The sequence below is a fragment of the Enhygromyxa salina genome, assembly GCF_002994635.1.
Taxonomy (GTDB): domain Bacteria; phylum Myxococcota_A; class Polyangia; order Nannocystales; family Nannocystaceae; genus Plesiocystis; species Plesiocystis salina_B.
Genome location: NZ_PVNL01000004.1, coordinates 1 through 179380, shown reverse-complemented (window position 1 = coordinate 179380; position 179380 = coordinate 1). Strand labels below are relative to the sequence as shown.

Here is a 179380-nt window from a genome sequence, read left to right as displayed (position 1 = left end):
TCGCTGCGCTCAGCGGCCTCGTCGGATGCCCCAGCGATGACTCCATCGTGGCGGAGACGGGCACCTCTGCCACGGAGACCGCCGGCGATGGTGACGGTGACCCGACCGGCGACGGCGACGGTGACCCGACCGGCGACGGCGACGGTGACCCGACCGGCGACGGCGACGGTGACCCAACCGGCGACGGCGACGGCGACGGCGATCCAACCGGCGATGGTGACGGCGACCCGGGCGGCGGCTGTGGCGACGGCGTGGTCGACCCCGGCGAAGAGTGCGACGACGGCAACCCCGTCGACACCGATGCGTGCTCCAACGCCTGCACGCTCCCGGTCTGCGGCGACGGGATCATGCAAGACAACGAAGAGTGCGACGACGGCAACGCCGAGAACGACGACGCCTGCGTCGAGGGCTGCCTCGCGGCCACCTGCGGCGACGGCTACGTCGGCCCCGGCGAGGGCTGCGACGACGCCAACGCCGTCGACGACGACGAGTGCTCCAACGCGTGCATGCCCGCGGGCTGCGGCGACGGTGTGGTGCAGATGGGCGAGGGCTGCGACGACGCCAACATGGACGACACCGACGACTGCCCGTCGACGTGTCAGCCCGCTGCCTGCGGCGACGGCTTCGTGTGGCTCGACAACGAGGCCTGCGACGACGGCAACGGCGAGAACACCGACGACTGCCTCGACACCTGCGAGCTGGCCACGTGCGGCGACAGCTTCGTGTGGGAGAACAACGAGGAGTGCGACGACGGCAACATGGACGACACCGACGACTGCGTCGGCATGTGCGTGGGCCCGGTCTGCGGCGACGGCTTCGTGTGGGCCGGGAACGAAGAGTGCGACGACGGCAACCTCGACAACAACGACGGCTGCGCGTCCGACTGCACCTCCGAGCTCACCGCCAGCTGCAAGGACATCCTCGCCCAGGACCAAAACGCCAGCGATGGCCTGTACATGATCGACCCCGACGGCAACGGCGGCGCGAACCCCTTCCAGGTCTTCTGTGACATGACGACCGACGGCGGCGGCTGGACGTTGATCCTCAACCGCGTGGTCGACTCCGACAACACCGGTCAGCCCGATCTGGACGCGACCCTCGGCGTGCCCGATCTCCCGCGCGCGACCAACTGGCAGTTCGACATCGATCTGTTCTGGGCCAACGCAAGCGACTTCGTGTTCGCCGACAAGGAGAACGCCAACTGCGCGAACTGTGTGATCGGCGACTACGACTCGGCGATCAAGGTCGCCAAGCCCAACGCCATGGCGTGGAGCAAGGTGTGTAACCAGGACTCCGTGTCGGTGACCTACGCCAAGCTGGTCGGACCTGCGCCCGACGGCGATCTGGCCTACCAGTGCGCCGCGACGCTCGGGTGGGGCAACTGCAACGGCGGCGTCTGCCACTACGGCACGCACTACACGAGCACCTCCAGCAACGGCAGCTGGTCACAGAACCAACAGACGGAGATGCACTTCCCGTCGACCTACTCGAGCTACGCATCCTACGGCAACGTGAACGCCCCACCTTCGGCGTGGTGCCGTAGCTGCGGCGGTGGGTTGGCGGCCACGCTCAACCAGTCCACGACCTGCTGCAACAACTCGCAGAACAACGCCCGGTCTCGCTGGACCATCTGGGTCCGCTAGCCGGCCCATGTACGTCGCCCCCCGCGGACAGCCGAGGCGTCCGTGGGGGTCGTTTCGCTATGGGTACGACGGCGGCGCGCTCAGTTCGAGCACAGGTACTCCGCCCCAAACCCCGAGCTGCTCGAGAAGTCCGACCCCCACGAGAGCCCGTCCTGGGTGATCGCGTGGCTCTCGGGGCAGCAGAGTGCTGTCCGTGTAGTTGCGTAGATCGACGCCGCTGCTGGCCTGCCCCCATGCGTTCATGTTGGATACCCCAATCCGGGCGACGCCGCGCAATCGGCGCAATCGGCACATCCAACGCTCCGAACATCGTTCATATGGGGAACTGTGACAGACCCAGGACGCCGCTCCGGCGCGCGGCAGTGCGCGCAATCGAAGCGGCCACCACCCCCGACTCGCGGCGGGTACGATCCACACCAGATGTCCAGCTCGATCGACGCCGACCTGCTGCTGCAGCGCTTCTATCACCACGTCGAGGCGCGCGGCGGCGACATCTACCTGACCCAGCCCGTCGCGGGCGGCGAGGTCGTCGACTACAGCTTCGCTGAGGTGTTCGACGAGGCCGCCCGAATGGCCGCGTATCTCGACTCGCTGGGCTTCGAGCCCCAGTCGAAGATCGCCATCGTCTCGAAGAATTGCGCCCACTTCATCATCGCCGAGCTGGCGATCTGGATGGCCGGGCACGTCACGGTCGCGCTGTATCCAACGCTCAGCTCGGGCACCGCCAACTACATCCTCGAGCACAGCGACGCGAAGCTGCTGTTCGTCGGCAAGCTCGACACCTGGGACGAGCTCGAGCGAGGCGTGCCCGCTGGCCTGCCCTGCGTCGCGTTGCCGCTCGCGCCAGACACAGCCTATCGAAGCTGGGACGACATCGTTGCGAGCGCCGAGCCGGTCGCGGACAAGCGAACCCGCGCGGCCGACGACGAGTCGTTGATCATCTACACCTCGGGCAGCACCGGGACGCCGAAGGGCGTCGTGCACAGCTTCCGCACCATCTCGATCCCGACCAAGGGCATCGTCGCCCAGCTCGGGATCAACGAGCGCGAGCGCCAGATCTCGTACCTGCCCCTCGCCCACGCCATGGACCGCTGGCTGTCGGGCTGCGTCTCCTTGTACGCCGGCTCCCACCTGTTCTTCGCGGACTCGCTCGACACCTTCATGACCGATCTCAACCGCGCCCGGCCGACCGTGTTTCTCTCGGTCCCGCGCCTGTGGCTCAAGTTTCAGCTCGGCGTGTATGCCCAGCTGCCCAAGCCGAAGCTGGATCGATTGCTCAAGATCCCGATCATTCGCGGGATCATCAAAAAGAAGATCCTCGCCGGCCTCGGGCTCGGGCACGTGCGCTTCGCGGGCAGCGGCTCAGCCCCGATCCCCGCCGAGCTGCTCCAGTGGTACCGCGATCTGGGGTTGGAGCTGCTCGAGGGCTATGGCATGAGCGAGAACTTCAGCTACTCGCACCTCACCCGGCCCGGCCTCGGGCGGCCCGGGTACATTGGAAACGCGTACCCGGACGTCGAGTGCAAGCTGTCGGAGGCGGGCGAGATCCTGGTCAAGAGCCCGGGAACCATGCTTGGCTATTACAAGCAAGAGGCCCTGACTCGCGAGGCGTTCACCCCGGACGGATTCCTGAAGACCGGTGATCTCGGGGTCATCGATGCGCAGCAGCGACTCCGGATCACCGGGCGGCTCAAGGAGCTGTTCAAGACCAGCAAGGGCAAGTATGTCGCGCCTGCGCCGATCGAGAACATCTTGAACAACGACCCAAACGTCGAGCTCTCGCTCGTCGCCGGATCGGGGATGCCGAAGACCCACGCTGTATTGCAGCTCAGCGAGGAATTGCTACCCAAGCTCGAGCGGCCGGGCGTGAAGCAGCGGATCACGGCCGAGCTCGAGGGCCTCCTGGATGCGACGAACGCGAAGATCGAGGAGTTCGAGCGACTGGGGTTCTTGGTCGTCGCCAAAGATCGCTGGACGATCGAGGGCGAGCAGCTGACCCCGACAATGAAGATCAAGCGGGGGGTGCTCGAGGAGATGTATGGGAGCAAGCGTGACGGATGGTACGCGGCTGGGGCCAAGGTGATCTGGGAGGCCTAGGCTCGCAGCCCCCAAGGGTCCCGCGAGATTCAAGTTGTGTGACATTCCTCGTTTCGTAGCAGAGTTGAGGGTTGACGTTTCAGCAGCCTGCCGGGGCACCGCGCGACCGACAGGCTGGTGTTTGACAACCGCAGCTACCGCCGCGTCTTGCGCCACGGCCTCAGCGACCGAACTTGCTCGAGACGATAATCAATCGATTCACAAACCAAGCTGATCAAGTCGTCTAAGACCATACTCTCGGCTCCATCGACGAATTCCGGTTTCAGCCCTGCGAGGCGACCAGTCAACGCCTTGCGCAGTATTTCGGGCTCCGTCGGTCTCTCGAGTTCCCGCACCTCGACCTCGAGCCTCTGTTGCAGCCCAAGTAATTTGCCGATCATACCAGGCTGTTTCTCGGACGGTTTCGTCACCAGGGCCACTGGCTTCCCGTCTGCATCCCAACCGTGAACGCCGTATTCTCCCGAGAGGACGTCTGCCGCCTCGGCGTAGCTCATCGCCTCCTCCGCGCTCTGGAAGACGTGTAGGTCGGCCGGACCGTACGGCCCAAGAAATATTAGTGGAGCCCTCATCAGAAAAATCGGTCCCAGAACGACACATCGTCAGGGAACATGAGGGCCTATGTGCATGCCTCAGCGCCAGAATCCGGGAACGGCCGGCGGCAGAGCGTCAGGACAAAATCCATATCTATCACGATCTTGGTGATATATGATTCGGCCGCCTCAGGGCACCTGCGGATTCGCTCCTCCAACATATCGATTTCTGCTCGACTTAGCGGAAGTGTGCCGTCGCATTCCATCGGAATGAGCATCGTGCTACCCCTCGTTTCTTCGCCGAGGCTGGAAAATGCCGCGTGAACCGCTTGGACTACCGCAAAGTCTACCAGGCGATGGAAGCGCCCTCGGAGGGCTTGTTCTGTGCGAAATCGACGAGTGCGGCTTCCGTATACCCAAGCTCCGAAGCGTGTCCGGGGCGTCCAACTCTCGAGAATTGCTGGTTGCATCATCGCGAGTATTTCCGTGTCACCTGGCGGCAATCGGATATTGGTCCACGGGGCTGTAGGCTCATCGCACCAACTCAACCAAAAGAACCAGGGCTGTGCTTGCTCGGTCACCACATTGACCCCCAGATTGCACGAGCGTGAAAGTACCAAGTACGTGCTCGCCCCAGCCGCCGCCAACGACGACAATCCTCCGGCTCTGACCCGCCTACGCGAGGCCGTCGACCGGTGGATGAGGAGGTGATAGGCTCCGGGACACCGGCCGCGTGGCTGGCTGACAAAAACTCGACTCGAAGTTCCACGAGAAGAGCCCTCGCGGGCTCTAGCGTTAGCGGCCCGCTCAGAACATCCCGCGGACCCGCTCGACAAACCGTCCAAGCCCGGATCGCCCCGGATCCCCATGCCGAACCGGCGCCGAGTCAAAATGCATCTCGACCGGCTCGTTGCGCGCCCCGTACAGCACCAACCCAACCCCGGTCGCAAACTTCGGATCCTGGATCACGCTCGCAAATCCACCCTCAGTCAGCCCGATCTCACGGCCGTTGCCGTCCGCGTAGACCGGCGTCCCGCGCCGCACGGGCATCTGAAAGATGTCCTCGGCGATCTCGGTCATCCCGACCATCTGCGCGGCGCCGCCAGTCAACACCACGCCAGAGGCGGCCAGCTCCATGAACCCCGAGGTCAGCAATTCCTGGCGCGCGAGCTCGAGGATCTCCTCGACGCGCGGCTCGATGATCTCGGACAAGAACCGACGATGGAACTCCCGCGGCGGCCGCGGCCCGACGCCGGGCACCTGAATGATCTCGTCTTGCGCGAGCAGAGACACGAGCGCGCAGCCGTGCTGCCGCTTGATGTGCTCGGACTCGTTGACCGAGGTCCGCAGTCCGTGGGCGATGTCCTGGGTCACGCGGTGGCCGCCCATCACGATCACCGAGGTGTAGACGTTCGAGCCCTCGGAGTAGATCGCCAGGTCGGTGGTGCCGCCGCCCATGTCGACCAGCACCACGCCGAGGTCGCGCTCGTCGTCATGCAGCACCGCGTTGGCCGAGGCGACCGGCTCGAGCACGACCTCGACGACGTCGAGGCCCGCGCGGTTGCAGCACTTCACGATGTTCTGAACCGAGGTCACCGCGGCGGTGATGATGTGCGCGCGGACCTCCATGCGGACCCCGCTCATGCCGATCGGATCGCGGATCTGGCCCTGACCGTCGATCATGTACTCGAGCGGGAGCGTGTGAATGATCTGGCGATCGAGCGGGATGTTGACGGCCTTGGCCTGATCGATCACGCGCGCGACGTCGGCCTCGGTGACCTCGCGGTTGCGCATGCTGACCTGGCCGAGGCTGGTGAACCCGCGGATGTGACCGCCCGCGATCCCGACATAGACCGACTGCACATCGACGGCGGCCATCTGCTCGGCCTCCTGGATCGCGGCGGCGATGCTGTTGGTGGTGGCCTCGATGTTGACCACGACGCCTTGGCGCAGCCCCTCGGAAGGGCTGGTCCCGACGCCGATGACGTCGATCCCAGACGAGGTCACCTCACCGATCACGGCGGCGACCTTGGTGGTCCCGATGTCGAGTCCGACGATCACTTCTCCGACTTGCGCCATTACTTCAGTCCTCTTCCGCTTCTCGTTACTCGTAGCTGGGGATGCGGTTGCGTCGCTGGGCGCGACGCTCGGCCGGGGTCAGATCCGCGGCCGGTTTCGCAGTGGGTTCTCGAGCCTCGTCGTCCGACTCCAGCGCGCTCGCGGCCTGGGCCAGCAGCACGGCCTCGTCGTGCTCGGTGGCAAACCGCGCGACCACGCGATCACGCCGATCCGGCTTGCTCTCATTGTCGAGGTGGACGACCGCCAGATGATCCGCGCGGTCGCCAAGCGCGGCCCGCAGCGCGTCCCAGCGACCGAGCCGGGTCTCGAAATCGGTCCGACCCAGACGCAGCTGGGTGCCGGCCTCGGCGGTGTAGAGCGTCAGCGATCCGTCGTCGTCGAGGTGCAGCTCACCGAGCCGCGGACGCTGCTTGCTCTGATACACACGAATGACGTCGAGCGCGGTGACCAGCTGGGGGATCGCCTGACCATCGGCCTCGGCCAGCGCGCTGCGCTCGACCCCCGTGATGATCGGCAGCTCGGAGCGCTCGCCTCGCTCGACGACCTTGAACGGCTGGCCCTCGCCGTTGACCAGGTAGAACCGACCCGCGAGCACGATCGCGGCGGGCTCGTGCTCGACGACCTCGATGCCCAGGGTGTCGGGCAGGTTGCGGGTCACGGTCGCCATCGCCACCCACGGGTGCGCCGCGACGCGCTCGCTCAGCTCGGCGAGGTCACACGCGAGGATGTTGGTGCCCGGCTCGATCGCCAGCAATTCGCGCAGCTGGTCGTCGTCGACGTGCGGCGAGCGGTCATAGATGATGTGCTGGACCTCGAACCGGGTCGACGTGGTCGCGTACTCGTAGACCTCGCGGCCCGCGATCAGCAAGCCCCAGGCCACGGCTACGGTCGCGCCGAGCTTGAGCGCGACCTTGCCCAGCCGCCGCGGCCACTCTCGTGGCTCGCGATGCTTGGGCTCGGCACGCGGTGAACTCGTGGTCGCGCGGGTGCCCTCGCGGCGCGCGAACAGCTTGGCGAGCGCGGGTCGAACCGCCCGCAGCCGACTCGAGAGCCTCCCGCTGGCGACGCGCTTCTCGGGCGCAATTGCCTCGCTAGCCCCGTTTCGCGCCGGTTTACGCTTGCTGTTGCGCCCGCGCTGCTGGGTGCGGCCCTGGGCTCCGGCTCGTGCTCGCGGCACCGGCCGACGTGCGGCGGCGGGCTGCTTGGTGCGCTGGCGGGATCGGATCGGGGTCGTCACGGGATCTCTCTGCGCGGCCAGGGATCCTCTTTGGGGAGGTCGGATCGGCCGCTCGTCTGCGATAGCCGTGTCTCCGGGATTTCCCAAAAAACCGGCGCGTGGGTGCTCTGGTGGCTCAGATCGCCTGTTTGCGTGCGCAGTGACAGCGACCGACGCGGGCCTCACCACCGGTTCGCCAGTGCCCGAGATCTGCCGAATTTCGGGAATTGCCTCCCGTCGCGTGCTCAAAAACCGTCAAATTTGTCCGAATTTGGGCAATTTTCGTGTTGTCAGCGGATCCATCTCCCATACAATGTCCGCGTTCTCGCTCACAAACCCGCGAGATCGGGCACCTACAGCCCACTTTCCGAATCCCGTTCCCAACGATACCTCCAGGAGACAAGAACATGGCAGCCAAGAAGAAGACCGCAAAAACCAAGAAGGCCCGCGAGATCGTCGTCGTCGGTAGCAAGGTCAAGGACGTCGTCCGTGCCGCTGGCTATCGCAGCGACGGTGAGCTCGTCCAGGCCGTGTCCGAGAAGGTGCACGAGATGCTCGAGGCCGCGATCAAGCGCGCCGAGAGCAACAAGCGCGGCACCGTCCGCCCCTACGATCTGTAGGCGCCCGCACGCGCAAGCGTGAACCAAACGACCCTCCCTGGAGGGTCGTTTTTCAATTCTAGCGCGACGTTGAATTGGCGTGGATGAGAGCGACGAAAAGCGGGAGCGGACCATCATTGGTCCGCTCCCTTCCGACCGTTCCCTGAGAGCTCGCAGTGCCCTGCGAGGTAAATTCTTCTAGAGCTTCGCGTCCCTAGCGGACTCGCTAGCGGACGTAGCCGCCGCCATCGGTCTCGCTGCGTCGGCGCAGGAACGCCGGGACTTCGCGTGGATCGGCGGCCGCTGCCTCGCCGCGACTCCAGCCACCGCTGACCGCGGGGTTGCGCGGGTAGCCGCCCGACTCTTGGGCCTGCACCGGTGGCGCGGGCGGAGCGGGGATCCGTGCCTGCGACTGGCTGGCGCTGGCGTACATCGGGTTGACGCTCGGCGCCGGGGCCGGCTCGCGCCGCTTGGGCGAGGACGGCTTGGCCTTGCGCTGCAAGGTCCCGCTGAACACCTGCGGGGGCTGCTGCGGCATGCCGCCCATGCCGACAACCGGGCCCATGCCGGGCATCGGGATCTGCTGCGACTGCCGACGCACGCGATGCACGTGGGCCGCGATCGCGTTGCCGAGCACCTCTTCCTCGGGCTCGTGCTGATCGAAGCCGGTCGCGATCACGGTGATCCGCAAGGTCTCGCCCATGTTCGGATCGACGACCGCACCAAAGATGATGTTGCAGTCCTCGTGGGCCGCTTCCATGATCAGCGACGCGGCCTCTTCGACCTCGTGCAGGCGCAGGTTGGGCCCGGAGGTGATGTTCATCAGGATGCCCTTGGCGCCCTGGATCGTGACGTCCTCGAGCAGCGGGCTGTTGATCGCCTGCTGCGCCGCGGCCACGGCCCGGCCTTCGTCACCCGCGACACCCATGCCCATCAACGCGCGACCCTGGCTGGCCATGATCGTGCGCACGTCGGCGAAGTCGACGTTGATGATGCCGGGCACCGTGATCAGATCGGACACGCCCTGGGTCGCGTGCTGCAAGACCTCGTCGGCCAGCGCGAACGCGTCCATCAAGCTGGTGTTGGCCGAGGTGACGTGCAGCAAGCGATCGTTGGGGATCGTGATCAGGGTGTCGACGGCCTGCTCGAGCCGCTCGATCCCCATCTGGGCGAATTTCATGCGCCGCTTGCCCTCGAACGAGAACGGCTTGGTGACGACACCCACCGTCAGGGCCCCGCACTCCCGGGCGACTTGGGCGATGATCGGCGCGGCGCCGGTCCCGGTCCCGCCGCCCATGCCCGCGGTCACGAACACCATGTCCGCGCCCTCGAGCATCTCGCCGATCTCGTTGACGCTCTCGAGCGCCGCCTCGCGGCCGCGCTCTGGGCTCGCGCCCGCACCGAGGCCGCGGGTGACGCGGCGGCCGAGCTGCATGGTCAGCGGCGCCAGGTTGCGCTCGAGCGCCTGCACGTCGGTGTTCGCAGCGATAAATTCGACGCCTGGGACCTTGGCGGCGATCATGGTGTTGACGGCGTTTCCACCGGCCCCACCCACGCCGATCACCTTGATCTTGGCCTGGTCGTTGAAGGCGTCCTCGAGTTCGAAGTGAGCCATTTTGATAATTCCTCTGGTGGGATCGCAGTCCCGGGTTGGCCCGCGGCTCGCGGGGGAGTGGTCGGTGACACCGCTCTACCCAGGGCTTGATCCGCTGGCAAAAAAACCGAGATTTTTGATCAGTGTGATCGGGTGTATCGCACCCTATCCTACATGTAGGATACGCCGTGGCCGCGGGTCAGGCTGGCCTGTCAGACCGGCCAGCTACCGTCGCGCAGCGCCTGCGCCCGCTCGGGCGTGAGCTCGACGTAGGTCTGGGCGGCGCTGTCACGCAGGAGCAGCAGGTCGCGGACGCGGTCGAGGTCCCAGCCCTCGTCGCGCAGCTCGACCTTGGTGTGCTTGAAGGTGCCGGTCGTGCTCAGGCACTCGACCACCCGCAACAACCGCGGCGCCGCGTAGGCAGGGAGCTCGGCGCTGACGTGGGCGAACAGTCGCTCGGGCGAGAACTCGGGCGTGACCACGATCGCGGCCATGCCCGCGCGGCCGTCACTGTTGGGGATCTGCACGCCATAGACATTGGCCTCGAGCACGCCCTCGCAGGTGTCGAGGACCTGCGCGACCTCCTGGGTCGACACGTTCTCGCCCTTCCAACGAAACGTGTCGCCGAGCCGATCGACGAAGTGCAGGTGCCACATGCGGTCGCGCGAGAGCAGATCACCGGTGTCGAACCACGCGTCGCCGGGCGCGAACAGATCGGTGAGGACCTTGCGCTGGCTGGCGGTCTGATCGGTGTAGCCAGCGTAGGGGTTGCGGGCGTCGATCTTGCCGAGCAACACCCCGGGCTCGCCCGCGCCAACCTTGACGGCGAAGCCATCGGCGCCCCGCCAGATCTGGCCGCGCTCGCCATCCCAGCGGGCCAGCGCCATCTTCCACGGCAGCATCGGGCCGACGGTGCCGCTGCGGTTGAGGAAGTTGGCGGTCTCGGCGTTGCCCTCCGTCGCGGCATAAAACTCGCCGACGCGCTCGATCCCGAAGCGCTCGCAAAACCCGTCCCAGATGTCCGGGCGCAGGCCGTTGCCGACGAAGCAGCGGACCGAGTGGGCGCGGTCGTCGGGACCGGGCGGCGTGTTGCACAGGTACCGGCACAGCTCACCTATATAGATGCACACGGTCGCGTTGGCGGCCCGGCACTCGGTCCAGAACCGACTCGCGGAGAATTTGCGCGCGAGCGTGAGCCGGGCCCGGGCGGAGATCGCCATGGGTACGGCGATCGCGGTCCCGCTGGCGTGGCACAGCGGCAGGCAGCAGTACACGCAGTCACTGGTGGTCAGGCGCGCGAGGCCGCCGAACACGTCGCCACCGCGGCGCAGCCGGTGATGCTTGACGACCGCGGGCTTGGGCAGGCCCGTGGTGCCGCTCGTATAAATGTAGGCGACCACCCCGTGCAGCTGCTGGAGCTCGGCCTCGCCGAGCGCGAGCGGCACGACCCCCGACACCCGCGGGTTCCAGGCCGAGAACGGGGCGCAGTCGAGCTCGGGGCGGTCACCCTCGACGTCGACCAGCACCCGGGCATCGACGACCGGCAGCGCCGCGTCGCCTGGCTGGTCCACGAGCTCGCGCACGGCCGGCAGCTGCGCGTCGCCCAGCAAGATCGCCGCGGGCTCGCAGACCGTCAGCGCGTGATGCAGGGCGGGCCCCGAGAGCGCGGGGTTGATCAGCGAGGCGACGACTCCGAGCTTGGCCAGCGCGTAGAAGTGAAACAGGAACGCCGGCCGATTATCGAGCAGCAACGCGACGACCTGCCCGCGCGCCAGGCCGAGCTCGCGCCACGCTCGGGCGTGACGGTTGACCTCGGCGTCGAACGACCCAATCGTCCACTCGCGACCCTCGAAGCTCAAGAAGCGATCGTGGGGGCGCTCGGCTGCCCAGCGCTGCAGCTCGAGCGGGATGTTCTGGTGCGAGTCGGGATCCCAGAAGAAGTTGGTGCGCGCGCCCTTGAGGATCGCCCGCGTGCGGGTGAGGGCCTGGCCAACCAGCGCGGCCAAAGCTTTGTTTGTGTCACTCATCGCGTCACTAATTCCGTGGTATGCGGAACAACAAGATCACCACGCCGAGCGCCGCGGTTGCGAGCCCGAGCGTCATCAACCAACCCCCGCTCCCGAACCCGAACATCGTCAGCACGGTACCGATACCCAGGATCAACATCGGCAGGTAGATCCCTTCGTGACTGCGCTCGGCCGGCTGGTCGCTGGCCACGCCGGTCGCGTCACCAAATTTCGCGGGGGCGATCTTGTCGTGGACCGCCCAGATCGCATCGAGCACGCGGGTGAACTCGGGCCCGCGCAGCAGCTTGGCCTGACCGAGATCCTTGGGGAGATCGACGTCGACGATCGCCCCGAAGTCGGGCGCCGCCCGGCGCGACGCGCTGCCAAGCTCGAACCGCTCGGCGAGCACGCCGTTGGTCAGGATCGAGACCACCGCGGGCTGGTTGCCGGAGTAGCGCAGGCCCGCGAGGCCGATCGGCGCACCATCGAGGGTGATCCTGGTCCGCTTGCGAACCTGGGGTGAGAAGCGCAGCTCGTCGGGCACGAGCTGCACGTGCAGGGCGAAGCGCAGTCCCTGGCTGATCCGCTCGTCGCCGATGAAGATCGCCGCCGGCGAGTAGGCGCAGTGCGAGCGGATCAACGCCTCCTCGGGCGACTGAACCTGAGCGAGGCTGGCGATCGCGCCGTGATGCACACGCACCCGCGCGCCCGCGACCAGCTTGCGCGACTCGAGCTCGCCGAGCTTCTGCTCGGGTGACAGGCGCACGTGCAGGCCCTCGCTGCCCTGGCCACCCGACTCGATCTCGATCTGCTTGGGCTCCAGGCTGAGCGCGGCGTTGCAGGCGAACGCGAGCTTCTGCAGGGCCCGTCGGCGGCGACGCTCGACCGGATCGGCGTCGGACAGATCGATGAACACCGCCGCGAACAGCTGCTCGAGCTCCTCGCGGCTGAACTCGATCGGCCCGAGCTCGATGCTGACGACGCCGGCCCCCAGCTCGATCTCGATCGGGTCCGCGCCACCGAGCACCGCGGCCTCGATCAGCAGCAACACGTACGCATGCGGGTCGGCCAGCGCGAACCCACGCAGCTTGTCGAGCGCCTTGCCAGCGTCGATCGAGAACCCGCCTTCGTCGACGAGATCACCGCCAGCGGCGAGCTCGGCGAGCAGCGAGCCGGCGACGTCCGGCGGTGCGTCAGAGGGCTCGGACGGCTCGATCACGCGCGCGGAGTCTATCAGACCAGACGCCACGGCCGGGTCGATACCCATCTGTTTTTGGCGCAAAGCGTTGGCTAGCCCACGGTCGTCGAGCGGTAGGCATGCGAGCCTGCGCCCCATGTTGCGCTCGCTTCGTCTGTGTCTCGCCCTGCCCCTGTCCCTGCTTGGCCCGCTCGCCTGCGCCGACGACGGTGGCGGTGACGGTGCGCTCGACGATGCTGGCGAGACGGGCGACGGCGATGGCGATGGCGATGGCGACCCAACCGGTGATGGCGATGGCGACCCAACCGGTGATGGCGATGGCGACCCGACCGGCGATGGCGACGGCGACCCGACCGGTGATGGCGATGGCGACCCAACCGGCGACGGCGACGGCGATCCGGGCGTTGGCATGCGCGTCGACCTGCTCCTCAACAGCAACGTCATCCGCGAGGCCAACAACGACGGTGAGCTGACGGCCGCGTGCATGCTGTTCGAGAACGGGCTCCCGGCGGCGGTCCAGCCCGCGTTCGAGTACACCGTGTCCCCCGTCGACGGCGTGGTCGACAGCGGCAACAGCTGGGCGTTCGAGAGCTTCGGGACCTGGACGATCGAGTGCAGCACGCAGGTCGACAGCCAGGAGCTGTCGAGCGAGCACGAGCTCGCGGTCCTCAATGACGCGATCGACTCGCGCCTCGCTGACGTCGGGGCGGCGCTGGGCACCAGCGGCTCGAGCCTCGCGGCGGTGCTCGCCGCCGACGGTGGCGACGACCAGCTCCTCATCGACGCGATCACGACCCTGGCCACGGCAGGAGCCGCGCTCGCCGATCCCAACCTCGATCTCGCTGGGCTCGACGACGTCTTGGTCCCGCTGCCAGGCGGCTATCCCAGCGACGCCGCCCTCGACGACGCCGGGATCTTGGCCAACGCCGACGACGCGGCGCTCACGGGCGCGCTCGCGCAGGTCAACGCTGCGCTCGACGAGCTCACCATGACCTACGCCGGCTTCGATCCCCAGGTCGAGCCGTCCGAGGCCGATCTCGCCGCGCTCGAGGCCGCAGGCGTCACGCTGGACGCCGCCCTCACGGCCGCGATGGCGCTCGAGCCCACGACCCACGGCTTGCTCGCCAACCGGCAGACCCTGGCCGCGTCGATCCGCGACCACATGTCCCCCGCCCTGCTGGCGATCAACGAGTATGTGATCGCCCGGGCCCAGGCCGAGGCCGACGGCCTGTTTGGCATCGCGCCGCCGGATCCCTTCATCACGTCGAGGTTTGGCCTGATCGGGCTCACGCTCGGCATGTTCAACCAGAGCTACATTCGGGTCCGGCTGATCAACGACTGGTACGGCGACGCGATCAAGCAGCTCGACAAGAGCATCAACAACCTGATCTTGTCGGACCTGATCGACTACCTGCTGCCGCCCAACCCCAACGGGCCGGTCATCGAGCTGTTCAGCGCCAGCGCCAGCGTCGGGTTTGCGGTTCCTGGCTACGACACCTGGGCCTACGGGTCGAACTTCAACAGCGATCCAGCCTTCAACCTGTTCATCATCCTGGGCGATCAATGGCAGGGCGTGGTCGACCAGATCCTTGGCGCCTGCGGGGTGTCCGAAGACAACTCGATCCCCGAGAACATCGACGCCCTCAACGGCTGCGTCGACCAGATCGAGATGGCCGTGGACTCGGCGATCAACTACTCGATCGAGGTGGTCGAGCCGGGCCTGCTCGGCGACCAGGACGTCCACATTGGGCCGTTTCCCGCGGTCTGCGAGGGCTTCTTGCCCGTGGCGACCTTGGTGATCCCGATCAACCTCGCGGTCGGCCGCGGGGAGACCTGGCAGACCAACTGCCTGCCGTGAGCGGCCGCGGCAAACTCCGGCCCGCGTCCGGGCCGAGCGCGGGCCAGACCGTGATAGCCTGCGGCGAATGGAAGCCCCTAGCTTCGACCTCGTGATCCGTGGTGGCACCGTCGTCGACGGCACCGGTGCCGCTCGGCGCCGCGCTGACGTTGGCATTCGTGACGCCAAGATCGTTGCGATCGATCCCGATCTCCCGCCCGGACGCGAAGAGATCGACGCGACCGGCAAGCTGGTCACGCCGGGCTTCGTCGACGTCCACACCCACTACGATGCCCAGGTGACCTGGGATCCCCAGGTCACGCCGTCGAGCTGGCACGGGGTCACGACGGTGGTCATGGGCAACTGCGGGGTCGGGTTCGCCCCGGCCGCGCCGGATCAGCGCAAGTGGTTGATCAGCCTGATGGAGGGCGTGGAGGACATCCCCGGCGCCGCCATGACCGAGGGCATGATCTGGGCGTGGGAGAGCTTCCCCGAGTACCTCGACGCGATCGACAGCAAGCCGCGGGCAATCGACATCTGCGCGCAGGTCCCCCACGGCGCGCTGCGGGCCTACGTGATGGGCCGCCGCGGGGCCAAGCACGAGGCCGCGACCGACGAAGACCTGGCGGCGATGGCCAAGATCGTCCGCGAGGGCACCGAGGCCGGCGCGCTGGGGTTCTCGACCTCGCGCACGCCGATCCACAAGGGCATGGACGGTGAGTACGTGCCCGGCACCTTCGCCGACGAGCGCGAGCTATTCGCCATGGGCCGCGCGGTCGCCGATGGCGGCGGCGTGATGTTCCAGATGACCGGCAACCACGTCGACATGGTCGAGGAGTACCCGTGGATGCGTCGGCTCGCGCAAGAGGCCGGCTGCTCGGTCAGCTTCAACCTGCTGCAGACCGATCAAAAGCCCGATCTCTGGAAGCAGATGCTCGGCCTGCTCGACGAGGCCGAGAGGGACGACCTGCCGATCTGGGCCCAGGTCGCCGGTCGCCCCAACGGGATCTTGATGACCTGGGCGGGCACCGCCGTGCCGTTCATGCCCTACCCCACGTACATGCCGCTGCATGGGCTACCGTTCGCCGAGCGGCTGCCGCGGCTGCGCGACCAGGCGACGCGCGACCGGGTCGTCAACGAGAAGCCGTTCTCGTTCGGTGAATTCGAGGACTACATCATCTCGAGCTTTCACAAGATGTACCGGCTGGGCGAGGTGCCCAACTACGAGCCCGATCCCGAGCAGTCGGCGACCGCCGTGGCCGCGCGCAAGGGCGACGTCGCGCCGGGCGTGGTCTGGGACTGGATGATGGAGAACGACGGGCGCGGCATCGTCTATTTTCCGATCTTCAACTACGCGCACAACAACCTCGACGCCCTGCGCACGCTGCTGCAACACCCGCGCACGCGGCTTGGCCTGGGCGACGGTGGGGCCCACTGTGGCGCGATCTGTGACGCGAGCATCCAGACCTTCATGCTCACCCACTGGGTCCGCGACCGGACCCGCGGTGACAAGCTGCCGCTCGAGTTCATCGTCAAGACCCTGTCGTCGGACACGGCCAGCTTCTATGGTCTCGACGATCGCGGGCGCATCGCGATTGGCTACAAGGCCGATCTCAACGTGATCGACTTCGACGCGATGAAGCTGCACGCGCCCGAGATGATCTACGATCTCCCAGCCGACGGTCGCCGCTTCGTGCAGCGGGCTGAGGGCATCACCCACACGATCGTGTCGGGTCAGATCATTCGCCAGGCCAACGAGCCCACGGGTAAGCTCCCCGGTCGGCTGGTTCGCGGGCCCCAGAGCGCGCCAGCCTGAGCCCGTCTGCGCTACTGAATCTGGGGCTTGGGACGCGGCGGCTTGGGGATCGGCCGCGCGCTCGGTGGGGTCGGCTTCGGCGTTGGCTTGGGGCTGCTGCTGGGCCGGGGGCCGCCGCGGTCGCCGGTCGGGCCCGAGGTGTTGGGCCGCGTGCTCGACGGCCGGCTCGAACAGCAACAGCCGCCGGAGCTAGAGCTCAGGCGGCTGCTGGATTGGACGGAGCGGGTCGGGTGGCCCGCCGCGGAGGTTGTCATCGTGACCGAGCATCCAAGGCTCAGTCCACAGGTGAGGACCAGCGACGACAACAACAGATGGCGGGGCATACAAAATAGACTCGTCTCGCGCTGATGATGTTCTTGCGCCGCGCCAAAACGGTTGATCCTGCCCCCCGGTCAGCGCGGTTTAGGGGTATCCCCCCGCGCGACCGCGAGGCATGATGGGGCATGTCACTGTGGTCACCCGATGCCTGGCTCACCGCGTGGCGGTTCGCCGCCGAGGCTCACCGGGGACAGCACGAGCTGGGCACCGGGCTGCCGTATCTCGTGCATGTCGGCGCCGTCGCGATGGAGGTCGCCAACGCGATCAGCGTGCGCGCCCAGCTCGGCGTTGGGGTCGCGCGGCCGGACCTGGCGATCCAGTGCGCGCTCTTGCACGACGTGGTCGAAGACACCTCGGTCAGCGCCGCCGAGCTCGCCAAGGTCTTCGGTAGCGACGTCGCCGACGGCGTGCGGGCGCTGAGCAAGGACTCTGCGGTCGGCGACAAGCCGGCCCAGATGCGCGACAGCTTGGCCCGGATCCGCCAGCTAGGGCCCGAGATCTGGATGGTCAAGCTCGGCGATCGGATCACCAACCTGCAGGCGCCGCCGAGCGACTGGAAGCCCGCCAAGATCCGCAGCTACCGCGACGGGGCGATCGAGATTCACGCCCAGCTCGGCGAGGCCTGCCCGGTGCTCGGCCCCCGGCTGTTGGCGAAGATCGCCAGCTACGCCGCGTTCATGTAGCCAGCAGCTGCGCGCGCATCCACTGGATCAGCCCGCCTGCGAGCACCACCTGGACCTGGCGCGGCGACAGCAGGTGACGGGCTCGAACGGTTCGGATCGTGCGTACGATCCCCCGCTCGGTCACCTCGCGGACCTCGACGACCTCCGAATTGACGATCTGCTCGCGGACATTGTCGATGACCAGCCTCGCCCCATTCGACAGGTGCCCGAAGTCCGCCACGTGCATGAACTCGAGCGGCAGCACGCCCATGTTGATCAAGTTCTGACGGTGAATGCGAGCGAAGCTGACGCACAGCACTGCCCGCAGACCGAGGGTTCGCGGCGCCAACGCTGCGTGCTCGCGGCTCGAGCCCTGGCCGTAATTCCGCCCCGCAATGATCGCGTGGTCGCCAGTATCGCGGGCTCGCTGGGGGTAGGTCTTGTCGATCGCCGCAAACGTGAATTCGCTGATCGCGGGGATGTTGCTCCGCAGCGGGAGCACGTTGACCCCGGCCGGGAGGATCTCGTCTGTCGAGATGTCATCGCCGACCTCCAGCAAGATCGGTAGCACCAGCTGATCGGGGAGCGGCCCCAACGCGGGCAGCGATTTGATGTTGGGCCCCTTGCGCAGCTCGACCCCGCGCGCCTGCTCGAGGGGGACCGGCGCGACGAAGTCGACCTGAGCGACACGAACCGACGCCCGAGCTGGTTGCTCGATGCTGGGATACGGCATGTCCATCGTGCGTGGATCCGTGATCACGCCAGCGAGCGCCGACGCGACCGCCGTCTCGGGGCTGACCAGGCACACCCGGTCGTCTTCGGTGCCCGAGCGCCCCGGGAAATTGCGTGGCACCGTGCGCAGGCTGAGCTTGCCGGTCGCGGGTGCCTGACCCATGCCGATGCAGCCATTGCACCCGACTTGATGCAGACGCGCGCCCGCCCCGACCAATGCCGCGAGGTGCTCGTCGCGGATCAGGTCCATCAACACCTGGCGCGACGCTGGGTTGACATCAAATGACACCTGATCGTGCACGTGCTTGCCGGCGACCATCGACGCGGCCACCGCGAAGTCACGATAGCCAGGGTTGGCCGATGACCCAATATAGGCCTGATAGATCTCTTCTCCGGCGACATCTTGGACGGCTCGCACGTTGCCGGGGCTCGACGGCATGGCGATCAGCGGCTCGAGCTCGCTCAGCTCGATGTGGTCGTGATGGTCGTAGTGTGCGTCCGGCTCGGGGACCAGTCGTTGCCAGTCCGCCTCACGCCCCTGGGCGGTCAGGAACCGCCGAGTCTCCGCGTCAGAGGGAAACACCGTCGTGGTCGCGCCAAGCTCGGCGCCCATGTTGGCGAGCACGTGGCGGTCCATCGCGGACAGCGACGCCAGCGCCGAGCCCCGATACTCGATGATCCGCCCGAGCCCGCCGGCCACGCCGTGGCGCCGCAGCAGCTCCAAGATGATGTCCTTGGCGCTGACCCAGTCGGGCAATCGACCGGTGAGCTCGACCCCCCAGATCTCGGGCATGTTGACGTGATAGGGCTCGCCAGCCATCGCCATCGCAACCTCGAGACCGCCGGTCCCGATCGCCAACATCCCGATCGCCCCAGCCGCGCAGGTGTGGCTGTCGGCGCCCAACAAGGTCTTGCCGGGCTTGCCAAACCGCTCCTGGTGGACCGGGTGGCTCACGCCATTTCCGGGCGGGCTGAACCAGATCCCAAACCGCTGACACGCGCTGCGCAAGAACAGATGATCGTCCGGGTTCTTGTAGTCGGCCTGAATGATGTTGTGATCGACGTATTGGACCGACAGCTCGGTGCGCACCCGCTCGAGGCCCATGGCCTCGAGCTCCAGCATGACCAAGGTCCCAGTGGCATCCTGCGTCAGGGTCTGGTCGATGCGAAGCCCGATCTCGGTGCCCGGCTCGAGCGTACCTTCGAGCAGGTGAGCCTCGATCAGTTGCACGGCGACGCTCTTGCCCATTTGTAGGAGCTTAGGTCTGCGATTGCTCCTGGGCAGGGCGGTAGGCTCGAAAAGCTTGCGTGGGTAGAGGCGGCACAGACGCTCGTGAGAACGAGGGCCTCGCAGGCGTGTGTGGCGTCGTGGAACCAGTTCCCAGCTGTTATACTCGCCAACATTGAAGGGGTCCCCGCCCAGCACCGAGACCGCCATGCAGCGGCTTCGGGACGAGCGAGATCGGCTGTTGCGCGAGAACGCCGAACTCCGCGCGCGGGCAACTCTCGACGAACAGTTGAATTCCGACGCCACTCGCTATGAGCTGATTGTGTCGAAGCTCGCCGAGGGCGTCGTGCTGCACGGCGCCGACGGTCAGATCCTCACTTGCAACCCAGCGGCCACCCGTATCCTGGGTCTGAGCTTTGATCAGATCGCCGGTCGCAGCTCGCTCGATCCCCGCTGGCAGGCGATCCGTGAGGACGGCACGCCATTCTCAGGCGACACCCACCCGGCGATGATCAGCCTCCGGACCGGCGAGGCCCTGAGTGACGTCATCATGGGCGTCCGCAAGCCAGACGGCAGCTTGACGTGGATCTCGATTCACTCGCAGCCGCTGTTCCACGACGGGCACGAGATGCCCCACGCGGTCGTGGCCTCGTTCGCCGACATCACCGCGTTCAAGCAGTCCGAGGCGCGCGCGCGAGTCAGCGAGCAAAAGCTGCGCTTCGCCCTGGAGGTCGCGCGCATGGGTATCTGGCAGTGGAACGCCGAGACCGGACGGGTGCGCTGGTCCGACGCGGTCGCGGGGATCTTTGGTCTCGAGCCAGGTGCGTTCGCCAAGACCTACGAAGCTTATGTCTCACTGGTACACCCCGCGGACCGAACCAGCTTCGAGGCCACGGTCCAGCGGACCCTCACGAGCGGCCCGGCCAACGACGACTTCATCATCGAGCACCGGGTGCTGCATCCCGACGGGACGACCCACTGGGTTGCGAACTTTGGCCGCGTGCTCCGCAACGAGCAGGGCACGCCCGTCGGCATGGCGGGGACCGTCACCGACATCTCGGCCCGCAAGTCGCTGGAGGATCAGCTGGTGCTGTCGCAGCGGATGCAGACCGTGGGGCGGCTGGCTGGGGGCGTGGCCCATGACTTCAACAACCTGCTCACGGCGATTTTGGGTTGCAGCGAGCTGGGCCTGCTGCATCGAGACCTCGACCCCGAGGTCCGCGACTCGCTCGAGACGATCCGCGAGGCGTCCGAGCGAGCGGCCCGCCTGACCAAGCAGCTGCTCAGCTTTGCGCGCAAGCAAGTCCTCGAGCTCGAGGTGTTCGACCTCGAGGAGCTGGTCCGGGACACCCAGCGGCTGCTCTCGCGCATCATCGGCGAGGACGTGGAGATCCAGATGCAGATCGGTTCAGGCCCCGCCTGGATCCGCGCCGACCGGGCCCAGATCGAGCAGGTCGTGGTCAACCTCGCGGTCAACGCTCGCGACGCGATGCCGAGCGGCGGCGTGCTCGGCATCGAGGTCGCCGTGCGAACGAGGGACGGAAGTACGAGCGAGTCGCTCCCGGCCGGGAGCTACGCGCTGCTCGAGGTCCGCGACACCGGCCACGGCATCGACGCGACCACGCTCGCGCACATCTTCGACCCCTTCTTCACGACCAAGACCGAGGGGACGGGGCTCGGCCTGTCGACCTGCTACGGCATCGTCAAGCAGCTGGGCGGGGAGATCCTGGTTGCCAGTGAGGTCGGCCGGGGCAGTCGGTTCTCGATCTATCTGCCGCTCGCGCTGGCTCCGACCGATCGGGTCGACGCCAAGCTCGCCCCGGTCGCCCCGAGGTCGGGCAGCGGACGGATCTTGCTGGCGGAGGACGACGCGGTCGTGCGCGCTACCGTCGAGCGAGGGCTGCGAGCGATCGGCTACGAGGTGCTCTCGGCGGCGAGCGGTCCCGCGGCGCTCGAGCTGCTGGCGAGCGCCTCGGGGGCGATCGACCTGCTGATCAGCGACATCGTCATGCCCAACATGACCGGCTACGAGCTCGCGGTGCGCGTCCGCCAGCAGCTGCCCAAGCTCGAGGTCCTGTTCGTGTCGGGCTACGCAGACAGGTCACTGGACCGCGAGCGAGCGCATCCGACGATCGCAGACGCGATTCATCTGCCCAAGCCCTACACCGTGTCGCGGCTGGCGGAGGTGATCGCCGAGCTGCTCTCGGCCAGCCGCATGCCGTTCTTCAGCCCCCGGTGATCATCGCGGCGAGCAGCTAAAACCGGCCAGAGACGCTGAGCCCGGCGCCACTCGGTGACCACATTGGCGCCACGCTGACCTGGCCCTGCTGCCACGCCTTGGTCTTCTTGTTGCCCTTCACGAACAGCACGGCCCCGACCGCGACGCCGATCAGCCCGATCGCCCCTAGCGAGGCACCAAGCCCGATCGCCAGGTTGTTCGAGGCTTGGCCCCGCGATCGGAAGTCGCTGATTCGCGCGAAGATGGCCTCACAGTCTGGACGCGGGTCGTTCTCGACGCAGCCCATCTCGTTGCGGGCGTCGTACTCGGCGTTGAGATCGTCCTCGAGCCCCTGGCCACGCAGCCCGAACAACACCCCGCTGACGACCCCGCCGACGATCAGCGCGCCGCCGAGGCCCATCGAGATCCCGCCGCCGAGCCGCAGCTTCTTGCCCGGATCGGGACCCTCCACGACGGGAGCTGGCTGCGGATCCTGCTGGGGTGGCTCGGCGGCGCCTCCGTCCGCGGCGATCTTTTCGTCGATCTGGGCGATCAGCGACTCGGCCTCGTCGAGGTCGCCGAGATCCGGGTTCTTCTGGATCTCGATGACGTAGTTCTGGAACACGACCTTGGCCCGGCGCAGGTGCTTGATGTCGACGTCCACGTCGTACCAACGCAGGTGCGCCAGGCCAATGTTGTAGAGGATGTCCGACAGCCCCGACAGCTCGTAGGCCCGCTCGAACGAGACCGCGGCGTCCTCGAACCGGCCGAGGCGGTAGGCGGTCTCGCCACTCTCATAGGCGGCCCGGGCCTCGGCGTTGGTGTCGACCGGGGGCGCGAGCAGGCCCGGAGGTGTCGGGGTCGCCAACGCGGGCAACGGAGCGAGCGCGAGCGCCAGGCCAACGAAACAGCTGCTGAGGACGTGGTGGGCGGTCATACGCGTCGTCGCCCGCGGAAGGTATCACATGTCGCCGCGACGCCGGGACGCCAACCCTCACGCCGGCTCGGCCCAGCGAACGAACGAGCGCCGCCGACTCAGCCGCTCGTAGTAGCCTGCGCAGGTGGGACAGGACGAGCCCCTGCGCCGCGAGCTATCGGGCTACGACGCGACCGCGGTCGTGATCGGGGCGATCGTGGGGGTCGGTATCTTCTTCACGCCGAGCCGCGTGGCGCTGCTGGCCGGGGACGGCCGGCTCGCGCTGCTGACCTGGGGGATCGGTGGGCTGATCGCGATGCTCGGGGCGCTGACCTTCGCCGAGCTCGGGGCGCTCGTGCCCCGCGCTGGCGGCCAGTACGAGCTGCTGCGGGACGCCTACGGGTCGGCGACCGGGTTCGTCTACGTGATCTGCAATGCGACCGCGACGCAGGCAGGCGCGATCGGGGTGATCGCGTTGGTCTGCGTCGACAACCTGGCCGTGGCGGTGACCGGCGCGGTGCTGGGGCCCTGGCCCACGCTCGGCTGCGCGGTTGCGATGACGATCGGGATCGCGCTCGCCAACGCGGCCGGCGTGCGCTGGGGGGCGCGGATCCAGAACCTGACGGTCATCGCCAAGCTCGCGACCTTGCTCGCCGTCGCGGCGGTCGCCCTGCTCGCCGCGCCACCCAGCGTCGACGCGGTCGGTTCGGGCGCGGCGGTTCAGACCAGCCAGAACCTGAACCCGATCGCCGCGATCGCAGCGGCCCTGGTCCCCACGCTGTTCACCTTTGGTGGCTGGCAGCAGGTCCTGTGGATGGGTGGCGAGGTCGAGCGGCCCGAGCGGAATTTGCCCGTGTCGATCCTGGTCGGGGTCTCGGTCGTGGTCGCCGTCTACCTGCTGGTCAACTGGGCCTACCTCGCGCTGCTCGGGCACGCTGGCGTGGCGACCAGCGAGACCCTGGCGGCCGACGCCGTGGCGGTCGTGTTTGGAGATCCCGGCCGTCGGGCGATCGCCATCGCGGTGGCGATCTCGGCGCTCGGGGTGCTCAACGCCCAGCTGCTCACCGGCCCCCGCTTGCTGTTCGCGCTGGCTCGAGACGGGCGACTGTGGCCGTTGCTCGGCCGGGTTCACGCGACACGCGGCACGCCGATCCCGGCGATCTTGCTGCTCGCGAGCATGGCGATCGTGCTGCTGCTGATCGCCGGCGAGGACGGCGTCGACCGGCTGTTGACCGGGGTCGTGCTGGTCGATGGCGTGTTCTTTGCGTTGACCGGGCTCGCGTCGCTGGTCCTGGCGCGGCGCCTGCCTCACGCCCAGCGACCGGTCCGGATGCCGGGCTTTCCCCTGGTCCCGCTGCTGTTTGGGCTGAGCGAGGTCGCGGTGGTCGTGGGCGCCTGGCTCGACCCCGAGGTCCGCGGCGCGGCGGCGATCGGGGCGGCCTGGATCGCCGGGGCGCTGATTGTGTACTTCGTGGGCTTCAACAAGCCCCGCGCGACCCGGCCGACGGGTGACCCGACCGATGAATCCAGTAGCGCGCGACCTGCATCTGCGTCACCCGCGGATGGCTGAACGTGCCCACGTAGGTCATCCCGAGCTTGCGCATGACGGCGATCGAGGCGGTGTTGACTGGCAGCGCGCAGGCGTCGACGACGGTCTGGTCGAGGGTCCCAAACGCGTGATCGAGCAGCGTCCGCGAACCCTCGGTTGCGAGCCCTCGCCCCCACGCCTCGCGCCGCAGCCGATAGCCGAGCTCGAGCATGTGCTCGTCGAACACGCTGGGCCGCAGGTGAAACCAGCCCAGGTACTCGCCCTCGCTGGGGTTTGTGAACGCGCTGAAGAAGCCGTACGGCTGGTCCACGTGGGCCCGCATCCGCGCGAGCAAGCCTCGCTCGTAGTCCTCGCGCGAGTTGGGTACGCCACCGCTGATGTAGCGCATCACCTCGGGGTCGGCGTCGAGCGAGACGAGCGCGTCGAGGTCGGCCTCGGCCACGGGACGCAGCCACATACGCGCGGTCTCGAATGTCTGATTCACGGCGACGCGGAATCTAGCAGGTTCCAGATCGGCCGCGCAGGTGGGAGATGATCGGCTGGTGCTTGCCAGCTGGGCTGCGGGCGATCTCGGCGACCAACCGGACCTCCACGCGCAGCGGCTCCCCCACGAGCTCGACGAACCGGGCTTGCACGGCGGCCGCCATGTCCGGGCGCCATCCGTGGCCGGGGACCAGCACGATCTCGACGTGCCCGGCGCTGCGCTGGATCAGCCGAAACGCCGCGATCTCGGCCCCGACATCGAGCAGAAAGCTGTAGGTGGCGTCCAACAGCCACCCGCTGGTGAGCACCCGCCCGCTGGGCAGCACGAACGCGTCCAACCGCCGACCGCGTAGCTCACTGAGCTGGTTGAAGGTCCGGCCACACCCGCAGCGCGAGGGCTCGAGCCGCGCGGTGTCGCCCTGGCGGTAGCGGATGAAGGGCATCGCAAAATTGTGCAGGTAGGTACCCACGACTTCGCCCGGCTCGCCAAGCCCGACCACCCGCTCGCTGTCGGGCGCGAGCAGCTCGAGGTAGACCACGTCCTCGAACACGTGGTGGGTGCCCTGCTCGCACTGGGCGGCGATCCGGGTCAGCTCTTCGCTGGAGTACTCGTCGTAGACCCCGCAGCCGAACCGCTGGCTGAGTTGATCGCGCTCGCGCTGACTCGAGGGCTCCGACGAGACCGAGATCGCGTGCAGGCCCAGCCGCTTGCAGCCGGCCGGTCCCATCGCGTCGGCGAGCTCGCGCAGGTGGCTGGGGTAGCAGGCCAAGAACTGCGGACGCAGGGTGTGCAGCCGATCGATGAGCCGACTGATCGGCGTCAGCGTGGGCACCAAGATCATGGGATAGGTGCCAAACAGCGAGCGGGCCGGATACTCGGAGGTGTACACATAGACAAAGCGATGCCACGGGCGGTAGGGCGCGTACTGGGCCAACAACCGGTGCATCGCCAGGCCCTGAATCGACACGCGATCGGCCTGGTGCACGACCTCGAGCACCTGCCCGCTCGAGCCCGAGCTCTTCGAGACCAGGCAGCGACGCAGATCCAGGCCCCGAGTCAGCGCGCCGTCTGGGTAGGCCGCGAGCACGTCGTCCTTGCTGACCGTGGGAAAGTGACGCAGGTCCTCGAGCGTCTGCAGGTCGCGCGGACTGACGTGGGCGCCGCGGTACAGCTCGGCGTAGAGCGGGACGTTGGCGTAGGCGTGGGCGACCAGGGCCTGCAGCCGCCGCAGCTGATAGCGACGGATCTGGGCCCGCGGGGCGAACGGCCGGCGCCAGAAGCCAGGGAACGCGGCGGCGATCTGAGCTGTGTTGACCGCCAGCTCGCGGCGGGTGAACGACCGCACTCAGCCAGGCGCTGCGCTGGCGAGCGCGAACAGGGCAAACACGAGGAGACCGGCGAAGGTGAGTAAATGGCGTGTCGTGGCAGTCATGGGTGCTCGCGGGTGAGCCTGGATGTGTATCGCAACGCGGTGAAAAACGCCACGACGGACGCGAGCAGATCCTGAACCGAGAAGGTCCCCGGCCACAGCTGCGCGGCCTGACCGAGCTCCCAACCGATCGAGATCGCAAGCGCGACGAACAGCCACGCGCGTCGGCCCGGATCGGCGCGTGGGGTCCCCGTCCAGAGGGTGGCGACGAAGGCCGTGAGCGCGTAGGTCCACAGCGCGCTGGGCAGCCAGCCCATGATCGTGGCCAGCTCGCCAGCGGCGAGCTGGCTGGCCGGCAGCTCGACGCCGAGCGTGGCCAACCACTGATCCAGCAGCAGCGCGCGCGGACGCAGCAGCGCGTAGACCAGCACGCCCAGGCCGAGCGGCGCCAGCACGTGGGTGAGCGCGCGCAACACCAGTGGCGCGGGCGTGCGTGCGCGCGACGGCATGGGCGGCGCGTGGACCCGCTCGGCGACCTGCCCCGAGCGCAGCGCGGCGCTGGTCGTGAACGCGCGAGCGAGCGCGGGCAGGGTCACGATCGGCGGTCCCGGCAGCGCGGCCCGCAGCTCGCCAAGCCGATAGAACGGCACGCTCGGGTGCCGGTGGTGCTCCCAGTGCAGGCCGATGTCGTGGGGCATGATTAGCTGCTCGAGCCACTCGGGCACGTGCACGCGATGGGTGCCGCGCGTGCCCAGGTGCTCGGTCCAGATCCGCAGCCTCACCCCCGACCAGAACACGGTGGCGATGCTCACGACCCACACGATCGGAACCCACACGACGCCCAGCACCCAGCAGGCGCCAACGATCACGCCCCAGAACACCGCCATGCCCAGCGCCTCGACCACGCTGACCGGACGCGTGAGCTTGCCGGCCGCGAGCAGGTGCGGGAGCCCGCCGCCCACGAGATCGCCGAGGAAGCCCAGCAGCACCCGCGGCGCGCGAGCGGGTAGCCGCCACTGACGGATCAGGCCCTTGTGGTGGTTCTCGGGATCCTCGGCGCTGCCCAGCTGCTTGTGATGCGCGAAGTGGTAGCGCCGGTAGCCGCCCAAGGTCAGCCCCAGGGGCCAGGCCGCGAGCGCGCTGCCCAGCGCATCGTTGAGCCAGCTGGGTCGACACACCAGCTTGTGCGCGGCGTCATGAAACAGCGCACCGAGGGCCTGCTGGCGGGACCCGAGCGGGACGACGGCGAGCGCGTAGGCGAGCGGGTGATCGATCGCGTCGACGACGATGAAGGTCAGCGCGATCACGGCCCAGTCGGCGATCGCAGCCCCGAGCCAGCGCGAAGGCTCGAGCCGGGACAGCTCGCGGATCAGCTGCGGATCTGCGCTCGGTTGAGCATCGCTACGACTGACGCTCACGGTGGACAGACCTGGGCGTGGCTCGCGAACCGCCTCGGTTGCCCGTCGCCGCAGGCCCCTGTCCGCACGAACCGCACGCTCGACTCTAGCAAACGGGGTCGGTCGGCCGAAGATTATCTCGGTCGCCCGAGCCTGCGCGACCACCTGCTGGACACTGTCGCGCGGGGGTGCTCCCATCGCGTGGTGTTCATCCACGACACCCGGCTCCCGCACGTGCTCGAGCCGGGCTGTTACCACGACCCGGGCTGGTACGAGCGCGAGCTGGCGGCGGTGTTTCGTCCCGGCTGGCACTGCGTCGCGACCCTCGACGAGCTCCCGCGCGAGGGCGACTTCGTGACCCGCGAGCTGTTCGGCGCGCCGTTGCTGCTGCGCCGCGCGGGCGGCCAGGTCCGAGCGTTTCGCAACGTGTGCGCGCATCGCTTCAGCGCGCTGTGCCTGGCGCCGAGCGGCCGCGCGGCCAGCCTGCGCTGCCCCTATCACGGCTGGACCTACGCCGACGACGGCGCGCTGACCTGCGTCCCCGACCCGGCGTCGTTCGCCTCGCCGCCGGGTAAGTCGGCGCTGATCGGCCGGGTCAAGCTGACCGCCCATCCGGTCGCGTGCGCCGGGCAGCTGGTGTTCGTGTCGCTCGCTGAACAGCCCGCGCCGCTCGACCAGTGGCTGGGCGCGCGGACCCATGAGCTCGTCACCCGGCTGTTCTCGATCGACTACCAGCGGGTGTTGGCGAGGACGATCGAGCACCCCTGCAACTGGAAGATCCCGGTCGAGAACGTGCTCGAGACCTACCACGTGGACGAGCTGCATCGCGGCTGGCTGGCCCGCCACCCGCGGCTGGTGCCCGTGTTCGACGAGCAGATCGAGCACGAGCTCGGCGACGGCTTCAGCGAGTACCGCGATCGCATGGGCGCCGACTTCCCGCCCTACCGCGCGCTGGTCCGGGCGCTCGTCGGCCCGGTGCCGTGTCGCTACCGACACCACCACGCGTTCCCCAATCTGATCATCGGCGAGACCCCGGTGCTGAGCTTTTTGCAGGTGGTCACGCCAACCGGGCCGGCGAGCTCGCGCAGCCTGGTGCGGCTGTACCTGCATCGCGGCGCGCCTGCGCGAGCGTGGACGGCCCCGCTGCGGCGGCTGGTCGGCGCGGCCGCGAGTTGGTTCCTCAATGGCGTGCTGCGCGAGGACGCGGCGATCTACGAGGCCGTGCAGACGGGCGTTCGTGGCAGCGATCGCGGCGGCGTGCTCGGGGCTCGTGAGGAGCGGGTCTGGGCGTTTCAGCGGTGGCTGGCGGACAGCGTCACAGCCCCGTGAGCGTGAGCGGGTCGCCGTCGGCTTCGCCTGGATCCGCCGGCCCAAGCACGAAGCCACGCGCGAACTGATAGGTTGCGAAGATCGTCAGGGCCAGCAAGCCGTAGCCCAGGAACCCAAGCGCTGGCATCTCGAACACGTAGGCGAAGTCGAGCCACGCGACGTCGTAGGTCCACTTGGGGTCCGCCGGGTAGTTCCACATCTCCCCGACCACGCCCATCAGCATCGTGCCCAGCGCGAACGCGATCGGCACCCGGGCCTCGCCGCGGGCGATGCAGGCCAGCAAGCTCGGGCGGTTCAGCGCGTCGTTGAGCGGATCGAGCAGCAACAACACACCGACCAAGCTGGCCCCCAGGGCCACGTCTGGCAGCTGCGAGGCCAGGACCAGGGCCGCGAGCCCAGCGAGCATGCACACCCCACGCAAGCTGGCGCTGACGCGACGCTGCGAGCCACGTGGCTGCGCAGCGCGGCGACGTGGCCACAGCGCCAGCGCCAGCATCCCGCATACCCACGTCGCCGGGATCAACGTGGCAAAGAACACCGTCGAGCGCAGCTGCTGACGCCACACTGGGATGTCCGGGCTCTCGCTGTAGGACCACGCCTGCATCCAGTGGTTGGCCAGCTCGAGCCCCCACCACGTCGCCGCCGAGATCACGGCCATCAACGCGAGGTCGCGCGGCCGCTCGCGGATCAGGCTGCGACCGCTGCGGCGCAGCACCCACGCGTCACCGGCCAGCGTGAAGCCGGTCCAGCAGATCGCGTACCACCAGTCCGAGACCGGCCGCAGGTGGACGAGTGTCAGCAGCTGGCCGAGCAGCACCAGCGCGAGCCCGAGCCAGCCAAACCATGCGAACGGACTCGCGGCGAACGGACTCGCGCGACCGCCCCTGTTCACGCGGCCAGGCGCGTGGCGAGGGAGCCGTCGGCGAGCGCCGCTTCGAGCTCTTGAAACCCGCCGATCAGGCTGCCGCGCACGAACACCTGCGGATAGGTCGGCCACCCGCTCCACAGCTTGATCGCCAGGCGCTGCTTCCACTGCTTGGTGTAGCTGCCGTACTCGAGGTAGGTGAACTCGATGTTCGCGGCCGCCAGCGCCTTGCGGGCCTTCTTCACGAACGGGTTGGTCGCCATGCCGACGACCACGACCGCGTCGCGCTCGACCGCGGTGCTGACCTCGGTGACGATGGTTCCGTGAAAGTTCGCGATCTGAGCGCGGACGTGATCGGAGGTGTGCTCGTCACCCAACAGGGGGCGGGGATTGCTGGGCGTGGCCATTGCTCGCCTGCGTAGCGCATGTGAGCCAGCAACGCCAGCGACCGGCGTCAGGGATTGCCCCCCAAACTGGTAGGCTCTCGCCCCAAGGTCACACCATGGCGATCAAGCTCTACTCGTTTCCACGCTCGGGCCACGCCCATCGGGTCCGACTGTTTCTCTCGCTGCTCGGGCTGGACTACGAGCTCATCGATGTCGACCTTCCAGGTGGCGAGCACAAGCAACCCGAGTTCCTGCAGCTCAACCCGTTCGGCCAGATCCCCGTGCTCGTGCATGCGGACCACGTGATCCCCGACGCCAACGCGATCCTCGTGTACCTGGCCAAGGCCTTCGACCGCGCCGACTGGCTGCCGGGGGATCCTGCTGGGGCCGCCGCGGTCCAGCGCTGGCTCAGCGTCGCCGCCGGCCCGATCGCGTATGGCCCCGCGCGCGCCCGACTGATCACCGAGTTCGGCGCCACGTTCGACGCCGCCGAGGCCATCGCGGCTGCCCACGCGATCCTGGGCTTGCTCGACGCCGAGCTTCAGCGCCACCCGTTCTTGGTCGGCGACTCCCCGACCCTGGCCGACATCGCCTGCTACAGCTATGTCGCGCACGCGCCAGAGGGCAACGTGTCGCTCGACGAGTACGACCACGTGCGGGCGTGGCTCGAGCGGATCGAGGCGCTGCCTGAATTCGTCCCGATGCCGCCGGCTCCGGGTGCGTGAGTGGGCTTGGCGTTGTTAGCGCCACACTGTGAGCATCGCGAAGAGCAGCTGCGCGACCATGATCATGGGCAGATCGCGGTCATAGGCGTGGGCAACGGGTGGGTCGGCGCTGCGCCGCCAGACCCACCACTGCACCGCCCCACCGATCGGGTAGATGAGCGCGATCAACATGGCCGTGAACCACCGCCCGTCCTGTACCAGGACATACCCGGTGTGGCCGGCCAGGAACAGGATCAGCGCGAGGGTCAGCCAGGTGTGCCACTTGACTGGGGTTTGCTGTGCGCGTGCCATGGTCACCAGCGCTCACCAAAGATCCGGGCACTTGGCCTTCTTGAAGATCAGCGGCGTGCAGTTGCACACCGTCGCAATCCCCGCGAGCGTGGCACCAGGTGCGTTGCCGATCGCGGTTGAGCCCACCGCGGCGAGGATCGAGACGCCGCAGCTGAGGACGCCCTTTTGTGGGTTTGGGGTGAATCCACCAATGAGCAGGCTGTCGGCCATCACGCCAATCCGCTGATCGACCACGCGGGCCTCGAGATCCGTGGAGACCACGAACGAGTGCCCCTCCAGGTCGAGGGTGTACTCGGCGAAGCCGTCGGCGAAGTCGGCGAAGTACACGAGCTGGCCGTCGTCGGACTCCCACGCCTCGATCGTGGCGACGACCTCGCCGCTGGCATCGTATGCAACGATGCTCGCGGCCGACTCGCTGACGTGAACGTCCATACTATCGATCTGTGGCACCGGGACGACTGGTGTGTAGGGTGGCTGGGCCCCGAACAGGGCAGTGAGTGCGATTGTTGCGATTGTCATAATTTGACTCTACTGAGCCGCGCCGCGATCTGCAAGATGATTAATCGTACGACCCCACCCTGCCACATATACTTCTGTGATTGCCAGGACACTCCGCGCCGCGCCCGACGACTGGCATATGTGCATGGGTCTCTCCCGCAGATCTTCCGCCCCAGCGGCTCCCCTGACACATCAGCGCGTCATCATGACGTCACCCTCACGAAGCAGCTGGGGCGGGCGCAGCCCTTGCCGGCACCACGCTGTAAACACGGTGCTAGTAATCCGGGCATGCTGCTCGAGACATGGACGAAATCCGAATTTGCACAATCAGCCGGGCACCCGCGGAGAGCTAGAGATTGCGGCCTCGTGGTCTCGGCGCTCCTGGGAACGGTCTCGCCTGGTTGTAACCAGGAGTCGCCTGAAGCATGGCGCAACGCTCCCCTCATTGTGCCTGATAGTACGCTGCCCGACGACGACGACTCCTGGAAGCAACCGCCCAAGTTGAAGCCGGGCACTGGCAAGGCATTTCGAGACGGCGTGGTGACCACGTCGGAGCCGGAGGCCGCCTCGGCTGGGGCCGGGGTGCTGGCGGGCGGCGGAAATGCCTTCGATGCCGCGGCCGCGGTGATGTTCATGCTCAACGTGGTCGAGCCACAGTCTTCGGGGATCGGCGGCGGCGGCTTTGTGATCTTCCATCTCGCCGAGTCGAACGAAACGCTGACCCTCAATTGTCGCGAGCGAGCGCCAGCCGATACCACCGCCGACATGTTCGTGAGTCAGCCGGACTTCGCCCAGCGCTCCGCGAGTGGCTACGCCGTTGGAGTGCCGGGTACGGTGCTGTGCGCCGCCACGCTCCTCGACAACTGGGGCACGATCACCCTGGACGAGGCGCTGCAGCCCGCGATCGCGGCAGCGACGGACGGTATCGTCGTCAGCACCCGGCTCGCCGCTGACGTGCTGTTGCCCAAGCTCAGCAACGAGCTCGCCCCCCCGAACAACCCCGTCAAACCAGCCTACGACGTCGCCCGCGCGGTGTTTCGACCCAATGGATCGCCGCTGCAAGCTGGCGACCTGCTCGTCCAGCCCGAGCTCGCCCACACCCTCCAGCTCATCGCGGACGGCGGCACCGAGGCGTTCTATCGCTGCGATCACGACGCAGGGATCGCCGAGGCGATCCTCGCAACCCAGCTCGTCACCCGCACCGACACCCCGCAGGGCGTGGGCAGGATGACCTGCGCCGACCTCGAGTCGTATCACGTGACAATCGGCGCTCCGGTCTCGCGGCCGTATCGCGGTTACGAGGTCGCCTCGATGGGCCCGCCGTCCTCGGGTGGCGTCGCCTTGCTGCAGATCCTGGCGATGCTCGAGGGCTTCCCGATCGGTGACAGCGGGGCCGGATTCGGTCTCGGGCAGGTCTCCAGCTTGAACGTCATGCTCGAGGCGATGCGGCTCGCGTTCGCTGATCGGGCCCGATGGCTCGGCGATCAGGACTGCCTGGGGTGCCCCGACCTGCCGATCGCCGGGCTGCTGGCGGACGCATACCTGGCGGAGCGCGCGGCGTTGATCCAGGTGGGTCAGCGGCGCACGGGCATCACGGCCGGTGACCCGCGCCCCTTCGACCCCGACTTCATCGCCGAAGGCGCGTCACTTGGCCCCGTCTCGTTCGCGCATTCCGATCCGGGCGGCGACACCTCGCACGTCACGATCATCGACGCAGACGGCAACATCGTCGCGTTCACGAACTCCATCGAGGCCACGTGGGGCACCGGGCTCATGGTCCCTGGCTACGGATTCTTGCTCAACAATCAGCTGACCGACTTCAACCAGACCCCGGCCTTCAACCCCAACCCCATGTCCTTCAACCCCGGCGCGAACGATGCCGCCCCCGGCAAGCGTCCCCGCAGCAGCATGGCGCCAACCCTCGTGACGCTGGAGGGTGATCCCGTGGCGGCCTATGGATCACCCGGCGGGGCGACGATCATCAACTCCGTGCTGAACGTGACGCTCAACCTGATCGACCACCGCTTGACCTTGCAGCAATCGGTGGTGGCGCCGCGTGTGTCACTCACGACCGCGAGCGACGCTGGGGTGGCCGAGCGCGAGGCTGGCTTTGACCCACAGGTGCTTGGCGCCCTTGGGGCGCTCGGCTACGCGTTCGTCCAGGTCGCAACGATCGGGGCGGTTCAGGCGATCGTCACGATCCCGACCTCCAAGAAGCAGTATGGCGCTGCCGACTCGAGACGGATCGGCGGCGTCGCGACGCCGGGCAAGGTCAAGTAGCGCGCCGATCTAGCCCGCCACCCAGTCGCCGTGGAACGTGTCTGGCAGCGACTGATCGAACCACAGCTTCGCCACCGGCCCGTCCGCGAGCGCGCCACCGTCGAGCACCGCGACGAAGCTCAGATCGCTGGCCTCATCGTGACACAAGCTCAGGATCCACGGCTCGACCGAGGGATCCTCGCTGTGTCGCACGGGCACGGGCTCGCTCGGCTTGATCTCGGGCCCGAGCGCCCACACGTCTGCGTCGCCGGACTCGGCGTCGACCCGCGCGAGCGAGAACCCGTCCGCCTCGTCGCGCGCGTAGAACCACGCGTGGGGGTGCGCCTGCCCCTCCACGCGCGGGTCGACCCGCGGAAATTCGCAGCTGCTGTGCCAGCGCTGCTCGCTGCGCCACGCCCCCGTTCGCAGATTCAGGCAGCCACGGTGCAGCTTGGGGGGGTCGATCTTCGAGCCGTCCCCGAGCGAGGTCAGCGAGCTGAGATCGGGATAGCGACAATAGTCGATCACCAATTCGTCGCCGCGCTCGAATGCGTTGACAAAGTGCCAGACCCAGAATGCATCGACGTTGAAGCGCTTGGGCGCGCCGGGATTCGCGAGCGGGACCACGATGATCTCGCAGCCGAGCGCGGGCGCCCACTCGAACCAACTCGAGAGCGACCCCAGCTGAAACAGCGCCCGCGCGAGCTTGAGCTTGGCCGGACAGCTGACGAAGATGGCGTGCCGCTCGGTCACCACGAAGTCGTGAACCAACCCAGCCCAGCTGCACTCGTAGCTGCCCAACAGCTGGGTCGGGCCTTCGTCGGGCAGGGCGTAGAGATCCAGCATGGTCTGCTTGCCGTAGCGCAGCCCAAAATTGAAGCTCGTGGCCAGCCGCGCGACCCGATGCGGATGCGCGGAGAAGCTGCGGACCACGGCGCCGTCGAGGTCGCGCTCGCCGAGCACCTCGAGGGTCTCGGGGTCGAGCTCGATCGGCTTGCAGGCCTCCATGACCGCGAACACCCGGCCCCGCCAGCTCCACGCCCGGGTGTTGCCCGTGTTCTTGACCCGCCCCCGCAAGCTGTTGATCACCCGCCGAGGCCACGGCGCGCCCGTGCCGTACAGGTAGCGCCCCGCCGCCTGCTCCTCGAGGTAGCCCGCGCCCTCGATCACGCGCGCGGCCCCCATCGCGCCACCACGACCGTCGAGCCGCACCGCCATCACGACGCCGTCGGCCTCGAACGGGTGCGAGAGGCGATGGCCAAACCGCTCGATCTGCCCGGGGCCGCAGCGGTACATCGTTCCGGCCAGACCTTCGGGCAGCTGGCCGTCCACGCGCAGCGGCTCGAACCCGTGCGTACGGCCGATGTTCTCGTACAAGCTGGCATGGGGACGGCGCTCGGACAGCACAGACCAGATATACCAAGAACCCGAGGTCTGGTCCGCCGCCGTGCGGGACGGGGTTGACCCAGATGGGCGAGCTGAGGTCAGCCCTCAGTCGTCAAAGCCCAGCGGCAGCAAGCGCAGCGCCAGCATGGTCGTCAGCGCCAGCTCGCGGCCCGCGTCGTCCAGCCCCGCGTCGAGCCACGCGCGCTCGGGCGCGTCGAGGATCAGCGCGGCCTCGCTGCCACCCTCACCGCGGATCACCGCGAGCGCGGCCGGCAGCGGCCGACGGGTGAAGCTCCACAGCTGGTACCACATCACGACCTCGACGACCTTGCTCTGTGTCGGAGAGCTCGGCGAGCTCGGGTCGACAGCGACCGGCGCCAGGCTGCCGAGCAAGTTGTTGGTCAGCGGCCCCTCGATCCGCAGCTCCCAGTGAGTCGGGTGACCCATGGTCGAGGAGCCCGAAGAGCTCGCCACCTCCGACGAAATCTGACAGCGGACCGCGACCTCGTCGCGCTGCTCGTCGGCGACCGCGGCCAGATCGTGATCCGTCGGCTGCCGTCGCTGCCCGATGCACGCGGCCGTCCACGGCTGCGCGCCGCCGACGAGCGTGAACGACATCCGCAGCTGCGTGGTTGGGCGAGTTCGCCCGCTCGCGTCGGGCGCCAGTGGCCCGGTGCCGTCGAACGGCTGATCTTCGATCTGCAGGCCCTCGACGCGGTAGCGCCCCATCTCGAGATCTCGCACGCCGCGCTGCCGCTCGACGAGCACGCCCTCGCTGTGAAGCTGCGGATCAATCAGCTTCTCGGCCGCCCGCTGCTGGACGCCGCAGCCCGAGCACAGCCCCAGCGCCAGCAGGAACAGCTGAAAACGGCCCTTTAGCGCCTGCATGGGTCCGCGACGAGCACACGCCCGTGTACCCCGGGCGTCACCCGCTGGCAACGTTGCGCTGGCCAAAAACGCGTTGATCGACACCTACGCGCCGTCCATGATGCCGCAAGCTCGCCCGAAGGTTCGACATGCCGCGCATCAAACCCCGCTCCCCTCGCGTTGCTCGCCGCGTCGCCGTGCTCGTCGGCGCGCTCACGCTCACCGTCGCGGCCGCGACCTCGCTGAGCTCGCCCAGCCCGAGCGTCGCCGCCGAGTCGCAGACCAAGGTGATCCTCAATGGCACGGCCGTGCCCGTGCACTTCAACGACGGCGACTCGTTCCGCGTGCTCGGGGGTGACTTCAACGGCTCGAAGGCCCGACTGTTCGGCTACAACACGCTCGAGTCCTACGGCGCCGTGCACCAGTGGGGCAGCTGGGATCTGCACGAGCTCTACGTGCTCGCCAAGATGGGCACCTACGCCGGCCGCGATGGGGTCTGGGAGTGCGAGACCGACGGCGCCACCGACACCTATGGGCGCATGCTCGTGTGGTGCCCCAAGCTCGCCGAGCAACAGATTCGCATGGGGTACGCCCACGCCATGAGCGTGGACGACCTGCCGGCCAAGCCCGAGCTGATCGAGGCCCAGCGCGAGGCGATCACCAACCGCCGCGGGATCTGGGCCCACGGCGCGCCGGAGTTCGTGCTGACCTCGCTGCACTCCAAAGAAGAGGACGTCGACGGTCACGGCACCTACAACCGCCTGGTCTCGAGCGTCGACGGACACTCGGTCAAGTGGCGGCACAGCACCCGCTACGCCGAGTGCGACCGGGTGTGCCACTACGAGTACACCGTCGACGGCGCGGTGGTCGACGAGCTCCTGATCGCGGCCAAGGCCGACGCCAAGATCGGCCCGTTCCTGACCGGGCTGTCCGACGCCGACGCGCGCACCGTCATCTACGACTTCGCCAAGTTTCGCCATATCAACCGCAAGATCGTCGAGGACAAGCGAGACGCGCTCGACGAGCTGCTGACCGAGTGGGCGAGCGCAGGCAAGTTCGGGGCCCAGCAGCGCAGCGAGGGCGCGTGCATGCTGCATGTGCCCTTCGATCGTCGGTTCGGCGGCGGCAAGGCGGAGTGCCTCAAGTGAGGGCCCGCGTCCTGCTTGGTGCTGGCACCCTCGCGACCATCTTCGCCAGCGGGTTGCTCGGCGCGGCCTGCTACGAGATGCCGCTTCACCCCACCTACGGCTACGAGCAAGACGACATCAGCTGTCGCGACTATGTCGACAACGACAACGACGGGCTGATCGACTGCTATGATCCGGACTGCCTGATCCTCTCGCACCTGTGCGGCGAGGACGTGCCCGACATCCCTGTCGACGAGCCCGAAGACACGCTGCTCAAGTGCACGGACAAGATCGACAACGACAACAACGGGCAATTCGACTGCGGTGATCCAGCGTGCCGGGACATCCCCGAGACCTGCTGCCTGCGCGAGAACACCAACGCGACCTGCTCCGACGGGCTCGACAACGACGGCAACGGCTTCTCCGACTGCGCCGACTTTGGCTGTCGCAGCGGCAAGTTCGTGACCGTGTGCAGCGAGAACACCAACCAGAGCTGCGACGACGAGCTCGACAACGACGGCGACGGCGCGGTCGACTGCGACGACGACGACTGCGACGGCACCAACGCGTGCGTGCTCCCGACCGAGCCCGAGGACACCCTCGCCAAGTGCATGGACGGGATCGACAACGACGACAACGGCTTCACCGACTGCGAAGACTTCGCGTGCTCGATGTTCGGGTCGCAAGAAGCGATCGACTACTGCGCGAACCTGCCGCCGCCGCCGGCCGAGGACACGCCCGAGACCTGCGCCGACGGGCTCGACAACGACAACAACGGGTTCACCGACTGCGACGACTTTTCGTGCAGCGAGTCGGACGATCCCGAGATCGTGTGCCTGTCCGAAGAGACCCCGGAGGACTGCTCGGACGGCGTCGACAACGACGGCAACGGTCACATCGACTGCCAGGACTTCTCGTGCAGCCAGTCCGAGGATCCAGCGGTGATCGAGGTCTGCGCCGATCAGCTCGAGAACAGCCCCGAGAAGTGCAGCAACAACATCGACGACGACGGCAACGGTCACATCGACTGCGCCGACTTCTCGTGCGCCCAATCCGACGACCTCGCGACCCGCCAGGTCTGCCAAGAGAGCCTCTCGGGCATCACCGAGACCCCCGACGAGCGCTGCAGCGACGGCGAAGACAACGACCGCGACGGCTTCATCGACTGCGACGACTGGGACTGCAGCTACGACCCGCTCGTGACGATCTGCGACGGCCCTGGGCTGTGCGAGCTCTGAGCCCCCCTTCTCACCCGCGACTCCCCGCGACCCAAGACGACCTTCCCATGAACGGCCTCAAAATTCTGCGCGCTGCCGCGCTCGCGTTGCTCGCGTTCTCGCTCCCCGGCCTGGCCCTCGCCGCGCCGCCCACCACCGAGACCGACTGCTCGAACGGCATCGACGATGACGGCGACACGGTGTTCGACTGTGGCGATCACGACTGCCACGACGCCAAGGTCTGCCAGCCAGACGGCCGCGCCGAGAGCAGCGACGCGCGCTGCAGCGACTGGGTCGACAACGACCAGGACGGGTACCTCGACTGCGAGGACATCGACTGCAACGGCACCGAGGTGTGCATGGGCTCGTGGGACCGCGAGCTGTCTGGCCAGTCGTCGATCGAAGACACCGGATCCGGGGTCAAGATGGCCGACGGCAAGCGACCGGGCGCCGTGGCCCCCGAGCTGGCCGCGGGCGAGGTCGAAGAGGATCTGCAGGGCCGCGGCGGTGATCGTGACGGCGAGCGGACCAACTACTTTTGCTCGGACGGGTTCGACAACGACGGCGACGGGTTCACCGACTGCGACGACATCGGCTGCAAGCTGGGCACCGAGGTCACCGTCTGCCAGGCCGCGGGCGACATCCGGTTCTCGGTCGTGGCCCGGATCGGCCAAGACTTCAACTTTGCGGGCCCCGAGTTCGGGACCAAGGCGCTGATCCAGCAGCCCGGCAACAGCGACGGCTCGGCCGACGTCGACCCCCGCTCCGAAGAGAACCGCAGCCCGTTCAGCACCGAATTCGAGAGCTTGCAGATGCGGGTGCTGGGCCAGATGCCCTTCATCCAAAACAGCTTCTTCCTGCTCTCGATCCGGGCCGAGAAGACCCCGCGGCTGACCTTCGCCACCTTCCAGATCCCGATCAAGAACGGCCACTACGTCAACGTCAACAGCGGCGGCGGCGGGCTCAGCCTCGAGCTGGTCCGCTCGGTCCACAAGCGGATGATGGTCGACCCGGCCTACTATGTTTACAACGCGTTCGAGCAGGGCAACGGCGCCGCGCTCGAGTTTGGCGGGCCGCTCGACAAGCGCGGCAAGTTCCTCTACCGGACCTTCGTCGCGGGCGGCAGCGGGCGGTTCGCCGGCAACGTCGGCGGCACCTTCTTCCCCGACGGCAACCGCAACTACACCTGGTCGGCCGGCGCGCAGATCCACATGAACCTGGTCGGCTACTACAACCGGTTCGACTCGCCGTTCCTGTACACGCCGGCCTCGACGGCGTTCGCGTTCGTGGTCGGCGCCAAGTACGACCAGCGCGCCCAGGAGCGCTACCCGGCCGCCAACGTCCAGGCCACGTTTCGCTACAAGCGCCTGATCATGCTCGGCGAGGTCTACGGCAAGCGCGAGCTCAACTTCAAGAACTGGCAGGTCGCCTTCAATGTCCAGGTCGGCGTGCTCGCGATCAAGCGGCGGCTGCTGCTCACGAGCGACTTTGGTCAGTACATCTCGACCCCGTTCGAGAGCCCGCCCGAAGATCTCGGCTCGGATCTGCGCCGCCAGCTGCAAGAGCTGCAGTACCGGTTCGCCGCGCACATCTACCTGTGGCGTAACGTGTTCATGGCCCAGATCGTATGGGCCGACCGCTTCGTCGAGCGGCCGCCCAGCAACGCGATCCCCGATGGCACCGATCGCCGCTCCAGCCTCCGCGTGCTGCTGCTGTACCGGTTCTGAGTCGGTTCTGACCACGCGCTGGCAACCTCGCCCGAGGGGACTATCCTGACCGGCGATGTTTCGCTTCTCCGACACCCGCAAGCTCGAGATCGTCGGGCCCGACCAGGCGCTGCCCGGCCGCGACACCCCGATCGAGGTGCCCACGGTTCACTTCGTCAACGGCAACCGGATCGTCCCGCCGGTTCCCGACCACCTGCAGATCGTCGACGTGGGGATGGGCTGTTTTTGGGGGGCCGAGCGCAAGTTCTGGGTCGTGCCCGGGGTCTACTCGACCGCCGTCGGCTATGCGGGCGGGCACACCAAGAACCCGACCTACCGCGAGGTCTGCAGCGGTCGGACCGGCCACACCGAGGTCGTGCGGGTCGTCTACGATCCAGCCCAGGTCGAGCTCGCGCGGCTGCTGCAGGTGTTCTGGGAGAGCCACGATCCAACCCAGGGCATGCGCCAGGGCAACGACACTGGCACCCAGTATCGCTCGGCCCTCTACACGCACTCGCCCGAGCAGGCCGAGATCGCAGCAGCCTCGCGCGCCGCGTTTCAGGCCGCGCTCCACGAGGCCGGCCATGGTGAGATCACCACCGAGCAACGCGACGCCGGGCCGTTCTACTACGCCGAGGACTACCACCAGCAGTACCTGGCCAAGAACCCCAACGGCTACTGCGGGCTCGGGGGCACGGGCGTCTCGTGCCCGACCAGCCTGCCAGGATTGTGACCAGGTTCGGCAAAGTGGGTGAGTCGGCGCCGCCGCCCGTCGCCCGCTCGCCCGGCTGAGCCGAGCTCGCGCAGCGGCGGGTGAGCGCCCAATATGGGCCAGCCTGCTCGACGTGTCGCGCACGGCCGCCAGTACGTGCTTCAATGGTGCTCGCAAGGCGACCATGCAGCGACAACTGACTCTGGTAACTGACTCCAGCTCGGGCGAGGCTTCTCGCCCGCTTGCGCGCGCCCTTCGTGGACTGTCTCACCGCTGGCAGCCAGCGCTGGTGACCGCGGCGCTCGGGCTCACCGCCTGCAACCTGCTCGAGGATCCCTTCAAGGTCGAGCCACCGGCCGAGTGCGACGTGGCCAGCCAAAACCAGTTCGTGCTCGACGTCATGGGCGAGTTCTACCTGTGGAACGAGGATCTGCCCGACGACATCGACATCAGCGTCTACGAGTCGCCCGAGGCCATGGTCAGCGATCTGCGGCAGGGCGTCGATCGCTGGACGCGAGTCAGCGACAAGTCGACCTCGGACGCGCTGTTCATGCAGGGCAAGTTCGTGGGGCTCGGCTACAAGACCCAGCGCGGGGCCGACGACGAGGTCCGGGTCTCGTTCGTCAGCGACAACTCGCCGGCCTCGGCGGTCAACATCTTGCGCGGCGACGTGATCCGCGGGGTCAACGGCTACACCGCCGAGGAGCTCGACGCCGACAACAGCTGGTCCGCCGCCTACGGCCCCAACGATCCGGGCGTCGACGTGACCTTGGACGTCGAGCACCTCGCAACCGGCGAGGTCGAGACCGTGACGATCACCAAGGCCTGGATCGACATCGTCAGCATCCCGGTCGCGTCGGTCGTCACCAGCCCTGCTGGCTCGAAGATCGGCTACTACATCATGGACAAGTTCGTCGAGACCACCAAAGACGAGCTCGAGAGCGCCTACTCGATGTTCAAGGACAACGGGGTCAGCACGATCGTCATCGACATGCGCTATAACGGCGGCGGCCTGATCAGCGTGGCCGAGCGGCAGATCAACCTCACGCTCGGCGCCGACCACAACGGCGACGTCGCCTACACCTTCAAGTACAACAATAATTATAGCGACGAGAACCGCTCGACCAAGATCGACAAGCGCAGCAACTCGATCGGCTCGGACATCATCGTCGTATTGACAAGCTCGCGCACGCTGTCTGCCTCGGAGCTGGTCATCAACGCGATGTTCCCCTACGCCAAGGTCACGCTGATCGGCGGGCCAACCGGGGGCAAGCCGGTCGGCTCGAAGAGCTTCGAATTCTGCGAGAAGCTCTTGTTTCCGATCACGTTCCGGCTGACCAACGCGGTCGGCGACACCGACTACTTCGACGGGCTCCCGGCCGACTGTCACGCCGACGACGATCTCTTCCACCAGCTCGGCGACCCGCAAGAGGGCATGCTCGCGGCCGCGCTGAACTATCTCGACGACAACGCGAACTGTGCGGCGCAGCCCCAGCCGGCCCCGGGACTCCCCCCGAAGCTGATGCAGCTCGACTCCGTCGGCGAGACCCTGCTCCCCAACCCAATCGAGCGCTTCGACGTCGACTCCTGGTAGCTAGACTCCTGCCAATTTTTGCCCGCTGCCATCGAGCGCCCAATAAATTTGGGCGTCCGCAAGCGGGCCAGAAGCCTGGCCCGAGCTGATAACAGCCGAGCTGATAGCAGCCTCAGTCGGACTCGTCGCTGACGGCTTCGATCAGCTCGTCACCCTCGAGCGGCTTCTCCAAGAAGCGATCCACCAGCCCCGGATCCAAGAACCGAGACAGCTCCGAGTACGAGCTGCCCGACAGCAGGACCCGCTCCATGTGCGGGTACTTGTCCCGCACCTGTCGCAGCAGCCAGCTGCCGTTTGGGCCCTTCATGTTGAAGTCGCACACGACCGTGTCGAAGTGCTTCGACTCCAGCACCTTGAGGGCCGTCTCGGCCCCGAGCGCGACCTTGACGTCGGCGTGATCCTCGAGCAGCCGCATGAACGAGCGGAGCACGTCCGGATCATCATCCACTACCAACACCTCCTTGCGTCCGTCCTTCATGCGAGTGCGCGAGTATACGTGAATCAGAGCCGAGCAACCCGGGCAACCGCCCGCGCGCTGAGCTCGCGCGATGGCCGTGGCCGCTGTGGGCTCAGGACTGGCCGTAGACGGGGACGACAGCACCTCGTGCACAGTGGTTGTCGGGGCTGGCGAGCGAGAGGATCGTGGCGGTGATCGCCTCGGGGCTGGGCCATCGGTCGTGGGCGGCGGTCGGCATCGCGGCCCGATTCGCGGGCGTGTCGATGATCGAGGGAGCCACCGCGTTCACCCAAATTTTTTCGTCTGCGAGCTCCTCGGCGAGGGCCTGGGTCATCACCGCGATCGCGCCCTTGGCCGCTGCGTAGGCGATCATGCCCGCGGTCGGGACCAGAGCCGGGCGGGCGCTGACGTTGACGATGCGCCCACCCTCGTCGGCCTCGCGCATGCGTCGGACCGACTCGCGGCAGGCCAGGAAGCACGAGACCACGTTGATCCGCCACATGTGCTCGAATTCGCTGAACGAGGTGTCGACCAGCGGCGCCATCGTGAACCCGCCCGCGACGTTGAGCGTCGCCCACGGGCGCGGGATCTCGGCGAAGTAGGCACACGCGGCCCGCTCGTCGGCGAGATCGACCTCGTAGCGCAGCTCGACGCGCTCGTGCTCGGCGAGCTCGAACGCGACCTCGCCCTTGGCCTGCAACACCGGGATGTGGACAACCGCCCCCGCGTCGACCAACGCCGCGGCGACTGCAGCTCCCAGCGCCCCTGTTCCACCGGTCACGACGACCACCCGACCTTTTAGAGCGTTGCTCATGCGTGCACCTTACTCGCTGAGTGACCGATCTGGATCGCGGTGGTGGGCCGGCTGGGTTCATACACCACACATGAAGTGATGCTGCTTTCCATTTTGAGCGTGGCTATTTGCTCCGGGCCTCACCCGACGCTGTAGGTCGCTGTCTGTGATCGGGTCAGGATGGGTCGCTTTGCTGGCGATCCAGCGCCATTCAGTGCTTGAGTCTCGCAGCCAACCGTGGAAATGTGGGAGTTGTGATGCGTGATACTTACCCCCCGAACAACGCTTCGCTTGGTCTGACAACCTTCGCGCTGGCGATATACACGGCACTGAGTGTCGGCTGCGCCACGGAGACGTCCGAGGACGTCGGCGATGAGACGGCGACCAGCGACACCGGTGATGGCGACGGCGACACTGGCGAGAACATGGCGGGCGCGCCCGCACGTGGGATCCACATCACAGAGGTCGAGGCCAACCAGGGCACGGCGATCCTGATCGGCAAGGACGGCGAGTGGGTCGGTCCCGGCGATCGCAACGCGTTCATGATCCGCGACCGCGACACGCTCGTGCGTCTGCAGCACACCGTCGACGAGAACTGGATCCCCCGCGAGATCATCGGTGTCCTGCACATCCGCGACGAAGTCAGCGGCGAAGAGCTGGCGACCCGCACCCGCCCGCTCGTGGTCGAGGGTCCCTCGGATCCCAAGAAGCTCGACTCGGAGTTCTTCTTCAGCATCCTCGCCGACGAGGCCCAGCCCGGCCTGTCGTACTGGGTCGAGCTGCTCGAGGCCGGCGGCGCCGTGGACCCGGGGGTCGAGGCGCTGAGCGAGGGCGTCAACGTCACGCCCGATGACTTCGAGCTAGTTGGCTACGAGCAGACCCCGCTCGAGATGAAGGTCATGGTCGTGCCGATCCACTACACCTGGGTCGACCCGCCGACCCTGGTCGAGCCGACCGAGGCTGACCTGCAGCTGGTCCACGACGATCTGCTGCAGACCAACCCGCTGCAGACGGTCACCCTGACCCTCCACGAGCCCTACGAGTACACCAACCACCTCACCAACCTCGGCTCGCTGCTTGGGCCGATGTCGGCGCTGCGCAACAACGAGACCGAAGATCCCAACGTCTACTATCACGCGCTCGTCGACGTGCGCGGGCCGGCGGTCAACATGGTCGCCGGGATCGCGCAGCTGACCGGGGACTCCAAGGACGGGGCGTCCTCGCGGGTGGCCGCGACCGTGTGGTTCAAGCAAAACCCGGACCTGCCGCCGGCTGGCAGCTCGGGCACGATCGTCCACGAGATCGGGCACAACCAAGGTCTGCAGCACGTGTTTTGCCCGGGCGCCGCGACCACGGCCGCCGGCCCGGATCCAAACTACCCGCACGACGGTGGCACGATCGGCGTGTTCGGGTTTGGGATCCGCAGCTTCAGGCTGTACACGCCGACGGCCGCCCACGACTACATGACCTACTGCGGCAACGCGTGGGTCTCGGACTGGACCTGGAACAAGACCTACAAGCGGATCCAGACCCTGACCTCGTGGGACTATGCGGGCGCGCCCGCTGGCGGGGCAGCCGGGGCAGCCGCGCCCAGTAGCGGGATGGCGCCCAAGGTCCCGCTGCTGGTTGGCACCTTGTTCGCCGACGGCAGCGAGGACTGGCTGGTCATGATGGGGCCAGCTCCGAGCGAGGAGCAGCTCGGCAGCGAGCAACGGATCGCGCTCACGCGTGATGGGGAGGTCGTGGTGGATCTCTACTCCGCGGTCTCGCGGCTGAGCGACCACGAGACCGTCATGCTCACCGCCCCCCTGACGATCCCCGCGGCCGAGCTGGCGGAGATCGAGGGAATCGTCCGCGTCGACTGGCGCGGCGACAATCACCCCGTCGCGCTCGAGTCACTGCATGTCGATCGTGGCGTGAAGCTCGATCGCTAGCTCATTTAGATCGTGCAATGCCGGGGTCACCCTGGTAATTGTGCGTCCATTCTTCCTACTCGAAAGTTGCCATGAACCGTCCACTTCGCGTCCTCACCCTCGGCTCTGCCTCCTGCCTCGCCTACTTCGCCTGCATCGGTCTCGTCCACGCGGGCACGCTGACCGCACAAGGGGCGGTCTCGGTCATCGACCACACCAACGAGATGCAGGGGGTCGTCGGCACCGGCGACTTCAACGAAGGCAACGGGGGTGGCGTGCCGGCCGCCGTCTATGCCGGCCAGGGCATGACGTGGCGCAGTGGTCTGCTGACGGCGATCCTGCCCGGCTGCGACACGCCTGGATCCGCGACGATCCCCAGCTATCAGGTCAACGGCGCGTACTTTCCCGACCCGGTCGCGGGCGGCGGGGTGGCCAGCGGCACGTTTGCGTTTCATGCCGGGGTCGTGACCTTCGACCAGGCGATCACGCAGGTCGGGCTGGTCGCCAGCCGCAATGGGACCCAGTACCTGACGGCGTGGGACACCAACGGCAACATGCTCGGCCAGGTCAAGTGGGTGCCGGCCAACGACGCCGCGTTCATTGGCATCGACACCAACGGCGTCCCGGTGGGCATGGTCGCGTACGGCAACGATGACCTGTGGAACGGTGGCTCCTACAGCATCGGCGGCTCCACGATCATCTCGGACTCGTGGCAGTGGGCCGTGGGTACCCCGTGCGTGAACGCCAACGACTGCATGGACGACAACAACCCGTGCACGGCCCCGCCGACGTGTGTCCAGGGCGCTTGCGTTCACGCCCCGGACGACAATGGCGTGTGCCCCGACGACGGGGAGAGCTGCACCTTTGACGAGTGCCAGGACGGGTTTTGCGTCCATCCCAACAATCCGGACGGCGAGTGCCCGGATGACGGGAACGAGTGCACCAATGACATGTGCCAGAACGGCGCGTGTGCGCACCCCAATAACAATGACCCGTGTGACGACATGGACGCCTGCACCGAGAATGATGCGTGCGGCGGTGGTTCGTGTAACGGCGATGACCTCGTCTGTAGTGACAATAACCTGTGCACGGTCGCGTCTTGCGATCCGATGATTGGGTGTGAATTCACCTGGCAGATGGGGTGTTGCATCACCGATGAGGATTGCGCTGACGGTGAGGTGTGTCTGCTCGGGTCGAACTCATGCATTCCGGATCCGAACCCGGGGGATGGCGACGGCGACGGTGACACTGGGGACGGCGACGGCGACACCGGGGATGGTGACGGCGACGGCGACGGCGACACTGGGGACGGCGATGGCGATCCCGGCGACGGCGATGGCGACCCCGGCGACGGCGATGGCGATCCCGGCGACGGCGATGGGGACACGAACAGCGGCGAAGATGAAGGTGGGGACAGCGAGACTGGCATCAACACCTTCGGCGGCGGCGATGAGGTCGGCGACGACGGGTGCAACTGCTCGACCGACAACCGCGGGGCTGGTGCCCTGTTCGGGCTGCTCGGGCTCGCGCTGCTCGGGACTGTCCGCCGTCGGCGTGACGACGATCTGGTCGAGTAGTCGGACCGGGAGTCTTTCCGAGGGCCGGTCAAGTCGCATGTCTTGACCGGCTCGCGGGGGAATCCTGACGGGGCGTCTGTTCCAGGACGGAGAATGAGCATGGCAAACTGGATGAGCAACAGAAGAATCTGGACGACGCCGCGGGGAAACGCTGCCCTGGCTGCCGCGGCCTGCATTGTGTTCCGAGGAACAATATGGTGACTACAAGCAATCTACGAGATGGTGTCAGATGGCGATCGCTCGCCTACGCGCTCCTGCACGGGCTCCTCGTCTCAGGCTGTCTAGCGTGCGTCGAGCAGCCCGAAGCGGGTGAGCAGTGCGTCAACTCGATCATCGAGGGCTCGAGACCGTGCATCAGATGTGCACCAAACCACTCGGCGACGAGGCCGACCTGGAGGCGGCGTTGCTCGACACGCTCGGGTTGTCGATCGACGCGGTCCAGGCCGAGCTCGACGCCTACCCACCGTGGAGCATGGCTCAACTTCGGCAGGATCAGGCCTGCGAAGAGGCGGACTCTGTGATCAGCCGAGACTCCTGGACGATCGAGCTGGGTTGTTCGGCCGAGGGCGTCGAGGGCAAGCTCGGTGGCGAGGTGGCAAATCACGTGCTCGTGCGGCTGACTGAGGAAGCCCACTACATCTTCGATTTCGACACGTCCGAGCCGCTGGAAGTGTGGGTCGAGCTGCGCAGCTGCGAGCTGGACGGCCTCGCGTCGATCTACCACGCCAACTGGAGTGGGAGCACCGCCCCCGAAAACCACGCCGCGCAGGTCTTCGATGACATGCCACCGGGCGTCTACGTGCTGCGCGTGAGGGTCAAGGACGCCTCGTCCCTGGCGCCGAACGTCAACGTCGCGCTCAGCGTCGCCCAGTGGCCCTGACCGCGAGACCAGTGTCGCCTGAGGGGGCGTACCGACCGCTCCGCCCAACTCGAAGCGCACCCGGAGCCTTCACGCTCATCGCCCCCCCGGGTGCGGTACCATGCGTGTGCGACGCGCCAACCCGCGCCAGGCGCACACACAGGACAAACATGAGCGACGACCAAGTTCGGTCCACCCAGGACGACACCGAGATCGATCTAGACGCGATCGAAGCCCACGCGGCGAAGCTAGCGCAGGCCCCCAAGCAGGATCCCAAGCCCGCCCCCGCCGCTCCCCCGCCGGACGCCAAAGAAGAAGACACGCGGCCCTCGAAGCTGCTCGGCGTGATCGGCTTCGTCGCTGTTGCGCTGCTGTCGATCGGCGCGGTGTTTGCCTACCAGGGCTACACCAAGCGCGCCCAGCTCGAGCCAGCCGCGAGCATCGGCGCCAAGCTCGAGCTCGCCGCGGGCGAGGTCGTGCTGCTCGCAGCCGACGGCGCCGAGTCCGAAGATCGACTGCTGTCCGGCACGCCGCTGCCACTCGGCGCCAAGCTGCGCACGGGCACAGGCGCGCGCGCGCTGATCCGACTGGCCGACGGCAGCCGGATCTTTCTCAACGAGGCGACCGCGATCGAGCTCGGCAAGGACACCGGGGTCAGCGTGCTGACCGGCGAGCTGTGGCTCGAGACGCCGCCCCTCGATCAAAAGCGCGAGCCGCTGGTCCACCAGGTCGGGTCGGCCACGCTGGCGCTGACCGACGGCGGCGCCAGCCTGACAATCTCCGACGAGGGCGCGATCATCTACATCGCCGAGGGCGTCGCCACGGTCACCAGCCCAGGCGGGCCCAAGGAGGTCCGGTCCGGCGAGCAAGCCGTGATCAAGGGCAACGACGCGCCGCTGGTCACGTCGGTCCCGTACTGGGACGACTGGACCGGGGGCATGGCGGACCGCCGCGCGGGCGGGGCGATCGGTGGCGGCTCGGGCTCGCTCTACGCGGTCGATCGCTACGCCGCCCCGGGCACCCCGTCGCTGCCGCTGCAGATCTCCAGCCAGAGCGTCGACATTGCGATCGACCAGGGCCTGGCCGAGACCCGCGTGGATCAGCGCTTCTTCAACCCCTCGGACCGCGACGTCGAGGGCTGGTACTGGTTCACGATCCCCAACGGCGCGACCCTGGTCGGGTTCGCGCTCGAGACCAACGGCGAGCTGGTCGACGGCGAGATCGTCGAAAAAAAGCAGGCCGCCGCCACCTACGAGCGCGCCGTTGCGAGCAACGACAACCCGGCGCTGCTCGAGTGGATCGACGAGCGGACCGTCCGCGCGCGCGTGTACCCGGTGCCCGCGATGGGCGAGCGCCGCGTGGTCGTGCGCTACCAGCAGCTGCTCAGCGAGAACCGCGGCAAGCTGCGCTACAGCTACCCGCTCGCCGGGGGTGGGCGCGACGCGACGACGATCGAAGAGTTCGCGCTCGCGGTCGAGCTGCGCGGCGAGCTCGCCAACCAGTACACGATCTCGACCCTCGACGAGGCCACGGTCTCCAACGACGACGGGCTGATCACCATGCGGCGCAGCGGCTTCACGCCCCGCGCCGACTTCGAGCTCGAGCTGACCCGCAAGCCCGATCAAGAGCCGGCCCCCGCCCTGCGCCTGAGCCAGTACGAGGCCGGCCGCGACCAGGCCCGGTTCGTGATGCTGCGCTGGCTGCCGGACCTCGACTTCGCCAAGGTCAACCCGCGCGCGGACGTGGTCGTGGTCGTGGACACCTCGGCGTTCGGCGACGACTCCGAGCACCAGAGCCGGGTGGCCGTGGCCGAGGCGCTGCTGCGCAGCCTGTCGAGCGAGGATCACTTCGCGCTGATGGCCGCGGATCTGACCGCCGAGGTGCTGTTCCCGGCCGACGGACTCAGCCCCGCCACCCCGGAGGCGATCAGTGAGGCGCTCGAGGTCTTGACCAGCCATCGGCCCGGCGGCGCGACCGATCTCGGGGCGATCTTCGAGCGCGCGCTGTCCCGCGTGCACGAGGCCGAGCAACCCGCGATCGTGTACGTGGGCGACGGGCTCGCAACCAGCGGCGAGCGGGGGGCCGACGAGCTGACCGAGCGTCTGCGTCGGGCCCTGGCCGGCTCGCGGGCGCGGCTGTTCACGGTGGGGGTGGGGCCGGCGGTCGAGGATCGACTGCTCGCGCGCCTGGCCCGGGTCGGCGGCGGCGAGAGCCTGCGCGTGGAGACCTCGGATCAAGCTGTGGTTCGCGCGCTCGAGCTCTCGGGCGCGCTCAAGACCCCGACGATCACCGACCTCGAGCTCGAGCTCGGCGCGGGCCTGGACGATCGCTTCGACAACGCGACTGGCAAGCTCGCCCGCGGTCAGGAGCTGGTCGTGCTCGCGCGGACCCACAACGAGCTGCCCGAGTCGGTCACGATCCGCGGCCGGCTCGGCGGTGAGAGCTTCGAGCGCGACTACCCGCTGGTCCACCGCAAGGACGCGCTCGAGTTCGTGGTCCCCAAGCTGTGGGCGGCCGCCCGGATCGAGCGCCTGCTCGGCGACGGCCGCGGGCCCGAGGCGGTCCGCGGCAAGGTGCTGTCGCTCGGGCTCGAGTACGGGCTGATGACCCCGTTCACCTCGTTCTTGGCGCTCGAGAGCGAGCGGGCTTACGCGCGCCAGGGCGTCGAGCGCCGCGATCGCCCGTGGGACTTTCAGCTGCTCGGTGCGGTGTTGCCCAACCAGTGGGAGATCGAGCCGAATCGGCCAGACCTGAGCGACTCGCCCGACCCGGGTGAGCTGCTGCTCGGGGCCCTGATGGCGCCCATGGGCTGTGACAAAGCCGAACCAGGCGCGCGAGACGATCGCGCGGCCGTGGCCGCGGCCCCGATGCCCAAGAGCGAAGAGGGGCGGATGGGCAACGCCAGCCCGCGCCCGGAGGCGGACAGCAAGGAAGAGTACGCCGAGCCCGAGCCCGAGATGGCGGCCGAGATGCCGCAGGAGGAGAGCGAGGCGATGTACGACGAGGCCCCGGCTGCCCCGCCAGCCTCGGCGCCGGTCGCCACGGGGATGCCGTCCGAGGGTGGAAAAGGCGGACCGGGTGCCAGGGGTGGGGGCGGAGCCATGGGCCCTGCCGACCTCCCGAGCCCGCCGGCCGAGCCGATGCCCGAGCGACAGGCCTCCAGCGACGGCTACGCCAAAGCGAAGAAGTCCGCCAGCTCGTTCGAGGACGATCTCGTCGGCGGCGACGATGGCTCGGAGCTCGACGCGCCCGACAGTGAGCTGGCCGGACTCGTCGAGCACGAGCGCCTCAATGGTCAGCTCGGCGAGGACGTCGCCCAGGGCCTGAGCGCGACCCAAAAGTCCCGGCCCAAGTCCGCGACCAAGAACCGGCAGCGACCCCAGCGCTCGCAGGTGGTCTCGCCGGTCGCCCGCAACGAGAAGCTCCCGTGCAGCGACGCCTCGGCCCGCTCGCTGGCCCAGCGCAAGGTCCTGTGGGAGCAACGGCTCGAGCGCACGCCCGACATGATCGCCCGGCTGCGCGCCTACGAGAACGCGGCCGCCAGCTGCGAGCTCGAGAACTGGAAGCAGCAGCGGGTATTTTTGCAGCTGCTGCAGACTCGCGCGTCGACCGAGGCCGAGATCGAGCTGTTGCTCGCCCACTTCAACGGCGAGCAGGAGTCGCAGGCATTCGTGGCCCGCGCGCTGCTGCGCCGCCTGGTCGAGCCCGGCTTGATCGGCGCGGTCGAGCGCAGCATGTACGGCGGCTCGCTCGACTGGCGGGCCGTCGCCGACGAGGCCGAGCGGGCGACCAGCGCTGAGGCGGCGCTCGAGGTCGTCACGCTGGCGCTGACCAAGCACGCCGACGCCAGCGAGGACGAGCGGCTGCCCCTGGATCTGATCCGCATCGACCTGTTGTTCGAGCTCGATCGCATCAACGACGCGATCACGGCGGCCCGCAAGCTGCGTGAGCGCGGGCTGATCACCCCGTTGCTGGCCCAGCGCCTCGGCGAGCTGCTGGTCGAGGCCGGCCAGGACGAGGAGGCCAAGCGGGTGTTCTCGGAGATCGTCGAGTACGACCCCAGCGGCGAGTACACCCGGCGCTTGCTCGGCGACATCTTCCTTCGCCATGGCTGGTACCAGGAGGCGTACCGCCAGTATCAAGACCTGGTCTCGCTCAGCGCCGCGCCAACGGATGTGATCCGCATGGCCCGGGCCGCGGCCGGGGCGGGGCGCGTCGACGAGGGCTTGCGGCTGCTCCGCAAGGTGATCGGCGGCGAGGGCCGGCCCGGCGTCGATGACCCGCGCCGCTTCGCTCGGCTCCACGCCGCGGTGTTGATCGGCGAGCTGCTCGCAACGGACGATCAGCTGCCCAGGGCCAAGCTCGAGCGCGAGCTCGACCGCCTGCAGCTGTTCGACACGCCCACGACCTGGACCTTGATCAGCTGGCGAGACCTCGAGCACGATCTGACCCTCGGGGTCGAGCCGCTCGCCGCCGACGCGGACAGGGCCGCGATCGAGGCGGCGAAGAAGGCCGCGCTGCAGACCAGCGACGGGCGCCTGGCCGGCGACACGGGGCTGTGGGCGATCCAGACCGGTGGGCTCGGGGACCTGGTGGTCCGTCACCGCGGCGAAGTACCCGCGCGCGCCGTCAGCTTCGAGCGCCTCACGATCACCTGGGACGGCGAGCACTTCGAGGTCGAGCGCGAGCTCGGCACGATCGCCGCTCGGGCCGCCCGGCAAGGTGACGAGAGTGACGCTGAAGACGAGGACGACGTCGACGACAGTATTTAGCCAGTCTCACCCTCGCGGGTCTCCCCTTTGCCGAACGAATGGCGAACTCGAGCGCCGCAAGCGCGCTTGTAGCACTCGCGTGAACACCCAACTGTAGGCCCTGCGGCGGCGCTTCCACTTCCACCGGCTCGCGCCCGGTCCCGAGGGCCTCGCTCGCTGGTTGCTGCTGGCGTCGGCGCCCCCTCGGTGATGAGACACGGAGCACCGAGGAGAGGTCCACCAATGCACCTCACCGAGGCTTACCTGGGAGTTGGCACTAGCCCATAATCAGATCAGCAAGCAGGAAGTTTGATTCACTATCTAGGAACGAGAATGACACATGGCCGGTCGCCGCCGCATTTCCCCAGATCCGTGACCCGAACATCATCCGAGGCATCTACTGTCTCGAGCATGTGCGAGACCGAAAGCAGACTCTGACTCACAAGCGCCACCACCTTATCTTCGACTAACTGATTGTCGAGGCCTGCGATCGAGAAGTGAGACACGATTGACCCAACCGTCGGTGACTTATCCCTGATGTTGCATTGAGAGCCGGAGGTGCAGCACGGCTTCGAGTTCGTTCGCGGGGGCCCGTGTATGCCGACGGTGCAACGCGCACGGGCTGGATGAGGTCCCAGCCCGAAGATTGGCTCAAGATCGTCGGCCTATTCCTTGGGGATCAGCGATGACTTCGTGACGGCTTGTGCTCCGCTGTGGCTTTCCGCCGCGCCAGAACGTTCGGGCTGGGACCTCATCCGGCCTTTTGTGCGCTCCACGTTTGGCCAAAGCCGTCTCCGCTGCGGGCATAGGGTCGGTAGCGCACGAGTCGAGCACTCGAAGACTGCGCGGCTTCAATCATGCGAATAGTCGGTGTTCGCTCAGGCCGCGAGCGCTTCGTAGATAGCCTTGAATTCTCGTTGAGCCACACCGCTGGCGGCCGTCGAAAGACGCAGCACCCCCTGCGGTCGCGTGAGCCGGCCCGCTTGACGAAGCAGCAGGTGCCGGAGCGTGCCGAGCGTCTTCAACACGTAAAGGGGTGCGCGCGTCGGGGTCGTTCGGCGAGTGGGCTCGCTCGTCTGCATCTGCAGCTCGCGGCCAAGGTTGTGGGCGAGCATCGTCGAGCACGTGAAGATCTCGTTGGCGACGCGCCGACGGCATGGGATGTAGTCGAGCGCCGCGAACTGCTTCGCCTCGGCGTAAACCGCCTCGTTGAGGCCGCGGCCGTTGAAGAAGTGCAGGACGTTGTCAGCGCTAGTGGTCTTGTTGGTCACGATGACCTTGAACTCGAACTCATCGTCGATGGGCTCGAACAGGTCGAGCTGCAGAGGCCCTTTGCGCCGGGCCGCCCGGCGACGGCGGATGCAGATCACTCGTCGTCGCCCTGCCCACGTCTTCGGTCGCCAGTCGAGTTCGAAGTAGGACCAGTCGTCGTCGATCGGGCGCCAGCGTTCCCGACGGTGAACCCGGTGCTTGAGCCCAGGGTAGGCGGCGAAGGGGATCGCCATCGCGTATTCGACACCAAGGTCCTCGAGCAGGTCGAGCACGTTTTCGTTGAAGAAGGCAGAGTCGAGGCGCGACTCGATGACCGCGCGTGGCATACGAGTTCGCAGCGCCGTGATGCACGAGCGGATGAAACCGACCGACCCGTTGGAGTCGTGGACGTTGCCGGAGCGATGCAGCATGTCGAGAAACATGCCCAGCTGAGAGAGCACGCAAAACAACGGGTAATAGCTGCGAGCGCCCTTGCGCTTGGGGTTGAAGCCAACGGCGGTGCCTTCGACGTGGCCCTTGGTGCTGAGCACCGAGCCATCGAAGTCAGCGGTGATCCGAGCGAGCTTCTCGGTCTCGACACGGTCAAGCGTCAGCTCGCCAACATACTTTCGGAACCGGGTAACTTGTACCTCGGTCGCGGCCGCCAAGGTCCTCGTGATCGTCGAAACATCTGGGATCTTGCGGACACCGAGTGCACGCTGAATCAGGGGATCGTCGGCGTAGTAATCGCGGTCACGCAGACGACGGAAGCCGAGTGCCACGTGAATGACCAGTTGCTGCACCACTCGCGCGAGCCCGAAGACGCGGTCGCGGTCGACGGAGCGGAAACAGCGACGCAGCCCCGCCATGAGCTGCAGACGCTTGAACAGGGCGATGAACAGCACCAAGCCGGAGAACGAGGTCAGGCGGTGGTCCTCGAAAGAAACCTCCGGCAAGGTGTGGACACGGCTGACGATTTCTGCTTTGCTGGACTTCACCGGAAGTGGCCTTCTTTCGGGTTTCAGTGGAGAGGTCGGATCCTTCACTTACACCAGACTGGGGGCCGTTCTTCCGGGTTCTTGCGCGCAAAACCTGCCCTCTCTCATGCAACTTGAGGGTTATCTGCCGCCGACCGCGCGAACGTGTGCCGCAGCATACGCAGCCCCAGGGAGTAGGGAATCAACTGCGACCGAGGGACGTCAAATATGTTCGGAATAAGACATTCAGGCGACGCAGAACTATAGCGACCATCAGTGCGCATCAACGCGCGCAGCACCTTGTGAAAAGACAGACGAACACTCCCATAGCGAGCCTGACGACTCACCAACTGATCCATATACTTTGGCTCGAGGCGAAAAATGCTCTCAATTGCACGCAGCGACCTGCGCACATTCCGATTCCCCACCAACTCAACCAGTTTAGCACACTCATCCTGCTCGTAAAAATGATCGCGCAGTGCATCGATCAGAGTAGAAAGCCTATCCCATGTCACACGCTCCGCAAGAGAAAGAGACACCTTACTGGGAAGGCCAACCTCAATCGCCTTTAGCCTCGCGGCCAGTATCTCACCCAACCCCGCGCGCTGCACCTCAAAGACCTCCTCCGTTTCCGCAAGAGCATTCTGCCTAATCCTAGTGACATCGCCTGAGATGTACCTGAAGCGGCAATGAACTTCAACCGTTTCCTGAGGGTCCTCAAGCAGCAAGGGAGTGCTTGTATCCGGTAACAGTCCAACGATGATTCAAACCACCCGGCACCTGGGTGGCGCAAAAAAGCGCCGCCCTGTTTCGGAATTGTCTAAGAGCCCTCGACGCGTGCGTGTCCTTCGAGGTCGCCGCGCTCGACTCGGCTAGAGATTTCGATCCGGGCGACGAGTGGCTCGAGATCTCCCGGCTTGCTCGGGAGCTCGTACTTGCCGGTCGCGCCGCTGCACGACCTGTCCGCAGACGCCAGTAGGCGTCGAGCGGCTGGATGCCGTGCTGGTCGGGTGCCAGCGTCTCGTCGACACGAACGATCTCGCAGTGGTGTCAATGGCTGGTGTCGTCGAGCGGGTCGATCTGACCCCGAATCAGCTGACGTGAGCTGGGCGGGTCGAGGCCGATGGGCTCGAGACCGCACGCAAAGAACTTCGTGTGCGTGGGTGTGCGCACCAGTCCGCGCCAGACCGGATCACAACCTTCGACGCGACTGGTGTGCGCGTGACAGATCCCCTGGCCAGCAACAACAACTCGTCGCTGGCCGGTGCTGCCCGACGATCGGCGCCACCGGTCGGGCGGCGGCGACTCGGACGGAGCAGCCTGCTCGACCACGGGCGACTGCGGCGGCTCGGGGCGATCGGAAGTGGTTGCTCGGCCGGAGCTGGTTGCTCGTCAGGAGTCGTACAGCCGAAGCACAGCGCCAGCACGCGGACAGCCGGAGCGCACGCCGCCGTCATCCCGGCCCCGACGATCAGGCAGAGCGCCCCCAGCGGCACCAGCAAGATCGCCCCCGACCCACCCCCCGGCCAGAGCTCTGGTTAGTCGCCACGGCCCACCGCTGGGGTTCGAGCTGGCAGATGTGCAGGTCCAGGCCTAGCTGCGAGAGTGACCGGGTGACTCGGCTCAGATGGCGGTTGTTCTGCGTACCCAAGCCAGCGCCCGAATACGCGGTCGTCCACGACCTGCGGCATCGGAATCACTCACAATCATCCTGACGGATGGTGAGCAGTGCATCGCCCGAGCACGAATATATGCGGATCTGGTTGGAGCGAGAACGGAGGTGGTGCCAGCGAACACGCTGCGCGTTGCCGCGGTCCAGACCACCACTAGCTTTTCCCCATGTTCACACACGCCGTGTTTTCACTCGCGCTCTTCGCGTCTCCTTCGCCGACCTACCGGCCGCCGCCGCTGACGGTGGTCGACGAGTACACCACCCAAGATGGTCAGCGCACGCGCTGGGCGTCGGTGACGTATGGGCTGCCAGATGGCCAAACCGCGGAGTTCATCCTGGTTGCGGACGACTCAAACAGCGGCGACGGCTACCTCTACGTCAACGGTGAAGCGCTCGTTCACGCGACCTGGGACGACGCCAACGGCGTCAGCAGCTGGACGTCGTCGGTCCCCGGGGCCGGCGCGCTCGCGGGGGCGGCCCTGACTGCGCTCGAAGGAGAGGCCGGCACCGCACTGCTCGACGCCTTCACTGGTGACTCCCAAGTGTTCAAGTGCAGTGCTTGGGGGAAGAAGGTGCTGCGGGCCGGCAAGTACATCTGGGGGGCCGCGGTCATGGGCAGCGCCGCCGCGTGTTGTGTCGAGACTGGCATGGTGGGCTGCGGACTGTGTGGCGCCGCAGGGTGGGCGCTCGCCGAGGCGGGAAGTGAGGCGCTGGAGAACTACTGTGATTGACCACCCCGCACCGACATCCCGCCCAACCTACCCGGATGTGCCCGTCGGATACCGAGTCGCGGTGGCGACGATCGCCGTGCTGATCATGCTGGCCGTCTCGTACCTCGACCCCCCGATCTGGGCCGGCGCGCTGCTGACGGGCGGGCTCATGATGGCGGTGATCAGCATCCTTCAGGCGTTGCTACGCTGGCGAGCCCGCACCACCCCGCCCACCACTTGATCGAACTCAGGCGCACGCCGCTTTGCCCGCAAGCCCGGCCGATAGTTCCAGACCGCCGACCGCCAGCTGGAGCCCGCGTGACTCGGGCGGCTCAAAAGCGGACTCTCGGCCCCGGTGTGGGGGACACTCGCCATTGGCCTCGCGCTCGCGCTCGCGCCGCCACGCAACCCAGCTCCCGAGCCTCCGCCGCCCGAGCCCTACCGAACCGAGGTCGTGGTCGGCCGCGAGCAGGGCGACGGCCTCGCGGCCCAGCGGGCGCTCAGCCGGCGCAACGTCGGCTTCGTGACCGCGATCGACCTCGAGGCCGAGCCTGGGCAGCGGCCGGCTGACGATCTGGCCGGGGTCGTCAGCCGGGCGCCGGGCGTGACGGTGCGATCGCTCGGCGGCCTCGGCCAGTTCAGCGCGATCACGATCCGCGGCAGCACCAGCCAACAGGTCCCCGTGTTCCTCGACGGCGCGCCGTTGACCGGCAGCCTCTCGGGGCTGGTCGATCTCTCGACCCAGCCGCTCGACGCCCTCGCGCGGGTCGAGCTGTATCGCGGCTACGTCCCGATCCGCTACGGCGCGGCGGCGATCGGCGGCGCGATGGATCTGGTCGGCGCGGTCCACCAGGGCTCGCCCAAGCTGTGGGTCGCGAGCGGGTTCGGCAGCTACCTGGCCCGCGAGGCCCGGCTTGGCTACACGGGCGCGCTGTCGCGGCGGCTCTCGCTGGCCACGCGGGTCGGTTACGCCGGCAGCCGCGGCGACTTTCGCTACTTCGACGACGGCGGCACACCGCTGCTATCCACTGACGACGCGATCCGGCGGCGGGTCAACAACGGCTACGATCGGCTGTTCGGGCAGGTCCGCCTCGACGCCCGGCGCGGGCCGCTGCGCGTGTCCTCGCAGCTGCTCGGCTGGTGGAAGCTACAGGGCGTCCCGGGCACCGCGTCGGCCCCCAGCGCCGACGCCTCGCAGCGGGTCATCGCGGTCCGCAGCATCACCCGCGCGCGCATGCAGCTGGGCTCGCGCGCGGGCGTGCCGGGCCACGTCGAGTGGATCGCCAGCGCGGCGCTCGAAGATCGCGTGTTTCGTGATCTGGGCGGGCAAGTCGGGCTGGCGGCCGACGACGAGCACGCGCGCAGCTTCGACGGCTGGCTGTCGCCGCGGCTGCGCGTGCCGCTGTGGCCGATGGCCTGGCTCGAGCTGGTCGCCGAGCTGCGCGGCGAGTGGATCGAGATCGACGAGCGCTTCGGCGATGACGGCGACAACCCCGGCGACCCGCTCGCGTCGGGCGACGCGACCCGCTCGCGGTTCTCCGCCGCGGCCGGGGCCGAGATCGAGCAGTGGTTGTTCGAGCGGCGCTGGTCGATCGCCGCGGGGATCCGGGTCGACCTCGCCGACAGCCACTTCGCGGTCCCGCCCGGCGCGGGCGAGCTCGACGATCAGGGCGCAGACGAGGTCGCGCTTGGCGTCTCCCCCCGCGTGGGCACCAAGCTGGTGCTCACCGAGGGGCTGGATCTGCGCGGCAGCGTGGGCCGCTATCTGCGGTTCCCGAACCTCGGCGAGCTGTTTGGCGACCGCGGGTACGTGGTCGGCAACGAGGGCCTGCTGCCCGAGCGTGGGACCAAGCTCGACGGCGGCGTGGTCCTCGATCTCGAGCAGATCGGCGGCCGCGAGCTGGGGCTGTTCGCCCAGGTCGTCGGCTTTGCGACGTGGAGCGAGGATCTGATCCAGTGGGTCCGCAGCGGCCCGGTCGTGCGGCCGATCAACGTGGTCGGCGCGCGCGTGCGGGGGCTCGAGGCTGGCTTTGGGATCCGCGGGTTCGGCCGCGACCTCTCGCTGGATCTGACCTACACGCTGCTCGACACCCGCAACGACACGCCCGAGGCCGAGCAGCAGTTCAAGCCGCTGCCCGGTCGGCCGCGGCACAGCGCGCTGGCCCGCCCGGCCCTCGGTCACCGGTTCACCGCCGGACCCAGCGGGGTCGAGCTCGAGCCGCGGCTCTTCTACGAGCTCGAGTGGATCGCCGGCAACTTCTTGGATCTCTCGGGCCGCGTCGAGCTCCCCGCGCGAGCGCTGCATGCGGCCGGGATCTCGCTGCGGATCGCCGATCGCGTCGAGCTTGCGATCGAGGGCCGCAACCTCAGCAACCGGCTGCGCGCCGTGATCGATCCGGCGTTTGGACCGCCGACTCCCTACCCCGCCGCGATCAGCGACTTCATCGGGTTTCCGCTGCCAGGGCTGAGCGTGTGGGGTACCGTCCGCGTCGACGTGATGCCTGGACCTCGCCATGAAACGTCTCGCTAGCGCCGGGTGGCTGCTGGCGGCCGCGTGCACCCCAGAGCCCGAGCCAGAGCCGAAGCCGCCGCCGCTGATCGACGCGGTGATCGAGTCGGGCTACCCGAGCCTCGATGGACCCTGCCGCGGGCCGATCAGCGAGCCCACCCACCTCGTGGTGACCAGCACCGACTTCAACACGGGCGCGGTCGGGCTGGTCGATCTCCAGACCCGCGAGGTGGTCCCCGATCTCGCGCTGGCGTCCTCGGACGCGGTGCCGATCGTCGACGCGGGCCGGGTGTTCGTGATCAACCGGTTCGGGTTCGACTACATCGACGAGCTCGACCCCCACGATCGGCTCGCGCTGATCCACGAGTGGCCGATCCAGGCCGCGACCCCGGCGAACCAAGACGCGCCCGCCAACCCCCACGCGCTGGCGCTCGATCCTGCCGGGCGCGCGTGGGTGTCGCTGCACGGCGCCCCCGAGCTGCAGCGCTTCGCGTTTCCCACGCTGCAGGCCGCCCAGGTCCACGCCGAGCTCGCCGTGGATCTGTCGAGCTTCGCCGACGCCGACGGGATCCCCGAGCTCAGCCGCATCATCGGCTGCGGGACCCACTTGTTTGTCTCGGCCGAGCGCATCGATCGTGAGCTGTGGATCCCCGCCGCGCAGACGGTGCTGATCCCGATCCGACCGGGCGCCGAGCCAGCGCTGTTCGAGTTCGACGCGGACCAGCCGGGACCCGACGCGATCCGCCTGCTGGGGGTCGGCATTGGACCGTGGCGGCTGGATCCGGGCGACTCGCAGGGCCACGTGATCCTGCTGCTCAATTCGGGGCTCGAGCGGATTGATCTGGCGAGCGGGACCAGCGAGTGGGTCGTGCCGCAGCAGCTGTTCGAGGCGGCCGACTACGAGCGCCTGCAGCTGTCGGGCTTTGATCTCGACAGCTCCGGGCGCGCGTGGATCAGCGCCGCGAGCCCGGACTTCGCCAGCTTTCGGCTGCTGCGTGTGGATCTGAGCGGACCGGAGCCCGCCCTGGTCACCGAGGTCGAGGGGCTCGAGAGCGTCACGGGTGCGCTCGAGATCGTCGGGGATCAGGCGTGGTTCGCCGACACGACGATCGGCGCGTCGGGCCTGCGGGTGTTCGATCTGAGCCAGAGCCCGGTCGTCGAGCTGCCCGAGTCGCCGCTCGCGGTCGGCCTGCCCCCCATGAGCCTCGCCCCGCTGTCGCTGTGAGCCACAGTCTCAGCGATCAGCCAGCGCCCGCGCGATCACCTGCTCGACCGGCGACGGATCCGCGCGGCGGTGATCGAGCGGCGTCTGCATGTAGACCATGGGGTTGCCCAAGAACCGGATCCGCGGCGACGGGTTGGGCGACGCCGAGTGCAGCATCAAGGGGTGGACCAACAACAGGTCACCCGCCTCCCCGGTCACCTCGAACAGGCGCTCGCACTCGCGGGTGATCCGGCGGCCGGCGTGGACATCACAAAAGTCGACGCCCTCGGGCGCGGCCGCGAGCGCGCGCGCGACCCTGGCCGGGGAGTCCAGCGCCAGCCAGCTGTTGCCGCTGGCCGGGAGCAGATCCGAGAACACGATGAACACCAGCAACCCGGTGCGCAGCTGATCCAGGCGGGTGTGCACGCTGGGCGAGTCGAGGTGCCAGCTCTCTTGATTGGCCGTCGGCACCCACGCGCGCGCAGACGGGTCCCACTCCCCTCGGCGCGGATACTGAATGATCAAATTGCTGGTCCACGAGCGCGTGCGGATCCGGCCGGCGTCGCCGAGCAGCTGAAACACCGCACGCTCCGCGAACGGCGAGAACTCGTTGATCGTGAGCGGGTGCTCGCCGACCACGTCGACGCGGCCCTGTGGCCACGTGCGTGGTTCGTTGCGATCGTAGCCGGCGAGCTCGGCCGCCTGGCGCTGGACGTGGGGGCCGCTGAGCCAGCGGGCTGGATCCTGGGCGAGTCGGCGATGCGCGCTGTCGACGATCGACTCGGCCAGCGCGCGAGGAAACGCGCCGCGCAAGTGCACGTAGCCGTCGGCCATGAACTGCTCGATCTGCTCGGCATCCAGCGAGCGCGCCGCCGTGGCCGTGTGGGCCGATCGACGGCGGTTGGTCTGGGACGAGCGCAGCAACAGCCGGGCCACGCGATCGAGATCCCGCTCGTCGTCGGCGTGCGCCACACGGGCGATCGCAGCGGCAGGTACGTGACGCAGCTGGGTGGTCCCGGCTCCGCTCGCGCTGCGGTAGCTGATCGGCGCTGAAGATCGATCGGCGCTCAGCAGCGATCGGGCCCGCGTGCACACGCGGAGCAGCACCGCGGGATCGTCGACGATCCCGCCGTCGATCCAGATCGCCACGCCGAGTTCGCGGGCCGCGTCCGACAGCAACCCCGGCGCCAGCGCGTGGAGCCGCGCCGCGTCCGGCGAGCGAGCACCGTCGCCCGCGTCGATCAGCGTCGAGATCAGCGCCGTGATCGCGTGATCGGGCTCGTCCGCGCGCGCCAGCGCCTCCCTCGCTCGATCGAATTGACCGAGCTCGAGCGACGCCTCGGCCCGCAACCGCCACGCTCGCGAGCTGCGCGAGTGATCGAGCGACGCCGCAGCGACGAGGTCGTACTGACCTCGCGCCAGCGCCAGCGCCAGGTGCTCGTCCGCGACGCCTGGGTCGCTGGCGTCGACTCCAGCGAGCGCGGCCGCGGCCTCGTCGAGCCGACCCTGCAGCAGGCTCAGCCGCCCGCGAACACCCGCGAGCGCGGCTGCGCTCGCGGGTGTTCGCGCGGCCAGCTGCTCGAGCTGGGCCTCGACCCCGCCTGGTCCCGACTCGTACAAGCTCGCCCACGCCTGCTCGGGCGTCGTCACCACCACCGCGAGCCCGCTCTGCGCCCGCGCCTGTTGAAGATCCGCGATGTGCCCTCGCAGATCGCGGACCCCCAGCGCCGCGAGCTCGCGCTGCCGCTCGCGCTGCTCTTGCGTCCAGCCCAGCCGCGCCAGGCGAGCAGCCAGCTCGTGCAAGCTCGGCGCCGCCAGATAGCGATGCGCGTGCGCGACCTGATCGAGCAGCACCACCGCGCGGTCATAGTCGCGGGTCACATATAGGATCAGCGCCCCCGTCAGCTCGACCAGCTCGTGCGTCGGTCGCTTGGCCAGCGCGGCGTCGACATCCGCGCGCGCGCGCGCCAGCGCTCCGCGTCGGCACCACGCGATCGCTCGCAACACATACGCCCGGGTGCCCAGCTCGTCTTGGATCTCTTGCGATAGCCACGAGTCGAGCTCCGCGGTGCTCGACCGGATCAGCGCCGCCAAGTCCTGCGATGCCCGTGCGCGAGTCGGAGCCACGGGCGCTAGTGTACCGACGCGATCGCGTCGAGGTCGAAGCCGCCCGCGCCCTGGTTGCCAGGATCGCAGTAGGACAGGCCCCCGAGCGGCTCCCAGTGCTCACGGCTACGATCCCGAATGCGCACGAACTCGACCCGCGCGGGTGCATCGGCGAGCGCGCTCAGATCAAACCCATCACCGCCCGCCTGGGCTGGATCCGTGGGGTCGATCCCCGACCCTGGCAGCGCCAGCGTCGGCGTCACGCCTGCGCACCCGACGAGCGCGACGGGATCGCAGGGGAACACCCACCAGTTGATCCCGTCGTCGCTGACCGAGACCTCGCCGGGCTCGGGGAACTGCTCGGTGAACGGGTTCTCGAACACGATCAGATCGACCCCGGGCCCGTCGACGATCCCCGGTGCGTCGAACTCGAGCACGATCGAGCCTTCGCACCCGAGGCTCGCCACGTCATACAGGCCACCGGGCGCGCCGAGCACGACGGCCGGCAGCCGGTCATGGTTGAAGTTGCTCTCGTCGGCCGGCGCGAACTCGACGATCGCATCGGCGAAAGGATCGCTCGACGGGTCCTCACCCTCGCAGGCGACTTGGAATAACAGCAGGATCATCGCGACAGCGACGGCGTGCTTGGTTTCGAGTCGGCGTGACAGAGTGAGGCTCGATAGCTTCGCGCGTCGCACTCGTCAACATTCGATGTTGAACGTCGACAGTCCCCTAATCGCGGCGGCGTCGTGGCATTGTGTGAGCGCATGCCTGCGAAATGGGGATCGTGGACTGGACGGGTCGCGTTGCCGTCTGCGCTGCTGCTCGCGCTGGGTGTTCTCGGGGCGCCTGTGCGCGCCAACGCGGGAGAGCCCGAGTCCGAGTCCGAGTCAAAAGCCGAGCTAGACGTCACCGCCAACACGACAGCCGAGGGAGATCAGAGCCGCACGCACCTGCCGTGGCTGCAGCGCTGGGCGCCCGAGCCTCGCATGCTCGAGCTCGGCGTCTACGGCGGCTTCATGTTGCTCGCGCAGACCCACGAGCTGTTCGGCGCGGATCTCAATCTGCCGCAACAGGGCTACAAGCCGCTCAACCGGGTGATCCCCGATCTCGGCGTGCGCGTCGGCTATTACCCGCTGCGCTACTTTGGGGTCGAGGCCGAGGGCGGCGTGCTGCCAGCGAGCCTGCGCGACGAGTCGGGCTCGCCGCTGCTGTACACGGTCCGCGGTCACCTCGTTGGCCAGCTCGGGATGTGGAGCGTCACGCCCTTCGTGCTCCTGGGTGCCGGCGCGCTCGGGGTCAGCAGTCCACGCGAAGCGCTCGGCAAGGACGTCGACCCGGCCCTGCACTTCGGCGGCGGCGTCAAGGTCTACGTGCACCGCTACGTGATGCTGCGTCTGGATCTCCGCGACGTCGTCACCCACAAACAATCTCTGGAGGCGGGCTTCGTCTCGCACAACCTCGAGGCGTTGCTGGGGGTCTCGGTCACGCTTGGGCGCCGCAAGATTCAGCCCAGGCCGGAGCCCGCGCCCGAGCCAGAGGACGACGACCGCGACGGCGACGGGATCCCCAACGACCTCGACGGCTGCCCCGACGAGGCCGAGACCGTCAACGGCTTCAAGGACACCGACGGCTGCCCCGAGATCGACACCGACGGCGACGGGATCTTCGATGACCTCGACGCCTGCGTCAGCCAGCCCGAGACCGTCAACGGCTTCAAGGACGACGACGGCTGCCCCGAGGCCGACACCGACGGCGACGGGTTCTTCGACGAGCAGGATGGCTGCCCCGATCAACCCGAGTCCGACAACGGCTACCAGGACGCCGACGGCTGCCCGGACGAGGTCCCGCAGCAGGTCGCCCGCTTCACTGGCGCGATCCAGGGCATCACCTTCGACAACGACAAGGACACGATCCGCAAGTCCTCGACCAAGACCCTCGACGAGGCGGTCGAGGCCCTGACCGCGTACCCGGACGTCCGCATCGAGATCAGCGGCCACACCGACGCCAAGGGCGACCACGACCACAACCTGGATCTCTCGCGTCGGCGGGCCGAGTCGGTCAAGGCCTACCTCGTCGAACATGGCATCGACGCCGCCCGGATCATCACGATCGGTCACGGCCCCGACAAGCCGGTCGACACCAACGACACCAAGGCAGGCCGGGCCAACAACCGGCGCATCGAGTTCAAGCCGATCACCCGCGAGGGCCGGGGCGGCTGAGCCGTCCGCTTCGCACCCACCGCCGCAGGAGACTGTCATGCCAAACCGAGCCAAGCACACCGCATCATCGATCCGTCTGCGGTCGTTCTCGACGATCATGTCCGTCATGGCCGTCATGAGCATGGAGGGCTGCGGCGATCCCTGTCTCGACGACGGCCCGTCGATCGGCACCTGCAAGAACGCCGCCGCGAGCGGCTCGGAGACCCAGGCCACCAGCGGCGCCGAGTCCAACGACGGCACCGCCGACGGGACCGCCGACGCCGAGGCCGGGACCAACAGCGGCAGCGCCGAAGGTGACGGCGATCCTGGCGACGGCGACGACGGCGACGGCGACGGCGATCCCGGCGACGGCGACACAGGTGACGATGATCCCGGCGACGGCGACGGCGATGACCCCTGCCACAACGGCATGCACGATCCAGGCGAGACCGGCGTCGACTGTGGTGGCGTCTGCGTGTGGGTCAACCCCCTCAACGAGGACGACGTCGAGGGCCAGTGCAACGAGGGCGATCCGTGTGATGAGATCGAAGACTGCGTCGCGGGCGAGTGCAGCGACGCGGGCATCTGCAATGTCTGCCCCGACGAGCGGCCGCCCGAGTTCGACCCCATGGACCTCGGCTACAACGACTGCCAGAGCTGCCTGCTCACCAACTGCTGCGACGCCGTCATCTCGTGCTTCCAGAACATCGAGAAGTGCGTGTGCTGGTTCAACTGCGTCGAGCACACTGGCGCGACACAGACGTGCATGGACCAGTGCGGCAACGGCAACATCGGCGGCATCAACTCGTGCATGAACAGCTCCTGCAAGGCGTCGGGCAACCAGCAAAACTGCTCCGCCCCCTGAGAGATCGGCGCTTCAGCGCGGTTCTACGCCTGCGGTCAGGGATCACTTTTCGCCTGCGCCCGGTGACGATAGAGTGCTCAGGTGAGCTCCGAGCCAGCACAAGCAGAACCGCAGCTCTCACAAGAGGAGCTCGAGAACATCGAGCTCGCGTCGGGCTCCCTGATCACCCAGTCGAAGACCTACAAGATCGTCGACCGACTGGGCGAGGGCGGGTTCGGCAAGGTCTACAAGGTGTTCGACCCGATCATGAACCGCTACTCGGCGCTCAAGATGATGAAGATGAGCGTGCCCGAGGACGAGCGTCGGCGGTTCCGCCAGGAGGCGCGGTTGTGCGGCACCTTCATGCACCCCAACCTGATCCGGACCCTCGAGGTCGGGACCACCAAAGAGCACGGTCTGTTTTGGTTCGCGATGGACTACCTCGAGGGCTCCGACCTGCTCGGCTACCTCAATCGCGGCCAGCAGCTGAGCTTCGCCCACCTGCGCGAGATCTTCAGCCAGACCCTCGACGCGCTGACCCACGTGCACGCCCGCAACTTCGTGCACTGCGACATCAAGCCCGCCAACATCTTCGTGGCGATCGATCTCTATGATCCCAACCTTCGGCTCGTGAAGCTGATCGACTTCGGCGTCGCCATGGATCTGTCCGACCAGGACGCGCCCCCCAAGGGCACGCCCAGGATCATGGGCGATCCCTTCTACATGCCGCCCGAGCAGACCTACGCCAACCCCAAGCTCGACGCCCGCTCCGATCTCTACGCGCTCGGCATCACCTTCTACGAGATGGTCACCAACGGCCGACACCCGTTCGAAGACCTGTTCGAGGCCCACCCCCGCGAGGTCCTGATCGCCCAGCGCGAGCGGATCCCGGCGCCGCCGAGCACCTACCTGGCACCCGACATCGATCCCGAGCACGCCAGCGACGTCGACGGCTTCTTCGCCACGGCCACCGCCAAGAACCCCGACGAGCGGTTCCCCTCGGCCGAGATCATGAAGCGAGCCCTGCAGCACGTCGTCGACCCGCGCGGCGAGTGACCGGGCGAGTCGAGCTCAGAGCCGGGTGATGTTCCCCGTCGCGGGGGCGACCTCCCACTTGCTCCCTGAGCCATCCACGATCTGCACCGGCTTCTTGGTCACCGTCGCAATCGCAACCGCGCGCGCGACCGTGCTCGGGCCGACCCCGGGCCCAGGCGTGGACAGCGGGAGCTTGCTGGTCCCGTCGCCGGCCAGCTGCAGACGCTCGCGCGAGACCGTCAGCGCTTGCTTGCGCTTGACCGGATCCAGGACCGTGTACTCGATGTCCGGCGACTGATCATCGGCGCCGATCATGTAGACCCGCGTCTGCCGTTGGCCCGTCGCTGCGCCGTCGGCCATGACCTGCTCGCGAAACGCATACGCGACCCACCGCCCCCCGGCGTGCTTGGCCGCTGCGCTGGCTTGAACCACCTGCACCGCCGCGATGGTTCGGCGCTGCTCCGCGTCGGGCTTGCCGCCGAGCTCCTGCGGCTCGAGCGACTCGTCGGGATCGATCGTCAGCGGCACCACCACCCAGTTGCGGGCCTCGTCGGCGCTCGCGTCCCCGTCGGCGAGATCGTCGTCATCCCAGCGGTAGTAGGCGACCTGGCCCGAGCTACCGCCAGGATCGATCATCGGGATCGCCAGGAACTTGGCCGCGGTCACGCCAACGAAGCCCGCGAACGCCCGATCGCCGAGGCGCATGGCTCGCTGCATGCGCCAGATCGTCATGCCCCGCGCATGGATCCCGGCGAGGTCACTGTCCTCGAGCGCGGGTGGGATCGCGGCCATGTCGGGCGATGAGGCGTCGTCGTAACCGATCGTCCCGCCCTCGTCGTCGGGCGCGGTGCCCGGTCCCCCCGCGCCACCCGTGGCACAGGCAGAGCCGGCGAACAGCACGATCGCAGTGGCGAGCAGGAGCTTCGGTCGGTGCACGACCAACAGCGTAACAGCCGATCCGAGTCGATGTGTCGCGCGAAGCCCCGTCAGCCGCGCGGCCCACAAATCATGCCTGTGGGCGGCGCCAGTCCATGAAATAATGCGGCGTGGTCCGGCTCAGGGTCGTTGACGAAGACGGGCGCTCGTCCGCGCAGCGCGGCCAAGATCTGCACCGCGCCCGCGATCGAGACGAAGCGCGCGAGAACCTCGCGGCGGTCCTCGCCCCGTTGCGCGAGGCCCAGCGCTGCGTCGAGGCGGCGGTCGCCAAGCCCGGCCGGGCGACGCCGTCGGACCAGGTCTTCGACCTGCTCGATCGCGCCTACGCGGCCCTCGATCTCTACCTCGCCGACCTGCTCAACGAGGCCGCGATCGACCCGGCCTGCGGTCCGCGGTGCTCGGCGTGCTGCACCGACCTGCCGCCGATCCTCCCGATCGAGGCGCTGCGCATGGTCCGAAGCCTGCGCGCCCAGGAGGGGGGTCCTGCTCGACTGCAGCGCGCCGTCGAACAAGCCCGCGCCTTTCAGCGAGTCCTGCTCGCGCACACCGGACCGCAGCCCAAGCTCGACGGCACCGAGCCCGGCTACCGCGAAGCCCAGCTGGCCTGGCGCCGGCTCGGCCACCCCTGCCCCGTGCTCGGCGACGACGGCAACTGCTCAGCCTACGAGGCCCGCCCGCTCAGCTGCCGCGCCCACGTCCACGTCGAAGATCCCGCTCACTGCGAGCCCAACAGCCCCCGGTTCCTGATCGCCGAGCGCCCCCCTGTATGGGGCCACCCCCGCGAGTGCGAGGTCGAGCTGGCCCTCGCCACGATCAGCAAGCTGCTCGAGCTCCCGGCCGCGCCCAACCTCCAGTGGGGCCTGGCTCTGTTTTTGACCCCCACATAGACTTTAGACCTCGCCGACTGCAGCCGCTGACGCGTCTGGTCGCTTCGCTCCTCGGAGCTGTTTGTTCGCAGCCGCATGTGTGGCCCCCTGGAAGGGGGCTCATTCGTGCTGTGAGCATGGGCTGGCTCGACCGCAGATGCCTGCAGTTGGCTTCGTGGAGCGCGAGCAGCTGCAACTCGAACGACTGTCTACAGTCGCTTCCCCCGTGCCCGAACGAATGAGCTGGCCCCGTCAACGACTCTCCCGCCCCCCATCAAACCTCGACACGTCGATGGAGCGCCATCCGGTGGCGGGCAAACGCCCAGACGAGAGCCCCCTTCCAGGGGGCCAATCATACGCCCGCACACAGCCAGCCCGCCGGGAGCGAGCGAAGCGAGTGACCTGCGAAGTGCGAAGACCTATGTGGGGGTAAAGGTCAATGCGGTCCGTGGCGGGCAGCCGTGGCGTCGGCCTCGAGCTGCTTCTTGCGATCGCGCTCTTCGAGGTAGTCGCGGGCCTGGACCCAGTCCGTGGGGCTGGCCGGCTCTTCGCCCGACATGAACCGCCGCAGCGCCTTGTTCGGGTGATCGTCGCTCAGCGGCGTCAGGGCCCAGCGCAGGACGTCGTCGACGCTCTTGGCGAACCGGATGTCGAGCGACTTGAGCACGTTCTTGGGGATGTCGTGCAGGTCCTTCTCGTTGTCAGCCGGACACAGGACCAGCTTCATGTCGCTGCGGTAGGCGGCGAGGATCTTCTCTTTGAGCCCGCCGATCGGCAGCACCGCGCCGCGCAGGTTGATCTCGCCGGTCATGGCGACGTCCTTGCGAACCGGCACGCCGAGCAGCGCCGAGACCACCGAGGTCACCATGGTGACGCCCGCGCTCGGGCCGTCCTTGGGCACCGCGCCCTCGGGGAAGTGGATGTGGAAGTCCACGTGCTCGTAGAAGTCCGGGTCCAGACCAAAGGTCAGGCAGCGCGAGCGGACGTAGGTGATCGCCGCGCGGGCCGACTCCTGCATGACCTCGCCGAGCTTGCCGGTGAGCGTGACCTTGCCCTTGCCGGGCGTGATCGTGACCTCGGCGGGCAGCAGATCGCCGCCGAAGATCGTGACCGCGAGGCCGTTGGTCATGCCGATCTGGTCGTTCTCTTCGCCGCGCTGGTAGCGGAACTTTCGCGGCCCCAGCAGCTTTTGAACCGCCTTGGAGTCGACCTTGAACGACTTCTTCTTCTTGTTCTCCTTGACGTAGTCGCGGGCGACCTTGCGCAACACCGAGGCGATCTCGCGCTCGAGCGAGCGGACACCGGCCTCCTTGGTGTAGTGGTGGACCAGCTCCTTGAGCGCGGCGTCGGAGAAGCTGACCTCGACCTCGTCGAGACCGTTGAGCTCGCGCTGCTTGGGCAGCAAATATTGCCGGGCGATCTTGAGCTTGTCTTCGTCGGTGTAGCCCGACAGCTCGATGATCTCCATGCGGTCCTGCAGCGGCAGCGGGATCGTGTGCAGGCTGTTGGCCGTGCACAAGAACAGCACGTCGCTGAGGTCGTAGTCGAGGTCGAGGAAGTGGTCGACGAACGCCGAGTTCTGCTCGGGGTCGAGGACCTCGAGCATGGCGGCGGAAGGATCACCGCGGAAGTCCATCGACATCTTGTCGATCTCGTCGAGCAAGAACACCGGGTTGGACGACGCGGCCTTGCGCAGCCCCTGGATGATCTTGCCCGGCATCGCGCCGATATAGGTGCGCCGATGCCCGCGGATCTCGGCCTCGTCACGCACGCCGCCAAGCGACACGCGCACGAACTTGCGACCGGTCGATCGCGCGACGCTCTTGGCCAGCGAGGTCTTGCCGACGCCCGGCGGGCCCACGAGGCACAGGATCGGCCCCTTGACCTTCTTCACCAGCGCCTGCACGGCCAGGTACTCGACGATGCGCTCCTTGGGCTTCTCGAGCCCGTAGTGATCTTCGTCGAGGATGTGCTCCGCGTCGGCGATGTCGAGCTTGTCGCCGGTCTTGTCGTTCCACGGCAGCGAGAGCACCGAGTCGATGTAGTTGCGGACGACCGTGGCCTCCGCTGACATCGGGCTCATCATCTTGAGCTTGCGCAGCTCCTTCTTGAGGCGATCGGTCGCCTCCTTGCTCATCTTCTTGCGGCGGATCTTGTCTTCGAGCTCTTGCAGCTCGTTCTTGAATTCGTCTTGCGAACCCAGCTCCTTCTGGATCGCCTGCATCTGCTCGTTGAGGTAGTACTCCTTCTGGTTCTTCTCCATTTGCTTCTTGACGCGGGTACGGATCTTCTTCTCCACTTGGAGAATCTCGATCTCGTTCTGCATCAGCTCATAGAGGGTCTCCAGCCGAGTCCAGACGTTCTCGGTCTCGAGCAGATCTTGCTTGGCGGCGAGCTTGAAATTGACGTGGGCGGCGATCGTGTCGGCGAGTCGCGAAGGGTTGTCGATGCTCTGCACGCTGACCGCGAGCTCTGGCGGTACGCGCTTGTTGAGCTTGACGTAATTTTCGAAGGTGGCCTGGACCGAGCGCATCAGCGCCTGGAACTCCGACTCTTGCTCGGGATCGACCTCGGGGGTGTCGACGAGCTCGGCCTCGACTTCGAAGTACTTGGCGGTGTCCAGATACTCTTTGATCCGCGCGCGGGCCTTGCCCTCGACCAGGACCTTCACGGTGCCGTCGGGCAACCGGAGCAATTGAACGATGGTGCCGATCGTCCCGAACTCGTGGATGCCCTCTGGCTTGGGGTCGTTGACCTTCGCCTTCTTCTGGGCACACAGAAGGATCTGGCGGTCGGCCGCCATGGCCTCTTCGAGGGCATTGATCGACTTCTCGCGCCCGACGAACAGCGGCACGACCTCGTGGGGGAAGACGATCAGCTCACGCAGCGGGAGGAGGGGTATTTTGACGGTTGCCATGGCTCAGCAGTGGCCGCGCGTGATCTTGCATCCCGGGGGCCTAGGCCGAGCAAACGCTAGCACCGGCGCCAGGGGTGGTCAAACAACGCCCGGGCCCGAGAACGGCCGATTTTTGGACACTATCGGCGGTTTCTTGGCAACCCCGAGGGATGGCGCGACCCGCGAGCTTTAGGGCACCGGGCTCGTGAACCACCGCCAGAGACGAGCGACTGCCGACCCAGCGAGCACCGTCCACGGCACGCCCGGCTCGCCTGTCAGAGCGCCGACCGCCGTCGCCATCTCGAGCAAGGGAGCGCCCTGCAGCCACGAGGGCATCGTCACACCGAGACGCTTGATGAGCGCCGCCGATCGGGGGAGCTCGAGGATCCTCGCGTCGTCTCCGCGCAGCCGCGCGCGCGCGTGGGCGAGGGACAACAGCGCCGAGACCCCACCGACCGCGAGCAGCACCAGCGCCGCGACATTCGAGCGATCGGTCTCGGCGACCAGGACATAGGTCAGACACACCGACAAGGTCGCGTGCGCCAGCGGTCGGGTCGCGCCAGCCAGCGTGTCACCGGGCACCCAGATCTCCGGGCGGCCAAATTCGTCGCGCGGATTCATGGCTTCGTCTCGCAAGAAGCGAAGCGGCGCGAGCAGTCGCGAGACGTGGACACCGAGTAGCAACAGCAATCCAGCCAGCACCAAGCTCGCCCAGCTGTTGACCAGCGCGACCGGCCCCGAGGCCAGCGCGACACCCAGTGCAAGTAGCTCGAGCTGGGCGACGGCCAGGTTCGAGCGGGCCAGCCAGCGCAGGGTCCACACGCTGATCTCTCGGTGCCAGCGCGACTCCCCCGCGAGGCTGCGGTGCACGTGCTCGGTCTCGGTTCCGCGCCAGCCGCTGGTTCGAGACCGGCGCGCCTCGGTCCGCAGCACCAGCCACTCGGCGCGCTCGACGTCCTCCGGGTAGACGACGCGAGCGATGTCGTCGGGCCCCAGGCTCTCGGGCCAGTCGAGCTCCTCGGACACGGGCATGATCGCCGGCATCGCGCCGAGTTCGCCGGCGAAGAAGCCGGCCGGCCGGGCGACGCCGTCGTAGAGGCTGAACCGCTCGTCGGGCTCGAGCGGGTGCTCGACCATCAGCCGCAGCAGCTTGGGATCGACGAAGGTCCCCTCGAACACGACCAGCGCAGGCCCCGAGAGCTCCTCGCCGATCGCGACCTCACGCGCGCCCGCTGGCGCGATCGCCAGGCCCGGCGCCGCGACGACCTCGGAGAACCCTGCCTCGCGGGCGGCGGATGTCGTGCGCTGCGCGAGCGGGATCCCCAGCAGCGGCGCGGCCAGGCGGGCGCGCGCCTCGGGATCGGGGAGCAGCACCAGCTTGGGCCTGAGCTCCGATCCGTTGGACTCGCCGTGCGCGGCTCCAGTGGTCCCGGCTGTGGGCTCGCCGGTCATGAACGCAGCATGACCGCCCGCAAGAAGTCTGCGTCGATGCCGGTCAGATCCTGGACGATCCGGTGGGCGCCGCGTTGATCTTGGTGACCCGGGTCGCCGACCGGGCGGTTGGCCGCCGCGGTTGCGACCACGCGCATGCCGGCCGCCAGCCCCGACCCGATCCCGGCGCTGCTGTCTTCGAACACCAGGCAGCGCGCGGGCGCGACCTCGAGCTGCTTGGCGGCCGCGAGGTAGCCATCGGGCGCCGGCTTGCCGCGGGTGTAGTCCTCGGCGCCCAGGTACATGCGCAGGCTCGGCCCAATGCCCAGCAGCTCGATCGCTTCGCCGAGCTCGGCCCGACACGAGCCCGAGACCACCGCGGTCGGGATCTCGAGCTCGGCGAGGATCGCGACCAGCTCGCGCGCGCCGTCGAGCACGGTGAGCTCGATGCCCTCGGCCCGCATCTGATCACGCATGTTGATCGACCCGGTCTGCATGGCCACGAGGTCAACGCCGACGCGCTCGGCCACCCGCAGCTCGACATAGATGTCTTGCCAGGCGTGGCCGATCACGAAGCTGCGCTCACGCTCGTCGAGCTCGACCCCACGCGAGGCCATGTAGCGGGCGATCGCCTCGGCGTAGACCGACTCGCTGTCGATCAGGGTCCCGTCCATGTCGAGCAATACGGCTGCGGGCAGCATCGGCCCCAGCATAGGTTGGAAACGCGGACGAGAAAACGACCCGCTCACGCGTCGCAGGCGTCGCAGGCTCGACCGGCCGTGTGACAGTCGTCGACGGCGCGCTCGCAGGCGTCGGCGTAGACCGGGTCGTCGGCGTGCGAGTCCGACAGCGAGCAGATCCGGACCTCGAGCATGCAGATCGACTCGCTGAGGTCACACAGATCACCGCAGCGCGAGCCGGTCTCCTCGACGGCGGACGGTTGGTCGTCGGCCTCGGCGGGCGCGGGTGCCTGTTCCCCGGCGCCGATCGTCGCGTCAGCTGACGCGTCGCCACCCGCGGACCCACCCGCGCCGCTGGGGCTGGCTGTCGCCTGGTTGCCGAGCGCGGGCGCCAGGCCGAGCGCGCGCATGCGGCCCTCGAGGGCGTCGAGCTCGGCGAGGGGATCACCATCCGCGCGAGCCCGGTCGCCGGCTTCGGGCAGAGCGTCGGGGGCGGTCGCGTCCCGGCTGCCAGCTTTCTTGCTGCACCCGGGCGCGAGCATGCCCAGCGCGCCGAGCAGCGCGATACCTGCGAGCCCTGTTCCAAGGGATCCGAGCGGCCCACGTGGATCAACCAACACACGCATTGCATGCCTCCTGAGCGACTTCGCAGTCTTCGGCCGCGCGATCGCACGCGGATCGGTAGTCTTCATCGCCGCCGTGGCGATCCGCGAGCTCGCAGATCTGAGCGTTGAGCTCGCAGGTGATCTGGCTGAGGTCGCAGATCATCGCGCAGCGACCGGCCGCGTCCTGCTGTGGCGATCCGCCGGTCGGGGACAGCGGCGCGGCCTTGGCCTCTTCCATTTTGGGCGCCGCGTGGGGCTGGATCGTCTTGGCTTGCTTCTCGCGCTCGGACCCCTTGCGCTTGTCGGTCTTGTCTTTGCTGCGCTCATTCCCGTCGCGCGGCGCGGGGCCAGGCGACGGTGTTCCGCCGGGCGGTGGCGGCGCGAAGTCGCCGCTGGTGGACGGCTTGTGGTCGGGCTTGGTCCCGCTGGGGCGCTCGGGCGCGGCCTCGTCCTCGAGGTCGGCGTCGTCTGCCGCCGACCCGTCACCTGGCGAAGGAAGGGCGACCCCGAGCGCGCGCAGCTTGGCCTCGTTGGCCGCGAGCTCGCGCTGCATCTGATCGAGACCCCGCTCGCCGTCGGCGGCGGGCTCGGTCGCTGGGCTCGCGGACGCGGCGTCGGGCATGGCCTCGGCCTCGGCCAGGGCATCGGCCTCGCTGGGCATGCTCTCCTCGTGCTGCGCCGCGCAGCCGAGCGTGGTCGCAGCCGCGCATGCGAGCGTGACCCAGTGCAGGACCCAGTGCAGGACCCAGTGCAGGCGTCCCCTCACCGGCTGCCCTCCATGACCTCGTCGAGCAGATCGCGGTTCATGTCGAGCGCCTGCTGGTAGATCAACAGCGCGTCATCGTCGCGACCGAGCTGCTCGAGGACCTCGCCGCGCAGCGACAACAGGTGCGCGGTGAAGGGGTTGGGGTCGAGCAACTCCCACTCGCGGCCCAGGCCCTGCTCGGCCAGGTCCAGCAGCTGCTGCGGGGTCTTGGCGTCGACCTGGGGGTTGTCGAGGCGCAGCCGCAGCAGCCTGCCGAACGCGTCGTGGCGCAGCTGGACGCAGGCATCACCGCCGCGATCGCGACCGGGCCACTTGATCGCGCGCAGCTGCTCGAGCGCACTGATCGCGCCAGCGATGTCGCCCCGCGCCAGCATGACGTCGACCTGTTTGTCGGTCGTGTCGACGGTCTGGGCGAGCGCGACGAGGGCGTCGGGCTCACCGGGCGGCTTGAGCTTGCCGGCGAGCGCGAACCCACCAACTGTCAACAGTGCGCCCAGGATCGCGCCAGTGAGCAGCTGCCCGAGCGCGTGCGAAGGGGTCGAAGGTGCCCTTGCTGTCGTCATCATCCACCTCCCCTGGACTTGGCCAGAAGTCGTGACCGCAGCTCGTCGCGGCTCTGATCGACGCTCACGCCGATCGTCGCGCGACCGTGCGGAGCGAGCCGAGCGAAGCTAGTTTCGAACGCGCCCGGCTGGCCGTCGCGGGATGCGATCTCGCCGGCGCCCCGGCCCCCGCCGGTCACGGCGTCGGCCTTGGCAGCGCGGGACTTCGCGGGCGCGGCCGACTCGGCGAGCTCGGCCTCGGACTGATCAGCGAAGCCCTCGGCCGGCGCCGCGGCGGCCGGCTGCTCGGCTTTGCGCTCGGCGTCGTCGGGAGCGGCGGCATCCTGCAGCGCGACGCTGTCTGGCGCTGACGCGGGGTCGACGACGACGACAAACAACACCGCCGCGGCGGCGAGCGCGGGCGCTGTCCACCAGACCCAAGCCTTGCGCCACCAAGGTTCAGTGGCGGGCGCGACCTCGGCCTGGATGTCGGACCAGATCGCGTCGAGTTGTTCAGCGGAGATCGCCTCGGGCTCGCGGGTGTGGCGGAGCAGGTGGACGAAGGCGAGCTCGGCATCGACGCTGCCGGCTTCCCCCTCGGCCTCTTGCCCACGTCGCAGGGCCTGTTCCCACTCGGGATCGAGGACATTGCTGGGGTCTGGTTTGGTCATCATGAACACCCTCGCGTGGGGTGGCGCGTGTAAGGCGAAGCGGGCTGGCCCGTAGGGAGCCTTCGGCTTCCGCGGCGGGTAACGCCTGCTTGGAAATTGGGCTTACGTCGAGCTGACAATACGAGTGGTTGGGGGTTGGCGCCCGCCGATCGGCGACGTCGCGGCACTCGAACCGAGGTCAAAGCTGGCCGCGGGCTGCTCACACGCTCACCTCGGCCAGGTCGAACTCGACGCCCTCCTGCTCGCACGCCTTTCGAAACGCGCGAACGGCCCGGAACAGGAGCACGTCGAGGGTCCCGATCTTGACCTCGAGCAGCTCGGCGCAGTCTTCGCGGCTGCGATCCTCCAGCAGCCGCAGGCGCAGGACCCGGGCGTAGCGGGGGTTGATCAGCTCGAGGATCGTGTCGATCCGCTTGCGCAGGGCCTGGTGCTGGACGGCCTCTTCGATCGGGGTCTCGGGTTCGCGATCGCCGAACACGTCGAGGTGGTGCGAGAACGATCCGCGCAGGCGCTGACGCCGGCCCGACGCGCGCAGCAGATCCCGGGCCTTGTTCTTGGCCAGGACCTTGAGCCACGGCCAGATGCTGGTGCCCCGCCACTCGTAGCGCGGCAGCGCCCGGTTGGCCGAGATGAAGGTCTCGCGCACACAGTCGTGGGCGTCGTCCTTGTCGCCGAGCATCGGGACCAGGATGTAGCTGAACAAGATCGGCGCGTAGTGCCGATAGATCCGCTCGAACGCATGCTGGTCGCCCTGCATCGCGCGTTCGACAATCGCGCGCTCTTCGGCCAGGGGCTCCGGGCGACCCACGCCGCGCACCATACCCTACTATTGGCCGGGCGTGCCCCGGCTCGATCAACTCCTCGCCCGCAACCTCGGTCAGTCTCGCCGCGAGGTCACCCGACTGCTGCGCTCCGGGGCCGTGGCCGACCCGACCGGCGCGCGGCTGCGAGACGGCCGGGTGGCGATTGCGACCGCTTCGCTGCCGTTTGAGGTCAGCGTGTCCGGGGTCGCGCTGCGCCTGCGGGAGCACGTCCACCTGATGCAGCACAAGCCGATCGGGGTCGTGACTTCACGCAACGACGATCGCCACCCGACCGCCTGGGGCCTGCTCGACGGCGCGCCGATGCACGCGGAGCTGCGCGCGGTCGGTCGGCTGGACCTCGACGCGGCCGGCCTGCTGCTGTGGACGACCGAGACCCCGCTGGTCCACGCGCTGACCCACCCCAACCGGAGGGTGCCGCGTACGTACCAGGTCGCGCTCGCCCGGGGCTGGACCCCGCCGCCGCTCGGGCCGGACGGTACCCCCACGCTGGCCTTGCTCGATGGCTCGCGCCCGCGCATCACCGAGCTCGCCCCGCTGCCCGAGCTCGACCTTCACCCAGCCCTGCAGCCGCCGCCCGGCACGGAGTCGCTCGCTCGGATCACGCTCCTCGACGGGGCCTACCACGAGGTCAAGCGAATCTTCGCCGCGCTCGACAGCCACGTGCTGCGCCTGGTTCGGGTCGCTCACGCGGGCCTGCAGCTGCCCGAGGAGCTCGAGCCAGGCGCGTGGATCGAGCTGCCCTCGCTGCCCTCCCAGCGACCGTGATATGACAACCGCGCAGTGGGACCCAAAGTCGAGACGCCACTGAGCGCGGCCAAGCCGACGCTCGAGTTTGCCCTGCGCCCCCATGCGGTCAGCCGGGCCGAGCTGGTCGAGCGCTACCGACCGGTCATGATGATGGTCCGGCAGATCCTCGGGGTGGTGCCCCACGCGATGAGCTACTTCGAGATCTGGCCGCCCGCGTTCACCACCTACAGCGTGTTGGTACCGAGCTTGCTGGACATTCCGCGCTGCGATCTGGGCCGCGGGATCCCACCGGAGCTGCGCAGCCTGGTGCTCTACATCGCCAGCCGATCGTACGGCTGCTCGTACTGCTCGGCCCACGCAGCGGGGGTTGGTACGGTGTTTCGCGGGCCGGGCGGCTCACTCGAGCGCAACAAGCGGGCGCTGGACGCCGAGTCGTGCGACCTGTTCGGCGCCGCCGACATCGCGGCGATCAACTATGCGACGGCGGTCGCCCGGATCCCCAGCGAGGTCACCCTCGAGCACCGACTCGACCTCGCCCGCCACTACAGCGAGACCCACGAAGAGGCGATCGTGCTCGCGGCCACGCTGATGGGCTTCCTCAATTGCGCGATGGACTCGCTGGGCATGGTGCTCGAGTGGCGGATCCTCGAGCTGGCCAACCAGTACCTCACACCCAGCGACTGGCAGCCGGGGCAGAATTACGACGAGGCGTTCGACCGCGACATCCACGAGGCCGACAAGGACACCGACGACGGCGAGACGCTCGGCCCGCTCGCGCTCGCGCGGACGATGGCGGGGATCATCGCGTACGACCGCGGCGCGCTGGCGGGCATCGCTGGGCGGCCGGTGCGGATCTACGAGCAGCTGCGTAGCTCGCTCGGGTTCGTGCCCGGCTACGTCGAGCGCATCGAGCGGGTGTCGACCCAGCGGGTGTTCACCCACTGCCTGGTCGAGCGGCTGCAGTCGGACGCCGGCTCGGTGTCGGTGTGGCTCAAGCACGCGGTGTGCTTCGTGGCCGCGAACAAGAGCCGCAACCCGCTGCTCGCCGCTCACTTCGCGTACCTGGCCGTGCGCGCGGGCGCGACGGCGAAGCGGCTGGCCAGCGCGCTCACTCCCAGCGACGACGAGGGCCGCGACGCGGCGGCGTTCGCCTTCGCCCACGCGGCCGCGATCTCGCCCGCGGGCGTGGGCCGCCGGGAGATCGCCGGACTCACCAGCTTCTTCAGCCCGTCCGAGATCATCGAGCTCGTGGTCGCGCTGAGCATTCAGGGCATGCTCAACCGCTACACCTCGACGTATCCGGTCGACAGCTACGAGCCGGAGATCGCCGCGTTCGTCGCCCAGCATGGCGAGGCCCTCGGGCTCGAGCCGCAGCCGTATACCCACGGCAGCAGCTGGGACGAGCAGTGCGCCAAGGTCCGCCTGACGGCGGCCTGATCCGCCCCGGTAGGTTGGCTCAGGGCTGGCTCGCGTGCGCCTGCGCCACCTGTCGCTGGGCAGCCAACAGCTCTCGCTTGCGTTGTTCGGGCATGAAGCTGTGCCGGACGCCAGCCTGGGCGATCGCCAGCACCTGCGCGGGGCCCCACTCGAACGCGGCGGCGCAGCGCTGGTACTCCTCGATCAGCGTGGTCCCGAACAGCGGCGGATCGTCGCTCGCCAGGCTCAGCTCGACGCCGGCCGCGAGCAGGCGCGGCAGCGGGTGCGCGGCGAAGCTCGGCACGACCCCCAGCGCGACGTTGCTGCTCGGGCAGACCTCCAGCGGGATCTGGCGGTCGGCGAGCTCGGCGGTCAGCTCTGGATCCTCGAGACACCGAACCCCGTGGCCAATGCGATCGGGTGCCAGCAGATCCAGCGTCTCGCGCAAGCTGGGGGGCCCGTGCTGCTCGCCCGCATGCGGCACGCTCTTGAGCCCCTCGGACCGACCGCGCTCGAACACTTCTGCGAGCGGCGCGACCGACCACTGCGGGCCTTCGGGGCCCCCGACGCCCAGCCCGATCACCCCCTGATCCCGCGCGCGCAGGGCCAGCTCGAGCGTCTGCGGGCCCTGCTCTGGGAGGCTGCGGACCACGTCGAACACCCACGCGAACTCGACCCCGAGCTGGTCGAGCGCGCGGCGTCGGCCGTCGGCGAGGCCGGCCAACATCGCGTCGGGATCGACACCCTGGGTCACGTGGGTCATGGGGGTGAAGGTCATCTCGACCCAGCAGATCCGCTGCGCGGCCAGACCCTCCGCGATCCCAAACACCGCGTCGGAGAAGTCCTCGGCCTGCTGCAGGGTGTTGGACAGCGCGATGTACACCTTCAAAAAGTCGCGAAAGCTCGCGAAGCGATAGGCCTCGCGCAGTCCCTCGACCCCGCGCTCGGCTCCAGGTAGCGCGACGCCGCGCCGGGCCGCCAGCCGCAGCGCCAGCTCGGGCACGATCGAGCCCTCGAGGTGCACGTGCAGCTCGGCCTTCGGCAGCGCCGCGATCAGCTCATCTACGCCCTCAACCTGTGGTGTCGCGGTCCCCATCGCGCCCATAGGTTGTCCGTCGCGCGGCAACAGGGCAAGGTGCATTCGTGGCCCCTGAGGACGACCCACCCACGATCCCCTTCGTGTGGGCCCTGGTCCCCGTGGTCGCGCTGATCTCCCTGCTGGCTGGCACGATCATCGTGCTCGAGGGCTCGGGTCACATCCCGCTCGTGCTCGGCGCGTGCGTGGCTGGCCTGGTCGCGTGGGCGCACGGATATCGCTGGGAGCAGCTCCAAGACGGGGTGCTCAGCGCGATCGGCCTGGCGATGGGCGCGGTCCTGATCTTGCTCACGATCGGCGTGCTCATGGGCACCTGGTTGGCGGCCGGGATCGTCCCGGCGTTGATCGCCTGGGGCCTGGAGCTGATGTCACCCAGCTGGTTCTTGCCGGCGACCTGTGCGGTGTGCTCGATCGTCAGCTTGGTCTCGGGCTCGTCGTGGTCGACCGCGGGCACGGTCGGCCTGGCGTTGATCGGCGTCGGCAACGCGATGGGGATCAACCCCGCCATGACCGCGGGGGCGGTGATCAGCGGGGCCTACTTTGGCGACAAGCTCTCGCCAATGTCCGACACCACCAACCTCGCGCCCGCGATGGCGGGGACAGATCTGTTCACCCACATCCGTCACATGCTGTGGACGACGGGGCCCGCGTGGACGCTGGCGATGATCGCCTACGCGGTGGTCGGAGCGGGGCTGGAGAGCACGGCCGAGCCGGGCTCGATCGCGGCGATCACCGACGTGATCCGCACCAACTTTCAGCCCGGGTTGGTGCACCTGGTGGTCCCCGGGATCGTCGCGGTCATGGTCGGCTTTCGGCTGCCCGCGCTGCCGACCCTGCTGACCGGCGCGCTGCTCGGCGGCCTACTCGCGGGAATTCAGGGCATGCCGATCCAGGACGTGCTCGCCTCGGCGATGACCGGGTTCGCGCCCGACACCGGCTCGGCCCAGGTCAACGAGCTGCTCGCCCGCGGCGGCATGACGAGCATGTCCAGCACCGTGTTGTTGGTGCTGTGTGCGATGTCGTTTGGCGGGATCATGGAGCGCACCGGGCAGCTCAAGACCCTCGCGTCGAAGACCCTCGCGGTCGCGACATCCACGGGCTCGCTGATCGCCGCGACGGTGCTGACCTCGATCGGCGTCAACGTGCTCGCCGCGGATCAGTATCTGGCGGTGGTCGTGCCTGGGCGCATGTACGCGGCCGAGTACGCCGAGCGTGGCCTCGATCCCAAGAACCTGTCGCGCGCGCTGGAGGACGGCGGCACGATCACTTCGCCGCTGATCCCGTGGAACACCTGCGGGGCGTTCATGAGCACCACGCTGGGGGTGGCGACGCTGGCGTATCTGCCGTGGTGTTTCTTGAACCTGCTCAACCCGATCATTGGGATCGTGCTGGGGTTCACGGGCTTGTCGATCGCCCGGCTCGACCAGGGGGACCCGCAGCCGGAGCCGCAGGACCAGCCATGAACCGGACCTCGAAGCTCTGCTCGCTCACCCTGGCTGCCCTGCTGCTCGGCTGTGCGACGCCCGGCCGATCCAGTGACCGCGCCGACGGGCCCACCCAGACCGCGCAGACCCAGTGGGCGGCGTGGTCACCCGCGAGCTTCGAGCGAGCCGCTCAACAGGACAAGCTGATCCTCATCAACGTCGTCGCCACGTGGTGCCACTGGTGTCACGTGATGGACGAGGTCACCTACGGCGACCCCGAGGTCGCCGCGCTGCTGGCCGAGCACTTCGTGGTCATCCGGGTCGACTCGGACGCGCGGCCCGACATCTCCGAGCGCTACCGGGCGTGGGGTTGGCCGGCGACCGCGCTGCTGTCGCCCCGCGCGGAGCCGGTCCTCAACTTGCGGGGCTACCGTGATCCGCAGGTGTTCGCCGCGTTGCTGCGCGAGCTCATCGCCGAGCACGAGCGCGGCGAGCTGCATCGCCGCGACGATCCACGCGAGACCCGGGTCAGCACCCCCGTCGATCAAGACCTCGACCGGATCCGCGCCAAGGCGACCGCCCAGCTCGATCGCTACTTTGACGTGAACGGCCTGGGCTGGGGCGACAAGCAGAAGTATCCGTGGTCCGAGCCGATCGAGTACGCGTTCTTGCGCGCGCGGCTGCACCGAGGCGACCCCGAGCACGCGCAGTGGCGCGATCGAGCGCTGGCCACCCTCGACGCCGAAGCGGCCCTGATCGATCCGGTCTGGGGCGGCATGTACCAGTACTCGCTGCGCGGGGTGTGGGACCGGCCGCACTACGAGAAGATCGCCATGATCCAGGCCGGCGCGCTCGAGAACTACGCCCACGCCACCATGATCACCGGTGACGCGCGCTGGCTCGATCCGGCCCGCGCGATCACCAGCTACCTGCTGGGGACCATGCAGGATCCCCGCGGCGGCTTCTACACCAGCCAAGACGCGGATCTGCGCCGTGATGATCACAGCAGCGTCGAGGGCGAGGTCTACTTCGCGCTCGACGACGCGGGTCGGCGGGCGCTCGGGATCCCCCGGGTGGATCAGGCCGTCTACGCCGACCTCAATGGGCTGACGATCCACGCGCTGGCGGAGCTCTACCGCGCGAGCGGAGACCGGGCGCTGCTCGACGCTGCGCTGCTCGCTGGCGCGCGGATCCTCGAGACCCACGCGCGGCAACCGGGCGGTGGCGACACCCTCGCGCTCGCCGTCAGCCATGGCCCCGACCGCGACGCCGATCCGCTCCGCTACCTCGCCGATCAAGCCGCGATGGGCTGGGCGCTGCTGAGCCTGCATCGGGTCACCGCGGATCCTCGCTGGCTGAACGCGGCGACACAGCTGGCCAACTTCATGCTCGCGTCGCTCGCGGCCGAGGACGGTGGTTTCTACGCGCACACCGAAGATCCCCACGCGGTCGGTGTGTTCGCCGAGCGTCGCAAGCCGCTACCCGAGAACGCCCTGGCCGCGCAGTTCTTGCTCGAGCTGCACGCCGTCGAAGATGGCGACGGCAGCACGCCCACGCCCTACCTCGAGCACGCCCGCGCAGCCCTGCTCGCGGTCGGGGGCGACGCGCAGATCGAGTCGCGGGGCAAGCGAGTCGCTGGCTACCTCAGCGCGATCGAGCTGCTGGGCGCGAGCAAGATCGACATCACTGTCGTCGCCAAGCCGGGCGATCCGGTCGGCGACGCGCTGTGGCAGGCGGCGCTGCGGGTGTGGGAGCCCCGGGCCAGCTTCGAGCGAAGTGAGCCAGGCCAGCGCTACCCCGACACGGGGGCGGCCGCGATCTACCTGTGCAGCGAGCGCTCGTGCTCGCGGCCGATCACGGAGCCGGCCAAGTTCGCCGCCGAAGCCGAGGCGTTCTTGCTGCGCGAGTAGTCACGCATCGAGCTCGCGCTCGGCCTCCATGATCAGCGCAGCTTCTTCTTCGGGCGCCGACGCGACCAGGTGGTGCCGGCTGTAGAGCCCAAAGTACAGCAGCCCGACCGCGAACACGGCCAAGGTCGCGAGCACCGAGCCGAGCGCGGCCTCGCCGTAGAACAGGCTCGAGCTCAGCGCCAGCAGCGACAGGACCAGCGCGATCGCGGGCGTCAGCGGGTAGCCGGGCGTGCGGTAGGGCCGAGCGAGCCCCGGATGCCGACGGCGCAGCACGAAGTGGCTGACCATCATCATCACATACGAGATCAGCGCGGCGAACACCGCGATCCGCATGAGCAGATCACCCGTCGCGACCGCGCCCGCGTTGCACAGATCGACGAGCTGAATGCACGCGTAGCCGACCACCGCGGGCACGATCAACGCCCAGTGCGGCGCGCCCCGACGGTTGGTCTTGGACAGCCAGCGCGGCAGGTAGCCGGCCCGCGACAGCGCGAAGATCTGGCGAGAGTACGCGAAGATGATCGAGAAGAAGCTGGCGATCAGCCCGGTGAGCCCGACGACGGTGGTCAGCCAGTACACCCCACCGCGCCCCATCACCGCCTCGACCGCGGCGGGCAGCGGGTTGGCGGAGCTCGCCAGCGCCTCGCTCCCGGCCGCCGCGGGCGCGAGCAGCAGCGCCAGGCTCGACAGCGCCACGAGCGAGAGCATCGCCGCGATCATCCCCTTGGGCAGCGCCTTCGAGGGATCGCGGGTCTCTTCGGCGGCCAGCGGCACGCCTTCGATCGCCAGGTAGAACCACCCCGCAGCCGGCAGCGCCGCGATCACGCCGCCGAACCCGTGCGGCAGCCAGCGCGAGCGACCGGGATCCGGGGCAATGTCCAGCCACCGCGAGGTGTCCACGTGCGGGACCATGCTCAGCGCCCACACGATCACGACCACGACCGAGACCGCCGTGATCACCAGCAGCAGCGACAGCGACGTCTTGCTGCCCATCGCGTTGATCGCGACGAACACCACGTACGCGAGGATCGGGACGCCAGCCTCGATCCACGCGGGCGGCTCGGCGAACATGCCCGCCACGTAGCCGCCGATCCCCGTGGCGATCACCGCGGGCGCGACCACGTACTCGATCGTCACCGCGAGCCCCGTCACGTACCCGCCCCACGGCCCCATGGCCCGGCGCGCGAACGCATACGGCCCGCCCGCGACCGGCATCATCGTGGCCATCTCCGCGATCGAGAAGATCATCGTGACGTAGAGCGTGGCCATCGTGATCGTGGCGATGACCATGCCGCCGAAGCCACCCGCGTTGAGCCCGTAGTTCCAGCCGAAGAAGTCGCCCGAGATCACATAGCCGACGCCGAGGCCCCACAACAAAAGCGCGCCCGCGCTCTTTTGCAGGGTCCGCGATGCGAGGTAGTCCCGCTCGACGCCCTCGTCGTCGATGCCACCCCCCTGCCCCTCGCCGCTCGGCTCCTCGCCCACCCTTCGAGTGTCGCGAAAATTGTCGGCGGCCGCGATCGTGGGGGACATCGACCGGGGGACCCGCTATGCTCGCGGCCGGCCCCGCGTCATGCTTCAGCTACTCGTTCCACTCTCGCTGCTGCTCGCCCCCTCGCAGGCGACGCCCATCCAGGTCGACGCCGAGCTCCAGATGGCGATCGACAACGCCATGGGTGAAGATCGACAAGCCGCGATCGCGGCGCTGGAGAGCGCGATTGAGCTGCACGCGCAGTCCCCCGACGCAGCCAGCCTGAAGCCGTCGGAGTCCGTGCTCGAGGCGCGGGTGATCTTGATCAGACTGCACCTGGTCCAGGGCGAGACCCAGGCCGCGCAAGCGGCGATGGACGACCTGATCCGGACCGCGCGAGATCAAGCCCCGCCCGTGCGCTCCTACGGGCCCGAGGTCACCGAGCTGTACGAGGCCCGCAAGGCCGCGCTGCAGGCCGCGGGCACGGCGACGCTCGAGTTCGACTGCGAGGTCGCGTGCGAGCGCATCATCAACGAGCGCAAGTCGACGAGCGACCGCGAGCCGCTCCTCCTTGGCAGCTACCGGGTCTGGGTCAAGGCCGCGCAGCCCGGCGCAGACTGGGTCTATCACGACGTCGAGCTCGCCGTGCCGGGCGCGGTGAAGACGATCGGCTATGCGGACCCCAACCCCGCCGATGTCGCGCTGCCCCCTCCACCGCCGCCCGAGGAGGCCCCGAAGCGCCGCATGCTCCCGCGCGGGGCCGAGATCGCTGGCCTGACCGCCGGGGTGGGCCTGCTCGTCGCGGGCGCGGTATTGCTGTCTTTTGATCAAAAGTGCAGCGCGAGCAAGCAACCGCTGACGCCCGACACCACCATGGAAGCGTGCGGCGACTCCGTCTACGAGACCACGGCCGCGGGCGCCTCGCTGCTCGGGGTCGGCGGGGGCCTGCTGGTGGTCTCGGGCGTGCTGCTGGGCGTCGACGAGGTCCGGGTCGGGCGGGCGAAGGGCCGGCAGGTCACGCTCGGGATCGCCCTTCGCTTCTGATGGTTGACAGCGCCGCGTAGTCAACGTGAGCTGAGCTTGGTGCGCGAACTAGGGGGATACACGCTGACCCACCGTCTGGGCGTCGGCGGCATGGGCGAAGTCTGGAAGGGCACCCGCGCGGCCCTCGGCGGCGCCTCGGTCGACGTCGCGATCAAGGTGTTGTCGCGCTCGAGCGTCGACGATCCCGAAGCGCGGCGGATGTTCCTCGACGAGGCCCGGCTGACCATGCTGCTGGCCAACTCGAACATCGTGAAGGTGTTCGACGCGGGCGAGTCCCCCGACAAGACCTGCTTCATGGTCATGGAGTGGGTCCACGGGCTCAACCTCGCCGAGCTCACCGCGAACCTGCGCAAGACGGGCGAGACGCTCCCCGACGTGATCATCGCGTACGTCATCGGCGAGGTGCTCAAGGGCCTCGCGCACGCCCATGATCTGCGCGACGGCGACCAGCGCCTCACGATCGTCCACCGCGACATCTCACCGCACAACGTGATGCTGTCGGTCTCGGGCGAGGTCAAGGTCATGGACTTCGGCGTCGCGCGGATGGCCTCCGAGGACACCAGCGGCACCCACGTGAAGGGCAAGCTGCGCTACATGCCGCCCGAGCAGCTGCGCGGCATGTCGCGCGAGCCGACGCTCGACCTGTTCGCGGTCGGGGCCATGCTCCACGAGCTGCTCGACGGGGTGAAGTTTCGCAGCGACGTGATCGACGAGGGGCGGCTGTACGGGATGATCCTCGACGGGGAAATTCCCCCGATGACGCGCCCCGCTCACACGCTGCCGAACGAGCTCGATGACATCCGCGGGCTGCTGCTCGCGGCGAAGCCTGAAGATCGGATTCAGAGCGCGCGTGAGGCGTTTCGCCAGCTGACGCGCTGGCCGGGCTATCGCGACGCGCGCTTCGAGCTCGACGAGATTGTCCGGCGCTTCGCGGGCGAGCGTGAGCTGAAACCAGCGCCGCTGCCGACCGCCCCGGTCAACGCACGGTCTGCCACGGTGGCGTCCGGTGTGCCCTTCGTCCAGCCCGTGCACACAGACGCCGGCTCGTTCACGGCTCACGATGTCGACGGCCCCGACGAGCGCGGCGGAACCTCGCTGTCTCGCGTCGACACCGAAGCCACCGACCAGACGGACATCATCCACTCGGATCAGGACGGCACCAAGGCGACCGTCGCCCGCGGCCCGGCGCCCGCGAAGTGGGACGACCGGCGGATCTTCAAGCTCGCGCTCACGCTGTGCGGGGTCGGGTTCACGGCGCTGTTGGGGCTCGCGCTCGTCGCCCTGTACCGGGCTGATCAATACAAACGCCCGATCACCGATCCACCCAAGCGCGCGCTCGTGGCCGACAAGGGCGAGGATGCGGGAGAGGCCGACGCTACGCCGCCCGAGGATGAGGTCGAGCTTGCCGAACCGCGACTAGACCTCGGGCTGCCACCCGACGTCGCTGCGGCCGTCGAGGCTACTGCTGACGAAGCGGCGCAGGAGTCTGATGCGGGTGACGAGGAAGTGGTCGAGGAGGTCGAGCCTCCCGTGACGGATCAGGCGCGGAAGCCCGCAGTGGCCACGGTTGCGGTCTCCGTTTCGTTGGGTGCCAACATGCCCTGGGCAGAGGTCAAGATCGGCCGCCGCAAGCTCGTGTTGGACGCGTTCTCGAACAAGCGCTCGACCACTCGACTCGCGCCGGGGAGCTACAACGCGACGTTTCGGACCAAGGTGGACGGGCAGTGGCAGGCGGATCGGCGGATCCAGATCCCCTCGGGGGGGGCCTCGGTCACGCTCGAGAAGAGCGGGCAGTTTGTCGTGAAGTGACGCGCGCTGGTTCGATCACGGGTGCGGTGGCGCGAGGTACGGGAACTGGCTCGAGAATGGGACGTCGTTTGACGTGGGGTTGAGGAGGCCGATCAAGGTGTTGATATCCTGGCCTGGCTCATCTTGGTCGAGTAGGAGCAGCGACAACATCATGTCCATCGCTGGGTCCGCGAGGGTGCGTCCGTTCGGGAAGCCTGGATCGATCTCGAGATCGATCCGGAGGGTGTCGGGTACAACCACTTGGATCGCCTGAATGAAACAGTCGATCGGGGAGCCCGGCGCCAACATGAGCTCGAGCAAATCGTCCTCGTGGGCCATGTACAGCGATTGGCAACTCATGTTGATCATCTTCGATGAAGTCTAGCTCGTCATCGTTGGTCGGATTGGCGGCGTTGTAGTCGTCCTTCGACATGATCAAGATGGTGTTGGGGCTGGGCGCGCCTATTCGATCGACGCGTTGGTACTCGTCGGACGGGTTGTCGAGGTACACGATCGGGTCCGGCGGTTCGCCGTCGCCGTCTCCGTCGCCGTCGCCGTCGCCGTCGCCGTCGCCATCGCCGTCACCATCGCCTATGGTGTCACTGCCGCCGGTCACCTCTTCGCCCGTATCTGTCCCGCCCTCCGCAATGCACATGTCCGGGAGCGCGTCGCAGAACGGCACGAGCGTGCACCCCCCTGACCCCACGAGAGCGACCATCAGACTTAGCGACGCGCCGAAGCCCGTCGCAGTTCTCACCAGACCCAGGCTCACCAGGCGCCCCTAGCGAAACGTCGAGCGCTGGTCTAGGGCGCAGCTCCTCTGAACGGCGCCGCTAGCCAACGCACTAGTTTGGAGGAGCCAGGTACGGGAACTCGTCCAAGAACGCGACGTCGTTCTGCGTGGGGTTGAGGACGCCGACCAAGGTCGTCGCGTCCTGGCCTGGATCTCCCAGCAGGTCGAGCAAGATCACCGCCAAGATCACATCCATCACTGGATCCGCGAGCGCCCGTCCATTCGGAAAGGTATTCTCAGATTCGAGATCGATCTTGAGGGTGTCGGGGATAATCAGCGGCGCGGCTTGCGCAACGCAATCTGACACGGCGCACGGAGTGCGCATCGACTCATAGAGATCCTCGTCGAGCGCCCCGTGCAGCGCCAGGAGGTTGGTGGTGATCTCGTTGACGACCATGAAAGCGCCGTCGTCAGCCGGGTCGGCGGCGTTGTACTCGTCCTTCAACGTAATCAGAACCGTGTTGATCGCCGGCATCCCCATGCGATCGACCCGGGTGTAGTCCTCCGCCGCGTTGTCGGCATAGACGATCGGATCGGGCGAATCGCCGTCACCGTCACCGGTCGGATCACCGTCACCGTCACCGGTCGGATCGCCGTCACCATCGCCAGCTACCGTGGTGTCACTGCCGCTGGTCGCCTCTTCCCCCGTGTCCGTTCCGCCCTCCCCGACGCACATGTCCGGGAGCGCGTCGCAGAACGGCACGAGCGTGCACCCCGCTGTCCCCGTGAGAGCAACGAGCAAACTCAGCGACCCGACGACGCGCGCGGCAACTCTCAATCGACCCAGCGTCACCGCGCCAGCCTAGCGAACCGGCGAGCGCTGGTCTACCGCGCCGCTCAGTAGTCGGCCGCGATCGTCGGGTGCAGCGCCACAGCCTGCTCGCGCAACTGCTTCGCACGAGCTTCGTCACCCACCTGCGTGTAGACCAACGAAGCAACCCAAAATAGATCGGCTGAGACCCAGGTGGTCGCCAGCGCCTCGTCGATGATCTGCTGCGCCCCCGCGACATCGCCGACACCGAGCCGCGCCTCGGCCAGCGAGACCTTGGCTGGGACCCCCGGTCGCAACCCGTGGTTGGCCTCGGCCAGCTCGAGCGCACGCGCAGCAGGGCCGAAGTCCAGGTAGTGACCGAGCGCGTGCCCGTAGCTCGCCTCGGGAAACTGCTCGAGCTGCGCCTCGTAGACCGCGACCGCCAGCTCGATTTGCTTCGTCGCGCCAGCTTGATCGCCAGCGGCCAACAATATCGACGCCTTGGCGTCCATGAACTCGCCCTTGCCCGTGCGCGCGATGATCTCCGTGTAGAGCTCGAGCGCGAACGCGTCCAGCTTCTTCAGGGTCGCGATCTCGGCGATGTGCTCTTCGAGCAGCCACCAGCCCCCGAGGATGTCGGCGCCGTCCCGGAAGTGCTCGAACGCGTCGTCGTAGCGGCCACGCTCGAGGTCCATGATGCCGAGCTGCAGCTGCACCCACGCGCGGCCCTCGAGCGCGGCCGGTAGCATCAATTGCTCGGCCTGCCGGTACAGCTCGTCAGCCTTGTCGAACTCCCCGGCGCGCCAGTGCCACTGCGCGAGCTTGGCGATCAGCGTGGAGTTCTTGGGCGAGAGCTCGAGCGCAGCGTCATAGAAGGTGCGTGCTTCGGCATATTGACCGCGCTCGAACGCGACGTCGCCTCGCACGCTGGCGATGTGGGCCCGGGTTGGATCGTCGACGACCGGGCGCGCCTCGACGGCGGCGAGGTCGGCCTCGATCAGCTCGAGCGGCGCGAGCCGATGCAGCGTGAAGTTGAGCGCCACGCGGGTCAACATCGGACCCGAGCCCTCAGGCGCGATCTCGAAGGCCTCGTCGAGCGTGGCCTGGGCGTTGGCGTAGTCGGCATAGCTACCGCTCAGTCGCGCGCGACGCATGTAGAGTGACGCCAGCTTGTCGCGCACCAGCCATGAGTTGGGCTGCTTGGCGACTCGTTCGGCGGTCGCAGCGATCTCGTGATCGATGGCCGTGAGCGCGGCTTCGAACGCGGTCGCGTCGCGGTTGAAATTCAGCGCCTTCGCACCCTCGGCCGCTGGGCCTCCCGAGTCATGAGTGCTCTTTGCCGCGGGGTCGCTGTTTGACGGTGAACGCGAGCAGCCGAGTGAGAGCAACGCGACGAACAACGTGGGTGTCAGAGTGCGCGAGAGCATTGAGAGTCATCGAGGTAGTAGATGGAACGAACGGGGCTGAGCCATGTACATGGCCCAGCCCCAGGGAAACAGCGACACTAGCCCTGCGGACTAGTTCGCAGGCGCCAGGTACGGGAACTCGTCCAAGAACGGGACGTCGTTCTCCGTGGGGTTGAGGGCGCCGATCAAGCTCGTCGCGTCCTGGCCTGGCTCTTCCAGGTCGAGCATGATCACCGCCAAGGTCACATCCATCACGGGATCCGCGAGCGCCCGTCCGTTCGGAAAGGTACCGTCGTTCTCAAGATCGATCTTGAGAGTGTCGGGCGTGACCAGCGGTAGGGCTTGAGCCGAGCAGGTCAGCACCCCGCAAGGCACCAGCCCCAGCATGTCCAGGTCATCATCCAGAGCCGCGTGCAAGCCTGTCAGGCTAGCGCTAATCTCACCCTGAAACGCAGCGTCGCCCACGGGATCGCCTGCGTTGTAGAGGTCCTTCGACATGATCAGCGCCGTGTTCAGCGCGGGCATCCCCATGCGATCGACCCGGGTGTACTCCTCCGCCGCGGCGTCGGAATAGACGATCGGATCGGGCGGATCACCGTCACCGTCACCGGTCGGATCGCCATCGCCATCGCCATCACCGTCACCGTCACCGGTGGTCGCCGGATCACCGTCGCCGTCGCCGGTCGGATCACCGTCGCCGTCGCCGGTCGGATCACCGTCGCCGTCGCCGGTCGTGTCGGTGGTCTCGTCTTCAGCCACGTCGTCGTTCTTGCAGCCGCCGCCGAAGATCAGCGGGGTCACGAGCAGGCTGAGCATCAAGGTCTTCGTTGCGTATGTCATGACTTAGATCCTCCCCGTGGTGGCCCAGATCTGCAGGGTCGTGCCTTCGCCCGCGGCCACCAGCGCGTCCATCTCGATCACGATCGCGGTCACGTTCGTGCCCGCGAAGCTGTCGCGGGCAGGATCGAACATGAGGTCGCCGGTCATCGTGGTGTTGACGAAGCCCTCGAAGTCAAAGAAGAAGGGATCTTCGCGGGGACCGGCAAAGATCATCGTGCCGTTGCCACCGTCGATCGGCGCGCCGACCTCACCGTTGGTGTCCGCATCGGCGGCACCCGGCACGTTGAGGCACTGAACTCCCCACACGTCCTGCGCCATGTTGGTGCCGAACCGACACCAGATGTCGATGTCAGCGACGTTGTCGTCGTTGTTGTCGATGTGGATGCCGTAGAGCACGTCCGGGTCGTAGGTCGGGTCCGCGCCCGCCTCGGTCAACCCCGCGAACGTCACTGCGGCGACCAGCTTGTCGTCGGCCGTCTCCCACGCGTAGAAGTCCGCGATGTCCGCGGCGGGATCCATCTGGGTCCCGGGTGCCTCGTTGTGGTCGGCCGCCTGAACGCCGTCGTTCAGGAGCAGCATCGCCGCGGCGAAGCCAAGCGCTGCGACCAGCTTCAACCTCGGCTTCAGTTGCTTTTCATGTTGAATTTTTTTCATGTTGTCTCCGAAGATACGTCATCGAGTGTAACGGGAATTTTCCCGACGCCACACTACTTCTGTTCACGGATTGTGCTGCAGACCGCACGGCGTGGGTGTCGAGATCGCCACCCTGCGAGCGGTCTGCTAGGCGGCCACCGACGGGTTTGTTCTTTTGACCATGAACCTCGGAGGCGGCCAGATCCGTGTTAGGAGCGAGACCGCGCCCACACTGCAAACAAGCCGGCAAAAACTCGTATTTGGCAGATAGATCGGGGATCCGCCGTCCGGGTGACTGGTACCGTGGCAGGGGACGATGCGAAGGCTACTCGACGCGTTTGGCCTGGGCCGCACCGAGAAAGACTCGGCGGCTCGTGTCGTGGCCCACCGCTACCGCGTGATGGGGTCACTGGGTGAGTGCGGAGTCGGTGAGCGGCTCGTGGCCGAGGACCAAGTCAACGAGGAGCAGGTCCTGTTGCTGCTGCTCGAGCCCAGCTTCGCGGGCCCCCGCATCAAGGAGCGGCTCGCCCAGCTCGACGTCCCCTACGGTGACCTCCGCATCCTTCGCCCGCACGACAGCGGCATCGACGAGCTCGGCCGCCCGTACACGGTCACCCGCTGGGTCGACGGCGAGCTGCTCTCGGCCGCGATCGAGCGCGAGCGCATGCCGTGGTCCGAGATCTGCGAGCTCGTCGAAGATCTCGCGGACATGCTCGCCGCCTCGCACCGTCGCCGCCTGGTCCACGGCAGCCTCGAGCCGGGGCGGATCCTGGTCGGCAAGGGTGGTCCGTGGTTGCTGGATTTTGGGCTCGCGCGGGCGCTGGGTCGGCCCACCAACGATCCCGCGTACATGGCCCCCGAGCTGCACAACGGCTGCGCCCCCAGCCCGCTGGCCGATCTCTACAGCCTCGCAATGATCATGTACGAGCTGGTCGCGGGCGCGCCCGCGTTCACGGGCACGCTCGACCAGATCAAAGCGGGCCACCGCAGCCGCCCGGTCCCCGAGATCGGCCGCCGCGGCACCGCGCCCGCGGAGATCGACGCGCTCCTCGGGATCGCGCTGGCCAAGAAGCCCGACGAGCGCTTCTCCGACACGCTCGAGTTCGTCGAGACGATCCGCGGGATCCAGGCGTCCTCGAGCGGGGTGTGGTCGCTGTCGTCGCTCGCGCCCGACTCGTCGTCGTCGCTGGCCCCGACCACGGATCTCGGCGCGATGCTCCGAACGTTCTCGGTCGTGGAGCTCAAGGCCGCGCGGGCGCTGATCGATCGGTTGATCGAAGCGCGCGGCGGGTGACGTGGCCCGACCCGGCTCGAGTCAGCGCAGCGGTGAGATCCCGCGAGCGGGGACCCGCGCCCGGGGCTTGCCAGCCTGCGGGTCAGCCTCGGGGGCGTTGGCCAGCACCACCCAGACCATGTCGAGCCGATCAAACCGGACGGTGGGCACGACGTCGACCAGCTGCGCGTTGACCCGCCGATCCACCGCGATCACCCGGCCGACCGGATGCCCCTTCGGAAACAGGTCGTCGACGCCCGAGGTCTGGATCACGTCGCCTTCGATCACGGGCTCGTCACACGAGATGATCCGAACCTTGCACTGATCTTCGCCGGCCCCCTCGAGGATCCCCGGGCAGCGCGTGCGCGCGACCTCGACGGCGATCTTGCTCTCGGGGTCGGTGATCAGCATGACGTCGGAGTGCTGCGCGTGGGTTCGGCTGATCCGCCCGACCACGCCGTCGGGGGCGAGCACGGCCATGTCGGGGCGGACGTAGGCGTCGCCGCGGTCGACGGAGATCTTGACGACCCGAAAGAACGGCGACTGCTCGACGCCAGTGACGGCGGCCGAGAGCAGATCTTCGGGGACCTGGTCGCGCATCTGCAGGGCGCGGCGCAGCTGTCGGTTCTCTTCGCGCAGCTGGGCGAGCTCGACGAGCTGGCGCTTGAAGTCGCGGGTCTGCTCCTCGAGCGCCTCCTTCTCATCGAGCATGCGCGCCTGAAACACCCAGCGCTCGAAGAAGCTGCCGACCCAGCGCGCGGAGTAGGTGACGCCGGCCTCGAGCGGCGCGCCGATCCGATGCACCGCGCGATCGAAGCCGTTCATGTGGTGCGGATCGGCGATCGTCGAGCGCAGCAGCAAGATCGGGATGCCCAGTAACAAGACGATGATCGCCCCGCTGCGCACGTCACGGAGTGAAACAGCCACGGCGCTACTCGATCGCGACTTCGCGCAAGATGTCGATCTCATCGAGCGCGGCGCCGGACCCGAGCACCACGGCGAACTCGGGCTCATCACACAAGAACACGGGCAGGCCGGTCTCGTCCGACAGCAGCACGTCGAGGTTGCGCAGCTGCGCGGCGCCGCCGGTCAACACGATGCCCTTGTCGACGATGTCGGCGCACAGCTCTGGAGGCGCGCGCTCGAGCACGACCCGCACGGCGTCGACGATCTGCGAGACGGGCTCGTTGAGCGCCTCGCGGATCTCGTCGGAGTCGATCAACACGGTCTTGGGGATCCCGGCGACGAGGTCGCGGCCCTTGACCTCCATGGTCATGACCACATCGGTGGGCGCCGCGGTGCCAATCTCGATCTTGACACGCTCTGCCGTGCGCTCGCCGATCAGCAGGTTGTACTTGCGCTTGATGTGCTGGACGATCGCCTCGTCCATCTTGTCGCCGCCCACGCGCACGCTCTTGCAGGCGACGATGCCCGCGAGTGAGATCACGGCGACCTCGGCCGTGCCGCCGCCGATGTCGACGACCATGTTGCCGCCGGGCTCGGTGATCGGCAGACCGGCACCGATCGCGGCGGCCATCGGCTCTTCGATCAAGAACACCTCGCGGGCGCCAGCGGCCAGCGCGGAGTCACGCACCGCCCGCTTCTCGACCTCGGTGATGCCCGAGGGCACGCAGATGATGATGCGCGGCTTGACCAGGGTCTGGCGGTTGTGCGCCCGGTTGATGAAGTGGCGCATCATCGCCTCGGTGACCTCGAAGTCGGCGATCACGCCGTCCTTCATGGGCCGAATGGCGACGATGTTTCCCGGCGTCCGGCCGAGCATTTCTTTCGCCTCTTTGCCGACGGCGAGCACGCGCTTGACGACCCCGCCCTGCTTCTGGACCGCGACGACGCTGGGCTCGTGCGCGACGATGCCCTTCCCTTTGACATAGATCAGGGTCGTCGCCGTCCCGAGATCGATGGCCATGTCGTTGGAGAAGAGGCCGTATACCCAGTCGAACAGCATGCGGGGTGCACGTGGAGGGTCGAGGGACGCCGGACCGGCCCAGCCTGTTCCCAGGCTTTCGTGGCTCTGGTCGAGAGCGGTGGCCCGAATGCCATGAACGGACAGGACAGGGCCAGAGCGGCCGGCGGCAGCGCCGGTCTCGCAACTGTCGTGAAATACACGCCAAAGCGCCAGCGGGCAAGCCTTCGTTTGGCCAGTGACGGCCGCTCCCGAGCGGCGTCAGGCCGCTCACTCGCCGCAGTCGGCGCGATCTGCGGTGGCCTCTCGTGGGCCGGGGCGAGGTGTACTAGAGTCCGCCGCACGCATGCTTGGCCTCGAGCGCGGAAAAGGCGGCAACATTGTCGTCTGGTTGATCCTTGGCGTCCTCGCCTTAGCCTTCGGCTTCACCTTCGGGTTGCCGTCGGACCAGCTGTCCTTCGGGGAGTCTGGCTTGCTGAAGGTGCACGGTGAGAACGTCACGAAAGAAGACTTCGCGTACCAACACCGGGCGATCGGCTGGGTGATCCCGCTGCCCGAGGGCGAGGAAGCCCAGACCATGGGCGTGCGCGAGGAGGTGCTCGAAGCTGTCATCGAGCGGCTCGTGCTCGTCCACGCCGGTGAGGTGCTCGGACTCGGGGCCGAGCTGCGCGACGCGGAGCTGCTCACCAAGGACGGGTTCTTGCTGGTCCTCGATCAAGATCGCCCGTGGCCGTGGGCCGACAAGGACAAGTTCGACTACGAGATGCTCAAGCGCGGGCTCATGCAGTTCAACGTGTCCGAGGCGCGCTACCTCGAGATCCAGCGCCAGGAGCTGCTCGCCCGGCAGGTCCGCGATCTGATCGCGGCCTCGATCACGGTGCCCGAGGCCGAGCTGTGGACCAAGTACGAGGCCGACAACAACCAGCTGTCGCTGCGCTACGTTCGGTTCCCGGTCAATGACTTCTCCGAGATCGTCGACCCCACCGACGCCGAGATCGACGCCTACATCGAGAACAACGCCGACGCGCTGCAAGAGTCGTGGGAGACCAACCAAGCTCGGTTCTTGAAGCTGCCGGCCCAGGTCGATCTGCGGCTGATCCAATTCAGCAAGCCGATCGCGCCGCCGGCCGACTCGCCCGCGGAGATGGTCGCGGAGTACGAAGCCAAGCTCGAGGCCGCGCGCGCGGCCGTGGTTGCAGCGCGCGCCCGGATCACCGAGGGCGGTGAGTCGTTCGCGGCGGTCGCCCGCGAGCTGTCGATCGACACCGACACGGCCCGCTCCGGTGGGCACTACGGCTGGGCCCAGGTCACCGACTCGGGCAGCGGGCTCGAGCCGATCATCGATCAGACCGCGCAGACCCTCGAGGACGGGCAGGTCTCCGAGCCGATCGAGGGCGACGAGGGCCTGTACCTGGTGATGGTCGCGGGGCACCGCGAGGGCGACGTGCCCGAGGACGTCGCCAAGCGCGAGCTCGCGACCAACGCGGTCCGCAGCGTTCGGGGCCGCGAGCTGGCCAAGCGCGCCGCCGAAGAGGCCCTGCTCGCCGTCAAGTCCGGCACCGATCTCGACGAGCTGTTCTCGGCGGGGACCCCCGCGCTCGGCGGCCCCGGTGGCCTGCCGGGCCTCGACGGCGAGAACATCGAGGACTTCGGGCTGCGCGAGCCGAGCGGGCCCCAACAAAAGATCGAGGAGACCGGGCTGTTCGCCAACGGCCAGTCGATCCCGGGGATCGGCGCCCAGCCGATCCTGACCGACAAGGCCTGGACCAGCGATCCCACCGCGCCGATCCTCGACGAGGTGTTCGAGGTCCCCGGTGGGTTCGTGATCGCGGCCGTCGACGAGCGCCAGACAGCCACGCGCGAGGGCTTCGCGGAGGCCCGCGCGGAGCTCTACCGCGAGCTCGCGACCCAGCGCGCCAACGGGGTGATCAGCGGGTTCACCAAGCACCAGTGCTTCCTCGGCAAGGCGCGCGTCGAGATCCGGGTCAACGACAACGCCGTCAAGGCGCTGATGAACTACGGCGGCGAGACGCCGACAGACGCGGACGGCGTCCGGCTGGTCCCGCCCTATCACGTGTGCGAGCGCGTGGGCGACCGCGGTGGGCTGCTGCAGCTGGCCATGATGCTGCGCGGCCAGGGCAACGTCGGCGCGCCGCCCGGCTCCTGAGCAAACCACGCTACAACAGACGGGGAGACCCGCAGATGGACGAGGGCACACTCGACGGCGCCGACGACAGCAACTCCCTGCTGTCGGACCTGTCATCGGGGCCCGAGACCCTGGTGACTTCTGGCGGCGAGGAGGGCCGCTCGAGTCGGGGTCGAGTCGACTACAGCGACGACCCCAGCCGGATCGATCGCTTCGTGATCCTGCGTCGGATCGGCGAGGGCGGCATGGGCGTGGTCTATGCTGGCTACGACAATGAGCTCGAGCGGCGCCTGGCGATCAAGCTCGTCCACGTGACGCGGGCCCGCGGCGACTCGCAAGCGCGGATCCGCCGAGAGGCCCAGGCCATGGCTCGGCTCTCGCACCCCAACGTCGTGCACGTCTACGAGGTCGGCGTCCACGAGGAGCAGGTGTTCGTTGCGATGGAGTTCGTGACCGGGCCGACCTTGGCGGCGTGGACCCGCGAGCAGCCGCCCTCACCGACCCGCTGGCGGACCGTCCTCGATCGCTACATCGACGCGGGGCGCGGGCTCGCGGCTGCCCACGCGGCGCACATCGTCCACCGCGACTTCAAGCCGGCCAACGCGATCGTCGGTGACGACGGGCGGGTCCGCGTGCTCGACTTCGGGATCGCGCGCGCGCCCGAGGCCGACGCCAGCGTCGACCCCCAAGCCGAGGCCGAGACCCAACCAGCCACGCGCGAGCCTACACCGGGCGCAGCACAGGAGCTCGGGGTCCAGCAGCTCGGTCTCGAGGTGACCGCGGCCGCGGCCGACAGCCGCCGAACAATCGACCCGCTGTCGACGCCGCTGACGTTGACGGGCGCGCTGGTTGGCACGCCCGCGTACATGTCCCCCGAGCAGTTCGAGCACGGGCCCGTCGACGCGCGCAGTGATCAGTTCAGCTTCTGCGTCGCGCTCTACGAGGCTCTGTACGGCGAGCGCCCGTTCGGTGGCGACAACGCGGCCGCGTTGATGCTCAACGTGATCAGCGGCCAGCTGCGCCCGGTCCCGCCGCGCGCCGAGGTCCCGGCGTGGGTCCGCGATGTCGTGCTGCGGGGGCTCGCGGTCAAGCCGGCCGCGCGCTGGCCAACAATGGACGATCTGCTGGTCGCGCTCAGTCGCGACCCCGACGCTCGACGGCGACGACGGCGGCGAAAGACGAGCTTCATCTCGCTCAGCCTGGTTGCGATCGTCAGCCTGGGTGTGTTCGCGAGCGACCAGATGCACGCCGCCGCGCAGGCCGAGCTCGCCAGCGCCGAGGCCCAACGGCAAGAGGCGCTCGCCCAGGCCCACCAGGCCCAGGCCCAGGCCGAGCGTGATCTGGCGTTGATCGAGGCCCAGGCTAGCGCGGTCCGAGCCCGCGACACCGCCCGGGTCTTGGCTGCCCGCGGACTCGACCGCGAGCCCGCCGTGGCAGCGGCGCTGCTGCGCGACGTCGAGCACACCGCCACGACGCCCGGCTGGCGATCGGCGGCCGTCAACGCGCTGCAGCGTCCGCTCAGCGAGCGAGTGCTGCGTGGACACGAGGCCCGGGTCGTCTACATCGACGCCTCGCGCGACGGAAAATGGATCGCCTCTGCGGGGTTCGATGGATCCGCGCGGCTGTGGCCGACAGACGGTGGGCCACCGACAGTGTTGCGCCACGAACACGACGTGATCTCGGTCAGCTTCGACCGCCAGAGCCAGCGCGTGGTCACGGCCTCGCGCGACAAGACCGCGGCGGTCTGGCAGCTCCCCGAGCCAACCGCCGACGGCTCACCCGCGCCAGCTCCCACGCCGCTGATCTTGCGCGGCCACGACGAGGTGTTGTGGTCGGCGAATTTCTCACCCGACGGGACCAAGGTCGTGACCTCCTCGCGCGACTGCACGGCGCGGGTCTGGTCGCTCGACGCACCCGACAGCCCGATCGTCTACCGCGTCACCGATCACATCGTGTGGTGGTCAGAGTTCTCCCCCGACGGTCGCTGGATCGTCACCACGGGCGGAGACGGCAGCGTCAAGGTGTGGTCGGTCGACGAGCCGAAGCGCCCGCCGATCGTGCTCGAAGGCCACACCGACAGGGTCGGCGGCGCGCACTTCGACGGGAGCATGAGTCTGATCGTCACCGCCTCGGATGACGGCACCGCCCGCCTGTTCCGGTTTGACCAGCGCGCGACCGCGCCGATCCAGGCCCACGCGGTCTTGCAACACGACGGCGCCGTCAACCGAGCCCGGTTCTCGGCCGAGAACCTGCGCGTGGTCACGGTCTCGCACGACCAGACCGCGAAGGTGTGGACGCTCGACGATCTGGGCAACCTGAGCCAACCACCGAAGGTGCTCGACACCAAGTCGGGGCCGGTCCACAGCGCCGACTTCAGCCCCGATGGGCGGTTCCTCGCGCTCGGGGTCAACGCTGGCGTCGTCCAGGTCTGGCCGCTGCAGGGGGGACCGATGCTGCCGCTGATCGGCCACAGCGCCGATGTGTTTCGCGTGCGCTACTCACGGGACGGTCGCCACCTGTACTCGGGATCGAGCGACGGCACCGTCCGCGTGTGGAATACCGATTGGCAGCAGGTGGCCCGACAACTCGACGGCCACCAGGCCGACATCACCGCGCTCGAGCGCCGCGGCAAGGTCCTGGTCAGCGGCTCGCGCGACGGCACCGTGCGGGTCTGGGGGGTCGACGATCCCGGCCCGGCGCCAGCCGTGACCACCCGCCCCTCGGTGATCGACGGCCACGTCGGGCGCGTAGTCGTGAGCCTCGACGCGTTCCCGCGCCTGCTCGCCAGCGCGGACGATGAGCACGAGCACGTGCGACTGTGGCGGGTCACGGGCGAGTGGGTGATGCAGCCCGATCGACCCCTGGCGACCCTGCCAACTCACGGTGGCTCGCTGCGGTCGGTCGACCTCGACGGCGAGGGTGAGCTGCTCGCGGGCGCGACGCTCGACGGCGACATCTTGCTGTGGTCGGTCGCCTGGCAGTTGAAGATGGTCGGCACGCAGGCTGGCTCGCTGGACCCGCGCGCTCCCGAGCTCACGCCCATCGTCCTGGGTCGCCACGATTTCAAGCTCCGCACGATGACGCTCGTCGAGTTCTCGCCCGATAACCAGATCCTGGCGTCAGCGGGCGGCGACGGCGTCATCAACCTGTGGGATCGACCGGCGCTGCTGAGCGCGACCGCTGGTGGGCCCGTGCCTGCGACCACCCGCCTGGCGACCGACGGGGGCCGCATCCACCGAATCAGCTTCTCTCATGACAACCGTCAGGTCGCGTCGGCCAGCAACGATCACCGCGTGCGCGTGTGGAGCCTCGCCTCACCCGACGCCGCGCCGCTCGTGCTCGAGCACGCATACATGGTCAACGCTGTCGACTTCGACCCCAGCGGCCGGCGTCTGGTGACCGCCTGCAGCGACACGAACGCCTACCTGTGGGATCTCGACCACCCTGACGAGCCACTCCTGTTGTCGGGCGCCGCCGCCGAGATCCGCGACGCCGAGTTCAGCCCCGATGGTCAGCTGATCGTCGCCATCTCGCTCGACGGTAGCCTGCGGGTGTGGCCAACGTCGGGCGGCGAACCGATCGTGCTCGAGGCCGGGTTTGGATTGCAGGAGATCGAGTTCGTCGACGCCGGCCGTCGGGTCGCCGCCGCGGGACTGAGCGCTCGGCTTCCGATCTGGTATCTGGGCGACGTGTTGGACACCGACAGCCTGCAGTCGCGGCTGACCCAGGCCACGCAGCTGTGCCTGAGCCCCGAGCAGCGCATGCGCTTCGTCGGTGAGTCACTCGAGGTTGCGACCCAGGCCCACACCGCGTGCGCGGCCAGCTGGGTCGCCCTACCGCCCTGAGCTTCAGCTCGGCGTGGGTTTGTGGCGTGGTTGCGGAGAGTGTTGTTGCGCAGGTTCGTCAGTGGGAAGCTGTGGACATGCTCGACCGCTTGACATCCCCGCTGACGATCGCGCTCCTGCTGGCTGCTGTGCCCCTGCTTGGCTGTAGCGACAGCGCGAGCCCCACGGACACAGGCGCCGCCGACACCACCGACGGCGACGGCGATCCCGGCGACGGCGATCGCGGCGATGGAGATCCCGGCGACGGCGACGGCGATCCAGGCGGTGACGGCGACGGTGACGGCGACGGCGACGGCGACGGTGACGGCGACGGCGACGGCGACGGCGACGGCGACGGTGACGGCGACGGTGACGGTGACGGTGACGGTGACGGTGACGGTGACGGCGACGGTGACGGTGACGGCGATCCAGGCTGCGCCGCGATGGACGCGGTCAACGGTCCCGAGGAGTGCTTCAACCCCCGCGGCTGGTTCTGGGACGGCACGGCCTGCGAGCAGATCCTGTGCACCTGCGAGGGCAGCGACTGCAACGCCCTGTACCCCGACGAACTCAGCTGCGCGAGCACCTACGCCGGGTGCAGCGAGTTCCCGCCCGGATGTGATCCAGATCAGGCCGTCGGCATGGGGCCCTGCGATCAGTTCTTTGGCTGGGCCTGGGACGGGGCCATGTGCGTGGCCGTGAATGGCTGCGACTGCGAAGGCGCAGACTGCCAAAGCCTCACCCTCGAACTCGAAACCTGCCAAGCCACCCACGCCGACTGCTGAGCCGGCCGACGCGTCAACCAGCTTGCAGCCAGCACCGATCCATCCGAGAACCAAGCATGCGCCACGTTGCCCTGACCCTCGCTAGCCTCACCGCCCTCACCGTCGCCTGTGGCGACAGCGCGGCCGATGGCGACACGCTCGGAACCGAGGGCGGCGTCGTCACGCTCGACGGCAGCGGCACGGGCGACGAGCAGTCGACCGGTGACGGCGACGGCGATCCCGGTGATGGTGACGGCGACGCCTGCACCAACCCGTGCGGCGACGACTGCTGCGCCGCCAACGAAGCTTGCGATCAAGACACGCTCGAGTGCGTGCTCGACTGCGGCGACACGGATCCATGCGGTGCCGCGCCGGGTGAGTGCTGCAGCGCCGGGCAGATCTGCTACGTCGGCCAGTGCGTGATGCCGGGAGGTCCCTGCGCGGAGCTCGGCTGCGCGACCCAGACCGAGTCCGACTGTGAAGAAGACGAGATCTGCGACGGCGACCTGGGCCTGTGCGTGCCCGACCTGGCCGACGAGACCTGCACCTTCATGCCCGAGCCCGGCGTGTTCGATCCGGTCCCGCGCTGGTCCTGGGGCGTCCGCAAGCCTCGCAACTGCATGGCCGACAGCGACTGCCAAAAAGAAGAGATCTGCGACAACGGCAGCTGCGCGGTGACCTGGCCGCACCACGTCCCGGGTGACGACGACTACCCCGCGCACCACCAGGCCATGGCGTCGCCGATGGTCGCCGACCTCGACGGCGACTGCATCCCCGAGGTCATCTTCAACAGCTACGAGCCCAGCAGCTGGCAGGACAACGGCATCCTGCGGGCCGTGCATGGCGACACGGGTGAGAAGCTGTGGTCGCTCGGGGATCCGGCCTGGCGCAGCGACGGCTCGGCGATCCCCGCGATCGGCGACATCGACTACGACGGCGACCTCGAGATCATCAACGTCAGCGCCGATCAGCACCTGCACCTGATCGATCACCAGGGCAACCCGATCTGGAAGACCGCCAACGTGCTCGCGGCCAACCTGGTCTCGGGCGCGCCCGCGCTCGCCAACTTCGATCTGCTGGGCGACGCCGAGATCGCCCACGGCCGCGAGATCTATGCCAGCGACGGCAGCTTGCTGTGGGGTGGCAACGGCGGGCTCGGGACCAACAGCGCCTACGCGACGCTCTCGTGCGTGGCCGACCTCGACGGTGATCTGCGGCCCGAGCTGATCGGTGGCGGGACGGCCTACACCTTCACCGGCACCGTCGGTGTCGACTTCACCGGCTCGACGATGTGGCAGAGCGGCGGCGACGGCTACTGCGGCGTGGCCGACTTCCAGCTCGACGGGATCCCCGAGGTCGTGGTCGTGCGCGGCGGCAACATCGTGATCCTCGACGGCCCGACCGGCGCGCAGCTGGCCACGTTTGCGATCCCAGGTGGCGGCAGCGGCGGGGCCCCGAACATCGCCGACTTCGACGGCGACGGGTTCCCCGACATCGGCTCCGCGGGTGGGTCGCGCTACGTGGTCGTGCAGTTCGACGGCGTCGACACGATGACCAAGCTGTGGGACGCGGTCACCAAGGACGTGTCCTCGAACCGCACCGGGTCGTCGGTGTTCGACTTTGACGGCGACGGCCGCAGCGAGGTCATCTACGCCGACGAGTGGTACCTGCGCATCTACCCGGGCGTCGAGCCGGACTGTGCCCTCAATCCCGTCGGTCCCAGCTGCGATCAGAACATGACCGACGCCGAGATCCTGTTCATCGACATCACCTCGTCGGGGACCCGCGTCGAGTACCCGGTCGTCGCCGACGTCGACGGCGACTTCAAGGCCGAGCTGGTGGTCTCGACCAACAACAACTTCAGTCAGGGCAACATTGGCGACGCCGGGATCGAGGTATTCGAGGATCGGCTCGACAACTGGGTGGGCACCCTCCCGATCTGGAATCAGCACACCTATCACGTCACCAACGTCGACGCGGCCGGCCAGATCCCAGTTGTCGAGTCGAACAACTGGGAATTCCCCATGTCCAAGCCCTACAACTCGTACCGCCGCAACAGCCAAGGTGGCATTGACGGCTGCGCGCCGGATCTGGTCGCCCAGGATCTCGAGGTCGTGGGGATGTGCATCGACGACCTGGAGCTGTCGGTCCGGATCTGCAATCAGGGCTGTCTCGGCGTCGGACCTGGGGTCGACGTGACCTTCAGCGAGGCCGACGCGGGCGTGCTCGGGACCGTGCAGACCACCCAGGCGATCCCAGCTGGCGGCTGCGTGAAGGCTCTACTCAGCGTCCCGCTGCCTGGCGCGGCGCCGTTCGACGTCAGCGTGTCCGTTGACGACGATGGCATGGGCGGCGACGCATTCAACGAGTGTATCGAGGACAACAACGAGTTTGGGCCCGTCGAGCTGTGCCCGACGATCGGCTGACCCGTCTACAACGACAAACGACCCTGGCCCGGCCCGGCGGCGACGCCGGGCACAGGTAGGGCGGAAGCGGCTCAGCCGGGGACGCCAGCGACCTTGTTGAACGTGGTCTGGGTCTGCCAGAACGCGACGAGGCTCAGCGGCCCCAGCAGCGAGAACAGGAACAACATCGAGGCCGAGTGCTCGCCGTTGCTCAGCTTCTCGACGCCCTGGTAGAACTTCCACAGGTACAAGAAGTTGACGATTGGGAGGAAGACCAGGATGAAGCTGGGCAGCTCGACGCCGCGCTGCTTCATCTCTTCCGAGCACTTGTACATCCAGATGATGCCGTAGATGCCGAAGGTGACAAAGGAGAGGATGAGGACGGAGATGGGGCTCTTCTCGAACATGCTTGGTTCCTGTCGGTGGGGGAGTCGGATTCTGCTCAGCCCAATGCCTCGCAGGTCCGCCGAACGCGAGCCGCGAGCATGACTGGGCCGCTCGCGGCTGGCAAGGCCCCCGGCGAGCCACCCCAACCTAGATCCAAGAGACGAGCTCACAGCGCGGCTTCGCGCTCCCCAGCCCGCTCTGTGACAGATCGCCCCTCAGCCGTTCGAGTGGCCTCCCGGTCGCAATGGCCCCGGGATCGCGTACCCGTGCAGATCAGGTCTCGCCATCGCCGATCCAGCGGGGCACCGTCGGCGGCTGATAGTCGGCGATCTGATCGAGCAGGGCGTCGACGCGATCATCGACGATCAGCATCCGTCGGTGCGCCGCGATCACGAACCCTCGATCGACCATCCGCTCGACCATTGCCAGCAGCGGCCCCCAATACCCGTCGACGTCCAGCAGGCAGACCGGCTTGCGATGAAACCCCAGCATCGCCCAGGTCCACACCTCGAACAGCTCCTCGAGCGTGCCCAGGCCACCGGGCAGCGCGACGAAGGCATCGCTGAGCTCGGCCATCATGGCCTTGCGCTCGTGCATGCCCGCGACCACGTGCAGCTGCGTCAGCCCCTGGTGCCCGGCCTCGCGCGCCTGCAAGGCCCTGGGCAGCACGCCGATCACCTCGGCACCGGCCGCGAGCGCGGCGTCGGCCACGGTCCCCATCAGGCCGACGTGGCCGCCGCCAAACACCAGGCCCAAGCCCCGGCCCGCGAGCGCCCGCCCAAACTGCCGAGCGGCCTCGGCGTACGCTGGTGAGGTGCCAGCGGCGGAGCCACAGAACACACAGATGCGCTGCATCGCCGACGCATAGCACGGGGGCCGGCGCGCCGCGATCATCCGCTACCCTGCCCGCATGCCCGCTCGCATCCGCCGAGATCTGCACGAGGCCAACCGCCAGTCGTGGAACGTCGCGACCGCCGCCCACAACGGCCACAAGCACGATCAGGCGACGTGGCTGCGCGAGGGTGGCGAGCTGTTGTTCGACGAGGACTACGAGCTGCTCGGTCCGCTCAGCGGTCGCCACGTGCTGCACCTGCAGTGCAACAGCGGGCAGGACTCGCTGTGTCTCGCCCGCCGCGGCGCCCACGTGACCGGCGTCGACATCAGCGACGAGGCCGTCGCGTTTGCGCTGGCGCTCGCCCGCGACTCGGACATCGCCGCCAGCTTCGAGCGCGCCGATATCTACGACTGGCTGCCGACCGCCGCCGCCGCGGGCCGCCGCTTCGACCTCGTGTATTGCTCGTACGGATGGCGGCCGTGGCTGTCGGATCTGCGCGCGTGGGCGCGGGGCGTCGCCGCGGTGCTGCGCCCGGGCGGGGCCGTCGTGCTCCTCGAGTTTCACCCCTACGCGTGCATTTTCGACGAGCAGCGACGCCTGGCCTACCCGTATTTTGGAGCAGAGTCAGGCCAGGCCCTGACCTGGCCCGAGGGCGTCGGCGACTACGTTGGCGCCTCGGGGGCCGCGTTGGCGCCAAGCGGCTTCGTCGAGCACGCGGGCGAGTACCGCAACCCTCACGCCTGTCACGAATTCACATGGTCGGTCGCGGACTCGCTGGCCGCGCTGCGCGAGGCCGGGCTCGAGCTCGAGCGCTTCGAAGAGTGGCCGCACAGCAATGGTTGCCGGCTGTACGACGACATGGTCCGCGTCAACGATCACGACGGACGGCGGTGGACGACCGCGCCGGGCCAGCCCACGTTGCCCCTGATGCTGGGGATCCGCGCGCGCAAACCAGCCGGCCTGCCCATGGTTCAGGTCGACGCGTTCAGCGACGAGCGGTTTCGCGGCAACCCAGCTGCGGTGGTCGTGCTCGATCAGCCCCTCGACGACGCGACGCTGCTGGCGATCGCGGCCGAGAACAACCTGTCCGAGACCGCGTTCTTGCTGCGCTCACACGCAGATGGCTTGGATCTGGCCACGCCCTCGCGGTGGTCGATCAGGTGGTTCACGCCCACGACCGAGGTCGACCTGTGTGGACACGCGACCTTGGCCAGCGCCCACGTGGTGCTCGGGCAGCTCGAGCCCGATGCCGAGCGCGTGGAGTTCAGCTCGCGCAGCGGCCTGCTCACGGTCAGCCGTGATCACCAGGCACCCGACCGCCTGTGCATGAACTTCCCCGCTGATCCACCGCAGCCCTGCCCCGCCGACGGCGCGCTCAGCCACGCGCTCGGGGCCACCCCACGCGAGCTGCTCGTCGCCAGCTACTGGGTCGCCGTGTTCGACACCCAAGCCGAGGTTCGTGCGCTCGCGCCAGACTTCGCCGCGCTCGCCAAGCTGCCCCCTGGCGAGGTCATCGCTACCGCCCCCGCCGACGGCGACGAGCTCGACTTCGTCTCCCGGTTCTTCGCGCCGGGGGTCGGCATCGACGAAGACCCGGTGACCGGCTCGGCGCACTGTATCCTGGCGCCCTACTGGGCCGCGCGCCTCGCCAAGCAGCGCCTGCGCGCCCGCCAGATCTCGGCGCGAGGCGGCTTCATCGAGTGCGTGATGCGAGGCGACCGGGTCGAGCTGATCGGCCGCTGCGTCGGCTACGCGCGCGGAACAATCGATCTCTAGCGGGAAGCGGACTTGACCCTTCCGCCAGTGAAGGTGAACACCAAGATCGAGCCAGGGTTCGCCAGCTGATCGGTCGCGCCTCCTTCGGTGTCGCGGGTCAGGCCCGAAGTGTCGGTGGCGATGTAGAAGGTCCGATCATCGGGGCCGATCGCCAGATCGCGGTAGCGGTTGACCGTGTCGAACAGCTTGTCGACGTCACGAATACCCCGTGCGTCGCCGCTGAGCTTGAACCGATAGACCGCGCCGTTCTTGAGCGTGGTCGCCAGCAGCGATCCACCCCAGCCGGGGATCGGCCCGTCGTGGGGGTAGACGTCGACGCTCGACGGCGCGACCGAGGGTCGGCAGATGAAGTAGGACGCGCCGCAGGTCTCATCCTCGAAGTCGTAGCTGTTGTGAACCGTGAACAGGGTCTTCAGCGGCTCGACGAAGTCCTGCTCCCACGCCGACTCGGTCTGCACGGGCACCGACTTCGGGATGCCCGCCGGGTCGGTGAGGCCCGTCCACGTCAGCTGCTCGCAGTCGGGCGCCGCCGACCAGTTGGCGTAGACGTAAGCTTGGTCGTCGCGATAGCCCGCGATGTGTGGCCAGCCGTAGTTGCCGCCGGCCTCGATCAAATTGACCTCGTCGTCGGTGTTGGGCCCGTGCTCGACCGCGTACAGCGCTCCGTCGGGCCCAAACACCAGGCCCTGCGGATTGCGGTGGCCATAGCTGAAGATGTGGCTCTGGACCCCGCCGAGCTCGGGGTTGTCGGCCGGGATCGAGCCGTCGAGCTCCATGCGCAAGATCTTGCCCTTGTAGGCGGACCAGTCTTCGGCCTCGACCTCGGCCAGCGTCGGCAGCCGCTGGGCCTCGATCGGCGCGCAGTAGCGGTTGAATTGGTTGGCCCCTTGCTCGCCGAGCGAGTAATAGAGCAGCTCATCCGGTCCGATCTTCAGGCGACCGCCGTTGTGATCCGAGCCGGCCGGGACGCCCGAGATCAGCTCGACCGGCTCACCGAGCGTCTCGGCGCTCTCGCTGTAGGTGAGACGCACGACCTTGGCGCGGGGGTCGTCCTGCTCGTCGCCGTCGTCGGGCGTGGCGTCGTAGGTATAGGCGACATAGACATAGTTGCGGTCGTCGCCTTGCAGCAACAGAGGGTCGAACGCCATCCCGAGCAGGCCTTGGTGCTGTTGATCCACCAAGACCTCGTCGATCGTGATCGCCTCGGTCATCTCACCAGTGGCAGGATCGATTCGGGTGATCCGCCGACCTTCGCGCTCGGTGACCCACAGCATGTCGTCGGGACCAAAGCTCAGCTCCCACGGCGCCTCGAGCCCGGTCGTCAGGACTCTCCCGGAGAAGCTCTCCAGCGGAATTGCAGCGGCTTGCGGTGCGGACGGCGTGGGACCACACCCCGCCACGGGCCAGGCCAGGATCGCCAGCAAGATCGCCAGCAGGATCGACGAGGATAGGGTGAATCTCATGTTCGACAGCCGTGGACAGCCTGCTCGTGAGCCTGGCCGAGCGCGGAACCGGATGATCAAACAAGCGCCTGGCAGCGTGAATTCACGCTGCCAGGCGCTCGAGCGCTCCATGTCGACACCGACCGGCGCGGCCGGCGAGTGTCGACACGATGACTTGATCAGGCGGCGGCCTGCTCGGCGGGCTGCTCGGTAGCCGCCTCGGTGGTGGTGGCCGGCTCGGCGGGCGGCGGCAGCTCGTACTGGGCGATCAGATCTTCGCGCGCCGCCGGCCGCAGCGTGTCCCAGATGAAGTCATGGACGTCGAGCAGGTCGCGCGGCTCGACCCCGGCATCGCCCAGCTCATCACGGACGATGTTGGCCACATGCAGGTAGCGAACGTAGCTCTTGTAGCGCGGCCGGGGCTCGGCGCTGAACACCGGGAGCAGCAGCTTGGCTTGCTCGCTGAACACGCTTGGCCGCACACACACATGCTCGACCGGATCGAGCAGCCCCCGCAGCGACGTGACCACCGGCCAGGTCCCGGCGTCGCCGAGCTGCCGAACCAGGTAGTTGAACCGGCGATCGGCGTCGTCATTGTCGTCCTCGCAGGAGATCCACTCGTACACGGCGGTCGCCAGCTCGCGGGTGGGCGAGAGCTTGCGCAGCTTCTTCACGTGCACGCCGGGGACCAGGTTGGTGGCCTCGGCCACCGCGATCATGCGGTCGAGCACCTGCGCGTAGTCACGCGCTGCAATCAGCGACGCGAGCTCGGTTGCGCTGAGTTGCTTGGCGTCGGAGATCGCCGGGTCTCGGTGCCGCTTGAGCCGCTTGAGCCGCTTGAGCCGCCCCACACCGCGATGCTTGGCCATCCACGCGTCGCCAGAGAAGCCCTCGGTAAAGCTGCGGCGAAACAGCAGGATCTGGTCGCGCAGCGATGGCAGCCGGGTCGACTCCGTCACGCCATCGGCGCGGGCCAGGCGGGCGAGGCGACGAACAGCTTTGGCGCTGCCATCACCTGGCGCCTCGGCCGACTGAAACAGGTGATAGAAGCCCTGCTTGAATACTCGCATTTTACCATCGGAGAACTGATAGCCACGCTTGCCGTCCTGCTCCCACAACAACGCAGCGACTCCCCACTGTTTTCGGCTCTGATGGCGGAACAGTTGAACTTCGGGGCCAGCAGGTGTATGGGGGGGTTGATGGGTGGTGGGTTGCATGCGGCGTTCTCCTTGCGATGTGGTGTCGCCATGGTTGACGGGTTTGGCAGGGGCCTGATGGCGCCTTGCGATGACTAGCGAGCGTGCTAGCAATGTGATGGGCGCGAAGCCCAAGCGTTGTATTGGGATCCGTATCTACCGGAGGCGCGGTGGGCCTCCACGGGACACGAACTCAACTAACCTAACACGTTTTCAACGCCAGCGCAAATTTCCATTGCGCGCTCGTATCATTCGACGTCGCCGTTCACTCGACCGCGACCTCGATCAGCGCCGCGTCGCTCAGGACTCAGCGGGTTCAGCAGCAGGCTCGACATAGACCCCTGCTTCGAACGCGCCGTGCTTGGGACCGACAGGTGGGCTCTCGAACGCGATCCGGCGCAGCCACGACCAGGTGTAGATGCCGTCGTCGTGACCATCGCCAAACCGCACGCCCAGCGCGTAGGCCCCGACCTCCCACAGCCCGTCGATCGTCGTGGTCGCCGGCGCCGTCAGGTAGGCGACGCGGGTCGAGTGGCCCTGGCACCCTGCGCACGGACACCAGCTGCGCAGGTACGCCACCGGATAGGTCGAGGCCACGCCGTCGGGCCAGCTGATCGTCAGGGTGTTCTCGCGCGGGTTGTGAGCCACATCGGTCGGGCGGGCCATCTCGCTGGAGAATACAGCGAGAGCCCGGTCGCGCACGATCGGGCGGCCCGCGCGGCCGCGACCGACAACGCTGGACCTCGTGCGGGTCCGGGGCCGTGCACGGCGGACCCGCTGCCCCGCGGCCAGGCGGCTACTTGCGCCAGCTCGCCCGCATCCGGCGAAGCTTGTCGACCTCAACCGGCAGCGGCCAGCCGTGAGCCACGCAGCCGTCGAGCTCCATGGTCTGTTGCTGCATCACCGCCGCTGGCCCACCCGCCTCCGGACACCGCTGGTGCGGCATCCCGAGCAGGTGTCCGACCTCATGGTTGATCATGTAGTTGCGGTAGCCCCGGACATCGTCGCCCCAGGTGGGCGTGCCCTCGCGCCAGCGCGCGAGGTTGAGGGCGGCCCGACGCTCGCGGCCGCACGAGTACTCGCCCCGGGTCCGCAGCGGCGCGCAGAGCTGATCGATCGTGTCGGGTCGCGCCAGCAACACGTCAAACCGGGCGTTGGACTCGACCCGCACCAGCTCGCGACCGATCCCCTGCCAGCCGCGGGCATCCGCGAGCACGTCGGTGACGGTCCGGGGAAAGCTTGGGAGCTCCTGCTCGAGCCCGACCTCGAGCAACACCCGATAGCCGATCGCGTTGCGCTCGCGGACTTGTTCGGCGGTCACGCTTGGCTGCGCCGGATCTCGAAGCACCCAAAATTTCGCGCCAAGGATGTCCTCTTGCGCGGCGTCGAGGGCCTCGTCAGCTCCGACCACGAATAACGCGCGCACGCTAAATAACCAATGCAGCAACCACAAGTTCAGAGACACGGGGTGCAACTATACACCATGCCGCCGACGGCGCTGCGCGCCGTTGGTGTAACATCGGGATCGCTCGGGCGAACCCGCGTCAGGCGCTCCATGCCAAGCTTCAAGCTCATCTCCGCCGCCACCTGCCCCTTCGTCCAGCGCTCGGCGATCACGCTCGAGCACAAGCAGGTCCCGTACGACATCGAATTCATCGACCTCGCCGACAAGCCGCAGTGGTTCGTGGAGCTGTCGCCGCTCGGCAAGGTCCCCGTGCTGGTCGTGCGTGATGGCGAGCGCGAGATCGTGCTGTTCGAGTCGGCGGTCATCAACGAGTACCTCGACGAGATCACGCCCGGTTCGCTGCTGCCCGCCGATCCGCTGCTGCGCGCGCGCCATCGGGCGATGATCGAGTTCGCCTCGGCGATGATCGCCGACACCTGGCGGATGGGCACGGCCAGCACCCGCGAGGCCGCGCACGAGCACGCGCTCGCGCTGCGTCACAAGCTCACGCGGCTCGAGAGCGAGCTGGTCGGGCCGTTCTTCACGGGCGAGGAACTGTCGCTGGTCGACACCGCGACGATCCCCGTGCTGCTGCGCGCCGTGTGGACTGTCGAGCTCGCCCCGGAGCTGGCGGTGTTCGATGGGCTCGACAAGATCCGCGCCTGGCATGCGGCCGCGACCGAGCTCGACGCGGTCGAGCGCTCGGCGGTCCCCAACCTGCGCGAGCTGTACCGTGCGTACCTGGGTGACCGCGCGGACTCGTGGGTCGGATCGAAGCTCGCCTCGGCCTGAAACAGCCGGCGCTGAGGTGAGCCCAGGGGGAGACGATTAGATCTCCAAGCTGCGCAGACGCGGCCGACACAAACCGCCGAAACGCCGGGTATCGCCGCCTGCGCCGGCTTGACAGCGATCCGTCGCCGCGGACAGGCTGCGGCGTCTCTCATGCGTGCCCGCAAGTCCACGATTTCCCGACCCGACCCGATCCTCGTGCTCGACCTCGGCAGCGCTTGTGTGCGCGCCGCGTTGATCGTCGAGGGTCGGCCGCAGGTGATCCCGTTCCCCGCCGAGGGTGGGCGGACCCCGACGATCGTGGGCTTCGACACCAGCCGCATCCACCAACCGCAAGACCGGCTGGTGCTCGGCGACGTCGCCCGGCGGCTGTCGATCACCGAGCCGCGGACGCAGGTGTTCGGCGCGCTGCGCCTCGCGGGTCGCCGCCACGAGCTCGCCGATCTCGACGATGATCAGTGGCGACAGGTCGCGGTCGAGCGCGGCCCAGGTGGCGACGTGCACTTTCGACTGGCCGGCGACGCGTGGCCGGTGCCGCGGCTGCTCGGGGCCCTGGTCCAGTCGATCGTCGAGCAGGTCCAGCGCGCGCATGAGCTGGTGATCGAGCGGGCCGTCGTGTCGATCGCGCCGGGCAGCAGCGATGCCCGGCGGCGCGCGATTGTCCACGCGCTGACGGTCGCGGGGCTCGAGGCGGTCGAGCTGGTCCACGGGACCACGGCGGCCGCGCTGGCGTGGTCGACCCTCGAGCGCGAAGGCGCGACCGCGCTAGGCATCCGGGGGCTCGAGGCGGCGCTCGCCGGGCGTGGGGCGCCCGCCCTCGTCGCGGCCGAAGCCAGTGACGAGGCTGACGAGGCTGAGCCCAAGGACGACGATGATGACGACGCCAGCGACGACGACGCCGTCGTGCCGGCCGAGGCTGACGCGGCCGAGTCCGGCGACGCTGACGACGAGCCCGAGGACGGCGACGCTGACGACGAGCCCGAGACCGACGAGCCCCGCGAGCAGACCGTGCTGCTGCTCGACCTCGGCGCGAGCAGCTTCGACGCCGCGCTCGCGCGACTCGACGACGGCAACGTGGAGATCTTCGCGTCCCGCAGCCGCGCGGATCTGGGCGGCGACGACATCGACGAGCGCATCGTCAACTGGTTGCTCGGCCAGTTCGAGGACGCCAACGAGGTCGATCTGTCGGGCGACGCCACGGTCCGCGCCCGCCTGCGCGACGTCGCCGAGAAGGCCAAGCGAGCGCTGAGCGACGACGAGCAGCATCAGATCCGCCTGCCGTTCTTGTGGGCCGACGCGAGCGGGCCCAAGCACCTGTTCGTGACCCTCGAGCGGAGCCGGTTCGAGCGACTGATCCACGATCTGGTCGAGGCCACGGCCGCGCTCGCGCAGGCGCTGCTCGAGGACGCCGGCCAGGATCCCGACGAGCTCGACGCGGTCGTGCTGGTCGGCGGCAGCGCCCGGGTTCCGGTCATTCAGGATCGCATTGAAGCGCTGCTTGGCCGGGTGCCCGAGACCGAGCTGGCGACCGCGGCCCTCGATGATGACTTTGTCGTGCGAGGGCTCGCGCTCGAGGCCCATCGTCGCAGCCAGCGACGCCCGCAGACCCGCGTGGTCGACGTCGCCAGCCGCGAGCTGTGGCTGACCATGGGCGGCACCACCCGGCGCCTGGTCGATCGGGGCACGCCCACACCAGTGGTCCGCAGCGTCCCGCTGGTCGAGTTCGACGCCGATGGCCGCGCGCTGCTCGAGCTCTACGAGGCGGACGACGACGAGCGCGCGCTGGCCATGCGGGTCCTCGTCGACGGCTACAGCGGCAGCCGCAAGCAGGCCCAGCTGCACATCGAGCTGAGCGCGACCGGCTGCGTCGACGTCCGCGTCGATCATCCCAGCTTGTCGCTGACGCTGACCGAGCGGGTGGGCCTGAGCGCGCGGGCGCTCGCGCGGCTGCGCCTCGAAGCGCGGACCCGGGCCCACGTCGCGGCGGCGCGCGATCGCAGCGACCGCCTGCGCCAGCGCGTGACCAAGCTCGCGAAGATCAACGAGGCGTGGCTGGCCAACCTCGGCTCGGGGATCGACGATCTGCTGCGCACCAGCTTGGTGACGTGGGGCAAGGACACCGAGGCCGCGCTCGAGCAGGGCGACGAGGAGCTGTTGCCGCTGGCGCTCGAGGGCTTCGCGGGCCTGCTCGGCGCCCTGCCGGCCAAGCTGCGCTCGCAGCTGGACGACGACGCGGTCGCGCTCGAGCCGAGCGAGGACGACGCGAGCGAGGATGACGGCGAGACCGGGGAAGTCGACGAGTTCGCCGAGCTCGACGACGGAAGCGATGACTATGGGGCCGACGATCGCGTCGCCCCGCTCGAGCTGCGTCGCGCGGATGAGCCCGACCCCGATGAGGTGGTGGAGGACGAGGCGGACGAGGCGGACGAGGCGGACGAGGCGGACGAGGACGCCGAGCTCGCGGACGAGAGCGATGAAGGGGACGCGGACGCCGAGCTCGCGGACGAGAGCGATGAAGGGGACGCGGACGCCGAGGACTCGGACGCCGAGGACCCGGACGCCGTGCCGGAGGCCGACGACGCCGTGCCGGAGGCCGACGACGCTGCGCCGGAGACCGACGACGCCGCGCCGGAGGCCGACGACGCCGAACCAGAGGCCGACGGCGCGGAGCCGGAGGCCGAAGCGGAGTCGGAGACCGACGCCGAGCCGGAGGCCGACGCGGAGTTGGAGGCCGACGACGCCGCGCCGGAGGCCGAAGCGGAGTTGGAGGCCGACGACGCCGCGCCGGAGGCCGACGCGGAGTTGGAGGCCGACGACGCCGCGCCGGAGGCCGACGACGCCGAGCCGGAGGTCGACGACGCCGAGCCGGAAGCCGACGGCGCCGAGCCGGAGACCGAAGCGGAGTCGGAGACCGACGCCGAGTTGGAGACCGACGGCGCCGAGCCGGAGACCGAAGCGGAGTCGGAGACCGACGCGGAGTTGGTGACCGACGACGCCGAGCCGGAGACCGACGCCGAGTTGATGACCGCCGAGCCGGAGACCGACGCCGAGTTGGTGACCGACGACGCCGAGCCGGAGACCGACGCGGCGTCGGAGACCGACGACGCGGATGAGGCCGTCGCCGACGACGTGGGTGAGGCCGTGGACGTCGACCTGCCCGCGGTCGCCGACGCGGGTGAGACCGTGGTCGACGACGAGCCCGTGGCCGCCGACGCCGAGCCAGAGACCGCGGACGTCGAGCTGCCCGATACCGTGGTCGACGAAGCCGCCGCGGCCGACCGAGGGGAGCTGATCGAAGCCGAGACCGAGCTCGTCGCGGACGCCCAATCACCCGACCCGGTCGAACTCCAGACGGACGAGCCTGGATCGGACGACGCCCCGACCGACGCGCCGCCCGAGCCCGAGACCGAGACCGAGGCCGACCCGGCCCAGGCCGACGTGATCCAGCCCGAGGCCGACCCCGAGCGCGCCGAGGCGTCGACCCCCGACACCATCGCGCCAGTCGACATCCAGCCCGCCGCCGACGAGCCGCCCGAGACTGACGACTCCCAGAGCGCGGCCGGGTAACGGCCCTGAGACTGACAGGCCCGGCCCAGCTCGGACCGGCCATCGCCCGCCGCGGCGACGCCTCGCGCATGTCCTGGATTGGATCAGCGCCGAGAACGCACACCCTGAAAGTTTGACGCGGATCCCCGAATGTGTACTCTCGCCCCCGGCGGTCGGACTACCGACCCCAACCCCGCGTAATCAAAGCGCTTTCCTGATATGTCCCAGCTCGAGCTGACCACCGATCCAACGATTCCCGCGGAAGCCTTGAGCCAAGCCCGGCGCAAGCCCAAGGGCGAGGAAGCGCCCCCCGCTGGCCAGGGTGGGGGCGGCAGCGCGGGCATCGTCGAGGGCGACCTCGCCGAGCAAGCCCGCCGCAAGTACCTCAATTACGCGCTGAGCGTGATCACCTCGCGGGCGATCCCCGACGTGCGTGACGGCCTCAAGCCGGTCCAGCGCCGCATCCTGTTCACGATGTTCGACGACCTGCGTCTGACCTTCGACGCGCGCCACCGCAAGAGCGCCAAGGTCGTCGGCGACGTGATCGGTAAGTACCACCCGCACGGCGACACGGCGGTCTACGACGCCATGGTCCGCATGGCCCAGGACTTCGCGATGCGGATGCCGCTGGTCGACGGTCAGGGCAACTTCGGCTCGATCGACGGCGACTCGCCGGCCGCCTACCGCTACACGGAGGCCAAGCTGTCGCGGCTCGCGGCCGAGCTGCTGACCGAGCTCAAGAGCGACACGGTCGCGTACCGGCCCACCTATGACGGCACCGGCCGCGAGCCGATCGTGCTCCCGGCCCGGTTTCCCCACTTGCTGGTCAACGGCGCGACCGGGATCGCGGTCGGCATGGCGACCTCAATCCCGCCCCACAACCTGGGCGAGGTGATCCGCGCCAGCTTGATGCTGATCGACGACCCCACCGTCACGGTCGCCAAGCTGATGACCAAGCTCAAGGGTCCGGACTTCCCGACCGGCGGGCAGCTCGTGGCAACCAAGACCGAGCTGCGCGAGGCCTACGAGCAGGGCAAGGGCACCTTCAAGCTGCGCGGCAGCTGGTCGCTGCAAGAGCCCAAGCCGGTCAAGGCCAAGTCCAAGAAGCCCCCCGGCGGCCCGCGCATCGTGATCACCGAGGTCCCCTGGGCCGTCGAGAAGAGCGCGCTGGTCGAGGAAATCGGCCAGATCATCGTCGCCAAGAAGCTCCCGGTCGTGATCGGGGTGCAGGACCTCAGCACCGAGGACATCCGCGTCGAGATCGAGCTGGATCCCAAGGGCGACGTCGACCCCGAGCTGGTCATGGCCTACCTGTTCAAGCACACCCGCTTGCAGACCACGATCAAGCTCGACATGACCGTGCTGGTCCCCAGCGCCAACCCGGAGGTGGCCGCGCCCGCGCGCCTGGACCTCAAGTCGGTGCTCTCGCAGTTCCTGGCGTTCCGCCTGATCACGGTCAAGCGCCGGTTCGAGCACGAGCTGCGCAAGCTCGAAGAGCGCATTCACCTGCTCGAGGGCTTCGAGAAGATCTTCAATGACCTCGATCGCGCGATCAAGCTGATCCGCACCAGCGACGGCCGGGCCGACGCCGCCAAGAAGCTGATCAAGGCGTTCGACCTCGACCAGATCCAGGCCGACGCGGTGCTCGACACCCGCCTGTACAAGCTGGCCAAGCTCGAGATCCTCAAGATCCAAGAAGAGCTGGCCGAGAAGCGCAAGCGCGCCAAGCAGATCCGCGCGATCCTCAAGAGCGACACCAAGCTGTGGGCGATCATCAAGACCGAGCTCGAGGAGCTGGCCACCAACTACGCTGATCGCCGTCGCACCCGGATCGACGCGGAAGATCTGACCGAGGAGTTCTCGGCCGAGTCGTTCATCATCGATGAGGACGCGGTCGTGCTGATCACCCGCGACGGCTGGATCAAGCGGCAGCGCAACGTCAACCTCGAGACCACCCGCATGCGCGACGGCGACAGCCCGCTCGCGCTGGTCGGCGGCAGCACCCGCGAGTCGATCGTGCTGTTCTCCAACCGCGGCTCGGCCTACGTGATCCGCATCAACGACGTGCCAGCGTCGAGCGGCCACGGGACCCCAGTCCAGAAGCTGTTCAAGTTCAAGGACGGCGAGAAGGTCGTCGCCGCGGCGCCCACGGATCCGCGCTTCATGCTCGAGTTCGCCGAGCCAAACAAGCCCGAGCTCGGCGCCGAGTACGAGGAGCCCTACCCCCACTTTCTCGCGGTCAGCCAGGGCGGCATGGCCCTGCGCTTCACCCTGTGGCCGCATCGCGAGCCCAGCACCCGCGCGGGTCGGCTGTTCGGCAAGCTCAAGCCCGATGACGAGTTCATCGATGTGTTCAAGGTCTACGCCGAAGATCAGGTCTGCGCGCTGTCGACCAAGGGCAAGCTGCTGTGCTGCGAGGTCATGGACGTCAACTTGCTCGCGGGCCCCGGCCGCGGGGTGACGCTGATCAAGCTCGACGACAGCGACAAGCTGGTCGGCGCGTGGACCTCCAGGCACACGGTCGAGGTCAACAAGTCCTCGGGCGGCACCCTCAAGCTGAGCGAGAGCAAGGCGACCGTCACCAATCGCGGCGGCAAGGGCCGCCCGATCATGAAGCGCGGCACCGTCGAGTCGCTGGTGTACCCGATCCCCGAGACCCCAGACTTCGAGGCCGGCGCCGCGCGCCTGGTCGAGATGGGCTACGAAGCGCAATAGGACCGCCACCATGGCCAAGAAGACCACCACTTCAAAGAAGCGCGCCGTGTCCACCGACTACGGCGCCGATTCGATCCAGGTCCTGCAAAACGTCGAGCACGTGCGGGCCCGGCCCAGCATGTACATCGGCGGCGTCAACAAAGACGGCCTGCATCACATCGTGTGGGAGATCCTCGACAACTCCGTCGACGAGGTCATCAACGGGTTCGCGTCGAAGATCCAGGTCACGCTCAGCGCCGATCGCAAGGAGCTGACGATCGCCGACGACGGCCGCGGGATCCCGGTCGACAAGCACCCCAAGCTCAAGATCCCGGCGGTCGTCGCCGTGTTCACCCAGCTCGGCGCGGGCGGCAAGTTCGACGGCGAGAGCTACCGCCACTCGGGCGGCCTCCACGGCGTGGGCGCGGCGGTGGCCAACGCCCTGTCCGAGCGGCTCGAGGTCCGGGTCAAGCGCGGCGGCAAGATCCACGAGGTCGCGTTCGTGCGCGGCGTGCAAGAGGGCAAGCTGGTGTCGCGCGGCAAGGCGCGCGGGACCGGCACGGAGGTGTTCCTGCGCCCCGATCCGACCATCTTTGGGCAGAAGGCGCTGCTCGACCCCGACGTGCTGCGCCAGCGGATCGAGGCCAAGAGCTACCTGCACAAGGGCCTGACGATCTCGTTCGTCGATGAGTCGACCAACAAGACCGAGGTCTTTCACCACGCCGACGGCATCGCCGAATACCTCGACAAGCTGATCACCGTGCGGGGTAAGCCCGCCGTGCACAAGGGTCACTTCTATATCGAGCGCAGCGACGACCCCAAGCTCGAGCTCGCGCTCGCGTGGACCGAGGCCAGCGAGACCACCATCAATTCGTACGTCAATGGCGTGCCCACCCCCGACGGCGGCACCCATGAGCAGGGCCTGCGCAGCGGCCTGGGCAAGGCCCTGCGCGCGTACATGCAAGCCCACAAGCTCGAGCCCAAGGGCCTGACGATCGGGCTCGACGACATCCGCGAGGGCTTGATCGCGCTGTTTAGTGTGTATGTGCTCGAGCCGCAGTTTCAGAGCCAGACCAAGAACCGGCTCAACAACCCCGAGGTCGCGACCCAGATCGAGGGCGTGGTCCGCCCGGCGCTCGAGCAGTGGCTGCACGAGAACCGCAGCCTGGGCGACGCGATCGTCGCTCGGGTGATCCTCTCAGCCCGGGCCCGGGCAGCGTCGCGCGCGGCGGTCAGCTCGGTCACCCGCAAGGCCGCTGGCCACGCCAAGATCGGCCTGCCCGGTAAGCTCGCCGACTGCGGCAGCAATGATCCAGCCAAGTGCGAGCTGTTCATCGTCGAGGGCGACTCGGCCGGCGGCTCGGCCAAGATGGGCCGCGACCGGCACACCCAGGCGATCCTGCCGCTGCGCGGCAAGGTCCTCAACGCCGCCCAGGCCAGCATCGCAAAGGTGCTCAAGAACGAGGAGCTCGGCAACATCGTCAAGGCGCTCGGCTGCGGGATCGGCAAGGACTTCGACATTCGGGGGCTGCGCTACGATCGCGTGATCCTGCTGATGGACGCCGACTCCGACGGTCACCACATTGCGACCTTGCTGCTGACCTTCTTCTACAAGTACATGCCCGAGCTGATCCGCAGCGGGCACATCTACATCGGCCAGCCGCCGCTGTTTCGCGTGGATGTTGGCAAGCAGACCCACTGGGCCGCCGACGACGACCACCTCAAGCGGATCTTGGCCGAGATCAAGCAGGGCAAGCCCGAGATTCAGCGCTTCAAGGGGCTCGGCGAGATGATGCCAAAGACGCTGAAGGACACGACCCTCGACCCCAAGAAGCGGCAGCTGATCCGGGTCGGCATCGCCGACGAGCTCGCGACGGATCGCACGATTCACGACCTGATGGGCAAGGACGCGTCCATGCGGTACGAGTTCATCATGGAGCGGGCCGCGGACGCGGACGAGATCGATATCTAGCGTCTCGACGAGTCAGCGGGGAAACTCGGTCATCAAGGCCGAGACCGCCGCTTTAATCACCGTGTCTGGATCGGTACCCGGCTCGAGATCTTTCTTGGTCCACGCCGACCAGACTTGCGCCTCGCGGGCTCGATCAAACACGTACAAGCTCAGCACCCCGCGGGTGACGCTTGCAGGCCCGCCGGTGACCAGGTCGAGGCCGGTCCGCCCACCTTTGATCTGGTAGCGCACGTGCGTCCCGACCGTGAACGCGACGAGCAGCTGGGCGTCGTCTCCCTCGACCTTCCTCAGCCCTCTCGCGGTCAGCTCACGCTCGACCGCGGCCCGAATCCGCTTCTCGTTCTCGATGTTGCGGATGGTCTCCTCACCGGTCCCCGGCTGGATCAGCACCAGGTCGTCGGTGATCCAGCGGTAGGTCTGGTAGCGCGAGAAGTCGAGCCCCTCGGCGATCTGGGTCTCGACCCGAAATTGCTGGGTGCACGCCGACAACGGCGCCATGAGGATCAGCGCCAGCGCAAACAGGCCGACGCGAGTGAGCGGTCTGGACATCGGTCGACAAGCTAGCCTCGCGTTCGCGACCGACCAGCGCAGCTCGAGGACAGCTGCTCCCGGACCCGCCGTCGCCACGCCCACCCATGACAGGAACAAGCGCCAGATTTGCGCCGGCCGACTCCAAGAGCGACCTCCGCCGCTGCGCCGCTGGCTCGGCGCGGGGTTCGGTCGGCGGCCGCGCCTGCCCAACCTCGCTGTTCACCCCCTGCACGGTCAGCCGGAGTCCAGAGTGAGGTCCGACCGCAACGGCCCATTTACCCCAATCAGTGGACTTCCCGGTACCATATACAGACCGCCATTTGCGGCGTGGCGCCTGAATGTCTTCCACTCGAACATCACCCCGTCGCGTCAAGCTTCGTCGCGCCTTCCATCACATCCCGCGCGCGATTGGCTTGGTATCTGTCGGCGCGAGAGTCGGAGCCGCGGCTCGGGAGCCACGACTCAACCAGGTCCTGTGCCAGCTCGGCGTGCTCGAGCGCGACCCCGCCACGGCCAAGGACGCGCCGCTGCTCGAGGCGCTGCCGTGGGGCGGTAAGCCGGTCACCGCCCCAGCGCCCAGGCCCCCCGCGGGCATCGACGGCATGTGGCCGCAAGGCCCGATCTGTCACGCCGACTTCTACCCCAGCGTGCTGCACCTCGATCCGCGCGAGCGCGACGATCACCTGCGCTACACGGCGCTGCGCTACCTCGGCCAGATCGTGAGCGCGAGCCCCCGGGCCGCGTGGCGTGCCCGCGTGCGCCCCCGCGTGCGCGCCCTCGACGACGCAAAATTCTGCGAGCTCCTGACCCAGACCTCGCTCGCGCAGCACCTGTGCTCGACGCTCAGCGAGGCCGACCGCGACGCGTTCGCGTCCACCATGCAAGGCGAGCTCGCTGACTACGCCAAGATCGATTTCTCTGGCATGCGCCCAGACCTCGCGCTACCTGGGATCGAGCTGATGCCCACGGTCACGCTGTTTCACCGCCAGCGAGATCATCGCCATCGGGTGGTTGCGATCCGCTTGCGCGACGCGGTGTTCACCCCGCGCGACGGCGCCGCGTGGGCGCTCGCCCGCTACTTCGTGCTGCAAGGCGCACACGTACAACATACGGTCATCGTTCACCCGCGGCTGCACTTTCCCAGTGACGTCATCAACGCGGTGAGCAAGAGCGCGCTACCTGCTGGCCACCTGCTCGCGCGGATGCTCTTGCCCCACACCCGATTCTCGCTGGGCCTCGATCTGGCCGTGACTCACCATCGGCGTTCGGTGCTGTTCAACTCCCAGCGCGAGGTCTACACCGCGCTGCCGCTCACCACCGAGGGCATCTGCGCCGCGGTCACGCTGGGGCGCGTCGGCATGCCGGGCAATCACGCCTATCCAACGTATGACTATTGGGGTGTGACCCACGACGAGCGCACCCGGTTTGGGCGCTATTGTCAGCAGTGGCAAGACGCATTCGAGGACTTCACGCGGGGCGTCTGCGCGCAAATTCCCAAAGGTGATCCCACGGTCGCCCGCTGGGCCGACGCGATCAGTGAGTGGGTCCCGGGGTTTCCCGGTGGCGCCACGATCTTTCGGGGCGACCTGCTCGCCCAGGCGATCGCCCGCTATCTGACAGCCGTCACGGTCCTGCACAGCGGCGATCACTACTCCTACGCCGCAATCCCGATCGAGTACCTCCCCATGCGAATTCGCGTCCCGCCACCGGACGAAGTCCGGCCCGCGAGCCTCGACCTCGACAAGCTCGTCAGCGCTGAAGATCACTTTCGCCATCAGCTCTGCCATCGCATGTTCTTCGCCCCAACGGTGATCGAGTCCCTCAATGAGGTCCGCTACAGATTTCGCACACCAGCCGCGCGCCAGGCCGCTCAGCGGTTTCAAACCGCGCAACACCAGCTCGACGCGCGCTGGGCCGGATCTGGATTCCCGGCATCCTACGAGATCGCAAGCAGTATTCAGTATTGACCGGTCAGGTCAGAAGTGGACACGCATGAGGCTCTGCTCGCCGGGCACGCCCAGCCGGATCGGAAAGCCGTAGACGCCCTGCGCCCGATGGACATACAGACGATTGCGACCCAGCGCCCAGGGGCCGTGGTCGGGCATCTTGGCGACGATTGACACAAACGTGTGCGGCAGCCCGAGGCTGAGCAGCCCGAGCTGACCGCCGTGGGTGTGGCCGGAGAGCACCAGATCCCCGTGCCCCGACGGCAGGTGGGCAAACGCGCCAGGATCGTGCAACAGCACGATCCGTGGTGCCGCGCCGGTCCGGGGGAACCGAGCGATGACGCTGTCAATGTGCTGATTGCGGCCACGCCACACGAAGTCGAGTCCGAGCAGCTCGACCGCGCCCGCGGGGGTCTGCACCGTGACCGCCTCGTCGATCAGCAGCCGCGCACCCACGCGGGCGTAGGCGCGCTCGAGGACCCGACGAGCCTCGAGGTCATGGTTGCCATGACACGCGAACACCCGCCCGGGCAGCGCAGCGAGGGGAGCGAGGGCCGCGACGACGGCCTCTTCGTCTTGCGACTCCATTGTCATGATGTCGCCGGTAATCAGCACGAGGTCGGGGTCGCGGGCGACGGTCCGCTCACAGATCCGGCGGAGTCGAGCGACGGACATGTACGGACCCAGGTGCGGATCCGTGATCTGCACCAGCGTCAGCGGCCGAGCCGAGGGCCCGGGCTTGCCGACGGCCGCTGGATAGCGGATCAGGCCCTCGACCTCGGTGTCGCTGTCGACGACGAAGTCCACCGTGGTCTCGCGGGTGTAGAGGGTCTGGATCGTGCCGAGCGCGGCGAGAGCGAAGGGCACGAAGATCCCAGTTGGCTCGAACCCAAGGCTGGCCGCGATCAGCCACGGCAGCGCGAGCATGCTGGCCGCCGCGAACCCGAGCCCCGGGATGCTCACGCTGGCCCGAAACCAGGCGGGTCGGAGACGTGGCCGCAGCAGCAGCGCGAGCAAGTGCAGCGCGGCCGCGAGGTGCCCCGCCACGAGCAGCGGCCACGCGGCGCCGACGTGCGGGGTGAGGCTCAGGACCGCCCAGGTCGGCAGCCCGAGCACCACCAGCGTGAAGATTCCAAAGGTCAGCTCGCGTCGGACCGCGACGCCGACGACTGCCGCGTAAACGAGGAGCGTGAAGATCCAGAGCGGCTGCATGGGTCTCGCCGGCATTCGTCGACGCGCGGGGGATGTTTCACGACTGGAAAACGCCTTCACCAACGAAGCGTGCGCGAGCTGACAGCTGCCGTCCTGGCTCGTGTCGAGAATGTAGACACTCCAGCCAGCGCAGACGCTCTGGTGGATTCGCCAGGCTCAAAACAGCGCGTACACAAACGGCGCCACGTAGGCCAGCCCACCGGTCAGCCACAGCAACACGCCTGCAAACAACAAGACGATCAACAGCGGCGCGAGCACGAACCGGGCCGGATGCAGAAAGTGCAACACCAACGCCCCCGAGGTCCGCAGCCGGGCGCCGAGCCGCCTCAGCAACGATCGCTTGGGCCGCTTACCCGGCGTGCTCACGCTGGCCTCTCGATCACCAAGTCTTCAATCATCATGGCGTCCACGGCGTGGCGCAAGAAGAACCCCAGCGCGTCTTCGCTGCTGGCGACGATCGGCTCGCCCGGACCATTGAGCGAAGTATTGAGCACCAGCGGAGCATGCCCGCCGCGCTCGAGCGCGACCAACAACTCGTGCAATTCGGGGGCCCCGGCCGGCGAGACCGTCTGCACCCGCGAGCTACCGTCTTCGTGGGTCACGGCCCCCAGCGCGTCGCTGCGATCGGCCCGGGCCGGGAGCACGGTGGTCATGAACGGCGTCATGTCGTTGGCCTGCCCGTCGAAGTACTCGCCGATTCGCGGCTCGAGCACCGCCGGGGCGAACGGCCGAAACGGCTCGCGCTGCTTGATCAACCGGTTGATGCGCTCCCGGGTCTCACGCGCGGCGGCGCTGGCGAGGATCGACCGCTGCCCGAGCGCCCGCGGACCCCACTCGAACCGACCACGGACATGCGCGACGATCTTGTCGGCGGCGATCAGCTCGGCGGCCGCCGATGCCGGATCGTCGACCCGGCGGACCGGCAGCTCGAGCTCGCGGGCGACGGCCCACGCACGCTCGATGTCGACGGGCAGCCCGAGCGCGGCGCTGAGCATGGGCGTGGGTCGGGGATCACCGAGCTCGAGCGCGGCGAGGATCGCCGCCCCGAGGGCCCCGCCCGCGTCGCCGGCCGCGGGCTGGACGAACACCGCCTCGAACCCGCCCTCGCGCGCGAGCCGAGCGTTGGCCAGGCTGTTGAGCGCGACGCCGCCGGCCAGGCACAGGTTGGGCGAGCCCGTCAGCGCCTTGGCCTTGCGGGCCAGCCCCAGCAGCGCGTCCTCGATGACCTGCTGCAAGGTCGCGGCGACGTCGGCGTAGTGCTGATCTCGCTCGCCCTCGAGCGCCCACGCGAGCCCGGGTGGACGCCGCGGACCGAGCAGCGCCTCGAGCTTGGGCCCAAACCCGAGCTCGGCGTCGCTCATGTGCGCGAAGTAGTCGAGCCCGAGCTCGTAGCTGCCGTCGTCGTGGAGCCGAATCAACCGCTCGAACCGCTCGCGCAGGCCGGCGTGACCGGGCCGGCCCCACGCCGCGAGGCCCATGACCTTGTACTCGCCCTCGTTGACCGCGAACCCCAGCCACGCCGTCAGCGCGGCGTAGAGCAGCCCCAGCGAGTGCGGGAACTCGATGCTGCACAGGGCCCGCAGCTGGGCCCCCTGCCCGTGCCACAGCGTGGTCGAGCTGTGCTCACCGACGCCGTCGACGACCAACACCGCCGAGTCCTCGAAGCGCGAGACAAAGTGCGCGCTGGCGGCGTGACACTGGTGGTGGGCGAAGCAGCGCACGTTGGCCCGCGGCTGCCCAAACGCCTCGGCGAGCTGATCGAGCACCCAGATCTTGTCGCCGAGCTGGCTGGCCATCGCGCGCGGGAACTGCCGCCAGGTCCGCGGCAGGTTGCGCATCAGGTTGACCATCACGCGCTCGAGCTTGTCGAACGGCCGCTCGTAGAACACGACGGCGTCGAGCGCCTCGCCGCGCACGCCTGCGTAGGCCAGGCACGCGTCGGCGGCGTCGAGCGGCAGGCCCGGGTCGTTCTTGATCCGCGACAGCCGCTCTTGCTGGATCGCCACGACGAGCTCGCCATCGACGAGCAGCGCCGCGGCGGCGTCGTGGTAGTGGGCAGAGATTCCGAGGACCTTGGCCATGCGCGGTGCCTAGGCGTCCCGCCAGCCCCGGGTGAGCGGTCGGGCCCAGCGGACCAGCAACCCCAGCGGCGCCGCGAGCAGATACACGAGCAGCATCGCCACCATGTAGACCCGCTCGGCCAAGAACCGACCCGCGCGCAGCCAGGTGCGCCAGGCCTCCCAGCGACGGACGCGACGCAGGGCGCGACGTGCAGCGGCCTCCGAGTCGGCGAGCTCGAACAACAGCGCCCGCGTGTAGTCGGCGTGGCGGTGCTCGTCGACCAAGATCGTGGTCAGCAAGCTCGCGTCGCGCTCGCGCCCCTGCGCCTGAAAGTAGGCCACGTAGACCAGGAATTGTTCGATCGCCCGGGCCTCGCCGACGTGCACGAACGCGAGGAAATCCAGCTCGCCGAGGCCCACGAACAGCTGCTCGGAGTCGGCCCGGATCGGCTCCCACACCGCGTGGCCCCGGGCGAGCCCGGCCTCGCGGGCCAGCTGACGCGCGCGCTTGCCAAACATCTGCGCGTGGCGGGTCTCGTCGTCGGCGTGGCGCAGGTACGCGGCCGCGCGGGTGGGCGAAGGCGTGAGTCGAGCGGCGAGCCGCAGGTCGAGCATGCTGCCGTGCTCGGCCAGCGCGAACCCGTGCAGCTTGTCGGCCGAGCGCGCAGGCGAGCGCCAGACCAGCGGGTTGAGCATGCGAGCGAGTGCGACGGTGAGGCTCATGGGGCGGTGGTCCAGGCATTGTAGGCCGGACTGGCGCAACAGGCTCGGCTTGCAACGGGCCTGTCCCGGGTTCGGCGCAGCGCGGGGTGCTCATCATTTGCACCGATTCGCCCTGGGTAGAGATCGCTCTCGAGTTTACGAGGGACCACCCGACAAGTGTGCATGATCTCGACCAAGACCGACCGCCACAACCCCGTTCGCACGGTTTCGCGTGGATCGCTCGCGGCTGAGGCGCCAGGAGATCGAAACACCAACGTCACCGAATCAGGCTCGACCTGCCCTATGCTCACGGACTGTGCCACCCCACCGCACGATTGGTCGCGGGCGCGCCAGTACTTGTCTGGGGCTCGCGCTGCTGATCGGATCGGCGAGCGGGTGCGGCCGGGATCCGCTGCCCGAGCTGTGCCCCGACGTCGACGCGGGCGAGCTGGTGATCTCGGAGCTGCGCGGTGACCAGGCCAGCGACGACTCGTTCGGCCACTACATCGAGATCTACAACGACGCCGGGCGAGGCCTCGACCTCCAGGGTCTGCGGGTCCGGCTGCGCTCGTCGGGCGGCGAGCAGCTCGAGCTGTTCGTCCGCGACCCGGTCGAGCTGAGCGCAGGTGGCTACGCGGTGATCGGACCCGGCCTCGAGGACGACGTGGCCAGCTGGATCGACTACGGCGTGGCCTGGGACATCTCGGGCGGGACTCCGGACGAGAACACCTATCCCCGCGACTTCATGCGCTACCGCTCGGGCTTCGTCGAGCTCGACGCGTGTGGCTCGCTGATCGATCAGGCGTTCTACGAGACCGATGTGCTGACCAAGACTGGGACCATGGCCTGCGGCAACGCCGAGAACCCGCCACGCGCGAGCGACAACGACGACCTGAGCGGTGGCTGCTGGTGCGTGGACGACCTGGGCGCCGAGGGCCAACCGCTGTTTGGCGTGGGGCTGCCGGGCTCGCCGGGAGAGGCCAACCGGTGCCCATGAAGATCGCCAGCGTGATCGCGCGCGGCCTGCTGGTGACGGCGCTGTCGCTCGGAGCCTGCAGCAACCTGGACACCCGGTTTGATCGCAGCGAGCTCGAGCGCGAGGACGCCGGGCTGGTGCTCGGCGAGTACCCGCTCAAGCAAAACGCGATCGTCGACGGTGACACGATCAAGGTCGACGGCCTCGACGCGAGCCTGCGCCTGCTGGCGATCGACACCGAAGAGACCTTCAAGTCCGACAAGTCCTGGCGCGCGTTCGAGGTCGGCTGGGACAACTACCTGGCCAACGAGCAGGCCAAGACCAGCCGCATGATCAAGGTGCCGACGCCGCTCGGCATGGACGCCAAGCACTGGGCCGAGGACTTCTTCGCGGGCGTGACCTCGGTCCGGCTCGAGCGTGACAACCCCAAGCAGATCCGCGGCCGCTACAATCGGTTCTTGACCTACGTGTTCGTTCAGCGCGACGGCGAGTGGGTCAACTACAACCTCGAGGCCGTGCGCGCGGGCATGAGCCCCTACTTCACCAAGTACGGCTACTCGCGGCGTTTCCACTATGAATTCGTGGCCGCCGAGGCCGAAGCCAAGGCCAAGCAGCTCGGGCTGTGGGCCGCGGGTGCGCAGTGCTACCCCGACTACGACGCGCGCGCGGTCTGGTGGAACGCCCGAGCAGACTTCGTCGCGCAGTTCGAGGCCGAGGCCGCCGCCGATCCCACGCTGATCGACCTCACGAATTGGGACGCGATGGTGCTGCTCGAGGCCCGCCTCGGCGACGAGGTCGAGGTCCTGGCCACCGTCGGCGACATCCGCCAGGGTGAGCGCGGGCCCAAGCGCGTGCTCCTGAGCCGCCGCATGTTCAAGGACTTCCCGCTGATCTTCTGGGAGCCCGACGTGTTCGAGGAGTCGGGCATCGGGCGCTACCGGGGCGAGTACGTGCGCGTGCGCGGGGTCGTGACCAGCTACACGGATCGCCGCAGCGGTCGCAAGCAGCTGCAGATCGAGGTCCGCGATCCCATCCAGGTCCGGCTCCCGACCTACCTGCCTCCAGGCGACGGCGGCAGCGACGACTTCGACCCCGAGTTCGACATCCCCGAGGACGGCGCCGCGGTCGAGCAACCCGACGACTTCGACCAGGCGCCGCCGCCTGCACCCACGCCTGCGCCCGAGCCCGAACCCGAGCCCGAACCTGCTCCCGAGCCCGAGCTCTCGCCCGAGCCCGAGCCCGAGCTTGCGCCCGAGCCCGAGCCCCCTACTGACTTGCCTTGACTCGATCGGACCTGCTTCATGGATCGACCTCGCTTCCGTTCACAACATGCACTAGCGACCCTCGGCCTGGTCGCGCTCGTCGGGGCCGGATCGCTCGGCTGCAGCGACGACACCGTCAACCCCGGCGACGAGACCGGCGGCGACGGCAGCTGTCCGCTGGCCGGCGCGCTGGTGATCTCCGAGGTCGTCGCCAACGTTCCAGGCGCTGACGCTGGCCTGGAGTGGTTCGAGATCTACAACGCCAGCGGCGCGTCGATCGACCTTCAGGGCTTGACCCTGGTCTACTCCAAGACCGACGGCACGGGCCGCAAGACCCACACGATCACCCGCAGCGTCGAGGTCCCGGCCGGCGGCTACGTCGTCGTGGGCTCGGTGCTCGACGAGCTCGCGGAGGGCCTGGCCGATATCGACTATGGCTACGCCAATGTCCTGGGCGAGCTCGGCAACGCGGCCGGCTACCTGGCGGTCGAATGTGACGATGTCATTGATGAGGTCTATTACGCCGAGGCGTCCGATGAGGCCTCGCGCGCCCTCGACGGGTTTCAGACCCCCGACGCGATCGCCAACAACGACCTCGCCAGCTGGTGCGACAGCAAGACCGCCCTCAGCCCCGAGTTCAAGGCCACGCCCCGGGCGCCCAACGATCTGTGCGGCGGCTCGACCACCTGCCTCGAGGGCGGCAACACCATCGAGGTGATCCCGCCGAAGCCCGGCGAGCTGGTCATCACGGAGGTCCACCCGAACCCGGCCGCCGCCGAAGAGGGCGACGGCGAGTGGTTCGAGATCCACTCGCGCGCGGGGACCGACTTTCACCTCAACAATCTGCAGATCGCCAAGACCTTCGACGTCGAGAACAAGGACATCATCGCGGCCGCCGAGTGCCTGGTGCTCGCGCCCGGCGAGTACGCCGTGATCGCAGGCAGCGCGGACTCGCTGCTCAACGGCGCGCTGCCGCCCGACACCCTGGTGTGGGAGAGCAAGGTCGCGATGTCCAACTCCAACGGCGCGCGCTGGATCGGCGTGGCCGGGGAGACCCTCGACGCCGTCACCTGGGGCACCACCTCCGACGGCGTGTCCCAGCAGCTCGATCCCGACTTCTTTGATCCGCTCGCCAACGACGACCTCGCGCTGTGGTGCAAGGGCACCCAGCCCTACGGCGACGGCGACCTCGGGACCCCGGGGGCCCCCAACGATCAGTGCTCGATCCCGCCGCCCGACGGCCAGTGCTACGAGAACGGCCAGCTGCGCGACATCACGCCGGTCGACGACGGTGACCTCGAGATCACCGAGTTCATGGCCAACCCCCAGGCCGTGGACGACGGCGACGGCGAGTGGTTCGAGGTGTTGGTCAAGGGCGGCGGCGACCTCAACGGCCTGCAGATCGGCAAGGCTGGCGGCGTCGAGCACACCGTGGACTTCGGCGACGCGCCCGCGTTTGGCAGCGACGCGTGCATCACGGTGAACCCCGGAGATTATGTCGTGTTCGCCCACTCGGCCGACGCCGCGGTCAACGGCGGGCTGGCCCAGGTCGACGTGGTGTTCGACATGGCGATCAACAACTCCAACAGCGACCTGTTCATCCAGTTCGAGGGCGGCGTCGGTGATCAAGCGACCTGGACCTCGACCACCGCCGGGTTCAGCGAGAGCAAGGACATGCTCGGCAACTGGTGCGACGGCCTGGGCGTGTACGGCGACGGCGACGAGGGCACGCCCGGCGCCGCCAACCCGCCGTGTGGCGGTGGCAGCCCCGATCAGTGCCTCGACCCCGACCTGATGTTGATGCGCCCGATCAACGCGCCGACGCCGGGCCAGATCACGCTGTCGGAGCTGATGCCCGATCCGTCCGGAGCACCCGACGCGAGCGGCGAGTGGTTCGAGCTCTACGCCAGCGCCGCGTTCGACCTCAACGGTCTCGAGCTCGGCAAGAACGACGTGGTCAGCCACGTGGTCAGCTCGAACACCTGCATCGAGATCCCCGCCGACTCGTACATCGTGTTTGGGCGGACCGACGTCGACGCCGACAATTGCTCGCTGCCCAACATCGACTACGTGTACGGCGGCCTGGCGCTGAGCAACGCCAACGGCAGCATGCAGATCGGCCGCGGCGGCGTGGTGTTCGACGAGCACAGCTGGCCGAGCGTCAGCCCCGGGAAGGCGCTCAGCTACGACCCCATGGCCATGATGTGGTGCAACGCGGTCGCCCCGTTCGGCTGCGGCGACCTCGGCACGCCTGGCGACGCCAACCCCAGCTGCGACGGCGGCAACAACAATGAGGGCATGTGCATGGACGGCATGGTCATGCGCAACATCGTCAACCCGAGCCTGGGCGATCTGGTGATCTCGGAGTTCATGGCCAACCCCGACGCGGTGTCCGACGCCAACGGTGAGTGGTTCGAGATCCGCGCGCTCGCGGCCTTCGACCTCAACGGCGTCGAGCTCGGGCGGCTGTACGCCGATGGCCCGCTCGACACCATCGCCGACCCCAACTGCCTGGCGGTCGAGCCTGGCGACTCCGCGCTGATCGCCCGCAACGGCGACAACATGGTCAACGGCGGGCTCCCACCGGTCGACGTGCTGATCAGCTTTGGCCTGACCAACTCCAACAGCGCGCTGTATGCAGGGGTCGGCGGGATCCTGCTCGATCAGGTCACGTGGACCAGCGTTGCGACCGGCGCGAGCACCAGCCTCGACCCCGATAATTACGACGTGATCCTCAACGATCCACCCGCGGCGTGGTGCGCCGCGACCACGGTCTACGGGCTCGGCGACCGGGGCTCACCAGCGGCCGACAACCAACAATGCAACTGACACTCCCCTCCACAGCCGCCCCGCAAGTTGTCAGGCACGGCCGCGTCGCGGCCCGTCGCGCGCGCGTGGGCTGGTTGCTCGCCGGGCTGGTCACGCTCGCGCTTGGCTGTGACACGGAGCCCGCAGCCGAGATCGGCGAGCAGCTGTGCGGTCCGAGCGAGGCCAAGGTCGCGCGGGTCGTCGACGGCGACACGATCGAGCTCGAGACCGGCGAGCGCGTGCGCTACCTGATGATCGACACCCCGGAGAGCACGACCGAGACCGAGTGCTGGGGCGCGGAGGCCAAGGCCGCCAACGTGGCCCTGGTCGAGGGCAAGACCGTGACGCTGACCTACGACGTCGAGTGCGAGGACGCCTACGGCCGGCTGTTGGCCTACGTCGAGCTGTCGGGTCAGGAGATCAACCGCGTCATGATCGAGCGCGGCCACGCGTGCGTGCTGCACATCTCGCCCAACGGTGACGCGATCGCGGACGAGTACGAGGCCCTCGAGTATCAGGCTCAGATGCAGCTCCCACCGGCCGGCCTGTGGGCCACCTGCGACCCGATCCCGTGCGGCTAATGGCGACCCGACTCCGACTCCTCCTGCTCGCCGGGCTGCTGCTCGCGCTGTTGGTCCCGCGCGCGGCGCTGGCAACCCAGTACGAGATCTTCATCGACATCGACACCGAGGACGACCTCTACGATCTGTACATTACCGATCAGATCTCCGAGGACACCTTCAACACCCTGCTCGAGCTGCGCCGCCGCGGGGTCGACCTCAACCAGGCCGATCGCGAGGTGCTCTACTCGCTCCCCAACCTGACCTACGAGGACGTCGACGCGATCTTGGCCTATCGCGCCGAGGTCGGGGTCATCCACGCGCCGGGCGACCTCGCGGCCGCCGGGGTCCTGAGCGCTGACAAGCTCGGCTCGATCCTCGCGTTCATCCAGGCCCACGACCGCGCCGCCAAGCTGACCGCCACCCACGGCTGGGTCCGCTACCAGACCGCGTGGTCGCAAGAAGATCGCACGGTCCCGCCCATGGTGTTGCAGGCCCGGATCACGACCCTCCGGCAGCTGACGATCGGCGTCGCTGGCTTCGTGACCCGGCAGCGGCCCGGCAACCCAATCTGGGATCCGACCCGCGAGGCCATGATCGCGTCGGAGATGGGCCCCCGCGTCAACGTGCCCAAGTACTTCGTGCAGTGGGACACCGACCGGTTCGGCGTGATCGCGGGCTCGTACCGGATCGGCTTTGGTCAGCGCTTGACCTTTGACAACACCGATCGCTACACGCCCAACGGGTTCGTGTTCGACGACACGATCACCCGCCCCCCGGACCTCGGTCGGCTGTGCCGCGAGAGCGCGGGCGAGCTGCCGCAGACCCCGTGTCCAGGTGGCGCCGACAACCCGGTCCGCTACGGAACCAAGGACTTCGACTGGTCCGACCGGCTGCGCGGCGTGGCGATCGGGGCCAAGCACCTGTCGATGCCCGTGGGCTGGGTGCAGCTGTACGGGTTTGGCTCGTGGCAGACCAAGCAAATTTATCAGTACCAGGTACGAGACGCCGACGCGTGCCCCGACGCGCTGTCCGACGACCCCAGCTGCTCCGCGCCCGCCGTGCTGATCTCGCGCGAGGGGCAGTCGCCGCTCGACCCAGCCGCCGCGCACAGGACCCAGACGCTGCCCAACATGTACGACGAGTTCCTGGGCGGCGGGAACTTCTCGTGGTTTTACGATCGCCGCACCCACTGGGGCTTGACCGGCTACGGCGCGACCACCAACTGGCGGGTCAAGGGCGCCAACCTGGACTTCCAAGACTGGTCGCCGCTCCCCCACGGCGGCACCTGGGGAGCGATCGGCACCGACGCGACCTGGGGCCGCGGGTGGTCGGATCTCGGCATCGAGCTCGCCCGCAGCTTCGACTCGATGACCAGCAGCTCGGACCCGAGCTACGGCGGCGGCGGCTTCGCGGGCATCGTCCGGCACACCTCCACGTTCGGCGCCCACGAGCTCGAGGTCAGCGCCCGCTACTACGACAAGGGCTTCGCCAACCCTTACGCCGGTCCGATCTCGCAGGCCGACCAGTACCATGGCAACCGCGCGCGCGACGAAGCCGGCGGTCGGGTTCGCTACGGCGGCCGGTTCGGCGACCGCCTGGATCTGCGCGCCAAGGTCGACGTCTGGGTTCAGCCGCGCCAGCTGGTCCCCAAGATCGAGACCAACCTGCGCGGTGACATCGACGTCAACGACTGGCTCCGGCCCGGCCTGTGGCTGGAGTACCGCAACGTCGACATGCGGTCGGGCTCCCGGTTCAAGGCCGGCTGCATCACCGATGGCTCGCAGCTCGACCAGGATCCCGCCGCCGAGGACGGCACCCCCACCTACCGCAGCGGGTGCCTGGCCGAGGTCGGCAAGCTGACCCCGCGGGTCCGATTTCGCCTGTTGAAGGGCAAGCTGTCGATCACCGCGCAGTATCAGCACGAGTTCATCGACGACCCCAGCTTGCTCCGCAAGGAGCAGGGCGACCTGTGCGAGGTGGACCCGAGCAGCCCCTATTGCCAGGCCCAGGCCTGCATCGACGGTGATCAAGACGCGTGCAACCTCGGGTGTGGCGGCGAGGGCCAGCCCGCGTGTCACAACGTCTGCGAGGACGACCCCGCCAACCCGCTGTGTGTAGCCAGCTGCGCCGATGATCCGACCAGCTTGACCTGCCAGGGGCGGCTCCGACACGACTCCTCGGCGACGCTAATCGTGCGCGCGCAACCGCTGCCGGGCTTCCGCGTTACCGGCCGCCTGCGCTATCTATTCGAGGACATCGCCAACAACAGCTATTACGAGCAGTCGCTGTGGACCTATTTTGACCTTTCCTATGTCATCAAGCGCGTGTTCTTGATTCGGGCCCGCTACGACGTTTATCTGTGGCTCGATGATCGTTCGTCCACGATGAACCGGGTCCCCAACCCCGAGCATCGCTTGCGCCTCGAGCTCGAGGCTCGCTTTTAGCAAAGTTACGCCTAGGCTTGATTCGCCATGCGCGGATCACCTCATTCCAGCCATTCACCGCAAGCCAAGACCAGAGCCAAGGTCCTGATCATTGGTGCCGGCCCCGCCGGCTCCGCCACGGCCCTGCGCCTGGCCCAGCTCGGGGTCGACGACGTCACGATCGTCGACCTCCACCCGTTCCCCCGCCACAAGACCTGCGGCAGCGGGCTGTCACCGCGAGCAATCCAGACGCTCCAGCAGCTCGGGGTCTGGTCCAACGTCGAGCCGATCTCATACCCAATCTCGGGCCTGCGCCTGGTCACCCCCGGCGGTCACGAGACCTATCTTTCGGCCGGCGACGCGGCTCAGGCCGCGATCTGTCTGCGCCATGACCTCGACCATGAAATGCACAAGTGCGCGCTCGCGGGTGGCGTCAGCTTCGTGCCGGGTTTCGCCGCCAGCGAGCCGATCGAGCACAACCGTCGGTGGATCGGCGTCCGCGCCCGCGATGGCCGGGAGATCCTCGCCGACTGGGTGGTGGTCGCCAACGGCGCCCACACTCGCTTCTCGACCTGCGACGGGCCCAAGCGCACGATCCACACGATCATGGGTTGGTGGGAGCACGTCGGGTATCGGGCCCACACGCTCGAGATGATCTGGGATCCGCTGACCCTGCCCTACTACGGCTGGCTGTTCCCCGAGACCTCGACCCGGGTCAACATCGGGATCACTTACGAGGACGGGCTCGACCGCAAGAACGCGCGCGATCTGTTCGACCAGTTCCTGGACAAGCACTACGCGGCGCGGCTGTGTGGGGCCACGCAGATCGGCAAGTGGAAGGGCCACCCGATCGTCTACACCTACCGGACCGGCCCGCTGTCGAGCCCCGGCCGCGTGATCGTGGGCGAGGCCGGGCGCATGACGCATCCGGCGACCGGCGAGGGGATCAGCCAAGCGATGCGCTCGGGCATCTACGCGGCCGAGGCGATCGCGGAGGTCCAAGCCGGCGCGACCAGCGAGCGCGCGGCCCTGGCCCGCTACGAGCGTCGCTGCGCCAACAGCTTCCTGCCCTCGTTCTGGGCCGGCGGGCTGTTTCGGAGCGTGCTTCGCACACCGCTGCTCGACTACGTGGTCAAGGCCAAGAACATGCCGCTCGTGGAGGCCGCGACCGCGAGGATGCTCGCGCATATGTGAGAAAAGCCCGGCGCCCGCGCTATCCAGCGGCGTCCACGAACGACTCGAGGTCGTGACACGCACGAAAATTCAGTATCTTCCGCCGCAATGAGGAAGCTCGAGACTCGAGTCTTGTCGCTGACCGGCGTGCTCGCCAGTGCGCTGTTGGGCACCGCCTGCTTCACCCCCGCCGACTTCGGCGCGGACGTGGCCGCCGCTGAACACGGTGATCCCGAACACGGCGACGCCCACGAGGCCGACGCCCACGAAGCCGACGCCAGCCACGAAGCGGGCGAGCACGTCGAGGCCGAGTACATCGTCGAGGGCATTCAGCCGGGCACCGAGGCTCACAGGCTCGAGATCAAGGCGCCCGAGATCCCCTACGAGCCCCCGTTCGACGGCAAGCCGCTCAGCTCCAAGACCCTCCCCAGCGGCGTCGTCATCGACGACTTCGTGCTTGGCAGCGGCACCCCGGTCGCCGATGACATGGTCATCGAGTTCACGTTCAACGGCTACGCCAGCGTCAACGGCCGGCAGGTCATGGGCTCGCGTGGGGGCCCGGCCAAGCTCGTGATCAACCAGTCGACCCGCGATCAAGATCCGATCGCCAAGTCGATGGCCGAGGGCCTCGCGGGCATGAAGCCCGGCGGCAAGCGGCGCATCAAGGTCCCGGCCGAGGTCGTGGACGAGGGCGCCCCTCCCGGCCGCCCGGCCGTCGGCGATCTGCTGATGACCGTCGAGCTCCTCAGCGTGTCCGAGGCGATCGCCCTGCACCCCGCCAGCGACTTCGAGGGCGAGCCGATCGCCACCAGCAAGCGCCCCGACGGGCTCGAGATCTTCGACTACGCCGCTGGCGAGGGCCGCGAGTCCAAGCAGGGCGATCAGGTCGTGACCCACTACATCGGCCAGCTGACCGACGGCACCGTGTTCGACAGCTCGCACACCCGGACCGAGGGCATGCCCGTCGTCGTCGGTGGCGGCGGCGTCATCAAGGGCTTCGGCGACGCGCTCGAGGGCGTCCGCCCCGGAATGCTGCGCAAGGTCGTGATCCCGCCCGAGCTCGGCTACGGCGACCGCGATCAAGGCAAGATCCCGCCCAACTCGACGCTGGTGTTCTTGCTGCAGATCATGGACGTCAAGGATGGCCCCGTCGGCGGACAGGCGCCGGTCGACATCCCGGTCCCCCCGCCAGCGAAGCCCGCCAAGCCCGACGACGCTGAAGACAAGCCCGACGACGGCGAGTAGCCGGACAGTCGCGCGATTGGTCCTGCGACTGGCCCTGCGATTGGCCCTGCGATTGGCCCTGCGATTGGCGGGGCGGTGACGAGACCGCCCGCGTCGCGTAGGCTCGCAACATGGATCAGGCCTGCCGTGCTTGTGGATCGCCCTCGGGCGGCACCTACGTGTGCCACTACTGCGGCGCCGCGACCCAGCTGATGAGTGATCCCGCCGAGGAGCGGATGGCCCTCGACGAGCTCCACGGTCGGCTCTCCACCGGCGGCGAGAGCGAGAAGATCCTGCAGAACGCGTTCGTGCCGACCAACACCGAGGTGCTGATCGAAGCCGGCCTGCGGCTGCTGCCCGTGCTCGAGAAGGGCGTCGCGGAAGACGGCGCCGCCGGGCGCATGCGGGCGATCATCATCAAGCTCGAGCTGACCGGCCATGATCCAACGGCGACCAAGGCCGCCGCGCAGCTCAGGCAGGCGCTCGAGGACTACCGACGCAGCGACCGGGTCATGGGCTACTGGGTGATGGGGCTGTTCTTCGCGGCGCTGGCGGGGATCGGCTACTGGATCTGGGGGCCCTGACGCGCTTGCATCTGGCGTCACATCGGTCGGTCGAGCTTTACGATTGGCTGTTTAGTTTGATTGCGGAGATTGAGGCCGAACGGAAGGACGCTCGTGGCCCCGCACTGCGCGATCAAGAACACTCCGGCACCGGCGCAACTCAGGTGGAGCGAGTGACTCGTGACTCGTGATCGACCCTCCGGCGTCGCGGCACGGCTAGTTATTGCCGAATTCTCACCCCTGCACCCCTCCAGACCCCTCGCACTGAACCCCCACCAGACCCTGCTACGCTGCCGCAGCAACCCGCGATGGCCGAGCAACAACCCACCGGACTCGTCAAGCTGGTCGACCGTGCGGTCGACAACGTCGCCGCTGTCGGGCGCGCGCTGGAGACGGTGCTGCGGTCGCCGGGCTCGCGCCGCCCGGTGACCTCCGCCTACCACCAACCGGGCGCCCCACCAGGGATCGAGCACCTCCCCGACATCGAGATCCGCCCCGAGCCCGGTGAGGTCCGCGTCCGGGTCCTGCAGTTCTCCGCGAGTCGGGTCGAGACCATCTCGATCACGATCGACGAGCTCGAGGCATGGCTGGCCACGCCGACCCCCGACTGGGTCACCGTCCGCTGGATCAACGTGGACGGCCTGCACCCGTGGGCGGTCGAGCGGCTCCGCAAGGCCCTCGGCTTTCACACCCTGGCCGCCGAGGACGTGCTCCACGTGCCCCAGCGCCCCGGCGTGGAGGCCTACGACGGCCACCTGTTCGTCAAGACCCGGCTGCTGATGCTGCAGGCCGTCGCCGACCAGGCGGCCGCGGCTGCGCAGTCTCAGGCCAGCCCCCAGGTCACCAACACGCCCGATGTGCCCGAGGGTCTGCTGGTCTCGGAGCAGGTCTCGATGTTCGTGTGGCCGGGCCTGCTGCTGACCATTCAAGAGCGGGTGGGCGACGTCTGGGAGCCGCTGCGGGCCCGGATCTGGCGCGACGGCTCGCGGGTCCGCCAGGCCAACGCGGGGTTCTTGATGTACGCGCTGCTCGACGCGGCGATCGACCACTGCTTTCCCCTGCTCGAGCACTACGGCGACACGCTCGAGGATCTCGAGGATCAGGTGCTCGAAGATCCCGAGCCCGAGACCCTGCTCCGCGTCCAGCGAATCCGCCGCGAGCTCAACGCGATCCGCCGGGTCATGTGGCCGACCCGCGAGCTGGTCGACGGCCTGTTTCGTGACGAGTCTGGGCTGATCTCGGCCGACACGCGGACCTACCTCCGCGACGTGCACGCCCACACCATTCAGCTGCTCGACATCATCGAGGCCCAGCGCGAGATGTGCACGAGCCTCACGGATCTCTACATGTCGGGGGTCTCGACCCGCATGAACGAGACCATGCGGGTGCTGACGGTGATGGCCTCGCTGTTCATCCCGATCACGTTCTTGGCGGGGGTCTACGGGATGAACTTCGAGCACATCCCGGAGTACCAGTGGGAATGGGGCTACCCGATGTTCTGGGCGGTCTGCGTGGCCGTCACGATCGGGTTGTTGGTGCTGTTCCGCCGCAAGGGGTGGTCGTAGTCTGGCGCAGCGCGGGCAGCAGCTCGGCCTCGAACCACGGGTGCTTTTGCATCCACAGGCGTGAGCGCCAGCTCGGGTGGGGCAGCGGCATGAATCGGGGCAGGTAGTCCGGGAACGCGCGCACGGTCTCGGTCAGCGTGCGCTTGGCTGCCCTGCCCAGGTAGTGACGCTGGGCGTACTGCCCGAGCAGGACGATCAACGCGTCCGCGGGGAGCTGATCGAGGATCCGCTGGTGCCACGCGGGCGCACACTCGGGCCGCGGCGGCGCGTCGCCACCCGGCTTCTTGCCCGGGTAGCAAAACCCCATGGGGACCAGCGCGAAGCGATCGGGATCATAGAATTCCGACGGCGTGACCTGCAGCCACTCGCGCAGGTTGTCGCCCGAGGCGTCGTCCCACGGCACGCCGCTCGCGTGGACCTTCGTTCCCGGTGCCTGGCCGATCAAGACCACGCGGCTGCGCCTCGAGAACTGCACGACCGGCCGCGGTCCGAGCGGCAGGCTCGACGCGCACAGCGTGCAAGCGGCGATCTCCGCCCGAAGCACCGACAGCCGCTCGCGCCTGGCCACGCGCGCGAGCGTAGCGTGGATGACGTGCCCGTCGCACGGCCAGTCCGTTTGTCGTCAGTCCGTCGGACGCGCGAGCGCCGTCAGCGTCGAGCGAGTCACCTCGACGCGCTCGTCGACCTTGGCCTTGGCGGCGGCGAGCTCACGACGGCGCACCTGCAGCTGGTCTTCGGTGCTCAGCAGGCGAGTGACCAGCGGCCCCTTCTCGCCCGCGCTGTCACCCGACATCGCCTCCAGGTGCCCCCGCAGGCGCTCGATGTCGGCGGTGATCGTGACGATCTCGGCGTCGAGCCGCGCGACCTCGGCCTCGGCGGCGCGCAGCTCGGTCAGCCGCTCGTGGGTCGCCTTCATGACCGCGCGCTCGGGCGCAGTGAGCGACGCGGCCGTCGACAGCCGCTCGACCCGGATCAGCGCGAGGCTGGTGACGCTGGTGGTGCGCGACAGCCCCTCTTGGATCACGAGCTTGCGGGCCTCGACTCGGGCGTTGGGTTGAAGCTCGAAGATCGCCAGCGGATGCCCGCGGTCGACGTCGAAGTCGACCCTGTCCGCGCCGTTGATCGTGGTGTTGCTGCCCGCGTCGACGACCACGTGCACCTGCCGGGCCTGCCCGCTGCGGTTTGCCAGGTCCAGCACGATCGTGGTGGTCCGCAAGAAGTGCTCTTGCAGGTCGCCCCGAGCACTGACGAGCTGCTTGGGCAGGTCGGCCGACTCGCGGCTGACGATCGTCAGCTCGGTGTCGGGGTCGTCGCCGATCTCGAGGAAGCGCCGCTCCCCGGGCTTGAGCCGCGGGAGCACGGTCTCGCCCGCGAACCCTCCGTCGCCGAACACCGCGAGCGTGCCCGAGGGCAGCGTCTGCGCCGTGCTGTTGAGCACCTGGACCGCGTGGCGGGCGGTGCCCGACGAGAAGCCATCGAACCAGGTCATCGCCGCCGACTCGACCGACGACTGTAGGAACGGAACCATGGCCGAGCGACCGGCGGCCAGATCCAGCGCCTCGCCAGCACCATACACGAACGCGGTCTTGGTCTCGCGCCCCTGCCCGACCGCGAGCTCGGCCAGGTTGCCGACCGCGACCAGATCGCTGCTGCCCAGCTCGACCCGCCCGATCGAGCCGCTGCGCCGCCCCATCGAGCCATGCCCGCTGCCGTAGCCATAGCCGGTGCCGGTGCCGCCCCCGCTGCCGTAGGTGATCAGCTCCGTGTCCAGGAAATCGCCCCACATCGCGTCGGGTGTGGTGTCGAGCAGCTGCGGCACGCTCGACAGCTCGCGGTCGGGCACCACGAGATCACGCCGGTCATAGCGAGGCGCAGCGAGCGGGAACAAGAACGAGTCGGGCCGGCCGTTGACCAGCTCGAGGGTGATGTCGTCCCAGTCTTCCTCGGTGTCGTTGTGCACGAGCGCCCAGCCCTGCAGCGCGCTGGGCTTGGTCGGGTCGAGCACGAGCCGGTAGCTGGCCCGCCAGACCGGGGACTCGGCCAGGTACCCCAGGCGAACCGCCGCGCCCTTGCCCTCGACCTCGAGCTGCCCGCGGGCGTTGCTGTGCAGGGCCAGGCCGGCGTCGAGCGCCGCCTGCATGCGCGCGCGAACGCCTGGATCGACCGGGGTGATCTCGTCGATCGTCGCGACGTCGACCCGGCGGTAGCGCCCGGTCGCGGTGACCACCAGCGCGAAGGTCTTGTCGGGCACGGCCCCGGCTTGCTCCGCGGTGGTCGGGCCTGGGTTGGTCTCGGTTGGCTGAACCCCGAGGCGATCGGCGTCGGGGACCCCGATCACATCGACCAGCCGACCCCGCACGCGCTTGCGCCCGTGCTGCAAGATGAGCTCGTGGCCGCGCAGCCCGAGCAGCACGTCGTGGACCCGGATCGGGGCGTCGGACTGGGGCGGCAGCCCAGCGCGGGCCCGCGCGACCGCTGGGCTCTGACGGCTGTCGAACGCGATCGAGCGGACCGTGCCGTCCTCGCCGAGCACGACCAGGCTCTTGAGCGCGTCATCGAGGTGCCCCGACGGCACGGGCAGCGCCGCGCCGTCTGGGCCGCCGAGCTCGCCTGCGCGCTCGTAGTAGCCCACGCCCGTCTCGTACAGGCGCAGCTTGGTCAGCGGCAGCGGGCGCTCATGCGAGACGGTGGCGCAACCAGAGATGGCGAGGATCAACGTCAGGCTTGCGAGACAGCGCATTGTAATTCGCGAGGCGCCAGACTCGAGTGGAGAGTCCGGCGCACGGCCGCAACACTGTGCCACAGGTTTGCAGCCCCCACAGGCAGCCTCGCGGACCCTGACTGCCGCCGCTCACAGCTCGGGCCGCCGCTCACAGCTCGGGCGACGGGCCACCGACCGCGAGCTCGAGCATCCGCGCGGCCGCCAGGTTCGAGCCACCCGCCCCTCGGGCGGCCCGAGCTCCCATCGCCTCGCGGACCAGCAACAGCTCGGCCACGCTCTCGCTCGTCAGGACCCCGACGAGCCGGTCGTGGCCGTCGATCACGGGCAGCGCCTCGCCCTGCGCCAGCACCTGCAAGAACGCGTCGTCGAGGTCGTCGCTCGGGTGCACGCGCTTGGGATCGCGGTTCATCACTGCGCCGATCGGCACCTCTGGACCCGGTCCAGCCAGGGCCCGCAGCATCGCCTCGCGCCCGAGCATGCCGACCACGCGCCCATTGGCGACCACTGGAAAGTCATGCTGAAAGGTCTCGAGCACCCGACGCAGCGGGACCGCGACGGGGAGCTCCGGGCTCATCGCCTCGAACTCCCGGACCATCGCGGTCGCGACCGGGACTCCGTGGGCCGCGTGCTTGGCCTCGGCCAGCCGCGCCTCGCCCGATGCCCCCATCCACAGGAACAGCGCGATGAAGATCAACAGGGGATCGACGAACAGCCCGGTGATCCCCAGCACCACGGCCATCGCCTGGCCCAGGCCCGCCGCGATCCGGGTCGCCCGAATATCCGAGACGCGCAAAGCCAACAGCGCGCGCAGGACCCGACCGCCATCCATGGGAAATGCCGGGAGCAGGTTGAACACGCCCAGCGCGAGGTTGATCCAGACCAGCTGCGTGAGCAGGGGAACCGACCCGCTCGCGGACTCGAGCATGACCCCGAGCGCCAGCGGCTGACCGAGCGACACCGCGACCACCGCCAAGATCGCCGCCAGTCCCAGGTTCACCGCGGGACCAGCGATGGCGACGAGCAGCTCCTGGCGCGGATCGTCGGGCATGCGCTCGAGCGAAGCGACCCCGCCGATCGGGAGCAGGGTGATGCTGCGGGTCTTGATGCCGAACCGCCGGGCCGTGAGCGCGTGGCCGAGCTCGTGGAGGATCACGATCGAGAACACCAGCAACACCAGCAACAGGCCATGCAGCGCAGCGGCGGCGGTGCCGGCCGACGCGTAGCTGATCCAGGCAATCCACGCGAGCAACACGAAAAATGTCACGTGCACGCGTACGTCGATCCCCGCAATTCGGGCGATGCGCCAGGCCCACTTCATCGTATGCGAGTTTGGCCCAGCTCTGGCTCCACGTCCGTCCACAGGTGGCAATGCGCAAGCATTGCGCAAGCTCCAAACTGCCGCTTGCCCCCAGTCGTCAGCGGAAGACTCAGCGCAAGACGACGAACCCATCGGGCACCAGCGCCGTGGCCAGCATCACCGCGTCGACGTCCTGTTGCGCCGCGTCCCTGCGGGCTCGCACGCCCCGCCAGAACCCCACGATCTTGCTGCGCATCGACTGGTAAGGGGCCAGTCGGTCCACCCTCGCCGGTTTGTCTCCGCACCCGGGCGGCCGACTGCGCGCGACCACGGGCAGGGCCGCGAGCCCGATCGCCAGCTCGAGCTCGCCAGACGCGGTCCGCCGGTCCGGGGGCTGGGCGAGCGCGTCGGAGCCCGCAAACCTCGACAGCCCGGCGCGCGCCGACTCGAGCAGCTCCTCGAGCAATTGCCCGGGCTGGATGGCGTCGATGACATCGAGTCGATCTGCGGCGTCGATTGTGTTGAGCGCGCTGACGGCATCGGGTGCGGCGATCTGCGCGACGCGGCCCGCGTTGATCAGCAAGTCACCAATACCCAGGGCGTCGTCGATCGCCCAGGTGGCGCCCGCACACATTCCGGCCGCGTCGTGAATCTCGCCCCGCAAGTCGGGCCCGCCGCCCGACGGCGACGACTGCAATTGGCAGTAGGTGATCAACGCGTCGAGCGGATCATGCTGGGCCATGGTTCGTGACATCGAGGCGACCAGCGGACGCTCGAGGTCGACGCTCATCTTCCAGAACATTCGCCCGGCCGCGGCGTCGCGGGCGAATGCGCTGTGCGCAGTGCACGCCAGCTCCCGCGCCCAGCGGTGATAGATCGGGTCACCGGTCTGGGTGCCCATTTGATTGAGGGCATGCATCCACTTGGTCAAATAGTGAAAGTACTGACCGTCCCGCTCGGCCTCGTTCTGCGGATCGAAGCGCTCGCCAGCGCGTCGCTCCGGTCGCGGGTTGCCGATCCGCAGGCCCCCGACGGTGGGTTGTTGGTCCGCCTCCCAGACCGGGAGCGCGCTGAGTGGCCCCTGATGAACGTCACCCTCACGGTAATAGCCGAGCCGGCGGTGGACCTGGCGAACCAGCCGACCGGCCAGCTCGAGGTAGAGATTGCGCTGCTGTAAGTGCGCCCTGGCGAGCGCCAGGAAATTGCAGACAGCGAACGCGTCGGTCCACAGGTAGCGGGTTGGCAACGAGCGCTCCGGTGCCAGGCCAGTGCGCGCCGCAAAGCTTGCCATCAGGCTCTGCGCCTCGCTCAGCTGGGTTTCGGTGCTCGCGTCGATCATGTTGGACCTGCTGTGTGTCCAAAAAAACTGCGCCTGAATTGAGCTAGCGCAACCCCTATTTGCGACATTCACCCAATGTGCTGTTCGGGCACTGCGCGTCACTCATATTGCATCGTCGCGGGTTTTGAAATGTCGTGGTGCGGGTGCTACGACCATCGTCCATGCTTGGCGATGACATCGACCTTCCGCTGCGAGATCGGAGCACCGCCGGACGGGCGCTGGCAACCGCGCTCGCCGGTCAGTACGCCGACGAGGATCCGCTGGTGCTGGCCCTGCCACGCGGTGGCGTGCCCGTCGCGTTCGAGATCGCCGACCAGCTCGGCGCGACGCTGGACATCATGCTGGTTCGCAAGCTGGGCGTCCCCGGGCACGCGGAGCTGGCCGCGGGTGCGATCGCCAGCGGCGGCGTTCGGATCCTCAACCGAGACATCATCCGCAACCTCGGCGTCTCGGATCGAGCAATCGACGCCGTCGCCGCCGCCGAACAACGCGAGCTCGAGCGGCGCGAGCGGGTCTATCGGGGCGACCAGCCGCGGCCCGAGCTGGCGGGGCGCGTGGTCATCTTGGTCGACGACGGCGTGGCCACGGGCGCGACCATGCGCGCCGCGATTGCTGCATTGCGAAAGAGCCGCCCCGCTCGCGTGGTCGTGGCGGTGCCCGTTGGCGCCCCTGACACGGTGCGCGTGCTCGAGCGCGAGGCGGATCACGTGGTCTGTCTGGCCACGCCATCTCCGTTCTGGGCGATCGGCCAGTGGTACCAAGACTTCAATCAGACGAGCGACGAGCAGGTGCGCCAGCTGTTGGCCGCGGCCCAGCACTCCAGCACGGCGGCCAGCACCCCGGGCCACCCGCGAGTGGGCGACAAACCAGGGTCGCGCCTGTGACACGCAAATGAAGCGCACGATCACCTCCGTCACCGTTCAGTCGGGTGAAGTCGAGCTCGAGGGCGATCTGACCCTCGTGCCGGGCGCGGGTGGGATCGTCGTATTCGCGCATGGCAGCGGCAGCAGCCGGTTCAGCTCGCGCAATCGCCATGTGGCCAGCAAGCTGACCCAGCGCGGGCTCTCGACCCTGTTGTTCGACCTCTTGACCCCCAACGAACACACCGTCGACGAGCTGACCCGCGAGCTCAGATTCGACATCGCGCTGCTCGGCCACCGCTTGATCGGCACAATCGACTGGCTGCAGCAGCGGTCGCAGACCCAGGCGCTTCGGATCGGGCTGTTCGGCGCCAGCACGGGGGCCGCGGCGGCGTTGGTCGCGGCGGCCGAGCGTCCCTTCGAGGTCGGCGCCGTGGTCTCTCGCGGCGGGCGGCCCGATCTCGCCGCCGCGTACCTGCCCCGGGTCCAGGCGCCCACGCTGTTGCTGGTTGGCGAGCTCGATGAGCCGGTCATCTCGATGAACAGGCAGGCCGCCGCCGCGCTGCGCTGCGAGCACGAGCTGCAGATCGTGCCCGGCGCCTCCCACTTGTTCGAAGAGCCCGGTAAGCTGGAGATCGTCGCGGAGCTGGCGCGCGAATGGTTTGTCACCCGGCTTGGCTGAGGCTGTTTTCAGCTCGGGCCCGAGCTGAGAACAGTCTGCGCATGCGTCAACCAGGGGTGAGGTTGAATGGATAGGTGACGATCACGTTGCCACCGCCGCGGGGCTTGGGGAACCGCCAGGTCGTGACGGCCGCGGCGATACACCGACCGACGGCGGCATCGCTGAGGTTGTCGTCCTGGACCACGGCCGAGCCCACCGTGCCGTCACCGGTGATCACGAAGTTGATCGCCACGCGACCCTGCAGCTTCGGATCGACGGCCAGACCCTGGTTGTAGCAATTGCGGACGTCCCCGAGGTGGCTGCGAACGATCCGGCTGATGATGTCGCGGTCGAGCGCGCCCTTCAGCTCGGTCCCCGGGCCGCCCGCGTCCGACGTTGGCGGGCGGTCGAGCGGGACGCCCGTGGTGGCCCCCGTCGCGATGAGCTCCCCCGGCTCGCTGCACAGCCATCCCTGAATCACGCCGAGCCCAGGTGCGCTCCGGTGCTCGTGGCAGGCCAGCTCGACCGGGCCCGTGTCGGCCGCCGCGTTCGAGCGGGTCGTCGCGGGCGTGAAGAAGTGGTGGGCCTCGGCGACCCGACCCGCCACGCGGCCGTCGGGCCAGCGAAGGATCACCCCCGCGGCCACGTTCGCCTGCGGGACCAGCTTGATGGTGGCGTACACCCCACTCTTGAATTCACCCATGGGCAACGGGGCCGGCGCGGCCGCGCTCGGCTCGAGCGCGAGCAGCTGTGCGGCGGGAACCCAACCTTCGAGCTCGAGGATCGCCAGGCCCATGCTGGCGTCGTAGCCGAGCGCCACGGCTTGCCGCGGGACCACGGTACGGACGAACGACCACCCCTCGCGCGCATCGAGGAGCTCGACGATGCGCTGCGTCGCGCCCCCGGGTCCGGGGGCGAATTTCAGCTGCTGCGCCGAGGCGCTGGGGTCGGCATGGAGGGTGACGGTCGCGCTCACCTGAGCCCACCGAGGGGCCTGCGGTTCAGGTGCCGCGAGCTTGGTCGGCGCGGCGGGGGTCGGCGCAGCGACCTCCACGCTCACGGCGCAGGCGCTCACGCCCAACACAGCGACAACAGGGAGTCTGATGACCACGGCGCCCAGCGACATCGCGGGCAGCATATCAATGATCGGACAGCCCAAACGCGAGGATCCGCGCGCGCAGCTGCTCGGGCAGCGCGACCGACTTGCCGTGCTCGGGGCTGCGCTCGTCGAGGTTCATCACCACACACACGCTGCGCCCGGTCGCCCGCCGGCCGTCTTCGCCGTGGACCTCGTAGGCGAACCCGATCGAGCTGCGCCCGAGCTTGGTCACGCGCTGGTGGATCTCGATGCGCTCACCAAAGCGGCTGGGCCGCTCGAAGTCCGCCTCCGTGTGCACGGCCGGAAACCCGAGCTTGCGGACCCGCACGAACTCGTCGTACCCAAACCCGAGGTGAGTCGGAAACCAGGTCTCCATGGCCTGATGGAAGAAGTCGAAGAAGCGCGGGAAGTAGACGATGCCCGCGGGATCGCAGTCACCGAAGCGGACCTCGATGGCGAGCTTGTGCACGCCGGGGCCAGTAGACGTGGTCACGATGCGTCAGTGTATGCTCCGCCCATGTCACTCGTCGAGTACGCCGCCGCCGATGGGATCGCGACCCTCACCCTGACCAACCCGCCCGCCAACTGCTACTCGCGGGAGATGATGACCGAGCTCGACGCGGCGATCTTGACCGCGCGGTTCGACGCCGCCGTCCACGTGATCGTGATCCGCGGGGCCGGCGAGAAGTTCTTCTGCGCTGGCGCCGACATCGCGATGCTCGACGGCGCCGATCCCTACTTCAAATACAATTTCTGCCTGCACGCCAACGAGACCCTGCTGCGGCTCGAGCACACGGCCAAGCTGGTGATCGCCGCGATCGATGGCCACTGCGTCGGCGGCGGCCTCGAGATCGCGCTGGCCTGTGATCTTCGCATCGCGCGGGCGGGCGCTGGCAAGGCCGGGCTGCCCGAGGTCAAGCTGGGCGTGCTGCCCGGGACCGGCGGCACCCAGCGGCTCGTTCGCCTGGTCGGCAAGCCCAAGGCGATCGAGCTGATGGCCGTCGGCGACACCTTCGATCACGAGCGCGCGCTCGAGCTCGGGCTGTTCGACCATCTGTGGGAGGCCGCCTCGCACGAGGACTTCCACGCCAAGGTCCGCGCGTGGGCCCAGCAATTCGTGCCGCCCAACGCGGCCTCGCGGGCGGTCGGGCTGATCAAGCGGGCGTGCCAGACCGGCGCCGAAATTGCGATCGCCGACGGCCTCGCGCTCGAGCGCGAGCTGCAGCAGCGCCTGTTCGAGAGCGAGGACGCCCGCGAGGGGCTCGCGGCCTACAATCAGCGGCGCAAGCCCGAGTTCACGGGGCGCTGAGCTCCCGTGTCCGCCCCGCCCGAGACCGGCTCCACCGGCGCCATGTTTGGGCGCTACGTGCTGGTGCAGAGCATCGGCCGCGGCGGTTCCAGCGATGAGGTCTGGGTGGCGATCGATCCCGACCTCGACCGCAAGGTCGCGCTCAAGTTGTTGGCGCGCTCGAGCGGCGACGCGGACCGGACCAACAGCGCGCAGCTGCTGACCAAGGCCCGGGCGATGGCCCGCCTGACCCACCCGCACGTGGTCACGATCCACGACGTCGGCGAGGTCGGCGGGCGGCTGTTCATCGCGATGGAGTACGTCGACGGGGAGTCGCTCCGCGCGTGGCTGTCGCGCGGGCCGTACCCCTGGCAAGAGGCGCTCGAGGTCCTGCGCCAGGCCGGCGCCGCGCTGGCGGCCGCCCACGACGTGGGCCTGGTCCACGGCAACTTCAAGCCGTCCAACGTGATGATCGACAGCAACGGCCGGGTCCGCGTGCTCGACTTTGGCCTGGCCCGAACCCCGGACCTGGCGGCTTCGTATTACATCGCGCCAGCGCAGCAGCGCGGCGATCCGGTCGACGCGCCCGGCGACATGTTCTCGCTGTGCGTGGTGCTGTTCGAGGCGCTGTACGGGTCACGTCCGTTCGACGGCGCCGACACCCGAGCGATCGTGGCCAACATGACCGCGGGCAACGTGCTCGAGATCGCCGCAGAGGAGCGCGCGCCCGCGTGGGTCCATCGGGTCGTGACGGCGGGACTGAGCAACGATCCGAGCCAGCGCTTCGAGGACATGCAAGCGTTGCTGCGCGCGCTCGAGCGCTCGCCGGTTCAACAACGACGGCGGCGGCGGCGGGTCGTCGCGGCGACGCTGGTGACCGTGGCGGTCTCGATCGGCCTCGCGCTCGGAGCGAGTCGTCACGATCCCTGCGATGCCCAGGCCGCTCGCGCCCAGACCTGGAACGGCGAGCTCGAATCCCAGCTGAAAGCGCAGATCGACTCACGCACCCCGGCAGGCTCGCTGGTCAGCCAGCGGCTCAGCGAAGGCTTGGATCGCTCCACCGCCGCGTGGGCGGCCGCCCAGACTCAGCTGTGTGTCGACCGTCGGGCCCAGCGCATCACGCCCGGCCTACAGCAGGTGCGCGAGCGCTGCCTCGATGATCGACGCCTGGCGATCACAGCGATCACTGGCCTGACGAAGGCTGGGGGCGACGCCGACCCGGCCCTGCTCGATGCCCTCGCCGCGCGGCCGTATGTCGGGCTGCGTAGCCTTGGTGATCCGGCGCGGTGTGTCGAGCTCGGGATCGACCTCGAGCAGGTGCCAGCGCGCAGCGAAGATCAGGCCCAGGCCCTGGCGATCACCCGGCTCACGCTCGCGCTCGCCCCCGCTGGTCTCCGGCAGCTCGCGGCGAGGGAGCTCGCGCGGATCGGCGACGCAGCCGAGGCCGAGGCCGCGGATCCCGAGCACACGCTGCTGCGAGGACGGCTCGCGGCCGCGGCTGGTGACCGCGACGCGGCCGAGCGCGACCTTCATGCGGTCGCGCGAGCTGCCACCGCGAGCCGCCACCCGCTGGCTGTCCGCGCGTGGTTGGCGCTCGTCGAACTCGAGCTCGCCGAGCTCGAGGGGGATGGCGGCGGGTCGGCGACACCAGACGGCGCGAGCGATCTGAGCGAGCCGAGCGATCTCAGCGAGCCGAGCGATGCGAGCGAGCCGAGCGAGCCGCTCGAGCCGCCCGAGCGCGCCGCCCGTCTCCGCCACGCCGCGCGCCTGCTCGACTACGCGGAGGCCCTCGTCGATCCGGGCGAGGGAGCACAGCGCAGCCAGGTCGCGCTCCTGCGCGGGCGCCTGGCTGGGGCGCTGTCCGAGCCCGAGCTCGCCCTGGCCAGCCTCGACGCCGCGATCGAGCGGGCCGAGCTCGAGCCTGCGCGCGACCCTGACCTGCTCGTTGACCTGCTCCGCATTCGCGCGTCGCTGCACCGCTCACCCACGGCCGCAGCCGCCGATCAGGCCCGCGCCCAGGTGGTCACGACCCAGGCGTTCGGCCCTCAGTGACGCCGTCGAGCCTCGACTTATTTGGGGCCACCCGCGGACGAACATATAGAATCGCTCGATGACCAGGCTTGCTCGACTCGAAAACTTGCCCTTGCTGCTCTCGCTCTCGCTGTTCTCGCTCGTCGTGGCATGCGGCGACGATGGGCCCTTGGCGACCACCGACGCAACTGACACCGGCGACAGCGAGACCGGTGAGTGTCTCGACGCGGACTGCGGAGACACGCTGGACACGACGAACCCCGGTGATGGTGATGGTGATGGCGATGGTGATGGTGATGGCGACGGCGACCCAGGAGATGGAGACGGCGATCCCGGTGACGGCGATGGCGATGGCGATGGCGACGGCGACGGCGACGGCGACGGCGACGGCGATCCGGGCGACGAGGGCCTCGCCTGCCCGATCATCAATGAGTGCATCTTCGCCTGCAACGGCGACATGGCCTGCCAAGACGCGTGCTTCGCCGACGCCAGCCCCAACGCGGTGATCGAGTCGGGGGCGCTCTTGCAGTGCGCCCTCGACAACAACTGCAACAACCAAACTTGCATCGAGCAAAACTGCGCGGGTGAGCTCTACACTTGCTACACCGGCACCGGGACGTGTGGTCAGCTGGCGGAGTGCTACGACAACTGTGCTGGCGACGAGGTGTGTGAGACCGACTGCTTCGTGGAGTCCTCGGGCCTGGCCCAGCAGCAGAGTCAAGCGCTCGACGAGTGCGTCGTCGACAACGATTGTGTCGATGAGCAGTGCATCTTCGCCAACTGCAACAACGAGCTGCAGAGCTGCATTGGGGGCATGAGCGATACCCTGCCCTGCCCGCTGATCGCCGAGTGTCTGATCGACTGCGACGGCGACCCAGCCTGTGACCTCGGCTGCACCCCCGCCACCCCCGAGACCGAGGCCGAGGCCGAGAGCGTGTTTGGCTGCGCGCAGATCGAGGGCTGCAATGACTTCGACTGCACCGAGATGGCGTGTCCCAACGAGTGGGGCATGTGCGTGGCCGGTGACGCCAGCTGTGGCGAGATCGCCCTGTGCGTGCAGGCCTGCGCCGGGGCTGAGCTGTGCCAGTACAACTGCGTGACCGAGGGCGAGCTCATGGGTCAGGCGCTGTTTGGCGCGCTGGCCGAGTGCGTGGTCGACAACGACTGCGAGGATCAAGACTGTATCGACGCCAACTGCAGCGACGAGCAGACGGCCTGCCTCGGATGACCCCGACACGGCTGCGCTCGCTGCGGGCACAAGCGCCGGCTCGGGAGGCCTGAGCTCGGGGCCCTGAACGGCGACCCAGTCGGGAAGCGTGGACGCGTGCAGCAGACCCGCTCTATGCTGCGCTCGTGATCCCGGGTGTGCACGCGCCAGCGCACGATCGCGGCGCGTGGACGCGGGCGTTCGCGTGGAGCGGGCTTCGGCTCGTCCTACTTGGTGTGTTCAGCATGTCCGCCATGGCCGTGGGGCTCGGCGGCTGCAAGCACGGCCCGACCACGGCCGAGCTGCGTGGCGCGGAGTATGTGATCCGCAAGGTCGAGTTCGAGGGCGTCGAGCGGTTCGACGACGCCGAGCTGCACGAGTACCTCGAGCTCCGCCCCCAGCAGCGCCTGCCGCCCCGCCGCTACTGGTTTTACGAGGGCCTGATCCCGATCGACAGCGAGCAGATCGTCGCGCTCTACCACGCCTATGGTCACTTCGCGGCCAAGGTCGTCGACGTCCGCGTCGAGCGGATCGAGCGCTCGGGCAAGCGCCGAGACAAGGTCGATCTGACCTACGTGATCGACGAGGGGCCGGTGACCCGGGTCGAGGCGGTCGAGCTGCGCTGGCCCGGGGGTCCGCCGGTCGGTCCCTCGCAGGCCGAGCGAAGCGCCGCGTTCGCGCGCGCGCCCTCGGTCGAGCCCACCGACATCGCCGAGCTGGTCTCGATCGAGGTGAACGATCGCTTCGAGGTCCCGGCGATGACCAGCTCGGCGGCCGCGGTGCGCGAGCGCCTGCGCCGGGCTGGGTACCCCTACGCGACCGTCGAGCACCAGGCCCGGGTCGACCCCGAGGCGCTCACGGCCCGGGTGGCGTTCGACGTTCGCCCCGGCCCGTTCATGCGGATCGGGGCGATCGAGATCACCGGGCTGGAGACGGTGCCTGAGCGACCGGTCCGGGTCGAGCTCGAGCGCACGATCGGCAAGCCCTACTCACCGGCCCTGGTCGAGCAGATCGAGCAGCGAATCTACGCGCTCGGGGTGTTCTCGACCGTGACGATCGACCGACACCCAAGCGACCTCGCCGACGTCGAGCTCGACGCCGATCAGACCGGGACCCTCGACCTCCACGTCGCCGTCAAAGAGAGCGACCCGCAGCGGATCCGCGTCGGGGTCGGCCTTGGGTTCGAGCCCAACCGCTGGGACCAGCGGGTCAGCGCCCGCTACAGCCACGAGAATTTGTTTCATGCGCTGTACCGGCTGCGCTTGACCGCCCGGGCCGGGTACGCCGAGCTGCCCAACCTGATCCGGCCGCAGGCCCACGGCCCGTTCGCCGAGCTCGATCTGCACACCGAGAAGAAGGGCCTGCTCGAGAAGCACCTGGTGTGGACGCTCGAGCCCAAGCTCGAGCTCGGCATCGAGCAGGGCTACCAGTACTGGTCGTCCCAGCACCGGTTTGGGCTGTCTCGATTCTTTACGCGCTGGCTGCAGCTGCGGCTCAACCACACCCTGCGCTACGTCAATTTTTTCTCGATCTCGCCGACCCTGCAGACCCAAGACACCTTCTTGAGCCTCGATTTTCGCGACCCCTATGTGATCAGCTCGGTCGGCCTGGGCGCCACCGTGTTCGCCGTCGATCAGATCGCGGCGCCCAACCAGGGGGCCGTGCTGGGCGTCGACTACCGCGTCGCGGGCGGGCCGTTTGGCGGCCAGTACGACTACCAGGAGCTGACCCCGTTCGTGCGCCTGTACTGGCGACCGATCGAGCGCTTGCAGCTGGCGGCGCGGGCCCGGGTCGGGCTGATCTTTCCGTTTGGGAATCAGCCCGGCGCGCCGATCGATCTGCGCCAGTACCTGGGCGGCACCGACAGCGTGCGCGGGTGGGGCTTGCGGCGGCTCGCGCCCCGGGTCGACGACTGCGAGCCCGGCCAGAGCTACCGCGACGGCAGCTGCACCTCGATCCCGATCGGCGGCAACACGTCCGTGCTCGCCAACGTCGAGCTGCGGGTTCGGACGTGGAAGCAGCTGTGGGTCGCCGGGTTCGTCGATGGTGGCGACGTGCAGGCCGGCATCGCCAGCTTCGCCCCGGCCGAGTGGAACTACAGCGCGGGCGGGGGGCTGCGCTACGACACGCCGATCGGCAAATTCCGGCTCGACGTGGGGGTCCGCCTCAACGACACGCCGCTGTCCGCCGGCGAGCCGATCTGGGCCCTGCACTTCGGGCTGGGAGAGAGCTTTTGAGCGAGGCTGACACGACCGCGTCGGCACCCGACGTGCCAACCAAGCAAAAGCCCAAGCCCAAGCGCCGCTGGTGGCGGTGGCTGGCTGGCGCCGTCGTGGGTCTGATCACCGCGCTGGTGTTCGCGGTCTTGGTGGTCGCGTGGGTCCCCGCGGCGTCCCAGCGGGTCGCTCGCGTGGCGCTCGAGCGGTGGGACGCGGGGGTCCCAGGCGAGGTCGAGTGGCAGGGCATGCGCGGGAGCCTGGGGGCGGGCCTCGAGCTGCAGGGCTTCGAGCTGCGCGACGCCGACGGGCGCGCGCTGATCCGGGCCAGCTCGGTGCTCGTCGATCTCGACATGGCGAGCCTGGTGCGAATCGAAGCCGGGCTCGAGCGGGTTCACGTGCGCGAGCTCGAGGTCTGGGTCGATCGCGACTGGAGCGCGCTCGCGGCCCCCAGCGAGGGTGAGGCGGCGCCGAGCGAGGGACTCGGCCCCGAGCTGCCGCTGCGGATCCGCGCGGGCGTCGAGCTCGAGGGTGCCCGGATCTATCTCGCCGACCAGCTGCTGGTGAGCAACGAGGCGTTGACCCTGGGGCTCACGGGCATCGGGCGCAGCGCTCGGGCCGAGCTCGAGCTGCGTGGCACCGAGCTGCCGCAGCAGCAGCTGGGGATCGAGTCGCTCACGCTCGCGCTGGCCTGGGCCGAGCCGACCGTGACCCTCGAGCGGCTCGAGATCCAGACCACGCTGGGGCGGGTGCGGGCGGTCGAGCCGGGCGAGGTGGACGTCGACGCGTGGGTCGCTGACGTCGCGCTGCAGGTCGATGGTGAGATCGAGTCCCTCGCCGAGCGGCTGGGCCTCGAGCAGCTCCGGGCGCTCGACCCGGCCGTCGTGCGGGTCCGCGCCCGCGTGCTCGAGGGCGCGGGCGATCCGGCCGGGCGGGCCGAGCTGACCATGAACGCCGAGCTGGGCGAGACCACGCTCGAGCTGGTCGCGACGACCTCCAACCCAGCTGCCGACGCGCAGCGGGTGGATGTCCACCTCGACGCTCAGCTGGCGGCCGGGCAGCTGCACGCCGAGCAGGGTCCGGTGACGCTGGCGCTCGCGCTTGGCCTCGAGCGAGACGGCGCGGGCGAGCTCGAGGCGACCGTCGAGCTTCGCGCAAAGGATCGCCACAGCGGAGCCGCGCTCGAGCTCGACGCGGGTGGATCCGCGACCAGCCTCTCGCCCCTGCGCGGCGCGGCGTGGCTCGAGCTGCGCGGGCCTGCGCTCGCGGTCGAGGCCGCGGCCGCCAGCTCGGACACCCGGGCGATCGACGCGAGCTGGTCGGTCATCATCGAAGATCTCGGCGGTCCACTCGAGGTCCTCGCGCCCTACGTCGACGACGCTCGACTCGCCAGCGTCGGCGGCTCGCTCACGCTGACGGGCAGCTGCGCGAGCCAGCCGGGCGAGGACCTCACCAGCGCGCGCTGCCCGATCTCGCTCGCGCTCGACCACGTGGCCGGGTTCGACACCCAGCTCGCCCACGCCTCGCTGAACGGCGAGCTGAGCCCGCTCGCCGAGCCGATCGAGTTTGCCGCGCGGCTCGAGCTCGACGGCCTGCGCCACCCCCAGTTCGGACTCGACCAAGCTGAGCTCTCGGTCGCGGGCACCTCCGCGCAGATCTCGGTTGCGGGGCACGGACACGGCATGCAGGAGCAGTTCGAGATCGACGCCGATCTCACGCTCGCGGGGCCGGACAAGCTGATCGACCTGCGGGTGCTGGATCTGGTCAGCTCGCGCGGCGCGACGCCTGCTCAGTTTCTGCTCGCCCACCCTGCCCGGATCACGATCGGCCCCGAGCGAATTACCCTGCGTGAGCTCCGGGCCCACGCCGTCGGCGGACAGCTCGCCGTCGATGGCCATGTGGGACTCGCGGACCAGCCCAGCGATCTGCACGTCGAGCTGCGCGCGATCGATCTCGAGCGGGTCGACGCGGTGATCCCGGGTCCGCGCTTGCGGGGTCGGATCGACCTCGACGCCACGATCCGCGGGCGCCTCGATCAACCCTCGGGCTCAGCCTGGCTCCGCGCCGACGCGCTCGAGGTGGGGGATCACGCGATCGGCGAGGTCGAGCTCGCGACCAGCTTGTGCGGCCCGGCCGGTCGCCCCCCGCCGATCCGGCTCGCGTCCGCCAGCGTGGAGCCGTGCAGGTCGCCGGGCGAGCTGGTCGTGTGGGCGCGCGTCGCCGGTCCGCTGGCCAAGCTCGTCGAGCTCGACGCTCGCGTCCCCGTCCGGGTTGGCGAGCAGATCGGCCTGCAACCCGGGCGCAAGCTGGACGCTCGCTTCGTCGTCCGCGAGCTCGAGCTGGTCGAGCTCGGCGGCCTGCTGCCAGCGACCCCGAGCTGGTGGCGGCAGACTCAACCGGGCGCCAGCGCGCCCCCTGGCGATCCTCGGCTGATCCCAGAGGGCCAGCTCGACCTCGAGCTCACGCTCGCGGGCACCAGCACACGGCCGCAGGTCGAGCTGCGCGCCAGCGCCCGCGAGCTCGCTATTGATCGGACACCAGTGGGGACGGTCGCGCTCGCGGCCACGCTCGGCGCCGCCGGGCTGCACGTCGATCTCGACGCCGACCTGACCCTGGCCCAGGTCACGCTCGACGCCGAGATCCCGATGAAGGCCAACCTGACCCGACCCAGCCTCAGGTGGGACCGCGCCGCCGAGCATGTCGTCGCGCTCTCGCTGGTCGAGCTCGACCTCGACGCGCTCGACCGGACCCTTGGCCCCAAGCTGCCCGCGCTCGCCACAGCCCTCGCCAAGGCCGAGCTCGGCGGCCGCGTGTCGGCGTCCGTCCACGCCCGCGGTCCAGCGACCGGGCCTGCAGACACGCCTGCGACCGCGCCGTGGCTGAGCGCCCGGGTCGACGTCGACGACCTCACCCACCGCGACCTGCCGCTCGGCGACGCGAGCGTCGGCGTGGAGCTTCGCGCCGACGAGGCGACGGGCACCCTCGCGCTCGCCGGGCCCCTGGCGCGACGCCTCGACGCCCGGGTCGCCCTGCCGGTCCTTCTCACCCTCGATCCAGATCTCACCTTCGAGCTCGGTGCCGACGCCTCGATCGACGCCGAGGTCCACGTGCACGCGGTCGAGCTCGCCGGGCTCGAGCCCCACCTGGGTCCGCTGCCGCTGACGGGACGCGCGGATCTCGACGTCCAGCTGCGGGGCAGCCTCGCCGATCCCAAGCTCGAGGTCGCGGCCCGGCTGGCGGACCTGCAGCTCGAGGCCGAGCGCGTCGGTGACCTCACTGTCTACGCCCACGTCAATCACGAGCGCGCCACCGTCGAGACCGACCTGGTCCGCCGCGGCGCGCAGCTGATCGCCGCCGAGGTCCAGGTCCCGCTGATCGTCGACCTCACCGATCTCGAGCAGGCCCGCCTGGGTTGGGATCGCGACGGCGACCATCGCCTGAGCGCGCGCGGCCGAGGGCTCGACGCCGAGCTGGTCGCGGCCCTGCTCGGCCGCGCGGTCTCGGACTTCGAATTCGAGACCGCGCTGAGCTTCGACGTGGACGGCCGCGGCACCATCTCGGCGTTCGAGCTCGCGGCCAACCTCGACGGTCGCGCCCAAGCCGACGACGGTGTCCCGCTCGCGATCCACGGCGCGCTCGCGCTCGACCAGCGCCACCAGGGCCTGACCCTGGTCGTCAGCCCGATTTCGAGTCCCAGCGCTGGGTCCACCGTCGACGCCAGCTTGACGCTCGCGGCTGGTCTCGACGCCGACGTCGCCGCGCTGCTGAGCGGCGACCAGGTGATCCGCGAGGTTCCGTTCACGCTCGACGTCGCCGCGCCCAGGCTCGCGCTCGAGCTGTTTGCCCCGTTCTCGGGCCCCTCGCTCCACGATCCGCGCGGGACCCTGAGCGCCGAGCTCACGGGCCGGGGGGTCCTGGCTGCGCCGGAGCTCAGCGGCGCGCTGGCGGTCCAGGGCGCCTCCATCACCGTGATCCCGCTGCGCGAGCGGCTCCACGACATCGACGTCGAGGTCGACTTCGACCACCAGCGCGTCGAGCTGCGCACGCTCCGGATCGGCGCCGGGCGGGGTCAGATCAGCGGCAGCGGTCAGGCCAGCTTCGACGCCGCCAGCACCAGGGCCGAGGCCAACCTCGAGGTCGAGATCCGCGAGGTCCCGATCGTCCGCCCCGGGCTCCCGGCGATGACGCTCGACAGCGACGTCGAGATCGACGTCGAGCTCGCCGCCGCCGCGACCCGGGTCTCGGTCGCGCTCGCCCACACCGAGATCAAAGTCGCCGGGGTCACCCGCGACGCGCCCAAGTCGATCCCCAGCGCCGATCAGGTCGTGTTCGTGACCGGGCCCGAAGCTCAGCCTACCCCCGACGCTGCAGCCAGCGCCGCGACCGTGGCCAGCGTCGGCCCGGCGCTCGAGCTTCGCCTCGAGCTCCGCGACCCTCTCCAGATCACCGGCTCAGCGGTCGACATGGCGTGGGCCGGATCGCTGGGCATCACCCGCGACACTGGCCTGGAGATCGACGGCCAGCTCGAGGCCCGCCGCGGTCGGCTCGAGCTCCTGGGTCACCGCTTCGACATTCGCCGCGGGCTCGTCAACCTACCCACCGACGGCTCGCTCGATCCCTTCTTGGACATCATCGCCGAGACCAGCACCACCGAGGCCGACGTCACCGTCACGATCCGCGGCCGCACCAGCGCGCCAGAGCTGCGGTTCAGCTCGAGTCCGGCCCTGAGCGAGTATCAGATCCTCACCTTGTTGGTCACCGGCTCGACCGAGCTCGGCCAGGGCGAGGGCGAGGTCCAGGCCAAGGCCGCGTCGCTGCTCGCCGCCGTCAGCAACCCCAAGCTGCAGCAGCAGCTCGACCGCTACCTCGGGATCGATCGCGCGAACATCGGATTCGGCGACAGCATCGATCAGCCGATCCTCAGCGTCGGCAAGCGCGTCACCCCCAAGGTCTTTGTCGAGACCACCTATCACCACAACGCGCCGGACGACGAGAACACCGCCGAGGTCGGGGTCGAGTACGACTTCGCGCGACGCTGGTCGCTCGAGACCTACTTTGGCGACGCCGCCGTCGGCGGGGTCGGCGTGTACTGGACCCACAGCTTTGGCGCGGTCCCGTGGCGCCCGCGGCCGGTCGAGACACCGTGATCGCCGCGCTCGCGCGGACTCCCCAACGAGCGAATGGCTCGATCTCGATCTTGCGAGCCGCCGGATCGCCAGCCAGCATCCGCCGCCATGCTGGTGCTCGCCAACGCGTCGACCGCGGTCGGATCGGAGACAGAAGAGCTGGTCTTGCGCCTGCTCGTGCAGCTGCTCGTGATCCTGGTCGCCACCCGAGTGGTCACGGTCGTGGTCCGACGGCTCGGCCAGACCGACGTCTCCGGTGAGATCTTGGCCGGCCTGCTGCTCGGGCCCTCGGCGCTCGGGCTGGTGTTTCCGGAGATCTCGACCGAGCTGTTTCACCCCTCGACCTCGACGATCTTCGTTGGGCTCGCGCAGATCGGGCTGATCTTGCTGATGTTCCAGATCGGCATGGAGTTCGAATTCAGCGAGCAGCTTGGTCAGCGCAAGGCCTCGGTCGTGGCCGTCAGCCTCGCCGGCCTGGTCTTGCCGTTCGTGTGCGGCTACCTGTCCGCGCCGTGGTTTCACGAGCAGCTCGCGGCCCCACGACCGCCGCTGCTCGGGTTTCGCCTGTTCTTCGCGGTCTCGATGTCGATCACCGCGATCCCGATCCTCGGCCGGATCTTCATGGAGCTCGGCCTGTCGCACACCCGCACCGCCGCGCTGGTGATCGGCTCGGCGGCGATCGACGACGTGGTCGGGTGGCTGCTGCTCGGCTCGGTCAGCCTGATCGTCGCCGAGCAATTCAGCTTCGTCTGGGCGGCTCAGCGGATCGGCCTGATCGGCGTCTACGTCATCGCGGTGTTCTTCGTGGTCCGGCCGCTGCTCAAGCAGTGGTTGGCCAGGGACATCGCCAGGCGCGGCGGGCTCGGGCTGCCGACGATCGCCGTCGTGCTGATCGTGCTGCTGTGCTCGGCCTCGCTGACCAGCTACCTCGGCGTGTTTGCGATCATTGGCGGCTTCTTGATCGGCCTGGCGCTCCACGATGATCGCCGGTTCGTCGCGCTGTGGAACCAGCGGGTCTCCCCGCTGGTCATGATGCTGCTGCTGCCCGTGTTCTTCGCCTACACCGGGCTGCGCACCGACATCGGCGCGCTCGATGGCTGGTGGGGGCTGGCGGTCTGCGGCCTCGTCATCGTCGTCGCGTTCGGCTCGAAGTTTGGCGGCGCGTTCTTGGCGGCCAGGGCCGTCGGCGAGTCGAGCCGCGACGCCCTGACAATTGGGGTGTGCATGAACACCCGCGCGCTGATGGAGCTGATCGTGATCAACATCGGCTACGACATGGGCGTGGTCCCGCGCGACATGTTCACGATGCTGGTGATCATGGCGCTGGTCAGCACCTTCGTCGCAACGCCGCTGATCGGGTGGTTGATGAAGGGCGAGCGGCGACAAGTCGCGGCGACCTGAGGTAGATCTTCGGCATGCGCGATGCCGAGCCGGACGAGCCGAACGAGCCGAACGAGCCGAACGAGCCGATCACGGCGTGGATCCAAGCCTGGTCAGAGCACCCGAGCGATGACCTGCCCACGAGCTTCATCGTGGTCGACGACGCCGTCGCGCGCGAGCTGGCGAGCACGCACGCGCGCGCGTTCGAGATCGCGGCGGTGACCACCGCGGCCGGAGCCGAGCAGCTGACCCGCGAGATCCCCAACGTCAGCGAGGACTCGCTCGCGGATCTCGACGAGCGCGGGCTGGTGCGCGTGGGCGCGCGGGTTCGACCCGGCAGCCTGCTGGTCGGCAAGGTCAGCCCGACGGGCGAGGGCCTCCCCAGCCCCGAGGAGAAGCTGCTGCGGGCGATCTTCGGCGAGAAGGCGGGCGAGCTGCGCGACACCTCGCTGCGCTGTCCCCCCGGTTGTCATGGCCGCGTGCGCGAGGCGAGGCTGAACGAGCCCGGTGAAGGCGAGATCGCCGTGGCCCAGGTCGTGGTCAGCTGGGACCGACCGCTGGTCGTCGGCGACGGTCTGATCATCGAGGGCGGCGCAAGCCGGGTCGCCCACGCCGTGGTCGCGCGCATCACCTCACTCGACGGCGGCGGGGTCGCGTGGGCTGGCGGCGGCGGCTCGATCCGCGTGGCCAAGCAGTCGATGGCCCAGGATCTGATCCACGCCCGCTCGATCGGCCCCTACGCCACCGTCACCCAGACCCCGCCGAGCGGGCGCGAGCAGTTTGGTGGCCAGCTCGTGAGTCCGCGCCAGGCCGCCGCGCTGGCCGAGCGAGCCCCGTGGACGGCGTGGGAGCTGTTCACGATCAAGTCCGACAGCGTCGGCGGCCGGACCCGCGCCTACGAAGCGCTGGTCAAGCGTCAGAGCCCCGAGCTCCCCGCCGCACCGCGAGCTCAGACGACAGCTGAGCCGACCGAGCCCGCCGACATCTTCTCGTTGTTCGAGCGGCCCAAGCCCGCGAGCTGGCGAGACGGCGACGTACCCAGCGAGACATCCACGAGCGTCGACGTGATCGTGCGCGAGCTCGCGGCCCTGGGGATCGAGGTGCGCCTGTCCGCCGCGCAGATCGAAGCGCGGCTGCTCAACCCAGACGAGCTGCGCGAGCGCTCCCACGGCGAGGTCACGAAGCCCGAGACCATCGACTATCGGACCACCAAGCCGGCGACCGACGGTCTGTTCTGTCAGCGCATCTTTGGCCCCGTCAGCGACTACGCGTGCGCCTGCGGCAAGTATGCGCGGATGAAGCACCGCGGGGTCGTGTGTGAGCACTGCGGCGTCGAGGTCATCGCGTCCAGGGCTCGGCGCGAGCGAGCGGCTCACATCACGCTCGCGGTCCCCGTGGTCCACCCCTTGTTCCTGGCCGAGGTCGCGCTGCTGCTGTCACTCTCGCTCGCGCAGCTGAACAACGTGCTCGCGGGGAGCCTCGGGCTCGACCTTGGCGGCGACACGAGCACAGGCGTCCAACCGATCGACGTCGACGCCGCGTCGGCGCAGACCAACGCGGTCGCGGTTCGCAGCGCGCTCGCAGCGATCGACCTCGACGAGCTCAGCCGCAGCGACGATCCCGACCGCCGGACCCTCGCCACCCGTCTGCGCGAGCGCGGCATGGCTCCGATCCAGTTCGTGCTCGAGCTGATCCCGGTGCTGCCCCCGGATCTGCGCCCGATCGTCCCGCTCGGTGGCGGCCGGTTTGCGACCGCGGATCTCAACGATCTCTACCGCCGCGTCATCAACCGCAACAATCGCACGCGTCGGCTGGTCGAGCTCAACGCTCCAGCGATCATCCTGCGCAACGAGTCGGCCATGCTGCAGACGGCGGTCGGACAGCTGTTCGACAATGAGCGGACGAGCAAGCCGGTCAAAGCTGAAGATCACGTGCTGCACTCGATCGCAGCCACGCTCGAGCAGCGGCTCGCCACGCTCCCGCAGCGCTGCGTGGACTACAGCGGCGTCGCGGTCGTGGTCGCCGATCCGCAGCTCGAGCCCGGGCGCTGTCGGGTGCCATGGAGCATGGCCCTCGAGCTGTTCAAGCCGATCACCTACGGGATCATGGAGTTCGAGGGCTCGGTCACGACGATCCGGGCGGCCAAGGCCGCGGTCGAGCAGGGCCTCGACTACGCGCTCGCGGCGACCGAGGCGGCCAGCCGCGAGCGGCCCGCGATCTTGCTCAGCGACGCTGGCTTGGTGGTCCGCGAGATCGAGCTGTGGGACGCGCCGGCGATCGCTGTCGACCCACAGACCGCGCGCCTGCTGGCCGGGACCGCGCGACGTCCCTCGGTCTGCGTTCACGTGCCCCTCAGCGAGGAGGCGATCCGCGAGTGTCGTGGGCTCGCCGACATCGGCACCTTCGTCGACGTTGGCTCGGCCTCCGCGAGCGGCTGGCTGAGCCGCGCCGTGCTCGAGGGCAACGGCCTCGCCCGGGTGTGCGAGGCCGTGATCGCCGGCCACGTCGACACGGTCGAGCAGCCAGTGCTACGCGCCGCGCTCGGCCGCGGACCCGGGTGACCTCCCGCGCGGTCTCGCTCCTTCCCAAAAAACCAGGCGCCGCGTCATCCACGGCCGCGCGGGCGCCAACGGGACAGCAGGAGCCACCATGAACCGCACCATCATCATCTCACTTGCCCTCGCTGCCACCGCCTTCGCCCTGCTCGGACCCGTCCCGGTCGAGCGGACCGCAGCGGCGCAGCAACCCTCGAGCACGGTCGTCCCCCTGGCGCAGGAGCAGGCCCCGACCCCGGCGATGTCGGCCGGCCTGTGTGGCCTGACGTCCTCAGACGTCGCGGACATCGTCGACTACTACGCGCTCGACCCCGACATGCCCGCCGTCGCCGACGCGCTGTCGACACCGTTCGACTGCGACGCCTACGGGGATCTGTGCTCGGCGCTCACCACCAATCAAGCGCACGCCTACGCCTGCGGCGCGTGGACCGACATGAAGGCCGAGCTGTCGATCGCCCAGGTCAACAACCGGGCGGTCGGACGGCTGCAGCAGTGGGGCACCTCATGCACCCCCGACTACGAGGTCTGCGAGGACATCTGCGGGTCCGCCAACGTCATCAGCTGCTCTGGCGTCTGGTTCAAGGGGAGCTGCCACAGCATCGCCATGTGCGACTACTTCAGCGGGATCGACATCAAATTCCTCGAGATCCTCACGCCGTTCTGACCCCGTCACTGCCCCGAGCTGAAAACAGCCCGCTGCCCACGCCTGAACCAGTCCACGAATGGCGCCCGCAAGCGGGTCAGAAGCCTGACCCGAGCTGAAAACAGTCAGAAGCCTGACCCGAGCTGAAAACAGCCGCGACTCAGCCGGCTTTGGGCCGATGCTCGGGGTGCTCGTTGAACCACACCTCGATGGACTCCTGCGACAGCTCGACGACGAGGTCCTCGTCGCCGAGCTTGACCTGGCAGCCCAGCCGCGAGTTCGGCCGGACCTCGAACGCCATGTCGAGTCGGTCCTCCTCGGCGTCGCTGGCCTCGTCGAGCGAGTCCTCGCCCTCGACCACGTAGCAGTGGCACGACGAGCAGGCGCACACGCCCCCGCAGGCCGAGCCCATCTTGACGTCGTTGTGCTCGGCGATCTCGAGCAGGCTCACGCCGGACTCGGCCTCGATGGTTCGCTCTTGATCAGGGCCGCCTCGATAGGTGACTTTGGGCATCTTGCTTGTTCCTACTGCGGATCGATGACTTCGGCCGCGTGTGCGCCACGACGCTCGTCGAGCGCGTCCTCTTCGGCCAGCGCCGACTCGATCTCGGCCAGGCTCTTGCCGGCCATCCCGGACCGCAGCGCGCGCTCCATTCGGCGCCGCGCGAACGGCTCGGACCGCTTCTCGAGCTGCTCGCGGGCCTCGTTGATCGGGTCGGCGTGATCGGCTTCTTGCATCACGCCCTCGCACTCGACCAGCGCCGCTAGAATCTGCTCGCGCTCGGTCGGATCGAGCATGCCCTCGATCGCGCCGACCTCGTCGATCGCGGTGCGCAGCGCGAGCATGACCCGGCCCATCTCGACCCGGGCCTCGGCCAGGTTGCGGGCGGCGAAGTCCTCGCGGGCGTGGTCGAGGCTGTCCATCACCAGCTCGTCGACCTCATCGGCCGACAGCCCATAAGTTGGCTTGACCTCGATCGACTGCTTGACGCCGGTCATCAGCTCGCGGGCCGTGACCGTCAGCAGCGCGTCGGCGTCGAGCTCGAAGGTGATCTCGACCCGGGCCATCGACGGCGGCAGCCGCGGGATCCCGCGCAGCTCGAACCGGGCCAGGCTGCGGCAGTGGTCGGCGAGCTCGCGCTCACCTTGGACCACGTGCACGGTCATGCCGGTCTGCTTCTCCGAGTAATTCGTGAACACCTGGCGGGCCGAGATCGGGATCGTCGCGTTGCGCGGGATGATCTTCTCCACGATCCCGCCCATGGTCTCGAGCCCGAGGCTCAGCGGCACGACGTCGAGCAGGGTCACGCCCTCGCGCTCGCTGCCCGACAGGATGTCGGCCTGGATCGCGGCGCCGTAGGCCACGACCTTGTCGGGGTCGATGTCGGCGAGCGGCTCGCGGCCGAACGCCTTTTGCACGAGCGCGCGAACCAGGGGCACCCGCGTGGAGCCGCCGACCAAAACCACGCCGTCGAGCTCGGTCTTGGCGAGGCTGGCGTCGGTGAGCGCGGCCTTGCTGGCTTTGATCGTGCGCTTGACCAGCGGGAGGATCAGCGCGTCGAGCTGCGCCCGGCTGACCTGCGTGGGCCCGAGCCCGCAGCGCTCGAGCGTCACGGTGGTGACCTCGGCCTCGCTGAGCGCCTCTTTGGCGGCGCGCGCGGCCTGCATCAGCTCCTGCTGCTGGGCCGGGCTGGGTGCGTCGATCTGGGCGAGGCCGAGCAGGTGGCCGGCCAGCGCGCGGTCGAAGTCGTCGCCGCCCAGGGCCGAGTCGCCGCCGGTCGCGAGGACCTGAAACACGCCCTCGCGCAGCCGCAAGATCGAGATGTCGAAGGTCCCGCCGCCGAGGTCGTAGACCGCGAACAGACCCTCGCCGTGCTCGCCGCGACCCTGGCGATCGAGCCCGTAGGCGAGCGCGGCCGCGGTTGGCTCGGCGAGCAGACGAAACACCTCGAGCCCCGCGATCCGCCCGGCGTCCTTGGTCGCCTGTCGCTGGGCCTCGTCGAAGTAGGCCGGGACCGTGATCACGGCGCCCGCGACGTCGTCGTCGAGCTCGTGCTCGGCCCGATCGCGCAGGACCTCGAGGATCCGCGCCGAGACCTCGACCGGGCTGACGTAGCGCGGCGGCTGGCCCGGCTCGGCGATGTCGAGGCGCACCACCTGCGCGTCGTCGGCGAGTCGGTACGGGTGCGAGAAGTCGATGTCTTTGGGCGCGCGGCCCATGAAGCGCTTGACGCTGGACAGCACCTGCTCGGGGTGCTCGACCGCGAGCGCCCGCGCAGCGCGACCGACGACCGGCTGCCCGGTGGTTGCCCCACTCCCGGCCCCACTCCCGGCCCCACTCCCGGCATATGAAACCACCGAGTGCAGCAGCACCTCGCCCTCGGCGTCGGCGAGCACCCGCGGCTCGGCGCCGTTGGGCGCGATCGCAACCAGGCTGTGGGTGGTGCCGAGGTCGATCCCGATCGCCTTGCCAGGCTTGCGCCTGCGCTTGCTCGGGGCCTCGGGCTCGGCGATCTGAAACAGTCCGCCGCCCTGAATATCGATGCTCTGCGCCATGAAATTAACCTGAGTCGGCCTCGAGCTCGTCGAGCTGCGCGCCGACTTCGTCGCTGAAGCGCTGCAGGTAGCGACGGTGCACGAACGCGCCCGCGGCCGCCCCCGTGTCACCGCGCTCGAGCGCAGCCACGCCCGCGTCGAACACCTGCTCGAGCTCGTCGTCGACCTCTTCCCGCAGCTGCTCGAGCGCCGCTTCGCCGCCAGCGGTGACGGCCTCGAGCCGCTCGCGTCGCTCGATCATCTCGATCAAGAACGACTGCTCGGGGTGCGGTGCGCCGGTCTGGGGATCGCTGGAGTCGAGGTCCACGCCCGCGAGCTTGACCAGGTACTCGGCCCGGCGGACCCGGTCGCGCAGCACCTGATAGGCCTCATTGATCGCCGAGCTGTGCTCGAGCGCGGCCCGGCGGGTGCTCGCGTCGGCGACCGCGTGGCGATCGGGGTGATAGCGACGCGAGCGAGCGAGGTACGCGTCCTCGAGCGCGCTTCGATCCAGGCGCCACGCCCGATCGAGGCCGAGCCGGGCGAAGTGATCGAGCGCGGGGTCGAACGGCTCGAGCCCCGGCTGCACACCGGCCTCAGAAGTTGACGGACTCGCCGCAGCCACAGTCGTTCTTGACGTTGGGGTTGTCGAACTGGAAGCCATGCCCGCGAATGCCCTTCTCGAAGTGGATGGTCGTGCCCTCGAGATAGATCATGCTCTTGGGATCGACGTACACGCGCACGCCGTTGGCGGCCGTGATCACCTCGTCGTTCTTGCGCGGCGGCTTGTCGCTGAACTCGAACACGTAGCTGTAGCCAGTGCAGCCGCCGCCGCGGATCCCAAACCGGATCGCCGCGTCTGGGGTGCCGCGCTTGACGAGCTGCCCCTGCATGATCTCCGCCGCAGCCGGGGTCACGGTGAGCCTCGGCAGGCCGGCAGCCGCGTGCGTGGTCGCCACCGCGGAGGCGGCGTCTTCGCTGGAATGCGTCGTCATCTGAGCTTGCACCGGTGAATTCGCTTCGCTTACTCGGGCGTGGACGGCGTGGCTTCGCTGGTGCCGTGCTTCTTTTGATAGTCGGCGATCGCAGCCTTGATCGCGTCCTCGGCGAGCACCGAGCAGTGGATCTTGACCGGCGGCAGCGACAGCTCCTCGGCGATCTGGCTGTTCTTGATCTGCATCGCGTCGCTGACCTTCATGCCCTTGACCCACTCGGTCACGAGGCTGGAGCTGGCGATCGCGCTGCCGCAGCCGTAGGTCTTGAACTTGGCGTCGGTGATCACGTCACCCTCGACGCGGATCTGCAGCTTCATGACGTCGCCGCAGGCGGGCGCGCCGACGATGCCGGTGCCGACGCCTTCGTCGTTCTTGTCGAGCGAGCCGACGTTGCGGGGGTGCTCGTAGTGGTCGATGACTTTGTCGCTGTACGCCATGGTGATGACTCCGGTGGTTGGGGGGAATTAGTGCGCGGTCCACTCGATCGACGCGAGGTCGATGCCCTCTTGAACCATCTCCCACAGCGGGGACATGGCCCGGAGGCGCTCGACGTTCTCACGAATGCGGTCGACCACATAGTCGACCTCTTCACGGGTGGTGTACCGTCCAATTGTCATGCGCAGGCTCGAGTGCGCGAGCTCGTCGTTGAGCCCCATCGCGCGCAGCACGTAGCTGGGCTCGAGGCTGGCAGAGGTGCAGGCCGAGCCGCTGGACACCGCGATGCCCTTGAGGCCCATCAGCAGCGACTCGCCCTCGACGTACGCGAACGAGATGTTCAGCGTGCCGGGCAGGTGATGCTGCAAGGTGCCATTGACGATCGCCTCGGGGATCTCGGCGGTCAGCCGCTCGCGCATGTGCTCGCGCAGGCCCAAGATCCGCTCGGTGTCGGCGGCCATGTCTTGCCCGGCGATCTCCGCGGCGGCGCCAAACCCGGCGATCAGCGGGACCGCGAGCGTGCCTGATCGGTTGCCGCGCTCGTGCCCGCCGCCGTGGATCTGCGGGGCGATGCGCACGCGCGGACGCCGACGTCGGACATACAGCGCGCCGACGCCCTTGGGTCCGTAGATCTTGTGGGCCGAGATGCTCATCAGGTCGATGTGCATCGCGTCGACGTCGAGCGGGATCTTGCCGTAGGCCTGGACCGCGTCGGTGTGGAACAAGACCTTGCGCGCGTGGCAGAGCGCGCCGATCTTCTCGAGCTCCTGGACCACGCCGGTCTCGTTGTTGGCGGCCATGATGCTGACCAGGATGGTCTCCGGTCGGAACGCGCGCTCGAGCTCGTCGAGGTCGATCAGGCCGCTGGCGTCGACGCCGAGCCAGGTGACCTCGCAGCCGTGCCGCTCGAGGTACTTGCAGGTGTCGATGACCGCCTTGTGCTCGGTCACGCACGTGATGATGTGGTTGCCCTTGCTGGCGAGGAACTCGGCGACGCCCTTGATCGCGAGGTTGTTGGCCTCGGTCGCGCCGCTCGTGAAGGTGATCTCTTTCTCGTTCGCGTTGATCAGCGACGCGACCTGCGAGCGGGCCTTGTCGACCGCCTCTTCCGCGACCCAGCCAAACTGGTGGGTGCGGCTGGCCGAGTTGCCGAAGTGGGTCGTGAAAAACGGCAACATCACCGCGACGACGCGCTCGTCGACCGGGCAGGTCGCGGCGTAGTCCATATAGATCGGGGTCTCGATGCTCATGGCGTGGTCAGCTCTTCGTTGGAATTTGTGGTGTTGGCTTCGCCGCTGCCGCGGTTGAGGTGGATGCCCGAGACCAGCTTGGGCTCGGGCAGGCCCCCGTGACGATCATCGCCACACTCGACGCAGGCCTTGGTCGACGGCTCGCCGCAGCTGCGGCAGGCCTCGAGGTAGCTGAGGCTCTCGGCGATGTCGCGCTCGAGCTGCAGCAGCTTTTGGATTTGCTCGCGGGTGTCGCGGAGCTTGCTCTGGAACAGCTCGCGCACGCCGTGCATGGCGCCCGGTGCCGAGGCCGAAGACTCGACGGCCTCGAGCAACCCGCGGATCTGGCCGAGCTTGAAGCCCATGTCCTGGAGCTTGCTGATCCAGTAGACCCGCGCGAGCTCGTCGGAGCCGTAGAGCCGAAACCCGCCGTCCGAGCGCTCGGGCGAGAGCAGGCCCATCTCTTCGTAGAGATGCAGCGCGCGCACCGTCTTGCCGGTCTTGCGCGCGAGCTGGCCAATCTTCATGCGGGGCCTCGCCCCTGTCTTGACCGCGCTCGGCTTGCCTGTCGACTTGCCCATCTGGTTGCCCATCCGGTTGCGAACTCTAACCCTCACGTGAGAGTTGAGTTGTGCGGCCAACATGACCGGGTATGGCGCTCGTGTCAACCCTGCGCATGGGCCTCGAACTGCCCGCTCGTAGCGGTCTGCGGCCACAACTGGGGTATTTGCGGGTCCCAGCCAACTCTGACGTGCACGTGAGAGTGAGCCCAAGCACGGGGCTCACCACGCACCGCCCAAAAACAAACCAGCCGGCAGTGAACACTGCCGGCTGGACTCAGGATGCGGAGGCGCGAGCGCCTACTTGATCGGGCGGGCCGGGACCTTCTTGGGGATGATCGGCGGCGGCTTGGGTGCGCCGTCGTCACCGTCGTCACCGCCAGCGGGATCGACGGGGGCCGGATCGGGGGTCGGCTCGGGCGTCGGCTCGGGCGTCGGCTCGGGCGTCGGGTCCGTCTTCTCGTCGGGCTTGGGCGTCGGCTTCGGCGTCGGCTTCGGCGTTGGCTTGGGCGCGACCTTCGACTCCTCCTTGGCCTTCTCGGCCGCGTCCTCGGCGATATCCAGCTCCTCGGAGATGTCGGTGTTGCGCGCGCCTTCCATGATCGGATACGCGAGCGCACCCGCGGCGACCATGGCCCCGACCCCAGACGCGACCAGCGCGGCCGGAGCTTGACCCGAGCGGGCCTTGTACGCCGCCAAGCGCGGCGAGGTTGGGTAGGCGGTGACCAGCGCGCCGTACGACGTGGCCGGATCGCCGCCCGATGCGACGGCGACAGCTGCGGCCAGCGCAGCCTTGCCCTCGTCGTCGGCGTGGTGACCGAACGCCTGCACGGCCATGTGCAGCTGCAGCCGGCCGCCGCTGTGGGTCATCCACATGGTCCCGCTCGACAGCGGTGAGGCGACGTCGAAGAACGCGACGACGAAGTCGGCCGGAATCTCCTCGGCGTTCTTCAGGGCGGTCTTGAGCAGCTCACGGCTCTGCGGGCTGTGCAGCGCGTCGAGCGGCATGTGGGCGATCATGCTGACCTGGTTGGCGGCCAGCGCCGAGGTCAGCGAGCCGGGCAGGTACGCGATCAGCCCATCGCTGGCCCCGTCGTTGTCCATGCCCGCCTCGGCGAGGTGACCGATCGCTTCGGGCGTGGCACCCAGGGCGAAGTTGAGCGAGTCGTTGGCCGCGAACATCCAGCCGTCGATCGTCAGGCCGGTCAGCTGCGCGAGCACGTTGGCCTCTGGGACGCCGGACAGCCCGCCGTGGACCGCCTTGACGGTCTCGCCGGAGACCTGGATGTCGACCATGCCGATGTCCCAGACCGCGCCCGGCAGGTCGAAGTCCTTGTTGATCTCGTCGTTGACCTTGGGCAGCACCGCCCCGAGCTCGGCCGCGACCGCGGGCCACGACGAGTCGTCGAGCAGCCCGACCTGCAGCGCGACCGCGGCCGGCTTGTAGTGGCCGGCGAGCAGGAACTCACCGCTGAGCTTGCCCGCCATCTCCTTGACCGATGGCGGCGCGCTTGGATCGTTGGCGATGTCCGCGCCCATCTCCTGCGCGAGCAGCTGCGGCGAGACGCTGGCCCAGATGAAGCCCGAGCCCGGCTGCACACCCCGCAACAGCTTGCCGGGCGCCGGCGACAGCGCGCCGGCCATCTCGTTGAACTCCGGGTCGGTCTGCGGCGGCGCGATGCTCATGACCATCAGGCCCGGCGGCGTCTGGATCGCGATGTGAACATCTTCTTCGGCGATGTCCATGATGATGTTCGAGGCCTCGAGATCGACGCCCGCGAGGTTGGTCGAGATCGCGGCGCGGATCGACGCGGCGCCCTCGGGGCCCGCCGCCGCGTAGGCGTCGAGGCTGGCCTGGCTGTCCGAGCACACGACGTAGCCGGCCGCGGTCTCGATCGCCTTGCAGTGCAGGTCGGGCGCGCTGTCGTCGATCGCCTTCATCAGCTTCGGCAGCGCGTCGGGTTGGTCGCCCGAGTAGATGATCACGCCCTCGCCGTCGGCGCCTTCCGCGACGACGAGGCCCTTGTCGAGGTGCACGCCGCTGCTCGAGATCGTGGCCTTGGCTGCGTCGTACTGCAGCTTGCCCATGTTGTAGATCATGCTGGCCGAGGCCAGCTCCGAGAACTCGGGGTTGCCCGCTGCAGCCTTGCTCAGCCGCTCGAGCGGACCGGTCAAGAACCGCGATCCCTCGTCGACATAGTCGAGAAACACGCTCGCATCGCGCACGACGACGACGCCGTTGTACTGGCCGTTGGCCTGCTTGGGCGCGAGCGCCAGCAAGTCGTCGAGGCCGGTCATCGGCGTCGCGGCGACCGGGGGTGGCGCGAGCGCGGCCTCGGGCAGGCCAGCTTCTTTTGCAGTCTCGAGCTCGACCGCGGCCTGCTCGGACTTCGCCTCGGGCTCGGGTGGCTTCTCTTCTTCGGTGTTCTCCTCAGCGGGTTTGTCTTCCTCGTCGGTCTGGCCGGTCAGCTCCTTGACCTTCTGGCAACCAGCGAGTCCAAGGGGTGCAGTGACAGCGAGTGCCGTGAGTAGTGTCAGGGGGATCGGTGGGGTCCAGGCACGTCGGTGTGTGCGCATGGGGCGGAGCATACTTGATCGCGGCCCCTGTCGCGCCGGTGCCACGAGCGCACCTGCGCCGCGACTGACGGCAATGCCGTCGGGACCCAACTGATTGATCTTCTTGATGGATTGACCCGGATTGCGCGCCCCGAGTCGTCGCCCTCGCGTGATTCGGGTGTGCAAACTCATGCACGTTGCCGCCAGGATTGCTGACGCTGTCCCCCGCTGCCCTGCCCGAAGGTCCTGTCATGCCCCTGCCCGAAGGTCATGTCGAGTCACTCGAGAACTGTTCACCTAGGACCGCCTGGGTACGAAAACATCAATAAATTCATTTGACTGTGAGCAGAAAGGATCGTCTCTTTGACACCTCGGTGAAACAACTTCACTTTGTTGATTCACCGTGAACCAGGTTCAGCAGCGAGCCTCTCAACTGCCACCGGTCATTCACATGCGAGAAAAGCGCAGGGAAGCCACAATTGAGCGCATCGTCGAGCGGGCGATGCATTTGCTCGAGACTGAAGGCTTCGAAGCCCTCACGATCCAGCGCCTCGCCAAGGAGCTCGACTACGCCGTCGGTGCCCTCTATCGCTATTTCCGCTCAAAGGACGCCCTGCTGGTCGCCCTGCTCCACCGGGTCATGGATCGCATGGGCGAGGACATGGCCGCGGGGCTGGAGTGGATCGACAACGAACGCGCGCAGCGGCTGGCCAGCGCGGGCCAGCCCGCTGACACGCCGCTGACCGAGAGCGAAGGCCTGCTCCGGCTGATCGTGGTCAGCAACGTGTACGTCGGCTTTGCCCAGGGTCGCCCGACCGAGTACGGCCTGATCTCCACCTTGATCGGCGACCCCCGCGAGTTCCTGGCCACCGAGGCCGCGGCGCCGATCTTCCCCGCGTTGGTGCGTCTTCAGCTCATGCTGACCGCGGTCATCAACGACGCGGTCCAGGCCGGGGCCCTCGTAAAAGGCGACGCGCGCGAGCGCGGCGTGATCCTGTGGTCCGCCATGCAGGGCGTGTTGCAGCTGCGCAAGCTCGGTCGGTTCGGCGTCGCAGGTGTCGAGCTGGCCCGGCTGGTCCCGATCGCGCTGCGGACCTTGCTGCTGGGCTGGGGCGCCACGCGTGAGCTCGTCGACGAGCTGACCCCGCGCGCGGTCGAGATCTCCAGCGTCCTCAACAAGCAGCGCGCGGCCCGGCGCGCGCAAGAGCTGGCCACCCGCACAAATGACTGTTCGACCGATGGGTCGGAGGACGGCTCCCTGCCCTCCGATCCGCCCGAAGCAGACGAGTCAGATGAGGTAAATCATGGAACGACCTGATGAACTCGAGACCCACGGCCGCCCCTCGGTCACCCTTCGCTATCGACTTCGCGACCACGAAGACTGGCTCGAGCGCGAAGTCGAGCTCGAAGCCTTCTTCGGCGGCGGCGCGGACCACCCCGAAGATCTCTTTCATGACGTCGACTGGGTCCCTCAGCACGCAGCGGTCAACCTGCTCGACGACATCGAGGCCGCCGATGTCGCGGTCACCGAGCTCACCTTCGCCAACAGCGAGGGCGAGAAGCTGACCGTCAAAGAGACGTTCTGGAACCACGGATACAGCCGCGTCATCGAGGTCATGCAGCAGCTCGGCGAGCACTGCGAGCCCTACTGGGAGGTCATCGTCGATCTGCGCCGCGAGGCCGGTGAGACCTACGAGCTGATCCGGCTCGGCCGCGAGCGCGGCGCGGTGGTGCCCATTCACCACGCGGTCTCGCACTCGCGACCCGACGGCAGCAAGCAAGACGTCACGTTGTTCCCTTCGCGCTGATCGCAAGTTCGCCAGCTCGGGGTCTAGTCGTCACCTGCTCGTTACCGAGCGCGTGCGACAAGTCGCCATTGCCGGGCTCCACGTGGATCGGTCGCGTGGTAAACGGCCAGCATGGACTTCCGCAAGATCTCGACTGTGGCTGCCGCGGCCTTGTTGCTCGGCGCGTGTGGTGACTCGGCCGCTGACGCGGGCACGGACGTCAGTGGGACTGACGTCGGTGTCGAGACCGCGGGCGAGACCGCGACGACGACCGAGTCCGGCGACGACATGAGCACCGGCGATGGCGATGGCGACGGCGACGGCGACGGCGACGGCGATCCCGGAGACGGCGATGGAGATGGCGACGGAGATGGCGATGGCGATGGCGATGGCGATGGCGATGGCGACGGCGACATGTGTCAGGGCGGCCAGCGTGGGCCGGTCGAGAAGCTGATCTGGATCGCCAATTCGGCGCAGGGCACCGTGTCGAAGATCAACACCGAGACCGGCGACGAGCTGGGCCGCTACATCGTGCGCTCCGACAGCGCGGGCAGCCCCTCGCGAACCTCGGTCAACCGCTTCGGCGACGTCGCGACCGCCAATCGCCTGGGTGGCGTCGCCAAGATCTACGCGAGCGTCGACGACTGTCCGGACACCAACGGCGTCCCGGGCATCCAGACCTCGGAGGGCGGCAACATCCTGCCCTGGGGCGAAGACGAGTGCCTCGCGTGGTTCACCGACATCCCCCACGGCGACAACCGCCCGGTCGCGTGGACCAACGGCGTGTTCAATGAGCAGACCTGCGAGTGGGAGGACGTCAACGTCTGGACCTCGTGGTCCGACTGGGCCGGTGGGACGGCCGCGGTCGCGCTGCTCGATGGCGAGACCGGTGAGATCATTCAAGAGGTCCCGATCCCCGATCTTCCCCAGCCGTGGCCGACATGGTTTGGGTTCTACGGCGCGGCCGTCGACGCTGACAACAACGTGTGGCTGTCGCAGCTGCAGGGCGCCAACCCTTCGCCGTCGTGGGTGGTTCGCGTCAACATCGACGACTTCAGCTACGACTCGTTCGAGGTCCCCGAGGAGGGTGGCTACGGCATGACCGTCACCTCCGAGGGCTACGTGTGGATCTGCGGTCGCTCGACCCGGCGGCTCAACCCCGGCACCGGGCAGTGGACGTCGGTGCCCCTGGTGGGCGGTGGCGTACACACGGGCGGCTGCATGGGCGACGGCAACGGGATCCTGTATCGAGGCAGCTACGCGCAGATCCACGGGATCGACACCACGACCATGCAGGTCGTGCGCACGCTCGACGTCGGTCAAGGCGGCGACGACTTCATCTGGGGCGTCGCGGTCGACTTCGACGGGTTCGTGTGGGGCGTGCCTCGCAACGGCAGCCGCGCGTACAAGGTCGACCCCGACAACAACCAGATCGTGACCACCGTCAATGGCCTGGTCGGGGCGTACACCTACTCGGACATGACCGGGTTCGCGCTGCTCAACGTCAATCCCGGCTGATCCGACGGGTCGACCTGGGGGGCTGACGCCACGTGACCGTGAGTCCTCCCAGCTCACCCGCGACCAAAACCGCTGAGCGACACGGCTTCCTCCGGTAGGATGGAGGTATGCGTCGAACGCCGTTAGCTTTGCTCCTCACTTGTCTCGTCTGCACCGCCTGTCCAGGTGGCGGCGACGAGACGCCCGCCCAGACCGGATCCGAGACCGGTGACGGCGATGATGATCCTGGCGACGGTGACGGCGATCCGGGTGACGGCGACGCCGACTCTGGCGATGTATGTGGAGACGGCGTCGTCACCGGGGACGAGGAGTGCGACCTCGGTGACGCCAACGCGGACACCGGCGAGTGCACCAGCAGCTGCACCATGGCCGTGTGTGGCGACGGGCTCGTGTACGCCGAGGCCGAGGCCTGTGACGGCGCGGGCGAGACCGCGGACTGCAACGCGAACTGCACAGTCGCGGCTTGCGGCGACGGCATCGTCAACCCCAGCGCGGGCGAGTCGTGCGAGGGCACTGTCGACAACAACGGCAGCTGCGACATGTGCCAGCTCAACTGCGACGCGGACTACGCCAACTGCAACAACAACCCGGCCGACGGCTGCGAGATCTTGCTGTGCGCGGGTGGGACCTGCGACAACCCTCAGCTGCAGCCGGGCAGCGTGGAGTTCGACTACACCGGCGCGCTCGAGTTCTTCACGATCCCCGCGTGCGTCAAGACCCTCACGATCGAAGCGCTCGGCGCCTCGGGGGGCTCGGGCATGAACGTTGGCTACCCCGGCGGGTTTGGGGCTCGCATCAAGGGCGATTTCGACGTGAACGCCGGCGACGAGCTCACGCTGCTCGTCGGCGGGGCCGGGCTCGACGCGACCGACGAAGCGGCGCAAGGCGGCGGCTCCGGGGGTGGCGGATCGTTCGTCGCCGACGCCAACGGCGATCCCATGTTGGTCGCGGGCGGTGGCGGCGGGGCCAACTACGTGACCATGGGCGGCACCCTGCTCGCGCCCGGCGGCGACGGCCGGACCGAGCAGGCCGGTCAGCCCGGCGGTGGCGACAACGGCGGGGTCGGAGGCAACAACGGCTCGGGCGGCGGGACCCTCGACTGGGCGGGCTGGCACGGCGGCACCGGTGGCGGCGGCTTCCTGGGCGCGGGCCTCGGTCCGAGCAACGGCAACCCCGACGAGGGCTCGCCAAACCAACCTGGTGAGGCGTTCGTCGACGGCGGCGCCGGGGGCATGGCTGGCGACGGCGGCGGCCGAAACGGTGGCTTCGGCGGCGGCGGAGCGGCCGGGTTTTGTGGTGGTGGCGGCGGCGGGTACTCGGGCGGCGGGGCAGCCGGGACCGCGACCGACGTCGTGGGTGGCGGCGGCGGCGGCTCGATCAACCTCGGGGACAACCAGGACAACCAGGCCGGAAACAACTCGGGCGACGGCATGATCACGCTGAGCTGGTAGCGGCGAGCATCAGGGGATCAGCGGGGGTGGGCTCCAGTCCGGGAGCCCAGCCTCGGCCGCGGTCACGCACGTGCCGTCGTCCGCGGTCAGGCACCGCCCCTCGCTCGCGCACTCGGGATCGCGCAGGCAGCCGACCACGCTGCTCGGGCTCCGTCCGCGATCATGGGCGCAGGCGATGCCCTTGTTCTCGCAGCGTCCGAACGCCTTGCACTCGAGGCTGCGCTCGCAGTTGCCCGCATCGCCGGCGCCACACATGACCGCGGGTCGGCCCACGACCGAGCAGCGCCCCTGGACGATGCAGGCGAGCGACGCTTCACACGCTGAGGCGTCGGTCGGCTGACAGGTGCCGTCGATCCGCGCGCAGTCGCCTCGCTCCCAGCACAGCTGCCCGCACTCGGTCCGGCCGTCGTAGCAGCCCTCGCCCCCGCTCACGGGCACGCACCAGCCGTTCATCTCGCACATGCTCGACGCCTCGCACTCGGCCGGGCTCCCGGCCACGCAGTGATCGCCCGCCAGCGTGCACTGGCCTGCCTTGCGGCAGTCGCTGCTGCGTTCGCAGTGCGTCGGCTCCGTCGCCACGCAGAACCCGTCCACGAGCGAGCACGCGCCCTCGAGCCGGCACGCAAACGTGCAGTCGAGCTCTCCCTTCACGCAGCGCCCCCCGGTCTGATACACGCACGTGCCGTCGCGCTCGCACCCCTCGGTCCGCTGGCACCCCGAGGGCTGAATCACGCACTCGCCCCGGACACCAAGGCTGCACTTTGCCTCGGTCTTGCATTGCTCGGACGCGCGGCAGTCTGCGTCGGTCAACGCCACGCAGCGGCCTGGTTCGATGCCATCGTAGAGGTGACACCTGCCCTGATCCGCGCAGAGCTTCGAGCTCGCGCAGTCATCGGACGAGCGCACGAAGCAGCGCGCGTACGCGTCGCCGGCCTTGTAGGTCCGCCGCCCGCACTCCCCGGTCTCCTTGCACCGCTGCTCGCACTTGGGGAACAGACCGCCGCACTCCGGCACGCAGCCGCTCAGGACCGCGACCACGAACACCCAGGCGACCCGTGTCCGCGTGCGCATGTCAGTAGACGGCCCCATGCAGGGTCACGCGCACGCGCTTGAGCCCGACCTTGCCGCTGCCGCCCCACGGATCGATGCGCACCGCCTGGGTCGCCGCGCCCGGCACCAGGCAGTTGCCAAGATCCACGCCGACCTTGTGGACCTCCCACGAGTGCGAGATCTGGGCGTCGGGCACCCCGCAGCCGTTGAGCGGGTTGCTGACCTCCATCGTCGCCGACGAGCCGACCGAGATGCTGCGGCCCTCGATGCACACGGTCGCGTAGTCGTAGTCGACGAGATCCTGCAGGCCCATCATCAGCTGCCACGTGCCCGAGATCGACGCGACGATCCCGATCGGATCGTTGGTCATCGAGTTGCCACCGAACTCGAAGATCTCCGGCCACGACTCCTGGCCCCACGCCCACTCTGGCTCGCCCCAGCCTGGGGTGTCGGAGTAGGACCACGAGGGCGAGCTGACCGAGCCGAGCTGCCAGTACTCAATCTCGACCCAGGGTCCGTCGTTGGGGAAGTCGCAGGCGTCGTAGGTGATCGGGTCGCCGTCGCCGTCCC

At 68.5% G+C, this 179380-nt stretch carries 136 protein-coding genes and 1 pseudogene; 69 read left to right on the top strand and 68 right to left on the bottom strand.

Annotated features, from left to right (window positions below; genetic code table 11):
* Both ENSA7_RS01535 and ENSA7_RS01530 read left to right on the top strand, forming a co-directional pair.
* Positions 1-1643 (top strand): DUF4215 domain-containing protein (locus ENSA7_RS01535; RefSeq protein WP_146157203.1); only part of this gene is annotated, 1643 nt, incomplete at its 5' end.
* A gap of 420 nt (positions 1644-2063) precedes the next feature.
* Entirely contained in the window at positions 2064-3740 is a 1677-nt protein-coding gene (locus ENSA7_RS01530) for an AMP-binding protein (RefSeq protein ID WP_106087396.1), read from the top strand.
* 134 nt (positions 3741-3874) lie between these two features.
* Here ENSA7_RS01530 and ENSA7_RS01525 read toward each other — a convergent pair whose 3' ends face one another.
* The 3 genes from ENSA7_RS01525 to ENSA7_RS01515 form a co-directional block, all read right to left on the bottom strand.
* Entirely contained in the window at positions 3875-4309 is a 435-nt protein-coding gene (locus ENSA7_RS01525; RefSeq protein WP_106087395.1) for a hypothetical protein, read from the bottom strand.
* A gap of 768 nt (positions 4310-5077) precedes the next feature.
* A complete protein-coding gene (ftsA, locus tag ENSA7_RS01520) occupies positions 5078-6349 on the bottom strand; it encodes a cell division protein FtsA (protein WP_244923680.1) in 1272 nt (423 codons plus the stop codon).
* A gap of 25 nt (positions 6350-6374) precedes the next feature.
* Positions 6375-7586: a cell division protein FtsQ/DivIB gene (locus ENSA7_RS01515; RefSeq protein WP_181232909.1), complete on the bottom strand. Its 1212-nt coding sequence runs from the start codon at positions 7584-7586 to the stop codon at positions 6375-6377.
* 386 nt (positions 7587-7972) lie between these two features.
* On the opposite strand from ENSA7_RS01515, the gene ENSA7_RS01510 reads away from it, so the two are divergent.
* On the top strand, positions 7973-8185 hold the full coding sequence (locus tag ENSA7_RS01510) for a hypothetical protein (protein WP_052547863.1): 213 nt from the start codon (positions 7973-7975) through the stop codon (positions 8183-8185).
* Between the two features lie 205 nt (positions 8186-8390).
* On the opposite strand, the gene ftsZ is transcribed toward ENSA7_RS01510, so the two are convergent.
* The 3 genes from ftsZ to ENSA7_RS01495 form a co-directional block, all read right to left on the bottom strand.
* Complete coding sequence (gene ftsZ / locus ENSA7_RS01505) at positions 8391-9779, bottom strand: cell division protein FtsZ (RefSeq protein ID WP_106087393.1); 1389 nt, start codon at positions 9777-9779, stop codon at positions 8391-8393.
* A 191-nt stretch (positions 9780-9970) separates the two neighbouring features.
* Complete coding sequence (locus tag ENSA7_RS01500; RefSeq protein WP_106087392.1) at positions 9971-11785, bottom strand: long-chain-acyl-CoA synthetase; 1815 nt, start codon at positions 11783-11785, stop codon at positions 9971-9973.
* Between the two features lie 7 nt (positions 11786-11792).
* Entirely contained in the window at positions 11793-12983 is a 1191-nt protein-coding gene (locus ENSA7_RS01495; RefSeq protein WP_146157201.1) for a hypothetical protein, read from the bottom strand.
* A gap of 115 nt (positions 12984-13098) precedes the next feature.
* Between ENSA7_RS01495 and ENSA7_RS01490 the strand changes: the two genes are divergently transcribed.
* The 3 genes from ENSA7_RS01490 (at position 13099) to ENSA7_RS01475 (ending at position 17616) form a co-directional block, all read left to right on the top strand.
* On the top strand, positions 13099-14820 hold the full coding sequence (locus ENSA7_RS01490) for a hypothetical protein (protein ID WP_106087390.1): 1722 nt from the start codon (positions 13099-13101) through the stop codon (positions 14818-14820).
* Between the two features lie 67 nt (positions 14821-14887).
* Complete coding sequence (locus tag ENSA7_RS01485; RefSeq protein ID WP_106087389.1) at positions 14888-16615, top strand: N-acyl-D-amino-acid deacylase family protein; 1728 nt, start codon at positions 14888-14890, stop codon at positions 16613-16615.
* Positions 16616-17058: 443 nt separating this feature from the next.
* Positions 17059-17616 (top strand): HD domain-containing protein, encoded by a 558-nt coding sequence (locus ENSA7_RS01475; RefSeq protein ID WP_106087387.1) that lies wholly within the window; start codon positions 17059-17061, stop codon positions 17614-17616.
* Here ENSA7_RS01475 and ENSA7_RS01470 read toward each other — a convergent pair.
* Positions 17609-19576 carry an aconitate hydratase gene (locus ENSA7_RS01470; RefSeq protein ID WP_106087386.1) on the bottom strand — a complete coding sequence of 656 codons (1968 nt, stop codon included), beginning with the start codon at positions 19574-19576 and terminating at the stop codon, positions 17609-17611. The genes ENSA7_RS01475 and ENSA7_RS01470 overlap by 8 nt on opposite strands.
* A 154-nt stretch (positions 19577-19730) precedes the next feature.
* Here ENSA7_RS01470 and ENSA7_RS01465 point away from each other — a divergent pair, with 154 nt between their 5' ends.
* A complete protein-coding gene (locus ENSA7_RS01465; RefSeq protein ID WP_106087385.1) occupies positions 19731-21794 on the top strand; it encodes a hybrid sensor histidine kinase/response regulator in 2064 nt (687 codons plus the stop codon).
* A 16-nt stretch (positions 21795-21810) separates the two neighbouring features.
* Here the strand turns inward: ENSA7_RS01465 and ENSA7_RS01460 are convergent, their stop codons facing one another.
* The gene (locus ENSA7_RS01460; protein ID WP_181232907.1) at positions 21811-22641 is read right to left on the bottom strand and encodes an outer membrane protein assembly factor BamD; all 831 of its coding nucleotides are present in this window, start codon (positions 22639-22641) and stop codon (positions 21811-21813) included.
* 193 nt (positions 22642-22834) lie between these two features.
* On the opposite strand from ENSA7_RS01460, the gene ENSA7_RS01455 reads away from it, so the two are divergent.
* The gene (locus tag ENSA7_RS01455; protein WP_106087383.1) at positions 22835-24259 is read left to right on the top strand and encodes an APC family permease; all 1425 of its coding nucleotides are present in this window, start codon (positions 22835-22837) and stop codon (positions 24257-24259) included.
* Here the strand turns inward: ENSA7_RS01455 and ENSA7_RS01450 are convergent.
* The 3 genes from ENSA7_RS01450 to ENSA7_RS01440 all read right to left on the bottom strand — a co-directional run bounded on the left by ENSA7_RS01450 (position 24168) and on the right by ENSA7_RS01440 (position 27509).
* Positions 24168-24722, bottom strand: a complete 555-nt coding sequence (locus ENSA7_RS01450) for a GNAT family N-acetyltransferase (protein WP_146157200.1) — start codon at positions 24720-24722, stop codon at positions 24168-24170. The genes ENSA7_RS01455 and ENSA7_RS01450 overlap by 92 nt on opposite strands.
* Before the next feature lie 13 nt (positions 24723-24735).
* Positions 24736-26067 (bottom strand): phenylacetate--CoA ligase family protein, encoded by a 1332-nt coding sequence (locus ENSA7_RS01445; RefSeq protein ID WP_106087381.1) that lies wholly within the window; start codon positions 26065-26067, stop codon positions 24736-24738.
* An 83-nt stretch (positions 26068-26150) separates the two neighbouring features.
* A complete protein-coding gene (locus ENSA7_RS01440; protein ID WP_181232905.1) occupies positions 26151-27509 on the bottom strand; it encodes a fatty acid desaturase in 1359 nt (452 codons plus the stop codon).
* A 183-nt stretch (positions 27510-27692) separates the two neighbouring features.
* Here ENSA7_RS01440 and ENSA7_RS01435 point away from each other — a divergent pair, with 183 nt between their 5' ends.
* A complete protein-coding gene (locus tag ENSA7_RS01435; RefSeq protein ID WP_181232903.1) occupies positions 27693-28817 on the top strand; it encodes an aromatic ring-hydroxylating oxygenase subunit alpha in 1125 nt (374 codons plus the stop codon).
* Here the strand turns inward: ENSA7_RS01435 and ENSA7_RS01430 are convergent.
* Positions 28804-29709 carry a hypothetical protein gene (locus tag ENSA7_RS01430; RefSeq protein WP_106087379.1) on the bottom strand — a complete coding sequence of 302 codons (906 nt, stop codon included), beginning with the start codon at positions 29707-29709 and terminating at the stop codon, positions 28804-28806. The genes ENSA7_RS01435 and ENSA7_RS01430 overlap by 14 nt on opposite strands.
* Complete coding sequence (locus tag ENSA7_RS01425) at positions 29706-30089, bottom strand: glutaredoxin domain-containing protein (protein WP_106087378.1); 384 nt, start codon at positions 30087-30089, stop codon at positions 29706-29708. Before ENSA7_RS01425 ends, ENSA7_RS01430 begins: the two co-directional genes overlap by 4 nt.
* A 95-nt stretch (positions 30090-30184) precedes the next feature.
* Here ENSA7_RS01425 and ENSA7_RS01420 point away from each other — a divergent pair, with 95 nt between their 5' ends.
* Complete coding sequence (locus tag ENSA7_RS01420; protein ID WP_181232901.1) at positions 30185-30793, top strand: glutathione S-transferase family protein; 609 nt, start codon at positions 30185-30187, stop codon at positions 30791-30793.
* 15 nt (positions 30794-30808) lie between these two features.
* Here ENSA7_RS01420 and ENSA7_RS01415 read toward each other — a convergent pair whose 3' ends face one another.
* Positions 30809-31084, bottom strand: coding sequence for a hypothetical protein (locus ENSA7_RS01415; RefSeq protein WP_146157199.1), 276 nt, complete (start codon positions 31082-31084; stop codon positions 30809-30811).
* A gap of 12 nt (positions 31085-31096) precedes the next feature.
* On the bottom strand, positions 31097-31603 hold the full coding sequence (locus ENSA7_RS01410; protein ID WP_146157198.1) for a hypothetical protein: 507 nt from the start codon (positions 31601-31603) through the stop codon (positions 31097-31099).
* Positions 31604-31870: 267 nt separating this feature from the next.
* Here ENSA7_RS01410 and ggt point away from each other — a divergent pair, with 267 nt between their 5' ends.
* A complete protein-coding gene (gene ggt / locus ENSA7_RS01405; protein WP_106087375.1) occupies positions 31871-33862 on the top strand; it encodes a gamma-glutamyltransferase in 1992 nt (663 codons plus the stop codon).
* 9 nt (positions 33863-33871) lie between these two features.
* Here the strand turns inward: ggt and ENSA7_RS01400 are convergent, their stop codons facing one another.
* Positions 33872-35248, bottom strand: coding sequence for a carotenoid oxygenase family protein (locus ENSA7_RS01400; protein ID WP_146157197.1), 1377 nt, complete (start codon positions 35246-35248; stop codon positions 33872-33874).
* A gap of 84 nt (positions 35249-35332) precedes the next feature.
* Entirely contained in the window at positions 35333-36115 is a 783-nt protein-coding gene (locus ENSA7_RS01395) for a hypothetical protein (protein WP_106087373.1), read from the bottom strand.
* A 128-nt stretch (positions 36116-36243) separates the two neighbouring features.
* Between ENSA7_RS01395 and ENSA7_RS01390 the strand changes: the two genes are divergently transcribed.
* The 5 genes from ENSA7_RS01390 to ENSA7_RS01370 all read left to right on the top strand — a co-directional run bounded on the left by ENSA7_RS01390 (position 36244) and on the right by ENSA7_RS01370 (position 42450).
* On the top strand, positions 36244-37242 hold the full coding sequence (locus ENSA7_RS01390; RefSeq protein ID WP_146157196.1) for a thermonuclease family protein: 999 nt from the start codon (positions 36244-36246) through the stop codon (positions 37240-37242).
* On the top strand, positions 37239-38459 hold the full coding sequence (locus tag ENSA7_RS01385) for a hypothetical protein (RefSeq protein ID WP_106087371.1): 1221 nt from the start codon (positions 37239-37241) through the stop codon (positions 38457-38459). Before ENSA7_RS01390 ends, ENSA7_RS01385 begins: the two co-directional genes overlap by 4 nt.
* 47 nt (positions 38460-38506) lie before the next feature.
* Positions 38507-40165: a hypothetical protein gene (locus ENSA7_RS01380; RefSeq protein WP_106087370.1), complete on the top strand. Its 1659-nt coding sequence runs from the start codon at positions 38507-38509 to the stop codon at positions 40163-40165.
* A 55-nt stretch (positions 40166-40220) separates the two neighbouring features.
* The gene (gene msrA / locus ENSA7_RS01375) at positions 40221-40877 is read left to right on the top strand and encodes a peptide-methionine (S)-S-oxide reductase MsrA (protein ID WP_106087369.1); all 657 of its coding nucleotides are present in this window, start codon (positions 40221-40223) and stop codon (positions 40875-40877) included.
* Positions 40878-41145: 268 nt separating this feature from the next.
* Positions 41146-42450, top strand: a complete 1305-nt coding sequence (locus ENSA7_RS01370; RefSeq protein ID WP_106087368.1) for a S41 family peptidase — start codon at positions 41146-41148, stop codon at positions 42448-42450.
* 112 nt (positions 42451-42562) lie between these two features.
* On the opposite strand, the gene ENSA7_RS01365 is transcribed toward ENSA7_RS01370, so the two are convergent.
* Together ENSA7_RS01365 and ENSA7_RS01360 are read right to left on the bottom strand one after the other, a co-directional pair.
* A complete protein-coding gene (locus ENSA7_RS01365; RefSeq protein ID WP_244923679.1) occupies positions 42563-42928 on the bottom strand; it encodes a response regulator in 366 nt (121 codons plus the stop codon).
* A gap of 91 nt (positions 42929-43019) precedes the next feature.
* Positions 43020-43721 (bottom strand): SDR family NAD(P)-dependent oxidoreductase, encoded by a 702-nt coding sequence (locus tag ENSA7_RS01360; protein WP_106087367.1) that lies wholly within the window; start codon positions 43719-43721, stop codon positions 43020-43022.
* Between the two features lie 236 nt (positions 43722-43957).
* Here ENSA7_RS01360 and ENSA7_RS01355 point away from each other — a divergent pair, with 236 nt between their 5' ends.
* The 4 genes from ENSA7_RS01355 to ENSA7_RS01340 all read left to right on the top strand — a co-directional run bounded on the left by ENSA7_RS01355 (position 43958) and on the right by ENSA7_RS01340 (position 52821).
* Entirely contained in the window at positions 43958-45634 is a 1677-nt protein-coding gene (locus ENSA7_RS01355; RefSeq protein ID WP_106087366.1) for a zinc-dependent metalloprotease family protein, read from the top strand.
* A 71-nt stretch (positions 45635-45705) separates the two neighbouring features.
* Entirely contained in the window at positions 45706-47190 is a 1485-nt protein-coding gene (locus ENSA7_RS42980) for an MYXO-CTERM sorting domain-containing protein (RefSeq protein WP_181232899.1), read from the top strand.
* Positions 47191-47548: 358 nt separating this feature from the next.
* Entirely contained in the window at positions 47549-48070 is a 522-nt protein-coding gene (locus ENSA7_RS01345) for a hypothetical protein (RefSeq protein WP_146157194.1), read from the top strand.
* Between the two features lie 149 nt (positions 48071-48219).
* On the top strand, positions 48220-52821 hold the full coding sequence (locus ENSA7_RS01340; RefSeq protein WP_106087364.1) for a VIT domain-containing protein: 4602 nt from the start codon (positions 48220-48222) through the stop codon (positions 52819-52821).
* A gap of 857 nt (positions 52822-53678) precedes the next feature.
* Here the strand turns inward: ENSA7_RS01340 and ENSA7_RS01335 are convergent.
* Both ENSA7_RS01335 and ENSA7_RS01330 read right to left on the bottom strand, forming a co-directional pair.
* Positions 53679-55049 carry an IS1380 family transposase gene (locus tag ENSA7_RS01335; RefSeq protein ID WP_181232897.1) on the bottom strand — a complete coding sequence of 457 codons (1371 nt, stop codon included), beginning with the start codon at positions 55047-55049 and terminating at the stop codon, positions 53679-53681.
* A 104-nt stretch (positions 55050-55153) separates the two neighbouring features.
* On the bottom strand, positions 55154-55756 hold the full coding sequence (locus ENSA7_RS01330; RefSeq protein WP_106087362.1) for a hypothetical protein: 603 nt from the start codon (positions 55754-55756) through the stop codon (positions 55154-55156).
* 1111 nt (positions 55757-56867) lie between these two features.
* Between ENSA7_RS01330 and ENSA7_RS01325 the strand changes: the two genes are divergently transcribed.
* From ENSA7_RS01325 to ENSA7_RS01315, 4 genes are all read left to right on the top strand, one after another.
* A complete protein-coding gene (locus ENSA7_RS01325) occupies positions 56868-57431 on the top strand; it encodes a hypothetical protein (RefSeq protein ID WP_106087361.1) in 564 nt (187 codons plus the stop codon).
* 61 nt (positions 57432-57492) lie between these two features.
* Positions 57493-57651 carry a hypothetical protein gene (locus tag ENSA7_RS42975; RefSeq protein ID WP_181232895.1) on the top strand — a complete coding sequence of 53 codons (159 nt, stop codon included), beginning with the start codon at positions 57493-57495 and terminating at the stop codon, positions 57649-57651.
* Between the two features lie 114 nt (positions 57652-57765).
* On the top strand, positions 57766-59940 hold the full coding sequence (locus ENSA7_RS01320; protein WP_106087360.1) for a TonB-dependent receptor plug domain-containing protein: 2175 nt from the start codon (positions 57766-57768) through the stop codon (positions 59938-59940).
* Positions 59924-61144: an NHL repeat-containing protein gene (locus tag ENSA7_RS01315; protein ID WP_106087359.1), complete on the top strand. Its 1221-nt coding sequence runs from the start codon at positions 59924-59926 to the stop codon at positions 61142-61144. Before ENSA7_RS01320 ends, ENSA7_RS01315 begins: the two co-directional genes overlap by 17 nt.
* A gap of 9 nt (positions 61145-61153) precedes the next feature.
* On the opposite strand, the gene ENSA7_RS01310 is transcribed toward ENSA7_RS01315, so the two are convergent.
* A complete protein-coding gene (locus tag ENSA7_RS01310; protein WP_146157193.1) occupies positions 61154-63250 on the bottom strand; it encodes a phytanoyl-CoA dioxygenase family protein in 2097 nt (698 codons plus the stop codon).
* Positions 63251-63255: 5 nt separating this feature from the next.
* On the bottom strand, positions 63256-63855 hold the full coding sequence (locus tag ENSA7_RS01305; RefSeq protein ID WP_146157192.1) for a cell surface protein: 600 nt from the start codon (positions 63853-63855) through the stop codon (positions 63256-63258).
* A 141-nt stretch (positions 63856-63996) separates the two neighbouring features.
* On the opposite strand from ENSA7_RS01305, the gene ENSA7_RS01300 reads away from it, so the two are divergent.
* The 3 genes from ENSA7_RS01300 to ENSA7_RS01290 all read left to right on the top strand — a co-directional run bounded on the left by ENSA7_RS01300 (position 63997) and on the right by ENSA7_RS01290 (position 67330).
* Positions 63997-65451 (top strand): OmpA family protein, encoded by a 1455-nt coding sequence (locus tag ENSA7_RS01300; protein WP_181232893.1) that lies wholly within the window; start codon positions 63997-63999, stop codon positions 65449-65451.
* A 37-nt stretch (positions 65452-65488) separates the two neighbouring features.
* Entirely contained in the window at positions 65489-66295 is an 807-nt protein-coding gene (locus ENSA7_RS01295; RefSeq protein WP_106087355.1) for a hypothetical protein, read from the top strand.
* A gap of 81 nt (positions 66296-66376) precedes the next feature.
* Entirely contained in the window at positions 66377-67330 is a 954-nt protein-coding gene (locus ENSA7_RS01290) for a serine/threonine protein kinase (protein WP_106087354.1), read from the top strand.
* A 15-nt stretch (positions 67331-67345) separates the two neighbouring features.
* Here ENSA7_RS01290 and ENSA7_RS01285 read toward each other — a convergent pair whose 3' ends face one another.
* On the bottom strand, positions 67346-68245 hold the full coding sequence (locus ENSA7_RS01285; protein ID WP_146157190.1) for a hypothetical protein: 900 nt from the start codon (positions 68243-68245) through the stop codon (positions 67346-67348).
* 110 nt (positions 68246-68355) lie between these two features.
* Between ENSA7_RS01285 and ENSA7_RS01280 the strand changes: the two genes are divergently transcribed.
* Positions 68356-69132, top strand: coding sequence for a YkgJ family cysteine cluster protein (locus tag ENSA7_RS01280; RefSeq protein WP_106087352.1), 777 nt, complete (start codon positions 68356-68358; stop codon positions 69130-69132).
* A 415-nt stretch (positions 69133-69547) separates the two neighbouring features.
* Here the strand turns inward: ENSA7_RS01280 and lon are convergent, their stop codons facing one another.
* The 8 genes from lon to ENSA7_RS01240 form a co-directional block, all read right to left on the bottom strand.
* The gene (gene lon, locus ENSA7_RS01275) at positions 69548-72028 is read right to left on the bottom strand and encodes an endopeptidase La (protein ID WP_106087351.1); all 2481 of its coding nucleotides are present in this window, start codon (positions 72026-72028) and stop codon (positions 69548-69550) included.
* A gap of 168 nt (positions 72029-72196) precedes the next feature.
* A complete protein-coding gene (locus ENSA7_RS01270; RefSeq protein ID WP_106087350.1) occupies positions 72197-73459 on the bottom strand; it encodes a hypothetical protein in 1263 nt (420 codons plus the stop codon).
* Positions 73456-74139: an HAD family hydrolase gene (locus ENSA7_RS01265; protein ID WP_181232891.1), complete on the bottom strand. Its 684-nt coding sequence runs from the start codon at positions 74137-74139 to the stop codon at positions 73456-73458. Before ENSA7_RS01265 ends, ENSA7_RS01270 begins: the two co-directional genes overlap by 4 nt.
* Before the next feature lie 44 nt (positions 74140-74183).
* Positions 74184-74744: a hypothetical protein gene (locus tag ENSA7_RS01260; protein WP_146157189.1), complete on the bottom strand. Its 561-nt coding sequence runs from the start codon at positions 74742-74744 to the stop codon at positions 74184-74186.
* The gene (locus ENSA7_RS01255; RefSeq protein WP_106087347.1) at positions 74728-75489 is read right to left on the bottom strand and encodes a hypothetical protein; all 762 of its coding nucleotides are present in this window, start codon (positions 75487-75489) and stop codon (positions 74728-74730) included. Before ENSA7_RS01255 ends, ENSA7_RS01260 begins: the two co-directional genes overlap by 17 nt.
* The gene (locus tag ENSA7_RS01250; protein ID WP_146157188.1) at positions 75486-76052 is read right to left on the bottom strand and encodes a tetratricopeptide repeat protein; all 567 of its coding nucleotides are present in this window, start codon (positions 76050-76052) and stop codon (positions 75486-75488) included. Before ENSA7_RS01250 ends, ENSA7_RS01255 begins: the two co-directional genes overlap by 4 nt.
* The gene (locus ENSA7_RS01245) at positions 76052-76702 is read right to left on the bottom strand and encodes a hypothetical protein (protein WP_146157187.1); all 651 of its coding nucleotides are present in this window, start codon (positions 76700-76702) and stop codon (positions 76052-76054) included. The genes ENSA7_RS01250 and ENSA7_RS01245 overlap by 1 nt, the downstream gene beginning before the upstream one ends.
* 199 nt (positions 76703-76901) lie before the next feature.
* A complete protein-coding gene (locus ENSA7_RS01240; protein ID WP_181232890.1) occupies positions 76902-77510 on the bottom strand; it encodes an RNA polymerase sigma factor in 609 nt (202 codons plus the stop codon).
* Between the two features lie 31 nt (positions 77511-77541).
* Here ENSA7_RS01240 and ENSA7_RS01235 point away from each other — a divergent pair, with 31 nt between their 5' ends.
* Both ENSA7_RS01235 and ENSA7_RS01230 read left to right on the top strand, forming a co-directional pair.
* Positions 77542-78291: a pseudouridine synthase gene (locus tag ENSA7_RS01235; RefSeq protein WP_106087343.1), complete on the top strand. Its 750-nt coding sequence runs from the start codon at positions 77542-77544 to the stop codon at positions 78289-78291.
* 15 nt (positions 78292-78306) lie between these two features.
* Positions 78307-79710, top strand: coding sequence for a carboxymuconolactone decarboxylase family protein (locus tag ENSA7_RS01230; RefSeq protein WP_106087342.1), 1404 nt, complete (start codon positions 78307-78309; stop codon positions 79708-79710).
* Between the two features lie 19 nt (positions 79711-79729).
* On the opposite strand, the gene add is transcribed toward ENSA7_RS01230, so the two are convergent.
* Entirely contained in the window at positions 79730-80785 is a 1056-nt protein-coding gene (add, locus tag ENSA7_RS01225) for an adenosine deaminase (protein WP_181232888.1), read from the bottom strand.
* A gap of 47 nt (positions 80786-80832) precedes the next feature.
* Here add and nhaC point away from each other — a divergent pair, with 47 nt between their 5' ends.
* Both nhaC and ENSA7_RS01215 read left to right on the top strand, forming a co-directional pair.
* Positions 80833-82248, top strand: coding sequence for a Na+/H+ antiporter NhaC (gene nhaC / locus ENSA7_RS01220; protein ID WP_106087340.1), 1416 nt, complete (start codon positions 80833-80835; stop codon positions 82246-82248).
* Entirely contained in the window at positions 82245-84119 is a 1875-nt protein-coding gene (locus ENSA7_RS01215) for a DUF255 domain-containing protein (RefSeq protein WP_106087339.1), read from the top strand. The genes nhaC and ENSA7_RS01215 overlap by 4 nt, the downstream gene beginning before the upstream one ends.
* On the opposite strand, the gene eat is transcribed toward ENSA7_RS01215, so the two are convergent.
* Positions 84120-85652: an ethanolamine permease gene (gene eat, locus ENSA7_RS01210; protein ID WP_106087338.1), complete on the bottom strand. Its 1533-nt coding sequence runs from the start codon at positions 85650-85652 to the stop codon at positions 84120-84122. It abuts the gene before it with no gap.
* Between the two features lie 40 nt (positions 85653-85692).
* Between eat and ENSA7_RS01205 the strand changes: the two genes are divergently transcribed.
* Both ENSA7_RS01205 and ENSA7_RS01200 read left to right on the top strand, forming a co-directional pair.
* A complete protein-coding gene (locus tag ENSA7_RS01205) occupies positions 85693-86634 on the top strand; it encodes a hypothetical protein (RefSeq protein ID WP_146157186.1) in 942 nt (313 codons plus the stop codon).
* Between the two features lie 39 nt (positions 86635-86673).
* The gene (locus ENSA7_RS01200; protein WP_146157185.1) at positions 86674-88443 is read left to right on the top strand and encodes a serine/threonine protein kinase; all 1770 of its coding nucleotides are present in this window, start codon (positions 86674-86676) and stop codon (positions 88441-88443) included.
* 15 nt (positions 88444-88458) lie between these two features.
* Here the strand turns inward: ENSA7_RS01200 and ENSA7_RS01195 are convergent, their stop codons facing one another.
* From ENSA7_RS01195 to ENSA7_RS01165, 5 genes are all read right to left on the bottom strand, one after another.
* Positions 88459-88782: a DUF4331 family protein gene (locus ENSA7_RS01195; RefSeq protein ID WP_146157184.1), complete on the bottom strand. Its 324-nt coding sequence runs from the start codon at positions 88780-88782 to the stop codon at positions 88459-88461.
* A 485-nt stretch (positions 88783-89267) separates the two neighbouring features.
* Positions 89268-89918 (bottom strand): DUF4331 family protein, encoded by a 651-nt coding sequence (locus tag ENSA7_RS01185; RefSeq protein ID WP_106087333.1) that lies wholly within the window; start codon positions 89916-89918, stop codon positions 89268-89270.
* A 134-nt stretch (positions 89919-90052) separates the two neighbouring features.
* Positions 90053-91393: a tetratricopeptide repeat protein gene (locus ENSA7_RS01180; protein WP_106087332.1), complete on the bottom strand. Its 1341-nt coding sequence runs from the start codon at positions 91391-91393 to the stop codon at positions 90053-90055.
* Positions 91394-91483: 90 nt separating this feature from the next.
* Positions 91484-92212, bottom strand: coding sequence for a DUF4331 family protein (locus ENSA7_RS41940; protein WP_146157183.1), 729 nt, complete (start codon positions 92210-92212; stop codon positions 91484-91486).
* 3 nt (positions 92213-92215) lie between these two features.
* A complete protein-coding gene (locus ENSA7_RS01165) occupies positions 92216-92827 on the bottom strand; it encodes a DUF4331 family protein (RefSeq protein WP_181232886.1) in 612 nt (203 codons plus the stop codon).
* A gap of 334 nt (positions 92828-93161) precedes the next feature.
* On the opposite strand from ENSA7_RS01165, the gene ENSA7_RS01160 reads away from it, so the two are divergent.
* On the top strand, positions 93162-94139 hold the full coding sequence (locus ENSA7_RS01160; protein ID WP_106087330.1) for a serine/threonine-protein kinase: 978 nt from the start codon (positions 93162-93164) through the stop codon (positions 94137-94139).
* Positions 94140-94160: 21 nt separating this feature from the next.
* Here the strand turns inward: ENSA7_RS01160 and mreC are convergent, their stop codons facing one another.
* Together mreC and ENSA7_RS01150 are read right to left on the bottom strand one after the other, a co-directional pair.
* The gene (gene mreC / locus ENSA7_RS01155; protein WP_181232884.1) at positions 94161-95045 is read right to left on the bottom strand and encodes a rod shape-determining protein MreC; all 885 of its coding nucleotides are present in this window, start codon (positions 95043-95045) and stop codon (positions 94161-94163) included.
* A gap of 4 nt (positions 95046-95049) precedes the next feature.
* Positions 95050-96084, bottom strand: coding sequence for a rod shape-determining protein (locus ENSA7_RS01150; RefSeq protein ID WP_106087328.1), 1035 nt, complete (start codon positions 96082-96084; stop codon positions 95050-95052).
* 304 nt (positions 96085-96388) lie between these two features.
* Between ENSA7_RS01150 and ENSA7_RS01145 the strand changes: the two genes are divergently transcribed.
* From ENSA7_RS01145 to ENSA7_RS01130, 4 genes are all read left to right on the top strand, one after another.
* Complete coding sequence (locus ENSA7_RS01145) at positions 96389-98209, top strand: peptidylprolyl isomerase (protein WP_106087327.1); 1821 nt, start codon at positions 96389-96391, stop codon at positions 98207-98209.
* A 35-nt stretch (positions 98210-98244) separates the two neighbouring features.
* Entirely contained in the window at positions 98245-102033 is a 3789-nt protein-coding gene (locus ENSA7_RS01140; RefSeq protein ID WP_106087326.1) for a WD40 repeat domain-containing serine/threonine protein kinase, read from the top strand.
* A 77-nt stretch (positions 102034-102110) separates the two neighbouring features.
* Positions 102111-102797: a hypothetical protein gene (locus ENSA7_RS42970; protein ID WP_181232882.1), complete on the top strand. Its 687-nt coding sequence runs from the start codon at positions 102111-102113 to the stop codon at positions 102795-102797.
* Between the two features lie 56 nt (positions 102798-102853).
* Positions 102854-105202 carry an FG-GAP repeat domain-containing protein gene (locus tag ENSA7_RS01130; RefSeq protein ID WP_181232880.1) on the top strand — a complete coding sequence of 783 codons (2349 nt, stop codon included), beginning with the start codon at positions 102854-102856 and terminating at the stop codon, positions 105200-105202.
* Between the two features lie 71 nt (positions 105203-105273).
* Here ENSA7_RS01130 and ENSA7_RS01125 read toward each other — a convergent pair whose 3' ends face one another.
* Together ENSA7_RS01125 and ENSA7_RS01120 are read right to left on the bottom strand one after the other, a co-directional pair.
* The gene (locus ENSA7_RS01125) at positions 105274-105588 is read right to left on the bottom strand and encodes a DUF4234 domain-containing protein (protein ID WP_106087325.1); all 315 of its coding nucleotides are present in this window, start codon (positions 105586-105588) and stop codon (positions 105274-105276) included.
* A 253-nt stretch (positions 105589-105841) separates the two neighbouring features.
* Positions 105842-106423: an LOG family protein gene (locus ENSA7_RS01120; protein WP_106087324.1), complete on the bottom strand. Its 582-nt coding sequence runs from the start codon at positions 106421-106423 to the stop codon at positions 105842-105844.
* A gap of 67 nt (positions 106424-106490) precedes the next feature.
* On the opposite strand from ENSA7_RS01120, the pseudogene ENSA7_RS46290 reads away from it, so the two are divergent.
* Both ENSA7_RS46290 and ENSA7_RS46285 read left to right on the top strand, forming a co-directional pair.
* A pseudogene (locus tag ENSA7_RS46290) lies at positions 106491-107357 on the top strand (class I SAM-dependent methyltransferase); the annotation flags it as partial.
* Positions 107331-108179, top strand: a complete 849-nt coding sequence (locus ENSA7_RS46285) for a PhzF family phenazine biosynthesis protein (RefSeq protein WP_443655645.1) — start codon at positions 107331-107333, stop codon at positions 108177-108179. The pseudogene ENSA7_RS46290 and the gene ENSA7_RS46285, both read left to right, overlap by 27 nt.
* Here ENSA7_RS46285 and ENSA7_RS01105 read toward each other — a convergent pair.
* The 4 genes from ENSA7_RS01105 to ENSA7_RS01090 all read right to left on the bottom strand — a co-directional run bounded on the left by ENSA7_RS01105 (position 108176) and on the right by ENSA7_RS01090 (position 112282).
* Positions 108176-109642: a glucose/sorbosone family PQQ-dependent dehydrogenase gene (locus ENSA7_RS01105; protein WP_106087323.1), complete on the bottom strand. Its 1467-nt coding sequence runs from the start codon at positions 109640-109642 to the stop codon at positions 108176-108178. The genes ENSA7_RS46285 and ENSA7_RS01105 overlap by 4 nt on opposite strands.
* Positions 109643-109800: 158 nt before the next feature.
* Positions 109801-110691 (bottom strand): hypothetical protein, encoded by an 891-nt coding sequence (locus tag ENSA7_RS01100; protein WP_146157182.1) that lies wholly within the window; start codon positions 110689-110691, stop codon positions 109801-109803.
* A gap of 426 nt (positions 110692-111117) precedes the next feature.
* On the bottom strand, positions 111118-111483 hold the full coding sequence (locus ENSA7_RS01095; RefSeq protein ID WP_106087321.1) for a gamma-butyrobetaine hydroxylase-like domain-containing protein: 366 nt from the start codon (positions 111481-111483) through the stop codon (positions 111118-111120).
* A gap of 130 nt (positions 111484-111613) precedes the next feature.
* Positions 111614-112282, bottom strand: coding sequence for a DUF3152 domain-containing protein (locus tag ENSA7_RS01090; RefSeq protein ID WP_181232878.1), 669 nt, complete (start codon positions 112280-112282; stop codon positions 111614-111616).
* 90 nt (positions 112283-112372) lie between these two features.
* Between ENSA7_RS01090 and ENSA7_RS01085 the strand changes: the two genes are divergently transcribed.
* From ENSA7_RS01085 to ENSA7_RS01070, 4 genes are all read left to right on the top strand, one after another.
* Positions 112373-113053, top strand: coding sequence for a glutathione S-transferase family protein (locus ENSA7_RS01085; protein WP_181232876.1), 681 nt, complete (start codon positions 112373-112375; stop codon positions 113051-113053).
* A 150-nt stretch (positions 113054-113203) separates the two neighbouring features.
* On the top strand, positions 113204-116617 hold the full coding sequence (locus ENSA7_RS42965; protein ID WP_106087319.1) for an Hsp70 family protein: 3414 nt from the start codon (positions 113204-113206) through the stop codon (positions 116615-116617).
* Positions 116618-116815: 198 nt separating this feature from the next.
* Positions 116816-119311: a DNA gyrase/topoisomerase IV subunit A gene (locus ENSA7_RS01075; protein ID WP_106087318.1), complete on the top strand. Its 2496-nt coding sequence runs from the start codon at positions 116816-116818 to the stop codon at positions 119309-119311.
* A 10-nt stretch (positions 119312-119321) separates the two neighbouring features.
* On the top strand, positions 119322-121262 hold the full coding sequence (locus ENSA7_RS01070) for a DNA gyrase/topoisomerase IV subunit B (protein WP_106087317.1): 1941 nt from the start codon (positions 119322-119324) through the stop codon (positions 121260-121262).
* A gap of 12 nt (positions 121263-121274) precedes the next feature.
* On the opposite strand, the gene ENSA7_RS01065 is transcribed toward ENSA7_RS01070, so the two are convergent.
* Entirely contained in the window at positions 121275-121811 is a 537-nt protein-coding gene (locus ENSA7_RS01065; RefSeq protein WP_106087316.1) for a DUF4136 domain-containing protein, read from the bottom strand.
* A gap of 470 nt (positions 121812-122281) precedes the next feature.
* Between ENSA7_RS01065 and ENSA7_RS01060 the strand changes: the two genes are divergently transcribed.
* The gene (locus ENSA7_RS01060) at positions 122282-123760 is read left to right on the top strand and encodes a hypothetical protein (RefSeq protein ID WP_106087315.1); all 1479 of its coding nucleotides are present in this window, start codon (positions 122282-122284) and stop codon (positions 123758-123760) included.
* Positions 123761-123769: 9 nt separating this feature from the next.
* Here the strand turns inward: ENSA7_RS01060 and ENSA7_RS01055 are convergent, their stop codons facing one another.
* The 4 genes from ENSA7_RS01055 to ENSA7_RS01040 all read right to left on the bottom strand — a co-directional run bounded on the left by ENSA7_RS01055 (position 123770) and on the right by ENSA7_RS01040 (position 127734).
* A complete protein-coding gene (locus ENSA7_RS01055; RefSeq protein WP_244923678.1) occupies positions 123770-124951 on the bottom strand; it encodes a metallophosphoesterase in 1182 nt (393 codons plus the stop codon).
* A 156-nt stretch (positions 124952-125107) separates the two neighbouring features.
* A complete protein-coding gene (locus ENSA7_RS01050) occupies positions 125108-125317 on the bottom strand; it encodes a DUF5989 family protein (protein WP_106087313.1) in 210 nt (69 codons plus the stop codon).
* Entirely contained in the window at positions 125314-127032 is a 1719-nt protein-coding gene (locus tag ENSA7_RS01045) for a carbamoyltransferase family protein (RefSeq protein WP_106087312.1), read from the bottom strand. Before ENSA7_RS01045 ends, ENSA7_RS01050 begins: the two co-directional genes overlap by 4 nt.
* 9 nt (positions 127033-127041) lie before the next feature.
* The gene (locus ENSA7_RS01040; RefSeq protein WP_106087311.1) at positions 127042-127734 is read right to left on the bottom strand and encodes a ferritin-like domain-containing protein; all 693 of its coding nucleotides are present in this window, start codon (positions 127732-127734) and stop codon (positions 127042-127044) included.
* Positions 127735-128029: 295 nt separating this feature from the next.
* Between ENSA7_RS01040 and ENSA7_RS01035 the strand changes: the two genes are divergently transcribed.
* The 9 genes from ENSA7_RS01035 to corA all read left to right on the top strand — a co-directional run bounded on the left by ENSA7_RS01035 (position 128030) and on the right by corA (position 140270).
* Positions 128030-128710 carry a lamin tail domain-containing protein gene (locus ENSA7_RS01035; RefSeq protein ID WP_106087310.1) on the top strand — a complete coding sequence of 227 codons (681 nt, stop codon included), beginning with the start codon at positions 128030-128032 and terminating at the stop codon, positions 128708-128710.
* Positions 128707-129972: a thermonuclease family protein gene (locus tag ENSA7_RS01030; RefSeq protein WP_106087309.1), complete on the top strand. Its 1266-nt coding sequence runs from the start codon at positions 128707-128709 to the stop codon at positions 129970-129972. Before ENSA7_RS01035 ends, ENSA7_RS01030 begins: the two co-directional genes overlap by 4 nt.
* 18 nt (positions 129973-129990) lie before the next feature.
* Entirely contained in the window at positions 129991-132780 is a 2790-nt protein-coding gene (locus ENSA7_RS01025) for a lamin tail domain-containing protein (protein WP_106087308.1), read from the top strand.
* 65 nt (positions 132781-132845) lie between these two features.
* Positions 132846-133340, top strand: coding sequence for a thermonuclease family protein (locus ENSA7_RS01020; RefSeq protein ID WP_244923677.1), 495 nt, complete (start codon positions 132846-132848; stop codon positions 133338-133340).
* On the top strand, positions 133340-135766 hold the full coding sequence (locus ENSA7_RS01015; protein WP_106087306.1) for a ComEA family DNA-binding protein: 2427 nt from the start codon (positions 133340-133342) through the stop codon (positions 135764-135766). Before ENSA7_RS01020 ends, ENSA7_RS01015 begins: the two co-directional genes overlap by 1 nt.
* 27 nt (positions 135767-135793) lie before the next feature.
* On the top strand, positions 135794-136939 hold the full coding sequence (locus ENSA7_RS01010; protein WP_106087305.1) for an NAD(P)/FAD-dependent oxidoreductase: 1146 nt from the start codon (positions 135794-135796) through the stop codon (positions 136937-136939).
* Positions 136940-137026: 87 nt separating this feature from the next.
* On the top strand, positions 137027-138163 hold the full coding sequence (locus ENSA7_RS42960) for an FKBP-type peptidyl-prolyl cis-trans isomerase (RefSeq protein ID WP_181232874.1): 1137 nt from the start codon (positions 137027-137029) through the stop codon (positions 138161-138163).
* 110 nt (positions 138164-138273) lie between these two features.
* On the top strand, positions 138274-138726 hold the full coding sequence (locus ENSA7_RS01000) for a hypothetical protein (protein WP_106087304.1): 453 nt from the start codon (positions 138274-138276) through the stop codon (positions 138724-138726).
* 287 nt (positions 138727-139013) lie between these two features.
* Positions 139014-140270 (top strand): magnesium/cobalt transporter CorA, encoded by a 1257-nt coding sequence (corA, locus tag ENSA7_RS00995; protein ID WP_106087303.1) that lies wholly within the window; start codon positions 139014-139016, stop codon positions 140268-140270.
* Here the strand turns inward: corA and ENSA7_RS00990 are convergent.
* The 4 genes from ENSA7_RS00990 to ENSA7_RS00975 all read right to left on the bottom strand — a co-directional run bounded on the left by ENSA7_RS00990 (position 140224) and on the right by ENSA7_RS00975 (position 145628).
* Complete coding sequence (locus ENSA7_RS00990; RefSeq protein ID WP_106087302.1) at positions 140224-140838, bottom strand: uracil-DNA glycosylase family protein; 615 nt, start codon at positions 140836-140838, stop codon at positions 140224-140226. The two genes, corA and ENSA7_RS00990, sit on opposite strands and share 47 nt — an antisense overlap.
* 54 nt (positions 140839-140892) lie before the next feature.
* Positions 140893-143010: a hypothetical protein gene (locus ENSA7_RS00985; RefSeq protein ID WP_106087301.1), complete on the bottom strand. Its 2118-nt coding sequence runs from the start codon at positions 143008-143010 to the stop codon at positions 140893-140895.
* Positions 143011-143140: 130 nt separating this feature from the next.
* Positions 143141-144310, bottom strand: coding sequence for a site-2 protease family protein (locus ENSA7_RS00980; protein ID WP_106087300.1), 1170 nt, complete (start codon positions 144308-144310; stop codon positions 143141-143143).
* 109 nt (positions 144311-144419) lie between these two features.
* Positions 144420-145628 carry a hypothetical protein gene (locus tag ENSA7_RS00975; RefSeq protein WP_106087299.1) on the bottom strand — a complete coding sequence of 403 codons (1209 nt, stop codon included), beginning with the start codon at positions 145626-145628 and terminating at the stop codon, positions 144420-144422.
* Positions 145629-145789: 161 nt separating this feature from the next.
* Here ENSA7_RS00975 and ENSA7_RS00970 point away from each other — a divergent pair, with 161 nt between their 5' ends.
* The gene (locus ENSA7_RS00970; RefSeq protein ID WP_106087298.1) at positions 145790-146512 is read left to right on the top strand and encodes a phosphoribosyltransferase; all 723 of its coding nucleotides are present in this window, start codon (positions 145790-145792) and stop codon (positions 146510-146512) included.
* 7 nt (positions 146513-146519) lie between these two features.
* Positions 146520-147170, top strand: a complete 651-nt coding sequence (locus tag ENSA7_RS00965) for a dienelactone hydrolase family protein (RefSeq protein WP_106087297.1) — start codon at positions 146520-146522, stop codon at positions 147168-147170.
* Positions 147171-147216: 46 nt separating this feature from the next.
* Here ENSA7_RS00965 and ENSA7_RS41930 read toward each other — a convergent pair whose 3' ends face one another.
* Together ENSA7_RS41930 and ENSA7_RS00955 are read right to left on the bottom strand one after the other, a co-directional pair.
* On the bottom strand, positions 147217-148125 hold the full coding sequence (locus ENSA7_RS41930) for an AgmX/PglI C-terminal domain-containing protein (protein ID WP_244923676.1): 909 nt from the start codon (positions 148123-148125) through the stop codon (positions 147217-147219).
* 163 nt (positions 148126-148288) lie between these two features.
* Entirely contained in the window at positions 148289-148741 is a 453-nt protein-coding gene (locus ENSA7_RS00955; RefSeq protein WP_181232872.1) for an acyl-CoA thioesterase, read from the bottom strand.
* Between the two features lie 24 nt (positions 148742-148765).
* Between ENSA7_RS00955 and ENSA7_RS00950 the strand changes: the two genes are divergently transcribed.
* From ENSA7_RS00950 to ENSA7_RS00915, 8 genes are all read left to right on the top strand, one after another.
* The gene (locus ENSA7_RS00950; protein WP_106087295.1) at positions 148766-149557 is read left to right on the top strand and encodes an enoyl-CoA hydratase/isomerase family protein; all 792 of its coding nucleotides are present in this window, start codon (positions 148766-148768) and stop codon (positions 149555-149557) included.
* A 6-nt stretch (positions 149558-149563) separates the two neighbouring features.
* Positions 149564-151588 (top strand): serine/threonine-protein kinase, encoded by a 2025-nt coding sequence (locus tag ENSA7_RS00945; protein ID WP_106087294.1) that lies wholly within the window; start codon positions 149564-149566, stop codon positions 151586-151588.
* 58 nt (positions 151589-151646) lie between these two features.
* The gene (locus ENSA7_RS42955) at positions 151647-152795 is read left to right on the top strand and encodes a hypothetical protein (protein WP_181232870.1); all 1149 of its coding nucleotides are present in this window, start codon (positions 151647-151649) and stop codon (positions 152793-152795) included.
* Between the two features lie 125 nt (positions 152796-152920).
* Complete coding sequence (locus tag ENSA7_RS00935; protein ID WP_146157179.1) at positions 152921-155011, top strand: BamA/OMP85 family outer membrane protein; 2091 nt, start codon at positions 152921-152923, stop codon at positions 155009-155011.
* Entirely contained in the window at positions 155008-160137 is a 5130-nt protein-coding gene (locus ENSA7_RS00930) for a translocation/assembly module TamB domain-containing protein (protein ID WP_106087292.1), read from the top strand. Before ENSA7_RS00935 ends, ENSA7_RS00930 begins: the two co-directional genes overlap by 4 nt.
* A gap of 87 nt (positions 160138-160224) precedes the next feature.
* Positions 160225-161517 carry a cation:proton antiporter gene (locus ENSA7_RS00925; RefSeq protein ID WP_181232868.1) on the top strand — a complete coding sequence of 431 codons (1293 nt, stop codon included), beginning with the start codon at positions 160225-160227 and terminating at the stop codon, positions 161515-161517.
* Positions 161518-161531: 14 nt separating this feature from the next.
* A complete protein-coding gene (locus tag ENSA7_RS46280) occupies positions 161532-164057 on the top strand; it encodes a hypothetical protein (protein WP_106087290.1) in 2526 nt (841 codons plus the stop codon).
* An 88-nt stretch (positions 164058-164145) separates the two neighbouring features.
* Positions 164146-164715, top strand: a complete 570-nt coding sequence (locus ENSA7_RS00915; RefSeq protein ID WP_106087289.1) for a hypothetical protein — start codon at positions 164146-164148, stop codon at positions 164713-164715.
* Positions 164716-164854: 139 nt separating this feature from the next.
* Here ENSA7_RS00915 and ENSA7_RS00910 read toward each other — a convergent pair whose 3' ends face one another.
* The 8 genes from ENSA7_RS00910 to ENSA7_RS42950 form a co-directional block, all read right to left on the bottom strand.
* The gene (locus ENSA7_RS00910; RefSeq protein ID WP_106087288.1) at positions 164855-165208 is read right to left on the bottom strand and encodes a 2Fe-2S iron-sulfur cluster-binding protein; all 354 of its coding nucleotides are present in this window, start codon (positions 165206-165208) and stop codon (positions 164855-164857) included.
* Between the two features lie 11 nt (positions 165209-165219).
* Positions 165220-167250 (bottom strand): Fe-S protein assembly chaperone HscA, encoded by a 2031-nt coding sequence (hscA, locus tag ENSA7_RS00905; protein WP_106087287.1) that lies wholly within the window; start codon positions 167248-167250, stop codon positions 165220-165222.
* Between the two features lie 4 nt (positions 167251-167254).
* On the bottom strand, positions 167255-167818 hold the full coding sequence (gene hscB, locus ENSA7_RS00900) for a Fe-S protein assembly co-chaperone HscB (RefSeq protein ID WP_181232866.1): 564 nt from the start codon (positions 167816-167818) through the stop codon (positions 167255-167257).
* Between the two features lie 7 nt (positions 167819-167825).
* Positions 167826-168224, bottom strand: coding sequence for a HesB/IscA family protein (locus ENSA7_RS00895; RefSeq protein WP_106087285.1), 399 nt, complete (start codon positions 168222-168224; stop codon positions 167826-167828).
* A 29-nt stretch (positions 168225-168253) separates the two neighbouring features.
* Positions 168254-168661, bottom strand: coding sequence for a Fe-S cluster assembly scaffold IscU (gene iscU, locus ENSA7_RS00890; RefSeq protein ID WP_106087284.1), 408 nt, complete (start codon positions 168659-168661; stop codon positions 168254-168256).
* Positions 168662-168688: 27 nt separating this feature from the next.
* Positions 168689-169909 (bottom strand): IscS subfamily cysteine desulfurase, encoded by a 1221-nt coding sequence (locus ENSA7_RS00885; RefSeq protein ID WP_106087283.1) that lies wholly within the window; start codon positions 169907-169909, stop codon positions 168689-168691.
* On the bottom strand, positions 169906-170415 hold the full coding sequence (locus ENSA7_RS00880; protein ID WP_181232864.1) for a MerR family transcriptional regulator: 510 nt from the start codon (positions 170413-170415) through the stop codon (positions 169906-169908). The genes ENSA7_RS00885 and ENSA7_RS00880 overlap by 4 nt, the downstream gene beginning before the upstream one ends.
* Before the next feature lie 333 nt (positions 170416-170748).
* Positions 170749-173025 carry a hypothetical protein gene (locus ENSA7_RS42950; RefSeq protein WP_106087281.1) on the bottom strand — a complete coding sequence of 759 codons (2277 nt, stop codon included), beginning with the start codon at positions 173023-173025 and terminating at the stop codon, positions 170749-170751.
* A gap of 430 nt (positions 173026-173455) precedes the next feature.
* Between ENSA7_RS42950 and ENSA7_RS00870 the strand changes: the two genes are divergently transcribed.
* From ENSA7_RS00870 to ENSA7_RS00845, 4 genes are all read left to right on the top strand, one after another.
* Positions 173456-174322, top strand: coding sequence for a TetR/AcrR family transcriptional regulator (locus tag ENSA7_RS00870; RefSeq protein WP_106087280.1), 867 nt, complete (start codon positions 173456-173458; stop codon positions 174320-174322).
* Positions 174309-174812, top strand: coding sequence for a hypothetical protein (locus tag ENSA7_RS00865; protein WP_106087279.1), 504 nt, complete (start codon positions 174309-174311; stop codon positions 174810-174812). Before ENSA7_RS00870 ends, ENSA7_RS00865 begins: the two co-directional genes overlap by 14 nt.
* Positions 174813-174923: 111 nt before the next feature.
* Complete coding sequence (locus tag ENSA7_RS00855; protein WP_181232862.1) at positions 174924-176309, top strand: NHL repeat-containing protein; 1386 nt, start codon at positions 174924-174926, stop codon at positions 176307-176309.
* A 128-nt stretch (positions 176310-176437) separates the two neighbouring features.
* Positions 176438-177760 (top strand): hypothetical protein, encoded by a 1323-nt coding sequence (locus ENSA7_RS00845; protein ID WP_146157178.1) that lies wholly within the window; start codon positions 176438-176440, stop codon positions 177758-177760.
* A gap of 9 nt (positions 177761-177769) precedes the next feature.
* Here ENSA7_RS00845 and ENSA7_RS00840 read toward each other — a convergent pair whose 3' ends face one another.
* Positions 177770-178831, bottom strand: a complete 1062-nt coding sequence (locus ENSA7_RS00840) for a hypothetical protein (RefSeq protein ID WP_106087275.1) — start codon at positions 178829-178831, stop codon at positions 177770-177772.
* Position 178832: 1 nt separating this feature from the next.
* Positions 178833-179380: hypothetical protein (locus ENSA7_RS42945; RefSeq protein WP_181232860.1), on the bottom strand; the 548-nt coding region annotated here is incomplete at its 5' end.

Coding starts and splice junctions, on each gene's coding strand:
- ENSA7_RS01105 (WP_106087323.1), bottom strand. CDS start 109,642: ATGAGATTCACCCTATCCTCGTCGATCCTGCTGGCGATCTTGCTGGCG.
- ENSA7_RS01260 (WP_146157189.1), bottom strand. CDS start 74,744: ATGCGTGTGTTGGTTGATCCACGTGGGCCGCTCGGATCCCTTGGAACA.
- ENSA7_RS00925 (WP_181232868.1), top strand. CDS start 160,225: ATGCTGGTGCTCGCCAACGCGTCGACCGCGGTCGGATCGGAGACAGAA.
- ENSA7_RS01390 (WP_146157196.1), top strand. CDS start 36,244: ATGCCGCGCATCAAACCCCGCTCCCCTCGCGTTGCTCGCCGCGTCGCC.
- ENSA7_RS01395 (WP_106087373.1), bottom strand. CDS start 36,115: ATGCAGGCGCTAAAGGGCCGTTTTCAGCTGTTCCTGCTGGCGCTGGGG.
- ENSA7_RS01420 (WP_181232901.1), top strand. CDS start 30,185: ATGGCGATCAAGCTCTACTCGTTTCCACGCTCGGGCCACGCCCATCGG.
- ENSA7_RS00965 (WP_106087297.1), top strand. CDS start 146,520: ATGAAGCGCACGATCACCTCCGTCACCGTTCAGTCGGGTGAAGTCGAG.
- ENSA7_RS01325 (WP_106087361.1), top strand. CDS start 56,868: ATGTTCACACACGCCGTGTTTTCACTCGCGCTCTTCGCGTCTCCTTCG.
- ENSA7_RS01510 (WP_052547863.1), top strand. CDS start 7,973: ATGGCAGCCAAGAAGAAGACCGCAAAAACCAAGAAGGCCCGCGAGATC.
- ENSA7_RS01525 (WP_106087395.1), bottom strand. CDS start 4,309: ATGAGGGCTCCACTAATATTTCTTGGGCCGTACGGTCCGGCCGACCTA.
- ENSA7_RS00895 (WP_106087285.1), bottom strand. CDS start 168,224: ATGACGACGCATTCCAGCGAAGACGCCGCCTCCGCGGTGGCGACCACG.
- ENSA7_RS42970 (WP_181232882.1), top strand. CDS start 102,111: ATGCTCGACCGCTTGACATCCCCGCTGACGATCGCGCTCCTGCTGGCT.
- ENSA7_RS00865 (WP_106087279.1), top strand. CDS start 174,309: ATGGAACGACCTGATGAACTCGAGACCCACGGCCGCCCCTCGGTCACC.
- ENSA7_RS01295 (WP_106087355.1), top strand. CDS start 65,489: ATGCCAAACCGAGCCAAGCACACCGCATCATCGATCCGTCTGCGGTCG.
- ENSA7_RS01355 (WP_106087366.1), top strand. CDS start 43,958: ATGCGTGATACTTACCCCCCGAACAACGCTTCGCTTGGTCTGACAACC.
- ENSA7_RS01470 (WP_106087386.1), bottom strand. CDS start 19,576: ATGGGCAAGAGCGTCGCCGTGCAACTGATCGAGGCTCACCTGCTCGAA.
- ENSA7_RS01150 (WP_106087328.1), bottom strand. CDS start 96,084: ATGCTGTTCGACTGGGTATACGGCCTCTTCTCCAACGACATGGCCATC.
- ENSA7_RS01425 (WP_106087378.1), bottom strand. CDS start 30,089: ATGGCCACGCCCAGCAATCCCCGCCCCCTGTTGGGTGACGAGCACACC.
- ENSA7_RS42980 (WP_181232899.1), top strand. CDS start 45,706: ATGAACCGTCCACTTCGCGTCCTCACCCTCGGCTCTGCCTCCTGCCTC.
- msrA (WP_106087369.1), top strand. CDS start 40,221: ATGTTTCGCTTCTCCGACACCCGCAAGCTCGAGATCGTCGGGCCCGAC.
- add (WP_181232888.1), bottom strand. CDS start 80,785: ATGGGGACCGCGACACCACAGGTTGAGGGCGTAGATGAGCTGATCGCG.
- ENSA7_RS01100 (WP_146157182.1), bottom strand. CDS start 110,691: ATGCGAGTATTCAAGCAGGGCTTCTATCACCTGTTTCAGTCGGCCGAG.
- ENSA7_RS00985 (WP_106087301.1), bottom strand. CDS start 143,010: ATGCGCTGTCTCGCAAGCCTGACGTTGATCCTCGCCATCTCTGGTTGC.
- ENSA7_RS01070 (WP_106087317.1), top strand. CDS start 119,322: ATGGCCAAGAAGACCACCACTTCAAAGAAGCGCGCCGTGTCCACCGAC.
- ENSA7_RS42965 (WP_106087319.1), top strand. CDS start 113,204: ATGCGTGCCCGCAAGTCCACGATTTCCCGACCCGACCCGATCCTCGTG.
- ENSA7_RS01215 (WP_106087339.1), top strand. CDS start 82,245: ATGAACCGGACCTCGAAGCTCTGCTCGCTCACCCTGGCTGCCCTGCTG.
- ENSA7_RS01160 (WP_106087330.1), top strand. CDS start 93,162: ATGCGAAGGCTACTCGACGCGTTTGGCCTGGGCCGCACCGAGAAAGAC.
- ENSA7_RS00870 (WP_106087280.1), top strand. CDS start 173,456: ATGCGAGAAAAGCGCAGGGAAGCCACAATTGAGCGCATCGTCGAGCGG.
- ENSA7_RS00950 (WP_106087295.1), top strand. CDS start 148,766: ATGTCACTCGTCGAGTACGCCGCCGCCGATGGGATCGCGACCCTCACC.
- ENSA7_RS01055 (WP_244923678.1), bottom strand. CDS start 124,951: ATGCAGCCGCTCTGGATCTTCACGCTCCTCGTTTACGCGGCAGTCGTC.
- ENSA7_RS00915 (WP_106087289.1), top strand. CDS start 164,146: ATGAACCGCACCATCATCATCTCACTTGCCCTCGCTGCCACCGCCTTC.
- ENSA7_RS01380 (WP_106087370.1), top strand. CDS start 38,507: ATGAACGGCCTCAAAATTCTGCGCGCTGCCGCGCTCGCGTTGCTCGCG.
- ENSA7_RS46285 (WP_443655645.1), top strand. CDS start 107,331: ATGCTGGGGATCCGCGCGCGCAAACCAGCCGGCCTGCCCATGGTTCAG.
- ENSA7_RS01410 (WP_146157198.1), bottom strand. CDS start 31,603: ATGACAATCGCAACAATCGCACTCACTGCCCTGTTCGGGGCCCAGCCA.
- ENSA7_RS46280 (WP_106087290.1), top strand. CDS start 161,532: ATGCGCGATGCCGAGCCGGACGAGCCGAACGAGCCGAACGAGCCGAAC.
- ENSA7_RS01475 (WP_106087387.1), top strand. CDS start 17,059: ATGTCACTGTGGTCACCCGATGCCTGGCTCACCGCGTGGCGGTTCGCC.
- ENSA7_RS01095 (WP_106087321.1), bottom strand. CDS start 111,483: ATGGCCCGCCCGACCGATGTGGCTCACAACCCGCGCGAGAACACCCTG.
- ENSA7_RS01250 (WP_146157188.1), bottom strand. CDS start 76,052: ATGACGACAGCAAGGGCACCTTCGACCCCTTCGCACGCGCTCGGGCAG.
- ENSA7_RS01145 (WP_106087327.1), top strand. CDS start 96,389: ATGCTTGGCCTCGAGCGCGGAAAAGGCGGCAACATTGTCGTCTGGTTG.
- ENSA7_RS42960 (WP_181232874.1), top strand. CDS start 137,027: ATGAGGAAGCTCGAGACTCGAGTCTTGTCGCTGACCGGCGTGCTCGCC.
- ENSA7_RS01360 (WP_106087367.1), bottom strand. CDS start 43,721: ATGAGCAACGCTCTAAAAGGTCGGGTGGTCGTCGTGACCGGTGGAACA.
- ENSA7_RS00975 (WP_106087299.1), bottom strand. CDS start 145,628: ATGATCGACGCGAGCACCGAAACCCAGCTGAGCGAGGCGCAGAGCCTG.
- ENSA7_RS01125 (WP_106087325.1), bottom strand. CDS start 105,588: ATGTTCGAGAAGAGCCCCATCTCCGTCCTCATCCTCTCCTTTGTCACC.
- ENSA7_RS42950 (WP_106087281.1), bottom strand. CDS start 173,025: ATGCGCACACACCGACGTGCCTGGACCCCACCGATCCCCCTGACACTA.
- ENSA7_RS01025 (WP_106087308.1), top strand. CDS start 129,991: ATGGATCGACCTCGCTTCCGTTCACAACATGCACTAGCGACCCTCGGC.
- ENSA7_RS01040 (WP_106087311.1), bottom strand. CDS start 127,734: ATGAGCCTCACCGTCGCACTCGCTCGCATGCTCAACCCGCTGGTCTGG.
- hscA (WP_106087287.1), bottom strand. CDS start 167,250: ATGGCGCAGAGCATCGATATTCAGGGCGGCGGACTGTTTCAGATCGCC.
- ENSA7_RS01300 (WP_181232893.1), top strand. CDS start 63,997: ATGCCTGCGAAATGGGGATCGTGGACTGGACGGGTCGCGTTGCCGTCT.
- ENSA7_RS01490 (WP_106087390.1), top strand. CDS start 13,099: ATGTTGCGCTCGCTTCGTCTGTGTCTCGCCCTGCCCCTGTCCCTGCTT.
- ENSA7_RS00855 (WP_181232862.1), top strand. CDS start 174,924: ATGGACTTCCGCAAGATCTCGACTGTGGCTGCCGCGGCCTTGTTGCTC.
- ENSA7_RS01195 (WP_146157184.1), bottom strand. CDS start 88,782: ATGAGTTGCCAATCGCTGTACATGGCCCACGAGGACGATTTGCTCGAG.
- ENSA7_RS01245 (WP_146157187.1), bottom strand. CDS start 76,702: ATGACCAAACCAGACCCCAGCAATGTCCTCGATCCCGAGTGGGAACAG.
- ggt (WP_106087375.1), top strand. CDS start 31,871: ATGCTGCTCGAGACATGGACGAAATCCGAATTTGCACAATCAGCCGGG.
- ENSA7_RS01365 (WP_244923679.1), bottom strand. CDS start 42,928: ATGAAGGACGGACGCAAGGAGGTGTTGGTAGTGGATGATGATCCGGAC.
- ENSA7_RS01270 (WP_106087350.1), bottom strand. CDS start 73,459: ATGACCGGCGAGCCCACAGCCGGGACCACTGGAGCCGCGCACGGCGAG.
- corA (WP_106087303.1), top strand. CDS start 139,014: ATGGCCGAGCAACAACCCACCGGACTCGTCAAGCTGGTCGACCGTGCG.
- ENSA7_RS00980 (WP_106087300.1), bottom strand. CDS start 144,310: ATGAAGTGGGCCTGGCGCATCGCCCGAATTGCGGGGATCGACGTACGC.
- ENSA7_RS00910 (WP_106087288.1), bottom strand. CDS start 165,208: ATGCCCAAAGTCACCTATCGAGGCGGCCCTGATCAAGAGCGAACCATC.
- ENSA7_RS00885 (WP_106087283.1), bottom strand. CDS start 169,909: ATGAGCATCGAGACCCCGATCTATATGGACTACGCCGCGACCTGCCCG.
- eat (WP_106087338.1), bottom strand. CDS start 85,652: ATGTCCCCCACGATCGCGGCCGCCGACAATTTTCGCGACACTCGAAGG.
- ENSA7_RS01140 (WP_106087326.1), top strand. CDS start 98,245: ATGGACGAGGGCACACTCGACGGCGCCGACGACAGCAACTCCCTGCTG.
- iscU (WP_106087284.1), bottom strand. CDS start 168,661: ATGGCGTACAGCGACAAAGTCATCGACCACTACGAGCACCCCCGCAAC.
- ENSA7_RS01205 (WP_146157186.1), top strand. CDS start 85,693: ATGCTTCAGCTACTCGTTCCACTCTCGCTGCTGCTCGCCCCCTCGCAG.
- ENSA7_RS01000 (WP_106087304.1), top strand. CDS start 138,274: ATGGATCAGGCCTGCCGTGCTTGTGGATCGCCCTCGGGCGGCACCTAC.
- ftsZ (WP_106087393.1), bottom strand. CDS start 9,779: ATGGCTCACTTCGAACTCGAGGACGCCTTCAACGACCAGGCCAAGATC.
- ENSA7_RS00840 (WP_106087275.1), bottom strand. CDS start 178,831: ATGCGCACGCGGACACGGGTCGCCTGGGTGTTCGTGGTCGCGGTCCTG.
- lon (WP_106087351.1), bottom strand. CDS start 72,028: ATGGCAACCGTCAAAATACCCCTCCTCCCGCTGCGTGAGCTGATCGTC.
- ENSA7_RS01345 (WP_146157194.1), top strand. CDS start 47,549: ATGTGCACCAAACCACTCGGCGACGAGGCCGACCTGGAGGCGGCGTTG.
- ENSA7_RS01075 (WP_106087318.1), top strand. CDS start 116,816: ATGTCCCAGCTCGAGCTGACCACCGATCCAACGATTCCCGCGGAAGCC.
- ENSA7_RS01085 (WP_181232876.1), top strand. CDS start 112,373: ATGCCAAGCTTCAAGCTCATCTCCGCCGCCACCTGCCCCTTCGTCCAG.
- ENSA7_RS01065 (WP_106087316.1), bottom strand. CDS start 121,811: ATGTCCAGACCGCTCACTCGCGTCGGCCTGTTTGCGCTGGCGCTGATC.
- ENSA7_RS01010 (WP_106087305.1), top strand. CDS start 135,794: ATGCGCGGATCACCTCATTCCAGCCATTCACCGCAAGCCAAGACCAGA.
- ENSA7_RS42955 (WP_181232870.1), top strand. CDS start 151,647: ATGACCAGGCTTGCTCGACTCGAAAACTTGCCCTTGCTGCTCTCGCTC.
- ENSA7_RS01120 (WP_106087324.1), bottom strand. CDS start 106,423: ATGCAGCGCATCTGTGTGTTCTGTGGCTCCGCCGCTGGCACCTCACCA.
- ENSA7_RS01485 (WP_106087389.1), top strand. CDS start 14,888: ATGGAAGCCCCTAGCTTCGACCTCGTGATCCGTGGTGGCACCGTCGTC.
- ENSA7_RS01500 (WP_106087392.1), bottom strand. CDS start 11,785: ATGAGTGACACAAACAAAGCTTTGGCCGCGCTGGTTGGCCAGGCCCTC.
- ENSA7_RS01305 (WP_146157192.1), bottom strand. CDS start 63,855: ATGATCCTGCTGTTATTCCAAGTCGCCTGCGAGGGTGAGGACCCGTCG.
- ENSA7_RS01015 (WP_106087306.1), top strand. CDS start 133,340: ATGGCGACCCGACTCCGACTCCTCCTGCTCGCCGGGCTGCTGCTCGCG.
- ENSA7_RS01030 (WP_106087309.1), top strand. CDS start 128,707: ATGAAGATCGCCAGCGTGATCGCGCGCGGCCTGCTGGTGACGGCGCTG.
- ENSA7_RS01265 (WP_181232891.1), bottom strand. CDS start 74,139: ATGCTGCCCGCAGCCGTATTGCTCGACATGGACGGGACCCTGATCGAC.
- ENSA7_RS41940 (WP_146157183.1), bottom strand. CDS start 92,212: ATGACATACGCAACGAAGACCTTGATGCTCAGCCTGCTCGTGACCCCG.
- ENSA7_RS01045 (WP_106087312.1), bottom strand. CDS start 127,032: ATGGCCAAGGTCCTCGGAATCTCTGCCCACTACCACGACGCCGCCGCG.
- ENSA7_RS01315 (WP_106087359.1), top strand. CDS start 59,924: ATGAAACGTCTCGCTAGCGCCGGGTGGCTGCTGGCGGCCGCGTGCACC.
- ENSA7_RS00880 (WP_181232864.1), bottom strand. CDS start 170,415: ATGAAGATTGGCCAGCTCGCGCGCAAGACCGGCAAGACGGTGCGCGCG.
- ENSA7_RS00970 (WP_106087298.1), top strand. CDS start 145,790: ATGCTTGGCGATGACATCGACCTTCCGCTGCGAGATCGGAGCACCGCC.
- ENSA7_RS01340 (WP_106087364.1), top strand. CDS start 48,220: ATGAGCGACGACCAAGTTCGGTCCACCCAGGACGACACCGAGATCGAT.
- ENSA7_RS01415 (WP_146157199.1), bottom strand. CDS start 31,084: ATGGCACGCGCACAGCAAACCCCAGTCAAGTGGCACACCTGGCTGACC.
- ENSA7_RS01530 (WP_106087396.1), top strand. CDS start 2,064: ATGTCCAGCTCGATCGACGCCGACCTGCTGCTGCAGCGCTTCTATCAC.
- ftsA (WP_244923680.1), bottom strand. CDS start 6,349: ATGGCGCAAGTCGGAGAAGTGATCGTCGGACTCGACATCGGGACCACC.
- ENSA7_RS01130 (WP_181232880.1), top strand. CDS start 102,854: ATGCGCCACGTTGCCCTGACCCTCGCTAGCCTCACCGCCCTCACCGTC.
- ENSA7_RS01180 (WP_106087332.1), bottom strand. CDS start 91,393: ATGCTCTCGCGCACTCTGACACCCACGTTGTTCGTCGCGTTGCTCTCA.